Here is a 186,996-nt window from a genome sequence, read left to right as displayed (position 1 = left end):
GTTCCAACTATGGATGCCGTCGTTGAAGATGAACGACGGGCCGCCATCGAGGTCACCGTACATCGCCACAAAGGCGGCGTTGCCATCGGCCTTCAGGGTCAGCGTCTCGCCGGTGATCGTGCCGCCTCGCAGCTGATTAGCGAACACGCTACCCGCATACACCACTCCCGCGCCGAAGGTCCCGCCATCGACCTGATCCGCGTGGATGGTGCCGGCATAGGTCACGGCGTTCAGGACGATGACGGGCTGGCCGTCCTTTGTGCCGATCACAAAGGGCGTGACGTACCCGTCCGGATCCGTGTCGCTGGGCAGCGCGAGGCTGAGGATGTCGGCCAGCAGGACGATGCGACTGGCGGTTTCGTCGGCGTATTCCCCGATGCCGGCGACGTGGCCGTTCGCCTGAACCTTCAGATAGGTCTGCGCCGACAGTTGATCGACAATGGTCTTGGTTTCGGCTGCCGTGTTTGTCGTGCCGTCGATCTCGGTGACCAGCTCCGGCGTTAGCTGATCCCTTCCTATGATGCTATCGGCCAGCTCCGGGGTGCTGATATACGGCTGCGTCCAGGTGACGGCTGCGCTGATGGGGCAGCCGGCGCTACCGAAGCTGTCGAAGGTCTGGATTTTCCCCCAATACTGCTGCCCAGCTGTCAGGCCCCCAACAATGAGCGGTGGCGATGATCCAGTCACCGCCGGCACGCCGCTGGTATCCACATCCTCTTTCGTATCCACCCAGGCGTTGACACCGGCGAAATCGCGCTCGGTACCGGGAATGTAACCCAGCAGCACCTGGCCGCTGGTCACAGGCAGTGGCTGGATCTGCACCTGCGCCGGCACCGGGTTGGTGACCGTCAGGGTGGCGGCCTTTGTCACGCCGCCCAGCTTGTCCTCAATAGCCACGTCAAACCGTACGGTCCGATGGGGGCCACCCAGGTCCTGTGCGTTCTTGTCGAAGGTATAGATGTACTCTTCAACCGTGACACGCTCGACGCGCAGCACCGTGCCGGTGGCGGGATCGCTGATCGTGACCAGGTAGTCCTGGAAATACGGGTTGCGGAAGCCAGCACCGGTGCCATTGGGCGCCGCGCCGATGGCGTAGGTGGTGGCGGGGAAGTTGCCCTGCCACACAAGGTGGATATCCCGGCCCAGAAATTCGGTATCCAATCCCTGGCCATACAGTTCCAGATGGGTGACGCTGGCGCCCCCCAGCACGCCCCCCACAGTGATGGTGGCAGCAGGCTGAGGCGCCCAGATCGAGCGCACGGTGGCAGACAGACGACTGGCGGCCTGCACCTGATAGGTGACGTTCTGGATGACAGGTGTCAGCAATGCCTGGGTCGTACCGGCCGGAACCGTCAGCGTCTGCCAATCGTTGCTGGCCGCCGGCGCCCAGCGCAGGGAGGTGTCCGCCGGGCTACCGCCATCCACCGGCGTCCAGCTGGCCTGGATGGCGGGTTGCACGGTACCGTCGGCCTGATAGGCCGTGATCACACTCAGCTGCAAATTGGTTGGCGCGGGCAGCATCCCCGCCGCACCCACAGGCGTGTAGGTATAGGCGTTGACCTGTGATGGGTCATACTCCGCCGACTGGAAGATGTTGAAGCTGGTCAGCTTGATGTACAGCCGCTGGCCGACGTAGGCCGCCGGCAGATCATAGGTGAAGAAGCGATCATCCAGCCGGGCAAAGGGCGCGCCGGCCGCGTGGGCGGCCATGGTGGTGCCGTACTGCCCTCGGCGCAGGTATCCCAGCCGATACGTGTTGGCGGCCGTGACGGTGGCCGTGGCGTAACTGACCAGCTCGGTGCCGATGACGCACAGCGTGCGGCCGGCATCCGCATCGGCCTGGTCGCCGGTACCCAACTGGACGCGGCTGGTGGCCAGCGTGACCAGCGGGGTGTTGACCGTATCCGGGTCCGTGCCGGTGGGCAGCGCGCTCGCCAGGGTGCCGACGCGACAAGGGCCGTTGATCTCGCCCAGTCGCTCGTATTTTTCGTCATCCAGCGAGATGTGGACCGACGCGCCACCCCACCAGGGGCCACCGGCGGCGCCGATCCATACCTGCTGCACGCCGCCGGTCAGGCCGGGCGACGGCTCCATGATCACCACCTGACTGACGTCGCCAGGATCCACCGCCGTGTTGATGGTGGCGTTGTCGTTGACGGGGTGTGGGTGGGCCGTCGCGGTGCCGACACCGGCCGGGAACTCCTCCGCCTCGAAATCCACGGTCCGGTCCTGGTTGACGGTCACCTTGGTGATCCGCACCGGGAATTGGTCCAGGCCCAAGTTGGCGTCGGTCAGGGTGACGATGTCGCCCGGTTCCAGCAGCCGGTACCGAATGCCGGTTTTCCAGGCGTAGGTGTTGGTGATGTAACAGGCCCGCTGCAGGATCAGCTGCAGCGACAAGGTAGCCGGCGCCGCGTCGCAGAACTCCCGCGCCGTGATGGTGTCCAGCGGGCGCAGGCGGTCGGCGTCGATGGCAGCCTGAATGCGGGCGCTGACCACGTCATCCTGATAGCTGTCGGCCCGGTTCGTATAGGTCATGGACCCATAGTTGGACGTGTCGGCCGTGTCCTTGATCGTCACTTTGACCGGGTCGGCGCCGTCCTCGGCCAGATAGTCCTGTGCCTCGAAATCGTATTGTGGCACCACCGCCTGGCCAGGGTCCCACGTCACGCCGTTGCCCGTCACCACCTGGTCGCCAAGGGGCAACGCCTTGATGACGCTGCCGGACCAGAAAATGGCCGTGTTGGTGATCTGGGCCCATCGGTTGATGACGTCGATGCCGGTTTCCTGGCTGCTCAGCAGCGGGCTGCCGTAAAAGCCCAGCGCCTGGCAGTACGTCCGCCACGACGACAAATCGCCGACGTAGGCCGCTTCCAGCTGGCAGCCATAGCGCTTGTTGGTGGCGAAATCAGCCAGCACGTCGGGGAACTGGGCGTCCATGGTGTTGGGCGCGTTGTGCAGCCAGGATTGGGTCTCGAAATTATGGTTGGGCAGGTTGGGGCTGCTGCCCAGGGCATAGGTCGCGGTGCCGACATAGGCGGTGAACGGATAGGCCCGCGCCTCATCCGGCGCGCTGGTGAAGATGGCGGTGACCGGCAGCTGGCCATCCTGACCCTGCATATAGGTCAGGTTCAGCTTCGCCAGGTTGGTGTCTTCCTTGTCGGCCCAGACGCGGCCGATCGTGGCCGTTGGCCCCTCGCACAGGGCCATGATAACGGCGCAGGAATAGGTGTAGTTGCCGCCGCTGTCGCCCGACTTGCCGCCGCCGCTCGATGCCTCGCGGGACTGGAAATTCCCGTACCACACCAGGTTGGGGGCCAGGCGCCGGGTGCCCCACAGGATGGGCTTGGGCACGCCGGCGGAGCTGGTCTGAACCTGCAGGCTATAGAAGCGGTTGCTTTTCGCGGCGCTGCCGCCGCCCCCGAAGATGTCGGCCATCAGGCACCTGCCCAGATCGTCGGGATGTAGAACCGCAGATCACGCCCCAGGAACGGCGGATGGCGCACGTCGCCGGTGGTGCACACCAGGTCGCGCGCGAAGGCATGCACCAGCGCGTGCCGGCCGGTCATCACGGCCCCGTGGCTAAAGCACCGCCCCAGATGCATCAGCACGATGTCTCCCGCCTGGGGCGCCTGCTGGGCTGGGTCGATGCGCGTGCAGAACTGCTCCACCCACGCCACGTAGCGCTCTTCGGAGCGGTGCAGATGCCAGTCGGGCGGATAGGGGCGCGGGTCGAAGGCCGGAATGACGCCGGTGTCCACGAACACGCGGACCAGCAGCATGGAGCAATCGACGCCGGCCCCTTTGACGTCAGCCAACTGGTGATAGGGTGTGCGCACCCAGGTCAGCGCCTCGGCCGCCACGGCCGCCCGTTGTTCGGCCACGGTCATCATGCGCTGGTCTCCGCGGGCGGGATGAACTCGAAGCCCTGGTACCTGTCGGCATTGTCGAACCGGCTGGCGCAGACGTCCCGGGTGTGGGTGCAGCCATAGGTGATGGTGAACGGGTCGCCAACGCCCGGCGCCTGCTGCAGGCCGTAGTGCAGGATGATGCTGCCATCCGAGGCGGCCTTGATGCCCCGGCTGGTGCCGGCGTTGACGCCGCCGGTGAAGGTGACGCTGCCGTCCGCGAAGGCGTCAGGGTCGGCGGTGATGGCCTGCCCCGTCATGGCGGAGAGGAAGACGGCCGGCACCAGCACCTCATTGGTGCTGCCGGCGGCGCAAGCATTCGACCAGGTGAACGACGCCCGGTTGACGCCGCAGGCCGGCCCGAACAGGACGTTCAGGCAGGGCACCTGGTACAAATTGAATGGGTACTGGACGTTGAAACCGACGTTGGCCCCCTTCACGGTCAGCTCGACCTTGCTGGCGGAGGGCGATACCTGGCCCACCGGGCCGGACCAGTCGCGGATGATGCCGAAGGGCAGCACGCCCGGCGCCGTCATCGGCGCCCAGTCGATGGTGAGGAAGGCGCCGGTAAGGCCGCCATTTTCCGCCCAGGCGCCCAGGGTCAGGCCGTCGACCAGGTCGGTGGCCCGGTAGAAGATGTCGAGGGTCAGCTCCGGAACCTCGAACTGGATGCTGGTGGTGATGCCACCACGCTGCAGGCGCGGGCCGCCGGCCTTCCAGGTCACGCCGCCATAGGTGATGTCATCGGAAAAGTCGGTCCAGCGCAGCACGCTGCCGGCCGGCAGTCCCGGCGTGGCGCGCGAGGGCGCCAGGTAGATGCTGTACAGCTCCGCCTCGAACATCGCGGAGGTACTGGCCAGCCAATCGATCAGGGCGGTGTCGCTGCTCTTCACGTCGGATCCTCGAATAGGCTGATGAGGGAGACGGTCTTGGCCTCCCACAGCTGGGCGGCGAACTTCGACAGCTCCAGCTGATCGTCTTTGAAGCGGCAGACGTAGCCATAGGTGAAGTCGGCGCTGACCACGGCGCCGGTGGCCGGCGCGCTGTTCAGGGTCACGCTATTTCCGGCATAGCTGTAGGCGGTGGGGGCGCCGTTGACGTAGACGCCGGACATGCCGGTGATGTAGCCCACCACCTCGACCGAGCCGCCGGCCGCGCGCATGGCGTTCCAGCTGCGGCTGCTGCCATCGCCCACGCCGATGGCCTGCCCGACGACGGTGTTATCGTCCGGATCCACGAAGACAAAGTTGCCGAAGGCGCCCTTGCGCTGGTTGTAAAAGCCCAGCAGCGTGGCCAGCTCATTGGCCGCCGCCGTGTCGCGCAGGAACTCATAGACCAGCGTGAACTGGTAGCGGGGCCGCGCCTGCTGGGCGATGCGGACCTCATGGCCCGTGATCGCCGTCTGGATGTTCGTGTTCCAGGTCGGCGTCTTGGTGACGCCGAAGGCGATGCCGGGCAGCGTGGGATAGTAAGCGACCATCTCAGCGCTTCCCGTTCCGGTGGGCCGCCTTCATCGCATCCGCGACATGGTGCTTGTTGGCGGCGAAGAAGCGGGCGACCGACTGACTGTCGATGGCGTGAACGTGCACATGGGTGTCGCCCATCGGGGGGGCACTGGCGGCGAAGCCGGCGCTATCGGCCTTGTTGCCGTTGGCGGTGTAGTCGTTGGCCGGCGGGTTGCGCCAGGTGGCCACGGCGGCGCGCAACGGCGTAGCGATGCTGGCAGGCAGCACCATCTCATTCTTGTGCAGCTCGGCCAGGGCGCCGTCATAGGGCACCCGTTCCCAGCCGCCGGCCGCCGACGCCAGGCCGCCACCCACCGCCAGCATCGAGTTGAACGCCTGCACGGCGCCCACGGCCTCGGCCGCCATGGCCGCCGCCAGCGGCGGAACGCCCGCATACTGGGCGTAGGCGTTCGCCCCGGCCACGGCGGCGGCGATCTGGATTTCCCCCGCCGCCTTGGTGGTCTGCATCAGGCCCTCGGCCTTGTCAGCCGCGGTGCGCTCAATCACGCCGGCATCGGTGGCGGCCGTCTTGCCCGTCTCCAGCCCCAGCCAGCCGGCGATCATGGTGCCCAGGCGCCCCAGGAAGCCGCCGCTCTCAGCAGCGGTCGCGCTGGTGCGTGCGGCGGCGCCGGTGGTAGTGGCGGCGGTGCGGGTGGCTTCACCCGCCGTGGCCGCCGTCGTCTTGGCACGGTCGGCCAGCAACCAGGCTGCCAGGCCGCCCTGGGCACTCCGGTTGTCGTTGGCCACCCCCAATGCGTTGACCAGCGCCTTATGCTCCAGCCATTTGCTGGCGCTGGTGATCTCCTCCAGCAGGATGGACTGCCCCATCTTGCCGAAGGCCTGCTGCACCGTTTGGGTGCCCTGGACGACACCGGACAGGCTGGTATCCCAGGCGCGGGTGATGGGCGCCAGGGCGCTTTCCCAGGCGCGCAGGCTGGCCTGAGCGGCCTTGGTGTTCGCCTGTTCGGTTTGCGCGGCCAGTTTCTCCATCGTGGCGCTGTGCTGGGCCGCCAGCACCTCGATCTTGCCGTTGGCCTGCGTCCACGCCAGCGTTCCCTGATCCAGGCTATCCCGCTGCTGGGTCAGCGCCTGCAGGTTCAGCTCATATTCGGCGGCGGCCAGGTCTTTGAGCGCCTGCAGCTTCTGCTGTTCGGTGATCCGGCCGGCGGCCACCTCGCCGTCCAGACGCTCCCGTTCCGCTGTCAGCTTGGCCTGGCTGACACGCAGCTGGGTCGCGGCCTCTTCCCGCTGAATTGCCTCCCGCTCCTTCTTGCCTTCACGCTCGGCCGTGGTCAGGGCGTCCTGCGCCGTCTTCGCCTCGGCCGACAGGGCACCGAAATGCGCCTGGGCATAGGTCAGCTCTTCCCGCAGCAGGGCAATCCGCTCGGCACTCCCGGCTCGGGCCGCCGTCGCCTGTTCCTGAAGGCTGCGCAGCTCTTCCTTGGCCTGTTCATTGGCCAACTGCGCCTTGGCGACGTTGATTTCCCGCTCGACGCCCAGCCGGGCATCAGCCGTCAACTTGCCGCTGGCCAGCAGCTGCTGGTCGGCGGCGATCTGCGCCTGCAGCTGCTGCGCGCGGGTCTGCGTGCCCGCGGCGCTCTCGGCCGCCAACTGGTCGCGGACGGCGGTGATGGCGTCGGCGCTTTCCTGCTGGCGCAGCTGGCCCATAGTTCGAGCGCGTTCGGCAGCGATCTGCAGCTTACGCTCCGATGTCAGCTGGTCGCTGGCCAACAACCGATCATCCAGGGCGATCTGGTCGCGCAGCTCATCCGCCCGGCCCTGGGTGCCCGTGGCGGCTCGTGCCGCGACCTTCTCGCGCTCGGCCGCTTCGAACGTGGTGATGGACTGACGGACTTGGTCCGCCTCGACCGCCGCCAAGGCGCGGCGCGCTTCACGCTGGGCGGCGGAGCCGTCCACCGTCAGGCTGATGACGCGTTGCCACTTTTCCGCCTCAACGGCCAGCAGCTCATCCTTGGACGCGGTCCAAGTCGCCTTCAACTGCGCCAGTTCAGTGGTCGTTTCCTTGACCAACTGGCTGTCGTTGAAACGGCGATCCTGGTCTTTCTGGTTGTTGCCCGTGGTGGCGGTGGGCGCATTCTGCTCGGGACCAACGGGGAGGTTTTCGCCCATGGTCTGATAGACGGAGCCCACCTCCTTCGCCTGCGCGGCGACACCGCGCAACGCCTCGGCTTCGGCGCCGAAGCGACGCCGCATGGCTGCGCTGAAAATCTCCTGCTGATCGGCCCGGGTGCGAGCGCTTTCCAGCGCCTCGATTTCATCGGCGCTCAGGATCTGCAACTGCTTGTTCAGCGTCTCAATAGCCGGCGCGCCATCGCGCCAGGCGGCGGCGACCTCTCGCCCCAAGTCATCGATCTTCAGGCCAGAGAGGTGGGAGGCGGCGGCGGTCAGGTCCCCCAGCTCACGGATCGTCTCCCGCGACGCGCCCGCCAAGCCCACGTCCAACGCGTTGGCCAGGGCGTTGGCGCTGTCCTTGCTCAGCCCCAGCCCATCCTGCAGATCCTTGAGGCGTTCCTTGATGACGCCCGGCGTGAATTCTTGACCCCGCCCGATGGCCGCCATGTGGCCGGACAACGCAACCACCTGGTCATCCATGTGCTGCAGTTTGTCCACGGCTTCATAGGCGGCATAGCCCAGGGCAGCGACCGCGCCGGCCGCCCCCATGGTCGATAGGGACAGGCCGCCCATGCGCTCGGCCATCACCATCAGCGACCCAGGCACCCGGGCGAAGTTGCCGGTGGCCATCTCATGGGCCAGCACCACCAGCTCGCGTCGCGCGCCCACGGTGGACAATGACAGCTGCTCGGTGCCATGGGACGCCTCAAGCGCCGCCTCTTCGATGCCCTTGAACGCCCGCGTCGCCTCGTTGCTGCTGATCTGCCCGGCTTCAAGCGCGTCGCTGACGGCCTGGAACTGGTCCTGGGCGACGCGAAGGGTGCGCTGCGATCCGTCGACCTGCTCGACATAGCGCTGCGTCTCAACCGACATGGAGCGCGCGGCCGGCGCCCCGGCGTTCAGCGTGTTGTAGAGGCTCTTCAAGGCCGCCTCAGCGCGCGCCGACGCCACCTGAACGGTGCTGGCGTCGGCGTCGAGCCGTATGGATACGACCTGGTCGGTCATAACGGGCCTCTATCTGATGGTGCCGTCACCAAATGCCGCCATCAGGTCGGCCAGGGAGGCTTCTTTGGCCGCCTGTTCCTTGCCGAAACCGAAGTAACAGGCGATCAACTGGGGAACGGGCGGGTAAACCTTCCAGCGCTCAACCAGCGCCAGATAGCGGGGGACGGTGAGCGTGAGGACGTCCCGGTATGTCCACCCCGTGTTGATCACGAGTTGGGCCAGGAATTCCTCCCAGCTCAGGCGGACGCCGCCGCCGTCCCCTTCGGAGGCTCCCCCAGGCGGAGAATTCCCGATGCCACGCCGATAATCCCAACCGCTTCCACGATCTGAACGACGGTGGCGCGCATGTGTCCGACACGCTCATAGGCCAGCTCGGCCACCTTTTGCGGTGCCAGGCCGTCGTTGATCTCCGTCGCGCAAATGTCCTGTTCCAACGCGATGGCGATCAGGCGTCGTGCTGCCGGCAAGCCTTCCGGCAAAGGCTTCATGGCCTGGTCGATTACCTCCAGCGCCCGGCCAAGTTGACCGAAGTCCATCAGTCCGACCTGGTGCTTTTCATTGTCCAGTATGATGTGCCAGGCGCCTTGAGGCGTCCCGCTCGCGGCGTCGGTCATGGCCTTACCCCTGGGTGCTGATCTTACCGACGGTGCCCGAGGCATCGGCGTAAGCCATGAAGTCCATTTCAGGCTGCATGAAGTCGCCCTGCTTGGTCGCCAGCTGCAGCTTGCTGGACGTGCAGGCGTTCAGGCTGAGTGTCAGGGTCTGGCCGGCAAACGGCGTGGTCAGCACCATTGAGAAGGTCGGCGCCACGCCCTGCAGCTGGTTGCTGATGGTGGTCACGGTACCGCCGGTGGCGCTGGTGTAGCTGTAGCTGATCAGCAGGCCCGCGCCGGTGTCGGCCGCAGCGAAGGTGTAGACGCCGGCCGCGACCGCGTACTGGCCGGTCGTCGGCGCGCTGGCGACACGCACCAGCGGGACGCCGGTGGCGGCGAACACAACGCCCTGGTCGGCCTGGAAGGTGGTGCTGTTGGCCACGGTGACGGTCCAGGGGGTGGAAGCCGGCACGGCCGCCACCTCGTTCAAGGCCACCAGCTGCTGGCCAGTGGTCGAGGTGCCACTGAAGAACAGGCTGTTGAACACGGAACCCTGGATGCGCCCAGCCTTGGCCTTGCCCTGGATCTTGGCCTGCCCGCGGGCGACCACTTCCGGGAACTGGTTCTGGCCATACAGCTCCTTCAGCGTGAAGTCGATATCCACCGACACGGACTGCAGGGTGCCAAACTGGACGGGCGTGGCGTTCGCCACCCCAACCGGGGTGCCGAACAGGGAGCCGGCGCCGAACGAATACTGGGGCATGAATTAGGTCTCCGAGCTGGGGGCAACGATGCGGTCCCGAAGGGCCGGCAGGACGGTGATCAGGTGGTTGTAGGCCTCGGTGGCCCGCGCGATGGGGCTGTTGTGGATGTCGGCCGCCAACCACGCCGCGATGGCGGCGTCTACGCGGACTTCCAGCGGAACCGTTGGTTCCGAGGCCACGTCCGGCGAAGGCGTGTCGGCCGGGGCCGGGGAAGCCGGGGCGCCCGTACCCGCCAGGGGAACGGTGTCGGGCGACGTCGCGATGTTGGGGGTGTCATCCATAGCGAGCCTTTCAGGGGACGAGCATCTTGACGGGGACGATGGCGGCGGCGCGGCGCGTCAGGACGCCGTCGTAAACTTCGACAGTGCCTTCGATCCGCGCGTACTGGACCAAGCCACCCAGGGTCTGATCGGCGTAGGCGCCGGTGGGTTTCAGGACATCCATCACGGCGCCCAGCAGGCCGTTGACCCGCTGACCAGCCGACAGCGTGTCGTCGGCCGCCGCGTAGAGGTAGATCTTGGCGGAGGGCCGCGCGGTCGCGGGCACGCCTTGCATCTGGTACTGGTAGACCTGATGGTCCACGGCCAGGAACAGGGCCGGCAACTTGTCCGCCGGCACTTGCTCGAACAGCTGCACGTCGCGTGACGCGGTCACCACTTGGCCAGCGGCCGGCATTTCACCGTCCGGGGCCTTCAGCGCCTCCAGAAGGGCGAAAAGGGCGGCATAAGGGGCGTCCAGATCACTCATTGGAACACCGCCTGGGCGTCGGCGCGCACCCCCTCCTCCAAGCGCTTCAGGATGCCCGGAGTTTCGCGCTCGAAGGTTAGACCGAACGGCCGGAAGGCCGGCGTTCCGGGGTGCTGCACCTTCTTCCGGAAGATCAGGTCTCCACCCACCATGAACGCCAGGGCCTTGGCGTGCTTGGCGCGGATTTCGTGGGCCGCTGTGCCTTCTTCCAGATACTTGGCGTACTCCACGTCGGTACCAACGTAGTTGATGACGCGGTCGCCGGCCACCTCGGTGTCGATATGGACGCTGTTGCGCAGGCGCTTGGTCCGCGCCTTCACGATGCCGCCGTTCAGCGCATCGTTCTTCAGCACATTCTGCAGCCGCACGGCCTCGCCATAGACGCGCCGCTGGATGGACAGTCGCATGGCGTCGGGAAACTGTTGCACCCGCACGATGACTTGGGGCAGGCCCTCGGAGCCGATCTCGATGAAGTCGCTCATGCTGGCACCACGCGGCGGAACTGGTTGAGGACGGACTTGACCCCATCCGGCATGGCCGCCGTCAGGTAGGCCGTGGTTTCCCCGGCACCAGAGAGACTGGCCAGTGCGATGTGATCCGACGACTTGTAGACGTAGGCGACGTACTCGGTGGCGGCCTGAACCAGGCTCGGCCGCAAGGCTGCCCAACCGGCGGAATAGCTGATGACCACGTTGCCCAGGCCGGGCAGGAAGACGTAGCCGTTCAGGATCACGCGGTTGTCGGCCCAGTAGAAACCGGGCTGCGTTACCGATCCCGCCGGCAATGCCCGGCCGTTCACCACCACCGATGCGACGGTCACGATGGGCCCATAGCGCAGCGCCATCTGCCGGCCGCCATTTCCATCACGCGGCTCGACATAGTCCGCCTGCAGGAAACCCTTTTCGCGGTTGCAGTAGGCGTCGATGACGTCGCTGCAATTGGTGATCAGGGTGGACAGCAGGGCGTCATAGGTCGGCGCCGTCGACTTCAAGTAGGCCTTGACCGCCGCCAGGGTGGTGTAGTCCGGCATGGTCAGCTCGCCGGGGTGCCGTCGCCGGCTGGCTGCTTGTCGCCATCCGGCCCGACGTCGTCGGCGCTGTCGCCATCCGGCGGCGCGAAACCGTGGCTCGCCAGTTCGGCCATGATGGCCGCATGCCGGTCATTCGGCACCGAGATGTTGCCAGCGGCATTGGCCTTGTATTCCTGGCCGCCCCACGAAATCGACGTGACGCCCTTGGGCGCCTTGATCTTGGCCATTCGAACCTGCCTCCAGATGCGGGCCGGGTACGGGGACCCGGCCGCCACCTTGTTGCGCCGCCGGCCTTAGCCGTTGGCGATGTTGGTGATGACGCCGAAGGCGGGGGGGAAGTAGTTCTGCAGCACGCCGTCGCAGTAGACGCCGTACTCATACCGCCGGGTGCGCAGGGGCCATTCCAGCTGGTAGTAGTCCCGCCGCATGCGCATCTGCGTCACGTTGTTGACGTTGGCCAGGGGATAGGGCAGCCGCGTGGTGCGGAACAGGATGGTGCCCGCCGGCATGTTGGGGTGCAGCTTGATGTCCAGCGTCTGGCCGCCCGTCATGCTGTAGCGGTTCAGGTAGGTGCGGACCATGACGCCGCCACCCAGCATGCTCTGGTCGGTATTGAAGACGAAGCGCTGGGCGGCGTTGCTGTTGCCCGACAAAATCTTGGTGCTGATGTTCAGCGCTTCCTGGCTGCTGACCCAGATTTCCTGGGGCGACAGGCGGTAATTGTCCCAGAACGCCTTCAGCGCCGCCTCGATCTCCACGACACCCCCGGCGCCATCGGCGGTCAGGGGAGTGCCGGCGCCGGCCGAGCCCGTGGGCATGACCTTGACGTAGGCGCTGGAGCCGCTCTTGAACGCTTGGTACAGCAGCCCGTCGAACGACAGGCTGTTCTGGCTGTTGTCCTGGTAGGAGCCGGAAACCTTCAGCGAAGCGGCGGTCTGGCTACCGGCGGCGGCGGCGGTGATGACGACGCTGTTGATGGTGGTGATGGCGCCCAGCACCTCGGCGCCGGACGCCCCCCAAAACCAGGCATAGGCCACGGCGCCGTTCATCGGGGCGACGGTCGCGGCCACGCTGCCGGTGGTGCCGGTGGTGGTCGCGGTGGCCGCCGTGGACGGCGCGGCCGAACCGCCGCCGAACTGATCGCTGGAGCCGTCCGCGTTGGTGCGGGTCAGCTGGCCCTGGATGCCGCTGGCGACGGAGCCGTTCAGATAGCCTTCCAGCGTCAAGCCGACGGCGATCACGGACCAGGTCGCCGCTGCCAGGCTGCCGCCGGTGGTGGACCCCGACAACGTCGGCGTGGGCGTCGTGCCCAGAGCGACGCCGGAGTTACCGCCCAGGATCATCTGCTCTTCCTGGATCATCAGGCTTTGCAGCAGCGCCTGGACGGCCAGGGCGCGGGCGTCATCGAACCCTTCGGCGGCGTAGTCCGCCTCGAAATCCACGGTCGACTCCAGGCCGAGGCCCCGATAGACGGCATTATAATCCTGGGTGCGGACGGCGATGACGCCACCCCGGTTGCCGCCGGACACCCCGGCGCGCACATTGGTGGTGTTGACACCGGTGATGGCCTTCCAGTTGGCCTGGATGCCGCCCTTGCCGGAAACGCGGGGGATGCTGTTGCGCAACGGCGTCAGCACCGGATAGAGCAGCTTGGCGCCAGGCTCCAGATCATAGGCGGTGATACCGGTGGTGGGGCTGCCCGACTGGCTGAACGTGGCCTTGGCCAGCTCCGCCTGCGGGTTCGTCTGCGCGGCCTTGATCAGGGCCAGCGTCTGGGCGGTGATATCGCTCATGGTTTCTCCGAAAGGTCAGGCCTGGGATCAGGCGCGGTTGGCGGCGGCGAATGCCGCGATCTTCATCAGGGCGGCGCTCTTTTCCGGGCCCGGGGCCATCGCCTTGACCTTGGCCAGGCGCTCATCGAACGTGCCGCTTTCGACATCCGCCGCGGTGGTCGGACCGACGCCCCCGGCGTCCACCGACTTTTCCATGGTGCGAAGATGCGGGCCGGGCGCGACCTGGCCTTCCAGTTCCTTGACGCGCTTGGCCAGCGTGTCGCGCTCCCCGGTGACCTTGGCCAGGATATCCTGGGCGCCAGTCAGTTCGCCCCGCACCTTGGCCAGGTCGCCGGCCGCCTTGGCCAGCTCGCCCTCCAGGGTGGTCACGCGGCCCTGCATCTTGGCCAGCTCGCCGTTCTCGAACGGCATGGCCACCTCATCACCGGCCATCTTCACGAAGGTGAAGGTGGCGGTGGGGATGCAGGGCAGGTCGACCAGGGAGATTTCGGTGGGGTTGGCGGTATAGCGCTTGTGGGCGCCGTCCTGCCATTTGCGGACATAGCCGCCGCCGGGGCTGAAGCCGGTGTAGACGCCACGCTGCGCCTTGGCCCATTCGGCGTCATCCACGACATCGCAGACGAACTCGATGGCCTTGGCCGCATCATCGAAATGGATGGCCGATAGCAGGCCGGCGGCGACGCGGCCGTGCATGGCCCGCACGTTGCCCAGGTTCTTGCCGTCGCTGGCCTTGGCCAGGGCACCGGACCAGGCCTCGAACAGCGGCTTGGAACTGTCGTAGTCGAAGACCTCGCCGTCGCGGTCCGGCGTTTCATCAATGCGGCCGATCAGCTGCCGCTTGGCCTCAAAGGCCTTGGAAAGGGGAATGAACATGCGGGCGTCCTCGTCTGGATGACGAAGGACAGCCTATGGATGGCGGCATACCCGGTTAATGATGAACTATTTCAGGGGGGAGGCGCCTTGGAACGGGGCGGCCGTCCGGATGGTGGCACCGGTTGATCGCCTACGCAACCACCCCCGTTTTTCAGGCCGCTGGAAGGGGGAGGCCGATTTAGGGCCTTCCCACCCCAGCCAAATGACGGGACCCCGCTCAGTGACCGCCTCTTAGGGCTCTTATCCGCCTCTTAAAGACATAGGTCGGGTCGCCATCACCCGGATCACCTCAGAATGGAGTGTCCCCGCTCCGTCGCCACCCTTTCTGAATGGAGGTGTCGTCAGGCGGCACGGCCTCCAGGTCGCAATCGCAATGTGGGTGCGCGGTCGGGGCGACATCACCGGACGGGAACGGTTCATCCAGATCCAGGGGGCCAGCCTCGGCATTGGCCAGGCACGCCGGACAGTGCACCTCATTCGGCCCCAGGACCCATCCCTTGCGCAAGCCGGCGCCCATCGCCTCATTCGCCGCGCGCCAGCCGATCAGGTTGCCCATGTGATCAGCATCGGACAGTTCCGTCTTGGCGATCAGCCGGGCGCGGGCTGGCGAAAACGCGTAGTCCTCGATGATGGCCCGCTTCAGTCGCTCGACGCTCCACCCCTCTTGCTCCGCCTGGACGATCTTGCGACGCAGGGCGTCGCGGGTGGTGTTGCTAAGCCCTGTCACCAACTCGGCGCCATGCGCTTCCGCCCAGGCCACGCCACGGGCGTTGGCCAGATTGGTGGCGCTCTTCACGGACGATTTAGGGGCGCCGGCAGACCGCGCGCCGCTGCTGAGCGACACGCCGGTGATCGCCTGGTCGGCGCCATCCGTCGTCAGCGTTTTCAGCACCGTCACCATCTGGGCAACGGCGTTGCGCCAGGCAGCGATATCCAGCGCCGCGTCCACCACGCTTTCAATGGCCGCGTCAACCGCCGCTCCTTCGGCGCCGGCCTGCGCGGCGGCACCAGCCTCGGCCGGAACAGTCGGTTCTCCCGGATCGCCGGCAGCCTTGGCCAGCTTGGCCAGCTCGGGCATCGCGGCGGCGGCTCGGTCGGCCGAGGCGCGGCCTTCGTCGGCCAGGAACGCCACCAGCTGGTGGGTCAGCTGCCCCTCGGCGAAATGGCGGATTGGACGCTCGTGATTGATGGTCAACCGGCTACCGGCCGCCTTGGCCAGCGGGGCGCGGGCGCCCTTACCATTCTGGTTGCCGCCACCTTGGTTGGGCTTCTCTTCGGTGGTCAGCTTCTGGCCCGTGCCGTCGCCGCCGCCCAGATCGCCCAGCTGTGGATCATCCGCCTGCTGCAGCGGCGTGGGTACCGGCGGCGGCTCCAGCACGTCTTCCAGCCGAACGGCGCCACTACCGGTCATCAGCAGAGGGGTGTTGCCGTCAGGGCGGGCTTCCAATCCCTGGCCCGCGCGCACCTCGTTGATGACCTTCACGCCTGTTTCAAGGTGGATTTTGTCGACCTGCGCCTGCACCAGCGGGTCGACGTCGTGCCGCCGCTCCCATGCGAACTCCAGGTCGGCGCAGCCCGCCATGGCCAGTACTTCGTCCATGGCCTCCTTCGCCCATTGCTGGGTGGGCTCCAGGCCCTCATCGTCCTGGTCCTTGGCGGTGCCGGCCGACGCCCTGTTCATCTCTTTGACGGCCCACTGCGGCGTGGCGTCATAGGCATAGCTGCACAGCCGCGCCAGCCATTCGTCCATTTCGTCTTTCAGGGCGGCTTCCTTGGTCTGGACGAAGCTCTTGCCCATGGCGGACGGCACGAAGCGCACGCGGCGTCGCGCGCCGGTCTGGCCGCTCAACAGCGTGTCGAAATAGTCCTGGAATTCCTTGATCTGGTCAGGCCTCCAGGTATCCGGCACGCCGGAAATGGCGTCCGGGACGGTGCCCTCGGTATAGAATTCCAGCTTATGCAACTGCCGCCGCAGCGCCAGGTTCACCGTCGTGATGATCCACTCGACCGGGCTATAGCCATAGACCTTGTAGGGGCGGATGTTGCCCGGCAGGTACAGCAGTTCGTCCGCCCGGTAGTTGACGGCCGGCAGGCCCTTCAGCACCTGCTGATAGGCGGGATTGGGCGCCCGGGGGCGGCGCCCCTTTTCGTCCAGGATTGGCTTGATGGTGGCACCGTCCACCAGCTCAAGCGCCAACAGATCGCCGCCCAAGGTGCGCGACGGCCAGATGGTCGCGGCATCGATCACCAGGTGATCGTCCAGAAGCCCCTTCAGCCAGACGCTCCAACTGTGCACGCCGTCGGGGCGCCGCAGCATCGTGATCATCTTTTCGATGCGCGGATCATCGGCCCGGCCCGTGGTGGACCGGGGTTTGATGGACCACTGGCACCGGGCCATCTTCTTCTTCCGGTTCTCGATCACCAGCCGCAGGACGTCGTAATTCTCGGCCAGGGCCCGCATCTGGGCAAAGCTCACCTGCTCCAGCACCCGAGGCTGGGTATTCAGGTTAAAGCCCGACTGGAAATCGAACTGCCGCCCGCGCACGCTGGGGGGCGCCACCGGCGGCAGCGGCTGCAGCGGCCCGAACCAATCCTGGGGCCGTTGTCCCGTCACCGCATAGCGCAGGCCTTGCGCCACCCGGGCCACAATGCCCGGTTCGATCTGCCGGCCACCCTCACGCGCCATGATGCTCTCCCGCCGCCTTCGCGGCCTCTTCATGCTGTTTCCTCAGCGCCTCGGCCTGACGCCGGTAATGCTCAAGGATCGAGGGCGTCACCTTTTCCCGGCCGGCCTCATGGGCCAGCAACCCGGCCACGGCGCTGTCACCGTGACGGGGCATGCCGTCACTGCCCTTGTCCCTGCCGTCATCCATCGTCGGGCGCCCCTTGTTCAGCACCACGCGGCGATGGTCCGCCAGGATGTCCTCAGACATCGGCACGATGATGGACTTGTCCTCATAGGCGGCGCGGTACGGCGGGAACGCTTGGGCGTAGAATTCCGGCGTGGCCTTGACGCAGGTGACCTTGTTCAATCCATATTTCTGCTGGGCTTCCTCCGCCAGCTGCTGGCCGTTGCCGCGGGCGTCGAACATGCCGTGCCAGAACAGGGGCAGGTTGTCGTACAGCCAATAGACGATGGCGCGCTGGCAATCGAACGGCATGGTCCGCAGTTCGATCACAACCACGGTCCGCCATTTGCCGGGGCCGATCTCCCGCAGGATCCAGATAACAGACAGGTCGCCGTCACGGCCGAAGTCCATGCCAAGCGTGACCCGCCCACCATCGGGGATGTTGTCGATCACCGGCTGGATCTGATCCTTAATCCACGCCTCGATGATCGCGATGCGGTTCTCATCGAGGAAGAAAGTGGGCGGTTTTGCCAACTGGCGCACTGGAACGGTGGCATCCCAGCATGCTTCGAAATGGGCGCGGGTGAAATAGGCGCCACCGCCTTTGGTCGGGATGCAGTCCAGCTCTTCCTGGGCGTGGCTTTGGTCCGGATATCCGGCATAGGTGTCCGCGCGGTACTGCTCTTCCTTTTCCTTCGACCAGGTCCAGCCGTTGATCAGGCATACTCGCTTATAGAAGCCATCGCGCAAGGCATCATCGAAGGTGGTCTTATGGTGCGACCACGGCAGCTTTTTCGCGGCGGCCAGCTTGCAATAGCCGTTGAACTCGCTGTCTTCCTTGTTATGGGTGGACACGATGCTGACCCGGCCACCCCACATCAGGAAGGCCATGGCGCCCTTGACCACCTCGCCCAGCCGTTCATGGAAAGCGGCTTCGTCAATGCGGGCATGGCCTTGGCGGCCACGCCAGTTGTGGGGATTGCTCGATAGGCTCTCGATCTTGTAGCCGCTGGCCAGCCTGATGGAGTAGCGGACGATGTCCCGCCGCTCGTTGTCGATCAGCACCACCTGGCGCGACACGCTGATTGGGCTGGGCGTGAACGCCGTGGTGTTCAGCGCGTTTTCGAAGGCGCGGGCGAAGAAGGCGCAGTCGCCGATATACTCGGCCGCCATTTCCTTGTTGTAGCCCATGTAGAACTGGTCCATGCCCTTCTGGGCGCCAGCTTCCAACACGCCTTCGCAGGCGAGGCCGCCCCAGGTCCAGCCCACGCGGCGGCATTTCTCGCCAATGCGCACCGGCGTCAGGTCTGCGATCCACCGCGACTGATAGCCCAGCAACACCTCAGGGATCTGCGCGGTGGGCATCTTGGTGCCCTCGCGCGTGGCCTGGATTTCCTCGACCAAGTCAAGCAATTGCCGCTGTTCTTCCGGCTCCAGCGGCTCCTCATAGGTGACGATCTCCGTCATCACCGAGCCTCGGTCGGCAGCTTCACGCCCAGGATTTTCGCGCGGATGAAGTCGACCTGATCATCGGTCATGCCGCGATTGGTGGCCTCGCTGGCGGCACTCTCCGCCTGCTCCTTGGCGATGCGCGCCACTTCCTCGGCGTGGGCCTTGCGCGACTTCAGATCGAAATCCTGGTCATATCGCGTGGCGGCGCTCATGTCCTTCAGCGCCTTGGCGAGTAGCATGAACCCCTCGGCGTCGAACGCGTCCTCGTCACCGCCGGCCGTCACGCGGCGCATGAGTGTTTCGCCCACCAGGTTGCGCAGCACCTCCACCAGGAAGCGGCCCTGCCGGCCATCTGCGGCGGCCGGGCCCATTTCCCGCACCACCGCCTCGGTGATCTCGCGCGACTGGCGCAGCTTCTCCGCCACCTGGTTGATGCGCTGGGCATGCCGCCCCACGGCGGAGCGGGAGCGCGGATGGCCGGCGTCGGACAGGTAGTCCACGATCTGGTCGATGGTCCACCCACCTTCCCCGATCATAAAGTTGACCTGCGCCAGGACAGCGGGCGGCAGCGCCTTGAGGGTGGACCCCTTGGACATCTTAGCGCTTCCAGCGGCTATGCTGGACACCCGGCACCGGGTCGCCCCGGCCATAGGCGGCGTCCTCGCCACGGGGAACCGTCAGGGTCAGCTTGCGCAGGCTCGTGGCCCCGTCGCCCGTGGTGATGTGCTCTTCCTCCAGGCAGCGCTCCGCCACCAGGTGGTCGATGTCCCGAAGGATGGTACCGCGCCCTTCACGGTCGAAAGCGCGCATCATGGCGTTCATGATCAGGCTCTCCAGCGCGCTTCCGCCGACTTCTTCCATGTAGCGCAGCAGGTATAGACGGCGCCCCGCCACCCAGTCCTGTTGAATACTCACGCTCATCGTTCAATCGCCCTTCAGATGGTGCTTCATCAACAGGTCCAGGGGCCGTTCGATACGCTCCAGAACCTCGCGCAGGCCGTCTATCCCGGCGCTCAGCCCCTTCACGTTGGCCTCGACGCCGGCGATGCGGTCCCGCAGCTCGCCCAGGGCGTCCTGGTCGGGCAGGTGCCTGATCTCGGCCTGTACGGCCGCGCAGGTCGCCTCCACGGCGGCCATGCGTTTTTCGGAGGCCTTCTCGACCGCGCCGACGCGGTCGCCCCAATGCCCCTCCAGCTTGTCCAGCCTTTCCTTGAAGGCCGTGTCGCTGGCGGTGCGCTCCGCCGACAGCCGGTTGAGGTCATCCTTGGTCGCCAGCTTGCCCTTGATGGCCAGGCCGCCGATGATCAGCATTCCGGGCGCCAGGAAAGAGGCCAGGGGCAGCCAGCGGTTCGCTTCGTCCAGCCAGTCCATCACCGCGCCCCTCGGCAGGCCCGGATCTGCGCACGGGCGGTGCCGTAGTCCTGGATCATGATCCGCAGCTTGGATCCTGGCGGCAGGGCCGCCAGCTCATCCGCAGCCGCCGCCATGAAGGGGCGGTCGTACTGCACCAGGGCGGGGCAGCTGTCAGAAACTGCCGTCGCGCAGGCTGCGGTCAACAGCAGCGGGATCATGGCCAGGGGCCACAGCGGCTTGAAGCATGGCATCGGTACTGGCCTCGGTATGGGTGGCGTCGGCGGTCGCCTGGGACTGCGCTCCCCAGCGCTTCCCCAGGAAAAGAAGGAGGCCCATGGCCACCCCGCCCAGGGCGAAAACGCCCAGGGCGATCCAGATCCCCGCGCCCATGATCAGGCCGGGGCGCCGGCCGGGGCCGGCGTGGTCGCAGAGCCGGCCGTCACGTCGTTCTGCGGGGACACCTTGGCAGCCACCAGCTGGGCGACGACCTGCTTGAGTTCGTCCTTGAAGAAGGCGGCGAAATCGGGCCCCACCCCCTCAATGGCCATTGTCTTGATTTCCGGCGCGGGCGCCGGGCTCTCCACCGTCTGGATGGGCGGCAGGTCCAGGCCCAGCATGCCCAGCACGCGACTTTCGATATCCGCCTTGGTCAGCCCCAGGTGGGCGGCGGAGCTGGGCACCATCTCCATGACCAGCTGGGCGGTGGAGGCCGCCAGGGCGTTGTGCACGTCCACCGTCGTCTTGCCCTGCAGGGCCTCGTCCAGGCGGGACCGGGCAAGGCCCAGCGCGGCGGAGATGGCGCTGTCCAGCCAGGCGAAGTGCTTGTCATCCTGTTTCATCCCCAGCCAGCCCTCGGCCAGCGTCATGGCGCGGTGGGCCAGCCAGATCGCGACGGGCGTCACCACGCCGAAGATGACGTCCATGATGCCGGAAACCCAGGCGGCGAAGTCCACGCTGGTGCTGGGCGCGGTGACGATGGCAGCCGGGGCCGTGGCCACGGCATCGGCCGCGATAGCGGCGACCGTGTAGAAGGGGCTGATGGTCAGCAGGCACAAAACGGCCATGCCGGCCATGCGGCGGGCGATGCGCGTCATAACGGGGCTCCGATGTGGGTGAGGTAGTTGCGTTGGAACTCCTCCGGCGTACCGGCCCCCTTGGGGGTGTTGTAGAAGTCCTTCCAGTAGCGGGACAGTGCGACCAGGTCGTCGGCCTCCGGCAACGGCCGGGGCGCCCGCCAATACAGCAGGCGGCAGACGGCGGCGGCATAGCGCAGGTTCCAGGCCAGCTGGTCGACGCGGTCACCCGGCGCCGCCAGGGCGGCCAGCCCTGTGGCCAGCTTGGGCTGAGACACCAGCGTGCTGGTCAGCAGATCATCATGGGTCGCGGGCTCGATCTGCCAGAACCCCAGCGCCGGGCCGGTCGGATACTGCGCCAGGTAACGGCAGGCGCTTTCCTGCGCGGCCGTGCCAAGCACCAGATTGATGGCCGCCGCGCTATCCAGCCCCAGCGAGGCCAGGGCGGCCTGAACCACGCGCACGCGCAGCTGCTGAAAGATGGGGTCGGCCACGGTCCACCTGGGGGTCACGAGAGGGTCTTAAGAGACCTCAAAGTGCCCATTGGCGGCGGCCGGGTGGCGGCTGAAATTTTTCAGGGGGGAAGGCGCGACCTGGTCGGCGCCGGGGTGCAGCCTGTCAGACCTTGCCCAACAGCGCAAGAAGCGGGGGGGCTTCGGGGTCAGGATCAGGCTCGGCCAGGATGTAGTAAATGGCGCGCTCGGTATAGCCCATGACCCGCGCGATCTGGGCCACGGACATGCCTTGCCGCCGCAGGTGCCAAACCCTGGCGCGCTTGCCTTGCGTGATCGGGATGGCCAAGTCGGCCCCGCCATATTCGCGCGCGAGCTTCGCCGCGGCGGCGGCCCCCACCACCGCGACCAGGGGGCTGCCCGGGCTGGGCTGCTTCGGGATGTAGAGCGAGCGGCCACCCCAATGGCGCGACAGGTCCATGGCGGCGCGAAAGCCCACCAAGCCGATCAGCTGACCAAAGAGGTCCGTCTGGCTCATCCGCGCCCCCTGGTCGTCATCACCACCTTGCGGTAGTGTCGGCGCTCCATTGCAACCGTGGGGGAGTCGATATTATGCGCAAAGTCATATTGCTGGCCGCCATACTGGCCCTGGGCGGCTGCGTGAGCAGCGGCACCGAAGTGAAGTCCGATCAGTTGGCGACCCTGGAAAAGGGTAAGACCACCTATGCCGAGGCCGTGGCGCGCCTGGGAACGCCGAACAGCGTGACGACGATGGCGGGCGGCAAGAAAATGGTCATGTATATGTTCACCAAGGCCACCCCGAACGCCGCCACGTTCATTCCCGTGGTCGGCCTGTTCGCCGGTGGCGCCCATGGCCAGAGCAGCACCGTCATCATGACCTTCGGCGCCAACGACGTTCTGGAAGAGTACACCGCCAGCACGGGGCAATCCGACGCCCACGTCGGCCTGTGACAGGGTGCGGGGCTGGTCACGCATTGGCCAGCCCCACCCGCTGATGCCACTGCTTCAGCGCCTCGATCAGGCGCCGCTTTTCATCCCCGGTCAGGAAACGCAGGTCGGCCACAGGCTTGCCCAGCTGGCGACTGGCCCAGCCGGCGATGGTGGCCTCGGTCACGCTCTTGACCTGGCTGATCCTGTGCAGCTCCCGCCACATCGCCCGGATCTTCACCGATTGCGGATCATCCGCCACCACGGGCCGGCCGGCGCTGCGCGGCGCCCGCTTCGGCGCGCCCTGGGCGTGCAGCGCGTCGATCACGCGCCCCAGCTGGGGGCCGGTCATCTGGCGCAGGCTGCGCAGGCCCACGGTCGCATGCAGGAAGTCGCGCCACGTCGCGTCATCGTCCAGGCCGGCGACCTGGCGGCGACAGGCCTGTATGGCCTTGATGGCGGCGGCGGTGGTCATGGCCACCCCACCGGCATGGGCCGTTGCTGTTCCCGCGCCCAGTCCAGGTAGCGCAGGTCAGTCTCGGAGACCAGGCCATGCACGACGATGTCCTGGTCATTGACCAGATACGTCCAGGTGTCCCGGCCGCAAGCGTCGCAGGTCAGCACCTTCTCCGCGACGTAGTGATAGCCCTGGATTGGCGCCCCGCACCAGGCGCAGGGCGGCTCAAATAGGGTGTGGAACGGGTCGCCACCATAGCCCTTTACCGGGCGCTGGGGCCCGCGCAGCCTCGGCTCCAGTTCAATGGTCGTCAGCTCTCGGGTCATTTCCCACCCCCGATCAGCTTCATGTCCCGCTGCCCCGCCACGCCCATGTTGACGCTCACGGCGCTGCCGGCCGCGTGACCGGCGGCGCGGGCGCGGGCCGTCTTGGCGCCTTGTGAAGCAGCCTTGATGGGTGCCAGGGTTTTGAGGGTGTAGCGGCTTTCCAGCTCAAGAAGGGCCTTTTCGCCCTGCTCTTGCAGAGTTCCCCAGCCGATGCCGAAGCGCATGTCCAGCAGGCGGCGGCCCAAGCGCTGGACCATCGCGTCGGTGAACGCGCGGACCATCTCGTTGCGCGTGCGGACGGTCCGCTTGCGCCGGTACTCCGGCGTCTTGCGGAAGTCGGCGATGGCGCGCCGAATGGCGCCGGCGCAGACGACGTGGACGTACGCCGCGATCTCCGGGTTGGGTTCCAGCCCGAAATAGACCACGGCCCGGTCACCGTCCCATTCCTGGCGGATGAACGAGGTGCAGCCGCACACCCGGGCGATGCGCGGCCATAGGCTGTCGATCACCGAGCGCCGGCCACCGATGGTCACGGCCGCTTCGGCATATTCGGGCAGCTCCACCTCTTCGTCCGACACGTTATGGTCGGCCATCAGCCGCATGGCCGCCTCGGCCGCCGCTTCGGCCTCCGCCTCGGTGCAGCCGTTGTCGACGGTACGGGCGCGCAGCGCCCTGATCCGGTCCCGGATGGCGCGCAGGTCAGCCATGGCGCACCCCGACAGGTCCGGTGCGATCCAGGGCGCCGGCATTGAACATCTCGACCAGGTCGGCGTTGCTGAAACCCATGTCGGACAGCTCGGCCAGCACGTTGTGCAGGATCGCCTCCGCCATGGCGCGATCCACCGGCTGCTCCTGGCCATTCATGGCGGCGACCAGGTCGCGGCGGGCCCGCACGCGATCACCGGTGGTCAGGGCGCGCTTGCTGCGCAGCTGCACCAGCAGCCGGCCCAGGGCAAGGGTGGCAGGCATGTTCCCTCCTTCAGTTCATCGGAGCGATGAGGGCGGCACATCCACGGAGGTAGTCCGCGCAGCCACGGGCGCCGACCTGGTCGACGCCCAGCTGGGTGCCGACATTGATCAGGCCGACGCTGACGGCCGTGTCTGGCAGGGCGGGAAATTTCTCGCGTATCTGGTCGTAGGCTTGGCGGACCAGGATCATGGCCATGGCGACTTCCCGCTCGGCCTGGGTTTCCGGTTCACGGTGTGGGGGGATGCCCATGATCAGCGCTCCTCATAAGCCGGCGGCAAGGCAGGCGCGGAGGAAGCCGATGGCCGTTTCCGCACAGAGCGCATTGCCGTAACAGCGCAGTCGTCCCACACGGGCGGGAGCCCGATGAGCCAGCGGGAATGAGCCGGGTTCAACTGGACGCCACTTGCCATCCCGGCATTCGATCCAGTCGGCGTCGGCCCAGAAGCCAGATGTCGGGCCTGGTTGTTGAGCTGCCCGAATTGCTTCCCGCCGCCCCGGGTAGCTTCCGCGTTCGCGAAGCGATAATCCCGGGCCGCCGGCGATGCCCAATGGGAGAGTGCCGCCACGTCGATCAGCGTCATCCCCGGGTTCCGGCCCCGCGCCGCCTTGGCCTCGTTCGTCTCCGGGCTGCCCCGCGTCGCATCCGTGGCCGTGGGGGCCGGCCATGGTGCCAGGTGCGCGCTGTCCACTAGGTTCGACCGCCGGCCGCCCGTCCGTACCGCTTGCCCCCCCCCGGAGGCGTCCGACGCCTTCGGCGCCGGCCAGAAGGACAGGTGCGCGATCCCCTTCAGCTGGCTGTTGAGGCGCCCGTTGTCCCGCCGCAGATCCGGGCCGCCATGGGCGTCCGACGCCACCGGGGCCGGCCATGCGGCCAGCGCCGCGGCGCTGGGCAGCCGATCCACCCCCTGGCTCGGGCCGCCCTTCGGGCCGTCCTGGGCGCACGGCGCCGGCCAGGAGAATACGAAACCCCCGCCCGCATTGCGCAGGCGGGGGTTTTGCTTTTTGGGCCCCGGGAGATTGGCCAGGAGGACCCCGGTTCGGTCCTTTGGCATGGCCAAGGCTGGCGGAACCCGACCGCCTTCCCTATGTTCTTCACGCCCACATCGCCAACCGGAGGGTCGTGCATGCACTTGAATTTGCTCGCAGTGGATATCCCCGCGCTGGATACCGTGGACCAGAAGACCCAGGCGTTCCTGGTCAGCCTCAACGCCCTCATTCCCTGGGTCGTGACCAACGGCGTCAACCTTCTGGCGGCCATCCTGATCCTGCTGATCGGCCTGTGGCTGTCGGGCAAGGTCAGCCGCATCGTCACGGCCGTCCTGGGCCGCACCCCGCAGTTCGACGCCATGCTGCGCGGTTTCTTCGCCAGCTTGGCGCGCTACGCTGTGCTGACGCTGACCGTGCTGGCGGTGCTGGCCCAATTCGGCATCCAGACGGCCAGTCTGGTCGCCGTCATTGGTGCCGCCGGCCTGGCCATCGGCCTGGCGCTGCAGGGTACCCTGTCCAGCTTGGCGGCCGGCGTCATGCTGCTGATCTTCCGGCCCTTCAAGATCGGCGACAAGGTGCAGGTCGGTGGTGCCACCGGGACCGTGCGCGACCTTTCGCTGTTCTGGACCGAACTGATCTCCGACGACCAGATCCAGATCATCATCCCCAACAACAGCGTGTGGGGCCAGGCGTTGCGCAACATGAGCGTCCACCCCACCCCGGCCCACGCTGGCGAGCTGCGCTTTCGCATTCCGGAAACCAGCGACCTGGATAGCGTGGCCGAGGCAGTGCGCCGTATCGTGGCCGCCGACCCGCGCATCCAGCCCAATCCCACCGTCCTATTCGACCGCACCGGTGACAGCCGTGCGCTGGATGTGGTGGTGGGCTTCTCCACCGCCGACGACATCGTGGCCGCCGTGAAGAGCGACCTTATCCGCGCCATCCACGCGACGGCGCTGTCCACGGAGCCGCCGGCCGTTCCGCTGTCTTCACCGCCGGCCACCTGACGCCGCCGCCCCTTCCCATGATGACAGCCGCCCGGTGGCGCCGCCGGGCGGCTGTCGCGTTATGGGCCAACGCGCCCTGGCATGGTCTTCGTGACTCGCATGGCGGCCGAGCGACTGACACCGTTGTCTATTATCTCGCAGGTGCCATATTTTAGTTCGCAGTTGCAGCATGCGCTGCCATCCGTCGTCATCCGAGGTCCGCCATGTCCCGCTCCATCGCCGCCCACTCCATCCTGTTTTCCGCCGTCGTCGCCGGGGCCGTGGGCCTGGCGACCATGGCCCGCTCCGAGACGCTGTCCGCCGACACGGCCCTGAAGGCCAAGTTCGACGCCGTCGACGTCAACCTTTACTACCATCCGACCCAGGCCGGGTATCAGGTGGTGGTGACCGCCGGAACTCAGGACCCGGCCAGCACCGTCCGTTTCGTGTCCACCCTCGCCCCGGACCAGGAGACCGTCGTGTCCGTGCCGCGCGGCGCCGGTCAGCAGGCCCTGGAACTGCGCCTGCGCCGGGTCGGCGACCAGCTGGAGCTGGTGCGTCCGGTGTCGTGATCCGGCCGGCGTGGGCCCATTCGCATCCATCAAAAGCCCGTGGCTCCGGCCACGGGCTTTTTTGTCGTGGGGGCGAGGGCCTATGCCCTCAGCATCTCGCGGACCTTGGTGCCCAGGGCTTCCAGCGTGAAGGGCTTGGCCAGGATGTCCATGCCGGGCTGCAGGAAGCCGGCGCGGGCCGTGGCGTTCTCGGCATAGCCGGTGATGAACAGCACCTTTAGCCGGGGGCGGAACTGTCGGGCGATTTCCGCCAACTGGCGGCCGTTCATGTTGGGCAGGCCCACATCGGTCACCAACAGGTCGATGGCGCGCCGGGATTCCAGGTGGGGGATGGCGCCCCGCGCGTCGGGCGCCTCGATATGGCGGTATCCCAGGTCCTCCAGCACGTCGATGACCAGCATGCGCACCGTACTGTCATCTTCCACCACCAGCACCGTCTCCCCCAGCCCGGGCGGGGCGGCGGGCTCGGGCGGCGCCGCCTGCGCCTCTTCCGGCGGGGCCCGGCGCAGGGTCAGGGTGACGGTGGTGCCCTGACCGACCTCGCTGTCGATATGGACATGACCACCGGACTGGCGGGCATAGCCGTAGATCATCGACAGACCCAGGCCCGTGCCCTGGCCGATGGGTTTGGTGGTGAAGAAGGGGTCGAAGGCCTTTTCCCGCACCGAGGGCACCATGCCCGTGCCCGTGTCCGACACCTGGACCACGACATAATCGCCGGCGGTGCGCTTCTCTGCCCCGTCGCTGCTCTCGCCCAGGGTCTGGTTGGCGGTGGTGATGGTCAGATGGCCCCCGCCCGGCATGGCGTCACGGGCATTCAGCGCTAAATTCAGCAGCGCGCTCTCGAACTGGTTGGCGTCGGTCAGGGCCGGCCACAGGCTGGGGGCCAACCGCGTTTCCAGGGTGATGTCCGCCCCCAATGTGCGACGCAACACGTCGGCGAAATTGACGACCAGGGCGTTCACGTCCTGGGGCCGGGTATCCAGCGACTGCCGCCGGGCGAAGGCCAGCAGGCGATGGGTCAGGGCTGCGGCCCGCTGCACCGCCGTTGACGCCGCGTCCAGATAGCGATCCAGTCCTTCAGAGCGCCCTGCGTGTACCCGCCGGCGAATCAGCTCTACGGCACCCGAGATGCCCATGAGCATGTTGTTGAAGTCATGGGCGATGCCCCCCGTCAGCTGACCCAGCGCCTCCATCTTCTGCGCTTGGCGCAGCTGTTCCTCGGCGGCATGACGGGCGGTCACATCCATGGCCTCCGGTACGATGGCAATGACTTTCCCCGCCCCGTCGAGCACCGGCCGCAATGAGAAGTCGAAGATGTGCCGGCCAGCGGGCAGGTTGATGATGACCTCCCGCCGCACAGTGCGTCCCGCCCGCACCAGGGGCAGGGCGGTGCGCACCAGGTCGGGCATGCCCGGCGTGGCGGTGAACCACGGCGTCTCCCAGAAGGGCTTGCCCACCACGTCCTCTCGCCGCGCCCGGATGCCGGCCAGCGAGGTGGGGTTGGCGTCGAGCACGATGCCCTCGGGCGACAGCAGGCCCTGATGCTGGTAGCTGGTGTTGAAGACGGAGCGTAGCCGCGCCTCTGACCGCTCCAGGGCTTGGGCCTGTTCCCGCTCTCGCGTCACATCGCGGCCGGCGGCGTAGATCAGCCCGCCCTCCGGTGCCGCCACCCAGCCGATCCAACGATAGCTGCCATCGCGATGGCGGCAGCGGGCCTCGACGTTGTTCAGCGCCTCCCTTGAGGCGTGGGCCAGGGCCCTGGCCTTCAATTCGCAGTCGTCGGGATGCGTCAGGTCCAGATAGTGCTTGCCGATCAGCTCCTCGGGCTCCCAGCCCAGGATGGTGCGCCAGGCGGGGTTGGCGGCGCGGAATATCCCCTCGGGACTGATGACCAGCAGCAGGTCCTGGGCATTGTTCCAGGCGCTGTCCCGCTCCCGCGTGCGCTCCGCCACCTGGCGTTCCAGGGTTTCGTTCATATGGGCCAGTGCCTCGGCGGCGGCCTTCTGGTCCTCGATATCGGTGGTGGTGCCCAGCCAGCGCAGGATGGCGCCACTATCGTCACGGATGGGGACGGCGCGCGCCAGATGCCAGCGATAGATGCCGTCGGCCCGGCGCAGGCGGAACTCCGCCGTGTAGGTCCCGCCCGCCTTTACGGCGGCGGCCCAGCCTCCGGCGGCCCCGGCCAGGTCATCCGGATGGGTCACCCATGTCCACGCCTGGCCGTCCAGGGCGCCGGTGGGAGCGCCGGTATAGGCATAGGCATGCGGGTTGAACCAGTCGAGGTTTCCCTCCGGTGTGGCGGTCCACACCAGCGCGGGCATGGCTTCCGCCAGGGTGCGGAACTGGGCCTCGCTGTCGCGCAGGCGCTGCAGGGCCATCACGCGGTCCGTCGTCTCATCCACGATGCAGACCACGCCCTCCACCTCCCCCGCCTCGTTGCGCGCGGGGGAGTAGGAGATGTCGAAATAGACGGTCTCGATATAGCCCTTGCGCTCAATGCGGAAGGGGCGGTCCTTGGCCACCACCGTTTCGCCATTGCGCGCCTGTCGCAGCAGCGGCTCCAGATCGTCCCACAACTCCGTCCAATACTCACGGGCGGGGCGACCCAGGGCGTGGGGGTGCTTGTTGCCAATGGTGGGGGCGTAGGCGGCGTTGTAGAGGGCCACGAACTCCGGCCCCCAGAACATGACGATCTGGGCCTGGGCCGGCAGGATCAGGCTGACGGCGCCCTTCAGGGTGATCGACCAGCCCGCCACCGGACCCAGCGGCGAGGTGGACCAGTCCATGGTGCGCATCCGCGCGCTGATGGCGCAGTCGCCGTCCGGGAACGGTATGCCGCTCCGGCCATCCACCTCGTCCCGCACCGCCGTTCCCTTCCTCGCCATCCAACCTCACCCGCAAATCCGGCCCGCCCGGACTTTGCTCAGGCAGCAATTGCTCAGGCAGCAAACTAGGCTGAACAGCCTTGTCTTACAGGGTGGCTCCGTCAATCGCGCCGCTGGTGGCGGGCGAGCCCGTCTTTCGTCCTACGACGACGGCGGCGGGCCTAGCCCTTCGGCTGGGCAGGCATCTGCCGGCTTGAGCGACGGGGGAATAAATGTGATTAATGGAACGTTACCGCTAACATTGCTTCTTCCGAGTCCTGGAAATCGTTTTCACCCGGAAGATTGACCATAAAAATGAACGATAGGGAGTGAATCCATGAAACGAGCGTTCCAGGCTGCCGCCTGCGCCGCCTTGCTCAGCCTGCCGCTGACCGCCCTGCTGGCGCCGCCCACGGCGGCGGCCAAGGCGGCCCCATCGACCTACCAGAACTTCCGGGTAGCGATCTACATTGCTGTCACCAGCACCCGTCAACTGGCGGACAAGGCCACTTTCGACCGCGAGTTCGAGCGGGCGATGCGCCAGACCCATTTCAACAAGGTCTACCTTGAGGTCTACCGCAACCACGTCTTCGCCACCGACGAGGAGGTGACCCGCGTCAAGAAGTGGTTCGAGGAAAAAGGCGTGCAGGTGTCCGGCGGCATCACCCTGGCCGCGGGCGGCGAGGGCGGGCAGTTTGGCACCTTCGACTATGAGAAGCCCGCCGACCGCGAGGAATGCGCCAAGGCGGCGGCGCTGGCCGCCAAGCACTTTGATGACGTGATCCTGGACGATTTCTTCTTCTATGCCAGCAAGAGCGACGCCGACATCGCCGCCAAGGGCAACCGCAGCTGGACCCAGTACCGGCTGGAAACCATGCGGCAGGTGGCGCGCGACCTGGTGCTGAAGCCGGCAAAGGCGGCCAACCCCAAGGTCCGCATGATCATCAAGTATCCCAACTGGTATGAGCACTTCCAGGGGGCGGGATACGACCTGGAGCAGGAGTCCCAGGACTTCGACGCCATCTACACCGGCACCGAGACGCGCGACCCGGTGATCACCGACCAGCTGCTGCAGCAGTACGAGAGCTATGAGATCTACCGGTACTACAGCAACATCCGGCCCACCGACGCGAAAGGCGGGGTGGGCAACGGCGGCGGCTGGGTTGACACCTATTCCACCCTCTACGTCGACCGCTATGCCGAGCAGCTGTGGGACACGCTGTTCGCCAAGGCGCCGGAGATCACCCTGTTCAACTGGCGCCCCATGTCGGAGGCGGAGGCGGTGCAGCCGGGTGACCGCCAGGCCTGGGCCGGCCTGCCCACCAGCTTCCGCTGGCAGGAGATGATCTCAGGTTATAAGCCCGGTCCCCAGGCCAACGACCCCGGCCCCGGTTGGGGCCGCGCCGCCGGTTATGCGCTGGAGACGGTGGACAAGGATCTGGGCAAGCTGGGCAAGCCCATCGGCATCGCCAGCTACAAGCCCTACCAATCCTCCGGCGAGGATTTCCTGCACAATTACCTGGGCACCATCGGTATCCCGATCGAACTGTCGCCCAAGTTCCCCATCAATGCCGACGTGGCCCTGCTGACCCAGGCGGCGGCGCAGGACCCCAAGATCGTGGATGAGATCAAGGGTAACCTGGTGGCGGGCAAGACGGTGGTCATCACCTCCGGCCTGCTGTCCGCGCTCCAGGGGAAAGGCATCGAGGACATCGCGGAGGTGTGGGACACGGGCCGCAAGGTGGCCATCCACGACTTCATCAACGGCTACGGCGCCGGCAACGGCGACAGCCTGAACGACCCGGCGCATGACAACCCTCCCGTGCTGTTCCCCGAGGTGCACTACTACACCAACGACAGCTGGCCCATCATCCGCGGCGTGGCCAACGCCAAGGGCTTCCCCATCCTGCTGATGAACCGGTATTCCAAGGGCGTCCTCTATGTCCTGACCATGCCCGACAACCCGGGCGACCTCTACAACCTGCCCCAGGGCCTGGTGACCGAGATCAAGAAGTACCTGCAGCAGGACTTCCCCGTGCGCCTGGACAGCCCGGACCATGTCAGCCTGTTCGCCTATGACAACGACACCTTCGTGGTGGAGTCCTTCCGCGACCAGCCGGTGTCGGTGACCCTGTCGCTGCTGGGCCAAGGCGTGCACCTGCGCAACCTGTCCACCAACGCCGATATCGCCGCCGCGCCGGCGGTGGCGCCCAAGGACGGCAAGTTCCGGCGGGACAACGTGGCGGCCCGCACCGATTTCGGCGTGACGGTGCAGCCGCATTCCTACCAGGTATTCAAGATCGAGAAGTGAAGCGGCATACGCTGATGTTCCGCATGTGCTCGTGAGGCCGGCGACCGCCGGCCTCACGAGCGAGTACCGGAGGGCGCAGCGAGGATAGCCAAGGCCGCGGATGCGGCCGCCCGGCGCGTGAGGGAACAAATCAACTGTGATCTGTTCCCTTTCCGTTCATAGGTGATCTGCTAGGATGCCGGGGCCATGACCAGCCCCGGTATCCGCAAGATCATCCACGTCGACATGGACGCGTTCTATGCGTCGGTGGAACAGCGCGACAACCCGCATCTGCGCGGGCGGCCGGTGGCCGTGGGCTACGGCGCCAAGCGCGGCGTGGTGGCGGCGGCCAGCTATGAGGCGCGGGAATATGGCGTGCGCAGCGCCATGCCCTCCACCACCGCCTTGCGCAAATGCCCGCCGCTGATCTTCGTGCCGCCCCGGTTCGAGGTCTACCGCGCCATCTCCCGCCAGATCCGGGAAATCTTCGCCGACTACACCGACCTGATCGAGCCCCTGTCTCTGGACGAGGCTTATCTGGACGTGACGGAAAACCGCCGGGGCCTGCCCACGGCGACAGCCACCGCCACGGAAATCCGCGCCCGCATCAAGGCGGAGACGGGGCTGAACGCCTCGGCCGGCATTTCCTACAACAAGTTCCTGGCCAAGCTGGCCTCCGACCACCGCAAGCCCAACGGCCAGTTCGTCGTGCCGCCCGGCCATGGCGAGGCCTTCGTGGAAAACCTGCCGGTGGCCAAGTTCCACGGCGTGGGCCCGGTGACGGCGGAGAAGATGAACAGCCTGGGCATCCATACCGGCGCCGACCTGCGCCGCCAGACCGTCAGCTTCCTGCAGACCCATTTCGGCAAGTCCGGCCCCTGGTACCACGCCATCGCCCATGGCGAGGACCACCGGCCCGTGGTTTCCGACCGGCCGCGCAAATCCTCCGGCTCCGAAACCACCTTCCTGGAGGATTTGACGGAGCCGGCGGCGGTGGAGCAGGGCGTGCTGTCCATGGCGGACGAGGTCTGGGCCTGGTGTGAGAAGGCCCAGGCCTTCGGCCGCACCGTGACGGTGAAGATCAAGTACGGCGATTTCCGCCAGGCCACCCGCAGCCGTACCCTGGCGGCGCCCGTGGTGTCGCAAGAGTCATTGCGCGCCGTCAGTGTGGAACTGGTGCGCACCGTCTATCCCCTGCCCACGGGCGTGCGCCTGCTGGGGGTGACCGTTTCCAGTTTCGAGGCGTCCGGCCCGCCGGCGCAGCTGGAATTCGGGTTCTGACACCCGGCCCCGCCGCCCCCAGGCCCACCCCGGTCCCACGCGACGGCCGCCGGGGTCATCCGGCCAGGCTTCCCACCGCCTCCATGATGACCTGGGCCACGGCCTCCGGCATCGACAGCAGGGACAGATGGCTGGCCTTCAGTTCGGTGGTGCGGGCGTTCATCAGGCCGGCCAGCTTGCGCTGCAATTCGACGCTGACGATCCGGTCGTCGCCGGAAACGATGTACCAGCTGGGGCGGCTGGACCAGGCGGCCTCGGTGACCGTGTCGGTGAAGGTGCGGGCCGCCAGGGGCGGCTGCAGCACCGCCAGCAGCCTGGCCTCATCCTGCGGCAGGTCCTGGCCCACGTCCTGCACCCAGCCCTCGGCGCTGAGGGTCAGGAATCCGGCGCCGTCGTCGATGATCTTGGCCAGCGCCGGCGGCGGGGCATGCGCACCGACCAGGTCGCCGGTGCTCTGGCCCACGCCCGGCGCGAAGGCCGCCACATAGACCAGCGCCTTCACCTTCGGGTCGTTTCCGGCCTCGGTGATGACCGTGCCGCCCCAACTGTGCCCCACCAGCACGACCGGCCCGGGGATGGTGTTCAGCGCCCGCCGGGTCGCCGCCACGTCGTCGGCGAGGGAGGTGGTGGGGTTCTGGACGGCGACGACGCGCAAGCCCTTCTTCATCAGCAGGGGAATGACCTGGCGCCAGCTGGAGCCATCGGCCCAGGCGCCATGGACAAGCACGACGGTCGGGCTGGGGGAGGGCGGGGTGGATTCCATGGGCTTCAGCTCCTGAGTGAGACGACCCGTCGGGGGACGGTGGTCACATCTTCAGGGGCGGGGGTTGGTGCCGTATTGGAGAATGCGCGAGGCTTTGGAGGTTTGGCGGCCATATTTCGCCCCCCGGAAGGCCATCCCCATTATTACCCCACGTGTAATAATGAAGTGCCGAGATCGATAATTCTCAGCAGGGGGCGATTGGGCGACCCTGCGTTCGCGGATCGGGAATGACCCCGGTCCTGAACATCGGGAACCGGATCATGAAGCTCTATCACCATCCCTTGTCGGGCCACTCCCACCGGGCGCGCCTGTTTCTCTCGCTGCTGGCCGTGCCGCACGACTTGGTCGAGGTCGACCTGGCGGCCGGCGCCCACAAGAAGCCGGAGTTCCTGGCCCTGAACCCCTTCGGCCAGGTACCGGTGCTGGACGACGACGGCGTCGTCGTGTCGGACTCCAACGCCATCCTGGTCTACCTCGCCCGCAAGCTGGGACGCGCCGACTGGCTGCCCGAGGACGCGCAGGGCACCGCCGCCGTGCAGCGCTGGCTGTCGGTGGCGGCGGGTGAGGTGGCGTACGGCCCGGCGGCGGCCCGCCTGGTCACGGTCTTCGGGTCCAAGCACAACCCGCAAGAGGTAATCGCCCGGGCGCACGGCCTGCTGAAGAACCTGGAGTCCCATCTGGTGGGCCGGGACTGGCTGGTGGGCGGGGCGCCGACCATCGCCGACGTGGCGCTCTACAGCTACGTGGCCCGCGCCCCGGAAGGAAACGTCGACCTGTCGGGCTATCCCGGCGTCATCGCCTTCCTGCGCCGGATCGAGGCGCTGCCGGGCTTCGTGCCCTTCGTCGAGACGCCGGTGGGCCTGTCCGCTACCGCTGCGTGATCCCGTGGCACGGGCGCGCCACCAGGTGCGCCCGCCGGCCCAGACCGAAAGAGGTGGGCCAGACCGAAGGAGGTGGAAATGAGCGACACCGCATTGGCCAAGCTGGCGGTCTGGCATGCCGGCGAGAAGACCATCCAGGAGAAGGTCGGTGTGGCCGAGCGGATGGCAAGCGTGGGGCAGCGGGTGATCCGCGACTACATGCCCGACCAGCACCGCGACTTCTACGCCCAGATCCCCTTCATCGTGGCGGGCAGTGTCGATCCCGCCGGCGATGCCTGGGCCACGCTGCTGGCGGGACGGCCGGGTTTCATCACCTCCCCCACGCCCCGGTCGCTGGCGATCGACGCGCGGCCCGACCCCACCGATCCGGCGGCACAGGGCATTGGGGAAGGTCAGGCCATCGGCTTGCTGGGCATCGAGCTGCACACCCGCCGGCGCAACCGGGTGAACGGTATCCTGCGGTCCGGCGCCGGTCCCTTCCTTTTCCAGGTCGATCAGAGCTTCGGCAACTGCCCGCAGTATATCCAGCTGCGCGATTACCGTCTGGCGCGCGACCCCGCCGAGGTGTTCACCGGCCCGGTGCTGGAAGGCACCGAACTGGATGCCGAGGCGCGACGCATGATCGCGGCGGCGGACACCTTCTTCGTGGCGTCATACGCCGACCGGGACGACCGCCGCCAGGTGGACGTGTCGCACCGCGGTGGCAAGGCCGGCTTCGTCCGGGTGGCCGCGGACGGCACGCTGACCATCCCCGACTTCGCCGGCAACCTGTTCTTCGCCACGCTGGGCAACATCCTGGTGAACGGCAAGGCAGGGCTGGTGTTCATCGATTTCGAGACCGGCGACATGCTGCAGCTGACGGGCGACGCCCAGGTCATCCTGGACAGCCCAGAGGTTGCCGCCTTCCAGGGGGCGGAGCGGCTGTGGACCTTCCGCGCCCGGCGGGTGGTGCGGCGCCCGGGCGCCTTCGCCCTGCGCTGGGATTTCCAGGAGGACGGATGGTCCCCAAATTCCCTGATGACGGGCGACTGGGCGCAAGCCGCCGATCGTCTGCGCGCGGCGGACCTGGCCACGCGCTGGCGGCCGTTCAAGGTGACACGGATCGTGGATGAAAGCGCCGCTATCCGTTCCTTCCACCTGATGTCGGACGACGGCGCCGGCCTGATCCCGCATGAGGCGGGGCAGCACCTGCCCATCCGCCTGGCCCTTCCCGGCACGGACAAGCCGGCCATCCGCACCTACACCCTGTCGGTGGCGCCGTCCGACGCCGTCTATCGTATCAGCGTCAAGCGCGACGGCCTGGTCTCCAGCCATCTGCACGACCATGTCCGCGTGGGTGACGTCATCGAGGCGCGGGCGCCGGCCGGGGGCTTCACCATCGACGCCCGGCAGAAGCGGCCGGCCGTGCTGCTGGGCGCCGGCGTGGGCATCACGCCCATGCTGGCCATGCTGCGCCACGTGGTTTACGAGGGCCTGCGGACCCGCGGCATTCGCCCCACCACCCTGTTCCATGCCGCCCGGACCAAGACGGACCGGCCCTTCGAGGCCGAGGTGGCGGAACTAGTGGCGGCGGCCAAAGGTGCCGTGCGGGTCGTGCGGGTGCTGAGCGACGCCACCGGCGCGGCGGAGGGGGCCGATTACGAGGCCGCCGGGCGCATCGACATGGCGCTGCTGGGCCGCTTCCTGGCATTCAACGACTATGACTTCTACCTGTGCGGTCCGGGGCCCTTCATGCAGGCGATCTACGATGGCTTGCGCGGCCTGAACGTCGCCGATGAGCGCATCCATGCCGAGGCTTTCGGCCCTTCTTCCCTGGTGCGGACAGCCGACAAGGCCGCCGTCGCGCCACCGCCGCGTCAGCCGCCCGCCAGCGGCCCCGTGCCGGTGGTCTTCACCACCGCGTTGAAGGAGGCCCGCTGGACGCCCGGATCCGGCACGCTGCTGGAACTGGCGGAGGTGCGGGGCCTGAGCCCGGAGTTCAGCTGCCGCTCGGGCACTTGCGGCAGTTGCCGGACCAAGGTCCTCGCCGGGGCCGTGACTTACGTGAAGGAGCCAACCGCCCCGGTGGCCGAGGGCGAGGCGCTGATCTGCTGCGCCGTCCCGGCCGAGCAGCCCGAGGGCGCGGGCCCGCTGCAACTGGCCCTCTGATCCCGAACCGGAGATGACATCATGTTTTACCTGCTGATGCCGGAGGCCATGGACATGGCCGCCGAAGCCGCCCGGCTGACCCTCTGGCTATTGCACCGGCGGCTCGCCCGCCTCCGCTTCCTGCTTCGCGGCCCCGCCGCCGTCGGCGTCGACCTGCGGGGGACCCTGGCCAAGGGCGAGTTGCCGGCCACCTTGCGCGAGCGTATCGCGCTGGCAATCGCCGAAGGCCACGGCTGCGACTTTTGAAAGGGCATGGACCCATGACCGCCGACACGCTGGATGGGCGTGCGCGCCTGTCGATCGAACTGGCCCTGACCGCCGGCACCCCCGATCCCCGGCAGGACGCGGCTGCCCGCGCGCTGGGCATGTCGGGCGCGGAAATCGACGCCGCCCGCCAGGGCCGGAGCTTCGACGTGCGCACGTCCCTCGCCTTGGCGCTGGCGCTGGCGACGGAGGACCTGCGCCAGGACCGCCGCGCCAGGGCGCTCAAGGCCGGCATTCCCGAAGCGGCCTGTCGCGAAATCGAGGCCCTGGCGCGCCAGGCCGGTACCGGAGGAGGGCCTCGCCATGTGTGACGCCGACCAAGTGGATGACGGGGAAGAGAAGCCTCCGGCCCGTTGGGACGGGGCGCCGCCGCCGCCTGACTATTTTCGCGACATGATCATCCAGGATCCATGTACTTATGCGGAATTTCTGGCCCGGCTGATGTGAAGGCCGGGCGCGGGGGGAGGGTTTCATGGATCGCTGGCAGGCCATGCGCATCTTCGTGAAGGTGGCAGAGACGGAGAGCTTCGCCGAAGCGGCGCGCCATCTGCACCTGAGCGCGCCGGCGGTTACCCGCGCCATCGCGGCGCTGGAGGAAACCATCGGCGCCCGCCTGTTCGTGCGCACCACACGCTCGGTCAAGCTGACCGAGGCCGGCGGGCGCTATTTCGACGATTGCCGGCGCATCCTGGCCGACATCACAGAGGCGGAGGCTGCCGCCGCCGGGTCTTACGCCACGCCCTCGGGAATGCTGACCGTCACCGCGTCCTTGCTGTTCGGGCAGATGTACGTGCTGCCCATCGTGACGGACTATTTGGACGCCTATCCGGCCATGACGGCGCGCACCTTCTTCGTCGACCGCCCGGTAAACATTGTCGAGGAAGGGGTGGACGTGGCCGTCCGCATCGGTCGCCTGCCGGATTCAGGCTTCACGGCCATCAAGGTGGGAACGGTCCGCCGGGTAGTTTGTGGCGCGCCGGCCTATTTTGAGAAGCATGGCGTGCCCACCGCCCCGGCGGAGCTGAAGGATCACCGCATCGCCGTTTCCACCAGCGCCTGGGCCTCACCCGAATGGCGCTTCGCCGGCGATCAGCGGGTCGTCATCCATCCCACCCTGCACTGCAACACCAACGAGGCGGCGATCGCCACCGCCCAGGCCGGCTGGGGGCTGACGCGGGTGCTGCACTACCAGATCGGCCCGGCCTTGCTGGAGGGGCGCTTGCAGGTGGTGCTTAGCGAGTATGAGGAGCCGCCGCTGCCCATCCACGTGCTGTACGCCGAGGGGAGGCAGGCGCCGGCCAAGATCAGGGCCTTCGTCGATAGGGCGGTGGCCGCGTTGCGGGGCAATCGTTTACTGAACTGACGCCTCAAACGCCCGCGCGCCGGCGCAACTCGTCGCGCTTGGCCGCTACCTCGGCGCGGGCGCGCTGCACGGCCTCCATTTCCGTCGCCTCCAGCAGGCCTTCGATGACGCGGCCCAGATGGTCGCGCATGGCGGCGCGGGCGGCCTGAGGGTCGCGGGCGGCCAGGCTCTGCACGATGCGCTGATGTTCCTCCACCCGGGGGAGGTCGCCCGCGGTGCGGGCGCGTTCCAGCATGGCCATGCACAGCCGCGACTTGTAGCGCATGTCCCACAGCTGCTCGACCACGCCGACCAGGGCGGTGTTGCGGCTGGCCCGTGCGATGGTCAGGTGGAAGCGGCGGTCGGCCTGTTCTCCCACCGCGTTGCGCTCGTTCTCCTCCCCGATCTCGCGCAGCAGGGCGGCCAAAACCGCCAGCTCCTCATCGGTGATCGTAGTGGCGGCCAGGGCGGCCACCTCGCCCTCCACCAGGCGGCGCGCCTCGGTCAGCTCAAAGGCGCCGATGTCTAGTTCCGCCGCCGCCTCGCCGGCGGGCAACTGCTCCGTCACATAGATGCCGGAGCCATGGCGCGCCTCCACCAGCCCCAGGATTTCCAGGGTGATCATGGCCTCGCGTACCGTGGGGCGGCTGACATCGAACGTTTCCGCCAGATCGCGTTCCGAGGGCAGGCGCTGGCCGGTGGCGTAGACGCCCCGGCGGATGTCGGCGGCGATGGCATCGGCCACCTGGCGGTACAGGCGCTGGCCATTGGCGGGAAGGGGCAGCATGCGAGTGCTCTGACCAGATGTGGGGCGGAGGATGTCCAGAATAGGGCAGGGGACGCCCTGTCCGCCACCCCAATATCGACTTCTTGACAGGCCTCTGAGCCTATGGAAGACATAAGTGGTAAGACCAATTTACGGGCATTCCCAGGCCGTCCCGCCGGGGCCGTCCGATCCAGAGTAAAGGTTCGACCGATGTTGAAGATCAAGGACGCCCGGGTGGTGGTAACCTGCCCCGGCCGCAATTTCGTGACGTTGCGCATCGAGACGGCGGACGGCCTGTACGGGCTGGGCGATGCCACCTTGAACGGCCGCGAACTGGCGGTGGTCAGCTATCTCGCCGACCACGTCATCCCCTGCCTGATCGGCCGGGACGCCCACCAGATCGAGGACATCTGGCAATACCTTTACAGGGGGGCCTATTGGCGCCGTGGGCCTGTCACCATGTCGGCCATCGCCGCCGTTGACATGGCCCTATGGGACATCAAGGCCAAGGCGGCCAACATGCCCCTCTATCAGTTGCTGGGTGGCGCTTGCCGCACTGGCGTCATGGTCTACGGTCATGCCAACGGCCAGACCATCGAGGAGACGGTGGACGAGGCGTTGAAGTACCAGGCCTTAGGCTATAAGGCCATCCGCCTGCAGTCCGGCGTGCCGGGCCTGCCCTCCACCTACGGCGTTTCCGGCGACAAGATGTTCTACGAGCCGGCGGACGGCGCCCTGCCGACGGAGAACGTGTGGTCCACGGCCAAGTACATGCGCACGGTGCCCAAGCTGTTCGAGGCGGCCCGCCTGGCCCTGGGCGACGATGTCCACCTGCTGCACGACGTGCATCATCGCCTGACCCCCATCGAGGCCGGGCGCCTGGGCAAGAGCCTGGAGCCCTACCGACCCTTCTGGCTGGAGGATGCCACACCGGCGGAGAATCAGGAGGCCTTCCGCCTGATCCGCCAGCACACCACGACGCCCCTGGCGGTGGGTGAGGTGTTCAACACCATCTGGGACTGCAAGGACCTGATCCAGAACCAGTTGATCGACTATATCCGCGCCACGGTGGTGCACGCCGGTGGCATCACCCACCTGCGCCGCATCGCCAACCTCGCGGACCTGTACCAGGTCCGCACCGGCTGCCACGGCGCCACCGACCTGTCGCCCGTGACCATGGCGGCGGCCCTGCATTTCGACCTGTCCATCCCCAACTTCGGCGTCCAGGAATACATGCGCCACACGGCGGAGACGGACGCCGTCTTCCCCCACGCCTACAGCTTCAAGGACGGCTACCTGCACCCCGGCGACGCCCCGGGCCTGGGTGTGGACCTGGATGAGGGCTTGGCCGCCAAATACCCCTACAGCCGCGCCTTCCTGCCGGTGAACCGCCTGGAAGACGGCACTATGTACAACTGGTAAGGGCGGGTTTGGCTGACCGCCTTAATTTAATCCTGGAGGCCATGGTCTGACCACGGCGCGGTCATCCGGTTGATAGGCGTCATGTGGTATGACCACTATCCCGCTCCCTCCTATCCCACCCATCCGGCCACGCGGTTCCGCCAAGGTGCCGGACGGGTGGCTTCTTTCATTTGTCCCGTGTTCAGGTCACACCTTTCCACGGATCATGCGGCGGAAAACCGGTAGCCTTGACCACGCTGGCCGGTCGTGAGAGCCCCGGGGTGGCAGTCCCCGTGTCCGGCTTATGCCTAAGAAACAATGCCTTGAAGGAAGGAACCCCATGCCGACCCATGCCGCGCGCCGTCCGAGCCGCAAGCGCTCCCACGCCACCCTGGCGGTGGCAGCCGTCGCCCTGATGGCCGCCCCGATGGCCCGTGGGGCGCATGCCGCCGAACGGCGCGACCTGCCGCTCAGCGCGGGCTGGCAGTTCCATCAGGGCGACGTGCCATCGGGAAAGCAGGGGGGCGCCGACGCCGCCGGCTTCAACGACAAGGGCTGGACCACCGTTTCCCTGCCCCACACCTGGAATCACCTGGGCGGCACGGCGGAGCGCGGGCCCGACTATAACGCCACGCGCGGCGCCGGCTGGTACCGCCTGCGCTTCACCCCGCCGGCCGACTACGCCGGGCGGAAGGTGTGGCTGCAGTTCGACGGCGCCAGCATCAATACCGAGGTCTGGCTGAACGGCGTGAAGCTGGGCGTGCACAAGGGGGCCTTCGGCCGCTTCCGCTTCGATGCCACCGCCGCCCTGAAGCAGGGCAAGGTCAACGTGCTGGCGGTTCGCACCGACAATTCCAGCCCGGACGTGGCGGGATCGCCCACGGCGGAGGTCATTCCCATGTCGGGCGACTTCTTCCTGTTCGGCGGCCTCTACCGCCAGGTGTCGCTGATCGCCACCGACCCGGTGCACATCGACATGCTGGATTGGGGCGGGCCCGGCGTCTATGCCCATACCGCTGGCCTGGACGGTGCCGCGTCCATCGAGGTCAACAGCCGGGTGAAGAACGACGGCACCAAGGCCCAGCCGGTGGTGGTGAAGACCACCATCATCGACGCGACCGGCGCCACGGTGGCCAGCGACAGCCATCCCCTGACCGTTGCACCCGGCGCGCTGGAGGCGCCGGCGCAGACCCTGAGCGTGCCGAACCCCCACTTGTGGGACGGCAAGGCCGACCCCTACCTCTATCACGTGGTGACGCGCATCGAGACGACCGACGGCCAGCTGCTGGACCAGGTGACCCAGCCGCTGGGCATCCGCACCTTCCGCTTCGATCCGGACCAGGGCTTCTTCCTGAACGGCAAGCATATCGCCCTGCACGGCGTGTCCCGCCATCAGGACCGGCCGGGCAAGGGCTGGGCCATCAGCCCCGCCGACCAGGCCCAGGACATGGACATCATGCTGGACCTGGGCATCAACACCCTGCGCCTGGCCCATTACCAGCACGACCAGGCCATCTACGACCTGGCGGATCGGGACGGCGTGGTCGTCTGGGCGGAAATCCCCCTGGTGAACCGCACCGCGCCGGAGACGCCGGACGGGGACAATGGCATCACCACCCCCGCCTTCGCCGCCAACGCCGACAGCCAGCTGCATGAACTGATCAAGCAGAACTATAACCACCCCAGCGTCGTCACCTGGTCCATCGGCAATGAGGTGAACCTGATGGCGGCCAGCGGCCACGGCATCAGCAACGCCCGGCCGTTGCTGACCCAACTGAACAAGGCGGCGTATGAGCTGGACCACACCCGCCCCACCACCATGGCCGACTGCTGCGAGCCCTGGCCCGACGCGCCCAAGCCCGGCGTGGACGTGGTGGCGGAGATCACCGACCTGCTGGGCTACAACCGCTACCAGGGCTGGTACTACGACAAGCCGGAGGATCTGGGCCCTGTGCTGGACCGGCTGCACAAGCTGCATCCGCGCCTGCCGCTGTCGGTCAGCGAGTATGGCGGCGGCGGCGGCCTGACCCAGCATACCGATGAGGTGCAGACCGGCGTGGTCTACCCCAAGGGCCATTTCCATCCGGAGGAGCTGGAAAGCCGCCTGCACGAGATCTGGTGGGCGCAGCTGAAGGCGCGGCCTTACCTGTGGGGCACCTTCGTCTGGAACATGTTCGACTTCGCCAGCGACAGCCGGAGGGAGGGCGACATGGTCGACACCAACGACAAGGGCCTGGTGTCCTACGACCGCACGGTGAAGAAGGACGTGTTCTTCTTCTACAAGGCGGATTGGAGCGACCAGCCGGTGCTGCACCTGAACGGCCGCCGCTATGTCGACCGTGTCTATCCCGTCACCGATATCCAGGCCTACAGCAATGCCGCCGGCGTACGGCTGAGCCTGAACGGCCGCGACCTCGGCAGGGTGTCTTGCCCCGACCATGTCTGCCGCTGGCCGGCCGTGCATTTGGACGCCGGCGACAACGTCCTGACCGCCACGGCCGACATCAAGGGCCAACCGGTGAGCGACAGCATCACCTGGCGCTTCGGCGGCAAGGCGGACGAGATCCGCATCCGCGCCGGCGCCTCGGCCGGCCTGACCAGTGCCGCCGGCGCCCGCTACGGCTCCGACGCCTTCGTCACCGGGGGCGAACCGCATGACCGCAACCCCGGCCCCGAGACCGGCAAGCCGGACAAGGTCATCGCCGCGGCCACCGGCACGCCGGATCCCAAGCTGTATGAGACCTACCGCGAGGGCACCTTCACCTACCGCGTGCCGGTGCCGGCCGGCCGCTACCAGGTCACCCTGCGCTTCGCCGAGCCGGCGCTGGCGGCCGGTGCCCGCGTCTTCGACGTGGCCGCCAACGACCAGATGGTGGTCAAGCACCTGGACGTGGCGGCGGAGGCGGGCGGCGCCCTCAAGGCGCTGGAGCGCACCGTGACCGTCGAGGTGAAGGGCAAGGATGGCCTGGCCCTGGACTTCCGCCCCGTCACCGGCCAGGCGGTGGTGTCGGCCATCGACGTGGTGGCGGCGCGGTGAGCGTGGCCGTGAAGGACGCGGTGGCGACCCCGGGGGTGATCCCCCAGCCCCGGGGCCGCTACCGCTGGCTGATCTGTTTCCTGCTGTTCTCCGCCGTGGCGCTCAGCTACGTCGATCGGCAGGTGCTGGGGGTGCTGAAGCCGCTGCTACAGGACCGCTACGGCTGGACGGAAGTCGGCTACGGCACCATCGTCTTCTGGTTCCAGGCGGCCTACGCCAGCGGTTACCTGGTGTTCGGCCGGCTGGTGGACCGTATCGGCGCCCGCGCCGGCTACGCCCTGGCGGTGGGCATCTGGACCATCGCCCACATGGCCCATGCCGCCGCCGGTTCCGTCGCCAGCTTCGCCATTGCCCGCATCCCTCTGGCGCTGGGCGAGTCCGGCGCCTTTCCGGCCAGCCTGGCGGCGGTGGCGGAATGGTTCCCGCAGCGGGAACGGGCGCTGGCCATTGGCCTCACCAACGCCGGGGCCAATGTCGGCGCCGTCCTGACCCCCCTCATCGTGCCGGCGGTCACCCTGGCCTGGGGCTGGCGTGCCGCCTTCCTGGTCACGGGCCTGTTCACCGTGGTGTGGCTGGCGGCCTGGCTGGCCCTCTATCGCCGCCCGCGCGAGGTGGCGCGCCTGAGCCCGGGGGAACTGGCCTATATCGAGGCTGATCCCGTGCCGCCGCCGGTGCGCCTGCCGTGGCGGCGGGTGCTGGCGATGCGTGAAACCTGGGCCTACATCCTCGGCCGTTTCGTGATCGATCCGATCTGGTGGACCTTCCTGTTCTGGCTGCCCGACTTCTTTGCCAAGCGCTATGGCCTGGACCTCAGGGGCTTCGGCCCACCCCTGGTGCTGGTCTACATTCTGGCCGACATGGGCAGCGTGCTGGGCGGCTGGGGTTCGTCGCGCCTGCTGGCGCGGGGCATCGGGCTGAACCGGGCGCGCAAGACCGCCTTCCTTGTCTGCGCACTGGTGGTGGCGCCGGTGGCGCTGGCCATGGATACGGGCAGCCTGTGGGGGGCGGCCATCCTGATCGGCCTGGCCTGCGCCGGGCACCAGGGCTTTTCCGTCAACCTCTACGCCCTGCCATCCGACCTGTTCCCCCGCTGGGCCGCCGGATCGGTCATCGGCCTGGGCGGGGCGGCGGGCGGCATCGGCAGCATGGCCATGGCCCAGGCCGCCGGCTGGATCCTGCAGACCACCGGCAGCTACCGCCCCATCTTCCTGATGGCGGCCAGCGCCTATTTCGTGGCCCTGGCCTTGATCCATTGGATGACGCCGCGCTACGCGCCGGCGCACATCACGCGGTGAGGGATTTGTACTGTGGCTGACACCGATATCGAAAAACCCAAGGTGCGGCGGCGCAAGGCGCTTGCCGGCGACGGCCGGCTGGCGGCCCCGCCGGACGCTCCCCTGGCCATCCCCGCCTGGACTCTGGCCCGCGCCCCCACCATCAATGACGTGGCGCGCCTGGCCAAGGTGTCGAAGAAGACGGTGTCGCGGGTCATCAACCAGTCCCCTTACGTTCACGATGCCACCCGCGCCGTGGTAGACGCGGTGGTGGCCCGCATCGGTTATGTGCCCAGCCCCCAGGCGCGCGGCCTGGCCATCAACCGGTCCTTCCTGCTGGGCCTGATCTACGACAACCCCAACGCCCAATACATCGTGAACGTCCAGGGCGGCATCCTTGAGGCCTGCCATCGCGAGGGCTTTGAGCTGGTGGTCCATCCCTGCCGCCAGGTGGCGCCCGGTTTCCTGGCGGAGGTGAAGACCTTCGTGCAGCGCCAGAACCTGGATGGCGTGATCCTGGTCCCGCCTTTGTCTGAGGACGCGGCCCTGGTCGCCCTGCTGCGTACCATCGGCTGCCGCTACATGCGCCTGATGTCGGTGCCGTTGGACGAGCCCACGTCCATGGTGCTGCACACCGACCGCACCGGTGCCGCCGAGGTGGGTACCCACCTGGCCCAACTGGGTCATACCAGGGTGGCCCTGATCACCGGGCCCCAGCGCTACCGCTCCACCCACGAACGGCGGGAGGGCTTCCTCGGCGCCCTGGCCGAGCATGGCGTGACCGTGCCGGATCACTGGATCGTGGAGGGGCTCTACACCTTCGAGACCGGGGAGAAACGGGGCATGGAGCTGCTGTCCCCGGCCGACCGTCCCACGGCCATCTTCGCCAGCAATGACGAAATGGCGGCCGGCGTCTACAAGGCGGCCTACCGCCTGGGCATCAGCATCCCGCGCGACCTCACCGTGGTGGGCTTCGACGACACGCCCCTGGCCTCACGTATGTGCCCGGCGCTGTCCACCGTCCGCTTGCCCATCCATGACATGGGCCGCCTGGCGGCCGACCGCCTGATCGGCCGCATCAACGACGGCGATGCGGGAAAGGCCCAGCCCATCACAGTGACCCCGCGCCTGGTGGTGCGGGAATCCTCCAGCGCGCCGGCACAGAGTGTGGTCGCTTCAGGTGGGATCAGCTGGAGCGTGGATCACACCACAAAACTCTAGAACTCGGCCCCCGGCAGGTCCACGGGCAGGTTGGCGGTGTCGGTCAGGGTGACGCGCAGGGCGCCGGACAGGGACGGGGCGGCCAGCGCCACCTCCTGCTGGCCCTCGGCCCGGGCGGCGGCCAGGGCTACCTGGTTGAAGCGGCGCACGCTGTCGCTGTCGGCGTCCACCCGGGCGCCATCCACCACCGGGCGGATATATTCCGCGCCCACCAGCACCTGCAACGCCTGGATCTGGTCGGCCGCCGCCCAGTCGTTCAGCGGCGGCACACCCACCAGATCGTCGAAGGTGGTGGCGCCAGCCGCCAGCCGGTCCAGCAGCGGGTTGAAGATGCCCTCGTGCAGGGCGACGTCGCCGAAGGACCGGGGCACCACCATGGGGCAGTCGGCCCGCCGGCGGGCCAGGGTGTAGCGTGTGGCGCGATGGGCGGCGATCAGGTCGTTGATGTTCAGGGGCGCCAGGTCGCAGGCATAGATGTCGCGGCGGAACTGACGGTTCAGGGCCATGTCGCGCACCCCCTCGCGCAGCAGCGCGTTCGGCATGGCCGCCATCAAGGCGCGCGGCTTCTCCGGCACGGCCAGCAGGGGGACGTTGTCGGCGTGGGTGCCGGACCCGATGAAGCCCGCGCCGTGGTTGGCCATGAAGGTCGCGATCTCCTTGTGATAGAAGACGCGCCAGTACTCGTTCAGGTACTCGTGCACGATATAGCTGGCGTCCAGCGTCTCGATGGCCTGCAACTGCTGTTCAATGGCGGGGTTGGATTCGAAGTACAGGGCGCCTGTGTCCGCCATCTGTCGCAGAAAGGCGCGCACCTTGCCCACCCGCTCCTCCACCGTGCCGGTGGTGACGGCGTAGGCGTCCACCATCAGGGCGCGGATGGGCATCTTGCCGGCCCAGCCCGGCTGGCAGTTATAGCTGGCGTAGACGATGCCGCCGGGCTTCAGCCGGCGGCGGATGACGGCCCCGATCTCTCGCCGCACCGTCTCGCTGACCCAGCTCATGATGCCGTGCATGACGATGAAGTCGCAGTCGGCGATGGGCCCATCCTCTTCCGTCGCCAGGTCCTGGAAACTGGCGGCGCTGAAGCTGGCGTTGGTGATTCCGGCGGCGCGGCGCAGGTTTTCAGCACTGGTGATGTGCACGGGATTGAAATCCACGCCCATGAACTGCCCCTGGGGGAACAGGCTGGCGAACAGCGTGGGGCTATAGCCATGGCCGCAGCCCAGATCAAGGTAGCGGAAGGGGCGGTCCAGGCGCGGCGCCTGATAGCCGCACTGCAGGGCGGCGTAGGCGATCGAGGCCGGGTTCAGTTCCTGATAATAGCGGCGCAGGTAGGCGATGCCCGTCACATAGCGGTGAACGTCGTCCTGCACGATGCCTTCGGGCGTGCCGCCGCCGGGGATGGCCTTGTTGCCGCTCATCGACCCTGGTCCTTTGCACTTATGTCGGTCCTTGGCGCAGACCTTGGCCCCAGGCGGCCCCGCTGTCGAGAGTAAAAGGGGGGTCGTGATTCAGAATGCGGTTGAAACATGGCCGATGGGCGGATTCGCCGCATCACATCAAAGGGTAACAGAGCGCTTATAAGCTGCGACCTTCAAGGTTGAATTACTGCGCGCTCGATAGCATTTACGGTGAATTTTATGAATCTCGCCCTCCGCCCCAAGTTGTTGGCCGCATTCGGTGGCCTGTTACTGCTGACCATCGCCATCAGCCTGCTGTCGTTGTGGCGGATCGGCACGATCAACAGCGCCGCCACGGAAATTCGCGATGTCTGGTTGCCCTCGGTGGACGCCGTGGGCGACATGAAGGCCTTCACCGCCCGCCAGCGCATCTCCGCCGGCCGGGTCGTGGCGGCGGGCGACGACAAGGCGCGGGACGAGGCCATCAAGCTGTATGGCAAGCAGACGGCCGATCTGAACGCGGCCGTGGCGCGGTTCGAGGCCGTGGGCCAGACGGGCGAGATGGCGGCCCTGTACGCCAAATACCAGGCCTTGCGCGGCCCGTACGAGGCCAGCATGGCCTCCGTGTTCGAAACCGCCAAGCAGAACCACGAGCAGGCGGAAAAGGCCATGAACGGCGAGATCGTGGCCGTCTTCCGCAAGGTGCAGGAATCGCTGGAAGCGCTCAGCGCCTATGATCGCGCCGGTGCCGCCAAGGCCAACGACGTGGTGCAGTCTGCCTACACCCACGCGCTGTGGAGCATATCCGTCTTCGCCCTGGTGGCGGTGCTGGTGTCGGTGGGCGCCGTGCTATGGCTGGACCGTGACGTGGTGCAACACCTGGCGCGCCTGGCCGGCGTGATGCGCCGTCTGGCGCAGAAGGACTATGGCTTCACCCTGGACGCTACCAGCCGGCGGGACGAGGTGGGCGACATGGCGCGCGCCGTCGACGTGTTCCGCACCAGCATGCGCCAGGTGGATGAGCTGGCCGCTACCCAGGCGGCGGAGGCGGCGGCCAAGACCGAGCGGGCCAACCGGGTGGACGCGCTGGTCCAGACCTTCGACACCGATGTTGCCCACACCTTGCAATCGGTCACCCAGGCCTCCAGCGGCCTGCATGAGACGGCGGAGAACCTGACCCGCATCGCCGACACCGGCGCCCGCGACGCGGTGGCGGTGGCCGGCGCCTCCGAACAGGCGGCCGCCAACGTCCAGACCGTGGCCGTGGCGGCGGAGGAACTGGGCGCCAGCATCGGGGAGATCGGGCGCCAGGTTTCCGTTTCCGCCACCATCGCCGCCAAGGCGGTGGCGGAGGCGACGCGCACCAACGTCGCCGTGACCAGCCTGACGGAAGCCGCCCAGCAGATCGGCGCCGTCGTGGCACTGATCAGCGACATCGCCGGGCAAACCAACCTGCTGGCCCTGAACGCCACCATCGAGGCGGCGCGCGCGGGTGAGGCGGGCAAGGGCTTCGCCGTCGTGGCCAGCGAGGTCAAGGCCCTGGCCAACCAGACCGAACGGGCCACCAACGACATCCGCCAGCAGATCGAATCCATGCAGGCTGCGACCGGGGAGGCGGCCGGCGCCATCGCCGCCATCGGCCAGACCATCGCCGAGATCGACCACATCACCACCACCATCGCCGCGGCGGTGGAGGAACAGGGCGCCGCCACGCAGGAGATCGCCCGCAACGTGGCCGAGGCTGCGCGCGGCACCAGCGAGGTCAGCGCCGGTATGAACGGCGTGCGGCAGGTGGCGGGCGAGACCGGCACCGTGGCGGGGGAGGTCCTGATGGCCGCCGACGACCTGTCGTCCCAGGCCGATGGACTGCGCACCCGCGTCTCCACCTTCCTGGCGGCCCTGCGCGCCGCCTGATGGGTGCGGGCTGACCGAAAAGGGTCTCTTGCGGGATGGCCGGTCTGGGTGGAATGGTTGCGCCCACAGATAAAGGTCCCGTGCCGTCTTCGGATGGCACTGGGTTGGCGGCAGAAGGAACATCAATGAAAGCCTGGCTTTCCACCCTGGCCCTCACCGCGGCGCTGGCCCTGGCAGGCGTTGCCGGCGCCGCCGATGGCCCGCCCAGCTATCCCAACCAGATGGAAGGCGATGTGGTGGTCCGCGACTTCGCCCTGACGAATGGCGAGCATCTGGCCAACGCCCGCTTCCATTACACCACCTTGGGCACGCCGCAGCGCGACGCGTCGGGCGCCATCACCAACGGGGTGTTGCTGCTGCACGGCACCACCGGCAGCGGCCGCAACTTCCTGAACGCCAGCCTGGGCGGGGAGCTGTTCGGGCCCGGCCAGCCGCTGGACGCCACCAAGTATTTCATCATCCTGGCCGACGGCATCGGCCACGGCTCCTCCTCCAAGCCGTCGGACGGGCTGAAGGGCCATTTTCCCCACTACGGCTATGTCGACGCGGTGGAAGGCCAGTACCGCATCGTGACCCAGGGCCTGGGCATCAAGCGTCTGAAACTGGTCGCCGGCACCTCCATGGGCGGCATGCAGACCTGGATCTGGGGGGAACGCCATCCGGACCTGATGGACGCGCTGATGCCCATCGCCTCTCAGCCCGTGGCCATTTCCGGCCGCAACATGCTGTGGCGCCAACTGATCATCGAGGCCATCCGCAACGATCCGGACTGGAAGGGCGGCGACTACACGGCCCAGCCGACCGGCTACACCCGCGCACTGCCCATTTTCCAGATCATGGTCAACAACGCCGCGGTCCTGCAGCAGCAGGCCCCCAGCCGGGCGGCGGCCACCACCCTCTATGACCAGTGGGTGGCCGACTACGCCAAGATCGTGGACGCCAACGATTATCTCTACTGGTTCGAATCGTCCTATGACTACGACCCCAGCCCGGAGCTGGAGAAGATCAAGGCCAAGCTGGTGGCGGTGAACTTCGCTGACGACCTGCTGAACCCAGCCGAACTGGGCGTGATGGAGGCGGCCATGAAACGCATCACCAATGGCCGCTACATCCTGATCCCCGCCTCGGACCAGACGCGCGGCCACCAGACCCTGACCCAGGCCAAGGTGTGGAAGGGCGCGTTGGAGGAGTTGCTGAAGTAGGCGCTGCCCTTTCGCGGGTCCGCATGAAAAAAAGAAGCCGGCCGAGGAAACGCCCCGGCCGGCTTTGTGCTGTGCGGGATCGCCGCCGTCAGGTGATGCGGGTGGGGATATAGCCCAGATCAGCGGCCGTGAAGCTGGTGGCGGTGGTGTTTTGCAGCGTCATCAACGTCGACCAGCTGTCGCCGCCGCCGTTGAGGTCGACCTGCAGCAGGGTGTCGCCGCCCGACTGTTTCAGTTGCAGATAGCCGCCGTCGAAGGGGTTGGTGGTGGTGCTCCAGCCTGTCAGCATGCCGGACAGGAAGTCCGTCAGGTTCAGATGGTCCGTGCCGGTCTGGAAGTCTGTGACGGTAATGGACGTACTTGCGCTGAAACCATCGAAGGACGATTTCAGCACCAGGGTATCGGCACCCGATCCCAAGGTGATGGTGTTGTCGGAGGTGCCAGCCCCGGTGCCGAAAAACTTCGTCGGGGTGATAATAACGGTATCGTCGCCCGCACCGGCGTCGATGGTGGCGTGCGCCGCCGCCTCGACGCTGATGGTGTCGTTGCCCGTGCCCCCCACCATGGTGACGGTATCCAGGAAGCGGTCGCCGCTGCCCTTGAAGTAGATGAAGTCGTCGCCCGTGCCGCCATCCATCAGGACGGAGCTGGCCGCGCCGGAATACCGGGAGACAGACAGATAATCATTACCGTCCTGGCCATACAGCTGGTCGTTACCGCCGGCGGAGTCGGCGAGGGTGTCGTTGCCGGTATCGCCGCCGGTGTTGGCGGCGTTGTTGCCGTAGAGGATGTCGTCGCCCGCGCCGCCATCCAGGCTGTCCGAGCCGCTGCCCCCTTCCAGCGTGTCATTGCCCATCCCGCCACTCAGCACGTCGTCTCCGCCCAAGCCCTGGACAAGGTCGCTCCCGCCCCCGCCGGTCAATGTGTCGTTGCCGGCGGTGCCAGTCACGGTTTGATCGGAATTCGATCCGTCGGGTGAGAACTCCAAATCATGATAGGTGAAGGTGCTGGCAGTGGTGTTCTGGAAGGTGATGAGCGTGGTCCAGCCGCTGGCGGCACCGTTCCCGTCGGGATCGATCTGCAGCAGCGTGTCGTTGCCTGCCTGGACCAACTGCAGATAGCCGTTGCCGAAGGGGTTGGACGCGCCGTCCCAGCCGGTAAGAACGTAGGGCAGGTAATTATCCAATACCACCTTGTCGGTGCCGGGTTGGAAGTCGGTGACGGTCAGTGAAACATCGCTGTCCACGCTGGTGCCAGACTGGGTCAGAGCCACGGTGTCGGAGCCCGTCCCCAACGTCAGGGTGGTGGCGCCGACGCCGAAGCCCAGTATGATGGAAACAGTGTCGTTACCGGCGCCGGCATCCACCGTCTTCTGCCCTACCCCTTCCAAGGAGAGGGTATCATCGCCATCGCCGGCATCAATCGTGCCCTGGGCGAGGGCGTTCGCGCTGATGGCGTCGTTACCGCTCCCGCCCAAGATGGTGACGGTTTGACGACCGCTGCCATAGAAGCTGATGGTGTCGTTACCACTGCCGCCGTCCATGAGGATGGTTTCCGTGGCAGTGCTGGTGTACCGGGTCACGGTCAGCGTGTCGTTGCCGTCCTGGCCGTACAGCTGGTCGTTGCCGCCCTGGTCGTCGGTAAGGCGGTCGTCGCCGGTGTCGCCGCCGGTGTTCGCCGCGTTGTTGCCATAAAGGACGTCGTCGCCGCTGCCGCCGTTTAGGACGTCATAGCCGCTGCCACCCTCCAGCGTGTCGTTGCCGAAGCCGCCTGTCAGGATATCGTTGCCAGCCAGACCCTGGATGAGGTCATTTCCCTGGCCGCCTGTCAGGGTATCGCTGCCCGCCGTGCCAACGAGCGTCTGATTGGTCGGAGCCGAGCCGGTCGGGTCGTACATCAGGTCGCTGGTGGTGAAGGTGCTGGCGGTGGTGTTCTGGAAGGTGATCAGGTTGGACCAGCTGTCGCCGCCGCCGTCGAGATCGACCTGCAGCAGACTGTCGCTGCCCGATTGCACCAGCCGCAGGAAGCCGCCCGCGAAGGGATTAGTCGTCCCGTTCCAGCCCGTCAGCATGCCGGACAGGAAGTCCGTCAGGTTCAGATGGTCCGTGCCGGTCTGGAAGTCTGTGATGGTAATGGACGTACTTGCGCTGAAACCATCGAAGGACGATTTCAGCACCAGGGTATCGGCACCCGATCCCAAGGTGATGGTGTTGTCGGAGGTGCCAGCCCCGGTGCCGAAATACTTCGTCGGGGTGATGATGACGGTATCGTCGCCGGCACCGGCGTCGATGGTGGCGTGCGCCGCCGCTTCGACGCTGATGGTGTCGTTGCCGGTGCCTCCTACCATGGTGACGGTATCCAGGAAGCGGTCGCCGCTGCCCTTGAAGTAGATGAAGTCGTCGCCCGTGCCGCCATCCATCAGGACGGAGCTGGCCGCGCCGGAATACCGGGAGACAGACAGATAATCATTACCGTCCTGGCCATACAGCTGGTCGTTACCGCCGGCGGAGTCGGCGAGGGTGTCGTTGTCGGTGTCGCCGCCAGCGTTGGCGGCGTTGTTGCCATAGAGGACGTCATTGCCCGCGCCACCCGTAAGGCTGTCTGAGCCGCCACCCCCTTCCAGTGTGTCGTTGCCGCCGCTGCCACCGCTCAGGGTATCGTTGCCGTTCAGACCCATGATCAGGTCGCTCTGGCTGGTGCCAAAAATAGTATCGGCGTTGGCCGTTCCGGCAATCCAAGGAGCAGGGGTGTAGCCTAGGTCTTGAGCGGTAAAGGTGCTGGCGGTGGTGTTCTGCAAGGTGACAAGTGTGGTCCAGCTGTCGGCGGCTCCGTCGACGTCGATCTGTAACAGGGTATCGTTGCCCGACTGCACCAATTGCAGGAACCCATCGGCGAAGGGGTTGGATACGCCGTCCCAGCCCTTCAGCGTCTGGCCCAGGAAGTGCCCCAGCTTCAGCTGATCGGTGCCCACGGTGAAATCGGTGACAGTGGCGTTCCTGCCGGCATAGTGCCCGTTTGCCTGGGCCAAGGTCAGGGTGTCTGAGCCGGCTCCCAGCGTCACAATGCTGTCCAAGCCCATGTCAACCGTTAGGCTGTCATTGCCAGCCGCGCCGATGGCGGCATTTATCGCGTTTAGAGTGTAGTTGCCGGTGGTCGCGGAGTCGCCCGCGTTGACAACAACGTAATAAGTTCCGGCCTGTGAGGCGGTGAAGGGCAGCACGACGGTGCCGGTGGTGGGGGAGGCCGTGGCGACTTGACGGCCACTGGCATCATAAATGGTCAGAACGCCGGTGCCAGGCGCCATCGTCAATTCCACCGCCAACTGCTGGCCAGTAGTCAGCGTCAACTGGTACCAATCGTGGTCGCCCGCAGTGTCGACGGCACCGGTGACCGCCAGACCCAAGCCGAACCCATGGCTTGTTTGCTCATGGCCGAACATTGCGCTGCCGTTGTCATTGCCCTGGGCGTAACCATGCTGAATCCACTGCGTGATTGCGCCTTCGACGCCTAGGCCCGCCAGAGAGGGATGGCTCAGCAGATAGGCGACCCCATCAAAGGTAACGGTGCGCCCCTCGGTGTGGCCGGTGGTGATGTAATGGGTGGCGCCGGCGTCGGCATTGGCGCCGAAGGCGGCGATGAGGTCGCCGTAGGACGCAATGTAGGCTAGGCCATCGAAGGTGACGGTGCGCCCCTCGATGTGGCCGGTGGTGATGTAATGGGTGGCGCCGGCGTCGGCATTGGCGCCGAAGGCGGCGATGAGGTCGCCGTAGGACGCGATGTAGGCCAAGCCATTGAAGGTGACGGTGCGTCCCTCGATGTGGCCGGTGGTGATGTAATGGGTGATGCCGGCTTGGGTATTGGTGCCGAAAGCGGCGATGAGATCGGCGTAAGACGCAATGTAGGCCAGGCCATCGAAGGTGACGGCGCGTCCCTCCATATGGCCGGTGGTGATGTAATGGATGGCGCCGGCTTCGGCGTTGGCACCATATGCGGCTATAAGGTCGGGGTTGGACGCGATATAAGCCAAGGCGTCGAAGGTTACGGTGCGTCCTTCCACCTGCCCGGAGCTGTTGTAATGCGCTAGTCCGGCCTGGGGGTTCGCGCCAAATGCGGCAATGAGGTCCGAATACGAGGCAATATAGCTCAGCGCTTCAACGTCGCTCCAGGACGATGTCATCAAAACACCTTATGTTAATGTGTTTACTCTCTAGTTCCCGGCCATTTTAAGGTACGTTTGCAAAAATTGTAAGAATTTTACTTGTCGTCTTGCGAATAATTGCCTTGATCGACTCAATCGGAGGTGATCAAAGCCATTTTGCGTAGGTTTGGATAGCTGAGCAGGCGCGCCGCGGTTGATGTCGCGGATGGTATGGCGCAGGTCGGTGCAGGAACTTCAGCTGCGGGTTGGTCCACTTGTGCTGGTGGGTGGGCGTTGGCCTTGGGCCGGACGGTCGTGGCGGAAGACTTCCTCATCGCAGGAAAACTGGGAATGGTATTTTCAAATAGGCATAGTATTTATGTTTTCACATTAATGAATGGAAAGTGACGATGAGACAGAATGCGATGGTATTTCTAAATTGTAGCTGATGAGCGTGCCATCTTCAAAAATTTTTTTGATTAAATCAAATCTGGGAAGGATAATTTTAATTTTGACATAATTGATAAATTATAGCCGTAAGTTGATGCAATCTTTATTGATTGCGCCAGCTGTTGGAAATTGCAGCGAAAGTAGATGTTGCCGTCGATGGGGCTCTCGGTTCAGGCAACGGGTGAATTGGGTTCTCATAGGCGCGCATGAAGTTTTGATGGAAAAGGTGCTGATTGAGTCACGTCAAAGGAGATGAATGAGGTTTATTGTCGCGAGGCGCTTTGCCGCATATGCCGATAGCGATTGGGCAACCGGTTACCTGAACCGGTGCGGCAAGACTGGGCTCACTATTGATGGAGGATTCCGATCATGCGGGGGCGTGACGTGGCATACTCACCGCCACGCTTGCCATGCGCTGGGAATGGCCACTCCCGAGTCGCCGCAGCCGCCGTGCCGCGCCGGGGGTCAGGCCTTCCCGGCGTAGCGGTCGGTGGCGCGGATCAGCTGGTCCAGGATGCCGGGTTCGGCGTGGGCGTGGCCGGCACCCTCGATCAGGTGGAAGTCCGCCTCCGGCCAGGCCTTGTGCAGGGCATAGGCGTAGCGAGCGGGGCAGGGCATGTCGTAGCGGCCGTGGACGATGGTGGCCGGGATGTGGCGGATGCGGCCCACGTCCCGCACCAGCTGGCCCTCGTCCAGCCAGGCGCCGTGCATGAAGTAGTGGTTCTCGATGCGGGCGAAGGCCAGGGCGAAGTGGCCATCCTTGAAGGGGGCGGAATATTCGGGATTGGGCAGCAGGGTGACCGTCTCCCCCTCCCAGATGGTCCAGGCCTTGGCCGCCTCCAGCTTGGCGGCCTCGTCAACGCCCGTCAGGCGCCGGTGATAGGCTGCCATCATGTCGTGGCGCTCCGCCTCCGGGATGGGGGCCTGGAAGCGCTCCCACTTGTCGGGGAACAGCTCCGACGCGCCGAACTGGTAGTACCAGAGCAGCTCCCCCTTGGTCAGGGTGTAGATGCCGCGCAGCACCAGCTCGCTCACCCGCTCCGAATGCGCCTCGGCATAAGCCAGCGCCAGGGTGGAGCCCCAGGAGCCGCCGAACACCTGCCACTTGTCCACACCCACCAGCTCGCGCAGGCGCTCGATATCCGCCACCAGGTGCCAGGTGGTGTTGGCTTCCAGGCAGGCGTGGGGCGTTGACTTGCCGCAGCCGCGCTGGTCGAACAGCAGAATGTCGTAAAGCGCCGGGTCGAACAGGCGGCGCTGGCCGGGGCTGGTGCCGCCGCCAGGGCCGCCGTGCAGGAAGACCACCGGCTTGGCCCCCCGCGTGCCGCAGCGCTCGTAATAAATCACGTGCCCGTCGCCGACATCCAGCATGCCGGTCTCATAGGGCTCGATGGCCGGGTAGAGGGTGCGCAGCGCGGTCGTCGGGGTGGGCATGGGGGCCGTGTCCTTATTGGGGCGCGTCGCCATCGGCGGCGGTGGCAGCCGGGGTCGATTCGGCCTCCGCCGGGATCCAGCCAGTCTTGGGGCCCGTCTGGGGGGCCGTGTCCGGCGGGGGCGTCTGGGGAGGCGGCGCCGGGTTGGCGTCGGCCTTGGGCGTCTCCACCGGGGTGTCCGCCCCGGGTTGGGTGACTGCGGGTTGGGTGACCGGGGGCTGGGTGACTGGGGGTAGGGTAGCGGGGGGCTGGGCAACCGGGGACTGGGCCGGGGCCGTATCCTGCGGGGCGGCGGCGGGCGCCGCGCTGGGCTGGCTCTGCGGTTGGGTTTGTGCCGGTGGGGGTGCCGGTTCGGGCTGCGGCGCCTTGGCGGCGGGGGCGAGTTCCGACGGGACAACGGTGGGCGGGGACGCTGGTGCCACCTCCGGCACCGGGGTCGCGGGCGCGACAGGCGCCGGCGCCACAGGGGCGGGGGCGGCGTGTTTGGTGGGTTTCTCTGGCTTCGCCTCGGCCTTGGGTTCCGGCTTCGGTTCCGGATCGATGTTGACGGTATAGTCGGGAACGATACGCGCCTGATTGCCTGTGATGACCAGCACCTTCTGGCCCAGTGGAATGGGCGTGGGCTCGCGCTGGGTCACCGACAGCAGGTCGCCGTTGGGCTTGCGTACGATGTATTCCCAGCCGGTGGTGTCGCCGGTCATGTGTTCCGCGCTGGTGCCGACGATGGTGCCCACTACGGTGCCGCCCACGGCGCCCAGGGCGCTGTTGGGACCGATCTGCGAGCCCAGGATGCCGCCGGCGGCCCCGCCGGCCACGGCGCCCACGGCGCCGCTGGCGCTGATCGACACCTGGCGGAAGCCGATGATGACGCCCGGCTCGGCCTTGTTGGCCTGCTGTACGGCGGTGGCGTTGTAGGTGTTGGGTGAATAGTCGGCCGCGCAGCCCGCCAGGACGATGGGGGCGAGAAGGGCGACAGCGGCCGTCAGGCCGAACCGGATGGATCGCGACACGGGAGAGCCGTTCCCTGAAACGACCGGGGCGCGGATTACCCCGGATAGGCTGTATGAACAGCCCCGTGTCATAGGAGATCCGCCCCCAGGTGTCACTTGGCAATTTCATGGCGGCAATGTGGTCAACTTGCCATCATGGCGCGCACCGCCCCTGAATGCGTGGAACCGACGGCCCAGCCATGAAGCAAATCCGCCTCAACGCCTTCGACATGAATTGCGTCGGCCACATCCACCAGGGCCTGTGGCGCCACCCGCGCGACCGTTCGACGCAATACACCGAACTGGCCTATTGGATGGACCTGGCGCGCACGCTGGAGCGGGGCCTGTTCGACGGGCTGTTCCTGGCCGATGTGCTGGGCATCTACGACGTCTATCAGGGTGGGCCCGATGCGGCGGTGCGCGAGGCGGTGCAGGTACCTGTGGGTGATCCCCTGCTGCTGATCCCGGCCATGGCGGCGGCGACCACCCACCTGGGCTTCGGCGTCACCGCCAACCTGAGCTACGAGCCGCCCTATACCTTCGCCCGGCGCATGAGCACGCTGGACCACCTGACCGGCGGGCGCGTGGGCTGGAACATCGTCACGGGATATCTCGACAGCGCCGCCCGCGCCCTGGGCCTGGACGGGCAGGCGGCGCATGACGACCGCTATGCCGTGGCCGAGGAATACATGGACGTGGTCTACCGCCTGTGGGAAGGCAGCTGGGCCGACGACGCCGTGCGCCGCGACCGCGAGGGCGGCACTTATGCCGACCCTGCCCGCGTCCGCGCCGTCCGCCACCACGGCCCGCACTTCCGGATGGAGGGCGCGCACCTGTGCGAGCCGTCGCCCCAGCGCACGCCCGTGCTGTTTCAGGCGGGGTCGTCCGAGCGGGGGCGCAAGTTCGCCGCCGCCCACGCTGAATGCGTCTTCGTCAACGGCGGGCCCAAGCCGCACGTCGCCCGCCTGGTGGCCGACCTGCGCGACCTGGCCCGCAGCCTGGGCCGTGATCCTTCAGACTTGAAGGTGTTCGTCGGCGCCACCGTCGTGGTGGCCGAGACCGATGCCCTGGCCCAGGCCAAGCGCGCGGACTATGAGCGCTACGCCAGTGTCGAGGGCGCCTTGGCCCATGCCTCCGCGTCCCTGGGTATCGACTTCGCCGCCAAGGAGTGGGATGAGCCCATTCACGCTGGTCAGAGCCAGGCAGTGACCTCGAACATCGAGAACCAGGCCGCCCGCCGGCCGGACAAGGTGCTGACCCGGCGCGGCCTGGTGGAGGGGTTGAAGCTGGGCGGGCGCCAGGTGCCCATCGTTGGCGGCCCGGCCACCGTGGCGGATGAGCTGACGGCCTGGGTGGAACAGGCAGACGTGGATGGTTTCATCCTGGCGCGCACGGTGACGCCGGAATGCTTCGGCGACTTCGTCGATCTGGTGGTGCCGGAGTTGCAGGGGCGTGGCGCTTACAAGACGGAGTATGCGCCCGGCACGCTGCGCGAAAAGCTGACGGGCCGACGTGCGCGCCTGCCCGCCGCCCACCCCGCCGCCAGTCGGCGCTGGCCGGATTAGCCCAGCGCATCCTTCAGGAACAACCCCGCGGCATGCTCTAGCCCGGCCAGGGCCTCACGCCCATGGGCCAGGTCGGGCTCGTCGCCCAGGGCGGCGGCGCCCTTCATCATTTGCAGCAGGGTCACGGCCATGGCGGCCGCCCGTTCCGGGGGCAGGGCGGGGGACTTGGCGCGCAGGATGGCAGCGATGCCCCGGCGCAGGCCGGCGCGCAAATGCCCCTGCTGCGCCACCATGTCGGGCCGGGCGTCGATCAGGGCGAAGGCGGCGGCGCGCTCCACCTTCAGGCTGGGCAGCACGGCCAGCAGGTTGGCCGCCAGTTCGGCCGGCGACAGGGCGGCGGCGCGCGCCTCCACCGTCGCCAGCAGGGCCATCAGCGCCCCCGCGTATTGCGCCAGCAGGGCATCGGCCAGCACGGCCTTGGTGGGGAAGAACTGGTAGAGCGAGCCGATGGGCGCCCCCGCCCTGGCCGCGATCTCCGTCATCGTGGCGGCGTCATAGCCCTTCTCCGCGAACACGGCGCCGGCGGCGGCCAGCAGGGCGGCCACGCGGGCACGGCCCCGTTCGCGAGTCGGTTTCTTGGGGCCGGCGGGGGGCGTGCCTTCCGGGGATGCGGCAATAGGCGCGGGGCGGTCGGCTGTTGACTTTTGTGAGGGCATTCTCATAAATCTTTTCATGAGGATGCCCTCATATTCCCATTCCCGGCGCCCGCCGTCCATCCCCCGCTTCTGGAGGTTGCCATGAGCTTCAACCTGGATCCCAAGACCACCGCCCTGGTGCTGATCGACCTGCAGCACGGCATCGTCAATCTGCCCCTGGCGCCGCACACGGGGGCCGAGGTGCTGGCCCGGTCCAAGGCGCTGGCCGACCGTTTCCGCGCGGCCGGCGCGCCTGTGGTGCTGGTGCGCGTGGCTTTCGCGCCTGATTTCAGCGACGCGCCGCGTCAGCCCACGGACCAGGCCATGACCGTGCCGCCGGGCGGCTTCCCGGCCAATTGGGCCACGCTGGATGAGGATTTGGTGAAGGCGGGTGACATCATCGTCACCAAGCGGCAGTGGGGCGCCTTCTACGGCACGGATCTGGATCTGCAACTGCGCCGCCGGGGTATCACCACCATCGTGCTGGCCGGCATCGCCACGAATATTGGCGTGGAATCCACGGCGCGCGGCGCCTGGGAACACGGCTACGCCCTGGTGTTCCCGACCGACGCCATGAGCACCTTCACGGCCGAGATGCAGGATTTCGCGCTGAGCACCATCTTCCCGCGCCTGGGTCGCCGAACCACCAGCGACGCCATCACTCTGAGCTGAGGCTAGGCGGCGAAGAGGAAGGTGAAGAGGAGGGGGCAGGTCTCATGGACCAGGGCCCGGATCTCTCCCTCCGTCACGCGATCACGTTCCATCATCAGGCGCACGATGGGTTCGGCCAGCAACTCGTCCAGCGTCGCTTCCTCGATCTCCGGCATCGGCATGGCGGGTCCCCTTCCGTCTCGGTGGAAACTGTATGGGCACAGTAATGATATTGAGAATGATTCGCAAATAGCCTTTTTGCAGCCACCCCTCCGGCATACGCGGGAGGGGTGGGATTACCCTGGCACGAAGGGGCTTTGCGCCGCCGCAGGCAAGCGGTTGCGTGGGCTGTTTTTACGAATCCGCCGGAGTCTTTACCAGTCCGCCAAAGGGCGCCGCGCCTTGCGCCTAAGCCCTAGGCCGCGCCAGGCGGCGGCTACGCCTGGCCTATAAGACGCCTTGACTATCAGTCCCGGCGCCTGAGGAAAGCGACCTAAGCCGCCTCTTGCCCTTCCAGGAACACCACCAGTTCCTCCAGCGCGTGGGTCAGGTGGCCGCGCAGCACCTCCACCGCCTCATCCCCCTTGCCGTCGCGGCACAGGGCCACCAACTGCTCATGCTCATCCATGGAGCGATCGTGGATGGCGGGGGTCATGGACAGGTGCAGCCGGACGTAACGGTCCAGGCTGTCGTGGATGCGCTTCACCATGTCCAGCATCACCGGGCGCTGGGCCGGCTCGTACAATGCCTCATGCAGCTGCCAGTTCAACGCCCCCCAGCGGCTGGCCTCGGCGGCGTGCATCTCCTTCAGCACGGCTTCGGCCTTTTTGATCTGCTTCGCGCTCAGCTGCGGAATGGCGCGGCGCAGCAGGTCGATTTCCAGCAGCAGCCGCACCTCGTAGTATTCGCGCACCTGGGTGGGCGACAGCTGGGCCACGACCGACCCCTTGTAGGGGATGGTGGCCACCAGGCCCTCCGCCTCCAGCTGCTGCAGCGCCTCGCGCACGGGGATGCGGCTGACCCCCAGCTTCTGCGCAATCTCATCCTGGCGCAGCTGGGCGCCCAGCGCGTATTCCCCGGACAGGATCATCTGCCGCAGGGCGTCAACCACCTGGGCCGACAGGGACTTCCGTTCGATCTTGGCGCGTGCGATCATTTGGTGGCTTCTTGACGGGGTGCGGATTGAAAAAGGCGGCCCTGTGATTTGCCTCTGAACATCCTGATATCGGATGTAAAAGCAATTGATTTTCTAAAATACGCTAGACGGTTCGGGGGTGGCGCGCCATGGGCAGTTGGTGCATGGCCCGGTCTAGTTCCCGTTCAGCCTCAAGCGATAGCATTCCCCGCCGTCCGTCCGGATGCCAGAATGGGTGCCGGTGGCGCTATGCTTGACAGTTTGGATATCGTATCCGATACGCTATCGCCCCACCAGGGTGACCCATGGGCATGATACCCTGGCGCATCCATTCGACGATAACGGGGACGGGCAGGGCATGGCGGTGATGGCGGGGGCGGACAGCCCGGTAAGCGGCCCGGCGGTGGCGCCTGAACACCATGATGGCGGCCATCCTCCCGGCCTCTACCTGCTGTTCGCGGTCGAGTTCTGGGAGCGGTTCTCCTATTACGGCCTGCAATCCATCCTGATCTTCTTCCTGCTGTGGCACCTGTCCATGGACAAGGTGTCGGCCTATGCCGAGCTGGGGGCCTTCGGCGTCCTGGTCTATATGTGCCCGGTGGTCGGCGGCTTCATGGCCGACCGCTGGGTGGGTGCCCGCCACGCCGTGCGGGCCGGTGCCGTGCTGCTGATGCTGGGCCACGGCCTGATGGCCTGGCAGCCGGCGCAGACGGTGGAACGGCTGGTGACGCCTGAGGCCACCTACGACCTGAAACGCCCCATCCTTTATCCCGCGGAGGGGGAGGACGGCGCCCGCCAGGTGGTGGTGAACGGCACCGCCCAGGTCATCACCAGCCTGGGCAGCGTCCAGGGCGGTGACTCGGACGCCCGGGTCCTGACCTATGTCGGCCCCGACGGCGCCGCCGTCACCCTGCGGGGACGCCTGGAAAAGACACCGGACGCCGGCGGGCTGAAGCTTTTCTATCTGTCGCTGGCCCTGATCGCCGCCGGCGTGGGCATGCTGAAGCCCAACATTTCCGCCCTGGTCGGCCGGCTGTACGGCCAGCGCCACGCCGCGCGCGACCGCGGCTTCCTGATCTTCTACCTGGGCATCAACGCCGGCGGCCTGATGGGCAGCATCGTCTGCGGCTGGCTGGGCGCCGCGCTGGGCTGGGAATGGGGCTTCGGCGCCGCCGGCATCGGCATGGCCGTGGCGCTGGCCACCTTCTCCCTGGGCCGCCGCCTGTTGCCGCCCGAACTCCCTGCGGCCGAGGGCGGTCCCCGTGCCGCCAGCGGTGGGCCGGGTGGCCTGCTGGCCCTGGCCGGCGGCTTGGCGGTGGCGCTGGGGGCCTGGCTGATCGTCGATCATCCGACGGTGGTGGGCCATGTGCTGGACCTCGCCGCCGTGGCCGGCCTGGCCGCCGTCTTCTGGTTCGCCCGCCGCTGCGATGCGCGCCAGCGCCGCCACCTGGCGCTGCTGCTGCTGCTCATGCTGGTGTCGGTGCTGTACTGGACCCTGTTCTACCAGGGCCCCGCCTCGCTGAACGTCTTCGCCGCCGAATGGACGGACAGGTATATCGGCCCGGTGCTGGTGCCGGCCCCGGTGCTGCAGTTCCCGGACAAGGCCTTCGTCATCCTGCTGGCCCTGCCGCTGGCGGCCCTGTGGCGCTGGCTGGACGGCCATCGCCGCGACCCCGGCCCGGTGACCAAGTTCGGCTTGGGTGTGCTGTTCGTCGGCCTGGGCTTCCTGGCGCTGGCCTTCGGCATCGAGGTGACGCCGGCGGGTCTGCGCGTGGGCGTGGCCTGGTTGCTGTCGCTCTATCTGCTGCAGGAGGTGGGGGAGCTGTGCCTGTCCCCCATCGGCCTGTCCTCCATCACCCGCCTGTCGCCGCCGGCCATCACCAGCCTGCTGGTGGGCCTGTGGTTCCTGTCCACGGCCTATGGTCAGCGCTTGAGCGCGCTGGTGGCCCAGGCCACGGTGGTGGACGGCAGCCTGCCGGCGGCGGTGCAGCTGGCCTCATACCAGGCGGTGTACCTCAAGGCCGGCCTGTGGTCCTGCGCCGCAGCCGTGCTGCTGCTGTTGCTGGTGGTGCCGCTGCGCCGCCTGAATGATTAGTGTATGATCCCAGAGAAGCGGGTTTGAGACCATGACCAAGGGTATTGGGGGGCTGTCGGCCCCGGCGGTGCTGTCGACCTTGAAGTCCCGGCGGGCGGCGGTGCAGCCCATCACGGCGGAGGAATACCGCGCCCGCATCGAGGCGGTGCGGGCCCATATGGCGGCGCGCAAGGTGGACGCCCTGCTGCTGCCGGCGTCCAGCAACCTCCTCTACTTCACCGGCCTGGACTGGCACCCCAGCGAGCGGCTGACAGCGGCCGTGATCCTGAAGGACGGCGACCCCGTTTACGTCTGTCCGGCATTCGAGGAGCCCAAGCTGCGCGGCCATATCACCGTGGGTGATGAAGTGCGCACCTGGCAGGAGGATGAGAGCGCCTACGCCCTGGTGGCGGACCTGGTGCGCGGCCAGTCCGGCGGCAGCGCCACGGTGGCGGTGGACGCCCTGGGCTATGCCGGCGTGTTCTTCGACCTGGCGGCGACACTGCCTCAGGCTACCCTGGTGGACGCCCGCCCCCTGACGGAGGCCTGCCGCCGGGTGAAGTCGGCGCATGAGATCGCCCTGCTGTCCCATGCCAAGGCCCTGACGCTGGAGGTCCACCGCCTGGCCGCCGGCATCCTGCGCCCCGGCATTACCCCGGCGGAGGTGGTGGCCTTCATCGGCCAGGCCCACCGCGCGCTGGGGGCCGACGGCGGCAACACCTTCTGCGCCGTGCAGTTCGGCGAGGCCACGGCCTATCCCCACGGTGCCCCCGGCGACTGGTTCCTGAAGGAGGGCGATCCCGTCCTGATCGACACCGGCTGCGCCATCGAGGGCTACAAGTCCGACATCACCCGCTGCTACACCTTCGGCCACGCCACCCCCGAATACCGCCGGGTGTGGGAGGATGAGCGCGACGCCCAGATGGCGGCCTTCAACGCCGCCCACATCGGCGTCCCGTGCGAGGCGGTGGACATCGCCGCTCGCAGCTTCCTGGAGTCCCGCGGCTACGGCCCCGGCTACCAGGTGCCGGGCTGCCCCCACCGCACCGGCCACGGCGTGGGCCTGGACCTGCATGAGCCCGCCTACATCGTCGGCGGCAACAAGCAGCCGCTGGAGGCCGGCCTGTGCTTCAGCGTGGAGCCCATGCTGTGCCTCTACGGCAAGTTCGGCGTGCGCTTCGAGGACCACGTCTACATGACCGAGGACGGCCCCCGCTGGTTCACCATTCCGCCGACAGACGTCGACAATCCCTTCGGTTTGCATCATTAGGCCGCGCCCTCAGGCGGCGGACGCCGGCAACCGCCAGCTTGCGTTGTCCTCGATTCAGGGGCCCTGGTCCCAAAATCTCCGGCGACCGCAGTCGCGGCCTACGGCATGAGCCTCATCGGCTCATGCCGCTGGGGTGGGGCGTAAAATTGAAGCGCATAAAAGAAGGGCCGATCCGCGAGGACCGGCCCTTGAGGATGTGCCTTGGGAGGAAACCCAGGTCTGACCTCTTAGACCTGGAAGCCACGCCAGAACGGATCCTGGGTGGGGTCGACGTAAATGGTGTTGAGCCCGGTCTGCACCGCCCAGCCCTTGATGGACGGGCGGATGCTGGCGTAATCGCCCAGCGTGCCGGCGCTTTCCACGCGGCCTTCGAACAGGCTGCCGATGATGCTCTCGTGCACGAAGCTCTGGCCGACGCTGAGCTTGCCCTGCGCCGCCAGATGGGCCATGCGGGCCGAGGTGCCCGTGCCGCAAGGGGACCGGTCGATGGCGCGGTCGCCGTAGAAGACGGCGTTGCGGCCGTGGGCGTCCTTGTGCTTGGGCTTGTCCACCCACATCACATGGCTCAGGCCCCGGATGGTGCTGTCCAGCGGATGGACGGGGGTGATCTTCTCCCGCACCAGCTGCCGCACCAGGCCGCTGAAATGGATGATCTTCTGGCTGCCCAGGTCATCGATGCCGGTGTAGGCCCCTTGCGGCTCGATGATGCCGTAGAAGTTGCCGCCGTAGCTGATGTCCAGGGTGAGGGGGCCCAGCTCGGGCACTTCGATGGTGATGCCTCGGCTGTGGAGGAAGCTGTCGATGTTGAACAGCCGCACCCAGGTCACCTTGCCGGCCGTCCTCTCATACTCGACGCCGATCTGGCCGGCGGGCACGTCCAGCACCAGCTTGCCCGGCGTGCGCGGGCGGATCAGGCCGTGTTCCAGCGCGAAGGTCACCATGCCGATGGTGCCGTGGCCGCACATGGGCAGGCAGCCCGAGGTCTCGATGAACAGGATGGAGGCGTCGGCCTCCGGGCTGCAGGGCGGGTAGACGAAGCCGCCCGACATCATGTCGTGGCCACGCGGCTCGAAGCACAGCGCCGTACGGATCCAATCGAAGCGCGACAGGAAGTCCTGGCGCTTCTCGCTCATGGTGGCGCCCACCAGGGGCGGGTGGCCGCCCATGACCAGGCGCACCGGGTTGCCGCAGGTGTGCCCGTCGATGCAGGCGAAGGTCTGGCGGCCCGTGGGCAGAACGGGATCGCCGGTCGGAACGCTGGGGGCGGTGGTCATGGCATCAGGCCTTAAGGCAGAGGACTACTGGGGATACCGACGAAGTTGGAACTGGTTCCCCAGTTCCAACTTCGTTAGCCCGCGACGGCGGGCGCCGGAGCGAGCACTGCAGGGCGCAGCGAGGCAGCCAAGCCAGCGGATGCTGGCGCCGGCGCTTGAGGAAAACGAACAAGCCCCGCCGGCGTTTGAGGGAACTGCTTACAGAACAGGACGGGTCGCCGCCGCCTTCTCGACCATGGCGATCACGTCGGCGCGGGTCTTGCCTTCCAGGATGTAGCGCGGCGGGCGCACGCGCTCGGAACCGCGGCCCATGACCTGCTCGGCCAACTTGATGCTCTGCACCAGGTCGTGGCGGGCGTCCAGGTGCAGCAGCGGCAGGAACCAGCGGTAGATGGCGCGGGCCTTGGCCAGGTCGCCGGCGACAACGGCGTCGTACAGCGCCACCGATTCCTTGGGGAAGGCGTTGGTCAGGCCGGAGATCCAACCCCGGGCACCCAGCAGCAGGCCTTCCAGGGCCACGTCGTCCAGGCCGGCCATCAGCATCATCTTCGTCTCATCGATGGCGTTGGCCAGGTCGGTGAAACGACGGGTGTCGGGGGCCGATTCCTTCAGCGCCACGATGGTCGGGATCTCCGCCAGGCGCTGCAGCAGCGGCACGCTGATGTCCACGCGGTAGGCTGGCGGGTTGTTGTACAGCATGATGGGCAGGGCCGAGGCACCGGCGACGGCGGCGAAGTGGCGGAACAGCTCTTCCTCGGTGGGCACGTACACCATGGCCGGCAGCAGCATCAGGCCGTCGGCGCCGATCTTTTCCGCATCCTTGGCATAGGCGACGGCGCGCGGCGTCGTCAGTTCCGACACGCCGGTGATCACGGGCACGCGGCCGGCGGTCACTTCCTTGGCGGCGGCCAGCACCTGGCGCTTCTCTTCCGGTTCCAGAGAGTTGTTTTCGCCCACGGTGCCCATGATGATCAGGCCGTGCACGCCGTCGCGGATCAGGCCGTCGATCACCCGCTGGGTTTCCGCCAGGTTGATGCTGAGGTCTTCGTTGAACTGCGTGGTCACCGCGGGGAACACACCGCGCCAGTTGGGCAAGGACATCTCTTAAAACCTTTCACGTTTCCGCCATACGCGCTTGTCGGGAAGCGCCGTGACGGATAGTATAATGGGATATTGTATCCAATCAAGGGACTCTGCACATGCCTGTCGCCCATGCCAGCAACCCACCCATGCCGTTCCGGCCAGGATCCGGCACCATCGCGGTGGTGGGCGCCGGCGTGGTGGGTACCGCCACGGCGCTGGTCCTGGTGCGCGATGGGCATGATGTCATCCTGATCGACCGGGATGAACCGGGGCGTGGATGTTCCTACGGTAACGCTGGCCACATCGCCACGGAACAGTTGTTACCCTTGGCCTCCTTTGCCACCTTGCGGCGCGTGCCGGGCCTGCTGCTGAAGTCTGGGGGCCCCTTGGGTATCCGAAAAGGGGCCCTGCCCATCCTGGCGCGCGGCTGGGCCAGGGATTTCCTCGCGGCTTGCCTGCCCCGGGCCCACGCCCACGGCACGGCCGTGTTGTCCGGCCTGATCGAAACCGTCATCCGGGACTGGCGCACCCTGTTGGTGGGAACCGGGGCCGAGGGCCGCTTCCAGACGCGCGGCCATCATAGCGTCTGGGAAAGCGCGGCGCCCGAGGCCGCCATCGCCGCGTCCGCCGCTGCCGCCCGGGACCTGGGCGTGCCCGTCACCCCCTGGGGTCCCAGCCCCGGCGATTGGCCCGACCTTCCCCTTGCCCTGCGGCAGCGTGTCACGGGGGGCATGACCTATACCGGCACCGGCCATGTCAACGACCCCTTCGGCTTGACCCAGGACTTGGCCGCCGCCTTCGTCGCGCGCGGCGGGCGCATTGAGAGGGCTGACATCCAGGGGCTGGAAAGCGGCCAAGGGGGCCAAGGGGTGAATAATAATGCCGGCTGGCGCCTGCGCCATGCCGGTGGTGTCATCGGCGCCGACGCCGTGCTGGTCGCGCTGGGCGTGGACTCCGGATCGCTGCTGGAGCCGCTAGGCTATCGCGTGCCCATGATCGCGGAGCGCGGATACCATGTCGTGGTGCCGGCCGACTCGGGGCCCCATACGCCCATCTTGGACCGCCCCGTAGTGTTCGAGAACCGCACCGTCATCGTGACGCCTATGGCCATGGGCCTGCGCGCCACCAGCTTCACCGATTTCAGCGGGCCGGATGATGCGCCCGATCCCCGCCGCCCGGCGCTGCTGCGCCATCATCTGCGCGAGGTCGGCCTGATGGCACCGGGGGCGGAAAGTTCGGAATGGACCGGCTGCCGCCCCAGCCTGCCCGACTACCTGCCCATGCTGGACGCCAGCCGCCGCCATCCCGGCCTCTACGCCGCCTGCGGCCACCAGCATCTGGGCCTGACCCTTGCGGCCGTGAGCGCGCGGCGCATGGCCGACATTGTCGCCGGCCGAGCGCTGCCCGATCCGGCCATGGCGCTGGACCGCTTTTCCTGAAGGTCGTCCCTTTGGCGGGACCTACTTCCGTCCTAAGACCGGAGGCGTAGTTCTCTATGATGCAGTATCGTATACAGTATCCCAAAATAGCTTGGCAGTTGGGTCCCTTTGCTCCGCTGGCGTCCTCGCCAGCGATTCGGCGCGTTTGCGTACGGACCCAAGACATAACAATCAAGAACACGGGGGCTTAAGGTATGGCGCGCGATCTGGGAGACAGCCCCATGGCAACCTTCAGCGCCCCCTCCGGGCAAACGGTGTCCCGGCGCACCATCCTGCGCGGTGCGGCCTCGGCCGCGGCCCTGATGGCCGTGCCGGCGGTGGCCGCCCCCTTGGTGCCGGCGCTCAACACCGGCACCGCCGAACCCTTTCCCCTGTCGGCTGTGCGTCTGAAGCCATCGCCCTTCAAGGCGGCGGTGGACGCCAACCTGGCCTATCTGCACAGCCTGGAGGCCGACCGCCTGCTGCACAACTTCCGCAGTGGCGCCGGCCTGCAGCCCAAGGGCGCCGCCTACGGTGGCTGGGAAGGCGACACCATCGCCGGCCACACCCTGGGCCATTATTTGAGCGCCCTGTCCCTGATGCACGCCCAGACCGGCGATGCCGAGTGCAAGCGGCGGGTGGACTACATCGTGGCCGAGCTGGCGGACTGCCAGAAGGCCCAGGGCGACGGCTATGTCGCCGGCTTCACCCGCAAGCGCGGCGACATCGTTGAGGACGGCAAGGTCGTGTTCGATGAGCTGCGGCGCGGCGAGATCCGCTCCGCCGGCTTCGACCTCAACGGCTGCTGGGTACCGCTGTACAACTGGCACAAGCTCTACACCGGCCTGTTCGACGCCCAGACCCTGTGCGGCAACACCCAGGCCCTGGATGTGGGCGTCAAGCTGGGTGGCTACATCGATGAGGTGTTCAGCCACCTGAATGACGAGCAGGTCCAGAAGGTGCTGGACTGCGAGCATGGCGGCATCAACGAGAGCTTCGCCGAGCTGTACGCCCGCACGGGCGACCGGCGCTGGCTGCTGCTGGCCGAGCGTCTCTACCATGCCAAGGTGCTGGTGCCCCTGTCGGAAGGCCGGGATGAGCTGGCCAACATCCACGCCAACACGCAGATCCCCAAGCTGATCGGGCTGGCCCGCCTGGCGGAGCTGACGGGGTCGGAGCGCCACGCCAAGGCCTCCGCCTTCTTCTGGCAGACGGTCACCACCAACCATTCCTACGTCATCGGCGGCAACGCGGACCGGGAGTATTTCCAGGAACCGCGCAGCATCTCCCGCCACATCACCGAACAGACCTGCGAGGGCTGCAACAGCTACAACATGCTGAAGCTGACCCGCCTGCTGTATGCCCGCCAGGCCGACGCGCACTACTTCGATTTCTATGAGCGCGCGCACCTGAACCATGTGCTGGCGCAGCAGAATCCGGCCACCGGCATGTTCACCTACATGACGCCGCTGATGTCCGGCTCGGCGCGCGAGTTCTCCACCCCCACGGAAGATTTCTGGTGCTGTGTGGGCACCGGCATGGAAAGCCACGCCAAGCATGGCGAGAGCGTCTACTGGAGGCGCGGTGCGGAGGATTTGGCCGTCAACCTCTACATTCCCTCCACCCTCACCTGGGCGGAGCGGGGGGCGGTGATCGACCTCGACACCCGCTATCCGGAAGCTGAGACGGTGCTGCTGACGCTGAAGGCGTTGAAGCGTCCCGCCACCTTCGCGGTCAGCTTCCGCATCCCGGCCTGGTGCACCGGCGCCACCCTGGCGGTGAACGGCAAGCCGCAGGACCTGCAATTGCAGAACGGCTACGCCGTCGTGCGGCGGGAATGGAAGGCCGGCGACGCCGTCGCCCTGCGCCTACCCATGGCCCTGCGCCTGGAATCCACCAACGACGATGCCGACACCGTGGCCTTCCTGCACGGTCCCCTGGTGCTGGCCGCCGACCTGGGCGTCGCGCCCAAGAGCGAGGCGCCCACCGGCTCGCCCCAGCCCACGCCCGTCTCCGACGCCTTCCAGGGCCCGGCGCCGGCGCTGGTCTCAGCCTCCGTCCTGGACGGCTTCCAGCGGGCGGCGCCTGACGCCCTGGTGTGGCGCACCACCGGTATCGGCCGGCCGGGCGACATGGAGTTCAAGCCCTTCTACCAGCAGTACACCCGGCGCACGGCCGTTTACTTCAAGCGCTACACCGAGGCGCAGTGGAAGACGGCGGAGGCGGCCCTGGCGCAGGAGGCGGCCCGCCAGCGCGACATCCAGGCGCGTTCCGTCGACGTCATGCACCTGGGTGAGATGCAGCCGGAACGCGACCATGGGCTGGAGGCCAAAATCTCCTACCCCGTGACCTACCGCGGCCGGAACGGGCGCGACGCCCGCACCGGCGGCTTCTTTGAGTTCAAGGCCAAGGTTCGCGGCGGCGCCATGGTGCTGCAGGCGACATATTGGGGTGATGAGCGCAAGCGCCTGTTCCACATCCTGGTCGACGGCACCCGCATCGCCACGCAAAAGCTGGACGCGGAGCGGCCGGGTGAGTTCTTTGACGTGGAATACCCCATCCCCGCCAACCTGACGGCGGGCAAGTCCAGCGTCGTTGTCCGTTTCGAGCCGGAGACCGGCTATTCCGCGGGGCCCGTCTTCGGCTGCCGCGTCGTTGCAGCTTCAGCCTCTCAGGGAGCGCCCATTTGATGAATCGCCTGCCTTTAGAACGTCTGGCCGCCCGCCTGCTGGTCGGCACCGCCCTGTTCACCGGTGTCCTGACCTTGGGCCAAATCACCGCGACCCCCGTCGTCGGTATGGCCCATGCCGCGACCGCCACGGCCGGCAAGGCCGACGCCCAATTCAAGGCGATCTACACCAAGGAATGGAAGTGGCGTCAGGAGGAATTCAAGGGCGAGGATGACGAGGACAGCACGGACACCGTTGCCGGCCACCTGCCCAAGGTGGACGCCGCCACCCAGGAAAAGCGGCAGAAGGTCTGGGAAGGCGTCCTGAAGGAACTGGCGGCCATCCCCCAAACCGACCTGTCGCCCGAGGCGCAGGTGGATTTCAGCATCTACCGCGACCAGGTGACGGTCCTGCTGAACAGCCAGAAGTTCAAGGATTATGAGAAGCCGCTGAACGCCGACAGCTCGTTCTGGTCCAACATGGCCGGCGGCGCGCGCAAGCCCTTCCACACGGTCGCGGAATACAAGGCCTTCATTGGCCAGTTGAACGACATGCCGCGCTATTTCGGTGAGCAGATCGTGAACATGCGCGCCGGCCTGAAGCGGGGCTTCACCCCGCCCAAGGTGACGCTGACCGGCCGCGACAGCGGCATCGTGAACGTGGTCGAGGCCAAGACGCCGGAAGACAACGTCTACTACACGCCGTTCAAGAAGATGCCGGACACCATCCCGGCCGCGACCCAGGCGGAACTGCGCGCCGCCGCCGTGGCCGCCATCACCAAGTCGGTGGTGCCGGCCCACCAGACCCTGCTGAAGTTCATGCGCGAGGAATACATCCCCGGCGCCCGCACGGATCTGGCGGCGGAATCCCTGCCCGACGGCAAGGCCTACTACCAGTCCAAGATCAAGGAGTTCGCCACCGTCGACCTGACGGCGGACCAGATCCACACGATCGGCCTGGAAGAGGTGGCGAAGATCCACGCCCAGATGCTGGACGTGATGAAGCAGGCCAACTTCCAGGGTGATTTCCCCGCCTTCCTGAAGTTCCTGCGCACCGACCCCCAATTCTACGCCAAGACCCCGGAAGAGTTGCTGATGCGGGCGGCCTGGATCGCCAAGAAGTTCGACGGCAAGGCAGACCAGTACTTCGGCTACCTGCCGCGCTCGCGCTTCGCCATCATCCCGGTGCCGGCGGACATCGCACCCTTCTACACCTCCGGCCGGGGGGGACCGGGCGTGTACCTGGTCAACACTTACGACCTGCCGTCGCGCGGCCTGTACGCTCTGCCGGCCCTGACGCTGCATGAATCGGCCCCCGGCCACGCCTTCCAAATGCCCATCGCCGCGGAACAGAAGGACCAGCCGGAGTTCCGACAGAAGGTTTACATCTCCGCCTTCGGCGAAGGCTGGGCGCTCTACTGCGAGAAGCTGGGCGAGGAGATGGGCATGTACGAGACGCCCTATGAGCGCTTCGGCATGCTGAGCTACCAGATGTGGCGCGCCGCCCGTCTCGTGGTCGACACCGGCATCCATGCCAAGGGCTGGACGCGCGAGCAGGCGCAACAGTACCTGCACGACAATACCGCCCTGGCCGATCACGAGATCGAGACCGAGGTCGACCGCTATATCGCGTGGCCTGGTCAGGCCTTGTCCTACTACCTGGGTGAGATGGCCATCCTGAAGGCCCGCGCCAAGGCGGAGAAGGCGTTGGGTCCGAAGTTCGACCTGCGCAACTTCCACGACACGGTGCTGAAGCTGGGTGGCGTGCCGCTGCCGGTGCTGGAGGCCCGCATCGACCGCTTCATCGCCGAGGGCGGCAAGAGCCCCTATCCGGCGCAATAGGCAACCGCCGAAGCCTGAGTGACCAGGGGCGGGCAGAGGGACTGTCCGCCCTTTTTCTTTTGTCCTTGTTTTGTTCCTTTTGGGGGCTTTCGCTCTAGGGACTGTGGGTGTATCAAACCCACACCCCATCTTCTTGAGCAGGACGCCGTCCCATGTCCCTCGATCTCGCCTCATTGGCCCTTGGTTTCGTCGCGGCGCTGGTCGTGGCCTTGGTCGCCGCCCGGGTGGCGGGGGCGGGCGCCCGCGCGGCGCAGGCCGAGCGGCTGGCGATGCTGGAGGCCGATCTGGCCGACCTGCGCGCGGCCAAGGCCGAGGCCGACCGCCGCCTGGCGGTGGAGGGCGAACGGGCCTCGCGCGTACCCCTGCTGGAGCGTGACCTGGCCACGGTGCGGGAAGAGGGCGCCCGCCTCAGCCAGGCGCTGGCGGCGTCCAAGGAGGCGCTGGCGCGCGAGCTGCGGCAGGCGGAAGAGAAGATGGCCCTGCTGATCCAGGCGCGCGAGACCATGGCCAAGGAGTTCAAGGTCCTGGCCGACGAGGTCATGACCCGGCACGGCGAGACCTTCGCCAAGCAAAACCGCACCCAGCTGGACGGCCTGCTGGCGCCCTTGCGCGACCGCATGGTGGAGTTCCAGCAGGGCCTGCAACTGGCCCATACGGAAAGCGCCAAGGACCGCGCGGCGCTGGCGCAGCAGATCCGCCAGCTGACCGACACCAGCGCCCGCATGACCAGCGAGACGCACAACCTGACCCAGGCGCTGAAGGGCAAGGCCCAGACCCAGGGCGCCTGGGGCGAAATGATCCTGTCCACCATCCTGGAACGCTCCGGCCTGCGCGAGGGTGAGGAGTATGTGACGCAGGAAAGCCGCACGGACGCCGATGGCAGCCGCCTGCGCCCCGACGTGGTGGTGAACCTGCCGGGCGGTCAGCGGGTGGTGATCGACGCCAAGGTGTCGCTGACCGCGTTCGAGGCGCACGTGAACGCGGAGGATGAGGTGGCGCGCATGGCGGCGCTGGCGCGCCACGTCGTTTCCCTGCGCACCCACATCAAGACCCTGGGCTCCAAGGACTATACCGGCGCCGTGGGCAGCGGCCTGGACTATGTCCTGATGTTCGTGCCCATCGAGGGCGCCCTGGCGGTGGCGGTGCAGGAGGACCCGGCGCTGACGGCCTACGCCGCGGACATGAACGTGGCCATCGCCACCCCCACGACCTTGATGGTGGCGCTGCGCACCGTGGCCAACGTCTGGCAGGTGGAACGCCGCAACCGCAACGCCGAGGCCATCGCCGACCGGGCCGGCAAGCTGTACGACAAGTTCGTCGGCTTCCTGGAGGACATGCGCAGCCTGGGCACCCAGCTGGACCGCGTGCAGAAAAGCTACAGCGGCGCCATGACCAAGCTCAGCGCCGGCACCGGCAACCTGGTGCGCCAGGTGGAACAGCTGAAGGACATGGGCGCCAAAACCTCCAAGGCCATTCCCGTCGACCTCCGCGAGGATGGGCTGGAGGACAAGGCGGCCGCGCTGGAGACGGTCGGCACCCTTTCCCTGACCTGACAAAACCTGTCCTGCGGCGGCGGCACGGTGCCGTTTGCAGCCTGCTGCGCAAGGCTTGACAGCGTTGTCTCAATCGATGATTATCTAATCAATCGACCAGGGGTTGTGGCGTGGCGCCTACCTTTGGCGAAAAGAAGCAGGGATTGGGATCGCGCCTATGGCATCGGGACGACACCACACGCTTCTATCCGGCCGCTGACAGGGTGGCAGGCACGCCCGTGATCGCGGACGGCGCCATGATGGGGAAGTGGTCCCGGGCACAAAGGAAGGGGGCAGTTCTCCCAGAGCCCCCCGGCAGGCGGCCGCGCTGGCCTTGGGGATTCAGTCTGGGCACCCCACGGCGGCGCGGCCGTCTTTTTTCAGCGGCGCGTGGTTTTTAAAGCGCAGGGTTGCGGCAAGCCGCCCGTATCAGCACTGCCGGTACTTTCTCCGGCATCGCCGGGGACCCGCCCATGACCAGCCTTGTCACCAGCCTGATGCGTCGTCTGAACGACCGGGGCCTTGACTTGGCGGTACTGGTGGTGGTGTCCGCCTTCCTGACCCTGGTGGTGCTGAGCGCGGCACCCGATGCGGCGGTGGACGAGGCCCAGGCCACGCCCGTCGTCCCCGCCCAACTGGCCGACGGCCAGGCCGGGCACTGATCCCCCCGCAAGAGCGATCCGCCTTACAAGGCGTGATGGGCCCTTAAAGGTACGCCTTCCCGAAGAAATACAGCGTCATGGCCACGCCCGTGACGATGACGAAACGGCGGACGTATTCGCCGGGTAGCCGCCGGGCCACGGCGGCGCCCAGATAGCCGCCAGCGATGGCGGAGACCATCATGACCAGGGCCGGGGCCCAGACCACGCGGCCGCTGAGGGCGAAGGTCACCGTGGCGATGGCGTTCAGGCTGCCGCTCAGCAGGGTCTTCCACGCGTTCATCGCGTGCATGTCGCGCAGGCCGAACAGGGTCATGGCCGCCATGGACAGGATGCCGACGCCGCCGCCGTAATAGCCGCCATAAATGGCGATGACGAACTGGCAGCACAGCAGGGCCGTGGGCGTCAGGCGCACGCTGTCCTGCAGCAGGCCGGCCAGGCGGCGGCCGAAGGCGAAGACCAAGGTGGCCATCAGCAGCAGCCAGGGCACCAGGGCCACGAACACGCTCTCGGGCGTCCACAGCAGCAGCAGGGCGCCGGCGACACTGCCCACCAGGCTGACGGCCACCATGGGCAACATGCCCACGCCCTGGATGGGCTGGAACTCCCGCCGGTAGGCGTAGACGCTGGCGAACGATCCGGGAAAAAGGGCCACGGTGTTGGTGGCGTTTGCCGTCACCGGCGGCAGGCCGGCAAACACCAGGGCGGGGAAGCCCAGGAAACTGCCGCCGCCGGCGACGGCGTTCAGGACGCCGGCCACGAAGGCGGCGCCGATCAGCAAGGCCCAGGTCCAGGGATCCATCGGATGTCCGGTGCGGTTGGTGGCGGGCGCCCCGCGCCGCCGCCCCGTTCCCGGGCGGTCTCGTCAGGGGGCGGGGGCCGGCATCGCGTCGTGCAATACGCGATAAAGCTGGAACCCCTTGCCCTCATGAACCAGGTCGGCCAGGCCCGTCAACTCCCGATGTCCAGCCTCGGTGTTCAGGACGATGACGTAGTCATAGTCCCGCTGCCAGTCCTGCCAGAAATAGGTGCCGGGGGGCAGGGGATTGGTCACGGCCTTCACCATCTCGCCCGTGCTGGGCGGGTCGCCGTCCTCACGGTCCACGCGCTCGGTATAGGCGGGCTTCACGGTCAGGATCTGCTTGCCGGCCACGCTGAAGGCGGTGCTGACCAGGCTTTGGCGGTCGATAATCGCCAGGCAGGGCGCATGGCTGAAGGCGGCGTTGAAGTTGACGTCGCCCGTGGGCACCGTCGCCTCCGCCACCAGGATGGTGGACCCGGGCTCCACCGCCGCCATGGACGCGCGCATATCCTTGTAGACCTGGCTCAGGGGCAGCCAGTCGCCGATCATGACCACGCTGCGGGCCACGATGATGGCCAGGATGGCGGCCAGGGCGGTCATGCGGCCCAGGCGGCTGCGGAAGTCGAACCGCACGAAGCCCAGGCCTAGGAACAGCAGAGCCACCGGCAGCCGCTCGTCGGCGTAGGCCGAGCCGAACAGGATGGTGGGCATGGCGATGTAGGTCACGGCGCCGGTGGCCAGCAGCATCCAGCCTGCGGCGTGCAGGTGCATGCGCCGGGTGGCCAGCAGGACGGCGACCACGCCCAGGCCCGCCAGGCCCAGCGGCACCTCCCAATTCTCATGGAAGGTGGTGACCAGGAAGCGCAGGCCCTCGCCCTTGCCCACCCAGCTCCATACCACCTGGTCGGCCAGGCCCATCGTCGGGCTGGCCGCCAGCAGGGGCAGAACCACCAGGAAGGGCAGGCCCATCAGGCCCAGGTGGCGCAACGCCTGACGCCACGGCCGGCGCAGCAGGCCCGGCGCCTCCAGGCAGAAGATGGCCATGCCATAGAGGCCGACGGCGAACAGATGGCAAACGAACAGCACCAGCACCGTGGCGGTGGAGGCCGCCAGGCGTTGCAGGTGCGACCGGTGGCGCAGCGACAGCCGGATGGCCGTGCCCCACAGCGCTAGGCCGATGCCGAACAGGAAGTTGGTGAAGCCCAGCAGGAAGATGCCGTTGTACATGAAGGCCATGGCCAGCAGCGCGTTGGCGCCGCCAGGGCCATGCTCCGCCCGGTGCAGGGCCCGGTGCAGGGCCCAGGTGCCGGTGACGATGCTGACGATGATGGCGGCGATGAATAGCTTGCCGGCGATGAACACGCCCACGACCTTGACCATGGGGGGCGTCACCAGGTCCATGGCCAGATTGGGAATGACCTGCCAGTCGATGGCGTAGAAGCGCTGCAGCAGGGGCTCCTGCCCCAGGTGCGCGATGATGTCCATGCGGGCCAAGTGGTTGGCGTAGTCCGTCAGCGGCGGCACCAGCACGAAGAACAGGGGGGCCAGGACCACCGCCAAGGCGAGAAGGCCCAGCACCGTCGCCACGGGCAGGTCCAAGCTACGGTGGCGGGCATTGCTGCGCGCGTCGGCATCAAGGGCAACCATCATCCCCGCCAATTAACAGGGCGCTCCCGCAGCGCACAAGACAATCAAAAGGCACACGGCCAGCGAAAGGGGAATATGGGATCCCCCGTTTATGCTGGCGCTACACTTTGCCTCAGTCCGCACTGTCCCGGAACCGCGGCGGCGTCGCCTGTCCTTCTTGGACGGCAAGGGCGGCGCGGGTTTGCCGCAGGTACGCCGGCTTGGGCGCCTCCCGCTTAAATTTTTTGATGCGCTGTCGTTTTGTGATTCCCGGCTTGTGTCCCGGGCGCGATTCCCCTAACGAAGCAGGCTGACAACGGCGCCGGTCCCCGGTGGGGTGCGGCGACCATGATGGACAACAGGTGGGCATATCCGCCGCGACGGCTTTGGGGGCCGACGGCGAAAGGGCAGCGCGGGCGTGAATGGGCAAGGCCGCCGCATCCCGGTTGCGGGATGTCCGGGCGTACCCTTTCCGCAGGGGGCCGCGGGATAGGCACCAATTTTCCAAGGATTTGGGCATGCAGGCACAGGTCACGGCACGCGTTCGGCATCCGGTGGGTTTCTGGTTCGTCTTCTGGGGTGAGTTGGCCGAGCGCGCCTGCTACTACGGCATGCGGACATTGCTGGCGCTCTACATCACCTCGCAGCTGGGCTTCTCGGACAGCGACGCCGCCACGGTCATCCAGATTTTCATGGCGTCCTGTTACGCCTTGCCCCTCATCGGCGGCGTCATCGCCGACCGTTGGCTGGGCCGGTACCCCACCATCATCTTTTTCTCGTTTCCCTACATCTTCGGGCAGGTGGTCCTAGGCTTCGCCAGCAGCCCGTGGATGCTGTACGCCAGCCTGGCGATGCTGGCCATGGGCGCCGGCGCCATCAAACCCAACGTCAGCCCCATGATGGCCCGCATGTACCAGGAGCAGGGCAAGGAAGCCCTGATGGACAAGGCCTTCAGCTATTTCTACGTGGCCATCAACATCGGCGGCTTCGTCACCTCCTACGCGCTGCCCTGGGTGCGCGACAAGGCGGGCTATCAGGTGGCGCTGATGCTGCCAGCGGCCCTGATGACGGTGGCCCTGGTGGTCTTCGCCGCCGGCAAGCGCTTCTACCCGCAGGAAAGCGCCGCCGACCGCGCCGCCGCCCGTGCCAAGACCGACCAGACCGCCGCCGGCATGACGCCGGAGGAACGCGCGCGCCTGGTGCGCATGCTGCTGGGCTTCCCCATGATCCTGGTGTTCTGGATGGCCTATGACCAGACCGCCACGACCTGGGTGTTCTTCGCCCGCGACTACATCGACCTGAACCTGTGGCCCTTCGGCTTCGACCTGACACCGGACCAGCTGCAGGCGGTCAACCCGCTGATGATCATCCTGCTGACCCCCATCTTCAACGCCTTCTGGGGGTGGGTGGACCGCCGCCGGGGCACGCTGACCCCGGCGCGGACCAAGGTGTTCGTGGGCTTTGGCATCACGGCCCTGTCCATCGCCATCATGGCGCTGGCCGGGTTGCTGGCCACCAAGGACCATCCGGTCAGCATTTGGTTCATGCTGGTGTCCAACATCGTGCTGGGCTTCGGTGAGCTGTGCATCAGCATGATCGGCCTGCAGTGGGCCTATATGGAGGCACCGGCCCGGCTGAAGTCGTCCATCACGGCCGTGTTCTATTTCACGGTTTTCGCCGGCGACATGGTGGGGGGACTGTACGTCCAGCTTTATGACCGCCTGTCGCCCTTCGCCTATTTTGGCGGCCAGGTGGCGCTGCTGGTGCTGGCGGCGGCCGTTTTCTACGGCGTCGCGTTGCGGCGCCAGCGGGTGCTGGCGGTGGCGTAAGCCGGGGCCGCAGCATGCCAAAAGAAAAGGCCGCCGTCCCCTGCCTGGGACAGCGGCCTTTTTCTTGGTCCCGCCGATTGGCCCGCTTGAAATCGCGTGGGCTTCAGGGGGGCTGGCGATGCGCCCCCGATAGTTTCCAAGGTCCGGTCGGATTCCAGCGAGCGTGTCACCCCTGGTCCGGTGGTTCCTTTCAGGCAGCGCCCGCCGTGGGGGTCGCTTCCGTAAGGCCATTGTTCAGCGCCCAGATAGCGGCCTGGGTGCGGTTGTTGCAGTTGATCTTGCGCAGCAGGCTCTTCAGGTGAACTTTCACCGTCGCCTCGGTGATGTGCAGGCCGTTGGCGATCACCTTGTTGCTCTCACCCTTGACCAGGGCCCGCAGGATCTGCGTTTCCCGCATCGACAGGCCCTTGTGCGGGCTGCCGGCGCCGACGCTGCCGGTATGGTTCTGCTGGGTCAGCAGCAGGGCCAAGTCGGACGGGAAGACCTTCTCGCCCAGCATGACCAAGTGCAGCGACTGGATCAGCGCGTTGGAGGAGCGATCCTTGGTCAGGTAGCCGTCGATCCCGGCCTCCAGCGCCATGCGCAGACGCGGCGCGTCGAAGCCGTTGGTCAGGTAGACCAGGCGGGCCTCGGGGAACAGGCTGTGCAGCTGATTGGCCGCCGCCCGGAATTCCCCCGCGTCCGTCACATCGAACAGGACCAGGGCGACGCTACGGCCGGACGGCTTAGCGCCGGATATATCATTTGGTGTGGGGGCGGACAGCTCCGCTCGCGCCGCCTCGACATCGCGCGCTTCGGAAACCACGCGAAAATCCTGCGGCAGCAGTTGTCTTAAGCCCTGACGGAACAGGGTACTCGGGTCTATCACCAGAACATCATGGGTGGCCATGATCCAAACCTCCGACGCAGATGCAACTAGATCGGAGTGTTTAATATTGGCTCTTTCGGACCATAAGACAACCCTCACTTGTGTCCGGTCGCTTTAGCCCTTTCGCGTATCCAACCCGCGTTAGCTAGCCAGGAATAGCCGAAACAACGCTCAAAAGGGATAGGTGGGTCAGCGGCGGTAGCGCTTTTCCTGCATAATCTCCAGTTGCAGCTGCTGAATTTCGGTGAGCCGCTTCCACTGTCGCTGGATAAGATAATCAATTTTTTCGTGCAGGTGCCTGATCTCCAGCTCCGCCTTGAGGTTGACGCGGTAGTCGTTCTCGGACCGCAGGCGGTCCTTGGCCTCCTGCCGCTTCTGGCTCATCATGATGATGGGCGCCTGGATGGCGGCCAGGCAGGAGAGGATGAGGTTAAGCAGGATGAAGGGGTAGGGATCGAAAGACTTATCCCCTTGGAAGCTGCTGATGATCATCCAGATGATCAGGAAGCCCGCGAACGTGAGGATGAAGGTCCAGCTGCCGCCGAAGCTGGCCAGATGATCCGACATGCGCTCGCCCAGGGTACGCTCCTCGGCGTAGCCTTCTTCGATGTTCTCCGCCAGGGTCTCATGGGTGGCGATGCTTTCGGCCACCTGGCGATCCAGTTCCGTCAGCTCGCCCTTTTCCTGCTGCAGCAGTTCCTCGACATACAGGGAACGGTAGCGGGCGACGACGCCGCGGCTGACCAGGGCATCGGGCGGCAGGCCTGGGTGGTCGCGGCGGATGCGCACGGCCAGGCTGGGGCGCAGGGTGTCCAGGCTGATCAGGTCGCGCTTGGGGCGCAGCTTGCCGGTGACGCCGCAGGCCACGCGCTTGCCACTGGCGGGCGCCGTGCCATCCGACGGCGGGGCGCCGTCCAGTCCGGGCTCTTCCTCCACGCCATCGAGGCCGTCATCGTCGCCGCCCTCGTCGCCCAGGTCGATGTCGGCCAGCTCTTCCGCCTCGGCCGCCAGCTCGGCGGCGATGGCGGCGTCCTGCTGCGCATCCCGCGCCGGCTGCGCCGCGTTCTCATCCTGCGGGTTCATGCCGCCACGCCCCTCATCCATCGCACTCGTCCTCTCAATCCGGCATTACGCCTCAGGCCGTTTTGGCCCAGCATCCGCCGGGGCGCAACCTAAACGCTGACAGGTGTTTCTATAACCGAACTATGACAATTTTCCGCGATCGCCAGAGGGGAAGGTGTGTTCCATCCCGCCGGCCCCCCGTGGACAAGTGTCGCAGGTAAAGAAAAACCCCGCCAGCGGACCGGCGGGGTTTCCCTTGTACAGGATATCTCCCCGAAGGGGACAAACCTTGGAACGTGAACTGGCCTTAGAACGTGAACTGGACGCGGCCGCCCAGGGACTGCCAGTTGTCGCCCACCTGGGTGTTGTTGGTGGCCGACGAGTACTTCTTCAGGTCGATGAACTGGTAGTCCAGCATGAAGCGGACGTTGCTGGTCATGTACCAGTTCAGGCCCAGGGTCCACACTTCCTGCTGGCCGCCGCGCACGCGGTTGGCGGTGTTGGTGGCCCAGGTGTCGGAGTTCAAGTTCAGGAAGCTGTAGCGCGCCACGGCTTCCCAGGTGCCCCACTGGCCGGCACCGGGGTTCAGGGGCTTGTCCACCGTCGGGGCGCTGAAGGCGCCCTGGTTGGCGACGTAATTGCGCTTCTGGCCGGTCAGGACCCAGCCGGCTTCGGCGTAGTAGCCGAAGAAGCTCGGGTCGTTGGTGGCCGTGGACAGCACCTTACGACGCGTCACGTCGATCTGGTAGCCTTCGCCCTGGGCCCAGAAGCTGTCGTAACGGACAGCGGCTTCACCGCCGTAGATGGCGACGCTGTTGGCGTTGATGTTGCCGGTGTTCAGGATGGCGCCCAGGCCGCCGTAGCGGTTTTCCGGACGCTCGGACAGGGCCAGCACGTGCGAACCGGCGGCGTTCACGCCGTTGGTCTGCGGCGGGGCGTACATGTAGCCGACATCGGCGCCGACATGGACGATGGTGTGCTCATCGTTGATCGGACGGAAGGCGGCGCGGGCGAAGGCGGCCTTCTGGTCGTCGGCGACACCGGTCACGGCACTGGACGTGACCGAGGCGGTCGCGCCGCCGGTGCTGGTCAGCACGGTGGTGCTGCCGAACGGGCTGGTGTTGACGTTGGCGCCGGTCAGGTAGACGTCGGCGAAATAGTTGTCGCCGAAGGTGCGCACGCCGGCCGACAGGCGGCCTTCGCTGGCGATCAGGCCGGTGACGACGTTGGTGATGCCGGGACGCTCCAGCAGGCCGATGTCGTTGGAGCTGATGCTGTCTTCGAAGGTGATGGCCGGCTGCATGGCGCCGACGTCGATCAGCCAGCCCTTGTAGCCGGTGTAGGTCAGCTGCGCGGTCTGCAGGCGGCCGGACTGGTTGAAGCGGCCCGGGAAGTCGGCCGTCACGTTGTAGGTGAAGTCGTTGAAGGCCTTGCCGGCGAAGCCGATGTAGGCGCGACGGAAGTTGAAGCCGTCGGTGATGTCCTTGTTGGCCCGGTTGTCGGGGTTCTTGGCATCCTGGAAGTTGTAACCGTAATCCAGGTGGATGCGGCCGACGGGCTGGAAGCTGAACGCCTTGTCCGCGGACGTGAAGGTCGGCACGCCGTTGGGGAAGGTGATGCTGGGCAGGTTCGCCGTGGCGGCGGTGGCCGAGGTGGCAGCCTTCTCGGCGGCGGCCTTGGACTCAGCGGCGGCCTTGTTGGCGGCGTCGGTCTGGGCCGAGATCGCCTGCAACTGCGCCTGCAGCGCCTGGATCTGCTTGTTCAGGGCGTCGATCTGCGCCTGGGTGGCCAGCGGGGTGGCGGCGGCGGCGGCGGTGGCGGAGGCGGCGTTCGACTTCTTGGTCTCTGCAGCGGAGGCGCCGGCGGCGGCGAAAGCCACGCCCAGCACCGTGCCAGCGAGCAACACGGTCTTCAGGTTCATTCCTAGATTCTCCCATCATCCGGTCTACGGCATGCCGCCCAATCCCGGGTTTCGGGGCCGACGTCACGCGTTTGGAGCGTTTGGGCTGCGGCCCTAACGAAGCGCTCGGTAGCAATATAGCATGACAGCGAGACTGCTAAAGGTTGACAGATTTATGAAAGGGGCTAGCTGTGGCGCCGCTGCAACAGTTTCGAGTCGGGCGTTTTAGGGGGCTTAAAGTAAGGCGGGGCAACAAATCCGGGACTACAGCAGTAGAGTTCGGACGGGCCCGGCGGGCTGAAAAAAGAGGGTGGGCGGATCGACTGCATCTATAGTGTTGTGAATAGGGCGCACCCCGGGGCCTGCTTATGACCACCAAGGGGATGCCGTTGCGGCGCAGAAAAAACGGCGGCGGGCTGCGCCTTCGCCGACACTTGAAAAGAAATTGAGAATCGGCGTTGACTCATAGAGTGCCGCCAGGTTGTGGCTGGTGTTGCAGCGGCACGCCAGCGCTGCCGGCCGGTACGGGGCGTGAACGAGGGGCGGCCCTGCGACAAAACGCCCACGGTTTCATAAAACTGTAACAAACTCGTCACCAAAGGTTCAGGACCCGGAATCTAGGGTCCGCCCGTCGAGACGGGATCAGGAAGCGGTCGCGGGGGCTTGCCCCTGGGCGGATCGGCCGAGGCCCCGAGACGGTCGACTAAGACGTTCCAACCCGTGGGGGAATCCCGTGAACTTTCAACCGAAGAACCTGCTGAAGGGCATGGTTGCCGCCGCGGCCGCGGTGGTGATGGTGGGCGCCGCCCAGGCTGCCGACATCAGCGGCGCCGGCGCCACCTTCCCGTACCCCATCTACGCCAAGTGGGCCGAGGCCTATAAGGCCAAGACCGGCGTGGGCCTGAACTACCAGTCCATCGGTTCCGGCGGCGGCATCAAGCAGATCAAGGCGAAGACGGTCACGTTCGGCGCCTCCGACATGCCCCTGAAGGCTGAAGAGCTGAAGGAAGCGGGCCTGCAGCAGTTCCCGATGATCATGGGCGGCGTCGTCCCGGTCGTGAACGTGAAGGGCATCGCCCCCGGCCAGATCCAGCTGGACGGCCCGACCATCGCCAAGATCTACCTGGGCCAGATCGCCTCGTGGAACGACCCGGCCATCAAGGCGCAGAACCCCGGCCTGAACCTGCCCAACACCTCCATCGTCCCGGTGTACCGTTCCGACGGGTCGGGCACGAACTTCCTGTGGACCACCTACCTGTCCAAGGAAGACAAGGAATTCGCCGAGCGCGTCGGCGCCAACACGTCGGTGCAGTGGGCCGCCGGCCTGGGCGCCAAGGGCAATGAAGGCGTCGCCAACATGGTGAAGCTGACCGACGGCGCCATCGGCTACGTCGAGTACGCCTACGCCAAGCAGAACAGCCTGACCTTCACCAAGCTGAAGAACAAGGACGGCAAGGTCGTCAGCCCGGAGATCAAGGCCTTCCAGGCCGCCGCCGCCGGTGCCGACTGGGCCAACGCCCCGGGCTTCTACCTGGTGCTGGTCGATCAGCCCGGTGCCGACAGCTGGCCGATCACCGGCGCCAGCTTCATCCTGGTCTACAGCCAGCCGCAGGACGGCGCCGCCGTCGCCGAGGCGCTGAAGTTCTTCGACTGGGCCTACAACAACGGCCAGGCCGCCGCCGAGCAGCTGGACTACGTCCCGATGCCGGCCGCCGTGATCGCCCAGGTCGAGAAGTCCTGGGGCACGGTGAAGACCGCCGACGGCAAGCCCGTCTGGTCGAAGTAAGAGTGCTCGGGTAAAAGGAAGCGCCCGCGGGGCTTCCGCCCCGGGGGACGAAGGTCGGGAGAGGGGTCGCCTACGGCTCCTCTCCCTCTTTGTCGGCTTCCTTGATAGACATCCGGGTTTATTAGGTCATCGCGTTTCGGGTTATCGCAGGGCCTACGGCCGGAGGGGTGCTTTGGTGGACATGGCGGTAAAGGCATCGGACATCAGCGCGGAGAGTCCGCGGGCGCGCACGCAGCGCCGCAACGACCTTCTGTTTCGCGGCGCCACCCTGTTTTTCGCCCTCCTGGTGCTGACGCTCCTGGGCGGTGTAATTATCTCGCTCATTCACGGCGCGTTGCCGGCTCTGAAGGCCTTCGGCTTCGGCTTCGTCACGACCGAGATCTGGAACCCGGTGACGGAGAAGTTCGGCGCGCTGGCGCCCATCTACGGCACGCTGGTCACCTCGGCCATCGCCATGCTGGTGGGCGTGCCCGTCAGTTTCGGCATCGCCATCTTCCTGACCGAGCTGTGTCCCGCCTGGGCCAAGCGGCCCATCGGCATCGCGGTCGAGTTGCTGGCCGGCATCCCCAGCATCATCTACGGCATCTGGGGCCTGTTCGTGTTCGCGCCCTTCCTGCAGCGGACCGTCCAACCCTTCCTGATCAACACGCTGGGCACCATCCCGGGCATCGGCGCCTGGTTCAAGGGCCCGCCCTACGGCATCGGCGTGCTGACGGCCGGTCTGATCCTGGCCATCATGATCCTGCCCTTCATCACCTCCATCACCCGCGACGTGTTCGAGACCATGCCCGCCATGCTGCGTGAAAGCGCCTACGGCCTGGGCGCCACGACGTGGGAGGTGGTGCGCGACATCACCATCCCCTACACTCGCGTGGGCCTGGTGGGCGGCGTCATGCTGGGCCTGGGCCGCGCGCTGGGTGAAACCATGGCCGTGACCTTCGTCATCGGCAATTCGCATCGCATCGCCTCCTCGCTGCTGGCACCGGGCACCACCATCTCGGCCGCCATCGCCAACGAGTTCACCGAGGCGGTGGGCGACACTTACACCTCCTCCCTGATCGCGCTGGGCCTGGTGCTCTTCGTGATCACCTTCATCGTGCTGTCGCTGGCCAAGCTGATGCTGGTGCGCATGAACCGCAAGGCGGGGACCTGATCCATGGCCATCACCGACACCTCCCCTCCCGGCACCAACTTCGCGATGGGCCGCTATAAGCGCCGCAAGATTGGCAACACCATCACCATGGGCCTGGCCGTGGGCGCCGCCGTCTTCGGCCTGCTGTGGCTGGTCTGGATCCTGGCGGTCCTGCTGATCAACGGCATCAGCGCCATCAATCTGGGACTGTTTACCCAGATGACTCCGCCGCCCGGCAGCACCGGCGGCCTGCTGAACGCCATCTTCGGCAGCATCGTAATGACGGTGCTGGGCATGGTGATCGGCACGCCCATCGGCATCATGGCCGGCACCTATATGGCCGAATACGGCAAGGGCACGAAGCTGGCCGAGGTGACGCGCTTCATCAACGACATCCTGCTGTCCGCGCCCTCCATCATCGTCGGCTTGTTCATCTACACCATCGTCGTGGTCCCCATGGGCCACTTTTCCGCCTGGGCGGGCTCCATCTCGCTGGCCGTGCTGGTCATCCCGGTGGTGGTGCGCACGACCGAGGACATGCTGAACCTGGTCCCGGGTTCCCTGCGCGAGGCCGCTGCCGCCCTGGGCGCACCGCGCTGGAAGGTCATCGTGCAGGTGACCTACCGCGCCGCCCGCAGCGGCATCATGACCGGCGTCCTGCTGGCCGTGGCCCGCATCAGCGGCGAGACGGCGCCGCTGCTGTTCACCGCCCTGAACAACCAGTTCTGGAGCGTCAACATGAACGCTCCCATGGCGAACCTGCCGGTCACCATCTTCCAGTTCGCGCTCAGCCCCTATGAGGACTGGCAGCGCCTGGCGTGGGGCGGTTCGCTCCTCATCACGGTCGCCATCCTCGCGCTCAACATCGGCGCCCGCATGCTCGCTTCCATCGGCACCAAGAAAGGCCAGTGATCCCCATGACCGCGCTTTCCATGACGGCGGAACAGTCCCAGGCGGCCCTCGCCACCGACGGCGACATGCGCGAGAAGATCAGCGTCCGCAACCTGAACTTCTATTACGGCGGCTTCCACGCCCTGCGTAACATCAACCTGCCGCTGTTCGACAAGCGGGTGACGGCCTTCATCGGCCCGTCCGGCTGCGGCAAGTCCACGCTGCTGCGCATCCTGAACCGCATCTACGACCTCTACCCCAACCAGCGGGCCGAGGGCGAGGTGCTGCTGGACGGCGAGAACCTGCTGTCGCCCAAGCAGGACCTGAACCTGCTGCGCGCCCGCGTCGGCATGGTGTTCCAGAAGCCGACGCCCTTCCCCATGTCGATCTACGACAACGTCGCCTACGGCATCCGGCTGTATGAGAAGCTGAGCCGTGCCGACATGGACGTGCGCGTGGAAGAGGCGCTGCGCAAGACCGCGCTGTGGACCGAGGTCAAGGACAAGCTGCGCCAGAGCGGCCTGTCGCTGTCCGGCGGCCAGCAGCAGCGCCTGTGCATCGCCCGCGCCGTGGCCGTGCGCCCGGCCGTGCTGCTGCTGGACGAGCCGACCTCGGCGCTGGACCCCATCTCCACCTCCAAGATCGAGGAGCTGGTGGATGAGCTGAAGCCCGACTACTGCATCGCCATCGTCACGCACAACATGCAGCAGGCGGCCCGCGTCTCCGACTTCACCGCCTTCATGTACCTGGGCGAGCTGGTGGAATACGGCGCCACCGACACCATCTTCACCGCCCCCAAGGAAGAGAAGACCGAGCAGTACATCACCGGCCGCTTCGGCTGATCCGGCCGCTGTGTTGCCAGCGGGACGGGATTTTGACTCGTGCCGCTGTAGCCCGCGACTGCGGGCGCCGCAGCGAGCACCGCAGGGCGGAGCGAGGATAGCCAAGGCTGCGGATGCAGCCGCCCGGCGCCTGAGGTGCATTTGAGCGGCCACGATCAAATGCCACGCGTGTGAACGTGAAGGGCGGCGTCCTCCGGGACGGCCGCCCTTTTCCATAGAAGCGCCGCTTTTATCGTCCATATCGGCCCGGTCCCCTGCTATCACCCTTGTCCTGATCGGACGCGGCCCCATTTCCCCGATACCATGGATACCTTCCCGCCTTCCCAGCAGACACCGGCCGCGCCCTCCGGCCCGGAGTCCGCGCCAGAGGCGGAGGCGGAAGGAACGGCCGCGGCGGCCGTGGGCTCCACCCATGGACCGCAACAGGGCGCGGCGCAGCAGGGCGGGCCGCGCCGGCGCGCCAGCCGCCGCCTGCCGGTGGTCTGGCGGGCGCTGACCCATGCCCTGACGCCCAAGGGCCTGCGCTCCTCCGAGCTGTCCCTGGCCCTGCTCAGCGTGCCGGTGGGCATCGGCGTGGGCCTGGCGGTGGCGGGGCTGCACGCCCTGGTGCTGGCGCTGCACAGCCTGGCCTTCAAGGTGCCGTTCGGCGATCACATCAGCAGCGCCCTGTTCATCCCGTCCAGCCTGACGCTGGCCGCGCCGGTGGTGGGCGGCGCCCTGCTGGCGGGCCTGGGCCTGCTGTTCCGCCGCGCCCGTGACACCGTCGACCCCATCGAAGCCAACGCCCTGTATGGCGGCCGCATGTCCCTGCGCGACAGCTTGCGCCTGACCCTGTCCATCGTCGTATCGCACGGCGCCGGCGGTTCGGTCGGAATGGAGGCGGCCTTCACCCAGACCGGCGCCGGTCTGGCGTCCAACTTCGGCCGGCGGCTGAACCTGCGGCGCAATGATCTGCGCACCCTCGTGGGGTGCGGAGCGGCGGCAGCCATCTCCGCCGCCTTCACCGCCCCCTTGGCGGGCGCCTTCTACGCGTTCGAACTGGTCATCGGCACCTATACCATGGCGACGCTGGCGCCGGTCTGCGTCGCCGCCGTGGTCGCGAACCAGGTGGCACAGATGGCGCTGAACCGCCCGGCCCTGTTCATCCTGGCCGAGCCGCCGGTCATCCGGGGCGGCGATTTCGCGACCTTCCTGCTGGTCGGCCTCGCCGCCGGGGCCCTGGCCATCCTCACCATGCAGGCCGTTACGCATGCGGAACGGTTGTTCCGCCAGCTGCCCATTCCCCGCGCGCTGCACCCCGTCCTGGGCGGGCTGCTGCTGGGGCCCATGGCCCTGGTGCTCCCGGGGGTGCTGGGGGGTGGGCAGGGCGCCCTGCAGTACGGCTTCGACCATGGCTACGGCCTGGGCCTGGCCTTCGTGATGCTGGTGGCCAAGGTTGTGGCGTCCGCGCTGTGCCTGGGCGCAGGCTTCCGTGGTGGCCTGTTCAGCGCCTCCCTGCTGCTGGGCAGCCTGTTCGGCAGCATGGTGTCCGACATCGGGACCCTGCTGCCCTGGGACCTGGTGGCCCAGCGCTCCGCCGTCATGCTGGTGGGCATGGGCTCCTTTGCCGCCGCTGTCGTGGGCGCGCCCGTGACCATGGTGCTGCTGGTGCTGGAGCTGACGGGCGACCTGCGCGCTTCGGCCGGCGTGCTCATGGGCGTCATCGCCTCCACCCTGCTGGTGCGCGAGACCTTCGGCTATTCCTTCGCCACCTGGCGCTTCCACCAGCGCGGCGTGCAGATCCGGGGCGGTCACGACATCGGCTGGGTCAAGGACATGACCGTGGGCCGGCTGATGCGCGGCGACCCCAAGACGGTGCCGGCCGACATCACCCTGGGCGCCCTGCGCGGCCACTACCCGCCCGGCAGCGCCAAGACGGTGTTCGCCCTGGATCCCAACGGCGCCTTCGCCGGCCGGGTGGACATGAACGCGGTGCACGACCCCCAGCACGAGCTGCCGGCCGACCAGCGGGCAGCGGAGGTGGCGCGCGACCGCGAGCATTTCCTGCTGCCCGACCAGTCGGTGCGCATGGCCCTGCAGCGCTTCGCCGACTGGGACGCCGACAGCCTGCCGGTGGTGGAGGGGGTCAGCAGTCGCCGCGTCGTCGGCTACCTGACCGAGGCCTACGCCCTTCGCCGCTATTCGCAGGAGCTGGAGCGCCGGCGCGGCGACGAACTGGGCGTGCGCGACCTGTTCGGCGGTGTCTGACGCCGCGAACTCTTCAACTAGACAGGGCTATAGATCGCCTTAGGCGTTGCGCCCGGTGCGCCGATGTTGCATCACGGGGGCGGCCCCATGTTCAGTGCGGCGTCCGCGCCCGGAACCCTCCGGGGTGCCGCCTGCCTTACTTCTCAGGGATAGTCCGCATTGTTCGATGATTTCGGCGTGTTGATCCGGGGTATCGTCCTGGGATTGGCCATCGCGGCGCCGGTCGGCCCCATCGGGCTGCTGTGCATCCGGCGGACGGTGGAGCGGGGCATCATCGCGGGGCTCGCCACCGGCTTCGGCTCCGCCCTGGCCGACGGCTTCTTCGGTGGCGTGGCGGCCTTCGGCGTCAACGCCATCCTGGAGGCCCTGCTGGGCCACGTGAAGGAACTGCGCCTCATCGGCGGCATCTTCCTGCTGGGCGCCGCCATCCATTCGCTGCTCAAGGAACCGCACGAGCGCAAGAACAGGCCGCCCGACGCCGGCAACCTGATCGGCTCCGTCGGCACCGGCCTGTTCCTGACGGTGACCAACCCCATCACCATCATGGGCATCATCACCGTCGTGGTGGGCTTCGGCGGCGCCCTGGACCATGCCAAGGCCGGCACCATGACCCTGGGCGTGTTCCTGGGCTCGCTGAGCTGGTGGTCCATCCTGTGCGGCGGCACCTTCCTCATCCGCCACCACTTCACACCGCGCCTCGTCCTGTGGATCAACCGGGGCACCGGCGTGGTGCTGGGCGTGGTGGGCCTGATGGCCCTGCTCAGCTTCTTCTCCCTGGTGCCGGAGAATTTGCAGGACCTGGTCGGGGCTTTTATTAGTAAGTGAGCCTCAAGCGCCTCAAGCGGCGGCAGTGGAGGTTCATGGCCAGACCCTTGCTCGCCACCAGCGGGACAAGAACCTATCGGCAGGGCTCGGGCGGGCCATGGAAGGGCTGTGCCCCTGATCCGTCAGGCTATGGAGAATACCCTTTCCGCTTCCCTTGCCCGTTCGGCATGATGTCGGCGAGCGACGATGCGCGGAGACGGGCATGCGAGGGACGGCCATGTCTGGGCTGATTGCCGCGGCCCTGCTTCTGAGCGGATGTAACCTTATCATGGCGCATACCCTGACCACAGGTCCGAATGGTCTGGAAACGCCGCAGGACTTGGGCGTTCCGTTCGAACGCGTTTCAATTCCCAGCGGTCCGCGCCATCTCGATGGATATCTTGTCAGCGCTCCGCCACACTGCCGGGGCGTTCCAGGATTGGTCATCTACCACGGCGTCGGCGAGACTATTTCCATGTGGGCGAAGGCCCAGGCGCTGCTCTACGCCCAGTGTGTCTCGTCGCTGGTATTCGACTACACCGGTTCAGGCTACAGTTCCCCAGGACCCACATTCGAGGTTCTTCATCAGGACGCGCTTGCGGCGTTTGGCTTTGGGAAGGCCCGCTTCGGCAACTCCCGGCTTTTTCTGTTGGCTCATTCGATGGGCAACGGCGTTTTACTGGAGGCGTTGCCTCAAATGGACGAACAGCCCAAAGGGCTGATCCTTGCCAACGCGTTTGTGTCGTTGCGCGCCCAGATGGCCCGTCTTGGCTGGTTTCCTCGCTTGATGTCCTACGTGATGCCGGACTGGTGGAACAATGTGAAGGCCGCGCCGGCCATCTCCACGCCCGTGCTTTTAATCGCCAGTGATGGCGATAAAGTGGTCCCTTCCGAGGATGGCCGCGGGATTTTTGCAGCGGTGAGGCAGGAAAAATTTTTTGTTCTGCTGCATGGCTATGGCCATAATGCCTTATATAAAACTCCCGATGATGAATATTGGCGGCCAATTCTAGATTTCATTAAAGATCAATCCAAATTCCCAGAAGACGAGCAAGGCCATAGTCACTAAGACCGGCCATATTTCCTGGGTTAGGGTTGATCGCCCACGGCTCTAATAATCCCACTGGTACTTCAGGCCCACCGTGTCGTCCGTGCTGCCGACGGCACCGTTCAGGCGCAGGCGGGAGGTCAGGGCGTATTCCAGGGTGACGTTGGTGCCGGTGCCGCCCACCGATTGGCTGACGCCGACATAGGTGCGGCTGTTGATGTAGCGGCCGGCGGTGACCGTGCCGAAGGCGCTGGAGCCGACGGCGGCGCTGGAGAATTCCAGGCGGTCGATGCCCAGGTTGCGCTTCACGTTGTCCAGGATGCCCGGGCCGCTGCCCAGCACGCCCGACAGCTGGGCCACGCCCTGCGCCAACTGCAAGGCCTCCAGCGCGCTGATCTGGCTGATGGGCCGGTCGAACAGCAGGCGGGACAGCACCTCGTCCTGCGGGCGGGGTGGGTCCGAGGTCAGGGCCACGGTGGGCTTGGACAGGCGGCCGGTGATGTTCAAGATGGCCGTGAAGTCCGCCTTGGTGGAGGAGGCGGAGATGTCCAGCAGGGGGTCGCTGTCGCCGGTGAAGGTGATGTCGCTCTTGGTCAGGGTGAAGGTCTGGCCCTGGGCGCTGAAATCACCCTTCACCAGGAAGACCCGGCCGGTCAGCTGCGGGTCGGCGCTGGTGCCGCGCGCCTGCATGTCGGCGGCGAACTCCGCCGTCAGGCCCCGGCCCTGGACGTAGATGCGGTTGCGCGCCTTGATGTCCACCTTCAGATGGACCAGCAGCCCGCCGCCGGCGGCCGACATCTGGCCCTGCGGTTGGCGCGGCCGGCCGTTGACGTAGCGCACGGGTAGGTCGGCCACGTCGGCCGGCGGCTTGTCCGGCAGGCCGACCCAGGTCTCGCGCAGGCGCACGGTGCCGGCCAGGTCCGGCTTGTTCATCAGGCCCTTCAGCGTCAGGTCGCTGTCCACCCAGGCGGTGATGGGGTCGGTGCGCAGCAGGCGGGCGTTGGTTGTGGTGACGTGCAGGTCCAGCACGGGCGCCTTTTCCTGGGCGTTGGGATCGCCCAGGTTGATGCGGCCGCTTAAATCCACGGCACCGCCGTCGGCCGTGTTGCCGTGGAACTTCTCCACCGCCAGGCCGCGCGCGTCGCCCACAAGATGGGCGTTCAAGCCGAAGATCTGGGTGCCGGTGCCGCCGTTCTCATACTTCGCGTCGATCAGGTCGACCGAACCGGTGACCTTCGGATCCGCCACCGTGCCGGCCACCGCCAGGTCGACTGAAACCTTGCCGCCCATGCGCTGGGCCGAGGCAGCCAGGAAGTCGTTGTAGCGCGACAGCTCCGTCCGGCCATTGATCTTGGCGCTGACCGGCCCCTGGATCACCGGCGACATCGTCTCCGGATTCAGCGCCAGGGGCGTGTCGGCCTCGGCGTTCAGGTCAACCGCACCGTCGGCGGTATGGGCCGCCAGGGTGCTGCGCAGCCGCCCGCCGCGCCAGGCGGCGGTCAGGGTGGCGTCGGCGTTCAGCCGCCGGTCGGCGCTGTTCTTGACCTCCAGCGTCTTTTTCTTGGCCGGGGTGGTGTCGGCGCCGGTGGCGTTGGCCGGATTGTTGGCGACGGTCGCGCTGACGGCGGGCTTGCCGTCGGGCGTGGCCTCGGGTGCGGTGCCCGGCGCCTCGGTTGCCCCGCTGTCCAGGGTCACGGCCAGTTGCTGCATGGACAGGCCGCGGATGCTGACGGTGGCGTCGGCCGTGGGGTTGGCGGCGGTGCCGCTGGCCGTGACCTTGGCGTCCAGGGTGCCGGCCAGGGTCAGCGCCGGGTCGGCCAGGGCGGCCAGCGCCAGCGGCAGGGCCGTCGCCTCCACCTGCGCCGTCACCTCCTTGCCGTTCAGCGCCAGGTCGGCGCGGATGCGGCCGGTGCCCAGCGCCACGTCCAGGCCCTTCACCGCCACGCTGCCCTTGGCCACGGTGATGGTGGCGGGGGCGGCCAGCTTCAGGGTGGTCTGGTCCAGGCGGCCGTCCAGCTGGTCCAGCCGCGCCACGGTGGGCCCTCGCGCCTCCTTCGGCGACCGGGGCTCCGGCGCCTGGGTCAGGTGGCCGGCGCTTTCCACCTGGAAGGCGCGGCGGCGGCCCACGCTGCCCACGCCCGTGGTGCCGTCCAGGGCCAGGGTGATGTCGCCCTCGCCCAGCGTGCCGCGCCAGGCGGCGGTCACCTTGTTGACCAGCACCTGGCCGGCCTCGATGCCGTCGGCCGCCAGGGTGACGTTGGGGCGGGGGCTGCCCAGCACGTCGTCGACATGGCCGCTCAAGGTGGCCTGATGGATGCGCTGGTCCTCCACCACCAGCTCGTCCAGCACCACCTTCAGGTCCACGCCCTGGGTGGCGCCCCTGGCGGGCGCGGGGGGCGGCGGGGCGGGCTGGCCTTTCTTCGCCTTGGGCTGCTGGGCCTTGGCTTGCCGGACGGCACGCGCGGGCGCCGGGGCGGCCGCGGCGGCGCCCAGCACGATGTCGGCCTTGGCGCGGCCCGCCAGGCGCGTGCCGGCCAGGGCGCCCAGGCTGGACAGGTCGGGGAAGGTTGCGGCCAGCTTGCCGGTGGCCAGCCGCCGGTCCAGGTCGGCGTCCAGCCCGCCCTCCAGCTTGTTCGGGCCCAATGCCGCCGCCAGGTCGCGCACGGTCAGGCGGGGCCCCGTCTTGACCACATGGGCGGCCACGCTGGCCGGGTTGCCCACCACCTGGCCGCTGCCCTTCAGGTCGGCCGTCAGGGTGTTGTCCTTCAGCGTGACGTTGCCGGCCAGGTCGATGGCGCCGGTGCGCACGGTCAGCGGGGTGACCGCCACGTCCTTGCCGTCCAGGGTGGCGCGGACCTTGCCGCTGATCTCCGCCCGGCCGGCCAGCAGCGCGTCCTCCGTCGGCTGGCCGGTGCGCAGGTCGGTCGCCTGCACGGACAGCGTGCCCTCGGCCACGCCGTCGGCCACCGTGCCCTCCACCGTCGCCGCCACGTGGCCGGTGATGATGTCCTCGGGCGCCGGCTTCGCGCTGGGCGGTTCCTTGCCGCTGGTGCCGCCCCCATTGGCCAGGGCCATCAGCGTGGCCAGCTCGCCATCGGCCAGCTTCAGGCTGCCCTTGGCCTGGCGGCCCCAGGCCTGGGCGCTGCCGCTGCCTGTCAGGTGGCCGATACCGCCCGTGAGGTCCAGCTTGTCCACCTGGATGTTGCCGCTGGCGCGGTCCAGCGCGCCGGTCAGGGCCAGGTCGGCATGGTCGGTCAGGGCCGGGGGCAGCCCGGGCGCATCCAGGCCCTGCAGCTTGGACGTCAGGTCCAGCAACAGGCGGGTGCCGTCCTCCTGCAGCTTGGTGGTGGCGGTCAGGTGGCGCACATGGGCGTCGTTGTAGCCCAGTTCCTCCACCGTCAGGTCGGCAGTCACCATGCGCTGCTTCTTGGCGCCGGCCTTGCCCGCCGCCGGGTCGGTGGTGTGCAGCACGGCGTCCAGCTTGCCCAGCGCCAGGCCGGGCACGGCGGGGGACAGGGCCTCCGGCGCCGCCGGCACCAGTTGCAGGGTCAGGTCGCCACCCTTGTCCTTCAGGCTGCCCTTGGCTGTGACGCGACCGAAGGCGGCGGCCAGATCCAGGCTTTCCAGGGTGATGGTGCCGTCATCGGCCAGGGTGGCGGCCGTCTGCAGGGTGGCGGCGTCGCCCGACATCCACACCAGATTGTCGGGCAACAGGCGGCCGGGGGCGGCCTTCAGGTCCAGGGTGACACGCTTGGCCTTGCCCTTGGGCCGGTCTAGGCCCACGTCGGCCACCAGGGCCACGGCGCGCGGGGTGATGCTGCCGCCATCGGCGGCCTTGGCCGCCTGCGGCGTCTCCTTCAGGTCCAGGTGCGCCTGGAACCGGTCCAGCGGCCCGCTGCCCGTCAGGTCCAGGGTCAGCGGCCCCAGTTCAGGGTGGCCGGCCAGGCGGGCCACCAGGCCGCCCGCCTCCTCCTGCCCGCGCAGCTCCAGGGTCAGGCTGCCGGGGCTGGTCAAGCCGGGTGCCGTGAAGCGGGCGGTCAGCTCGCCATGGGCGGCCCCGCCGTCCAGCTGCGTCAGGGTCAGGCGGCTGTCGCCGTCCAGGTTGGGCCCCAGCCGCACCGTGCCGCTGGTGGACAGCGCCGCCCCCTGGCCGCCGGCCAGGCTGGGCGCCAGCTCGATGCGCGGCAGGTCCAGGCGGGCCAGGGTGATGCTGAAGGGCAGGGTCAGGGGATTGGCGTCGTCCTTGACCGTGCCGTCCGGCGGCGGCTCCAGCGAGGGGGCCGGCTGGGCCACCCAGATGCGCCGGGCGCTGAGCGCGTCCACGGCCAGTTCGCGGTGGGCCAGGGGCAGCAGCCGCCAGTCGAGCGCCGCGTCCTCCACCAGCAGCCAGGGCTTGCCGGTGATCAGATCCACCAGGGTGGCGCGCGCCACCCGGGGGTGGAAGGGCAGGCCCGACAGGCCCTCCACCTTCAGGCCCGGCACATTGGCCTCCGCCTGGCGGGTGGCGAAGGCACGGCCGGAGCCCGTGTCCATCCACCACAGGCCGATGCCCGCCGCGGCGGCCAGGCCGGCGACGATGCCCAGGATGGCGAAGGCCGCGACATGGCCAGCCGACAGCAGGCGCCGTCCCCAGGAACGGTGAGGGGGCGGCGGGGCGGGGGCGGGACCGGGCGGTGGAAGGGTGTCGGACATGCCGGGTTCCGTCAGAAGGACTGGCCGATGCTGACGTACAGCTGCCACATGCTGTCGCCGCTGCGGCGATCCAGCGGCACGCCCACGTCCAGGCGCAGGGGACCGAAAGAGGTGAAATAGCGCACGCCCAGGCCGGCGCCCCAGCGCATGCCCTGGCTCAGGTCCGGATAGGCGGATTCGAAGACGTTGCCGCCGTCGATGAAGGGCACCAGGCCGATGGTGTCGGTCAGGCGGATGCGCAGCTCGGCGCTGGTCTCGATCAGCGAGCGGCCGCCGGTGGGGTCGTTGTTGACGTCCAGCGGGCCGACCTTCTGATAGGCGTAGCCGCGAACCGAGCCGCCGCCGCCGGCGAAGAACCGCTTGTCGGCCGGCACCAGGGCCAGCGAGCCGCCGAAGACGGCGCCCAGGTTCACCCGCGCCGCGAAGACATAGGCTTTGTCATTATCCAGCGCCCAATAGCCGCTGCCGCCGGCCTTGCCGATGACGAAGGTGCCGCTGTCGCCGAAGGGGCTGAAATAGGGGATGAGGCCGGTGTTCCAGCGATAACCCTGCGTGGGGTTCAAAAGGTTGTCGGTATTGTCGAAGTTCAGCGTCACCGGCACGCCCACCAGGGTGTTGTCGGTGGTGGTCAGCACGCCGTTGCCCGTCAAGTCCTGCCGGATGGAGGACTGCTCCAGCGTCACGCCGGCGCTGGCCGTCAGATGGGGCGTCAGCGGGTGGGTGACGATGGCGCCCAGGGTGATGGCGTCGCGGGAATAAGCCTCGGGATGTTCGGAAACCGCCAGCGCCGACAGGTTCAGCGTGGTGTCGGTTTCCAGGAAGTCGGGCTTCTTCAGGGTGGTGCCCAGGCTGTAGTCCAACCCGTCGGAATCGCGGAACTTCTTGCGGGCGATGCCGCCGATGGACCCGGTGACGGTCAGCGCCTCCGCCCCGCCCAGGAAGTTGCGGTCGCCCCAGGTGGCGGTGGCGGCCGCCCCGTCGGTGGTGCCGTAGGTTAGGCCGGTGTTGACGAAGTGGCGATCCCGTTCCTCCATCTGGCCCAGCATGGGAACCTCGCGCGACCCGTCCGGCTGCACCGTGCCCGGCACGTCGTCCAGAACCACCCGCACCTGGGAGAAGACGCCCAGGTCCGTCAGCTTGTTGCGGGCGGTATCGACCTTGGCCGGGTCGTACACGTCGCCCGGCTTCCACGGCAGGCGGCCATAGGCGACCTCGGGGTCCAGGCGGCCCAGCCCGGTGAAGGTGGTGGGGCCGAAGCGCACCAGCGGCCCCGGGTCCAGGGTGAAGGCCACGGCCATGGTGTGGGCCTGCACGTCCACCGCCAGGTCGCGCTGTCCCACCTTGGCGCGGGCGTAGCCGCGCGTCGCCATCAGGGGCGTCACGGCCGCCTCCGCGTCACGGATGGCCGGCCCCCGGGCGGGGTCGCCCGGCTTCAGGTGCAGCTTGCCCAGGTCCAGCGGGCCGCCGGGGGGCGGGGAGCCGTCGGTCTGGGTCAGGGTGATCTTGGAGATCGTGTAGCGCTGGCGCGGTGTCACCTCGATGACCACGGCCACCGGTTTGGCGTCGGCGTCCACCTTCACCATGACGCTGCCGTCGAAATAGCCTTCGGAACGCAATGCGGCCGCCAGCTTGTCGTAATCGTTGTCGATGCGCTTCTCCAGGCCCAGCAGCGACGACGGCGGATCGTTCTGCAGGGTGATGAGGGAAGAGGCGCTGCGCAGCACGTCCATCAGGCCGTCGTCGGCCTCAACCCCCGGGGCCGGGTGGAAATCCACGGTGTAGGTCGCCGGTGGTGGCTCCGCGTCCGGCTGGCCGGCAGGGGCGGCGTCGGGCGCCTGCTCCGCCTTGCGCGCCAGCACGGCGCCGGGCGTGTCCGCATCATTGGACGAGTCCGCGGGCGTGTCGGCGGTCTGGGCCGCGCCTTGAGGGCGTCCGTCCTTGGTCGCATCCTCAGCGGCCGCGTCGTCGGGCTTGGACGGCGGTGTGGCGGGCGACGGCGCCGGCTGGGCCGCGGGCGCATCTTGGGCGTATCCCTGCGCGGACCAGCACACCAGGGGCAGGGCCAAGCTCAGGGAGGGGAGCAGCGCCAAGGCGATCGGGCGGACCGGCGCTCGGTGCTGAAGGCGGGGGGCGGCGAAGGGCGACGCGGGCTCCAACGGCTGCGGGTGGTCGGGCGGGCTTTGGGGCCAGGCGGATGACGGGCCGGGGCGGGGCGCCCGGGCGGGGGTTTTGCCTCCTTGTTTTTCGACCCATCCGCTGGCGGGCAGCGTTAAGTCTTTGTGACGCACCGGGGCCGGCCCAGGTGCCCCGAGTGAGGAAAAAGGGCCGGCGGACATGAGCTTAACCAACAAGATCGTGGCAAATTTATAGTCTGCCTTGCGGTACCCGTAACCCCCTCTTGCGTCCAACCCCCTTCGGCAGGCCTTTCTCCCGACCCTGCCAATAGCTATATTCCGCCTCGTGAAACCCGGTCCCGGCGCCGATGCGTCAGGGGGCGGGCTTTTGTTTTTGGGCCATCGCCAGGCGCACGTCGCGTTTTTGGACCGGGCCCCAAGCTTCGCGGGATTAGCGTCCAATGGATATGCGTAACATCGCCATCATCGCGCACGTCGACCATGGCAAGACCACCTTGGTTGACGTGCTGCTGCGCCAGTCGGGCGCTTTCCGCGACAACCAGCAGGTCGCCGAGCGCGCCATGGACAGCAACGACCTGGAGCGTGAGCGCGGCATCACCATCCTGGCGAAGTGCACCAGCGTCCTGTGGGAAGGCACCCGCATCAACATCGTCGACACCCCCGGCCACGCCGACTTCGGCGGCGAGGTGGAGCGTATCCTGAGCATGGTCGACGGCGTCATCCTGCTGTGCGACGCCGCCGAGGGCCCGCTGCCGCAGACCAAGTTCGTGCTGGGCAAGTCGCTGAAGCTGGGCCTGAAGCCCATCGTCGTCATCAACAAGGTCGACCGTTCCGACGCCCGTCCGGACGAAGTGCACAGCGAGGTGTTCGACCTGTTCGCGGCGCTGGACGCCAGCGACGAGCAGCTGGACTTCCCGACCCTGTTCGCCTCGGGCCGCAACGGCTGGGCGGCGGAAAGCCTGGACGCCCCGCGTGAGGACATGCGCCCGCTGTTCGAGCTGGTGCTGCGCCACGTGCCGGCGCCCAAGGTGGACGTCGACGCTCCCTTCACCATGCTGGCCACCACGCTGGAAGCCAACCCCTACCTGGGCCGTCTGCTGACGGGCCGCATCCAGACCGGTGTCGCCCGCGCCAACATGGCCATCAAGGCCCTGACCGCTGACGGCAAGCTGATCGAGCAGGGCCGCATCTCCAAGCTGCTGGCTTTCCGCGGGCTGGAGCGCGTGGGCGTGGAAGAGGCGCAGGCGGGTGACATCGTCGCCATCGCCGGCCTGACCAAGACCACCGTGGCCGACACCATCTGCGAGCCGCTGGTGTCCGAGCCGCTGGCCGCCCAGCCCATCGACCCGCCGACCCTGGCCATGACCTTCAGCGTCAACGACAGCCCGCTGGCCGGCCGCGAAGGCGACAAGGTCACCAGCCGCATGATCCGCGACCGCCTGATGCGCGAGGCCGAGGGCAACGTCGCCCTGCGGGTGCGCGAGACCGAGAACGCCGACGCGTTCGAGGTGGCCGGCCGTGGCGAATTGCAGCTGGGCATCCTGATCGAGAACATGCGCCGCGAAGGCTATGAGCTGTCGATCTCCCGTCCCCGCGTGCTGCTGAAGACGGACGAGAACGGCCAGCGCATGGAGCCGATCGAGGAAGTGGTGGTCGATGTGGACGAGGAATTCTCGGGCGTCGTCGTCCAGAAAATCTCCGAGCGGAAGGGCGACATGCTGGAGATGCGTCCGTCCGGCGCCGGCAAGGTCCGCCTGGTGTTCCACGTGCCGTCGCGCGGCCTGATCGGTTACCAGAGCGAGTTCCTGACCGACACCCGCGGCACCGGCCTGATGAACCGCCTGTACCACGGTTACGCCCCGTACAAGGGCCCCATCCAGGGCCGGCGCAACGGCGTGCTGATCTCCAACGGCGAGGGTGAGGCCGTGGCCTACGCCCTGTGGAACCTGGAAGATCGCGGTCCCATGATGATCGAGCCGGGCGCCAAGGTGTACCAGGGCATGATCATCGGCGAGCACAGCCGTGGCAACGACCTGGAAGTGAACGTCCTGAAGGGCAAGCAGCTGACCAACATCCGCGCCGCCGGCAAGGACGAGGCCGTGCGCCTGACCACGCCGATGGACATGTCCCTGGAAAAGGCCCTGGCCTACATCGAGGACGAGGAACTGGTTGAAGTGACGCCGAAGTCCATCCGCCTGCGCAAGCGCCTGCTGGACCCGACCGACCGCAAGCGCGCCCAGAAGCAGGCCGAAGCCGGCTGATCGCTGGCCCTTCCGGTTTGATCAGTTCGAAGCCCCGTCCACCCACCGGTGGGCGGGGTTTTCGTTTAAGGACGCGCCGCGCACGAACGTCCAATACCGGTGTGCCGGTGGGGCGGCATGGTGCCGCCCACATCAAACCGGAGACCGTCATGCCGCCCACCCCCATCCGCTTCGCCGACAAGTTCGCCCTGTTCACCGAGCAGTGGCAGCCCAAGGTGGTGGCGGAAATGAACGACTATCAGTTCAAGCTTTCGCGCCTCGAGGGCGACTTCCTCTGGCACGCCCATGCCGACACGGATGAGACCTTCATCGTGCTGGAGGGAACGCTCCGCCTGGACTTCCGCGACGGCGCCATCACCCTGGGTCCTGGTGAGATGGCCGTGGTGCCCAAGGGCGTGGAGCACAAGCCCTCGGCCGAGGCGGAGGTGAAGCTGCTGCTGATCGAACCGCGCGGCGTGGTCAACACGGGCGACGCCGGCACGGGTGAGCGCACGGCGCTGAACGACGTGTGGATTTAAGCGACCACCCTGCGAATATCTGCTGTCTCCAGCACCGCCTGGGGTGCTCCTCTCTCGGCGGCGTTCAGCATGGCCTGGCCGATCTCCACCGTGGTCAGCACCTGGTTGGGGAACAGGCGGCGGGCCAGGGGCAGCAGCGGCGCCGTCAGTGTGTAGAACAGGCGGTAGGCCCGCGTCTTGGACCGGGCGCCGTGCAGGGGCGAGATCAGGCCGGGGCGGAACAGGTACACCGCCTTGAAGGGCAGGCGCCGCAAATCGTTTTCCGTCCGGCCCTTGACCCTTGCCCACATGGTGCGCCCCCGCTCCGTCCCGTCCGTGCCGGATCCGGAGACGTAGATGAAGGTCATGCCCGGGTTCAGGCGGGCCAGGGTGCGCGCCACCTCCAGCGTCAGGCCGTGGGTGATGCGGGTATAGGCGTCCTCGGTCATGCCGGATGAGGAGACGCCCAAGCAGAAGAAGCAGGCGTCATAGCCGGCCAGCAGCCCGTCCAGCGTTTCCCACCGGTCCATGGCCGGGTGGGTCAGTTCCGACAGCCTGGGGTGGGTCACGCCGGTCGCGGTGCGGCCCACGGCCAGGACCTGGGTGACCCGGGGGTCGTGCAGGCATTCCCGCATGACCCCCTGGCCCACCATGCCGGTCGCCCCGAACAGGATGACCTTCATGGGGCTGTCCTCACGACTGACGGGCGGCGGGCGGGGTGAGAACCGCCTGGGGCGCCGTCTCCGGCAGGGCGGGGACGGGGCCGTCATAGGCCACGTCGGTGGAGCGGCTGACCGCTTCCCACGCCGCCAGCTGGGCCGCGCGCTGGCCATCGGCCAAGCCAAAGTAATGCAGGGCGTCGCTGCCCAGCAGCAGGTGCGGGGGCAGGGTGGGGTGGTCGGCCAGGCGCAGGATCAGCTGGGCGATCTTGGCCGGGTCGCCGGCCTCATTGCCGATATAGGGCTTGAACATCTCCACCAGCGCGCCCACCGAGGTCTGGTAGTCCGGCATGATGGCCGGCGTGTCGCGCAGCGAGCGGGTGCCCCAGCCGGTGCGCATGCCGCCGGGCTCCAGGGCGCAGATCTGGATGCCCAGTGGGTTGATCTCCCCCGCCAGAACTTCCGTCAGGCCACCCACGGCCCATTTGGCCGCCTGGTAGGCGCTGAGCCCCGGCCGGCCCAGCCGCCCGCCGACGGATGACACCTGCAGGATGTGGCCGGCGCGCTGGGCCCGCATCACCGGCAGGGCGGCATGGGTGACGTTGACCACGCCCATCAGGTTGGTGTCGATCTGGGCGCGGAAGACCTCCAGGTCCATCTGTTCGAACGGGGCGACGTCGGCATAGCCGGCGTTGTTCACCACCACGTCCAGGCGGCCGAAGGCCTCCACCGTCAGGGCCACGGCAGCGCGGGCGGCGGCCGCGTCGGTCACGTCCAGCGCCAGGGGGCGCACCTGGTCGCCATACCGAGCGTGCAGGTCGGCCAGCCGCTCCGGCTGGCGGGCGGTGGCCACCAGGCGGTGACCGGCGGCCAGCACGGCCTCGGCGATATCGCGGCCCAGGCCGGCGGCGCTGCCGGTAACCAACCAAACTTTTGAAACGTTGCTCATGATGAAGACTCCATAGGTGGAAGAAAAATTGAGCGATCAATCACTCATTTATCAGGCGGGGAACAGGCATGAGCCCGGTGGATACGCCTCGGCCTTTAGCGGCTGAGGGCGTTCCAGAGGGCGTCGAAACCGGCGGCGCGGTAACGCTCGGCGCTGTCGGGCTGACGCAGGATGAAATCCATGGTGGTTTCCGCCAGCGAGGTCAGGATGGCGGCCACGAAATCAGGGGGCTGGTCCCGCATCAGGCCTTGGGCCACGCCCTCCCGCACCACGCCGTCGATGCGGGCGAAACCCTCGCTGCCCAGCGCCCGGGTCTCGGGCGTCAGGCGGTCCGACACCATCAACTGGGCCATGGCGCGGCGTTTGGCCGGGCCCCGCACGCCCCAGTCGACATAGCGGTCCCAGATGTGGCGCACCCGGTCGCGCAGCGGGCCGTCGGCGGGATAGGCGGCCATCATGGCGTCGCGCAATTCCGCCTTCAGCGCCAGGTACAACTGGTTCAGCAGCAAATCCTTGGTGGCGAAGTAGGTGAACAGGGTGCCCTCCGCCACCCCGGCCAGGCTGGCGATGCGGGCGGTGGGGGCGCCCAGGCCCTGGTCGGCGATGACCTGGACAGCCGCCGCCAGGATGGCGTCGCGCTTCTCTTCGCTTTTGGGCCGGGCCATGGGAACCACCAAGGGGAATAAAGAGTGAGTGAGCACTCAATATAGCGACCTTGTTTCGAACGCCAAGTGCGCGACGTCACAGGAGAGACGCGTGCGGTGTTTGATCCGAATCAGGGCGGCGCCCGCAGGCGCAAGTTAAGTTTCGACGTAAGGGCGCAACCGCACGCAAGGGTGTTTCGCGCTTTGGTGGTGCGGCGGCTGGTGAGCATGCTTGCGCCCGGATTGGTAAATGGCCGAGACTAGGGGCGGGGGATGACGAAAGGCCGCCCCCACCGGAATTTCCACCGCCTTTCCCGCCGGCCCCGTTAACCTTGACAGGGGCGCCGGTGGGGCGGGCCGCCCTATGATAGACGGGGCATGAAATCGTTCGGGAAGAGAGGAACATCATGGTCGAAGTGGTCATCGCCGGCGCCGCGCGCACGCCCATCGGCAGCTTCAACGGTGCGCTCAGCAGCCTGTCGGCTGTCGCTCTTGGCACCGTGGCCGTCACCGAGGCCCTGCGCCGCGCCCATGTCGACGCCGCCGAGGTGTCCGAGGTCGTGCTGGGCCATGTGCTGAAGGCCGCCACCGGCCAGAACAGCGCCCGCCAGGTGTCCGTCGCCGCCGGCGTGCCGGTGGAGCGCACCGCCTACACCCTGGACCAGGTCTGCGGGTCCGGCCTGCGCGCCGTGGCCCAGGGCTTCCAGGCCATCCGCCTGGGCGAGGCCGAGGTGGTGGTGGCCGGCGGCATGGAAAGCATGAGCCAGGCCCCCCACGCCATCCACCTGCGCAACGGCACCAAGATGGGTGACGCCAGCATGGTGGACACCATGATCAAGGACGGCCTGTGGGACGCCTTCAACAATTACCATATGGGCACGACGGCCGAGAACGTGGCCAAGAAGTGGGAAATCTCCCGCGAGGCCCAGGACGCCTTCGCCGCCGGCAGCCAGCAGAAGGCCGAGGCCGCGCAGAAGGCCGGCCGCTTCAAGGATGAGATCGTCCCCGTCACCGTGCCCGGCCGCAAGGGCGACGTGGTGGTCGAGGCCGACGAATACCCCAAGGCCGGCACCACCGCCGAGACGCTGGCCAAGCTGCGCCCGGCCTTCGCCAAGGACGGCACCGTCACCGCCGGCAACGCCTCGGGCATCAACGACGGCGCCGCGGCGCTGGTGCTGATGACGGCCGAGAACGCCGCCAAGCGCGGGGTGAAGCCGCTGGCCCGCATCGTTTCCTGGGCCACCGCCGGCGTCGACCCATCCATCATGGGCACGGGCCCCATCCCGGCCAGCAAGCTGGCGCTGCAGCGCGCCGGCTGGACCGTTGCCGACCTGGACCTGGTTGAGGCCAACGAGGCCTTCGCCGCGCAGGCCTGTGCCGTGAACAAGGACATGGGCTGGCCCGACGACAAGGTGAACGTCAACGGCGGCGCGATCGCCCTGGGTCACCCCATCGGTGCCTCCGGCGCCCGCGTGCTGGTGACCCTGCTGCATGAGATGCAGAAGCGTGACGCCAAGAAGGGGCTGGTCACGCTGTGCATCGGCGGCGGCATGGGCATCGCCATGTGCGTGGCCCGCGACTGAGTGTTCCCCGGTTGCGAAACCGGGGGCGCCGCCGGCGGATTGATCTTTCCGGCTGCGAAACTAACTAGGTGCCCGTTGGGTGCGGCGCGTTGGTGGTAACACCTCGTGCCGGACCCTCCGGGATCGGGGGCCGGGATGTCGGGCGTATGCCGACCCTCCTTCAAGCGTGATGCTCCATGGTCTTTCTGACTCGGGAAAAAGGGGAGGTTTAGATGACAGCGCGTGTTGCATTGGTGACGGGTGGTACCCGCGGCATCGGTGAAGCCATCTCGGTGGCGCTGAGGGACGCCGGCTACAAGGTTGCGGCCAACTACGGCGGCAACGAGCAGAAGGCGCGCGAGTTCACGGAGCGGACGGGGATCCCCGCCTATCGCTTCGACGTGGCCAGCTTCGAGGATGTGCGGCACGGCATGACCAAGATCGAGCATGACCTGGGCCCGATCGAGATCATCGTCAACAACGCCGGCATCACCCGCGACGGCGTGCTGCACCGCATGGATTTCGAGCAGTGGAACGAGGTCATCCAGACCAACCTCGCCTCCTGCTTCAACACCTGCCGCGTGGCCATCGACGGCATGCGGGCGCGCGGCTTCGGCCGCATCGTCAACATCGGCTCGATCAACGGCCAGGCCGGCCAGTACGGCCAGGTGAACTACGCCGCCGCCAAGTCCGGCATCCATGGCTTCACCAAGGCCATGGCGCAGGAAGGGGCGGGCAAGGGCGTGACGGTCAACGCCATCGCCCCGGGCTACATCGACACCGACATGGTGCGCGCCGTCCCGCCCAACGTGTTGGAGAAGATCGTCGCCAAGATCCCCGTCGGCCGCCTGGGCAAGGCGGAGGAGATCGCCCGCGGCGTGCTGTTCCTGGTGGCGGACGACGCCGGCTTCATCACCGGCTCCACGCTGTCCATCAACGGCGGTCAGCATATGTATTGAGAGTTCCCTCAGGCGCCGGGCGGCGGCATCCGCCGCCTTGGCTTGTCCTCGCGTTTCAGTCCGCTACGCTTCCCAAAACGCTCCGGCGGCCGCGGTCGCGACCTGGGAAATTTGGGGAAGAGGACGTGCCGCGAGGCATTAGCCTGGGGTGCATGCCTTGAGGTATGACAGGGGCGGGTCCGGTGACGGGCCCGCCCTTTGTCTTGGATGCCCCATGTCCGACCAGCCGTCCGCCTCACCGCATCTTTACCCTGACCAGCCCCGCGTGGGCGTCGGCGTGCTGGTATGGAAGGGGGACCAGCTGCTGCTGATCCGGCGGGCCAAGGCGCCCCTGGCCGGGGAATGGTGCCTGCCGGGCGGCAGCCAGGAATTGGGCGAAACCCTGTTCCAGACGGCGGCACGCGAGGTGCGGGAGGAAACCGCCGTTGCCTGCCGGCCCTACACCGTGCTGACGGCGGTGGACGGCATCACCCGCGACCCGCGTCCCCAGGGTGCCGGGCCGGAGGTGGAGCCCCGCGTGCGCTTCCACTTCACCATCGTGGAAATCATGGCGGAGTATGCGGGCGGTGAGCCCCAGGCGGGCGATGACGCGGCGGCGGCGCTGTGGGCCAATCGTGAGGCCTGCGAGCGGCTGGTGACCTGGCCCTCGATCAAGGCGGTGGTGGATCTGGGCTGGGCGGCGCGGGCGGCTGCGGGGCGGGGGGAATAGGCATGGTCGGCACAGTGGGGAACGACGCGACGGCAGTGGGCGGCATGACCGCCCGGCGGGCCACCCTCATCGGTGCCAGCGCCATCCTGCTGTGGTCCACCCTGGCGCTGCTGACCACGCTGACCGGCCCCATCCCGCCGTTCCAGATCGAGGCGGTGGCCTTCGCCGTGGCGGGCCTGGTCGGCATCGTCTGGATGGCGGCGCGCGGCCGGTCACCCTGGGCGGCATTGCGCCAGCCCCCCGTCGCCTGGCTGCTGGGGGTAGGGGGGCTGTTCGGCTATCACTTCCTGTACTTCCTGGCGCTGAAGTCGGCGCCGGCGGCGGAGGCCAACCTCATCAACTATCTGTGGCCCCTGCTGATCGTGCTGTTCGCCGGGCTGCTGCCGGGGGAGCGCCTGGGCCGCCGCCAGGTGCTGGGCGCCCTGGTCGGGCTGGCGGGCACCGGTCTGCTCGTCACCGGCGGCCGGGGTATCGCCATCGACCCCGCCTATCTGCCGGGCTTCCTGGCCGCTGCCGGGGCCGCCGTCACCTGGGGCGCCTATTCCGCCCTGTCGCGCCTGCTGGGCGCCGTGCCCACCGACGCCGTGGCCTTCTTCTGCCTGGCTACGGCGGCGCTGTCGGCCCTCTGCCATTGGGGATTGGAGGCGACGGTGGCGCCCGACGCCGGGCAGTGGACCTTGCTGACGCTGATGGGCTTGGGGCCCGTGGGGGCGGCCTTCTTCGTCTGGGACATCGGCATGAAGAAGGGCGACATCCACACCCTGGGCGCGCTCAGTTACGCCACGCCGCTCCTGTCCACCCTGCTGTTGATCCTGGCCGGCCGGGCCCAGCCCAGCGGCGTGGTCGCCGCCTCCTGCCTGCTCATCATCGCCGGTGCTGTCGTCGCCAGCTGGAAGCCCCGCCGGCGCTGAAACTTTTCGCACATATAGCGCTTGCACACGGGACCCGCATCCGCTACGTTCCGCGCCGCTTCGCCAGCCGGCCCCTTTCCCGTTCGACAGCAAAACGGGGGCCGGACACGGGAATGGATACGGAGAGGTGCCGGAGCGGTCGAACGGGGCGGTCTCGAAAACCGTTGTACCAGCGATGGTACCGTGGGTTCGAATCCCACCCTCTCCGCCATTCACTGAAGCGTTTCAATATCTTAAATGACGCTGTGCGCCCGGGCCGGGGATTTTGTCCTCTCGGCGTTGCCGGGAAGTCCGCCGGGCCGGTTCATTTCCGGCACTCGACGCACAGGCTTTCCATGATGCGCACCGGCTGCTGCGGCTCGACCTCGAAGATGTTCTCCACGTACTCGCTGCTGGCGTAGAGCGTTCTCTTGACGTGGGTGAAGCCTACGTGCTCCAGCACCCATTTCAGGGTGTCGAAGTCATAGCCGCACCTGTGGTCGTGATTGTGCAGCATGCCCATGAAGATGGCGGCATTGGTCACGTATAGAGCGGGGTCGAGCGCCTCCTTCACGTATTCCTCAAGGAAGAAGCGATCGTTGTTGATGTAGGCCTTGGCCCATTTCTCCAGGTCGGGGACCAGGATGCGCATCTTTCCGCCGTCGGCCAGCTTCGCATGGCATTCCTTAAGAAAGGTGATGCCGTCGGTGTAGCTGATGTGTTCCAGGAAATGGCTGTGGTAGATCAGATCCAGTGAACCATCGAGGGCGGGTATTCCCTCCCTCAGGTCATGGTTCATCATGAATGTCCCTTCAATGTTGTTGAGATCTTTGTACACGCCGCCATTTTGTAAATTTGGCCAATATCCTATGTTAAGGAATCCCCGATACAACATGGTGCCGCAGCCGAGATTATATTTCTTGAATGTATTCGACAGCGTCATCCATTGCGGATCCATTATATGATTTCCCTCCGTTGGGCTTGCGACGCGGAAAAACAGGAAGAAGAAATGAGTTTAGCGGCGGTCAAATGGGGCATCAGTGCGGCTATTTTTTAAAATCTATAGAGAGACTCATGGTTTAGCAACCGGCTGGGAGATGGCCCGCCCCCGAGGGGACGGGCCATCCAGGCGGGGGGTATCAGCAGGGGAGCGATCAACCGCTCGGCATCACGTCAGCAGCAGCAAGGCCCCGGTCGTGCGGCCGGCCTCCAGCGCGGCGTGGGCCTGTGCCGCCTCGGCCAGCGGATAGCTGCCGCCGATGTCGGCGGTCAGGCCCCGTGCCAGCTGAGCCATCACTTCGGTGGCGGCCGCGTGGTAGATGCCGATGTCGGCCAGGCGGGCCAGGATGCTGGGCCGGGTGAAGGTGACGCCACGGTCGCGGGCCAAACCTTCCGCCGCCTCCACCGCGACCGGGCCGCCGGCTCGGCCGATGCTGGCCACCGTGCCGCCCGACCGTGTGGCGGCGATGAACCTCGGCAGCGCGTCGCCGCCCACGCCGTCGATGGCGTAATCCACGCCCCGGCCGCCGGTCAGCGACGCGACCTCGGCCGCCACATCGGCGTCGCGGCCGATGATGACGGCATCGGCGCCGTGGTGGCGGGCCAGGGCCGCCTTCTCCGCCGTGCTGGCGGTGCCGATGACCCGGGCGCCCAGCTGCCGGGCCCAGCGCGTGACCATGATGCCCAGACCGCCGGCAGCGGCGGAGACCAGCAGCACGGTATGAGGCCCCACCGCATGGGTCGCGGCCAGCAGCATCTGCGTCGTCAATCCGCGCAGCAGCGATGCGGCGGCATCCCGACTGGACACGGCGTCGGGCAGGGGCAGGGCGCGGTCGGCCGGCAGCAGGCGGGTGCTGGCATAGCCGCCGGCGGTCCCGGCATAGGCCACGCGCTGGCCCACCGTCAGGCCGGTGACCCCTGCGCCCAGCGCCTCGATCACGCCCACGCCCTCCACCCCCGGCACGCCGCCGGGCAGGGGGTACAGGCCCCGGCGGTGATAGGTGTCGACGAAGTTGACGCCGATGGCCTGGTGGCGCAGGCGCACCTCGCCCGCCCCCGGTGCCTGGGGATCGCGCGGCGTTACGCGCAACTGGTCGACGCCGCCCGGGGCGGCCACGGTGATTACGATGTCCGTGGGATTGGTGCCAGAGGGATGCGTGCTGGGGGAATGCATGTCCAGATCGTGCTGGTCTAGAGAATGCGTATGGGGGCGGTTCATGTCTGGCCTCCTTCAAAGCCGGTTTGACGATGACCGAGATTGTCGCGCCTCGTTTTTGGTGAGAAAATTCCCGAAGTTTTACCAATATATGTGCAGAAATTAACGGAAGGCGGCGCCGTGGACCGGGCCATGGACTGGGAGGATCTGCGCCATTTCGCGGCCTTGGCCACGGGCGGCAGCCTGTCGGCGGCGGCCCGCGCGCTGGGGGTGGAGCATGCCACCGTGGCCCGGCGGGTGGCGGCCTTGGAACAGGCGCTGGGTCTCAAGCTGGTTGACCGGCGCGGCCGCCGCCTGGCCCTCACGGCGGAGGGGGAGCGCATCGCGGCGCTGGCGGAGAGGATGGCCGGCGACGCCCAGGCGATGCGCCGCCTGGCCGACGGCGCCCGGTCCGACATCGCCGGCACCGTCACCATCAGCGCCCCGCCGGCCCTGGCCGTTCTGGTGCTGGCGCCCGTGCTGGCCACCTTGCGCCGGCGCCACCCGGCCCTGACGCTGACCCTGCTGGGGGAGGTGCGCAGCGCCTCGCTGGAGCGGCGGGAGGCCGATATCGCCGTGCGCATGAGCCGCCCGACGGAGGGCGACCTCACGGCGCGGAAACTGGCGCCCTTGCCCTTCCACCTTTACGCCACGCCCGCCTACCTGGCGGCCACAGCGCCCCCCGATTGGGTCTTCATCGGCAGCGCCGCCCCCTTGGACCGGTCCCCGCAGCAGCAGGTGCTGGAAGGGTTGGCGGCCGGCCGGCCCACCGTCTTCCACGGCAACACGGTGGAGATTCAGCAGGCGGCGGCCGCCAGCGGCATGGGCGTGGCGCTGCTGCCCGACTTCATGGCGGCGGACGACCCTCGCCTGGCCGCCGTGCCCGGTCCGCCCGTCCTGTCGCGCGACATGTGGCTGGTGGTGCACAGCGACATGACGGCATCCGCCCCCATCCGGGCGACGCTGCGCTGCCTCCGGGAGGAGATCGCGGGAAGGGTGGCGCGACACGCGTGACCCTCCCGCCGCCATTGCCTATTCGAAGGCCTTGATGAAGTCGTCCGGCTTCCAGTCGGCGATGACCTTGAAACTGACCACGTTCAGATAGGCGCTCGGATGCTTGGAGCCGGCGAGGACCTCGTCCCACACGGCGCGTGCCTCCTCCGGCAGGCGACCGAAGAGATAGGCGGCGGCATAAACGCGCACGCCGTCATCCTCGTCCTTCAACAGTGGCACCAAGGCCATGCGTCCCTCAGGGACACCCGTGTCCAGAGCCTGGACGGCGTTGCCCATCTTCGGCAGGCAGGCCTTCATCGTCCGGCGATTGCCCATGATATCGGCATGGAAGTACCGTTTGACCTGGGTGCGAAATTCCTCGATCAGCGTGGCGGCGCTGGCGTCTTTTCCATGAGTGGTCATGGCGTGGCTCCTACTTCACCAGGCCGAGGGAGCGCATGACCTCCAGGCCCTTGCGCATCCGTTCCTCGAACGGGGCCGTCTTCAGGTATTCGCGTAGGCTGATGGGCGCGCCCTTATAAGCGGGGCGATTGAAGGCGGCCGTGACTTCCTCATGCAGCAGCCTGGGCACTAGGACGATGTTCCGCGTCGAGTTCACCAGTTCGGCCGGAATGCCGTCGCCAATGGCCGACTGCTCCACGATGTGGTGATAGTCGTAGCCGGGGCCGGCGGAGCCGTACCTCTTCCCCAACGCGTCGATCCCGTCCTCAGGGACCTCGGTCTTCTTGAAGGCGTCGTAGGAGGAGAAGGAAATCTCCTCGCTGGTGACCATCAGTTCCTCCGCGGTGCGCACGCCCGCGTCCGCGAACGCATGAACGGCGGCCACTTCAGCCGCCAGGGACTTCAACCGTCCCCCAAGTTCGGCCAAGTCCACCAAGAGCGCCGCATCACCCAGCACATCAAGCACTGGGACGGCGTTCGAGGCCAGTTCCAGCGCGATACGGCCCAGGCGGCGCCGGGTGAGAAGTTCAATGGCGGTTTGCCGGAATGCCCGCCGCACGGCGCGCTGGGCGGTGGTTTTAACCGCTTCCCGCAAGGCGGCCGTATCCTCCGTTTTGGGTTCGGGGGCGTCGGTTTCCGCCTGGTCCGCTTCGCTGAGTCCGCCATCCTTGGGCCGGAATTGGCCGCCCTTGCCCTCGGGGGATCCTTTCGGCCAGCCGGGATGATCAGGGTCGTCTGGGCTGGCCTTGGCCACGCGGGTGGTGGGTGGCAGGTCAAGGTACTGCGCACCGATGACGGCGCGCGCCAGACGGCCCTCGTTCAGCGCCTGGGCCACGGGCGACAGGCGGGCGTGCAGCCGTCGCGCATCGATCGCCCGTCCGGAGGTCGCCGTGACCAGCGCGTCCAACTCGGCGGCGGGGCGCGGCACCCATCCGGCGCTGGTCTTCACCAGCAGGCGGATGGAATTCCAGAGGGGGCCCTGATCATCGCAAACGACACCGGGCTTCACCTGTGGCGGGGCAAGCCGGTGGCCATACGTGGCGTGGAACGCCCCGTTCATGCCGCTCTCCATCTCTGTATTGACGAAGCGAAATGAGAACATAGAGGGAACGATAAGTCAATTCGGATTCTCGCGCTTTAAGCGCAAAAGGGAACGTGGATACCCACCTGCGGATTCATGGCTATCTCCATCCAAAGTCCATCCTGCCTTCCGTCCGCACTCGCGCCATGCTGCCGCCCGAACTTGGGAGGCGCTTATGGCCAAGGTCATGGGATGGATGGTGTTGGTGGTGACGCTGCTGGCGGGGCGGGCCTGGGGCTCAGCCCCGCCCACCGCCGTGTTCGACGTGCAGTTCGTCAACAGCTCCCCCGCCGACACCACGGCGGAGGAGACGGCGCGGGTGGCGCGGCTGGGGCAGGCGCTGCGGGCGGCGCTGGCGAAATCGGGACGCTACTCCCTGATGGACATGACGCCGTGGGCCGCCACGCTGGCGGCGAAGCCGGCCCCGCGCGACTGCCCGCCCTGCGCGCTGGAGATCGCAGCCCAGGCGGGGGCCACGGTGGCCGTCATCGCCTGGGTGCAGAAGGTCAGCAACCTGATCCTGAACCTGAACATCAGCATCCGTGACGCCGCCACCGGCCAGGTGCTGAAGGGCGGCAGCGTCGACATCCGCGGCAACACGGATGAGTCCTGGGACCGGGGGCTGAAGTTCCTATTGGAGGAACATGTGTTGGAAGAAGGAAAGTAGGGTTCAGATCGGCTGGTCGAGGGAGGCCGCCAGCGGGGTGAACAGCTTCGGTCCCGTTTCCGTCATGTGCCAGCAATCCTCCAGCCGGATGCCGAATTCGCCGGGGATGTAGAGCCCGGGTTCGTCGGAGAAGCACATGCCGGGCTCCAGCGGTGTGGTGTCGCTTAAGACCAGGTAGGGGGACTCGTGGCCGTCCAGGCCGATGCCGTGGCCGGTGCGGTGCGACAGGCCGGGCAGGCGATAGCCGGGGCCCCAGCCTTCGCCCTCGTAATAGCGGCGCACGGCCTTGTCGATGTCGCCCACGGGAATGCCCAGCTTGGCGGTTTCCAGCGCGATCTCCTGCCCGCGCTTCACCGTGTCCCACACCTTGCGCTGGCGGGCGCTGGGGGTGCCGAAGACCCAGGTGCGGGAGATGTCGGACTGATAGCCGTGCACGGCGCAGCCCACGTCCAGCAGCACGGTGGAACCGTCCTTCACCACCTCCGGCTGGATCGAGCCGTGGGGATAGGCGCTGGCCTCGTTCAGCAGCACCAGGGAGAATTCGGGCCGGCCGCCCAGGGCGGCCGTGGCGCTGTCCACCAATGCTGCGATGTCGGCGGCGCGCATGCCCGGCCGCACATGGGCGTGGGCGTAGCGCAAGGCGGCCAGCGTCACCTCGTTGGCCACCTGCATCAGGGCCAGTTCCGCCGGCGACTTGTGCATGCGGCAGGCTCGGACCAGGGCGTCGCCGGAGACCAGGTCGTAACCCCTGGTCACCTGGCGGATGCCGTCGATGATGAAGAAGCGGGTGGTGGGTTCCACCGCAACCTTGCCCGCCGCCATGCCCCCCGGGGCCGCGCTGATATCCTTCAGGGCCTGGGCCAGGCGCTGGAAGGGGCTTTCATGTTCATCCCAGGCGCGGACGTCGCCGCCCACCTGCAGGGTCTCGCGCACCGACGGTTCCTCGAACGCGGGAGTCACCACGATGACCTGGCCCTTGGCGGGAATCAGGGCGGCGGTGGTGCGTTCGGAGCGGTGCCAGCGGATACCGGTGAAATAGTCCAGGCTGCTGCCCGATTCCACCAGGAAGGCGCCGATGCCCTGGCGGGCCATCAGGTCCTGCAGCTTGGCGATGCGGGCCCGCCGTTCCTCCACCGCGATGGGCTGGGCACCCGTGGTCAGCGACGTCAGGGCGGCGAGGTCGTCGGTGCCGGACGGGGCGGCGGCCCGGGCCGTGAGGGGAGCGGCGGAGAGAGGAAGGGTGGACGCGGCGGCGAGGAAAAAGCGGCGGCTGACCATGGTGAAGCTGTCCCGGATGTTTTTGGCCGGCCCTCCCGACGTCGGTCAAAAGGGGCCGGCGATCTGGCATCCCTCCTACCACAGCGCTGCCTTCTTTTCCCCGTCTTTCCCGATGGATGCGATGGTTTGGATATCTTATGCGGTCGCCGCACGCTGGCTCATAAACTGGCGCAAGCCGTCCTCCATCTCATCCCACACCCGGGCCAGGGCCGGACTTTCGCGCAAGGACTGGGCGTAGCCGGCGACCGCCGCGTGGCGGTCCAGCAGGTGCGTGCGGCCGGAGAAGCGCATCAGGCCCTCCAGCGTATAGCGCACCGGCACCAGCCAGGCGTCGGCGGTGCTGACCCGGCCACCGAAGGCGAAGGAGCCGCGCGCAGCATCCTCGGCCAGCAAGCCGTTCAGCAGGCCGATGCCACTGTCCAGCTTCGCCAGCTGCGCCTGGATGGCGGCCTCATCCGGCGTCTTGCTGTCGAACAGGCCGAACAGGGGAAAGGTCTCGCGCATCACGTAGTTGTCGGCCACGGCCGTCAGCAGGCGCACGCGGGCATGGTCCACCGGGTCGGCGGGACGCAGGGGGACGGCGGGGAAGGCGTCCTCCAGATACTCCACGATCACGGCCGATTCCGGGATGGACCGGCCGTCGTCCAGCACCAGCACGGGCACCCGCACCATGGGGTTCAGCGCCCGGAAGGCAGGGGAGGTGCGCCAGTCCTCCGGCGGGGTTAGGATGTCGACGGCCAGGTCCTTGGCATAGAGGGCGGCGCGGACGCGTGCGGCGAAGGGCGACAGGGCCAGGGAATAGAGTTTCATGGCGGCTCTCCACAGGAATGGGGATCAGGCGGGACGATAGGCTTGGGGAATTTCGTGGGCTTGGAAAAACGCGACCAGGATGGGGAAAACGCGTGCGCCCGGTGACGGCGGCGCCCAAGGGCGTGCTGGCGCCCGGGGCGGCGGCGCAGCGCTTCCGCCTGGGCCGGTATTTGCCGGCCGAGGATCTGGCGGCGGTGGTGGAGCATTACTGGGTGGTCGCCTGGGACCTGACCGGGCAGCCGCCCTATGTCCAGCGCACCTTGCCCTATCCCGCCGTGAATCTGGTGTTCGAACGGGGCCGCACCGCCATCTACGGCCCCATGCACGGCATCTTCGCCTATGAGCTGCAGGGCGCCGGCCGCGTGTTGGGCATCCGCTTTCGCCCCGCCGGTTTCCGCGCCCTGCTGGGGGCCCCCCTGACCACCCTGGTCGACCGCACCCTGGCCCTGGAGGCCGTGTTCGGCGCCGTGGCCGATGGTGCGGAGGCGGCGGTGCTGGCCGCCGAGGATGACGCCGGCATGGTGGCGGTGGCCGAGCCGCTGGTGCGCCGGAGGTTGATGGATGTGCCGGCGACGGTGGTGGAGATCAACCGGCTGGTGGCGCTGGTGGAGGCCGACCGCGACATCCTGCGGGTGGACGACCTGGTCGCACGCTGCGGCCTGGGCGTGCGCGCGCTGCAGCGGCTGTTCGCCGACCTGGTGGGTATGACGCCCAAATGGGTTATCCGCCGCGCCCGCCTGCATGAGGCGGCGCACCGCCTGGGCCAGGGCGAGGCGGTGGATTTGACCACGCTGGCCCAGGATCTGGGCTATTTCGACCATGCCCACTTCACCCAGGATTTCAAACAGGTCATCGGCCAGTCACCCTCCGCCTATCGCGAGGCCTGTGCCCGAAAGAACGACAGCGGGGATAGTCAAGAATGAGTATTCAGGATCGATTGCGCTGGCTGGTGCCGTCGGCGCTCGCGTGGTTCGTGGCGGACCAGGCGACCAAGGCCTGGCTGAAGCAGGTGCTGACCCCGGGGGTGGATCTGACGGCGCTGAACGGCGCCATCCTGGTGACGCCGGTCAACAACCCGGGCGCTTTCCTGAGCATCGGCGCTGGGCTGGACGACCATGCCCGGGGCCTGGTCTTCACCGTCGGCGTGGCCCTGGTCCTGGCTGCCCTGCTGGCGTGGAGCCTGCGGGCGAAATCCCTCAGCCGCATGGAACTGCTGGGCGCCGGCAGCTTCCTGGGCGGGGGCCTGGGCAACCTGCTGGACCGGCTGGTCCAGGGCGGCACCGTGTTCGACTTCCTGAATCTCGGCATCGGATCCGTGCGCACCGGCATCTTCAACGTGGCCGATGTGGGCCTGATGGTGGGCGTGGCCCTGTTCGTGGCCGGCGGCCTGCTGGGCGGGGGGCCGGTGGGTGGTCGGCGGCGAATTTAGTTATTGTCAGCAACTTTTCTGGACATCCACCGTTCCCGCGCGCACCTTGTTCCCGACCGATAAGAATAAACGGGAGAGGAACGTGCTGAACCATGACGCGGTGGCCGCCCCGGCGAACGCCCCGATCGCGGCGCCACAGGCCCCGGCGGGCGGCCTGATCAACCGCACCACGCTGCTGTGCCTGCTGGTCGCCGTCCTGGAGGGGGTGGATCTGCAGGCCGCCGGCGTGGCGGCGCCCAAGCTGGCCCCCGCCCTGCACCTGGCGCCGCAGGAACTGGGCGCCTTCTTCAGCGCCGGCACCATCGGCCTGTTCCTGGGGGCGCTGGTCGGCGGCCGGCTGGCCGACCGCTTCGGGCGCAAGGCGGTGCTGGTGGTCTCGGTCGCGCTGTTCGGCCTGTTCACGGCCGCGACCGCCCTGTCGCCGGACTTCACCACACTCTTCCTCATGCGCCTGGCCACCGGCCTGGGCCTGGGCGGCACCCTGCCCAACTTGGTGGCGCTGGCGGCGGAGAACAGCCCGTCGGGCCGCAGCGGCGGGGCGGTTTCCCTGATGTACGGCGGCATGCCCCTGGGTGGCGCCATCGTCAGCCTGATCGCCGTCTTCGCCGGGATGGGCGGCGGCTTCGACAGTTGGCGCACCATCTTCTATATCGCTGGTGGCGCGCCGCTGCTGGTTCTGCCCCTGCTGATCTGGGCCCTGCCCGATTCGCAGGTCTTTCGCGCAGCCGCGGCGGCGGACGGGGAGGCCCGGCCCGGCGTCCTAGCGATCCTGTTCGGCGGCGGCCGCGCGGTGGAGACGGTGCTGCTGTGGCTGGCCTTCTTCGCCACCCTGATGGTGCTGTACCTGCTGCTGAGCTGGCTGCCCCTGCTGATGACTGAACGGGGATTCACCAAGCCGCAGGCGGCGCTGATCCAGGTGATGCTGAACATTTCTGGAGCCATCGCTTGCGCCGTCACCGGGCCTCTGCTGGATGGTCCCCGGCGCTTCGGCTACGCCATCACCGTTTTCGTCGGCCTTGCGGTCTTCCTGGTGCTGCTGGCCGTGATGCCGGCCAACCTGGCGGTGGCCCTGTTGGTGGGATTGGGCGCCGGCGCCATGGTCCTGACCACCCAGGCCACTCTCTATGCCGCGGCACCCGCCTGCTACCCCACCGCCATTCGGGGCACCGGCGTGGGCGGGGCGGTGGCTGCCGGGCGCCTGGGCTCCGTCGTGGGGCCGCTGCTGGGCGGCGGCCTGGTGCAGGCGGGGCTGTCGGCACCGGATTTGCTGCTCAGCCTCGTGCCCCTGGTGGCGGTGGGCGGCCTGCTGGCGGTCCTGCTGATCCGGCGGCAGGCGCGCCGCCCGGCCTGACCCCCTCGCCAGCCCGCGCGGGAGCGTGTAACGCTGGCCCCCGTGAGAGTTGCGTGGGGGCGTGAATGGGGAAGAAAACGGATATGGTGCTGTCCGTGGCCGACATGGCCGGCACCGTGCTGTTCGCGGTCGAGGGCGCCATGGCCGCGCTGCGCGGGGGGCTGGACCTGTTCGGCGTCATGGTCCTGTCCTTCGCCACCGCGCTGGGCGGCGGTGTGCTGCGCGACCTGCTGATCGGGGCGGCGCCGCCCACGGCCCTGCGCGACTGGCGCTATCCCGCCATGGCCTTCGCCGCCGGGGCGGCCACCTTCACCGGTCATGCCCTGGTGGGCCAGGTGCCGGTGGGGCTGATGACCACCCTGGACGCGGCCGGCCTGTCGCTGTTCGCCGTGGCGGGCACGGAAAAGGCGCTGAACCGCGACATCCCGCCCTTCAGCGCCGTGCTGATGGGCACCATCACCGGCGTCGGCGGGGGCACCCTGCGCGACATCATGCTGGCCCAGGTGCCGGCCATCCTGCGGGTGGACGTCTACGCCACGGCGGCGCTGCTGGGCGCCGCCGTCATGACCGCCGCTATCCGCCTGGGCGTCGCCCCACGCTACGCGGCGCTGGCCGGCGGCGGGGCGTGCTTCGCCCTGCGCATGGTCAGCGTCTGGCAGCACTGGGCCCTGCCCACGGCGATGGGGCTGCAGGGCTGACTCTCAGTCGCGGCCCTGGTCATCCGGGGCGGGCGTGGCCGCGCCAGCCGGGCCATCGGTCTTCGGCTTGGCCTTCAGGGCGTCGGCGGCGGCCTTGTCGATGGGGATCATGCTGTCGATCAGGCAGACCGGCGGCACCGGCATGCCCACCAGGGTCAGCGGGTCGGTGCGGCACAGCTCGTCATTATGGGAAACGTAGGCGAAGCCGTAGAAGCCCAGCCCGGTGCAGCGGCCGGCCAGGTTGATGCGGATGAACTTGGTTCGGTCCTGCATCTCCACCAGGATGGTGCTTTCATCGATGACCTGGGTGCGGCGGATGGTACGGACCGGGATGCACATCTGGCCCCGGTCCTGCGACTCGGCCTTGGCCGTCTGGGTCCCGGGGGCGCCCTTGTCGGTGGCTGGGTCGGTGGCTGGGTCGGTGGCTGGATCGGTGGCGCAGCCGGCCAGTAGGCCGGCGGCAACGGTTGCGGTGATCAAGGCGGGGGCGAAGCGGAGCATGGCGGGGGCCTCCCAAGGCGTTCACCCTGGAAGGTAAGCGCCGACTCGCCCTGCCACAAGCGGCGGCCGCGTCGCAGGGGGCGGCCTCGCCCCAAATGACAGGGTTCGGGGCGGCGGGTTTTAGAGCTCCAGGCCTAATAGGCGAATCCGCGGCCGCCATGCTAGCATCCGGCCGATGTATAACGATGTCGTCGACCTGCGCGAATTCTACGAAAGCAGCCTGGGCCAGGTGGTCCGGCGGCTGGTGCGCCGCCGCCTGCGCGAGCTGTGGCCCGACGTCAGCGGCCAGCGTGTGCTGGGCATCGGTTACGCCACCCCCTTCCTGCGGCCCTTCCTGACGGAGGCGGAGCGGGTGATGGCCGTCATGCCGGCCGCCCAGGGCGTGGTCTTCTGGCCGCCCGAAGGGCCGGGCCTGGTGACCCTGGGCGAGGAATCGGAACTGCCGTTTCCCAACATGTCGGTCGACCGCGTGCTGCTGGTCCATGGGCTGGAGTTCACCGAGCACCTGAAGCCCATGATGCAGGAGATTTGGCGCGTGCTGGCCGGGGGCGGGCGCCTGATCGCCGTCGTGCCCAACCGGCGCGGCATCTGGGCCCGCACCGACCGCACCCCCTTCGGCCACGGCTCCCCGTTTTCCACGGGTCAGTTGCGCCGCGTGCTGCGCGCCAACCTGTTCGTGCCGGAGCGGGAGACGTCGGCCCTGTTCATGCCGCCGGTGAAGTCCCGATTCTTCATGGCATCGGCCGGGGCGGTGGAAAATCTGGGCGCCCGCTGGTTCAAGGCCTTCGCCGGCGTCCAGATCGTGGAGGCCAGCAAGCAGATCTACGCCACCACCGCCACCCGCGTGGTGGAGCCGCGGCGGCGCCTGGCCCCCTCCGTGGCGCAGCCGGCCTTCTCCGGCTTGGCGGCGGAACGGCGCCTGCTGCCCCGCCTTGCGGCCTCGTCGGGCGTGATCGTGGATCCCGATACGAAGCCCTGAGAATCCCGCAACGGTGCCGGGCGTCGGGATTCCGCGCGGACTCGTATTGGGGGTGCTTGACAGGGCCGAGGTCGCCTGTATAGTGCGCGCTCTCTTAGAAACGGGTCCTGTGCTAGGTCCCGTCGTTCCGTTTTGCGTGGGCGCTGGCCACTCTCGGCTGGGCCCGGCCAGATCAGTGGTGGGCTAGAATGTTCGCAGTCATCCGCACCGGCGGTAAGCAGTACAAGGTCGCGGCCGGCGACGTCATTAAGGTTGAGAAGCTGGCGGGTGACGCTGGCGCCTCCCTGAAGCTGGACGAGGTCCTGCTGGTCAGCGATGCCGGCAACACCACCGTCGGCACCCCGCTGGTGGCTGGCGCCGCCGTGACGGCCACTGTGGTGGCCCAGGCCCATGCGCCGCACATCATTATCTTCAAGAAGAAGCGCCGGCAGAACTACCGCCGCAAGAACGGCCATCGTCAGGACCTGACGATCCTGCGCATCACCGACATCCAGGCCGGCGCCTAATCGGCAGCCGACCTCCTCGATTTAAGGAGTTTTCGAGATGGCACATAAAAAGGCAGGCGGTAGCTCCCGCAACGGTCGTGACAGCGCCGGTCGTCGTCTGGGCGTGAAGGCCTTCGGCGGTGAAGCCGTCGTTTCCGGCAACATCATCGTCCGCCAGCGCGGCACGAAGTTCCACCCCGGCGCCAACGTGGGCCTGGGCAAGGACCACACCATTTTCGCGACCGCCGATGGCGCCGTGAAGTTCCACACCGGCCGTCAGGGCCGCACCTACGTGTCCGTCGAGCTGGCCCAGGAGCCGGTGGCCGTCGCCGCCGAGTAACCTGCCGCTTCGGCACCAGGTGTTTTGACTCTGATCGGGGGGACGGGTGACCGTTCCCCCGATTTGCATTTGCCGCGCGTCGCCCACGCGCTTTCGCTTCTTTCAGCTCTTTTCATAGGCCCCGACCGGGGCCGCCGGAGCGAGCACCGAAGGGCGGAGCGAGGACAAGCCAAGGCCACGGATGTGGCCGCCCGGCGTTTGAGGGTGCCTTTGATCCATCAGGATCAGAGGCCATTGATATAAGGCCCGCCCATCATGAAGTTCCTGGACCAGTGCAAAATCTACCTGAAGAGCGGTGACGGCGGCCCCGGCTGCGTCGGCTTCCGGCGGGAGAAGTTCATTGAGTTCGGCGGGCCGGACGGCGGCAACGGCGGGCGCGGCGGCGACATCGTGATCGAGGCTGTGGACGGCCTGAACACGTTGATCGACTATCGCTACAAGCAGCACTTCAAGGCCCAGCGCGGCGGCCACGGCATGGGCCGCGACCGCTCTGGCGCCGCTGGCGAGCCCATGGTGCTGAAGGTGCCGGTGGGCACCCAGGTCCTGGACGAGGATCAGGAGACGGTGCTGGCCGACATGATGGAGGTGGGCCAGCGCATCGTGCTGCTGAAGGGCGGCGACGGCGGCTTCGGCAACGCCCATTTCAAGACCTCCACCAACCGCGCGCCCACCAAGGCCGGCCCCGGCTGGCCGGGGGAAGAGCGCTGGGTGTGGCTGCGCCTGAAGCTGATCGCGGACGTGGGCCTGGTGGGCCTGCCCAACGCCGGCAAGTCCACCTTCCTGGCCGCCGTGTCCCGCGCCCGCCCCAAGATCGCCGACTACCCCTTCACCACGCTGGTGCCCAACCTGGGCGTCGTGCGCGCGGGTGAGGAGGAGTTCGTGGTGGCCGACATCCCGGGCCTGATCGAGGGCGCGCATGAGGGCCACGGCCTGGGTGACCGCTTCCTGGGCCATGTGGAGCGCACCCGCGTGCTGCTGCACCTGGTGGACGGCACGCAGGAGGATGTGCAGAAGGCCTACCGCACCATCCGGCGTGAGCTGCGCGCCTATGGCGGCGGCCTGGCGGAAAAGCCGGAGATCGTGGCCCTGAACAAGGTCGACGCCCTGACCCCGGAAGAGCTTGAGGAAAAGAAGCTGAAGCTGCGCCGCTCGGCCAAGAAGCCCGTCATGGTGCTGTCCGGCGCCACGGGCGAGCATGTGCCCGACGTGCTGTATGCGCTTCTGGAGCAGATCAAGGCTGCGCGCCTGATGGATGGCGAGGAAGCGCGCAGCAAGGCATACAAGGCGCGGTACAATCCCCTGGACGACATCTCCCAGGCCGACAAAGGGACACGTTAGAAAATGAACGACGCCGCCGCCCGCACGGAAATTTCTTCAACCGGTGCGGCGGCGTTGTTTGATGTCCCGCCGGTCACACAGGCCAAGCGCCTGATCGTCAAGATCGGCTCCGCCCTGCTGGTGGACGGGGCGACGCACCGCATCCGCCGCGACTGGCTGGACAGCGTGTGCGACGACGTGGCCGCATTGCGCCGCCGGGGCGTGGATGTGGTTATCGTTTCCTCCGGCGCCGTCGCCGTGGGGCGGGAACATCTGGGCCTGGTGGGCCGTCCGCTGAAGCTTGAGGAAAAGCAGGCAGCCGCCGCCACCGGCCAGATCCGTCTGGCCCACGCCTACCAGGAAACGCTTGCCCGCCACGACATCACCGTGGCCCAGGTGCTGCTGACCCTGGATGATACCGAGGACCGCCGCCGCCACCTGAACGGCCGCGCCACCATCGAGACCCTGCTGAAGCTGGGTGCCGTTCCCGTGATCAACGAGAACGACACCGTGGCCACCGCCGAGATCCGCTTCGGCGACAACGACCGCCTGGCCGCCCGCGTGGCGCAGATGATCAGCGCCGACACCCTGATCCTCATGTCCGACATCGACGGCCTCTACACCGCCGACCCGCGCAAGGATCCCAACGCCCGCCACCTGCCGGTGGTGACCGAGGTGACGCCGGAGATCGAGGCCATGGCGGGGGAACCTCCCGCCGGCTACAGCAGCGGCGGCATGGTGACCAAGATCGCCGCCGCCCGCATCGCCGTGGCCGCCGGCTGCCGCATGGCCATCGTCTCGGGCAAGCGCATGAACCCCCTGGCGGCGCTGGAGAAGACGGCGGAGCAGGGTGGGGCGCTGTGCACCTGGTTCCTGCCGTCGGCCGGCCCCGGCACGGCGCGCAAACGCTGGATTGCAGGGTCACTCAAGCCAGCGGGGACCCTGGTGGTGGATGAGGGCGCGGCCCAGGCCCTGGCCCGGGGCGGCAGCCTGCTGCCCGCCGGCGTGCGCGGGGTGGAGGGTGACTTTGAGCGTGGCGACCTGGTGGCCGTCCGCACCCAGGCCGGCCGCGTCATAGCCCGCGGCCTGGTTGCCTATTCCGCCGAAGACGCCCGCCGCATCCAGGGCCGCCGCAGCGCCGAGATCGAAGCCAGCCTGGGCTGGCGCGGCCGGGACGAGATGATCCACCGGGACGACCTGGCGCTGGGGTGAGGGTCTTTGTGAGACATGCCCATGGCCAATGAAGAGCAAAGGGTTGATCAAGCCCGGATGGCGGAGGCAACGGGTGAGTTTCGCAGGATGCTGGAAACGCTCCATCTATTGCGCAGCCCAGTCAATGCCGATCGTCTACGCAAATCCATCGCGGCGGCGGATGCGGGGCGGTTTATGGACTTCCCGCCGTTGGTTGCGCCCTGACTCGAAAACACCTCTTCCCCGAGTCGATTCCTTACCTGGACCCTAACGCGCTCGGCAATTCACGTAAGGATGATAGCTCGATATAGGGGTGGGGAATCGGGCCGGACACCATCTCATGGGCCCAGGTGGTGTGATAGGGCACGTGGAAACCCCGGCCGCCCAGGGCCGCCACGGGCAGGACGTCGGACTTCAGGGAGTTGCCGGCCATGGCGAAGTCAGCGGGGGCCACGCCGTGGCGGTCCAGCAGACGGCGATAGGTGGCGTCGTCCTTTTCCGACACGATCTCGATGCGGTGGAACAGGTCGGCCAGGCCGGAGCGGGCGATCTTGCTTTCCTGGTCGAACAGGTCGCCCTTGGTGATCAGCCACACCTCATGGTCCCGTTGCCGCAGGGTCTCGATGACCTCCACGGCACCGTCGATCAGTTCCACCGGATGGGCCAGCATGGCGCGGCCGCGCTGTACCAGCGTCTCGATGGCGATGCCGGGAATGCGCCCCTCCGTCAGTTCCAGGGCGGTCTCGATCATCGACAGAGTGAAGCCCTTGATGCCGTAGCCGTAGGTCGCCAGGTTGCGCCGCTCCACCAGCAGCAGGCGCTCATCGATGGTGGCTTGGTCCAGGTCGCTGTGGCGCAGCAACAGGTCGCGGAACTCGGCGTATGAGGTCGAGAACATGGCCTCGTTGTGCCAGAGCGTGTCGTCGCCATCGAGGGCGATGACGCGGGGCGGAAGCGGTCTGGTGGCGGCAGGCGACATGGTTTTCCTGGAAATAACAGCTGTGTGAAAGAGAGTGGATCTATAGTCAGCTACAAAGCGTGTGGAAACTGGCAAGCTGGAATGGGGTTAAGGGTGTGACCGCTGAAGAGGATATGACGCCTCACGACTACAGGATCCGCCGGATGGGCTACGGTTGGTTCTACTTGGGCGCCGTGGTGTTCCTGGCGGGCTTTTCGTTTCTTGTGGCGGCGGCCATCTTCGGATACCGAGGCATCGGCCGGGCCGCGGGGCAGCCTGAGTCGGCTTGGGTGGCCATTGGCATTCCGTGCGTCATGATGGCTGGCTCCAGTGTTTTCATCCTTCTCGGCCGTTGGATTATCCGGCAGTACAAGATGGGGCGCGTCAGTGGTCTGTGACCGGTGCGTCGCTCGCTTCCACACTTGAAGAAGACGATACCCCCGCCGCCCGCATCAAGGCCAGGCAGAGCAGGGATGCGGCCAGGCCGCAGGCGGCGGCGCTGGTCCAGCCCCAATGGCCGGCGAATGCTGCGAACAGCGGCGGCCCGATGAGGGAGCCGCTGGCGCCGAACTGGGTCAGCAGGCCGTTGGCGGCGGGCAGGCCCCGGTCGGATCCGGCCACGGCGGGCAGCATGGCGAAGGCCAGGCCGGGATAGACGCCGGATAGGGCGTTGAGCGCGATGACCACGATGCCGGCGATGGTGAGGTCCGGTGCCGGCCCGAACACCAGGAACAGCAGCAGGGCCGGCAGGACGATGCTGAGCGCCATCAGGGCGAAGGAGGGGCCGCGCGCCAGGTCCCGCCCGTGGTTGCGGTGGTTCCACCAGCCCGCCACCCCGCTGCCCGCCACGGTGGCGAAGGAGGCGACGCCGGTGATGAGCCCGGCGGTGTCGGCGCTGGCGCCCGCCTTGTCCACCAGGAAGGTGGGCAGCATCCCCAGCAGGCCAACCTCGAAGGTGGTGTAGCAGCCGAAGCCCACGGCCAGGGCCCAGGCGTGTCGGGTTGGTCCGGTGCCGCCCGCATCTGCCCCGCGCACGTGTGCCCCGACACCCGAGGTCATGGGCAGGGACAGCACCAGGGCGCCGGCCGCCACCACGCCGCCACCGAACAGGGCGCCGCGCCACGACCACAGCTCCGCCGCCCAGCCGGACAGGATGGCGCCCAGGGCCAGGCCCACGGGCACGAAGCTGCTCCACAGCGCCAGCGCCACGCCGCGCTGGCGCGAGGTCGCCGTCTCCAGGATCAGCATGGGGGCGGCGATGACGGTGGTCAGGTACCCGGCACTCTCCAGCACCCGCCAGGCGATCAACACCGCCGGGCCCGGCGCCAGGCTCTCGCCGATACCGCCCACGGCCAGGAACGCGGTGCCGGCCAGCAGCGCGGGGCGGCGGCCCACCCGCTGGATCAGCCCGCCGGCGATGCGGCCGAAACCGGCACCGCCGATCTCCAGCAGCGAGATCACCAGGGCCGCCAGGGTGAGGCTGAGGCCCAAATCGCGGGAGATGAGGGGGATCAGGGCCGACATCTTGCCCAGCTGGGCGGCGGCGATGACGCCGACGCAATAGAACCAGATGATCTTGACCCAGCGGCTGTCCATGATGCCCTCGAACGCGTGACGCCCACCGGAAGGGCGGGGGCGATATTTTTGGCATGGCCGGCCTTGATGCGCCGTGAATAAGATATGCATGGACAAGCGGCGGCGTTCTTGCCTGTGCCGCTCCCGCGGTCGGGGACGGAACCATCATGGCCAGCATCACCGCCGCCGTCGGCACCGCCATTGGCACCGCCGTTGGCACCGGCGTTGACACTCTGCCGCGCGTGGCTGGTCCCCATCTGGGACAGTCGCTGCGGCTGTGGCGCACCCTGCGCCGGGTGAAGCAGAGCCATGCCGGCGAATTGCTGGGCGTTTCCCAGGCCACGGTCTCCCGCTGGGAATCCGGCACGCTTGTGCCCGACGGTGATGAACAGGCGGCCATCCGCCAACTGATGCAGGCCGGCCTGGACAGTGCCGCCGACCGCGAACTGGCGCGCCTGGTGAACAATTCGGCCGGATCGGTGCACCTGGTCTGTGACCTGACCCATCGCCTGCTGGCTTTGTCGGCGGGGCGGGAGCGGGACTTTGGGCGACCGCGCGCCGACCTGCTGGGCACCTCCCTCTGGCCCTATGCCAGCGACGAGATCCGGGCGGCGGAGGCGACGCTCGCGGACCTCGGCTGGTTCGAGCCGTCGCCGCCGGCATTGGAACTGACCACCCGTGCCAACCGCTCAGCCGAGGTGAGGATCTTCGCCAGCCGTTTCCGCTGGGTGCGCTTTCAGCTATCGGACGGCAGCTTCGCCCGGCTGGTGGATACGATTGCCTATGAGATGCCTGGGCCGGTCGCTTAGGCGTGGCCGCCTCTAGTCCCGCCGCAGCAGGAAAATCCCCTGTTCGCCCGACCAGTTGGCGCGCCAGGTGGTGGCGTCGCTGGTCAGCTGGCGGCCGGCGTGGTCCAGGATGGCGCTGCGCTCCACCGTCACCCCGCCCAGGTCGGCGCACAACGCGGTGAAGTCGGCGATGGTGCAGAAGTGGATGTTGGGCGTTTCCCACCACTGGAACCCCAGCCGGTCGGTCACCGGCATGCGGCCCGTCAGCAGCAGGGCCAGGCGCACCCGCCAGTAACCGAAATTGGGGAAGGAGACGATGACGCGGCGGCCGATGCGCAGCATCTGCAGCAGCACGCCGCGCGGGTCGCGCGTGGCCTGCAGCGTCTGCGACAGGATCACATAGTCGAAGGCGTCGCTGGGATAATCCTTCAGGTCGGTGTCGGCGTCGCCCTGGATGACGGACAGGCCGCGCGACACGCATTCGCGCACGCCATCCATGCCCAGTTCCATGCCGCGCCCATCGACGCCCTTTTCCCGGGTCAGCAGATCCAGCAGGGCGCCATCGCCGCAGCCGACGTCCAGCACGCGGGCGCCCGTGCTGACCATGTCGGCGATGCGGCGCAGGTCGCCGCGGATGTCGGTGCGGGGGGGGATGACCGTGGCGTCCATGGGATCAGGCCCGCCGTTTCAGGCCGCGATGATCGGCGCACCCGTTGATGAAGCCGCGCATGACTTGGTGGAACTCCGGCTCATCCAGCAGAAAGGCGTCGTGACCCTTGTCCGTCTCGATCTCCACGAAGCTGACGTTGGCGGCCACGGCATTCAGCGCGTGCACCACCGCCCGCGATTCGGAAGTGGGGAACAGCCAATCGCTGGAGAAGCTGGCCAGGCAGAAGCGCACGGGCGTGCCCTTGCCGCCCACGCGGAAGGCCTGGGCCAACTGGCCGCCGTGCTCCGCCGCCAGGTCGAAATAGTCCATGGCGCGGGTGATGTAGAGGTAGCTGTTGGCGTCGAAGCGGTCGACGAAGCTGGCCCCTTGATAGCGCAGGTAGCTTTCCACCTGGAAATCGGCGTCGAAGCCGAAGGTGATGGCCTGGCGGCTTTGCAGGTTGCGGCCGAACTTGCGATGCAGCGCCGCTTCGGACAGGTAGGTGATGTGGGCGGCCATGCGGGCCACGGCCAGGCCGCGCGCCGGGTTGGTGCCGGCCTGCTGATAGGCGCCGTCGCGCCATTCCGGGTCGGCCATGATGGCCTGGCGCCCCACCTCGTGAAAGGCGATGTTCTGGGCCGAATGGCGGGCGGCGGTGGCGATGGGCACGGCGGCGAACACCCGCTCGGGGTAGGACACCGCCCACTGCAGCACCTGCATGCCGCCCATGGACCCGCCGATGACGCAGAACAGCTGGTCGATGCCCAGCGCGTCGATCAGCAGCGTCTGCGCCCGCACCATGTCGCCGATGGTGATGACAGGGAAATCGATGGCATAGGGCTGGCCCGTGGCCGGGTTCACGTCGTGCGGCCCGGTGGACCCCATGCAGCCGCCGATGACGTTGCTGCAGATGACGAAGAACCGGTCGGTGTCCACCGGCTTGCCCGGGCCCACCAGCATCTCCCACCAGCCGGGCTTGCCGGTGATGGGGTGGCGGTCGGCCACGTACTGGTCGCCCGTCAGGGCGTGGCAGACCAGGACGGCATTGGACTTGTCGGCATTCAGGGTGCCGTAGGTCTGGTAGGCCACGGTGAAGGGACCCAGCTGCCCGCCGCCGTCCAGGGGCATGGGCCGATCGGCGCCCAGCACCATGCGGTGTCCGGGCAGGACCCCAAGGGCGGGCGCGGCCGTGGCGCCGGAACTATCCGTGTAGGCAGGCGGGGTGATCATCGTCGGGCGGGCCTTGGAATGCAGCCTGCATGACTAGGAAGCGGGGTACCCCAAGTCAACGTTTTCTTTGATTTTGCGGGGGGCAGGCTCTAAGACTCAGTCGTTTCAGGTCCTATAATCCGAACCCGTCCATGCCCCCTGCCAGCCCCTCCGTCGACGCCCTGCGCCGTGAAATCGATGAGATCGATGCGGCCATCCATGACCTCATCATGCGGCGCGCCCGGGTGGTGGAGCGTATCGCCCAGTCCAAGGCGGGCGCCAAGGTCTTCATCCGGCCAGGGCGTGAGGCAGGCATCCTGCGGCGCCTAGTGGCCCGGCACCAGGGCAGCGTGCCCGTGGCCGCCATCGTGCGCATCTGGCGCGAGATGATCGCCGCCATGACCCTGATCCAGGGGCCCTTCGCCGTCGCCGTGTACGCCCCCGACGACGACCGCCGCCTGTGGGACATCGCCCGCGACCATTACGGCACCGTCACCCCCCTGGCCCCGGCCAACACCGCCCAGGCCGTGCTGCGCGCCCTGGCCGAGGGCAGCGCCACCGTCGGCGTGGTGCCGGTGCCGGAGGAGGAGGAGACGGACCCCTGGTGGCGTTTCCTCATCAGCGACGACACCAAGACGCCCAAGATCATCGGCCGCCTGCCGTTCTGCAGCCGCCCCGGCCAGAAGGAGGGCGGCGACGCCCTGATCCTAGGGGCGGTGCCGCTGGAGGCCACGGGCCAGGATCACACCCTGCTGGGGGTGGAACTGGCGCAGGACATGAGCCGCGGCCGCCTGAAGGACATGATGGAGGCCGTCAACCTGCCCGTGGGGTGGTTCCGCATCTTCCACCTGCCGGGCGGCGGCGGGTCCGTTCACCTGATCGAGGTGGAGGATTTCGTGGATGGCGACGACGCCCGCCTGGGCGCCCTGGCGGAAAAGCTGGGCGATGCCCTGGTGCGCGTGCTGCCCGTGGGCGCCTATGCCCTGCCCATCACGCTGGAAGCCAGGAAGTCCTGAGACGGGCTACCCCGAGTCGCCTCAGGAAGCCCGCCGAGTCGCGCCCCACCGGCGCAGGGCATGCGCCCCCGATTCGCATAAGGCTTTGATAAGACTCACAGCTATCCTTACCTGCGTGCGGGTTTGACCTAAGAACCCGCCGCCCGCGAGAAGAAGACCGCCACCGCCTGCCAGAAGGTTTCCCAGCATCATGTCCGCTCCCGTTCCCAACCCCGGCATTCTCGATATCCATGCCTATGTCGGGGGCGAGGCGCATGCGCCGGGGGCGTCGCGGCTGATCCGCCTGGCCTCCAACGAGGGGGCGCTGGGTCCCAGCCCCAAGGCGATCGCGGCCTACACCGCGGTGGCGGGGCAGATCCATCGCTATCCCGACGGCGGATCCAAGGCGTTGCGCGCCGGCCTGGGCCGCCGCTTCGGCCTGGATGCCGAGCGCATCGTCTGCGGCAACGGCTCCGACGACGTGCTGCAGCTGCTGACCCGTGCCTATGCCGGAACCGGTGACGAGGTGCTGCACACCGTCCACGGCTTCGCCATCTATCCCATTAGCGCGCGCTTTGCCGGCGCCACGCCGGTGGCCGCACCCGAGACCAACCTGAAGACCGATGTGGACGCCTTGCTGGCCCGCGTCACGCCCCGCACCCGGGTGGTGTTCATCGCCAACCCCAACAACCCCACCGGCAGCTATCTCAACAGGGACGAGCTGCGGCGCCTGCACGCGGGGCTGCCGGAGAACGTGCTGCTGGTCATCGACGCGGCCTATGCTGAGTATGTCGATGCGCCGGACTACACCGATGGGTCCGACCTGGTCGACGCATTCAGCAACGTCGTCATGACCCGTACCTTCTCCAAGATTTTCGCGCTGGGCGGCCTGCGCCTGGGCTGGGCCTATTGCCCGGCCGCCGTGGCCGACGTGCTCAACCGCGTGCGCGGGCCCTTCAACGTGGCGTCCAGCGCCCAGGCCGCCGGCCTGGCGGCGCTGGAGGATGTGGAGTTCCTGGAAAAGAGCCGCCGGCACAACGTCCAGGTGCGCGAGTGGTTCGTCGGCCAGGTGCGTGAGCTGGGCCTCGTGGTCCATCCCTCCGTGGCCAATTTCGTCCTGATCTCCTTCGCGGAGCAGAAGGGCGACCGCGCTAATGCCGAGGGCGCCCGGCTGCTGCTGAAGTCGCGCGGCATCCTGGTGCGCCAGGTCGGCTCCTACGGCCTGCCGCATTGCCTGCGCGTCACCATCGGGCTGGAGGATGAAATGCGGGAGGTCGTGGCCGGCCTCGCGGATTGGGTGGTCGGCAAATGACCGATACGCCCCTCTACAATCGCGTCTGCGTCATCGGCCTGGGCCTTATCGGCTCCTCCCTGCTGCGCTGCTTGATGGCCGACCGTTCCCTGGCGGCCGAGGTGGTGGCCTGCGACCGGTCTGACACCGTCTGCGCCCGCGTGGCGGAGTTGGGCATCGCCGACCGGGTGGAAAGCGATGCCACCCTGGCCGTGGCCGGCGCCGACCTGGTCATCCTGTGCACGCCGGTGGGTGCCTATGCCGATGTGGCGGCGCTGATCGGCCCGCACCTGGCGCCGGGCAGCACGCTCAGCGACGTTGGCTCCGTCAAGCAGGCGGTGGTGCGCGACGTCTCTCCCCACGTGCCGGACGGCGTGCACTTCGTGCCCGGCCATCCTCTGGCCGGGACCGAGCACTCCGGCCCCGACGCCGGCTTCAAGGAGCTGTTCCGCGGCCGCTGGCTGATCCTGACCCCGCCGCCGGGCACGGATGCGGATGCTGTGGACCGGCTGGGCCGGCTGTGGGCGGCGTGCGGCTCGCAGATCGAGGTCATGGACGCCAGCCACCATGACCAGGTGCTGGCCATCACCAGCCACCTGCCGCACCTGATCGCCTACACCATCGTCGGCACGGCCACGGATTTGGAAGAGACGACGAAGTCGGAGGTCATCCGCTTCTCGGCCACCGGCTTCCGCGACTTCACCCGCATCGCGGCGTCCGACCCCGTCATGTGGCGCGATATCTTTCTGAACAACCGCGAGGCGGTGCTGGAGATGATCCAGCGCTTCACCGAGGATCTGACGGCCCTGCAGCGCGCCATCCGCTGGGGGGAGGGGGACAAGCTGTTCGACCTGTTCACCCGCACCCGCGCCATCCGCCGTTCCATCATCGACGCCAAGCAGGCCTGATCGGTTCGTTCGCCTCAAGCGCCGGCGGGGCATCCGCCCCTTGGCTATCCTCGCTGCGCCCTTCGGTGCTCGCTGCGGCGGACGCCGTCGCGTCCTTGTCGCTTCGCCCCGTTTCAACTAATGGGTAGCCGCGCTCAGGTTTGAAGCCGGCTTAGCGCCAGGCGATATCGGGGTAATGGGCCACGGTCAACGGGCCCACCTGCAGCTTATGGTCCTGCATCGTGATGGGTAGCTTCAGCGTGGGGGCGCCGCCGTTGGCCTTGGGCTTGGCCAGCAAGGCGACGCCCAGGTGCGCCCAGGTCGCGGCGTTGCCGCGCAGGCTGCCGCCGTCGTGCAGCGCATCCACCAGATTGTCCAGGCCCGACAGTTCCGCCGTGCCCGACCCCTGGGGCTGCAGGTTGGCATCCAGCGCCAGGGTGGCGTTGGCCCCCATGTGCAGGTCGCCCCAATCCAGCTTCAGGCTGTCGATTTCCACCGTGCCGCCCTCCTTGGACCAGGGCGTCACCGCGTCCACGGTGGGCGCGGCCGGCACCGGTCCCTGCACCCGCGCTGCCAGGATCAGGCGCTGCACTGTCGTGCCCAGGCTGCGCACCGGCGGCACGGTCATGTTGGTGACGTCCACATGCAGGGCCAAGCCCGTGCCGGTGTGGTCCGTCGGCGGCGTCAGCGGCCGTTCCACCGTGACGGACAAATTCTCGATGGGGTAGCTGCCGGCCGGCACCAGGCTTGCCGGTGGCGCGTCCGCCGGGGCGCCCTCCGGCGTCGGCAGGGCGGCGGCGACCAGGGTGGCGTGGTTCAGATTCACCTGCACCGAGCGCGGGGCGCCGGTGGCCAGGTCCAGGGTGACGCGGCCGCCGGCGATGGTGGCGGAGGCCTCCAGCGCCGGCCGCCCGCCCTCATGCGGCAGGGTGGCGTGGCCACCCTTGGCCAGGGTCAGCACCACCTGGTCCAGGCGCCAGATGGGCGCGGAGGCCTTGACCGTCTCGGCCGACCAGCTCAGCCCGTCCGGCTTCGCGACCTTCACGTCGGTGGCGGTGATGGAAATGCCCAGGGGAAAGCCGCCCAGCGTGGGCGGCTGATAGGTGATGCTGGCGCCCGCCGCGCGCGCCAGCTCGGTATTGTGCTCCAGCAGGCCCAGCAGGCGGGTCGCCATGCGGTGCCACCACACGGCATAGCCGGTCACCAAGACCAGCACCAGGAACAGGACGAGCGTCAGGGGGCGGACACGCATGGGAAATTCCGAAAGGCAGCGGCCGGGCATGGACGCCGGGGCGATGAGGCCACGCCCGGATGGGCTTGGCAAGCGCGGTGCCGTCGCGCCGGCCTTCAGTCTTAGATCGGGATCAGCCGCCTGGAATGCCAGCGCCAATCGGCTTACCGACGGTTGACGGCGGCGGGGAAGCCGTCCAGGGTCGGGAGCATCATGGTCGTTTCCCCTGCCTGGCATGCCGCGCTTGTCCCCATCCGCCCCTGAAATCGCCGCCCCCTACCGTGCCATCGGCGTCGCCGCCGGTGACGATGTCTGGGTCTTCGGTTATGGCTCCCTCATGTGGAATCCGGGTTTCCCTTTCGTGGAGCGGCGGTTGGCCACGGTGCGCGGCTGGCACCGGGGGTTCAGCGTCTATTCCTTCCGTCATCGCGGCACCCGTGCCTGTCCGGGCGCCGTCCTGGGACTGGACCGGGGCGGGGCTTGCCGGGGCATCGCGTACCGTGTGGAGGCGGCCGAGGCGGCGGGGGTGCTGGACTATCTCTGGGCGCGGGAGATGCAGAACGCGGTCTATGAGCCGCGCCTGCTGACCGCCACGCTGGACAACGGGACGAAGGTGCCCACCGTGGCCTTCACCGTGCTGCGCGGGCATGAGCAATATTGCGGGCGCCTGCCGCCGGAGGAACTGGCCGGGCTGATCCGCCAGGGCGTGGGGGAAAGCGGGCGCAACGTCGACTATCTGGTCAACACTGTCCGGCACCTGCATGAGCTGGGCATCCGCGACCGCAACCTGGAAGGGCTGGTGGAGCGGGTGACGGCCTCGTGAGGGCGGTTAAGCTCACCCCCGCTTGAGGAACAGCACGCGGGTGTCGCCATAGCGGCGGTCGTCCCGTTGCTCGAAGCCCAGCGGCGCCTGGAAAGCGTCATCGCCGCCGATCTCGACGACGCACAGGGCCTCTCGCGCCAGCCAGCCGCCGACCGCCAGGCCTTCCAACGCGCGCGGTGCCAGCTCCTGGCCGTAGGGCGGGTCCAGGAAGACCAGCTCGGCCGCCTGCCGGGCGGGAGGGGGCTTGGTGGCGTCGCCCAGGGTGAACTGGCAGCGGCCGCCTTCCCGCAAGGTGGCGGCGTTGGCGCGGGCCAGGTCCAGCGAAGCGCGGCTGACATCCAGGAACAGGGCGGCCTCCGCCCCGCGCGACAGAGCCTCCAGGCCCAGGGCGCCGGTGCCGCAGAACGCGTCCAGCACCACCCGGCCCTCCACCGTGGGGCCTTCGTCGGCGAAGAAATCGCCATGCTCCAGGATGTTGAACAGGGCCTGGCGCGTGCGGTCGCTGGTGGGCCGCACGTCCCGGCCGCCGGGGGCCGCCAGGGTCCGCCCGCGATGCCGCCCGCCGACGATGCGCATCAGGTCTTCTTGCCCCTGGGCGCCGGCTTGCCCGTTGGGCGTGCGGGCTTGGAGCCGGCAGATTTGGGGCTGGTGGATTTGGCGGAAGCCGCTTTAGGCGTTGGCTTGCCGGTGCGCGGGGGGGCCGCCTTGGCCGTATCCCGCTTGGCCTCGCCCCGCTTGGGCTCGCCGCGCTTGGCGCCATCCCGCTTCGGGGCCCGGCTATCGACGCGCTCACCCAGGCTGGGGGCGCTGCGCGTCACCGCCGCCTTGCGCGGGCGGCGGGCGGGGGTGTCGTCATCATCGTCGGGCGTGCCGTCCAGCGCCCGGTCCAGGGCGAGGGCCAGCGCGCGCGCCTTGTCGGCCGCGCTGTCGCCGGTGGAAGGCGGGCGCTTGGCGCGGGTGGCGGCATCGGCCGGTGCTGAAGGGCGTTCAGCGGATCGGGATGTGGCTCGGGCCGGGGCACGGGCGGCGCGGGGAGCCTCCACCCCCTCCTCACGGCGGATGCGGGCCGGGGCGGTCTTTGCCGGTGCCGCCTTGGCAGCGGGTGCGGCCTTGGGCGCCTTATCGAAGCGCAGCGCCGGCGCCTCGGCCGCCAACTTGCCGCGCGCCTCCTTGCGGTCCTGGGCGCTTTCCTTGGGGAAGAACTGGGGCAGCTGGTCGCGCAGCACGCGGCGCGGCACTTCCTCCACCTCACCCTTTTCCAGCTTGCCCAGCTGGAACGGGCCGTAGGCGACGCGGATCAGCCGGTTCACCGTCAGGCCCAGGTGCTCCAGCACCTTGCGGATCTCGCGGTTCTTGCCTTCGCGCAGAGTCATGGTCAGCCAGGCGTTGCTGCCCTGCTCCCGGTCCAGCACCGCCTCGATGGGGCCGTACTCGATGCCGTCGACGAAGATACCCTCCGCCAGCTTGGCCAGCTTGGCGGTATCCGGCGTCCCGTGCACTCGCACCCGGTAGCGGCGGGGCCAGGCGGTGGACGGCAGCTCCAGATGCCGGGCCAGTTCCCCGTCGTTGGTCAGCAGCAGCAGGCCCTCGGTGTTCAGATCCAGCCGGCCGACGCTGATGACGCGCGGCATGCCGTCGGGCAGGCGGTCGAACACCGTGGCGCGGGCCAACTCGTCGCGAGCCGTGGTCACCAAGCCGGCGGGCTTGTGATAGCGCCAGACGCGCGTCGGCTCCTGCTCCGGCAGAACCTGGCCGTCGACGACGATGCGGTCGCCGGCTTGCACGTTCACGCCGGGCGAGGTCAGTACCTGGCCATTCACGGCCACGCGACCGTCAGCGATCCAGCGCTCGGCATCGCGGCGTGAGCACAGGCCGGCACGCGCCAGCCGCTTGGCGATACGCTCGCCGTCTTTGGGGGCGCCGGACTTCTCGGGGGATTTGGTATCGGACATGGGGCGGACTGTATGCGCGCCCAGCCGCCTTGCCAAGCGCCAGACGGCGCCGGCCCAAGCCGATGGGGGCCTCGCCTGGGGCATGGCTGCGCTTGATTCGGAAATGATCGTTTCCTATAATGCTGCCATGACCGCCTCGCTCTCTCCCCGCCGTCCTGGCCCCGGCCGCCCGCGCGAATTCGACACCGACCTGGCGTTGGATCGCGCCATCGCGGTGTTCAGTGAGCGCGGCTATCAGGGTGCTGCCATCAGCGACCTGACCCGGGCCCTCGGCCTGACCGCCGGCAGCCTGTACAAGGCCTTCACCGACAAGCGCGGCCTGTTCCTGGCCGCCTTCGACCGCTACGTGGCCCTGCGGACCGAGCGGTTACGCGCCGCGCTGGAGGGCGCTCCCACCGGGCGGGCCAAGATCAAGGCGGTATTGGATTTCTATGCCGACAGCAGCCATGGGGCTGATGGTCGCCGGGGGTGCCTGGTGGTGGCCGGCGCTGTGGACCTCGCCGCCGCCGATCCGGAAATCGCGGCCCGGGTGACCGGGGCGCTGCACCTGAACGAGGGACGGCTCGCCGACCTTGTCGCTGAAGGACAGGCCGATGGCACGGTCGCCCCGCATCTTGATCCCTCGGCCACTGCCCGGTTGTTGCTGTGCGTGCTGCAGGGGATGCGCGTCATCGGCAAGACGGGGCGGGACCGCGCGGAAATGGCGCCCTTGGCGGACAACGCAATGAAACTGCTGGACTGAAGACGGCCCGCCATCGCCGCCGCAGTGGCGGTTGCTCAATTAGGAAACGATCATTCCCAAAAAAGGAGATAACCCCATGCAACCCTTCAACGCCGATCGCTTCTGGCGACGCTTCCGACACGGCCTGGTGACCGCCAACGGTGTGCGCCTGCATTACGTCGAGGGTGGGCCAGAGGGCGAGCAGCAGGGGCCGCCGGTGCTATTGATCCCGGGCTGGCCACAAAGCTGGTACGCCTGGCGCCATGTCATGCCCTTGCTGGCCGATGCCGGGCGGCGGGTCATCGCCGTGGACCCGCGCGGCTTCGGCGACTCGGATCGGCCGGCCGACGGTTATGACCTGGGCACGGTGGCGGCCGACATGCACGGCCTGGCCACCGCCCTGGGCCTGCTGGACGATGGCCCGATCGACGTGGTGGGCCATGATGTCGGCACCTGGATCGGCCATGCCTATGCCGCCGACTGGCCAGGGGACGTGCGCCGCCTGGCCCTGGTTGATGCGGCCCTGCCGGGCATCACGCCCCCGCCACCGCCCGGCATCCCATCGGACGAGGCCAACGCCCGCACCTGGCACTTCGCCTTCAACCGCCTGGACGATCTGCCCGAGATGCTGATCCAGGGTCGGGAGCGCGCCTACCTCAGCCACTTGTTCAACGCCAAGGCCCTGCGGCGCTGGGCCATCGGGCCGGCCGACCTGGACGAGTACGTGCGGGTGCTGTCCCTGCCGGGCGCCCTGCGCTCCACCTTCGCCTATTATCGCGAGGTTTTCCGGCCGGCAGAACTGGCGCGGGCGAAGGCGCGGGCGGCGATGGGGCTGGCGCTGCCCATTCTGGCCGTGGGGGCCCGGGCCGGCGTGGGCACCCTGCTGGCCGATACCTTGCGCGGCTATGCCGCCGACGTGCGGGCCCAGGTGCTGGACTGCGGCCATTATGTGCCGGAGGAGGTGCCCGACGAATTGGCGGCCGTGCTGGTCGATTTTCTCGCCGGATGACAGATGCGCCGCCCGCCCGCTTGACGCCGCGCGCGGCGCTGCCCCACGCTGGGGACATGCTGTCGTCCCCGCTTGAGACCGAGCCCGATCCGTCCCCCATGGAGCGCGCCTTCGCCGAGGCCGCGTCCGCCGCCGCGCGGGGGGAAGTGCCGGTGGGCGCCGTCATCGTCGACCCCGCCTCCGGTGCCGTCCTGGCCGCCGCCTCCAACCGGACGGAGGAGTTGGCCGACCCCACGGCCCATGCCGAGGTGCTGGCCATTCGTGCCGCCTGCGCCGCCGTAGGCCAGCCGCGCCTGCCGGGCCTGGACCTCTATGTGACGCTGGAACCCTGCGCTCTGTGCGCTGCCGCCATCAGCTTCGCCCGTCTCAGGCGGGTCTATTTCGGGGCCTACGACCCCAAGGGCGGGGCCGTGGAGCATGGCCCCCGTTTCTTCAGCCAGGCCACCTGCCATCATGCGCCCGATACCTATGGCGGGCTGCAGGAACGGCGGGCGGGTGCGCTGCTGCAGGATTTCTTCAAGGAACGACGCTGACGCCGCCGCCACAGCAAGGGGATGGGAACCGCATGCCGCTCTACCGGGACGACTACGGCGCCTACTACTGGTCCTTGCGCGGCGATGTGACGGGCGAGGTGGTGCGCGACACGCCTTTCCACAAGGACGCCGGCATGCGGGTGCTGCGGGTCCGCCCGGGGCAGGAGGGGCGCATCCTGTGGACGGTGCGGGGCGCTTTCGCCCTGTTGGGGCTGGAGGCGCTGGCCATCCTGGCGCTGGCCGCCGGTCTGGTCATCGTTCCCGCCGGCTGGCAGACCGCTCTGGCAGTGAACGCCTTCCTGCCCACCACCGTCCTGGCGGTGCTGGCCTTGTCCGTGCTGCTGCCGCTGTCGTGCGAATGGACCATCGTGCGCCACCCCCTGCGCATCGTATACGGTCAGCCGCGCAGCCTGCTGCTGGCGCCGCTGCTGCCCCTGCTGGGGCCGCTGCTGATCGTCCTGGCCACCGCCGCCGTATTCTGGCGTCAGGCCGGGGTGTTCCGGGGCCTGCGGACCATCGTGCACGGCGCCGACCTGTGGGTCTGGGGCATCGTGGCGGCGGCCGTTCTGGGGCTGGCCGTGCTGGCCGGCTGGCTGATCCGCCAGTGCTGGGTGGGCTGGAAAGAGGCCCACCGCCGTCCGCCGCCCCGCATCCTCGGCCTGAGGGTGGCGGCATCGCGCGAGCGGCGGCGGGACCGGACCGGGTCTTAGGCTCCCGGCTTCTCTTCGGCGGCGGCTTCCTCAGCCTGGGGGGCTTCCCCGCCCTTGGCTTCGGCGGCCGCCTTCTCGGCGCGATAGGTGTCGAAGGCGATCTTCACCGACCGCGCGGCCTCGCTGTCCGGGTAGGCGGCGGCCCACTGGTCGGCGCGGTCGGCGGCGGCGTCGCCATTGCCCATCTGCGCCATGACCGTCAGGGCCCGGGCGTAGAACTGCTGCGGCACCGGATGCGCCGGCGTGGTCTGGATCAGCACCCAGATGATCTGGGCGGCCTCTTCGGCGCGGCCCATGGCGATCAGGGTGTCGGCCAGGGCCAGCCGGGCGTCGCCCTGGGACGGGTCCAGGGTGGCGCAGGCATGGAACTCGGCGGCGGCCGCGTCCAGCCGACCGGTGTTGCGCAGGATCAGGCCCAGGTTGAAGCGGGTCTCGGCCCGGTTGGGGTCCAGCTCCAGCGTGCGGCGCCAGGCGTCCTCGGCCCCGGCCAGGTCGTTCTTCTGGCCCGAAGCCACGCCCAAGGCGTGCCAGGCCTCGGTGAACTGCGGGTTCAGTTCCACCGCGCGGCGGAAGCTTTCCAGCGCCTCGTCCACCTTGCCCTGGGCCAGCAGCGCCATGCCCAGGTTCTGGTGGGGCGGCGGGTGGTTGGGATTCAGCGACCGCGCCTTCTTCAGCGCCGTCACCGCCTCCTCCAGCTTGCCCAGGCCCTGCAGCACCGCGCCCAGGTTGGACCAGGCGACGCGGATCTCCGGGACGGAGGCGTAGATGCGGATGATGGCGCGGTAGGCGTTCTCCGCCTCCTTCAGCCGGCCCTGGCGGTGCAGGTCGGCGGCCACCCGCATGTCGTTGACGAAGGGCGCGCCGGCATTGGCGTCCTTGGAGATTTCCGCGATGCGGCGGCGGCGGTCCTGGCGATTCATGATCTCATGTCCCTAAAAACGGCGGGGCCCCGTGCTGGGGCGCCGGCCTTATCCCTGCTTCTGTCCCCGTTAGGCCTTTTCGCGCTCGGCCTTTTCGCGTTCCAGGGCGCGCCAGCCGATGTCCCGGCGGCAGAACCCCTCCGGCCAGCGGATGCGGTCCACCGCCTGGTAGGCGAGTGCCTGCGCCTCGGCCACCGTCTTGCCGATGGCCGTCACGCCCAGCACCCGGCCGCCATTGGCCAGCACATGATCGCCATCTGCTTTGGTGCCGGCATGGAAGACGGTGACCCCGTCGACCTTGCCCGCATCCTCCAGCCCCCCGATGGCGGTGTTCTTCACATAATCACCCGGATAACCCTGGGCCGCCATCACCACGCACAGGGCGGGGTCGTCGTGCCAGCGCACGTCCACATGGTCCAGCTGCCCGTCGCAGGTGGCCAGCAGCAGCGGCACGATGTCGGATTTCAGGCGGCGCATCAGCACCTGGCATTCCGGGTCGCCGAAGCGTGCGTTGAACTCGATCAGCCGCGGCTTCGGTCCTTCCGGGCTCGCAACGATCATCAGCCCGGCGAACAACACCCCGGTGAAGGGCTTGCCCTCGGCCGCCATACCGCGCACCGTGGGTTCCACGATCTCGCGCATCACCCGGTCCTGCAGCGCGGGCGTCAGCACGGGCGCGGGGGAATAGGCGCCCATGCCGCCGGTGTTGGGGCCCTGGTCGTTGTCGAACACCCGCTTGTGGTCCTGCGCCCCCACCAGGGGCAGGGCGTGGGTGCCGTCGCACAGCGCGAAGAAGCTGGCCTCCTCGCCATCCATGAATTCTTCCACCACCACCTCGGCGCCGGCGCTGCCGAAGCGGCCGTGCAGCATGGCGTCGTCGATGGCGGCATGCGCCTCCTCCAGGGTCATGGCGATGACGACACCCTTGCCGGCGGCCAGGCCGTCGGCCTTCACCACGATGGGCGCGCCCTGCCCGGTAACGTAGGCCTTGGCGGCGCTGGCGTCGGTAAAGCGCCGGTAGGCGGCCGTGGGCACGCCGTACTTGGCGCAGATGTCCTTCATGAAGCCTTTGGAGCCTTCCAGGGCGGCGGCCGCCTGGCTGGGGCCGAAGGCCTTGATGCCGGCGGCCGTCAGGCGGTCCACCAGGCCCAGCACCAGCGGCTGCTCCGGACCCACCACCACCAGGTCGACGGCGTTGGACGTGGCGAAGGCCACCAGGCCGTCCACGTCGTCGGCCTTGATGTCCACGCAGCTCGCTACGTCGCGGATGCCGGCGTTGCCGGGCGCGCACCACAAGGTGCCGCACAGGGGGGAGGCTGAGATGGCCCAGCACAGCGCATGCTCCCGCCCGCCGGATCCGACCACCAGGATCTTCATCGCCTCTACCCCCGATCACGATTCCATCTGTTGAGCGGGTGCTTGTATCATGCCCGCGCCATGACTCAAGACTTCCCCGACTCACCCCCGACCTCCTCCGCCGATCTCGGCTATGCCGGCGCCGCGCCCGTGGCCGGCGGCAACCTGCCCGAGCTCAGCGTTTCCGACCTGTCGCGCGCGCTGAAGCGCACGGTGGAGGAGACGTTCGGCTATGTCCGCGTGCGTGGGGAGGTCAGCCAGCCCAAGCGCGTTTCCTCCGGCCACCTCTACCTGCGCCTGAAGGACGACCAGGCGGTGATCGAGGCCGTGTGCTGGAAGGGCACGGTCATGCGCCTGGCCGTGAAGCCGGAAGACGGGATGGAGGTGGTGTGCACCGGCCGCCTGACGACATACCCCGGCCGCTCACAATATCAGCTGATCATCGAAACCATGGAGCTGGCGGGCGAGGGCGCGCTGCTCAAGATGCTGGAGGAGCGCAAGCGCCGGCTGGCTGCGGAGGGCCTGTTCGATGCCCAGCGCAAGCGGCCGCTGCCCTTCCTGCCCAGGGTCATCGGCGTGGTGACCTCCCCCACCGGCGCCGTCATCCGGGACATTCTGCACCGCCTGGCCGACCGCTTCCCCCGCCATGTGCTGCTGTGGCCGGTGGCGGTGCAGGGCGAGCAGGCGGCGGCCCAGGTGGCCCGCGCCATCCAGGGCTTCAACGCCATCGCCCCGGGCGGCCCCGTGCCCCGGCCCGACCTGCTGATCGTGGCGCGCGGCGGTGGCAGCCTGGAAGACCTGATGCCCTTCAATGAGGAGATCGTGGTGCGGGCGGCGGCGGCCAGCCAGATCCCGCTGATCTCCGCGGTGGGGCATGAGACTGATACGACGCTGATCGATTTCGCTTCCGACCGCCGCGCGCCCACGCCCACGGCCGCCGCCGAGATGGCGGTGCCGGTCCGGGCCGAACTGATGGCCCAGGTCATGGAATGCGGCCGCCGGCTGGAGGGGACCGCCAACCGCCTGCTGGCCGAGCGCCGCAACCGCGTGGAAGGGCTGGCGCGTGGCCTGGGCGACCCCCGCGCCCTGCTGGAAGGCTGCGCCCAGCGCCTGGACGACCGGGGCGAGCGCCTGGCCCTGTCCATGACCGGCCTGATCCGCCGCCACCGGACGGAGGTGGCCAAGCTGGGCGCCGGCCTGCGCCATCCCGCCCAGGTGCTTGGCCTGGCCTATGCCCGCCTGGACATCGCCCAGCGGGGCCTGTCGGGTGGCCTGACCCGCCTGCTGGCCGACCGTACCACCCGCGCCCAGAACCTGGCCCAGCGCCTGACGCCCCAGCCGCTGGTGCGCCGGGCGGAGGAGGGCGGGGCGCGCCTGGAGGACCTCGGCCGCCGCCTGGACGCCAGCTTCGGCCGCGCCGTGGCCGATGGCGCCCGCCGGCTGGAAGGCCAGGCCAAGCTGCTGGAGACGCTGTCCTACCGCGGCGTTCTGGCGCGCGGCTTCGCCCTGGTCACCACCGCCGACGGCCACCCCGTGACCAAGGCGGCGGATGCCCCCGCCGGCGGCCGCGTGCGGGTGGAATTCATCGATGGCGCCGTGGGTGCCACCCTGGACGGGGAAGGGGCGCCTGTTCCGGCGCCCGCTCCGCCCCGCGAGTCTGCCCCCACGCCCAAGCCGCGCGCGGCGGCGCGGCCCGGCGGGCAGGGCAGCCTGTTCTGAGCAGCGGGCGGGAGCCCCTATTTCGGCCATCTCCGGTGGGTCCACAGCCATTGGCCGGGGTTGTCCAGCACCCACCGCTCCAGAAGCTGGTTCACCGCCACGGTGATGGCGCGGATGTCGGCCGGGCGGTCGCCGGTGGGCGCCGGCAGGTCCATCGGCGGGAACGCCTCGATGCGGAAGCGGGCGCCCTTGGCCTTGCGCGTCACCCGCACCGGCACGACCACGGCGCCGTGGCGCACCACCACGTCGCCGGCGATGGTGCCGGTCATGGCGTCATGGCCCAGGAAGGGCACGGCGATGCCCTCGTTCAGTTTCTGGTCGGCCAGGATGCCCAGGATGCCGCCCGCCCGCATGGCCGCCAGGATGCCCTTGGCCGAGGCGCGGCCCTTGGGTACCAGGGTGGTGCCCAGCTCGCCCCGCGCCTCGGCCAGCAGCTTGTCGACCGAGGGGTTGTTGGGCGCGCGGTAGATGGCGGTCATGGTGGCGCCGCACTTGAACACGGTCATGGCCACCAGTTCCCAATTGCCGAAGTGGCCGGTCAGGATGACGCCCGGCTTGCCATCGGTCACCAGGCCGCGCACATGCTCCGCCCCGATCAGCTCCACCCGCTGTTCCCACTCGCGCGAGATGGTCTTCAGGTGCGGATATTCGGCCAGGGTGCGGCACAGGTTGTCCCAGGATTCGCGGGCCACACGCTGGCGCCCCGCCGCATCCAGCTGGGGCATGGCCCGTTCCAGGTTGCGGAGCACCTTGGCGTTGCCGCCGATGCGCGGCCCCAGGGTGCGCCCCACCCAGCCGCCGAAGTCCGACGCCACGTCGGCGGGCAGCAGGCCCAGCAGGTTGAACAGGGCGCGGATGCCTGCCGCCTCGATGGCGTAGCGCAGGGAGGAGGGCTGGGTACCGTGCTCGGCCATGGAAAACTCCCGTGCCGGTCCCCATGGCGATGGGCCGGCCGTCCTGGAAGGGTTGGGGATAGCGCCCCATCCGGACCCAGAAAGACGACCTCCAAGGCGGACAACAGCGGGGGCCGCCGGGTCCCGACGCCGGCGGCGGCTAAAGCTATCGGGTGCTTTTTGCCAGGGGTCAAGCGCGCTCGCACGCGCCCGCCCTGGGAACCCGATATCCCTAGGACACCGTTCCCAGAACACGCTCCAGGGCGCCGGGGTCGTCGAAGGCCAGCACCACGGGCAGGGCTTTTATGGCGGTTTGGTGCGCGGCGGGTAGTCGCACCCAGTCCTTCTCTGTCGTCAGCGGTACGGCGCCCAGGGTGGTGGCGCGCTCCAGCAGGCCGGTGACTTCGGCCTCGGCATAGGGGTGATGGTCGGGGAAGGGCGCCGCCTCCGCCACCGTCAGGCCCAGCTCAACGCAGGTGTCGAAGAACTTTCCCGGCCGGCCGATGCCGGCGAAGGCCAGGACCGGGCGCCCGGCCAGCCCGGCGGCCACGGCTGCGTCCGGCACCAGTCGGGCGGCCAGGATGGGCAGGGCGGGGGCGAGTGCCGCCACGCTCGCCCTGGCTTCCGTGCGGTCGGCACCCACGATCACCACGGCGTCCGCCCGGGCCAGGCCGTCGCCAAGGGCCTCGCGCAGGGGGCCGGCCGGGATGACGCGGCCGTTGCCGAAGCCCGCGCCGCCGTCCACGACCAGCAGCGACAGGTCCTTGGCCAGGGCCGGGTTCTGGAAGCCGTCATCCATCACCACGGCCTCGGCGCCGCCATCGCGCGCGGCCCGGGCGCCGGCCAGGCGGTCCGCCGATATCCAGGCCGGGGCGGTGCGCGACAGCAGCAGCGGCTCATCCCCCACGTCGGCGGCACCATGCCGGGCCGGATCGACCCGCAGGGGGCCCTTCAGCCGGCCGCCATAGCCGCGCGACAGGTAGTGGGCCTGGACGCCCCGGGCGCGCAAGTGCCGCATCACCGCCTGCGACAGCGGCGTCTTGCCGGCGCCGCCCGCCACCAAGTTGCCGACGCAGATGACGGGGATGCCGACGTCCTGCGGCGTGGCCTTGGCCTGGCGCCGGCGGGCGCCGAGGGTGTAGAGGCACGCCAGGGGGCTCAGCAGTGCCGCCAGCGGCCCGGCGGGGCGATACCAGAAGCCGGGGGCCTTCACCGGGCATCCCCGGCAGGGTGCAGGCCGGCCTCGGCCAGCAGGGGCGCCAGGGCGGCCAGCACCCGGTCCACGGCGTCGCGGTTGTCGTCGGCAACAGCCTTGGCGGCGGCCGCCTGGGCCTCGCGCGCCGGCCGGTCAGTCAGCAGGGTTTGCACTGCCGCGGCCAGGCCTTCGACATCCGGCACGCGCCGGGCGCCGCCGGCCGCCTCCAGGGTCGCGGCGATCTCCGCGAAGTTATGCATGTGCGGACCATAGATGACGGCGGCCCCCAGCTGTGCGGGCTCGATGGGGTTGTGCCCGCCCACCGGCACGAAGGATCCACCGATGGCGGCCACCGGTGCCAGGCGGAAGAACAGCCCCAGCTCCCCCAGCGTGTCGGCCACATGCAGGGCGTCGGTGGCGTCCGGCAGGGCGCCGGTGGCGCGACGGCTGACGGTCAGGCCTCGGGCCTGGAAGGCGGCGGCGATCTCCGGCCCGCGCGCGGGGTGGCGTGGCACCACCAGGGTCAGCAGTCCCGGCATGCGGGGGGCCAGGCGCTGGTGCACCTGGACGGCCAGGTCATCCTCGCCTGGATGGGTGCTGGCGAGGACCCAGGCGGGCCGGCCGGCCACGGCGGCCCGGAGGGCGGCCAGGGCCTGGGGCTCCGCCGGCAGCGGGCTGGTGGAGTATTTCAGGTTGCCGACGCAGCGCACGTCGGCCAGGCCCAAATCGCGCAGGCGCCCGGCCTCCGTCGCCGTTTGCGCCAGCGCCAGGCGAAAGGTGGACAGCAGGCGACGGGCGGTGCGCGGCGCGCGCCGCCAGTTGCGGTGGCTGCCGGCCGACAGGCGCGCATTCACCAGGGCGGCGGGCACCTGGGCCTTGCGCAGGGCGCGCAGCAGGTTGGGCCAGAATTCCGATTCGATCCACAGCGCCGCGTCGGGCCGCCAGTGGTCCATGAAACGGGCCACGGCCGCCGGCAGGTCCACCGGCACGAACTGGTGGATGGCGCCCGGCGGCAGGCGCTTGGCCATGAGCGCGGCGGAAGTGACGGTGCCGGTGGTGACCAGGACGGTGGGCCGGGGCGACAGGGTCAGCAGCCGGTCGATCAGCGGCAGCACGGCCATGGACTCGCCCACGCTGGCGGCATGCAGCCAGATCAGCCGGCCAGGGGGGCGGGGCAGACCGGCATGGCCCAGGCGTTCGGGCAGGCGGTGGGGGTCTTCCTTGCCGGCGGCCAGCCGCCGGTCCAGCAGGCGGCGGACGGCGGGGCCGGCCAGGGCAGTCAGCCCGCGATAAAGCGCTTCCAGCATGCCGATCGTGTCAGGGGAACGGATGGGGCGGCGGGGCGGCCCGCCACGGTCGCCGCCACCCTAGCACCGGGTCCGCGCCGTCTTCAATGAACGCGGGAACCCCTACGGTCAGCTGGCCTTCTTGGTCTCGTCCGCTCCGGGGGCCAAGCCGGTGTCCAGGGCCGGGGCCGGGTCCAGGGCCGGATGGCCGCGGAAGGGGCGCAGGTTGTTCAGGAACTGCGCGGCGGACGCGGACCAGGAGAAGGTCAGGGCGTGGCGGCGGCACTTGTCGCCCGGAATCTCCAGGGCGGCCAGCGCGGCCTTGCGCAAATCCTCGTCCAGCACGGCCACGTCCGACCCGGCCAGCACGTCCAGCGGCCCGGGCACCGGGTACGCCGCCACCGGCACGCCGGAGGCGAGGGCCTCCAGCAGCACCAGGCCGAAGGTGTCGGTGCGCGAGGGGAAGACGAAGACGTCGCCGGCGGCGTAATGCTTGGCCAGTTCCTCGCCATGCTTGGGGCCGACGAACTGGGCGGCCGGGTACTTGGCCTTCAGTTCGTCCAGCTGCGGGCCGCCACCCACCACCACCTTGGTGCCGGGCAGATCCAGCGACAGGAAGGCCTCGATGTTCTTCTCCACCGCCACCCGGCCCACATACATGAAGATGGGGCGGGGGAAGGGCAGGAAGTCCTTCTCGCGCGGGCGGAACAGGTCGGTGTCGACGCCACGCGACCAGCGCTTGATGTTGCGGAAGCCCCGGTCCACCAAGTCGTTCTCGATGGACGGCGTCGCCACCATGACGGCGGAGGCTGGCGCGTGGAAGCGGCGCACCAGGGCGTAGCTGAGGCGCAGCGGGATGGGGAAGCGGTCGCGGACGTATTCCGGGAAGCGCGTGTGATAGGCGGTGGTGAAGGGAATGCGCCGGCGCAGGCAATAGCGCCGCGCGGCCAGGCCCAACGGACCTTCCGTCGCGATGTGGATGGCGTCGGGCGCGATCTCGTCGATCATGCGGCGCAGGCGGGCGCCGGGCTTCAGCGCCAGCCGGATTTCCGGGTATGTCGGCATGGGCACGGTGCGGAAGCGGTCCGGGGCAATGACCTCGACCTCATGGCCCAGCTGGCGCAATTCATCGCGCGTCGTGGTCAGGGTGCGGACCACGCCGTTCACCTGGGGGTGCCAGGCGTCCGTGACGATCAGGATTTTCACGCTGCAGCCTTCTGCGTCGTCCCGCCCGGCTGCCCAGGCTGCCGCGCTGCCGCGCGCTTGCGCACTTCGTCCGCCCAATGAAGGATCTCCAGCGTGCCGTCGGCGTGTTCGACCAATGCGGTGCACGATTCCACCCAGTCCCCGTCGTTGCAGTAGAGGACGCCACCCATGTCACGCATCTCGGCGTGGTGGATGTGGCCACAAATGATGCCGTCGACCTGCCGGCGCTTGGCCTCGTCGGCCAGCGCCTGCTCGTAATTGCCGATGAACTCCACCGCCTTCTTGGTCCGGTTCTTCAGATAGGCGGACAGCGACCAGTACTGGAAGCCGAAGCGGCGGCGGGCGGCGTTCAGCCAGGTGTTCAGGGTCAGCAGCACCGTGTAGGCGCTGTCCCCGACATAGGCCAGCCACTTGGCGTACTTCACCACCGCGTCGAACAGGTCGCCGTGCAGCACCAGGAAGCGGCGGCCGTCGGCGGTGGTGTGGACCGCGTCCTCCAGGATGGTGACGCCGCCGAACTGCAGGCCGATGAAGTCGCGGAAGACTTCGTCATGGTTGCCCGGGATCAGGAAGACCTTGGTGCCCTTGCGCACCCGGCGCAGCACCTTCTGCACCACGTCGTTGTGGGCCTGCGGCCAGTACCAGCCCTTCTTCAGGCGCCACCCGTCGACGATGTCGCCGACCAGATACAGGTATTCCGACTCGGTGTGCTTCAGGAAGTCCAGCAGCATGTCGGCCTGGCAGCCCCGGGTTCCCAGATGCAGATCGGAAAGCCAAATGCTGCGGTACCGCCGCGGGGCCTCGTGTTCCGTCTCCATGTCCGTCTCCATGCTACGCCCCCGAGATGACCCACGCAGACAATCAATAGTAATGTTGACAGGGCTATACCGCAGCATGTAGGGCAAGACAAATGGTGATGAAGGTAAGTTCAAGGACTTCACCATATATTCACGGGGCATTCATAAATATGTCTTCCGCCCTTCACTTGGCTGTCACGGAACCTGTGTCCGCGCCCGCGCGCCGACTACTGATCATTCACAATCCTGTGGCGGGCCGTCGCCGGCGGGGCCTGATGGGGCGGGTGGTCGATGCCCTGCGCCAGGGCGGCGCCGACGTGGCGGTGGTGGAAACCACCGGCCCGCGCGACGCCGAGCGCCTGGCCGGCCTGGCCGCCTCCGGCGCGCTGACGGACGGCCGCATTCCCGACGCCGTCGTGGCCTCGGGCGGCGACGGCACCATCAACGAGGTGGTGAACGGCCTCCTGGCGGCGCCGACCCTGTCGCCGCCGGCCCTGGGTCTGATCCCTCTGGGCACGGCCAATGTGCTGGCGGCGGAGCTGGACCTGCCGTTCGGCGTGGCCGAGCTGGCGCGCACCCTGGCGGGCGCGATGCCGCGCACCATCCATGCCGGGCGCGCCAACGGCCGCCTGTTCACGATGATGGCCGGCGTGGGCCTGGACGCCCATGTGGTGGAAGGGGTGGATCCTGGGGTGAAGCGCCGTATCGGCAAGGGCGCCTATGTGCTGGAAAGCCTGGCGCAGATCGCGCGGTGGCCCAGCCCGCGCTATCGCGTGATCACGACGGACGCGGCCGGCCATGTCCGCGAGCACGAGGCCGCGTCCTGCATCGTGGCCAAGGGCCATTTCTATGGTGGCCGCTTCGTCTGCGCGCCCGATGCCCGGCTGGACGAGGGCGGCTTCCACGTCTGCCTGTTCGAGGCGGGCGGACGGCTGGCGGCGCTGGGCTATGGCGCGGCGCTGGTGACGGGCCGGCTGGCCCGCTGGACGGAAGCGAAGGGGGGATTGGGATACCGGATCATGCAGGCGGTGCGGGTGCGGATCGAGGGGCCGGTCGGCGATCCGGTGCAGGGGGATGGCGACACCATCGCCCGGCTGCCGGTGGATATGGAAACGGCGGCGCCTTTCCGTGTGCTGGCGCCGCCGCTCCGCCCCGTGTCCCGTCTGCCCTGAAGGGGCGCTGGTCTGCCCCCTGGCATCAAATCAGGCAACGCTACTGAAGCCGGTGTTCAGGCAACTCTGGTTCCAGGCAACGCTAGGCCACTCGACTGGTACGCGACTCCAAGACTCTATAAACGTCAGGCCACTCAAAATCGGGTTCTCACCAGGCAACTCAGGCTCCGATGGGGCCCATGGCCCCCTCGTTCTTTAGTATAGCAGCGGACGTTCAACGGCCCGCCTGCGCGCCGGCCTCGGCCGTGGCGCGCGGCACGCGGCCCCGCCACACGGACAGGCATTCCTCGGCGCTCTCACCGGTGCCGATGCAGTACCAGCCGCGGCGGTCGTTGAAGTACAGGCGATAGGTGCCGCGGCGATCACGCTCGAACCGGAAGACCGGGCGGTCCAGGTTGGGGAAGCGCACGATCAGCTGATCATGGTCGGGCGCGGTGTGGCGGCTGACCGTTTCCCACAGGCCACGCTCCAGCTTGGGCTGGGCGACGCTGTTCCACTCGGTCAGATCGAAGGGGGTGAAGCGGGCAGAGGAGAAGGGGACGACAGTCATGACTCACCAGCACTCTGCCACCCTGGATCGGAGGCGCCCGGAAGGTTCCGGACTTTTTCGTCAGTGCGCCGGGTGGCTTTGGCGCGTTGAGGGGACTATGCGGCCCCAACTGTTAATGGCGCCTTAAAGCGGGCTGCTCACCCGTGGGATAGTATGCTTTGGATGGAGTGATGGAGTTGCGCCCTGCGGCGCCCTGTGTTATGTGCACGACGCCCGACGCCGGGGTGGTTTTCACCCGGTTCGGACCCACATTGCTAAGGCCCTGAAATCCTTCAGGTCTGCGGATTAACCGAGGTTTCCAGGTGGCATCCCAAGGGACAGTCGTATCCGGACTGGCGGCCCGCTACGCGGCGGCGCTGTTCGACCTTGCCGACGAGCAGAAGGCGCTGGACCAAACCGCGCAGGACCTGACGTCGCTCAAGCAGGTTCTCGCCGAAAGCGCAGACCTGCGTCGCGTTGTGCGCAGCCCCGTCCTGTCGCGTGCCGAGCAGGCCCGCGCCATGGAGGCGGTGCTGTCACAGGCGGGCACGTCCGAGCTCGTGCGCAAGTTTATTGGTCTGGTCGCCCAGAACCGCCGGCTTTTCGCCCTCGATGGCATGATCGCCGCCTTCCTCGCCGAGCTGGCCCAGCGCCGCGGCGAAGAGACGGCCACCGTCATCTCGGCCCGCCCGCTGACGGAAGAGCAGCTGTCGGCCGTGACCGACGCGCTCAAGAAGGCCCTGGGCTCCAAAGTCTCCGTCGCCGCCAGCGTCGACCCGACGCTGCTGGGCGGCATGATCGTTAAGGTCGGATCGCGCATGATCGACAGTTCCGTGCGCACCAAACTGACCAAGCTGAAAATCGCCATGAAAGGGGTGGGCTGATGGAAATCCGCGCCGCAGAGATTTCCGCGATTCTGAAACAGCAGATCGCGAATTTCGGCACCGAGGCCGATGTTGCTGAAGTGGGCCAGGTGCTCTCGGTCGGCGACGGTGTTGCCCGCATCCATGGCCTGGACAAGGTCCAGGCCGGTGAGATGGTCGAGTTCCCGGGCGGGATTCAGGGCCTGGCCCTGAACCTGGAAGCCGACAACGTCGGCGCCGTGATCTTCGGCGACGACCGCGCCATCAAGGAAGGCGACACGGTCAAGCGTACCGGCGCCATCGTCGAGGTTCCGGTGGGCCGCGGCCTGCTGGGCCGCGTCGTGGACGGCCTGGGCAACCCCATCGACGGCAAGGGTCCGCTGGTCGACGTCGTGCGCAAGCGCGTCGAGGTGAAGGCCCCCGGCATCATCCCGCGCAAGTCGGTGCACGAGCCCATGCAGACCGGCCTGAAGGCCGTGGACGCCCTGGTGCCCGTCGGCCGTGGCCAGCGTGAGCTGATCATCGGCGACCGTCAGACCGGCAAGACCGCCGTCGCCATCGATGCCTTCATCAACCAGAAGGGCATTAACGCCGGCGGCGACGAATCCAAGAAGCTCTACTGCATCTATGTGGCCGTCGGCCAGAAGCGCTCCACGGTCGCCCAGATCGTGAAGACGCTGGAGGAAGCCGGCGCGATGGAATACTCCATCGTTGTGGCCGCCACCGCGTCCGAGCCGGCGCCGCTGCAGTACCTGGCGCCCTACACCGGCTGCGCCATGGGCGAGTTCTTCCGCGACAACGGCATGCACGCCCTGATCGTGTACGACGACCTGTCCAAGCAGGCCGTCGCCTACCGTCAGATGTCCCTGCTGCTGCGCCGTCCGCCGGGCCGCGAAGCCTACCCCGGCGACGTGTTCTACCTGCACAGCCGCCTGCTGGAACGCGCCTGCAAGATGGCCGACGGCTACGGCGCCGGCTCGCTGACGGCCCTGCCCATCATCGAGACCCAGGCGGGTGACGTGTCGGCCTACATCCCGACGAACGTCATTTCCATCACCGACGGCCAGATCTTCCTGGAAACCGGCCTGTTCTACCGCGGTATCCGCCCGGCCATTAACGTCGGCCTGTCGGTCAGCCGCGTCGGCTCCGCCGCCCAGATCAAGGCGATGAAGCAGGTCGCCGGCACCATTAAGCTGGAACTGGCCCAATACCGCGAAATGGCCGCCTTCGCCCAGTTCGCCTCGGACCTGGACGCCGCCACCCAGCGCCTGCTGAACCGCGGTGCCCGCCTGACCGAGCTGCTGAAGCAGCCGCAGTACAGCCCGTTGCCGGTGGAAGAGCAGGTGGTTTCCATCTTCGCCGGCGTGAAGGGCTTCCTGGACAAGGTGAAGGTCGAGGACGTGAACCGCTTCGAGGCGCGCTTCCTGGACGAGATCCGCAGCAAGGGCCAGGACATCCTGACCGCGATCCGCACCGACAAGCAGATCAGCAAGGACACCGAGGAAAAGCTGAAGGCCTTCCTGGAGAGCTTCTCCAAGGTCTTCGCCTGATCTCCGCAAACGGCGGGCGGCGCCGTCATGGCCGCCGCCCGCCCAAGTCTCCCTAGGAAGTGAAGGCACGGCATGCCCAGCCTTAAGGACCTCAAGATCCGGATCGACAGCGTCAAGTCGACGCAGAAGATCACCTCGGCCCTGAAGATGGTGGCGGCCAGCAAGCTGCGCCGCGCCCAGGAACAGGCCGAAGCCGGGCGTCCCTATGCCGAGCGCATGGGCCGCATGCTCTCCTCCCTCGCTGCCAACGTGCCGGCGGGCGCGCAGGGCCCGAAGCTGATGGCGGGCACCGGTTCCGACAAGACGCACCTGCTGATCGTCCTGACCGGCGATCGCGGCCTGTGCGGCGGCTTCAACGCCACCATCGTCCGCGAGGCCAAGCGGCAGGTTTCCCGCCTGACGGGCGAGGGCAAGACCGTGAAGCTGCTGACGGTGGGCCGCAAGGGCCGCGACCTGCTGCGTCGCGAGTTCGGCTCGATGATCGTCCACAGCTACGAGAACCTGGGCGGCAAGCGCCTGGGCTTCGCCGACGCGGCCCAGGTCGCGGACAAGGTGCTGGAGCTGTTCGACGCCGGCGAGTTCGACGTCGCCTCCATCATCTTCAACAAGTTCAAGTCGGCGATGACGCAGATCGTCACCGTTCAGCAGATCGTCCCGTTCGCCGTGGCGGCCACGACGGAAGAGGCCCCGGCCTCCACCGAGCCGAAGGCCATCTACGAGTTCGAGCCGTCGGAGGAGGACATCCTCAACGACCTGCTGCCGCGCAACCTTTCCATCCAGGTGTACACCGCCCTGCTGGAAAGCTCGGCCTCGTTCTTCGGCGCGCAGATGACCGCCATGGACAACGCCACGCGCAACGCCGGCGACACGATCAAGAAGCTGACGCTTAACTACAACCGCACGCGCCAGGCCTTCATCACCAAGGAGCTGATCGAGATCATCTCCGGTGCTGAAGCGGTCTGACGGCGCCACGACAACATTCGCAAGGGTCCGAGGGAGCTTACCCCATGGCTACGACTAACCAGGCGACCAACGCCGTCGGCCGTATCACGCAGGTGCTGGGCGCCGTGGTGGACGTGCAGTTCGATGCCGAACTGCCCGCCATTCTGAACGCCCTGCACACGCAGAACGAGGGCAAGACCCTTGTGCTCGAAGTCGCCCAGCATCTGGGCGAGAACACCGTCCGCTGCATCGCCATGGACAGCACGGACGGCCTGGTGCGCGGCGGCGCCGTCGCCGACACCGGCGGCCCCATCAACATGCCGGTCGGTCCCGCCACCCTGGGCCGCATCCTGAACGTCATCGGCGAGCCGATCGACGAGCGCGGTGCCGTTGCCTCCGAGAAGACCTACCCCATCCACCGGTCCGCGCCCGAGTTCGCCGAGCAGGCGACCGACGCGCAGATCCTGGTCACGGGCATTAAGGTCATCGACCTGCTGGCCCCGTACCTGAAGGGCGGCAAGATCGGCCTGTTCGGCGGCGCCGGCGTGGGCAAGACCGTCACCATCATGGAACTGATCAACAACGTCGCCAAGGCGCACGGTGGTGTGTCGGTCTTCGCCGGTGTGGGCGAGCGTACCCGCGAGGGTAACGACCTGTACCATGAGATGATTGAGTCGGGCGTCATCAAGCTCGACGGCCCGGGCTCCAAGGTCGCCCTGGTGTACGGCCAGATGAACGAGCCGCCGGGGGCCCGTGCCCGCGTCGCCCTGTCCGGCCTGACCATCGCGGAATACTTCCGCGACGAGGAAGGCCAGGACGTGCTGCTGTTCATCGACAACATCTTCCGCTTCACCCAGGCGGGTGCCGAGGTGTCGGCGCTGCTGGGCCGTATCCCGTCGGCGGTGGGTTACCAGCCCACGCTGGCCACCGACATGGGCGCCCTGCAGGAACGCATCACCTCCACCAAGAAGGGCTCGATCACCTCGGTGCAGGCCGTGTACGTGCCCGCCGACGACCTGACCGACCCGGCCCCCGCCACCTCGTTCGCCCACCTGGACGCCACGACGGTGCTGAGCCGCGCCATCGCCGAACAGGCCATCTTCCCGGCCGTGGACCCGCTGGACAGCACCTCCCGCGCGCTGGATCCGCGCGTCGTGGGTGAAGAGCACTACCAGACGGCCCGTTCGGTGCAGAAGGTGCTGCAGACTTACAAGTCGCTGCAGGACATCATCGCCATCCTGGGCATGGACGAGCTGTCGGAAGAGGACAAGCTGACGGTCGCCCGCGCCCGTAAGATCCAGCGCTTCCTGTCCCAGCCCTTCCATGTGGCCGAAGTGTTCACCGGCACGCCCGGCGTGCTGGTCAGCCTGGAAGACACCATCCGCGCGTTCAAGGGCATCGTGGCCGGCCAGTACGACCACCTGCCGGAAGCGGCCTTCTACATGGTCGGCACCATCGAAGAAGCCGTCGAGAAGGCCCGCAAGATGGCCGCCGAGGCCGCCTGATCGCCTGAGTAGTACCGGGACGGGAAGGGGAACCCCCTTTCCGTCCCTTATCGTAAGACGCTGAACGGAAGCCCCATCATGGCCGATAAGGTTGAATTCGAGCTGGTGTCGCCGGAGAAGCTGCTGGTTTCCCAGCCGGTCGACATGGTGGTCGTCCCGGGCACTGAAGGCTACCTGGGCGCCCTGCCGGGCCACGCCCCCCTGATCACCACGCTGAAGCCGGGCGTGATCGACATCTACCTCGATGGCATCACCACCATCAGCAACCGCATCTTCGTCGCCGGCGGTTTCGCCGAGGTGACCGAGACGCGCTGCACCGTGCTGGCGGAAGAGGCGATCGAGGTTGCGGCCCTGGACCGTGCCGCGGTGGAACAGCAGGTGAAGGACCTGGCCGAGGACGTGGCCGACGCCGCCAACGACGTCGAGAAGCGCGCTGCGGAGGCCAAGCTGCTGGTCGCCCAGGCCAAGCTGGAAGCCCTCGGCACCGGTCCGGCTGCCCACTAAGGGCTGATCCCCGGCAGTTGAGAGCGAATCGCAAAAGGTCCGAAGGGGGCTAGGACATCATGCCTAGCCCCCTTCGCCCTTAGGCAGGCCCCCTAGGACGTAAGCCAGTCCCTTGATTCAGCACAATAGTTCCCACCCTTGACGGGTGGGCATTTTGCCAATTGGCGGCATCGTGCTAGCTTGGCGCCGTGCCGAGCTTGGCGGATGTTACGAATTTGTGGCATACCGGCCGGTGGGGCATCACGAAAAGCCCGCCGGCTTTCCTGTTTCCGGGCGGACCTTTTCGAATTGAGTGGGGTTCGATCGTCGCAGTGGGGGCACGGCGGCGACATCGGGCCCGTATAATGGTCATCGGATGCTGGTACCCGGAAGCGAGGGCGCCGGCCCTGGGGCACGAAGAACGGAACGCGCATGGCAGACGTCAACGGCACGGAATCTCAGGCCACGGAAAGCCGCAACGGTCATTGGACGGTTGCGGGCCTGCCTTGGGACAAGCTGGACCCGTCCAAGGTCAACCCCGATATCCTGAAGCTCATCAAGGCCGCCGCCCTGGTGGAATACAACGGCGACAGCTACGCCGATTACCTGTGCAATGTCTTCGCCGACAACGCGGAGTTCTGCCGGACAGCCCGCCAGTGGGCGGTTGAGGAAGTGCAGCATGGCGAGGCCTTGGGCGCCTGGGCCGAGCGCGTGGACCCCAGCTGGAACTTCCAGGCGGCGGTGAAGCGTTTCCGTGAGGGCTACAAGATCGACATCGACGTCAGCCAGTCGGTGCGCGGTTCCCGCGCCGGTGAACTGGTGGCGCGTTGCATCGTCGAGACCGGCACCAGCAGCTATTACACCGCCCTGGCCGAGGCCACGGACGAGCCGGTGCTGAAGCAGATTTGTCGCCACATCGCGGCCGACGAATTCCGGCACTACAAGCTGTTCTATGATTATCTGGGCGATTACCTGACCCAGGAACGCCTGGGCAAGTTCGGCCGCCTGCGCATCTCCCTCTCGCGCATCAACGAGACGGAGGATGATGAGCTGTCCTTCGCCTATCACGCCGCCAATGCCGACGAGGGAGCGCCCTATCACCGCGAGACGGCCTTCGCCAACTACGTACGCCGGGCCTACAGCTATTACCGCCCCCATCACCTGGACCGCATGGTCGCCATGGTGTTCAAGGCCAGCGGCCTGAAGCCTCAGGGCTGGTTGCACGACGTCGCCTCGCGCTACGCCTACAAGCGCATGATGAAGAAGGCCGGCGTGCCCCCGCTGGCCGCCTGAAGCCTCTTCCGCGCTGAGAACAAAAACGCCGCCCTGGGTGACCGGAGCGGCGTTTTGTTTTGGAAGTTTCAGGCCAACGGCATGAGCCTTTCGTCATGCCGTTGTAGGCTGCGATTGCAGCCGCCGGACCTTTTCGGGGAGCATTGGCGGGCTGAAAAGGGAGGAAGCCCAGCGGGCGGATGCCCGCGCCCGGCGCCTGAGGACAATTCAAACCAAGTGCCGGAAGGCGGCGACCACCTGCATGTAGATCTCCCGCTTGAAGGGGACGATCAAGTCCACCGTCCGCTCCAGCGGCACCCATTGCCAGGCGTCGAACTCGGGATGTTCGGTGTCCAGGTTGATGTCTCCGTCCCGGCCGGTGAACCGGCAGGCCAACCACTTCTGCTTCTGGCCGCGGTACTTGCCCTTCCACGCCACGCCCACCAGGTCCGGCGGCAGGTCGTAGCGCAGCCACTCGGCCGTTTCCTCCAGGATCGTTGCCTGGTCGGTGCCGATCTCTTCCGTCAGTTCGCGCAGGCCGGCTTCCGCCGCCGTCTCGCCCTTGTCGATGCCACCCTGGGGCATCTGCCAGGCGCCGGGGGTGTCGCGCCGCTGGCCGACGAACACCAGGCCTTGGGCGTTCAGCAGGCAGATGCCGACACAGGGGCGGTAGGGCAGGGTGCTGGGGTCGACCGGCTTCGTCATGGGGCGGGCTCTTCAGAAGGGAAACTGGCGGCAGACTACCGGGTGGGGGCGGGCCAGGCCAGCGTGGCGCCCGAGTCGCGGTGTGGAAAAACGGCGGTTCGACGCGCGGAGGGGCAGCTGGCGACGGGGTGTCGGCGATGTGCGTAAGGATAGAACCCAAATGGGGGCCAACGGGAACGAGTCGGCGCGATTGCTGCAGTGCTTCCGACAGGAAATATGTCAGTATCTATGACCTATTTTCGGCCGTGCCCATCCCTGCTTAGATGCGAGGGTAAGCCGGGGGAACATCGGCGCCGGACCTTGGCTGACCCCCAGGCAGCAAGGCACCGTTCCTTGGGACGACCGCGACCCGACCGCATCGGGCGCAGATATCCCGAGGCTAGGCAGGGGCTCGAGTTTCACCCGAGTGGGAGATGCGTTATGACGCTGGCCGCCGTTACCCTCGATGACAAATACGTCCTGCAGGACGGCCGGGTCTATATGACCGGAACCCAGGCGCTGGTGCGCCTGCCCATGCTGATGCGCGACCGCGACCGGGCGGCCGGCCTGAACACCGCCGGCTTCATCTCGGGCTATCGCGGCTCCCCCCTGGGTGCCTACGACCAGGCGCTGTGGCAGGCGCGCAAGCACCTGGCCCGTCACGACATCCATTTCCAGCCGGGCGTCAACGAGGAACTGGGCGCCACCGCCGTCTGGGGCAGCCAGCAGGTCAACCTGTTCAAGGGCGCCAAGGTCGACGGCGTGTTCGGCATCTGGTACGGCAAAGGCCCCGGCGTTGATCGCTCGCTGGACGCGCTGAAGCACGCCAATTTCGCGGGCACCAGCCGTCATGGCGGCGTGCTGGCCATCGCCGGCGACGACCACGCCTCCAAATCCTCCACCCTGCCGCATCAGTCCGACCACGCCTTCATCCACGCCTTCATGCCGGTGATGAGCCCGGCCGGCGTGCAGGAGTTCCTGGACTACGGCCTGATCGGCTGGGAGATGTCGCGCTATTCCGGCTGCTGGGTGGGGTTCACCGCCCTGGCCGACACCATCGACACCTCCGCCATCGTGCGCGTGCCCGATGTCACCAGCGGCGTGGTCCTGCCGGCCGATTTCGAGATGCCGCCCGGCCGGCTGAACATCCGCCTGCACGACACGCCGCTGATCCAGGAAGACCGCATGATCCAGTGGAAGCTGGACGCGGCGCGCGCCTTCGCCCGGTCCAACCACCTGGACAAGGTCATCCTGGGCGCCGCCAAGCCGCGCCTGGGCATCGTCACCGTGGGCAAGTCCTACCTGGACGTGCGCCAGGCCCTGGATGAGCTGGGCATCACCGCCGAGATGGCGGCCGACCTCGGCATCGCCATCTTCAAGGTGGCCATGACCTGGCCGCTGGAGCCCCACGGCATCCGCGACTTCGCCGAGAGTGCCGAGGAGCTGCTGGTGGTGGAGGAAAAGCGCGCCCTGATCGAGGCGCAGCTGAAGGAACAGCTGTATAACTGGGACCGCCGTCCCCGCATCCTGGGCAAGACGGATGAGGACGGGCGGCCGCTGCTGTCGGAAAAGGCGGAACTGTCGCCCACCACCATCGCGCTGGCCCTTGCCGGCCGTATGGCCAGGCTGGGCCTGATGGTTGACCGGGTGGCGGAGCGGGTGCGGGCCCTGGAGGCGCAGCTGCGCCCCACCGCTTCCGCCAGCACCGTGGTTCGTGCGCCGTTCTACTGCTCCGGCTGCCCGCACAACACTTCCACCCACCTGCCCGAGGGCAGCCGCGGCCTGGCCGGCATCGGCTGCCACTACATGGTGACGTGGATGGGCCGCAACACCGACGTCTTCAGCCAGATGGGCGGCGAGGGTGTCCACTGGATCGGCCAGGCGCCTTTCGCGGGGGAGGAGCATGTCTTCGCCAATCTGGGCGACGGCACCTATTTCCATTCCGGCATCCTGGCGGTGCGCGCCTCCGTCGCCGCCAAGGTCAACATCACCTACAAGATTCTCTACAACGACGCCGTCGCCATGACCGGCGGCCAGAAGGTGGACGGCAGCCTGTCCGTGCACCAGATTGCCCGCCAGCTGGAGGCTGAGGGTGTGGAGCGCATCGTCGTGGTCAGCGACGATCCGGAAAAGTACGGCCTGGGCCAGGGCCTGCCGCCCTTCACCACCATCGAGCACCGCGACGACCTGGACCGGGTGCAGCGCGAGATGCGCGAGATCAAGGGCGTCAGCGTCCTGATCTATGAACAGACCTGCGCCGCCGAGAAGCGCCGCCGCCGCAAGCGCGGCACCTTTCCCGACCCGGCCCGCCGCGTGGTGGTGAACGAACTGGTGTGCGAGGGCTGCGGCGACTGCTCCACCAAGTCCTCCTGCTTGTCCGTGGTGCCGGTGGAGACGGAGTTCGGCCGCAAGCGCCAGATCGACCAGTCCAGCTGCAACAAGGACTTCTCCTGCCTCAAGGGCTTCTGCCCCAGCTTCGTGACGGTGGAAGGCGGGTCCCTGCGCAAGCCCAAGCCGGCCGGCGGCAAGACGGACGCGTTCGAGGCCCTGCCGGAGCCGGCGCGCCGTACCCTGGACCGTCCCTGGAACATCCTGGTGACGGGCGTGGGCGGCACCGGTGTGGTCACCATCGGCGCCATCGTCGCCATGGCTGCCCACTTGGAAAGCCGGGGCTGCACCGTGCTGGACATGGCGGGCCTGGCGCAGAAGGGTGGGGCGGTCACCAGCCACCTGCGCATCGCCGAACGGCCGGAGGACATCCACGCCACCCGCATCGCCGCCGGTGGTGCCGACGTGGTGCTGGGCTGCGACATCGTGGTGGCGGCCAACGCCGACGCCCTGACCAAGATGGCCCAGGACCGTACCCACGCCATCCTGAACACCCACGAGGCCATCACCGCCGCCTTCGTCACCAACCCCGACTTCCAGATGAACGGCGGGTCCATGGTGGCGACGGTGGCCAAGGCCTGCGGCGCCGACGCCGTCAACGCCGTGGATGCCACCCGCATCGCCACCGGCCTGCTGGGCGACAGCATCGCCACCAACCTGTTCATGCTGGGCTACGCCTATCAGAAGGGCCTGGTGCCGGTCAGCGCCGAGGCGCTGGAGAAGGCCATCGAGATGAACGGGGCGGCGGTGAAGATGAACACCGACGCCTTCCGTTGGGGCCGCCGCGCCGCCCTGGACCAGGCGGCGGTCGAGAAGATCGCCACGCCCAGGGGTCCAGCGGCCGACCAGCCCCACCGCCGCCTGTCGCAGACGCTGGATGAGGTGATCGAGCGCCGCGCCGCCTTCCTGACCGATTATCAGGACGCAGCCTACGCCGACGCCTATCGCCAGTTCCTGGCCCAGGTGCGGTCGGTGGAGGCGGCCAGGGTGCCGGGCGCCGACCAGCTGACTGAGGCCGTGGCCCGCTCGCTGTTTAAGCTGATGGCCTACAAGGACGAGTACGAGGTGGCGCGTCTCTACACCCAGACCGGATTCCTGGACCAGGTGCGCCAGCAGTTCCAGGGCGATTACAAGCTGGTCTTCCATCTGGCGCCGCCCACCGCGTCCCACGCCGACCCGGCCACGGGCGAGATGCGCAAGCGCGCCTTCGGCCCCTGGATGCTGACGGCCTTCCGCCTGCTGGCGGCTTGCAAGGGCCTGCGCGGCACTGCGCTGGACATCTTCGGCCGCACCGCCGAACGCCGCATGGAACGCCAGCTGATCGTCGACTTCCGCGCCACGGTGGCGGAACTGCTGGCCGGCCTGTCCGAAGACAACCATGCGCTGGCGGTGGAGATCGCGGAGCTGCCGCAGAAGATCCGCGGCTATGGCCACGTCAAGGAGAAGGCCTACGCCGAGGTCAAGGCCAAGGAAGAAGCGCTGCTCCGCGACTGGCGCACCGGCACGCCGGGCCAGTCCACGCCCCTGGCGGCGGAGTAAGGATCAAGCGAAGCAGCCCGCGACAAATCTCCTGTCGCGGGCTGTCGCTTGAGGTCTATGGTTGGCGCCCTCAAGGATGCCGTTCTCAAGGACAGATCTCATGGACAGCAACACGGGCGCGGACAAGGTCACCCTGGAGGATGTGCGGGCGGCGGCCCTGGCGCTGGGCGGCCAGGTCATCGACACGCCCTGCATCCCGTCGCGCACCCTGTCGCGCATCGCCGGCTGCGAAATCTGGGTGAAGTTCGAGAACCTGCAGTTCACCGCCAGCTTCAAGGAGCGTGGCGCCCTGAACCGCCTGCTGTCCCTGACGGAGGAGGAGCGCCGACGCGGCGTCATCGCCATGTCGGCCGGCAACCACGCCCAGGGTGTCGCCTACCATGCCGGCCGCCTGGGCATCCCCGCCACCATCGTCATGCCCGAGGGCACCCCCTTCATCAAGGTGGAGCATACGGAGAATTTCGGCGCCAAGGTGGTGTTGAAGGGTGCTGTGCTGGCGGAAGCGGCGGCGGAAGCCGAGCGCCTGCAGCGGGAACACGGCTACGTCTTCGTTCACCCCTATGACGACCCATTGGTCATCGCCGGCCAGGGCACGGTGGCGCTGGAGATGCTGAACGCCGCGCCCGACCTGGACGTGCTGCTGGTGCCTGTGGGGGGCGGCGGCCTCATCTCCGGCATGGCCGTGGCGGCCAAGGCGCGCAAGCCGGACATCGAGGTCATCGGCGTGGAGGTCACGGCCTACCCGCCCATGTACCAGGCTCTGCACAACCTGCCGGTCAGCGTGGGCGGCGACACCATCGCCGAGGGCATCGCCGTCAAGAACGTGGGCGCCACCACGCTGGAGATCGTCCGGCAGAAGGTCGACGACATCATCCTGGTGGAGGATTGGGAGGTGGAGCGGGCCGTGGCCCTGTTCCTGAACATCGAGAAGACGGTGTCCGAGGGGGCCGGCGCCGCCGGCTTGGCCGCCGCCCTGAAGCATCCGGAGCGCTTCGCCGGGCGCAAGGTGGGCCTGGTGCTGTCCGGCGGCAACATCGACAGCCGCGTGCTGGCCAGCGTCATCCTGCGCCAGCTGGTGCGCGAGGGCCGCATCGTCACCCTGCGCGTGGTCATCCCCGACCGGCCGGGTGCCCTGGGCCGCATCACCACCCTGATCGGCGAGGCCGGCGGCAACATCATCGAGGCCGTGCACCAGCGCCTATTCAGCACCGCCAACGTCAAGGCCACCGACATCGACATCACGGTGGAATGCCGCTCCGCCAACCACGCCGGCCGGGTGGTCGAGGCGCTGCGCAGCAATGGCTTTCAAGTCAAGGCCTTGGCGGGAGAGTGAGCGCCGCCTGAAGTTGACAAGAAAAGAGGCGGCTCGTCGGTGGAAGGACCGGCGGCCGCCTTTTTCTTATCCCGCGTGCCGAGGGTCACCCCCGCTGCCGCGTGATCTCGATCCCGGCGGAGGCGGCGTCGGGGAAGACGTCCAGCTTTTCCACCCGCACGGTGACGCTGTGCACCCGGCCATCGGCCAGCAGGCGTTGGGCCACCGTCTCGGCGAAGGTTTCCACCAGGTTCAGATGGCCCTGGGCCGCCAGCTCGCGGACGATGGTGACGCCGTCCTCATACGACACCACGTCGGCGATGTCGTCGCGGCGCGCCCCCAAGCGGTCCAGCACCATCATGTCCAGGTTCACGCGCAGGCGCTGGGCCTTCTGCTTCTCATGCTCATAGATGCCCACGGTGGCCATCACCACCAGGTCGCGCACGAAGATGCGGGCCAGCGGCGCGGGATTGGTGACAGCCGGGGAGGCGGACTGCACGGGTACGGCCTTGGCCGGACCGCCGGTCACTTGGGAGAAGAGCTTGTTCATAGGGCTCCTCTACCACCCCGGCCGGGTGGCGGGAAGGGCCGCTCAGTGCATCTCGGCGATGACGCGCTGGCGCAGCATGTCGATAGGGGCCAACTGACCGCCCTCGACATAGTGCCAGAAGGTCCAGCCGTTGCAGGCCGGCAGGCCCTGCATGGCCGCACCCACCTTGTGGATGGAGCCGTTGTGCTCACCCAGGTGGTTGGCGCCCACCAGGGTGCCGTCGGCCTTGATCCGGGCGCTGTGGCGGCGGCGGGTGTCATAGAGGGTGGTGCCGGGCTGCAGCAGGCCGCGTTCCACCAGCCAGCCGAAGGGGACCCGCGGCTGGGCGCGCTTGGACGGCGGCTCCAGCAATTCGGCCTCGGCCGCGGGCTCCACCGCCGCGATGCGCGACAGGGCCACTTCGGCGTAGGTCTTCTCCCGCTCGATGCCGATCCAGTTGCGGCGCAGGCGCTTGGCCACGGCACCGGTGGTGCCGGTGCCGAAGAACGGGTCCAGGACGGTGTCGCCCACGCGGGTGGAACTGGACAGCACGCGGTACAGCAGCGCCTCCGGCTTCTGGGTCGGGTGCGCCTTGTTGCCGTCGGCGTCGCGCAGCCGCTCCGAGCCGGTGCACAGGGGGAACAGCCAGTCGCTGCGCATCTGCAGCTCCTCATTCAGGTTCTTCATCGCCTCATAGGCGAAGAAGTACTTGGCGTCCTGCGACTTGGCCGCCCAGATCATGGTCTCGTGGGCGTTGGTGAAGCGCTTGCCCCGGAAGTTGGGCATGGGGTTGGTCTTGCGCCAGATGATGTCGTTCAGGATCCAGTAGCCCAGGTCCTGCAGGATGGCGCCCACGCGGAAGATGTTGTGGTAGCTGCCGATGACCCACAGCGTGCCGTCGTCCTTCAGGGCGTGGCGGGCGGCGGCCAGCCAGTCGCGGGTGAAGCGGTCATAGGTCGCGAAGTCGGCGAACCGGTCCCACTCCTCATCCACGCCGTCGACGCGGGTGTGGTTGGGGCGCATCAGGTCGCCCGACAGCTGCAGGTTATAGGGCGGGTCGGCGAACACCATGTCGACCGATCCGGCCGGCAGACCCTGCATCAGGGAAACGCAGTCGCCCACAAGTATCCGGTTGGCGGGCGCTGCCTCCCGCACCTTGGACTTGGTCTTGGAGTCAGTACGGGTTTCCGGTGTCTTCAACATGGGGAGTATTCGCCGAATCGGGGGTTGATTTTTGCCGACAATGAGTCGGCCCCGAGTCGCCGTCAATGTAATTTTTTAGGCAAGAGTCAGTAGAGTCAAAGGTTTAGAGCCAACTGTTCTGAGATTGGAGCAAATGTACGGCGGTGAGCGGGCGTGACCCCCAATATCTTGATTGCGTCACGATGTTCAGCCGTGCCGTAACCGGCGTTGCGTTCCCACCCATAACCGGGGTGCGACAGGGCCAAATCCGCCATCAGACGGTCACGGGTGACCTTGGCGATGATCGACGCGGCGGCGATGGACAGGCTCAGCGCGTCGCCGCTGACCAGGGTGGCGATGCGGGGGCAGGGCAGACCCGGCGGACGCTGGTTGCCGTCCACCAGGGCGGTCAGGGGGGCGGGGCCGCCATCCGCCGCCAGGGCCTCCACCGCGCGCCGCATGGCCAGGAAGGTCGCCTGCAGGATGTTGACGGTGTCGATCTCCTCCACCGTGCTGATGCCGACGCCCACACGGGCGTTGGCCCGGATGGCGTCGAACAGGGTATCGCGCGCGGCGGCCGTCAGCTTCTTGCTGTCGTTGATGCCGGCGCACCAGGGCGGGGCGTCCGTGCTGCCGGGGGGGCACACGGGCAGGATGACGGCGGCGGCGACCACCGGGCCAGCCAGGGGGCCGCGCCCCGCCTCGTCCACGCCGCAGACCAGGCTGTCGTGGGCGTGGCCGGCATCCAGTTCCGGCCGCAGGGTGGGCGGTCCCAACTGTATGATAATTTCGGAGGTGGGCTTGCGGGGGCGGGGCATCGGTCACAGCTTAAGCACGGGCGTGGCGGCCATGATGGCCGACCGCACCCCTCGCGGGCAAGCGCCGGACCTTCGGGAATGAGCAGAGGTTGAGGCAGATCATTTTGCCACCGACGCATCGGGCGCAGCATGCGTCCGTCCCAACATCGTCCCGCCAGGTCCGCCCCATGCGCCCCGATCTCGTCGCCAAGTACCGCAACCAGCGTGTGCCCCGGTACACCAGCTATCCGCCCTCACCGCAGTTCAGCGCGGCGGTGACGGCCGACGACTACCGCCGCTGGCTGGGGCAACTGACGGCGGCCGACACCCTGTCGCTTTACCTGCACGTCCCCTTCTGCCGCAGCATGTGCTGGTACTGCGGCTGTCACACCACCGTGGTGAACCACGAGGCGCCCATCCGTCGCTACCAGGCGGCGTTGGAGGCGGAGATCGACGCCGTGGCGGGGGCGCTGGTTCCCGACTCTACGCTGTCCAGGGGGGGCGGCCTGCCGCCCGTCACCCATATTCATTTCGGGGGCGGCACGCCCACCCTCCTGCCCCCCGACGCCTTCCTGTCGCTCATGGACCGGCTGGCCCAGCGCTTCGGCCGGCCGGCCGCCACGGCGGAGATCGCGGTGGAGATCGACCCCCGCACCCTGACCCCCGCCATGGCGGCGGCCCTGGGGCAGGGCGGCGTCACCCGGGCCAGCCTGGGCGTGCAAAGCTTTGACGACCGGGTGCAGCGGGCCATCAACCGCATCCAGCCCTACGCCGCCACGGCGGAGGCGGTGGCCCGCTTGCGCCAGGCCGGCATCGGCGGGATCAACCTGGACCTGATCTATGGCCTGCCCCACCAGACGGTGGACAGCTGTGTCCAATCCGTGGTCCAGGCCCTGGAGCTGGCGCCGGACCGGCTGAGCGTCTTCGGCTACGCCCACATGCCGTCGCTGAAGGCCCATCAAGGCCGTATCGAGACGGCCGCCCTGCCTGGCGCCACCCAACGGACCGAGCAGGCGGCCGCCATGGCCGAGACGCTGGAGGCGGCGGGCTATGTCGCCATCGGCCTGGATCACTTCGCCCGCAAGGACGACGTCATGGCCACGGCCTATGCCGCCGGCCGGCTGAAGCGTAATTTCCAGGGCTATACCGTCGACACGGCCACGGCGCTGCTGGGCTTCGGCGCCTCCGCCATCGGGCGCACGCGCGGGGGGTATATCCAGAACAAGGTGGACGTCCCCGCCTACCTTAAGGCGTGGGAAGCCCATGGGGCGGGTGAGGGCACGGGGTGGGCGGTGGCCAAGGGCCTGGCCCTCAGCGATGACGACAGGCTGCGCGCGGACATCATCGAACAGTTGATGTGCCGCTTTTCGGTGGACTTAAGCGATACGTGCCGCCGCCACGGTGGTTCTTTGGAAGAGATCCTGACCCCGGCGACCCGCCGCGCCTTGGCCGCGCTTGCCGACGATGATATGATAATCTGTGATAAAACTAGGGTCGAGGTAAGGGAGGAGGCTCGACCCCTGGTCCGCAGCGTCGCGGTTCTGTTCGATGCTTACTTCGATCCGGAATCGGGACGGCACAGCTATGCCGTGTAGATTTTTTTCAGAATTTTTCAAGATGGGGCGGATCGCCGCGTCCGCGAAACCCATGGTGTTCCCGGCCCGCTTTCACAATGTGCCTTAGAAGACTGAAAAGAAACAGTCCCACAGGTTAACGGAGGAGAGTCCCCAAGCCCCTGCTGCAATGCAGCAAAATGGCGATCGTGCCCCGCGAAAGTTGCATGAAATTACGAAGGCCGGCTGGTTTAAGACAGGCAGTGACCGAGAGAGTCATTTCCTGCATACCTGCCGCTTGCGTGCGTCTTAGAAATCGGGCATACGAAAACGCAACAAGGCTCGACTGTGAAGGTCGACAACGATCGCAAGCGGTGTTCAGGTCCGTGAAAAGCGGGCTGTGGTGCTTGGGGCTGGTGTTTGTCAGGTTATGAAATAACCGGATGTGCACCACGGGTGCCGGATACTGCTTCGCAAATGAATTGGAGGCAGATGTGGGAAGGTCGGTGTTGGTCGACCCCAGGATTGCGTTTCGATGTCCAGGCGGACCCCAGGTCCCGGGCATCGCGGATTCCCCCCGTTCTGCCTCCCGTGAATCACTTCCGCTCGGATGCGCCGCGGCGTTTTCCGATGCGGTGTCTTCCTTCGTGATGTGACCGCAGGAAAATGCCTTACACCGCAAAACAATCGTCAAGCAGCCGGTTGATCGGGCTGGTCGCCACAGTCCTCATCCAGGCCGGCATCGTCTACGCTCTCGTCACCGGCCTTGCGAGCAAGGTCGTCGAGGTGGTCAAGGGTCCTGTGGAGACCAAGATCATCGAAGAGATCAAGGACGATACTCCGCCGCCGCCGCCGCCGCCGCCGCCGCCGCCGCAGACCGTACGGCCGCCGGACTTCGTGCCGCCGGTCGAGGTCAACATCGACACCCCGCCGCCGCCGAATCCGGCGCCGGTGTCGACGACCAAGCCGCCGGTCGTCGTGCCTCCGACTGCCCCGGTCGCGCCCGCTGCCCCGCCGGCCCCACCTTCCACCCCGGTGAAGCTCGATCAGGCGAGTTTCAGCCGATATCAGCCGGAATATCCGTCGGCGTCCTCGCGCCTGGGTGAAGAGGGTCGCGTCGTCTTCCAGGTCTACTGCGATGCCAACGGCAGGGTCACAGATGCCAAGGTTGCTGAATCCAGCGGCCACGAACGTCTGGATGAAGCGGTAGTCAAGCAGGCCCAGCGTGGCGTGTGGAAGTGCACCGCCGAGACGCAGGACGGCAAGGCGCTGGCGACGTGGTCGTCCACCAAGATGGCCTACCGCTTCCAGCTCAAGGACGCGCGTTAACAGTTCAAGAAAACCGGGGCCTCTTAGACGCGGATGCGCAAGGGTTCCTCATCCCCTCAACCCAAATGTGTTGGAATTGTCATGAGCATTAGGGAGCGTTTCAAGCTGACCGCCGGTTCCATGGTGCGTTTCGCCATGGTGGCCCTGGTCGTCGGTACCTTCACCTCGGTCGCGGTCGCCCAGACCACGACCCCGTCCACCGACAGCTCGGCCCCGGCCGCCGCCGCTCCGGCTCCGGCCGCTGATCAGGCCGCTCCGGCCGCCGCGCCCGCCGCCGACGCCAGCGCCAGCGACGTCGCCGCCCCGGCGGCGGCCACCACGACCGTCGAGAACCCCTACGGCCTGAACGCCCTGTGGAATGGCGGTGACTTCGTGTCCCGTGGCGTGCTGATGATCATGGTCATCATGATGACCGGCACCTGGTACATCATCGTCACCAAGCTGATCGAGCAGACCCTGCTGCTGCGCTCCGCCGCCCAGGCCGACAAGTCCTTCTGGACCGCCCCGTCCCTGGCCGATGGCGCCGCCAAGCTGAGCAAGAACAGCGTGTTCCGCATGCTGGTCGAAGACGGCCTGCGCGCCACCGAGCACCATGAAGGCACGCTGGTCGACCAGATCGACCTGCACACCTGGGTGACCATGCAGCTGCAGCGCTCGGTGGACAGCATCAGCAACCGCATGAAGGGCGGCCTGGCCTTCCTCGCCACCGTCGGTTCGACCGGTCCGTTCGTCGGTCTGTTCGGTACGGTGTGGGGCATCTATCACGCCCTGACCAACATCGGCATCGCCGGTCAGGCCTCGATCGACAAGGTCGCCGGCCCCGTCGGTGAAGCCCTGATCATGACCGCCATCGGTCTGGCCGTCGCCGTGCCCGCCGTGCTGGGTTACAACTGGCTGCTGAGCCGCAACAAGACCGCCATGGACCGCGTCCGCAACTTCTCCGCCGACCTGCACGCCCTGCTGGTCAGTGGTGGCCGTCTCGGCGCCGGCAAGTCCGCCCGGAGCGCGTAAACATGGGGATGAACGTCGGTTCTGCCGGCGATGGTGATGATGATGGCGAGGTCGTATCGGCGATCAATACGACCCCCCTCGTCGACATCATGCTGGTGTTGCTGATTATCTTCCTGATCACGGTTCCCGTCGTCACCCACACGGTGCCGGTGGATTTGCCGAAGGAACGTAATCAGCCTACCAAGACGAAACCGGAGAACATCGTCATCGCGGTAAACCGGGACGGCGACATCTTCTGGAACGAGACCAAGATTCCGGACTACACGACCCTGCTTGACAAGCTCAAGGTGCGCGCCGTGGACAAGCCCCAGCCGGAAGTTCACATCCGTGGCGACAAGAATGCGCGCTACGAATATGTGGGCCGGGTGGTGGTCGCGGCCCAGCGGGCCGGCATCGTGAAGATCGGTTTCATCACCGAGCCGCCGGCGGGCGCGATCCCGGTCGCGCACTGACGGTTCCGCCGAAGGAGTTTAAGCCATGGGTATGAACGTTGGCGGAGGTGGTGAAGACGAAGCCATGATGGACATCAACACCACGCCGCTTATCGACGTGATGTTGGTGCTGATCATCATGCTGATCATCACCATTCCGATCCAAACCCATGCGGTGAAGTTGGACATGCCGTCGGCGACCCCGCCGGTGACCAATACGACGCCGCCTGAGATCGTCAACATCATGGTGGATTTCGACAACACGATTCAGTGGAACGGAACCACCGTTGATCGCCATGAACTTGAGCTGCGTCTGAAGGACGCCGCGCTCAAGACCCCGCAGCCCGAGGTTCATCTTTGGCCGAACAAGCTGGCCAAATATAACACCGTGGCGATGGTCATGGCCTCGGCCCAGCGCCTGGGCGTGACCAAGCTGGGTCTGGTGGGTGCGGAACAGTTCATGGACTAAGTCCGTGTCTACGGCGGCCTCGTTACCCGAGCTGGTCTCGGGATGCGGGGCCGCCGTAACCGTTTTCGGGGGCTCGTGATCTTTTGGGGGCACGGGCCCTTTTCGGGATGCTTGTCCCGATTTCACCCCAATTGCCGGTTTAGATTTCCCGAATGAGGGGCCGCTCGTCGGTCCAGCCCTTCAACAAAGCAGGTAGAGTCCTCGGAATGATCGCCACGCACTTCCTTCGTGCCGCACTGCTCGCCTCGGCGCTCACCATGGGCGGCGCCGTTGTCATCAGCGCCACCACGCCGGCCCACGCCGCCGAAGCCAAGAAGTTCAGCCCGGAAGTCGGCAAGCCGCTGCAGGAAGCCCAGGCCGCGCTGAAGGCGGGCAAGTTCAAGGAAGCCTTGGACAAGATCGACGAGGCCGAGAAGGCCAGCAAGACGAAGTCTGCTTATGAGACCTGCACCTTCGAGACGCTGCGTGCCTCCGCCTACAGCGGCCAGAAGGACATGGGCAATTTCGCCAAGTCGCTGGAATCCACCCTGTCGACGTGCCAGCTGACGGAGTCCGACAAGCAGAACCGTGATCGGCTGATCGGCGAGGCTTACTTCAGCGCGAAGAACTACGCCAAGTTCGCCGCTGCCTCCGATCGCTATTACAAGGACGGTGGCACCGACAACCACCTGAAGGAACTGGCGATCCAGATTTACCTGGACCAGAAGGACTACGCCAACGCCTCCAAGGCCGCGCGCGCCATGATCCAGGCCCAGGGCGGCAAGCCGTCCAAGACGTTGCTGCAGACCATCGCCAACGCCGAATACAACATGGACCACAAGCCCGCTTTCCTCGACGCGATGGAGCGGCTTCTGGTGAACTACCCGGATCAGGAAAGCTGGGAGAGCGTGATCCGTGGCGTGCAGAAGCTGCAGGGCTTCAACTCCAACCGCCTGCAGATCGACGTGCTGCGCCTGCAGATCGGCGCTGGCTTGGTGAAGGATCCGGGCCCGTACCTGGAATTCGCCCAGCTGGCCATGAGCGATGGCCTGGGCACCGAGGCCAAGGCCGTCATGGACAAGGGCTTCAAGGCCGGCATCCTGGGCAAGGCCCAGGGCGACCGCGAGAAGCGCCTGGCCGACATGGCCGGCAAGCAGGTCGAGGACGATCAGCGCAAGCTGCCGGACGACGAGAAGGAAGCGGCCGCTCAGCCGGACGGCAAGCAGCTGGTCAAGGTTGGCACGCAGTACCTGGCCCTGGGCAATGCCGCCAAGGCCATCGAGGTCATCCAGGCCGGTATCAAGAAGGACCAGCTGAAGTATCCGGAAGAGGCGAAGCTGCGCCTGGTGCAGGCCTATCTGGCCGCCGGCCAGAAGCCCAAGGCGCTGGACACCATGAAGAGCATCAAGGGCACCGACGGCACCGCCGACATCGCCCGCCTGTACCTGATCCAGGCCGGCGTCAGCCCGTTCTGATCCGTCCGGCGCTTCGGCGCCGGCGACAAGGTGTGAGCGAAGGCCGGTTCCTCACGGGGCCGGCCTTCGTCATTTCATATTCAAAACAACGCCAGCTGATCCCCCGCCTGGGGCGGGGGCCGGAACAGATCGCAGCGCATGCTCCAGCGCCGCTGGTCCAGGCCGAGGCGCTTGACCGCCAGCTTGTAACGAGCGTTCAGCAACTGGGCGTAGACGCCGGTGCCCCGCATGCGGGTGCCGAATTCGGCATGGTTGCGGCCGCCGTCGCGGCACTGGCGGATCAGGCTCAGCACACGGTCGGCCCGGTCGGGCACGTGCAGGCGGAGCCACTCCTCCATCAGGTCGCCCAGTTCCCGGGGCAGGCGCAGCAGGATGTAGTGGCCCTGGCTGGCCCCCGCGTCCTTGGCCGCGGCCAGGATACCCTCCAGCTCCGCGTCGTTCAGCGCCGGGATCATGGGGGAGGCCAGGACGCTGACGGGCACGCCCGCCTGCGACAGCTGGCGCACCGCGTCCAGCCGGCGCTGTGGCGTGCCGGCGCGCGGTTCCAGCTTGCGGGCCAGGTCGCGGTCCAGGGTGGTGATGGAGATGGAGACACGCGCCAGGCCGTCGGCCGCCATGGGCGCCAGGATGTCCAAGTCGCGCAGCACCAGGGGCGACTTGGTGATGATGCCCACCGGATGGCGGAAATCGCGCAGCACCTCCAGCACGCCGCGGGTGATGCGCTCCGTCCGCTCGATGGGCTGGTAGGCGTCCGTGTTGGCGCCCAGGGCGATGGGCTGGGGCGTGTAGCCCTTGGCCCGCAGTTCCTTGGCCAGCAGGGCCGGGGCCTCGCGCTTGGCGTAGAGGATGGTCTCGAAGTCCAGGCCCGGCGAATGGCCCAGATAGGCGTGGCTGGGCCGGGCGAAGCAATAGACGCAGCCATGCTCACACCCCCGATAGGGGTTGATGGAGCGGTCGAAATTCACGTCCGGGCTGTCGTTGTAGCTGATGACGCTGCGCGAGGCGTCCAGGCGCACCTGCGTGGCGGCGGCAATCTCAAGGTCCGCCTCCTCGTCCCAACCGTCATGGCCCGCCCGGGCCCATCCGTCGTCGGTGCGCATGCGGGCATGGGCCTCGAACCGGCCCACCCGGTTGGAGATGGTGCCCCGGCCCTTCAGCGGGCGGTCATCCAGGATGTCGACCATGGCGTCCTCCGTTACCCGGAGGGCAGCCTACGCCCGACAAAATAAGAACACAACATGAACATTTGCGCCGCCAGCCCTTGTGGCGGGCAGCAAAAAGGCCGCCCCAGCAGTTCCGGGGCGGCCTTTCCTTGGGGCGGCGGCCGGCTCAGGCGGCGGCGACGGCCAGACGGGCGCAGACGGCCTCGATCAGCATCTGTCGGGCCCGGTCGACGATATCGTCCATGGAGGAGGTGCGCACAAACATGGCGGCGGCCCGTTCCTTCAGCTCCTCCCGCGTGGGCAGGGTGGGCATGCTCGGCATGTGCAGCTCCGGCAGGCTGGGCATGGCGGGCATATGAAGCTCGGGCATGTGCAGCGAGGCCAGCATGGCCTCGGCCTGGGCGCGGGCGTTCTGCAGCTTGTGCTGCAGCTCGGCCTTCACGTCGGCCAGCGAGGGGGTGTCGGCCAGGGTGGCCTGCAGGCGGGCGGCGATCTGCTCCACATGGAAGGTGGCGACAAGCTGGCTGGCGGCCTTCTCGATGATGGCCTTGCCCAGGCGCTGCTCGCCCCGCACCACGGCAGCTGGCGGGCGGTGCAGGTCCCAGGTGATGCCCACCCAGGAAAGGGCCTTCAGGATGTAGTAGGTGGTGTCCACCTCCCACCAGCGGAAGCCCTGGCAGGCGGCACTCTGATAGGCGTGGTGATTGTTGTGCCAGCCCTCGCCCATGGTCAGCAGGGCGAACCACCAGTTGTTGCGGCTGTCATCGCCGGTCAGGTAGCGGCGGCGGCCGTATACATGGGCCAGGGAGTTGATGCAGAAGGTGCCGTGGTAGGTGGCGATGGTGCTCCAGAAGAAGCCCACAACCAGGCCCGACCAGCCGGCCGCGAACCACACGGCGACGGCCAGGATGAAGGCGGGCAGGTAATGGAACCGGTCCAGGAAGCGCAGCTCGGGGAACTTGGCCAGGTCCGGCACGGCGGCCAGGTCGGTCTTGTCGTGGCGCGCGGTGAAGATCCAGCCCATGTGCGCGTACCAGAAGCCGCGCTGCACCGGGGAATGCACATCCGCCGGGGTGTCGGAATAACGATGATGGTGGCGGTGCTTGGCCGCCCACCACAGGATGCCGCGCTGGGCCGACGTCTGGGCGATGAAGGCCAGGATGAACTGGAACCAGCGGCTGGTCTTGTAAGCCCGGTGCGAGAAATAGCGATGGTAGCCGCCGGTGATGCCGAACATGCGCAGGCCGTAGAGGCCCACGGCCAAGGCCACGTCCTGCCAATAGACCCCCGTCCAGATGGCGCCCAGGCAGGCCAGATGCACCAGGATGAAGGGAACGGCGCCGGTGGCCTGGATATCGTCCAGGTAGTGATCAGCCGGGCTTTCGGCCCCGGGAAGGGTCTCGCGGGCAGGGGTGGTCACAGGCGTGTGCACTCCGTCAGGGGCCGGCGGCGAAGGGGCCGGGCGGGGATGATGTCTATATCGTCTGGATAGCAGGAATCGGTCCTAAAGCCGACTCCGCGTTTGGGGCGCTGTTCCTCTGACCCCAGGGTAAAGGGGCAACCCTAAAGGGGAGCTTAACACCGGCGGTGGTTCTGGCGATTTGTGCTGGGTCAAAAGTCCGGCGAGAGATCGTCCGGCATCAGCGGCTGGGCGGGGATGACAGCGTTGCTGGCCGCCCCCTCCATCCACCAGCCGGAATCGGCCAGCTTGCCTTCATACAGCTCCATTACCGGCTTCTGCAGGCGGTCGACCAGCACCATGTCGTGCGTCGCCACCAGGCAGGTGGTGCCCAGCTTGTTCAGCTCGATGAACAGCCGCATGATGCGCAGGCTCATCTCGCGGTCGATGTTGCCCGTGGGCTCATCGGCGATGATCAGCTTGGGCCGGGTGACGACGGCGCGGGCGATGGCCACTAGCTGCTTCTGCCCGCCCGACAGGCGCAAGGGCCGCTCGTCCAGCTTGGCCTTCAGCCCCACCCAGGAAAGCAGTTCCGTCACGCTTTCCTGCACGTGGGCCTCATCCTGGCCGGCCAGGCGCAGGGGCAGGGCGACGTTGTCGAACACCGTCAGGTGGTTCATCAGGCGGAAGTCCTGGAACACCACGCCGATTTCCCGTCGAATGGCCGGCAGGGCCTTGCGCGGGGTCTTGGACAGGGGATGGCCCAGCAGGGTGATCAGGCCGCGCGACGGCCGCTCCGCCAAGTACAGCAGCTTCAGCAGGCTGGATTTGCCGGCGCCGGTGGGGCCGGTCAGGAAATGAAAGGACCCGGGCGCCAGTTCGAAGCTGATGTCGCGCAGCACCTCGGGCCCGGTGCCATAGCGCAGGCCGACGTTCTCGAAACGGACCAAGGGCGAGGTATCCTTGAAACGGAAAGGGCCCGGCCCCGCCCGCTAAGGGGCGGGGCCGGGCCCGATTCAGGAAAGGGAGGGCGCTTACTCGGCTGAGGCCGCCTCGGCGTCCGCGCGTTCGGTAGCGGGGAACAGGCCGGCCTTCTCGAACGCGGTCAGCGTCTCCTGCGCCCAGGCGCGCAGGTCGGTCAGGCCGCTGTGGCCCGTCCACACGTCGATGCCGTAGCGCTTTTCCAGGTCGGCGTCGGTCATCTTCAGCGCATCGCGGACGGAGATGAATTCCTTCTCCAGCAGCTTCCAGATGTCGCTTTCGCAGCGCTTGATGGTGATGAGGCCGACGCCCTGGCTCTGGAAGCTTTTCAGGCGGCGGAAGGACTGGTCGTTCTCGTACGGGGCGAAGCCGCCGGCGACCTCGTTCAGCACCACGAAGCGGCGGCCGAAGGGCAGCCATTCGTTCTTGTCGAACGAGTACTGGATCAGGGCGCGGGCGTCCTCGATGGCCTGGGCCTCGGCCTTCGTGGTGACGATCAGGTCGATGGGGTTGCTGTTGCGGCGGCGCAGCAGGGCGCCGGCGTTGCGCGCCTCCGCCCAGGCGAACAGGTCGGCGGCCACGTTGGCACCCACATCCACCACATAGCCGCCCTCCAGCAGGGTGCGGCCGAACTCATCCCAATACTTGATGGCCAGGTTGGGATCGGTCGAGGTCTTGATGTTGGTCAGCTGCTCGCCGATACCCAGTTCCTTCACACCCGCGAACAGGCGGCCGAACTTGGACCGCTGGTTCAGCGTGTCGCTGTCGGCGGCGGCCAGCTTCACGGGCGCGCCCTTCTGCTCGTGCTGCAGGACCAGCATCTGGGCCACCAGCGTCTTGCCCTGGCCGCCGGTCTTGGCCATCGAGATATAGGTTCGCGTCATGGGGTCGTTCTCCTGGTCCCGCATTCTTGGTGCCGGCATCCCTGGCCGCCCACGTCCCCGTCGCCCGTAAGCGATATCCCCTGGGAAAGGATCCCCGGAACGCGTCTGGCCTCGGGCTGGACGGCATGGAAAAGGCGCGTCCGGCCGGGCCTTGAATCGATACAGGTTTTCACCCCGCGCTTCAACTGCGGGGGGCCGCCCTTAACCGAAATCGCAGGCGAATGCGGCCTGGCGCCCTGTCTTCAGGGGCGGTGCTCCTGCAGGCGGGGCATGATTTCCACCAGGTTGCAGGGGCGGAAACGGTTGTCCAGCTGGTACTGCAGGATCAGGTCCCAGCCGTCGCGGCAGGCGCTGGGGCTGCCCGGCAGGGCGAACAGGTAGGTGCCGCCCGCGACCCCGCCGGTGGCCCGGCTTTGCAGGGACGAGGTGCCGATCTTGGCAAAGGACAGGGTGCGGAACATCTCGCCGAAGCCGTCGATTCGCTTCTCATAGACGCTCTCGAACGCCTCCGGCGTCACGTCGCGTCCGGTCAGACCGGTGCCCCCGGTGGAGATGACGACGTCCACCGCCGGGTCCGATATCCAGGCCCGCAGCTGGTCCGTGATGGCCGCCTGGTCGTCCTTCACGATGGTGCGGGCGACCAGCACGTGGCCGGCGCCGGTCAGCCGCTCCACCAGGGTGTCGCCGGACTTGTCGGTCGCCGGGTCGCGGGTATCGGATACCGTCATCACGGCGATCTGCACCGGCAGGAAGGGGCGGGTTTCATCGATGCGGGACAAGGGGAAGGCTCCTGTTCGGGTCGTCCCTTAAGTGAGGGGGCGGGCGGCCGCCGTCAACCTGTGGGATGGTCAGACCTCGACCACTTCCAGCAATTCGCCATCGGGGCCGAAGCAGCCGCAGGCCAAGGTGCCGCTGAAGCCGCAGCCGCCGTCCAGGGTCACGGTGGCGGGCGTGGCCGCCAGCCCGCCGTGGCCGGGATCGTAGCCGCGCACCACCCGGCCGAAGCCGGCGTAGGGGCCATCGATGCGGGACCAGGCGCCGCCCCCCCACCAGAAGCTGTCGCCCTGGGCGGCCAGCGGGCGCGAGGTGTCGATGCCGGCGTTCACGAACAGCAGTTCGGGCAGCCGCTCCTGCCGCCGCTCGGTATAGGCGGCGCGGCGCAATGCCGCGAACAGGGTGTCGTGACCGGGGGCGGCGCGCTGGGCGGCGCGCAGCTGTCCGGTCCAGCGGGCCAGCGAGACGGCGCCGTCGCGGGCGGCGGCCACCCCTTGGTAGGCGCTGCCGCCATAGGCCGCCAGCGTGGCGTCCACGCCCTGGGTCATCATCCACTGCAGCACTTCGGCGGGATTGGGGGCGAACTGCAGCTGCAGCAGCTTCTGCCACATCTCCTCCTGCCCGCCGCGCAGATAGACCAGATCGCTGACGATGACGCCGCGCACAGACAGGACGGCGCGGCGGAAGGACAACAGTTCATCCATCGTGTCCCGCACGCGGGGGCCGCGGCCGATCAGGTTGCCCAGGTAGATCAGCCGGTCACCCGGCTGGAAACGCGCGCCGATGTCGTCGTGCAGGGCGGCCAGCCGGTCGACGTCGCCATGGATCGCCCCCACGGCCCAGATGCGCCGTGGACGGCCCAGCACGACAAAGCGCTCTTGTTCGTTCATGCGTTGGGTCAGATCGGCAGAGGAAGTTGCCGACCAGTGTATGCGCCGCCGCCCCATGAAAAAAGGGGCGATCGAGCCCGATCACCCCTTTTTCCACTAAGTATAGTGATGCCAGCGAACCGTACCCCCAATGGGCGGATACCGGCGGACCTTGCGGCGGATGGCTTAGGCCGCCTTCGCCAGCACGGCCTCCAGCCGCTCGGTCGCCTTGCGCTCATCGATCTTCTCGACGGCGGCCAGCTCCCGGGCCAAGCGCTCCAGCGCGGCGTGGTAGATCTGCCGTTCGCTGTAGGACTGGTCGGACTGATCGGTGCCGCGGTGCAGATCGCGCACCACCTCGGCGATGGACACAGGGTCGCCGGAGTTGATCTTGGCCTCATACTCCTGGGCGCGGCGGCTCCACATGATGCGCTTGATCTTGGACGGGCCCTGCAGGGTCTCCATCGCGTCCTTGATCCGATCCTTGCTGGACAGGCGGCGCAGGCCGGCGTTCTTGGCCTTCATCACCGGCACCTTCAGCGTCATCCGCTCCTTCTCGAAGGTGATGGCGTACAGCACCACCTCCATATCGGCGATGGCGTGCTTTTCGATGGCCACGATGCGTCCCACCCCGTGGGCAGGGTAAACGACGTAATCACCAGTGACGAAATCGAGCTTATCGGTCATTTGGATCGGCTCTCACAATTCGGCTTTTAAAGTCCCGCCTTGGGGAAGACGGGCCTGGGCGCCGGGAACGGCATGCAAAGGTCGCTGTCGGCCCGGCAGGGGGCCGCGACAAGGGACGAACAGCACGAAGGCGCTGGGGGAACGTGGCACGCACTTAAGCGTTCGCGAACGGCGTGCCGATCCTCGCGTCCAGGACTATACTCGATATGACGGTGCGATGACAGGTCGACAAGACCGTGTTCGACTTAAGTTCCCGGCATAGGCCAGGATGTCGGACATGCGAATCGCGCATGTCTTGGGCAGGGGCCGCCGAAGATTTAGGCAGGCCGGCCGAAAGAGTAAGAAAAAGCGCCGCGCGTCCCGGGGACGGCGGCGCCTCATGCCAATCTCAGTTGCCGCTGCCCGGCTTGTCGCTGAAATAGGTCTTGAACTTGTCCGGCACGCCCTTGAAGGCGTCGGCGTCGGCGGGCGCCGCCTTCTTACGGTTCAGGTTCGGCCAGGCGGCGGCGTACTGCCGGTTCATCTCCAGCCACTCCTCGGCGCGGCCGTCGGTGTCCGGCAGGATGGCCTCGGCCGGGCATTCCGGCTCGCAGACGCCGCAGTCGATGCATTCGTCGGGGTGGATGACCAGCATGTTGTCACCCTCGTAGAAGCAGTCCACGGGGCAGACTTCCACGCAGTCGGTGTACTTGCACTTGATGCACTGCTCGGTCACGACATACGGCATTGCTCGCACTCTCCTTGAAAACCCGGTTCCCCTGGCGCCCGGGTCGGGGCAGCCTACAGCGGGGCAGCACGGGGGCACGTATAGCCTGATATCGCCCAGGGGTATAGCACCCGTGAACGTTGGCGAAACCTACGTTATCCGGATAGCGGCCGGACGACAGCGCGAGAGGTAGAACATGCGTGAGGCGGGCGCAACAAGGTTCCGTGTGCGTCGTCCTGGCCCCCGCGTCGCGTCTGGTGCAGGCTACCCCATGCAAGGCCGTGCCGCACCTTCGGTCATTGCACGTAAAAAGAGTAAGTCTGATTGAAATCGCCCATTCACAGCGGATAGTCTGACCCCGGACCCGGGACACAGCGGGAGGCATCAGGGACGGCATGACAGCGCACGGCGACACTGACCCGCCCGAGGCCCCCCAAGCCCCACGGGCCCAGGGCCCGGCGGCACCTGAACCGTCGCCGGCCATGGCGGCTCAGCTCTACGCCGTGCTGCAGCGCTTCTCCCAGGCCATCGTCGTCTTCGGGCCCGACGACCGCGTGGTGTTCGCCAACGACCGCTATCATGAAATGTTCCCTCGCTCGCCGGCCCCGGGCGTCATCCTCGGGTGGCGGTTCGAGGATTTGCTGCGCCATTCCATCGCCGCCGGTCAGGTGCCCCAGGCGGAAGCGGACCCTGAGGCCTACATCGCCCGCCGCCTGTCCCAGCGCGGCATCGCCCGCGAGGGGCTGATCGGCGACCGCTGGTACCGCGCGGTGGAGGAACGCATCCCCGGCGGCGGCATCGTGCTGAGCTACAGCGACATCACGGACCGCCGCCTGGTGGAGGAGGAGCTGCGGCGCAAGTCCGCCATCCTCAGCGCCGCCATGGAGGCGGTGCCGGGCGGCTTTATGGTGATGGATGAGCGCTTCAATTTCGTGGTGTGGAGTCGCAACTGGCCTGCCATCGGCGGCGCCACGGATGAGATCATCCGCGCCTATCCCAACATGCCGGACCTTGCCCGATGGCAGTCCCGCCGGGGTGATTACGACGCCATCCGGCTGGACCCCGCCCAGCTCGACGCCCAGGCTGCCGCCGCCGTGCCTTGGCTGGGCCGGCTGCTGGCCCTGCAGGCCGCCCGCCCGCCGCAGCTGACCCCCAGTGACGAGGAACGGGAGCTGCTGGTGCAGTGGCAGCTGCTGCGCTATCGGGCCGAGGGCCGGCCGGATGGGGAGCGGGCGGAGGGCAGCGGCACCATCCATATCGGCGGCGAGGATGGGCGCATCGTCGAGTTCCGCCGCAACCGCATGCCGGGACTGGGCTGGGTGTCGATCTACAACGACGTCACCGAACGCTACCGCCATGAGGAGGAAACGGCACGGGCCCATGCGGAGACCGCGCGGGCGCTGCAGGAATTGCGCGACACCCAGGAGAGCCTGGTGCAGGCGGAAAAGCTGGCCTCGCTGGGCGAACTGGTGGCCGGGGTGGCGCATGAGCTGAACACGCCGGTGGGCATCAGCTATACCGCCGCCACCTTCCTGGCCGACCGCCTGCGGGAATTCCGTAACGATCTCGCCAATGGCCCGCCGCGCCGGACGGCGCTGATGGAGTTCCTGGACCTGGTGGAGGAGACGGCCAACCTGATGACCGTCAACGCGGGGCGCGCCTCCCGCCTGGTGCAGAGCTTCAAGAACATCGCCGTCGACCAGACCAGCGACGAACGCCGGGTGCTGTCGCTGAAGCCTTACCTGGAGGAAATCGCCATCAGCCTGGGTCCGCAATGGAAGCGGCCGGGCCATGTGCTGACCATAGACTGCCCGGCCGGCCTGGTGCTGGACACCTATCCCGGGGCGCTCAGCCAGGTTCTGACCAACCTGATCGTCAACGCCACGCTGCATGCCTATGCCCCGGGGCAGGCGGGACGCCTGACCATCACCGTCTCCCCCCTGCCGTCGCCGCCGTCGGCCGTCGGCCGGCCGACGGTGGAGCATGTGGAGATTCTGTTCGCCGATGACGGCAAGGGCATCCCGGCCGACGCCCTTCCCCGGATCTTCGATCCCTTCTTTACCACCCGGCGGGGGGCCGGCAGCACGGGCCTGGGCCTCAACATCGTGTTCAACCTGGTGACACGCACCCTGGGCGGTCGCATCGAGGTGGACAGCGCGCCTGGCCGGGGCACGCGCTTTTTCCTGCGCCTGCCCAAGGTGGCGCCCCAGCCGCCTGCCGCGGCCCAGCCGTCGGCGCCCGTCGACCCGGCGTCCGCCGAACGCTGATGGCAGCTGGCGCTTGCTCCGGCGGGGGCGCGCCACTACCGTGAAGGGGCCCGGTTCCGCACCCGGGCTGGGGGTGGGGCTTTGGGGGGCCGTGCATATGGGGGCATCGTCGCATTGCCGGGCCGGGCGCCGCCGCGCCTGGGCATCCCGCTTGGCGCTGTTGGCCGGCTTCGCCGCGATGCACAACCCCTTGTGGCCCGCGCCGGCCCGCGCGGCCCCGTCCAGCGCGGCCCGATCCGACGCGGCCCCGTCCGGTGCGGTAGCGGCCAAGATTCTGGTGCGCTCCATCGGCGGCGCGCCGGTGACGTTGGATCCGCAGCGCGCCGACCTTTCCTCCGAAAGCCTGGTGATTGACGACCTGCTGGAAGGATTGCTGGCCCCCGACGGACGAGGCGGGGCCCGACCGGCCCTGGCGGAAAGCTGGACCGTTTCCCCTGACGGGCGCATCTACACCTTCAAGCTGCGGGCGGATGCCAAATGGTCGGATGGCACGCCCGTCACAGCGGATGATTTCGTCTTCTCCTGGCGCCGCCTGGCGGATCCGCGCACGGCGGCACCCTACGCCTATTACATGTGGATCGTGGTGAATGGCGAGGCCATCACCAAGGGGACGATCAAGGACGTCAGCCGCCTGGGCGTGACGGCGTTGGATGCCACCACCTTCCAGGTGGAACTGGTGCGGCCCACAGCCTATTTCCTGGCCATGCTGCAGCATCAGGCCCTGTTCGCCGTGCAGAAGGCCAGCGTGCAGACCCAAGGCGACGCCTTCACCGAGCCTGGCCACTACGTCTCCAGCGGCGCCTACGTGCTGGCGGAAAACGTGCCGCGCGACCACCTGACCCTGGTGCGCAACCCGGTCTATTACGACCAAGCCAAGGTTCCCATCGCCGTGGTGCGGGATTTGCCGCTGGAGGACCGCGCGGCGGAGATGCGGCTGTTCCGCGATGGGCAGGTGCAGACCACCTACGAACTGCCCATAGATCAGGTGGCGTGGGCGCGGTCGGCGCTGAAGGAGGCTTTCGTCAGCGGCGACACCTACGACACCTATTTCCTCAGCTTCAACCTGCGCAATGAGCCGTGGAAGTCCTCACCGGCCTTGCGCGAGGCCCTGACCCTGGCGGTCGATCGCGAGGCGCTGGCCAACCGCGTGCTGGGCGGGGAGAAGCCGGCCTACAGCTATGTGCCGCGCCTGGCGCCCGGCCCGGGCATCACCGGCTATGAACCGGGCTGGCCCGCCTGGCGCGACCAGCCGCAGGCCGAGCGTGAGCGGCAGGCGCGTGCCTTGCTGGTGGAGGCCGGTTACGGTCCCGGTGCCGGTTCCAAGGGTGGTCCGGGGGGCAGGACGCTGCCGCCCATTTCCCTCCTGTTCCCCACAGGCGCCAACTGGCAGGCCGTGGCCGTGGCGGTGGCCCGGCAATGGCATGACGTGCTGGGGGTGGAGGTGCGCTTGGACGCCCAGGACTTCCGCGTCGTGGCCGCCCAGTCGAACGCGAAGACCTTCAAGGACGTGGTCTTCGCCTCCTGGATCGGTGACTACGCCGACGCCAACAGCTTCCTGGCGCTGATGCGGGGCGATGCCGGGCAGGAGAACTATGCCAGCTACCGCAATCCGCTGTTCGACGCGCTGATGGAGGAGGCGAACGGCGAGCCCGATCCCGGCCGCCGCGCCGGCCTGCTGCGCCGGGCGGAGCGCCTGATGATGGACGACACGCCCGTCATCCCCCTGTTCCACAAGACCATGCGGCGCCTGGTGTCACCCCGCGTCACCGGCTGGGTCCCCAACCCCCTGGACCTGTCACCCACCCGCTTCCTGGATCTCACGCCGTGAGGCGTTCACGGTCCCTTGTCCACCTTGGGAAGGCGGGCGCCGGGCGCCGTGGGCGGCCGGTCGGGCTCCGGCGGCATGTCCCAGCCATGGGCCAGCGTGCTGTCGGATAGCGCAAGGAAGCTCTGCCCCAAGTCTACGGGCAGCTGGAACCCGGGCTTGCCCGGATCGGGGCAGGAGGCGGACTTGGCCCGCAAGGCCCAGCCTCCGGGCAGGGGCCGGTCCCACACGAACACCGCGCAGGGACCTGTGAGGGGAGGGCGGGGCATGTAGGTTTCGTCGATCGGGAAGCCGGGATAATTGCCCCGCGCGCTCCCGGTCTGCCCCGCGAAGGTTTGCGCCGTAAGGGGTGGAGGGGCCGGCGGGATCAGCCCCGGTTCCGGTGTCGCGCACGCCGACAGCATCAGCAACACCCCGGCCTCGCACCACCATCGCTTTGCCATGGCGCCCCCTTCCGCATCCTATGCGCGTCCCATCCATGCCGAGGGATGCGCGTGGACGGCGGCGGCCTTGGGGCGGAAGCGTGGCGTTTTGAGGGCGGTCACCCTTTTCCGGCCGCCAGGATGATCTTCCCGAAGCCGCCGCCGCGTTCCATCTTCTGGTGCGCCGCGGCCGCTTGCTCAAGCGGCAACACGCGGTCGATCACCGGATGAACCTCACCACTCGCCAAGCGGGGCAGGGCGCCCGCCGCGAAGCGGGCGACCATGGCGCGCTTCTCCTCCGGCGTCCGTGACTTCATCACCGTTCCAATGAGGCGGAGGTGGTGGTGCAGCACCAGGTCGAGCGGGATCGGCGTGTCGGCATCGCCACTGAGGACACCGACCTGGACCAGCGTACCGCCGGGCGTCAGGCTCCTGAGGTTCCGCGCCAGATAGTCGCCGCCGATGAAGTCAATCACCGCATGCACCCCTGCGGTCTCCGTGAGGCGGGAAACCTCCGTCTCGAAATCGGTGGCGCGATAATCGATCACGGCGGCGGCACCCAGGCCCCGCACGTCCGCCACCCGCTGGGCCGAGGCCGTGGCGTAGACGGTGGCGCCCAGGGTGCGGGCAACCTGCACGGCGGCCGAACCGATGCCGCCGGCCGCCGCGTGGATCAGCACCCGCTGCCCGGGCTGGACCCCCGCCAGATGCGCCACCGCCTCCCAGGCGGTGACGAAGGCCTCCATGACCGCGGCCGCCTCCGTCAGCGGCAGTCCATCCGGCACCCTCACGGCCATGCCGCGATCGACGCGGGCGACTTCGGCATAGGCTCCGCCGCCAACGATGGCCATCACCCGATCCCCCACCCGCATGTCCGTGACGCTGGGGCCGACCTCGATGACCTCGCCGGCGAGTTCCAGACCCAGCAGGGGACTGTCGCCGAAGGTCTGGCCGCCGTAGAAGCCGGCGCGCTGCATCAGGTCGGCCCGGTTGATTCCCGCCGCCGCGACCCGAACCAGCAGGTCATGGGGGCGGACCTGCGGCACGGGCGCCTCAACCAGCCGAAGCACGTCCGGCGGGCCGAAGCGGTCATAGGCGACGGCTCTCACGACACCGCCTCCTTGGCATTGGCCAGGGCGCGGCGGGCGATGCTTTCGGCGAACAAGGGGGTTTCGCGGCGGTTGTGGTCGCCGCCGGCGGCCTGGCGCGCCGCGGCGGCGTCCTCATAGGCGATGCCATGCTGCGCCAGGAAATCCATGAAGGCGTCGGTGGGGTGGGCGGTCACACGGTTGGTGTACCGGGTGCGATTGCCGTCGATCGCTTCGGCCATCAGTTCCCAGACGACGTTCACCTGGGTGCGACCGTTGGCGGTGAAGACGTCCGAGATCGAATTCATGCGGCAGTAGGTCTTGCCCGCCTCCTCGGCCACGTAATGCTGCACCACCAGGCCGGTTCCGATCATCTCCACATTGATGGACATGCGCCGTCCGTCGTCGGTGGTCGTCACCCCGGCGGCGATGTGATCGGGGGCGCAACACCGCAGGTATTCCGCCTCAGGCAGGGTGAACAGCCAGTCGGCGATGTCGATTTTTTCAATCGGAACATCGACTTCATGGCTATACGCGGACTGGGATAGGATGCGGTCGAGGACGATGGCCATGGCGGCGTCTCCTGGTTGGGTTGGCTCGGGCGGGCGGGGTGCCGCGTCCGATGGGCCCAACCATGCAGCCAGAGGCGGCGCCTGATAACGCGGCCATTCCTCGAAATGGTTTTGCCTGTGGAGCAAAGATGAAGGACCCGAGGTTCGCCGAGTTCGTGGCCGTTTTCGTCGACGTCGTGCGGGCGGGAAGCTTCTCAGGCGCCGCCCGCCGGCGGGGGGTGACGCCATCGGCCATCGTCCGGCAGATCGACGCGTTGGAGTATGACCTGGGGGTCAGGGTGCTGGTGCGCTCCACCCGGGCGCTGGCGATGACGGACGCCGGGGAAAGACTCTTCGAGCGCGGCCAGCGCCTGATCGATGATCTTGTCGACGTTCATGCCGAAATCGCCGCGTTCGACGGGGCGATCGCCGGCGTCCTGCGCGTCGCCTGCTTTCCCACCTTCGGCAAGCGGTACGTTCTCCCGGTGGCGGGCGCCCTGATGCGGGACCATCCCGGCCTGTCGGTGGAACTGGATTTGACGGAGCGCCTGGCCGACCCGGTGCGCGATCGCCTCGACGCCGTCATCCGCATCGGGCACCTTGCCGACAGCGCCTTGATCGCCACCAAGCTCGCCGATCAATCCCGGCTGGCGGTCGCCGCCCCCGGTTATCTGGCCCGGCACGGCACGCCGAACGGTATCGACAATTTGCGCAGCCATCGGCTGCTCGACAAGCTGCACGGCGCCGACCTCCTGGGCTGGGCCGACGTGCTGGGCGACGCGGCGGGCCAGCCGAGCTGTGGCGCGGTCGTCTTTCGGTCCGACGACTTCGAGGCGCTGCGGCTTGCCGCCCTTGAGGGCGTGGGCGTGGCTTTCCTGCCCAGCTGGGTGGTGGGCCCCGATGTTCGCGCCGGGAACCTGAAGCGGTTGGCGCTGGACGGGGAGCCCTGGGCAAGGGACCCGCAAGGCATCTTCCTGCTCCGGGCCCTGCAGGAGCCATCGGCCAAGCTGCGCGCCTTCATCGATGGCTTGCGGTCGGCGATCGGGACGCCGCCTGTCTGGGAACCGTGATCGCCCGCCCCAAAATGGAAGCACCCGCCGGACGTGCGGTCCGGCGGGTGCTTCCATACTGGGCCTGAAAACCGGGGCGGCGCCTGAAGGCGGCCGCCTGGGCTTTACAACAAGGCGCCTCAGGCGTCCTTGTTGTTCATGCCGCGGCCGGTGGTGCGCTCGGAGATGCGGGCCGACTTGCCGCGGCGATCGCGCAGGTAGTACAGCTTGGCGCGGCGCACGTCACCCTTGCGGATGACTTCGATGCTGTCCAGGCGCGGGCTGTACAGCGGGAACACACGCTCCACGCCTTCGCCGTAGCTGATCTTGCGGACGGTGAAGCTGGAGTTCACGCCGGCGTTGCGGCGGGCGATGACGACGCCTTCGTAGGCCTGCACGCGCTCACGCGAGCCTTCGACGA

At 67.9% G+C, this 186,996-nt stretch carries 170 protein-coding genes and 1 tRNA gene (1 of these 171 only partly in view); 82 read left to right on the top strand and 89 right to left on the bottom strand.

The genetic code is table 11. The features are described 5' to 3' along the window. The 24 genes from P5F91_RS18340 to P5F91_RS18225 form a co-directional block, all read right to left on the bottom strand. Nucleotides 1-3,438 (bottom strand): phage tail protein (locus P5F91_RS18340; protein WP_277907822.1); only part of this gene is annotated, 3,438 nt, incomplete at its 3' end. Then, the gene (locus P5F91_RS18335; protein WP_277907821.1) at nucleotides 3,438-3,893 is read right to left on the bottom strand and encodes a C40 family peptidase; all 456 of its coding nucleotides are present in this window, start codon (nucleotides 3,891-3,893) and stop codon (nucleotides 3,438-3,440) included. The genes P5F91_RS18340 and P5F91_RS18335, both read right to left, overlap by 1 nt. After that, nucleotides 3,890-4,801 carry a DUF2163 domain-containing protein gene (locus P5F91_RS18330; protein WP_277907820.1) on the bottom strand — a complete coding sequence of 304 codons (912 nt, stop codon included), beginning with the start codon at nucleotides 4,799-4,801 and terminating at the stop codon, nucleotides 3,890-3,892. Before P5F91_RS18330 ends, P5F91_RS18335 begins: the two co-directional genes overlap by 4 nt. Next, nucleotides 4,798-5,388 carry a DUF2460 domain-containing protein gene (locus tag P5F91_RS18325; protein ID WP_277907819.1) on the bottom strand — a complete coding sequence of 197 codons (591 nt, stop codon included), beginning with the start codon at nucleotides 5,386-5,388 and terminating at the stop codon, nucleotides 4,798-4,800. Before P5F91_RS18325 ends, P5F91_RS18330 begins: the two co-directional genes overlap by 4 nt. A 1-nt stretch (nucleotide 5,389) precedes the next feature. Then, complete coding sequence (locus P5F91_RS18320) at nucleotides 5,390-8,551, bottom strand: hypothetical protein (RefSeq protein ID WP_277907818.1); 3,162 nt, start codon at nucleotides 8,549-8,551, stop codon at nucleotides 5,390-5,392. A gap of 9 nt (nucleotides 8,552-8,560) precedes the next feature. Continuing rightward, the gene (locus P5F91_RS18315; RefSeq protein ID WP_277907817.1) at nucleotides 8,561-8,761 is read right to left on the bottom strand and encodes a hypothetical protein; all 201 of its coding nucleotides are present in this window, start codon (nucleotides 8,759-8,761) and stop codon (nucleotides 8,561-8,563) included. Between the two features lie 26 nt (nucleotides 8,762-8,787). Next, the gene (locus tag P5F91_RS18310; RefSeq protein WP_277907816.1) at nucleotides 8,788-9,165 is read right to left on the bottom strand and encodes a hypothetical protein; all 378 of its coding nucleotides are present in this window, start codon (nucleotides 9,163-9,165) and stop codon (nucleotides 8,788-8,790) included. Between the two features lie 4 nt (nucleotides 9,166-9,169). Beyond that, nucleotides 9,170-9,907, bottom strand: coding sequence for a hypothetical protein (locus tag P5F91_RS18305; RefSeq protein WP_277907815.1), 738 nt, complete (start codon nucleotides 9,905-9,907; stop codon nucleotides 9,170-9,172). 3 nt (nucleotides 9,908-9,910) lie between these two features. Further along, nucleotides 9,911-10,189 carry a hypothetical protein gene (locus P5F91_RS18300; protein ID WP_277907813.1) on the bottom strand — a complete coding sequence of 93 codons (279 nt, stop codon included), beginning with the start codon at nucleotides 10,187-10,189 and terminating at the stop codon, nucleotides 9,911-9,913. Nucleotides 10,190-10,199: 10 nt separating this feature from the next. Next, the gene (locus P5F91_RS18295) at nucleotides 10,200-10,655 is read right to left on the bottom strand and encodes a hypothetical protein (protein WP_277907812.1); all 456 of its coding nucleotides are present in this window, start codon (nucleotides 10,653-10,655) and stop codon (nucleotides 10,200-10,202) included. After that, nucleotides 10,652-11,137, bottom strand: a complete 486-nt coding sequence (locus P5F91_RS18290; protein ID WP_277907811.1) for a hypothetical protein — start codon at nucleotides 11,135-11,137, stop codon at nucleotides 10,652-10,654. Before P5F91_RS18290 ends, P5F91_RS18295 begins: the two co-directional genes overlap by 4 nt. After that, nucleotides 11,134-11,685 (bottom strand): hypothetical protein, encoded by a 552-nt coding sequence (locus P5F91_RS18285; protein WP_277907810.1) that lies wholly within the window; start codon nucleotides 11,683-11,685, stop codon nucleotides 11,134-11,136. Before P5F91_RS18285 ends, P5F91_RS18290 begins: the two co-directional genes overlap by 4 nt. A 2-nt stretch (nucleotides 11,686-11,687) precedes the next feature. Then, nucleotides 11,688-11,912 carry a hypothetical protein gene (locus P5F91_RS18280; protein WP_277907809.1) on the bottom strand — a complete coding sequence of 75 codons (225 nt, stop codon included), beginning with the start codon at nucleotides 11,910-11,912 and terminating at the stop codon, nucleotides 11,688-11,690. A gap of 66 nt (nucleotides 11,913-11,978) precedes the next feature. Continuing rightward, the gene (locus P5F91_RS18275) at nucleotides 11,979-13,478 is read right to left on the bottom strand and encodes a hypothetical protein (protein WP_277907807.1); all 1,500 of its coding nucleotides are present in this window, start codon (nucleotides 13,476-13,478) and stop codon (nucleotides 11,979-11,981) included. Nucleotides 13,479-13,505: 27 nt separating this feature from the next. Continuing rightward, nucleotides 13,506-14,351: a hypothetical protein gene (locus P5F91_RS18270; RefSeq protein ID WP_277907806.1), complete on the bottom strand. Its 846-nt coding sequence runs from the start codon at nucleotides 14,349-14,351 to the stop codon at nucleotides 13,506-13,508. Nucleotides 14,352-14,640: 289 nt separating this feature from the next. Beyond that, nucleotides 14,641-17,037: a phage portal protein gene (locus tag P5F91_RS18265; protein WP_277907805.1), complete on the bottom strand. Its 2,397-nt coding sequence runs from the start codon at nucleotides 17,035-17,037 to the stop codon at nucleotides 14,641-14,643. After that, a complete protein-coding gene (locus P5F91_RS18260) occupies nucleotides 17,027-18,667 on the bottom strand; it encodes a hypothetical protein (RefSeq protein WP_277907804.1) in 1,641 nt (546 codons plus the stop codon). The genes P5F91_RS18265 and P5F91_RS18260 overlap by 11 nt, the downstream gene beginning before the upstream one ends. Further along, nucleotides 18,667-19,248, bottom strand: a complete 582-nt coding sequence (locus P5F91_RS18255; protein ID WP_277907803.1) for a DUF3486 family protein — start codon at nucleotides 19,246-19,248, stop codon at nucleotides 18,667-18,669. Before P5F91_RS18255 ends, P5F91_RS18260 begins: the two co-directional genes overlap by 1 nt. Nucleotide 19,249: 1 nt before the next feature. Further along, nucleotides 19,250-19,573: a hypothetical protein gene (locus P5F91_RS18250; RefSeq protein ID WP_277907802.1), complete on the bottom strand. Its 324-nt coding sequence runs from the start codon at nucleotides 19,571-19,573 to the stop codon at nucleotides 19,250-19,252. A gap of 3 nt (nucleotides 19,574-19,576) precedes the next feature. Continuing rightward, nucleotides 19,577-20,023, bottom strand: coding sequence for a hypothetical protein (locus P5F91_RS18245; protein ID WP_277907801.1), 447 nt, complete (start codon nucleotides 20,021-20,023; stop codon nucleotides 19,577-19,579). Then, nucleotides 20,023-20,256 (bottom strand): hypothetical protein, encoded by a 234-nt coding sequence (locus P5F91_RS18240; protein WP_277907800.1) that lies wholly within the window; start codon nucleotides 20,254-20,256, stop codon nucleotides 20,023-20,025. Before P5F91_RS18240 ends, P5F91_RS18245 begins: the two co-directional genes overlap by 1 nt. A 141-nt stretch (nucleotides 20,257-20,397) precedes the next feature. Then, complete coding sequence (locus P5F91_RS18235; RefSeq protein WP_277907799.1) at nucleotides 20,398-21,099, bottom strand: hypothetical protein; 702 nt, start codon at nucleotides 21,097-21,099, stop codon at nucleotides 20,398-20,400. Beyond that, a complete protein-coding gene (locus P5F91_RS18230; RefSeq protein ID WP_277907798.1) occupies nucleotides 21,096-21,590 on the bottom strand; it encodes a hypothetical protein in 495 nt (164 codons plus the stop codon). Before P5F91_RS18230 ends, P5F91_RS18235 begins: the two co-directional genes overlap by 4 nt. Before the next feature lie 106 nt (nucleotides 21,591-21,696). Further along, nucleotides 21,697-22,068: a hypothetical protein gene (locus P5F91_RS18225; protein WP_277907797.1), complete on the bottom strand. Its 372-nt coding sequence runs from the start codon at nucleotides 22,066-22,068 to the stop codon at nucleotides 21,697-21,699. A 74-nt stretch (nucleotides 22,069-22,142) separates the two neighbouring features. Here P5F91_RS18225 and P5F91_RS18220 point away from each other — a divergent pair, with 74 nt between their 5' ends. Further along, nucleotides 22,143-22,502 (top strand): hypothetical protein, encoded by a 360-nt coding sequence (locus tag P5F91_RS18220; protein ID WP_277907796.1) that lies wholly within the window; start codon nucleotides 22,143-22,145, stop codon nucleotides 22,500-22,502. A 16-nt stretch (nucleotides 22,503-22,518) separates the two neighbouring features. Here P5F91_RS18220 and P5F91_RS18215 read toward each other — a convergent pair whose 3' ends face one another. From P5F91_RS18215 to P5F91_RS18195, 5 genes are read right to left on the bottom strand one after another with little or no spacing between them, the layout of a single operon-like run. Continuing rightward, entirely contained in the window at nucleotides 22,519-22,953 is a 435-nt protein-coding gene (locus P5F91_RS18215) for a regulatory protein GemA (RefSeq protein ID WP_277907795.1), read from the bottom strand. After that, the gene (locus tag P5F91_RS18210) at nucleotides 22,950-23,261 is read right to left on the bottom strand and encodes a hypothetical protein (protein ID WP_277907794.1); all 312 of its coding nucleotides are present in this window, start codon (nucleotides 23,259-23,261) and stop codon (nucleotides 22,950-22,952) included. Before P5F91_RS18210 ends, P5F91_RS18215 begins: the two co-directional genes overlap by 4 nt. After that, nucleotides 23,258-23,968, bottom strand: coding sequence for a DUF7168 domain-containing protein (locus P5F91_RS18205; protein ID WP_277907793.1), 711 nt, complete (start codon nucleotides 23,966-23,968; stop codon nucleotides 23,258-23,260). Before P5F91_RS18205 ends, P5F91_RS18210 begins: the two co-directional genes overlap by 4 nt. After that, nucleotides 23,961-24,230: a hypothetical protein gene (locus P5F91_RS18200; RefSeq protein WP_277907792.1), complete on the bottom strand. Its 270-nt coding sequence runs from the start codon at nucleotides 24,228-24,230 to the stop codon at nucleotides 23,961-23,963. Before P5F91_RS18200 ends, P5F91_RS18205 begins: the two co-directional genes overlap by 8 nt. Before the next feature lie 10 nt (nucleotides 24,231-24,240). Then, a complete protein-coding gene (locus P5F91_RS18195; RefSeq protein WP_277907791.1) occupies nucleotides 24,241-24,480 on the bottom strand; it encodes a hypothetical protein in 240 nt (79 codons plus the stop codon). A gap of 875 nt (nucleotides 24,481-25,355) precedes the next feature. Between P5F91_RS18195 and P5F91_RS18190 the strand changes: the two genes are divergently transcribed. Both P5F91_RS18190 and P5F91_RS18185 read left to right on the top strand, forming a co-directional pair. Continuing rightward, on the top strand, nucleotides 25,356-26,225 hold the full coding sequence (locus tag P5F91_RS18190; RefSeq protein WP_186454775.1) for a mechanosensitive ion channel family protein: 870 nt from the start codon (nucleotides 25,356-25,358) through the stop codon (nucleotides 26,223-26,225). Between the two features lie 203 nt (nucleotides 26,226-26,428). Continuing rightward, nucleotides 26,429-26,776 carry a hypothetical protein gene (locus tag P5F91_RS18185; protein WP_145611169.1) on the top strand — a complete coding sequence of 116 codons (348 nt, stop codon included), beginning with the start codon at nucleotides 26,429-26,431 and terminating at the stop codon, nucleotides 26,774-26,776. An 80-nt stretch (nucleotides 26,777-26,856) separates the two neighbouring features. On the opposite strand, the gene P5F91_RS18180 is transcribed toward P5F91_RS18185, so the two are convergent. Further along, nucleotides 26,857-29,664 carry a hybrid sensor histidine kinase/response regulator gene (locus tag P5F91_RS18180; RefSeq protein ID WP_145611170.1) on the bottom strand — a complete coding sequence of 936 codons (2,808 nt, stop codon included), beginning with the start codon at nucleotides 29,662-29,664 and terminating at the stop codon, nucleotides 26,857-26,859. Nucleotides 29,665-29,980: 316 nt separating this feature from the next. Between P5F91_RS18180 and P5F91_RS18175 the strand changes: the two genes are divergently transcribed. Next, nucleotides 29,981-31,954 carry a hypothetical protein gene (locus P5F91_RS18175; protein WP_145611171.1) on the top strand — a complete coding sequence of 658 codons (1,974 nt, stop codon included), beginning with the start codon at nucleotides 29,981-29,983 and terminating at the stop codon, nucleotides 31,952-31,954. A 186-nt stretch (nucleotides 31,955-32,140) separates the two neighbouring features. After that, nucleotides 32,141-33,214, top strand: a complete 1,074-nt coding sequence (dinB, locus tag P5F91_RS18170; protein WP_145611172.1) for a DNA polymerase IV — start codon at nucleotides 32,141-32,143, stop codon at nucleotides 33,212-33,214. Nucleotides 33,215-33,269: 55 nt separating this feature from the next. Here the strand turns inward: dinB and P5F91_RS18165 are convergent, their stop codons facing one another. Then, entirely contained in the window at nucleotides 33,270-33,977 is a 708-nt protein-coding gene (locus P5F91_RS18165; protein WP_277907790.1) for an alpha/beta fold hydrolase, read from the bottom strand. A 260-nt stretch (nucleotides 33,978-34,237) separates the two neighbouring features. Here P5F91_RS18165 and P5F91_RS18160 point away from each other — a divergent pair, with 260 nt between their 5' ends. From P5F91_RS18160 to P5F91_RS18135, 6 genes are all read left to right on the top strand, one after another. After that, a complete protein-coding gene (locus P5F91_RS18160) occupies nucleotides 34,238-34,858 on the top strand; it encodes a glutathione S-transferase family protein (RefSeq protein WP_145611174.1) in 621 nt (206 codons plus the stop codon). A 78-nt stretch (nucleotides 34,859-34,936) separates the two neighbouring features. Next, a complete protein-coding gene (locus P5F91_RS18155) occupies nucleotides 34,937-37,006 on the top strand; it encodes a 2Fe-2S iron-sulfur cluster-binding protein (protein WP_277907789.1) in 2,070 nt (689 codons plus the stop codon). 21 nt (nucleotides 37,007-37,027) lie between these two features. Then, nucleotides 37,028-37,252, top strand: a complete 225-nt coding sequence (locus P5F91_RS18150; protein WP_145611176.1) for a hypothetical protein — start codon at nucleotides 37,028-37,030, stop codon at nucleotides 37,250-37,252. A gap of 14 nt (nucleotides 37,253-37,266) precedes the next feature. After that, nucleotides 37,267-37,581, top strand: a complete 315-nt coding sequence (locus P5F91_RS18145) for a hypothetical protein (protein ID WP_211106959.1) — start codon at nucleotides 37,267-37,269, stop codon at nucleotides 37,579-37,581. Beyond that, nucleotides 37,574-37,717: a hypothetical protein gene (locus P5F91_RS18140; protein WP_186454776.1), complete on the top strand. Its 144-nt coding sequence runs from the start codon at nucleotides 37,574-37,576 to the stop codon at nucleotides 37,715-37,717. The genes P5F91_RS18145 and P5F91_RS18140 overlap by 8 nt, the downstream gene beginning before the upstream one ends. Before the next feature lie 25 nt (nucleotides 37,718-37,742). Continuing rightward, nucleotides 37,743-38,633, top strand: a complete 891-nt coding sequence (locus P5F91_RS18135; RefSeq protein ID WP_145611177.1) for a LysR family transcriptional regulator — start codon at nucleotides 37,743-37,745, stop codon at nucleotides 38,631-38,633. Between the two features lie 4 nt (nucleotides 38,634-38,637). Here the strand turns inward: P5F91_RS18135 and P5F91_RS18130 are convergent, their stop codons facing one another. Then, nucleotides 38,638-39,399 carry a FadR/GntR family transcriptional regulator gene (locus tag P5F91_RS18130; protein WP_277907788.1) on the bottom strand — a complete coding sequence of 254 codons (762 nt, stop codon included), beginning with the start codon at nucleotides 39,397-39,399 and terminating at the stop codon, nucleotides 38,638-38,640. Nucleotides 39,400-39,588: 189 nt separating this feature from the next. Here P5F91_RS18130 and manD point away from each other — a divergent pair, with 189 nt between their 5' ends. The 4 genes from manD to P5F91_RS18110 all read left to right on the top strand — a co-directional run bounded on the left by manD (nucleotide 39,589) and on the right by P5F91_RS18110 (nucleotide 46,311). Next, nucleotides 39,589-40,800: a D-mannonate dehydratase ManD gene (gene manD, locus P5F91_RS18125; protein WP_145611179.1), complete on the top strand. Its 1,212-nt coding sequence runs from the start codon at nucleotides 39,589-39,591 to the stop codon at nucleotides 40,798-40,800. 319 nt (nucleotides 40,801-41,119) lie between these two features. After that, on the top strand, nucleotides 41,120-43,816 hold the full coding sequence (locus P5F91_RS18120; RefSeq protein WP_277907787.1) for a glycoside hydrolase family 2 TIM barrel-domain containing protein: 2,697 nt from the start codon (nucleotides 41,120-41,122) through the stop codon (nucleotides 43,814-43,816). Then, the gene (locus P5F91_RS18115; RefSeq protein WP_277907786.1) at nucleotides 43,813-45,111 is read left to right on the top strand and encodes an MFS transporter; all 1,299 of its coding nucleotides are present in this window, start codon (nucleotides 43,813-43,815) and stop codon (nucleotides 45,109-45,111) included. Before P5F91_RS18120 ends, P5F91_RS18115 begins: the two co-directional genes overlap by 4 nt. Nucleotides 45,112-45,123: 12 nt before the next feature. After that, complete coding sequence (locus tag P5F91_RS18110) at nucleotides 45,124-46,311, top strand: LacI family DNA-binding transcriptional regulator (RefSeq protein ID WP_277907785.1); 1,188 nt, start codon at nucleotides 45,124-45,126, stop codon at nucleotides 46,309-46,311. On the opposite strand, the gene P5F91_RS18105 is transcribed toward P5F91_RS18110, so the two are convergent. Further along, entirely contained in the window at nucleotides 46,308-47,732 is a 1,425-nt protein-coding gene (locus P5F91_RS18105; protein WP_277907784.1) for a class I SAM-dependent methyltransferase, read from the bottom strand. The genes P5F91_RS18110 and P5F91_RS18105 overlap by 4 nt on opposite strands. Nucleotides 47,733-47,951: 219 nt before the next feature. Between P5F91_RS18105 and P5F91_RS18100 the strand changes: the two genes are divergently transcribed. Both P5F91_RS18100 and P5F91_RS18095 read left to right on the top strand, forming a co-directional pair. Then, nucleotides 47,952-49,625: a methyl-accepting chemotaxis protein gene (locus tag P5F91_RS18100; protein WP_277907783.1), complete on the top strand. Its 1,674-nt coding sequence runs from the start codon at nucleotides 47,952-47,954 to the stop codon at nucleotides 49,623-49,625. 125 nt (nucleotides 49,626-49,750) lie between these two features. Beyond that, the gene (locus tag P5F91_RS18095; protein WP_145611183.1) at nucleotides 49,751-50,827 is read left to right on the top strand and encodes an alpha/beta fold hydrolase; all 1,077 of its coding nucleotides are present in this window, start codon (nucleotides 49,751-49,753) and stop codon (nucleotides 50,825-50,827) included. An 88-nt stretch (nucleotides 50,828-50,915) separates the two neighbouring features. Here the strand turns inward: P5F91_RS18095 and P5F91_RS18090 are convergent, their stop codons facing one another. The 3 genes from P5F91_RS18090 to P5F91_RS18080 form a co-directional block, all read right to left on the bottom strand. Continuing rightward, entirely contained in the window at nucleotides 50,916-55,004 is a 4,089-nt protein-coding gene (locus P5F91_RS18090) for a beta strand repeat-containing protein (RefSeq protein ID WP_277907782.1), read from the bottom strand. An 876-nt stretch (nucleotides 55,005-55,880) separates the two neighbouring features. Next, a complete protein-coding gene (gene pip / locus P5F91_RS18085; protein WP_145611184.1) occupies nucleotides 55,881-56,849 on the bottom strand; it encodes a prolyl aminopeptidase in 969 nt (322 codons plus the stop codon). A gap of 13 nt (nucleotides 56,850-56,862) precedes the next feature. Further along, entirely contained in the window at nucleotides 56,863-57,858 is a 996-nt protein-coding gene (locus P5F91_RS18080; protein ID WP_277907781.1) for an outer membrane lipoprotein, read from the bottom strand. Between the two features lie 179 nt (nucleotides 57,859-58,037). Between P5F91_RS18080 and P5F91_RS18075 the strand changes: the two genes are divergently transcribed. After that, nucleotides 58,038-59,402 (top strand): LLM class flavin-dependent oxidoreductase, encoded by a 1,365-nt coding sequence (locus P5F91_RS18075; RefSeq protein ID WP_277907780.1) that lies wholly within the window; start codon nucleotides 58,038-58,040, stop codon nucleotides 59,400-59,402. On the opposite strand, the gene P5F91_RS18070 is transcribed toward P5F91_RS18075, so the two are convergent. Continuing rightward, entirely contained in the window at nucleotides 59,399-59,947 is a 549-nt protein-coding gene (locus tag P5F91_RS18070) for a TetR/AcrR family transcriptional regulator (RefSeq protein ID WP_277907779.1), read from the bottom strand. The genes P5F91_RS18075 and P5F91_RS18070 overlap by 4 nt on opposite strands. Before the next feature lie 192 nt (nucleotides 59,948-60,139). Between P5F91_RS18070 and P5F91_RS18065 the strand changes: the two genes are divergently transcribed. Continuing rightward, nucleotides 60,140-60,709, top strand: coding sequence for a hydrolase (locus tag P5F91_RS18065; RefSeq protein WP_145611187.1), 570 nt, complete (start codon nucleotides 60,140-60,142; stop codon nucleotides 60,707-60,709). A 2-nt stretch (nucleotides 60,710-60,711) separates the two neighbouring features. Here P5F91_RS18065 and P5F91_RS18060 read toward each other — a convergent pair whose 3' ends face one another. Next, a complete protein-coding gene (locus P5F91_RS18060; protein ID WP_186454780.1) occupies nucleotides 60,712-60,870 on the bottom strand; it encodes a hypothetical protein in 159 nt (52 codons plus the stop codon). 311 nt (nucleotides 60,871-61,181) lie between these two features. Next, complete coding sequence (locus P5F91_RS18055; protein ID WP_145611188.1) at nucleotides 61,182-61,844, bottom strand: GntR family transcriptional regulator; 663 nt, start codon at nucleotides 61,842-61,844, stop codon at nucleotides 61,182-61,184. Between the two features lie 337 nt (nucleotides 61,845-62,181). On the opposite strand from P5F91_RS18055, the gene P5F91_RS18050 reads away from it, so the two are divergent. After that, entirely contained in the window at nucleotides 62,182-63,918 is a 1,737-nt protein-coding gene (locus P5F91_RS18050; protein WP_186454781.1) for a peptide MFS transporter, read from the top strand. A 31-nt stretch (nucleotides 63,919-63,949) separates the two neighbouring features. After that, nucleotides 63,950-65,167, top strand: coding sequence for a M24 family metallopeptidase (locus P5F91_RS18045; RefSeq protein ID WP_145611190.1), 1,218 nt, complete (start codon nucleotides 63,950-63,952; stop codon nucleotides 65,165-65,167). 227 nt (nucleotides 65,168-65,394) lie between these two features. On the opposite strand, the gene P5F91_RS18040 is transcribed toward P5F91_RS18045, so the two are convergent. Next, the gene (locus P5F91_RS18040; RefSeq protein ID WP_145611191.1) at nucleotides 65,395-66,441 is read right to left on the bottom strand and encodes a 4-hydroxyproline epimerase; all 1,047 of its coding nucleotides are present in this window, start codon (nucleotides 66,439-66,441) and stop codon (nucleotides 65,395-65,397) included. Nucleotides 66,442-66,639: 198 nt separating this feature from the next. After that, a complete protein-coding gene (locus P5F91_RS18035) occupies nucleotides 66,640-67,542 on the bottom strand; it encodes a dihydrodipicolinate synthase family protein (protein ID WP_145611192.1) in 903 nt (300 codons plus the stop codon). Between the two features lie 98 nt (nucleotides 67,543-67,640). Here P5F91_RS18035 and P5F91_RS18030 point away from each other — a divergent pair, with 98 nt between their 5' ends. From P5F91_RS18030 to P5F91_RS18010, 5 genes are all read left to right on the top strand, one after another. Further along, nucleotides 67,641-68,963: an NAD(P)/FAD-dependent oxidoreductase gene (locus P5F91_RS18030; protein WP_277907778.1), complete on the top strand. Its 1,323-nt coding sequence runs from the start codon at nucleotides 67,641-67,643 to the stop codon at nucleotides 68,961-68,963. 221 nt (nucleotides 68,964-69,184) lie between these two features. Then, complete coding sequence (locus P5F91_RS18025; protein WP_277907777.1) at nucleotides 69,185-71,632, top strand: glycoside hydrolase family 127 protein; 2,448 nt, start codon at nucleotides 69,185-69,187, stop codon at nucleotides 71,630-71,632. Then, nucleotides 71,632-73,452: a DUF885 domain-containing protein gene (locus tag P5F91_RS18020; RefSeq protein WP_246134420.1), complete on the top strand. Its 1,821-nt coding sequence runs from the start codon at nucleotides 71,632-71,634 to the stop codon at nucleotides 73,450-73,452. The genes P5F91_RS18025 and P5F91_RS18020 overlap by 1 nt, the downstream gene beginning before the upstream one ends. A 152-nt stretch (nucleotides 73,453-73,604) precedes the next feature. Further along, nucleotides 73,605-75,005, top strand: coding sequence for a DNA recombination protein RmuC (locus P5F91_RS18015; protein WP_277907776.1), 1,401 nt, complete (start codon nucleotides 73,605-73,607; stop codon nucleotides 75,003-75,005). 452 nt (nucleotides 75,006-75,457) lie between these two features. After that, nucleotides 75,458-75,646 carry a hypothetical protein gene (locus P5F91_RS18010; RefSeq protein ID WP_145611195.1) on the top strand — a complete coding sequence of 63 codons (189 nt, stop codon included), beginning with the start codon at nucleotides 75,458-75,460 and terminating at the stop codon, nucleotides 75,644-75,646. A gap of 43 nt (nucleotides 75,647-75,689) precedes the next feature. Here the strand turns inward: P5F91_RS18010 and P5F91_RS18005 are convergent, their stop codons facing one another. Both P5F91_RS18005 and P5F91_RS18000 read right to left on the bottom strand, forming a co-directional pair. Then, entirely contained in the window at nucleotides 75,690-76,445 is a 756-nt protein-coding gene (locus P5F91_RS18005; protein WP_277907775.1) for a sulfite exporter TauE/SafE family protein, read from the bottom strand. 63 nt (nucleotides 76,446-76,508) lie between these two features. Further along, entirely contained in the window at nucleotides 76,509-78,095 is a 1,587-nt protein-coding gene (locus P5F91_RS18000) for a hypothetical protein (RefSeq protein WP_145611197.1), read from the bottom strand. Between the two features lie 494 nt (nucleotides 78,096-78,589). Between P5F91_RS18000 and P5F91_RS17995 the strand changes: the two genes are divergently transcribed. Next, on the top strand, nucleotides 78,590-79,900 hold the full coding sequence (locus tag P5F91_RS17995; RefSeq protein ID WP_277907774.1) for a peptide MFS transporter: 1,311 nt from the start codon (nucleotides 78,590-78,592) through the stop codon (nucleotides 79,898-79,900). A 190-nt stretch (nucleotides 79,901-80,090) separates the two neighbouring features. Here P5F91_RS17995 and P5F91_RS17990 read toward each other — a convergent pair whose 3' ends face one another. The 3 genes from P5F91_RS17990 to P5F91_RS17980 form a co-directional block, all read right to left on the bottom strand. Then, the gene (locus tag P5F91_RS17990; RefSeq protein ID WP_145611199.1) at nucleotides 80,091-80,789 is read right to left on the bottom strand and encodes a LuxR C-terminal-related transcriptional regulator; all 699 of its coding nucleotides are present in this window, start codon (nucleotides 80,787-80,789) and stop codon (nucleotides 80,091-80,093) included. Nucleotides 80,790-80,957: 168 nt separating this feature from the next. Beyond that, nucleotides 80,958-81,872 (bottom strand): DUF1003 domain-containing protein, encoded by a 915-nt coding sequence (locus P5F91_RS17985; RefSeq protein WP_246134421.1) that lies wholly within the window; start codon nucleotides 81,870-81,872, stop codon nucleotides 80,958-80,960. Nucleotides 81,873-82,137: 265 nt separating this feature from the next. Further along, nucleotides 82,138-83,751 (bottom strand): OprO/OprP family phosphate-selective porin, encoded by a 1,614-nt coding sequence (locus P5F91_RS17980; protein ID WP_277907773.1) that lies wholly within the window; start codon nucleotides 83,749-83,751, stop codon nucleotides 82,138-82,140. A 712-nt stretch (nucleotides 83,752-84,463) separates the two neighbouring features. On the opposite strand from P5F91_RS17980, the gene pstS reads away from it, so the two are divergent. From pstS to P5F91_RS17945, 7 genes are all read left to right on the top strand, one after another. After that, nucleotides 84,464-85,516, top strand: coding sequence for a phosphate ABC transporter substrate-binding protein PstS (pstS, locus tag P5F91_RS17975; protein WP_246134422.1), 1,053 nt, complete (start codon nucleotides 84,464-84,466; stop codon nucleotides 85,514-85,516). 181 nt (nucleotides 85,517-85,697) lie between these two features. After that, nucleotides 85,698-86,669 (top strand): phosphate ABC transporter permease subunit PstC, encoded by a 972-nt coding sequence (pstC, locus tag P5F91_RS17970; RefSeq protein WP_088872617.1) that lies wholly within the window; start codon nucleotides 85,698-85,700, stop codon nucleotides 86,667-86,669. A gap of 3 nt (nucleotides 86,670-86,672) precedes the next feature. Beyond that, nucleotides 86,673-87,560, top strand: a complete 888-nt coding sequence (pstA, locus tag P5F91_RS17965; protein WP_145611201.1) for a phosphate ABC transporter permease PstA — start codon at nucleotides 86,673-86,675, stop codon at nucleotides 87,558-87,560. 5 nt (nucleotides 87,561-87,565) lie between these two features. Beyond that, on the top strand, nucleotides 87,566-88,381 hold the full coding sequence (gene pstB, locus P5F91_RS17960; protein ID WP_040843855.1) for a phosphate ABC transporter ATP-binding protein PstB: 816 nt from the start codon (nucleotides 87,566-87,568) through the stop codon (nucleotides 88,379-88,381). A 303-nt stretch (nucleotides 88,382-88,684) separates the two neighbouring features. Then, on the top strand, nucleotides 88,685-90,628 hold the full coding sequence (locus tag P5F91_RS17955; RefSeq protein ID WP_145611202.1) for a chloride channel protein: 1,944 nt from the start codon (nucleotides 88,685-88,687) through the stop codon (nucleotides 90,626-90,628). A gap of 159 nt (nucleotides 90,629-90,787) precedes the next feature. Next, nucleotides 90,788-91,453 carry a LysE/ArgO family amino acid transporter gene (locus P5F91_RS17950; protein ID WP_088872141.1) on the top strand — a complete coding sequence of 222 codons (666 nt, stop codon included), beginning with the start codon at nucleotides 90,788-90,790 and terminating at the stop codon, nucleotides 91,451-91,453. Between the two features lie 268 nt (nucleotides 91,454-91,721). Continuing rightward, on the top strand, nucleotides 91,722-92,501 hold the full coding sequence (locus tag P5F91_RS17945) for an alpha/beta hydrolase (protein WP_277907772.1): 780 nt from the start codon (nucleotides 91,722-91,724) through the stop codon (nucleotides 92,499-92,501). A gap of 42 nt (nucleotides 92,502-92,543) precedes the next feature. Here P5F91_RS17945 and P5F91_RS17940 read toward each other — a convergent pair whose 3' ends face one another. Then, a complete protein-coding gene (locus tag P5F91_RS17940; protein ID WP_277907771.1) occupies nucleotides 92,544-97,172 on the bottom strand; it encodes a translocation/assembly module TamB domain-containing protein in 4,629 nt (1,542 codons plus the stop codon). A gap of 11 nt (nucleotides 97,173-97,183) precedes the next feature. Continuing rightward, nucleotides 97,184-99,262 (bottom strand): autotransporter assembly complex protein TamA, encoded by a 2,079-nt coding sequence (locus P5F91_RS17935; protein ID WP_277907770.1) that lies wholly within the window; start codon nucleotides 99,260-99,262, stop codon nucleotides 97,184-97,186. A gap of 485 nt (nucleotides 99,263-99,747) precedes the next feature. Here P5F91_RS17935 and typA point away from each other — a divergent pair, with 485 nt between their 5' ends. After that, nucleotides 99,748-101,568, top strand: a complete 1,821-nt coding sequence (typA, locus tag P5F91_RS17930; protein ID WP_088872138.1) for a translational GTPase TypA — start codon at nucleotides 99,748-99,750, stop codon at nucleotides 101,566-101,568. A 149-nt stretch (nucleotides 101,569-101,717) separates the two neighbouring features. After that, on the top strand, nucleotides 101,718-102,086 hold the full coding sequence (locus P5F91_RS17925; RefSeq protein WP_145611204.1) for a cupin domain-containing protein: 369 nt from the start codon (nucleotides 101,718-101,720) through the stop codon (nucleotides 102,084-102,086). Here the strand turns inward: P5F91_RS17925 and P5F91_RS17920 are convergent. The 3 genes from P5F91_RS17920 to P5F91_RS17910 form a co-directional block, all read right to left on the bottom strand. Beyond that, entirely contained in the window at nucleotides 102,083-102,748 is a 666-nt protein-coding gene (locus P5F91_RS17920) for a Rossmann-fold NAD(P)-binding domain-containing protein (protein WP_277907769.1), read from the bottom strand. The two genes, P5F91_RS17925 and P5F91_RS17920, sit on opposite strands and share 4 nt — an antisense overlap. A 10-nt stretch (nucleotides 102,749-102,758) precedes the next feature. Further along, nucleotides 102,759-103,673 carry an SDR family NAD(P)-dependent oxidoreductase gene (locus P5F91_RS17915; protein WP_145611206.1) on the bottom strand — a complete coding sequence of 305 codons (915 nt, stop codon included), beginning with the start codon at nucleotides 103,671-103,673 and terminating at the stop codon, nucleotides 102,759-102,761. Nucleotides 103,674-103,768: 95 nt separating this feature from the next. Beyond that, nucleotides 103,769-104,338, bottom strand: a complete 570-nt coding sequence (locus P5F91_RS17910; protein ID WP_277907768.1) for a TetR/AcrR family transcriptional regulator — start codon at nucleotides 104,336-104,338, stop codon at nucleotides 103,769-103,771. 386 nt (nucleotides 104,339-104,724) lie between these two features. On the opposite strand from P5F91_RS17910, the gene P5F91_RS17905 reads away from it, so the two are divergent. The 5 genes from P5F91_RS17905 to P5F91_RS17885 all read left to right on the top strand — a co-directional run bounded on the left by P5F91_RS17905 (nucleotide 104,725) and on the right by P5F91_RS17885 (nucleotide 108,669). After that, nucleotides 104,725-105,900, top strand: coding sequence for an acetyl-CoA C-acetyltransferase (locus tag P5F91_RS17905; RefSeq protein WP_145611208.1), 1,176 nt, complete (start codon nucleotides 104,725-104,727; stop codon nucleotides 105,898-105,900). 212 nt (nucleotides 105,901-106,112) lie between these two features. Further along, on the top strand, nucleotides 106,113-106,838 hold the full coding sequence (gene phbB / locus P5F91_RS17900) for an acetoacetyl-CoA reductase (RefSeq protein ID WP_145611209.1): 726 nt from the start codon (nucleotides 106,113-106,115) through the stop codon (nucleotides 106,836-106,838). Between the two features lie 214 nt (nucleotides 106,839-107,052). After that, complete coding sequence (locus P5F91_RS17895; RefSeq protein ID WP_277907767.1) at nucleotides 107,053-107,547, top strand: NUDIX hydrolase; 495 nt, start codon at nucleotides 107,053-107,055, stop codon at nucleotides 107,545-107,547. A gap of 2 nt (nucleotides 107,548-107,549) precedes the next feature. Then, nucleotides 107,550-108,458: an aromatic amino acid exporter YddG gene (gene yddG / locus P5F91_RS17890; RefSeq protein ID WP_277907766.1), complete on the top strand. Its 909-nt coding sequence runs from the start codon at nucleotides 107,550-107,552 to the stop codon at nucleotides 108,456-108,458. A 121-nt stretch (nucleotides 108,459-108,579) separates the two neighbouring features. After that, nucleotides 108,580-108,669 (top strand) — tRNA-Ser (locus P5F91_RS17885). A gap of 93 nt (nucleotides 108,670-108,762) precedes the next feature. Here the strand turns inward: P5F91_RS17885 and P5F91_RS17880 are convergent. Further along, entirely contained in the window at nucleotides 108,763-109,239 is a 477-nt protein-coding gene (locus tag P5F91_RS17880) for a class I SAM-dependent methyltransferase (RefSeq protein ID WP_277907765.1), read from the bottom strand. Between the two features lie 366 nt (nucleotides 109,240-109,605). Further along, nucleotides 109,606-110,655, bottom strand: a complete 1,050-nt coding sequence (locus P5F91_RS17875; RefSeq protein WP_277907764.1) for a zinc-binding dehydrogenase — start codon at nucleotides 110,653-110,655, stop codon at nucleotides 109,606-109,608. A gap of 117 nt (nucleotides 110,656-110,772) precedes the next feature. Between P5F91_RS17875 and P5F91_RS17870 the strand changes: the two genes are divergently transcribed. After that, on the top strand, nucleotides 110,773-111,645 hold the full coding sequence (locus tag P5F91_RS17870; protein WP_277907763.1) for a LysR family transcriptional regulator: 873 nt from the start codon (nucleotides 110,773-110,775) through the stop codon (nucleotides 111,643-111,645). 18 nt (nucleotides 111,646-111,663) lie between these two features. Here the strand turns inward: P5F91_RS17870 and P5F91_RS17865 are convergent, their stop codons facing one another. Then, nucleotides 111,664-112,047: a hypothetical protein gene (locus tag P5F91_RS17865; RefSeq protein WP_277907762.1), complete on the bottom strand. Its 384-nt coding sequence runs from the start codon at nucleotides 112,045-112,047 to the stop codon at nucleotides 111,664-111,666. Nucleotides 112,048-112,057: 10 nt separating this feature from the next. Continuing rightward, nucleotides 112,058-113,146, bottom strand: a complete 1,089-nt coding sequence (locus tag P5F91_RS17860; protein ID WP_145611213.1) for a hypothetical protein — start codon at nucleotides 113,144-113,146, stop codon at nucleotides 112,058-112,060. A gap of 196 nt (nucleotides 113,147-113,342) precedes the next feature. Between P5F91_RS17860 and P5F91_RS17855 the strand changes: the two genes are divergently transcribed. Next, on the top strand, nucleotides 113,343-113,834 hold the full coding sequence (locus P5F91_RS17855) for a DUF3280 domain-containing protein (protein WP_277907761.1): 492 nt from the start codon (nucleotides 113,343-113,345) through the stop codon (nucleotides 113,832-113,834). Nucleotides 113,835-113,837: 3 nt separating this feature from the next. Here the strand turns inward: P5F91_RS17855 and P5F91_RS17850 are convergent, their stop codons facing one another. Continuing rightward, a complete protein-coding gene (locus P5F91_RS17850; protein WP_145611215.1) occupies nucleotides 113,838-115,112 on the bottom strand; it encodes a M24 family metallopeptidase in 1,275 nt (424 codons plus the stop codon). Between the two features lie 135 nt (nucleotides 115,113-115,247). Next, nucleotides 115,248-115,922, bottom strand: a complete 675-nt coding sequence (locus P5F91_RS17845; RefSeq protein WP_145611216.1) for a glutathione S-transferase family protein — start codon at nucleotides 115,920-115,922, stop codon at nucleotides 115,248-115,250. Nucleotides 115,923-116,014: 92 nt separating this feature from the next. Here P5F91_RS17845 and P5F91_RS17840 point away from each other — a divergent pair, with 92 nt between their 5' ends. The 4 genes from P5F91_RS17840 to P5F91_RS17825 all read left to right on the top strand — a co-directional run bounded on the left by P5F91_RS17840 (nucleotide 116,015) and on the right by P5F91_RS17825 (nucleotide 119,400). Then, a complete protein-coding gene (locus tag P5F91_RS17840; protein WP_211106961.1) occupies nucleotides 116,015-116,845 on the top strand; it encodes a helix-turn-helix transcriptional regulator in 831 nt (276 codons plus the stop codon). Beyond that, on the top strand, nucleotides 116,842-117,351 hold the full coding sequence (lspA, locus tag P5F91_RS17835) for a signal peptidase II (RefSeq protein ID WP_145611218.1): 510 nt from the start codon (nucleotides 116,842-116,844) through the stop codon (nucleotides 117,349-117,351). The genes P5F91_RS17840 and lspA overlap by 4 nt, the downstream gene beginning before the upstream one ends. An 82-nt stretch (nucleotides 117,352-117,433) precedes the next feature. Next, nucleotides 117,434-118,702, top strand: coding sequence for a 3-(3-hydroxy-phenyl)propionate transporter MhpT (gene mhpT, locus P5F91_RS17830; RefSeq protein WP_277907760.1), 1,269 nt, complete (start codon nucleotides 117,434-117,436; stop codon nucleotides 118,700-118,702). A 65-nt stretch (nucleotides 118,703-118,767) separates the two neighbouring features. Beyond that, nucleotides 118,768-119,400 (top strand): trimeric intracellular cation channel family protein, encoded by a 633-nt coding sequence (locus tag P5F91_RS17825; protein ID WP_145611219.1) that lies wholly within the window; start codon nucleotides 118,768-118,770, stop codon nucleotides 119,398-119,400. A 3-nt stretch (nucleotides 119,401-119,403) separates the two neighbouring features. Here P5F91_RS17825 and P5F91_RS17820 read toward each other — a convergent pair whose 3' ends face one another. Next, nucleotides 119,404-119,901: a DUF6491 family protein gene (locus P5F91_RS17820; RefSeq protein ID WP_277907759.1), complete on the bottom strand. Its 498-nt coding sequence runs from the start codon at nucleotides 119,899-119,901 to the stop codon at nucleotides 119,404-119,406. Between the two features lie 175 nt (nucleotides 119,902-120,076). Here P5F91_RS17820 and P5F91_RS17815 point away from each other — a divergent pair, with 175 nt between their 5' ends. From P5F91_RS17815 to P5F91_RS17790, 6 genes are all read left to right on the top strand, one after another. Continuing rightward, nucleotides 120,077-120,880 carry a class I SAM-dependent methyltransferase gene (locus P5F91_RS17815; protein WP_145611221.1) on the top strand — a complete coding sequence of 268 codons (804 nt, stop codon included), beginning with the start codon at nucleotides 120,077-120,079 and terminating at the stop codon, nucleotides 120,878-120,880. 188 nt (nucleotides 120,881-121,068) lie between these two features. Further along, the gene (gene rplU / locus P5F91_RS17810; RefSeq protein WP_004272539.1) at nucleotides 121,069-121,386 is read left to right on the top strand and encodes a 50S ribosomal protein L21; all 318 of its coding nucleotides are present in this window, start codon (nucleotides 121,069-121,071) and stop codon (nucleotides 121,384-121,386) included. 37 nt (nucleotides 121,387-121,423) lie between these two features. Continuing rightward, nucleotides 121,424-121,705, top strand: a complete 282-nt coding sequence (rpmA, locus tag P5F91_RS17805) for a 50S ribosomal protein L27 (RefSeq protein WP_004272538.1) — start codon at nucleotides 121,424-121,426, stop codon at nucleotides 121,703-121,705. Between the two features lie 255 nt (nucleotides 121,706-121,960). After that, nucleotides 121,961-123,043, top strand: a complete 1,083-nt coding sequence (gene obgE, locus P5F91_RS17800; RefSeq protein ID WP_277907758.1) for a GTPase ObgE — start codon at nucleotides 121,961-121,963, stop codon at nucleotides 123,041-123,043. A 3-nt stretch (nucleotides 123,044-123,046) separates the two neighbouring features. Further along, nucleotides 123,047-124,234, top strand: coding sequence for a glutamate 5-kinase (gene proB, locus P5F91_RS17795; protein WP_277907757.1), 1,188 nt, complete (start codon nucleotides 123,047-123,049; stop codon nucleotides 124,232-124,234). Between the two features lie 21 nt (nucleotides 124,235-124,255). Beyond that, nucleotides 124,256-124,438 carry a type II toxin-antitoxin system Phd/YefM family antitoxin gene (locus P5F91_RS17790; protein ID WP_277907756.1) on the top strand — a complete coding sequence of 61 codons (183 nt, stop codon included), beginning with the start codon at nucleotides 124,256-124,258 and terminating at the stop codon, nucleotides 124,436-124,438. Nucleotides 124,439-124,469: 31 nt separating this feature from the next. Here the strand turns inward: P5F91_RS17790 and P5F91_RS17785 are convergent, their stop codons facing one another. After that, nucleotides 124,470-125,192, bottom strand: a complete 723-nt coding sequence (locus P5F91_RS17785; RefSeq protein ID WP_277907755.1) for an HAD family hydrolase — start codon at nucleotides 125,190-125,192, stop codon at nucleotides 124,470-124,472. 95 nt (nucleotides 125,193-125,287) lie between these two features. On the opposite strand from P5F91_RS17785, the gene P5F91_RS17780 reads away from it, so the two are divergent. Further along, complete coding sequence (locus P5F91_RS17780) at nucleotides 125,288-125,569, top strand: hypothetical protein (RefSeq protein WP_277907754.1); 282 nt, start codon at nucleotides 125,288-125,290, stop codon at nucleotides 125,567-125,569. On the opposite strand, the gene P5F91_RS17775 is transcribed toward P5F91_RS17780, so the two are convergent. Beyond that, nucleotides 125,556-126,767 (bottom strand): MFS transporter, encoded by a 1,212-nt coding sequence (locus P5F91_RS17775; protein WP_277907753.1) that lies wholly within the window; start codon nucleotides 126,765-126,767, stop codon nucleotides 125,556-125,558. The genes P5F91_RS17780 and P5F91_RS17775 overlap by 14 nt on opposite strands. 146 nt (nucleotides 126,768-126,913) lie before the next feature. Between P5F91_RS17775 and P5F91_RS17770 the strand changes: the two genes are divergently transcribed. Next, nucleotides 126,914-127,555 (top strand): helix-turn-helix domain-containing protein, encoded by a 642-nt coding sequence (locus tag P5F91_RS17770; RefSeq protein WP_277907752.1) that lies wholly within the window; start codon nucleotides 126,914-126,916, stop codon nucleotides 127,553-127,555. Nucleotides 127,556-127,567: 12 nt separating this feature from the next. Here P5F91_RS17770 and metW read toward each other — a convergent pair whose 3' ends face one another. After that, nucleotides 127,568-128,203 (bottom strand): methionine biosynthesis protein MetW, encoded by a 636-nt coding sequence (gene metW, locus P5F91_RS17765; RefSeq protein ID WP_145611229.1) that lies wholly within the window; start codon nucleotides 128,201-128,203, stop codon nucleotides 127,568-127,570. Between the two features lie 4 nt (nucleotides 128,204-128,207). Then, nucleotides 128,208-129,413 carry a homoserine O-acetyltransferase MetX gene (gene metX / locus P5F91_RS17760; protein WP_145611230.1) on the bottom strand — a complete coding sequence of 402 codons (1,206 nt, stop codon included), beginning with the start codon at nucleotides 129,411-129,413 and terminating at the stop codon, nucleotides 128,208-128,210. Nucleotides 129,414-129,544: 131 nt separating this feature from the next. On the opposite strand from metX, the gene P5F91_RS17755 reads away from it, so the two are divergent. The 3 genes from P5F91_RS17755 to P5F91_RS17745 all read left to right on the top strand — a co-directional run bounded on the left by P5F91_RS17755 (nucleotide 129,545) and on the right by P5F91_RS17745 (nucleotide 132,586). Further along, nucleotides 129,545-130,408, top strand: coding sequence for a chorismate mutase (locus P5F91_RS17755; protein WP_145611231.1), 864 nt, complete (start codon nucleotides 129,545-129,547; stop codon nucleotides 130,406-130,408). A 190-nt stretch (nucleotides 130,409-130,598) separates the two neighbouring features. Then, nucleotides 130,599-131,699: a histidinol-phosphate transaminase gene (gene hisC / locus P5F91_RS17750; RefSeq protein ID WP_277907751.1), complete on the top strand. Its 1,101-nt coding sequence runs from the start codon at nucleotides 130,599-130,601 to the stop codon at nucleotides 131,697-131,699. After that, nucleotides 131,696-132,586 (top strand): prephenate/arogenate dehydrogenase family protein, encoded by an 891-nt coding sequence (locus P5F91_RS17745; RefSeq protein ID WP_277907750.1) that lies wholly within the window; start codon nucleotides 131,696-131,698, stop codon nucleotides 132,584-132,586. Before hisC ends, P5F91_RS17745 begins: the two co-directional genes overlap by 4 nt. Before the next feature lie 151 nt (nucleotides 132,587-132,737). Here the strand turns inward: P5F91_RS17745 and P5F91_RS17740 are convergent, their stop codons facing one another. Continuing rightward, nucleotides 132,738-133,817, bottom strand: coding sequence for a DUF2125 domain-containing protein (locus P5F91_RS17740; RefSeq protein WP_186454787.1), 1,080 nt, complete (start codon nucleotides 133,815-133,817; stop codon nucleotides 132,738-132,740). Between the two features lie 223 nt (nucleotides 133,818-134,040). Here P5F91_RS17740 and P5F91_RS17735 point away from each other — a divergent pair, with 223 nt between their 5' ends. Continuing rightward, nucleotides 134,041-134,619, top strand: coding sequence for a gamma-glutamylcyclotransferase (locus P5F91_RS17735; RefSeq protein WP_246134426.1), 579 nt, complete (start codon nucleotides 134,041-134,043; stop codon nucleotides 134,617-134,619). A gap of 12 nt (nucleotides 134,620-134,631) precedes the next feature. Here P5F91_RS17735 and P5F91_RS17730 read toward each other — a convergent pair whose 3' ends face one another. Together P5F91_RS17730 and P5F91_RS29885 are read right to left on the bottom strand one after the other, a co-directional pair. Continuing rightward, nucleotides 134,632-135,195 (bottom strand): RsmD family RNA methyltransferase, encoded by a 564-nt coding sequence (locus P5F91_RS17730; RefSeq protein WP_145611236.1) that lies wholly within the window; start codon nucleotides 135,193-135,195, stop codon nucleotides 134,632-134,634. Continuing rightward, entirely contained in the window at nucleotides 135,195-136,571 is a 1,377-nt protein-coding gene (locus P5F91_RS29885; protein ID WP_145611237.1) for a pseudouridine synthase, read from the bottom strand. Before P5F91_RS29885 ends, P5F91_RS17730 begins: the two co-directional genes overlap by 1 nt. Before the next feature lie 103 nt (nucleotides 136,572-136,674). Between P5F91_RS29885 and P5F91_RS17720 the strand changes: the two genes are divergently transcribed. The 4 genes from P5F91_RS17720 (at nucleotide 136,675) to P5F91_RS17705 (ending at nucleotide 139,544) form a co-directional block, all read left to right on the top strand. Further along, nucleotides 136,675-137,313 carry a TetR/AcrR family transcriptional regulator gene (locus P5F91_RS17720; RefSeq protein ID WP_145611238.1) on the top strand — a complete coding sequence of 213 codons (639 nt, stop codon included), beginning with the start codon at nucleotides 136,675-136,677 and terminating at the stop codon, nucleotides 137,311-137,313. A 76-nt stretch (nucleotides 137,314-137,389) separates the two neighbouring features. Beyond that, on the top strand, nucleotides 137,390-138,301 hold the full coding sequence (locus P5F91_RS17715; RefSeq protein ID WP_277907749.1) for an alpha/beta fold hydrolase: 912 nt from the start codon (nucleotides 137,390-137,392) through the stop codon (nucleotides 138,299-138,301). 98 nt (nucleotides 138,302-138,399) lie between these two features. Then, the gene (locus P5F91_RS17710; RefSeq protein WP_186454815.1) at nucleotides 138,400-138,834 is read left to right on the top strand and encodes a nucleoside deaminase; all 435 of its coding nucleotides are present in this window, start codon (nucleotides 138,400-138,402) and stop codon (nucleotides 138,832-138,834) included. A 32-nt stretch (nucleotides 138,835-138,866) separates the two neighbouring features. Beyond that, nucleotides 138,867-139,544: a hypothetical protein gene (locus tag P5F91_RS17705; RefSeq protein ID WP_145611240.1), complete on the top strand. Its 678-nt coding sequence runs from the start codon at nucleotides 138,867-138,869 to the stop codon at nucleotides 139,542-139,544. Here P5F91_RS17705 and P5F91_RS17700 read toward each other — a convergent pair. Together P5F91_RS17700 and purD are read right to left on the bottom strand one after the other, a co-directional pair. After that, the gene (locus tag P5F91_RS17700) at nucleotides 139,541-140,464 is read right to left on the bottom strand and encodes a tetratricopeptide repeat protein (RefSeq protein ID WP_145611241.1); all 924 of its coding nucleotides are present in this window, start codon (nucleotides 140,462-140,464) and stop codon (nucleotides 139,541-139,543) included. The two genes, P5F91_RS17705 and P5F91_RS17700, sit on opposite strands and share 4 nt — an antisense overlap. Before the next feature lie 69 nt (nucleotides 140,465-140,533). Then, entirely contained in the window at nucleotides 140,534-141,841 is a 1,308-nt protein-coding gene (gene purD, locus P5F91_RS17695; RefSeq protein ID WP_277907748.1) for a phosphoribosylamine--glycine ligase, read from the bottom strand. Between the two features lie 60 nt (nucleotides 141,842-141,901). Between purD and xseA the strand changes: the two genes are divergently transcribed. After that, nucleotides 141,902-143,539 carry an exodeoxyribonuclease VII large subunit gene (xseA, locus tag P5F91_RS17690; protein WP_145611243.1) on the top strand — a complete coding sequence of 546 codons (1,638 nt, stop codon included), beginning with the start codon at nucleotides 141,902-141,904 and terminating at the stop codon, nucleotides 143,537-143,539. Nucleotides 143,540-143,556: 17 nt separating this feature from the next. Here xseA and P5F91_RS17685 read toward each other — a convergent pair whose 3' ends face one another. From P5F91_RS17685 to P5F91_RS17665, 5 genes are all read right to left on the bottom strand, one after another. Further along, nucleotides 143,557-144,453: a lysophospholipid acyltransferase family protein gene (locus P5F91_RS17685; RefSeq protein WP_186454788.1), complete on the bottom strand. Its 897-nt coding sequence runs from the start codon at nucleotides 144,451-144,453 to the stop codon at nucleotides 143,557-143,559. Between the two features lie 211 nt (nucleotides 144,454-144,664). Beyond that, nucleotides 144,665-145,645, bottom strand: a complete 981-nt coding sequence (gene lpxK, locus P5F91_RS17680; RefSeq protein ID WP_277907747.1) for a tetraacyldisaccharide 4'-kinase — start codon at nucleotides 145,643-145,645, stop codon at nucleotides 144,665-144,667. Beyond that, nucleotides 145,642-146,934 carry a 3-deoxy-D-manno-octulosonic acid transferase gene (locus P5F91_RS17675; protein ID WP_145611246.1) on the bottom strand — a complete coding sequence of 431 codons (1,293 nt, stop codon included), beginning with the start codon at nucleotides 146,932-146,934 and terminating at the stop codon, nucleotides 145,642-145,644. Before P5F91_RS17675 ends, lpxK begins: the two co-directional genes overlap by 4 nt. A 108-nt stretch (nucleotides 146,935-147,042) precedes the next feature. Further along, the gene (locus tag P5F91_RS17670; protein ID WP_145611247.1) at nucleotides 147,043-148,119 is read right to left on the bottom strand and encodes a glycosyltransferase family 4 protein; all 1,077 of its coding nucleotides are present in this window, start codon (nucleotides 148,117-148,119) and stop codon (nucleotides 147,043-147,045) included. Beyond that, nucleotides 148,116-148,949: a UDP-2,3-diacylglucosamine diphosphatase gene (locus P5F91_RS17665; RefSeq protein ID WP_244909269.1), complete on the bottom strand. Its 834-nt coding sequence runs from the start codon at nucleotides 148,947-148,949 to the stop codon at nucleotides 148,116-148,118. Before P5F91_RS17665 ends, P5F91_RS17670 begins: the two co-directional genes overlap by 4 nt. A gap of 137 nt (nucleotides 148,950-149,086) precedes the next feature. Here P5F91_RS17665 and P5F91_RS17660 point away from each other — a divergent pair, with 137 nt between their 5' ends. Then, nucleotides 149,087-150,088, top strand: coding sequence for a diacylglycerol/lipid kinase family protein (locus tag P5F91_RS17660; protein ID WP_145611248.1), 1,002 nt, complete (start codon nucleotides 149,087-149,089; stop codon nucleotides 150,086-150,088). A gap of 214 nt (nucleotides 150,089-150,302) precedes the next feature. On the opposite strand, the gene P5F91_RS17655 is transcribed toward P5F91_RS17660, so the two are convergent. Beyond that, the gene (locus tag P5F91_RS17655) at nucleotides 150,303-150,638 is read right to left on the bottom strand and encodes a hypothetical protein (protein ID WP_088872042.1); all 336 of its coding nucleotides are present in this window, start codon (nucleotides 150,636-150,638) and stop codon (nucleotides 150,303-150,305) included. A gap of 302 nt (nucleotides 150,639-150,940) precedes the next feature. Between P5F91_RS17655 and P5F91_RS17650 the strand changes: the two genes are divergently transcribed. From P5F91_RS17650 to P5F91_RS17625, 6 genes are all read left to right on the top strand, one after another. Then, nucleotides 150,941-151,501, top strand: coding sequence for a F0F1 ATP synthase subunit delta (locus P5F91_RS17650; protein WP_145611249.1), 561 nt, complete (start codon nucleotides 150,941-150,943; stop codon nucleotides 151,499-151,501). Beyond that, entirely contained in the window at nucleotides 151,501-153,030 is a 1,530-nt protein-coding gene (gene atpA, locus P5F91_RS17645) for a F0F1 ATP synthase subunit alpha (RefSeq protein ID WP_088872040.1), read from the top strand. The genes P5F91_RS17650 and atpA overlap by 1 nt, the downstream gene beginning before the upstream one ends. Nucleotides 153,031-153,102: 72 nt before the next feature. After that, nucleotides 153,103-153,993: a F0F1 ATP synthase subunit gamma gene (locus tag P5F91_RS17640; protein ID WP_145611251.1), complete on the top strand. Its 891-nt coding sequence runs from the start codon at nucleotides 153,103-153,105 to the stop codon at nucleotides 153,991-153,993. Between the two features lie 44 nt (nucleotides 153,994-154,037). Then, entirely contained in the window at nucleotides 154,038-155,477 is a 1,440-nt protein-coding gene (atpD, locus tag P5F91_RS17635) for a F0F1 ATP synthase subunit beta (protein ID WP_145611252.1), read from the top strand. A 78-nt stretch (nucleotides 155,478-155,555) separates the two neighbouring features. After that, on the top strand, nucleotides 155,556-155,981 hold the full coding sequence (locus P5F91_RS17630) for a F0F1 ATP synthase subunit epsilon (protein WP_145611253.1): 426 nt from the start codon (nucleotides 155,556-155,558) through the stop codon (nucleotides 155,979-155,981). A gap of 411 nt (nucleotides 155,982-156,392) precedes the next feature. Then, nucleotides 156,393-157,253, top strand: a complete 861-nt coding sequence (locus tag P5F91_RS17625) for a ferritin-like domain-containing protein (protein WP_277907743.1) — start codon at nucleotides 156,393-156,395, stop codon at nucleotides 157,251-157,253. A 207-nt stretch (nucleotides 157,254-157,460) separates the two neighbouring features. Here P5F91_RS17625 and P5F91_RS17620 read toward each other — a convergent pair whose 3' ends face one another. Beyond that, nucleotides 157,461-157,937: an RNA pyrophosphohydrolase gene (locus P5F91_RS17620; protein WP_277907742.1), complete on the bottom strand. Its 477-nt coding sequence runs from the start codon at nucleotides 157,935-157,937 to the stop codon at nucleotides 157,461-157,463. A 420-nt stretch (nucleotides 157,938-158,357) separates the two neighbouring features. Between P5F91_RS17620 and P5F91_RS17615 the strand changes: the two genes are divergently transcribed. Further along, nucleotides 158,358-161,843, top strand: a complete 3,486-nt coding sequence (locus tag P5F91_RS17615; protein WP_277907741.1) for an indolepyruvate ferredoxin oxidoreductase family protein — start codon at nucleotides 158,358-158,360, stop codon at nucleotides 161,841-161,843. Nucleotides 161,844-161,943: 100 nt separating this feature from the next. Next, nucleotides 161,944-163,176, top strand: a complete 1,233-nt coding sequence (locus P5F91_RS17610; protein WP_277907739.1) for a threonine ammonia-lyase — start codon at nucleotides 161,944-161,946, stop codon at nucleotides 163,174-163,176. Between the two features lie 85 nt (nucleotides 163,177-163,261). Here the strand turns inward: P5F91_RS17610 and folB are convergent, their stop codons facing one another. The 3 genes from folB to P5F91_RS17595 all read right to left on the bottom strand — a co-directional run bounded on the left by folB (nucleotide 163,262) and on the right by P5F91_RS17595 (nucleotide 165,684). After that, complete coding sequence (folB, locus tag P5F91_RS17605) at nucleotides 163,262-163,705, bottom strand: dihydroneopterin aldolase (RefSeq protein ID WP_145611258.1); 444 nt, start codon at nucleotides 163,703-163,705, stop codon at nucleotides 163,262-163,264. 42 nt (nucleotides 163,706-163,747) lie between these two features. Then, nucleotides 163,748-164,785, bottom strand: coding sequence for a site-specific DNA-methyltransferase (locus P5F91_RS17600; protein ID WP_246130165.1), 1,038 nt, complete (start codon nucleotides 164,783-164,785; stop codon nucleotides 163,748-163,750). 197 nt (nucleotides 164,786-164,982) lie between these two features. Beyond that, nucleotides 164,983-165,684: a ribonuclease HII gene (locus P5F91_RS17595; protein ID WP_277907738.1), complete on the bottom strand. Its 702-nt coding sequence runs from the start codon at nucleotides 165,682-165,684 to the stop codon at nucleotides 164,983-164,985. Between the two features lie 167 nt (nucleotides 165,685-165,851). Here P5F91_RS17595 and hemN point away from each other — a divergent pair, with 167 nt between their 5' ends. The 6 genes from hemN to P5F91_RS17565 all read left to right on the top strand — a co-directional run bounded on the left by hemN (nucleotide 165,852) and on the right by P5F91_RS17565 (nucleotide 171,910). Next, nucleotides 165,852-167,258: an oxygen-independent coproporphyrinogen III oxidase gene (hemN, locus tag P5F91_RS17590; protein WP_277907737.1), complete on the top strand. Its 1,407-nt coding sequence runs from the start codon at nucleotides 165,852-165,854 to the stop codon at nucleotides 167,256-167,258. Between the two features lie 624 nt (nucleotides 167,259-167,882). Then, nucleotides 167,883-168,545: an energy transducer TonB gene (locus P5F91_RS17585; RefSeq protein ID WP_277907736.1), complete on the top strand. Its 663-nt coding sequence runs from the start codon at nucleotides 167,883-167,885 to the stop codon at nucleotides 168,543-168,545. Between the two features lie 81 nt (nucleotides 168,546-168,626). Next, nucleotides 168,627-169,556: a MotA/TolQ/ExbB proton channel family protein gene (locus P5F91_RS17580; protein WP_277907735.1), complete on the top strand. Its 930-nt coding sequence runs from the start codon at nucleotides 168,627-168,629 to the stop codon at nucleotides 169,554-169,556. Between the two features lie 2 nt (nucleotides 169,557-169,558). Beyond that, a complete protein-coding gene (locus tag P5F91_RS17575) occupies nucleotides 169,559-170,008 on the top strand; it encodes an ExbD/TolR family protein (protein ID WP_145619941.1) in 450 nt (149 codons plus the stop codon). A 25-nt stretch (nucleotides 170,009-170,033) separates the two neighbouring features. Beyond that, nucleotides 170,034-170,456 carry an ExbD/TolR family protein gene (locus P5F91_RS17570; RefSeq protein WP_145619942.1) on the top strand — a complete coding sequence of 141 codons (423 nt, stop codon included), beginning with the start codon at nucleotides 170,034-170,036 and terminating at the stop codon, nucleotides 170,454-170,456. A gap of 206 nt (nucleotides 170,457-170,662) precedes the next feature. After that, nucleotides 170,663-171,910, top strand: coding sequence for a hypothetical protein (locus P5F91_RS17565; RefSeq protein WP_277907733.1), 1,248 nt, complete (start codon nucleotides 170,663-170,665; stop codon nucleotides 171,908-171,910). 80 nt (nucleotides 171,911-171,990) lie between these two features. On the opposite strand, the gene P5F91_RS17560 is transcribed toward P5F91_RS17565, so the two are convergent. The 8 genes from P5F91_RS17560 to fdxA form a co-directional block, all read right to left on the bottom strand. After that, on the bottom strand, nucleotides 171,991-173,094 hold the full coding sequence (locus P5F91_RS17560) for a PA0069 family radical SAM protein (protein WP_145611265.1): 1,104 nt from the start codon (nucleotides 173,092-173,094) through the stop codon (nucleotides 171,991-171,993). Nucleotides 173,095-173,239: 145 nt separating this feature from the next. Beyond that, on the bottom strand, nucleotides 173,240-174,493 hold the full coding sequence (locus P5F91_RS17555) for an acyl-CoA desaturase (protein ID WP_246134430.1): 1,254 nt from the start codon (nucleotides 174,491-174,493) through the stop codon (nucleotides 173,240-173,242). A gap of 191 nt (nucleotides 174,494-174,684) precedes the next feature. Further along, on the bottom strand, nucleotides 174,685-175,422 hold the full coding sequence (gene ftsE / locus P5F91_RS17550) for a cell division ATP-binding protein FtsE (RefSeq protein ID WP_088872023.1): 738 nt from the start codon (nucleotides 175,420-175,422) through the stop codon (nucleotides 174,685-174,687). An 84-nt stretch (nucleotides 175,423-175,506) separates the two neighbouring features. Next, on the bottom strand, nucleotides 175,507-176,337 hold the full coding sequence (locus P5F91_RS17545; protein ID WP_246134431.1) for a hypothetical protein: 831 nt from the start codon (nucleotides 176,335-176,337) through the stop codon (nucleotides 175,507-175,509). A gap of 242 nt (nucleotides 176,338-176,579) precedes the next feature. Next, nucleotides 176,580-177,116, bottom strand: coding sequence for a molybdenum cofactor biosynthesis protein B (gene moaB, locus P5F91_RS17540; RefSeq protein ID WP_145611268.1), 537 nt, complete (start codon nucleotides 177,114-177,116; stop codon nucleotides 176,580-176,582). Nucleotides 177,117-177,185: 69 nt separating this feature from the next. Continuing rightward, entirely contained in the window at nucleotides 177,186-178,001 is an 816-nt protein-coding gene (locus P5F91_RS17535) for a metallophosphoesterase family protein (protein ID WP_145611269.1), read from the bottom strand. Nucleotides 178,002-178,166: 165 nt separating this feature from the next. Beyond that, on the bottom strand, nucleotides 178,167-178,667 hold the full coding sequence (locus P5F91_RS17530; RefSeq protein ID WP_040845774.1) for a CarD family transcriptional regulator: 501 nt from the start codon (nucleotides 178,665-178,667) through the stop codon (nucleotides 178,167-178,169). Nucleotides 178,668-179,055: 388 nt separating this feature from the next. Next, the gene (fdxA, locus tag P5F91_RS17525; protein ID WP_004272685.1) at nucleotides 179,056-179,394 is read right to left on the bottom strand and encodes a ferredoxin FdxA; all 339 of its coding nucleotides are present in this window, start codon (nucleotides 179,392-179,394) and stop codon (nucleotides 179,056-179,058) included. Between the two features lie 461 nt (nucleotides 179,395-179,855). Between fdxA and P5F91_RS17520 the strand changes: the two genes are divergently transcribed. Both P5F91_RS17520 and P5F91_RS17515 read left to right on the top strand, forming a co-directional pair. Next, nucleotides 179,856-181,640, top strand: a complete 1,785-nt coding sequence (locus tag P5F91_RS17520) for a sensor histidine kinase (RefSeq protein WP_277907731.1) — start codon at nucleotides 179,856-179,858, stop codon at nucleotides 181,638-181,640. Nucleotides 181,641-181,737: 97 nt separating this feature from the next. Continuing rightward, on the top strand, nucleotides 181,738-183,468 hold the full coding sequence (locus P5F91_RS17515) for a peptide ABC transporter substrate-binding protein (RefSeq protein ID WP_277907730.1): 1,731 nt from the start codon (nucleotides 181,738-181,740) through the stop codon (nucleotides 183,466-183,468). Nucleotides 183,469-183,473: 5 nt separating this feature from the next. Here the strand turns inward: P5F91_RS17515 and P5F91_RS17510 are convergent, their stop codons facing one another. The 3 genes from P5F91_RS17510 to P5F91_RS17500 all read right to left on the bottom strand — a co-directional run bounded on the left by P5F91_RS17510 (nucleotide 183,474) and on the right by P5F91_RS17500 (nucleotide 185,547). Next, nucleotides 183,474-183,908 (bottom strand): hypothetical protein, encoded by a 435-nt coding sequence (locus tag P5F91_RS17510; protein ID WP_277907729.1) that lies wholly within the window; start codon nucleotides 183,906-183,908, stop codon nucleotides 183,474-183,476. A 98-nt stretch (nucleotides 183,909-184,006) separates the two neighbouring features. Then, complete coding sequence (locus tag P5F91_RS17505; protein ID WP_277907728.1) at nucleotides 184,007-184,996, bottom strand: NAD(P)H-quinone oxidoreductase; 990 nt, start codon at nucleotides 184,994-184,996, stop codon at nucleotides 184,007-184,009. Further along, a complete protein-coding gene (locus tag P5F91_RS17500; protein ID WP_145611274.1) occupies nucleotides 184,993-185,547 on the bottom strand; it encodes a hypothetical protein in 555 nt (184 codons plus the stop codon). The genes P5F91_RS17505 and P5F91_RS17500 overlap by 4 nt, the downstream gene beginning before the upstream one ends. A gap of 128 nt (nucleotides 185,548-185,675) precedes the next feature. On the opposite strand from P5F91_RS17500, the gene P5F91_RS17495 reads away from it, so the two are divergent. After that, nucleotides 185,676-186,596: a LysR family transcriptional regulator gene (locus P5F91_RS17495; RefSeq protein ID WP_145611275.1), complete on the top strand. Its 921-nt coding sequence runs from the start codon at nucleotides 185,676-185,678 to the stop codon at nucleotides 186,594-186,596. Between the two features lie 119 nt (nucleotides 186,597-186,715). On the opposite strand, the gene rplS is transcribed toward P5F91_RS17495, so the two are convergent. Then, nucleotides 186,716-186,996, bottom strand: partial view of a 50S ribosomal protein L19 gene (rplS, locus tag P5F91_RS17490; RefSeq protein WP_145611276.1) — the 3' portion only. The gene runs 106 nt beyond the window's last position; the window shows 281 of its 387 coding nt (coding positions 107-387); the start codon falls outside the window, past its right edge; its stop codon occupies nucleotides 186,716-186,718.

Source organism: Nitrospirillum amazonense (genome assembly GCF_029594735.1).
Taxonomy (GTDB): Bacteria; Pseudomonadota; Alphaproteobacteria; order Azospirillales; family Azospirillaceae; genus Nitrospirillum; species Nitrospirillum amazonense.
This window is presented reverse-complemented; position numbering and strand designations above follow the sequence as displayed.

Excerpts from the sequence above, each read along its gene's own strand:
- P5F91_RS18335 (WP_277907821.1), bottom strand. The coding sequence starts at position 3,893 with ATGATGACCGTGGCCGAACAACGGGCGGCCGTGGCGGCCGAGGCGCTG.
- P5F91_RS18325 (WP_277907819.1), bottom strand. The coding sequence starts at position 5,388 with ATGGTCGCTTACTATCCCACGCTGCCCGGCATCGCCTTCGGCGTCACC.
- P5F91_RS18320 (WP_277907818.1), bottom strand. The coding sequence starts at position 8,551 with ATGACCGACCAGGTCGTATCCATACGGCTCGACGCCGACGCCAGCACC.
- P5F91_RS18310 (WP_277907816.1), bottom strand. The coding sequence starts at position 9,165 with ATGACCGACGCCGCGAGCGGGACGCCTCAAGGCGCCTGGCACATCATA.
- P5F91_RS18305 (WP_277907815.1), bottom strand. The coding sequence starts at position 9,907 with ATGCCCCAGTATTCGTTCGGCGCCGGCTCCCTGTTCGGCACCCCGGTT.
- P5F91_RS18300 (WP_277907813.1), bottom strand. The coding sequence starts at position 10,189 with ATGGATGACACCCCCAACATCGCGACGTCGCCCGACACCGTTCCCCTG.
- P5F91_RS18295 (WP_277907812.1), bottom strand. The coding sequence starts at position 10,655 with ATGAGTGATCTGGACGCCCCTTATGCCGCCCTTTTCGCCCTTCTGGAG.
- P5F91_RS18290 (WP_277907811.1), bottom strand. The coding sequence starts at position 11,137 with ATGAGCGACTTCATCGAGATCGGCTCCGAGGGCCTGCCCCAAGTCATC.
- P5F91_RS18285 (WP_277907810.1), bottom strand. The coding sequence starts at position 11,685 with ATGCCGGACTACACCACCCTGGCGGCGGTCAAGGCCTACTTGAAGTCG.
- P5F91_RS18280 (WP_277907809.1), bottom strand. The coding sequence starts at position 11,912 with ATGGCCAAGATCAAGGCGCCCAAGGGCGTCACGTCGATTTCGTGGGGC.
- P5F91_RS18275 (WP_277907807.1), bottom strand. The coding sequence starts at position 13,478 with ATGAGCGATATCACCGCCCAGACGCTGGCCCTGATCAAGGCCGCGCAG.
- P5F91_RS18270 (WP_277907806.1), bottom strand. The coding sequence starts at position 14,351 with ATGTTCATTCCCCTTTCCAAGGCCTTTGAGGCCAAGCGGCAGCTGATC.
- P5F91_RS18265 (WP_277907805.1), bottom strand. The coding sequence starts at position 17,037 with ATGGCGCGTGAGGGTGGCCGGCAGATCGAACCGGGCATTGTGGCCCGG.
- P5F91_RS18260 (WP_277907804.1), bottom strand. The coding sequence starts at position 18,667 with ATGACGGAGATCGTCACCTATGAGGAGCCGCTGGAGCCGGAAGAACAG.
- P5F91_RS18255 (WP_277907803.1), bottom strand. The coding sequence starts at position 19,248 with ATGTCCAAGGGGTCCACCCTCAAGGCGCTGCCGCCCGCTGTCCTGGCG.
- P5F91_RS18250 (WP_277907802.1), bottom strand. The coding sequence starts at position 19,573 with ATGAGCGTGAGTATTCAACAGGACTGGGTGGCGGGGCGCCGTCTATAC.
- P5F91_RS18245 (WP_277907801.1), bottom strand. The coding sequence starts at position 20,023 with ATGGACTGGCTGGACGAAGCGAACCGCTGGCTGCCCCTGGCCTCTTTC.
- P5F91_RS18240 (WP_277907800.1), bottom strand. The coding sequence starts at position 20,256 with ATGCCATGCTTCAAGCCGCTGTGGCCCCTGGCCATGATCCCGCTGCTG.
- P5F91_RS18235 (WP_277907799.1), bottom strand. The coding sequence starts at position 21,099 with ATGACGCGCATCGCCCGCCGCATGGCCGGCATGGCCGTTTTGTGCCTG.
- P5F91_RS18225 (WP_277907797.1), bottom strand. The coding sequence starts at position 22,068 with ATGAGCCAGACGGACCTCTTTGGTCAGCTGATCGGCTTGGTGGGCTTT.
- P5F91_RS18220 (WP_277907796.1), top strand. The coding sequence starts at position 22,143 with ATGCGCAAAGTCATATTGCTGGCCGCCATACTGGCCCTGGGCGGCTGC.
- P5F91_RS18215 (WP_277907795.1), bottom strand. The coding sequence starts at position 22,953 with ATGACCACCGCCGCCGCCATCAAGGCCATACAGGCCTGTCGCCGCCAG.
- P5F91_RS18210 (WP_277907794.1), bottom strand. The coding sequence starts at position 23,261 with ATGACCCGAGAGCTGACGACCATTGAACTGGAGCCGAGGCTGCGCGGG.
- P5F91_RS18205 (WP_277907793.1), bottom strand. The coding sequence starts at position 23,968 with ATGGCTGACCTGCGCGCCATCCGGGACCGGATCAGGGCGCTGCGCGCC.
- P5F91_RS18200 (WP_277907792.1), bottom strand. The coding sequence starts at position 24,230 with ATGCCTGCCACCCTTGCCCTGGGCCGGCTGCTGGTGCAGCTGCGCAGC.
- P5F91_RS18195 (WP_277907791.1), bottom strand. The coding sequence starts at position 24,480 with ATGGGCATCCCCCCACACCGTGAACCGGAAACCCAGGCCGAGCGGGAA.
- P5F91_RS18190 (WP_186454775.1), top strand. The coding sequence starts at position 25,356 with ATGCACTTGAATTTGCTCGCAGTGGATATCCCCGCGCTGGATACCGTG.
- P5F91_RS18185 (WP_145611169.1), top strand. The coding sequence starts at position 26,429 with ATGTCCCGCTCCATCGCCGCCCACTCCATCCTGTTTTCCGCCGTCGTC.
- P5F91_RS18180 (WP_145611170.1), bottom strand. The coding sequence starts at position 29,664 with ATGGCGAGGAAGGGAACGGCGGTGCGGGACGAGGTGGATGGCCGGAGC.
- P5F91_RS18175 (WP_145611171.1), top strand. The coding sequence starts at position 29,981 with ATGAAACGAGCGTTCCAGGCTGCCGCCTGCGCCGCCTTGCTCAGCCTG.
- dinB (WP_145611172.1), top strand. The coding sequence starts at position 32,141 with ATGACCAGCCCCGGTATCCGCAAGATCATCCACGTCGACATGGACGCG.
- P5F91_RS18165 (WP_277907790.1), bottom strand. The coding sequence starts at position 33,977 with ATGGAATCCACCCCGCCCTCCCCCAGCCCGACCGTCGTGCTTGTCCAT.
- P5F91_RS18160 (WP_145611174.1), top strand. The coding sequence starts at position 34,238 with ATGAAGCTCTATCACCATCCCTTGTCGGGCCACTCCCACCGGGCGCGC.
- P5F91_RS18155 (WP_277907789.1), top strand. The coding sequence starts at position 34,937 with ATGAGCGACACCGCATTGGCCAAGCTGGCGGTCTGGCATGCCGGCGAG.
- P5F91_RS18150 (WP_145611176.1), top strand. The coding sequence starts at position 37,028 with ATGTTTTACCTGCTGATGCCGGAGGCCATGGACATGGCCGCCGAAGCC.
- P5F91_RS18145 (WP_211106959.1), top strand. The coding sequence starts at position 37,267 with ATGACCGCCGACACGCTGGATGGGCGTGCGCGCCTGTCGATCGAACTG.
- P5F91_RS18140 (WP_186454776.1), top strand. The coding sequence starts at position 37,574 with ATGTGTGACGCCGACCAAGTGGATGACGGGGAAGAGAAGCCTCCGGCC.
- P5F91_RS18135 (WP_145611177.1), top strand. The coding sequence starts at position 37,743 with ATGGATCGCTGGCAGGCCATGCGCATCTTCGTGAAGGTGGCAGAGACG.
- P5F91_RS18130 (WP_277907788.1), bottom strand. The coding sequence starts at position 39,399 with ATGCTGCCCCTTCCCGCCAATGGCCAGCGCCTGTACCGCCAGGTGGCC.
- manD (WP_145611179.1), top strand. The coding sequence starts at position 39,589 with ATGTTGAAGATCAAGGACGCCCGGGTGGTGGTAACCTGCCCCGGCCGC.
- P5F91_RS18120 (WP_277907787.1), top strand. The coding sequence starts at position 41,120 with ATGCCGACCCATGCCGCGCGCCGTCCGAGCCGCAAGCGCTCCCACGCC.
- P5F91_RS18105 (WP_277907784.1), bottom strand. The coding sequence starts at position 47,732 with ATGAGCGGCAACAAGGCCATCCCCGGCGGCGGCACGCCCGAAGGCATC.
- P5F91_RS18100 (WP_277907783.1), top strand. The coding sequence starts at position 47,952 with ATGAATCTCGCCCTCCGCCCCAAGTTGTTGGCCGCATTCGGTGGCCTG.
- P5F91_RS18095 (WP_145611183.1), top strand. The coding sequence starts at position 49,751 with ATGAAAGCCTGGCTTTCCACCCTGGCCCTCACCGCGGCGCTGGCCCTG.
- P5F91_RS18090 (WP_277907782.1), bottom strand. The coding sequence starts at position 55,004 with ATGACATCGTCCTGGAGCGACGTTGAAGCGCTGAGCTATATTGCCTCG.
- pip (WP_145611184.1), bottom strand. The coding sequence starts at position 56,849 with ATGCCCACCCCGACGACCGCGCTGCGCACCCTCTACCCGGCCATCGAG.
- P5F91_RS18075 (WP_277907780.1), top strand. The coding sequence starts at position 58,038 with ATGAAGCAAATCCGCCTCAACGCCTTCGACATGAATTGCGTCGGCCAC.
- P5F91_RS18065 (WP_145611187.1), top strand. The coding sequence starts at position 60,140 with ATGAGCTTCAACCTGGATCCCAAGACCACCGCCCTGGTGCTGATCGAC.
- P5F91_RS18060 (WP_186454780.1), bottom strand. The coding sequence starts at position 60,870 with ATGCCGATGCCGGAGATCGAGGAAGCGACGCTGGACGAGTTGCTGGCC.
- P5F91_RS18055 (WP_145611188.1), bottom strand. The coding sequence starts at position 61,844 with ATGATCGCACGCGCCAAGATCGAACGGAAGTCCCTGTCGGCCCAGGTG.
- P5F91_RS18050 (WP_186454781.1), top strand. The coding sequence starts at position 62,182 with ATGGCGGTGATGGCGGGGGCGGACAGCCCGGTAAGCGGCCCGGCGGTG.
- P5F91_RS18045 (WP_145611190.1), top strand. The coding sequence starts at position 63,950 with ATGACCAAGGGTATTGGGGGGCTGTCGGCCCCGGCGGTGCTGTCGACC.
- P5F91_RS18040 (WP_145611191.1), bottom strand. The coding sequence starts at position 66,441 with ATGACCACCGCCCCCAGCGTTCCGACCGGCGATCCCGTTCTGCCCACG.
- P5F91_RS18035 (WP_145611192.1), bottom strand. The coding sequence starts at position 67,542 with ATGTCCTTGCCCAACTGGCGCGGTGTGTTCCCCGCGGTGACCACGCAG.
- P5F91_RS18030 (WP_277907778.1), top strand. The coding sequence starts at position 67,641 with ATGCCTGTCGCCCATGCCAGCAACCCACCCATGCCGTTCCGGCCAGGA.
- P5F91_RS18025 (WP_277907777.1), top strand. The coding sequence starts at position 69,185 with ATGGCAACCTTCAGCGCCCCCTCCGGGCAAACGGTGTCCCGGCGCACC.
- P5F91_RS18020 (WP_246134420.1), top strand. The coding sequence starts at position 71,632 with ATGAATCGCCTGCCTTTAGAACGTCTGGCCGCCCGCCTGCTGGTCGGC.
- P5F91_RS18015 (WP_277907776.1), top strand. The coding sequence starts at position 73,605 with ATGTCCCTCGATCTCGCCTCATTGGCCCTTGGTTTCGTCGCGGCGCTG.
- P5F91_RS18010 (WP_145611195.1), top strand. The coding sequence starts at position 75,458 with ATGACCAGCCTTGTCACCAGCCTGATGCGTCGTCTGAACGACCGGGGC.
- P5F91_RS18005 (WP_277907775.1), bottom strand. The coding sequence starts at position 76,445 with ATGGATCCCTGGACCTGGGCCTTGCTGATCGGCGCCGCCTTCGTGGCC.
- P5F91_RS18000 (WP_145611197.1), bottom strand. The coding sequence starts at position 78,095 with ATGATGGTTGCCCTTGATGCCGACGCGCGCAGCAATGCCCGCCACCGT.
- P5F91_RS17995 (WP_277907774.1), top strand. The coding sequence starts at position 78,590 with ATGCAGGCACAGGTCACGGCACGCGTTCGGCATCCGGTGGGTTTCTGG.
- P5F91_RS17990 (WP_145611199.1), bottom strand. The coding sequence starts at position 80,789 with ATGGCCACCCATGATGTTCTGGTGATAGACCCGAGTACCCTGTTCCGT.
- P5F91_RS17985 (WP_246134421.1), bottom strand. The coding sequence starts at position 81,872 with ATGGATGAGGGGCGTGGCGGCATGAACCCGCAGGATGAGAACGCGGCG.
- P5F91_RS17980 (WP_277907773.1), bottom strand. The coding sequence starts at position 83,751 with ATGAACCTGAAGACCGTGTTGCTCGCTGGCACGGTGCTGGGCGTGGCT.
- pstC (WP_088872617.1), top strand. The coding sequence starts at position 85,698 with ATGGCGGTAAAGGCATCGGACATCAGCGCGGAGAGTCCGCGGGCGCGC.
- pstA (WP_145611201.1), top strand. The coding sequence starts at position 86,673 with ATGGCCATCACCGACACCTCCCCTCCCGGCACCAACTTCGCGATGGGC.
- pstB (WP_040843855.1), top strand. The coding sequence starts at position 87,566 with ATGACCGCGCTTTCCATGACGGCGGAACAGTCCCAGGCGGCCCTCGCC.
- P5F91_RS17955 (WP_145611202.1), top strand. The coding sequence starts at position 88,685 with ATGGATACCTTCCCGCCTTCCCAGCAGACACCGGCCGCGCCCTCCGGC.
- P5F91_RS17945 (WP_277907772.1), top strand. The coding sequence starts at position 91,722 with ATGGCGCATACCCTGACCACAGGTCCGAATGGTCTGGAAACGCCGCAG.
- P5F91_RS17940 (WP_277907771.1), bottom strand. The coding sequence starts at position 97,172 with ATGTCCGACACCCTTCCACCGCCCGGTCCCGCCCCCGCCCCGCCGCCC.
- typA (WP_088872138.1), top strand. The coding sequence starts at position 99,748 with ATGGATATGCGTAACATCGCCATCATCGCGCACGTCGACCATGGCAAG.
- P5F91_RS17925 (WP_145611204.1), top strand. The coding sequence starts at position 101,718 with ATGCCGCCCACCCCCATCCGCTTCGCCGACAAGTTCGCCCTGTTCACC.
- P5F91_RS17920 (WP_277907769.1), bottom strand. The coding sequence starts at position 102,748 with ATGAAGGTCATCCTGTTCGGGGCGACCGGCATGGTGGGCCAGGGGGTC.
- P5F91_RS17915 (WP_145611206.1), bottom strand. The coding sequence starts at position 103,673 with ATGAGCAACGTTTCAAAAGTTTGGTTGGTTACCGGCAGCGCCGCCGGC.
- P5F91_RS17910 (WP_277907768.1), bottom strand. The coding sequence starts at position 104,338 with ATGGCCCGGCCCAAAAGCGAAGAGAAGCGCGACGCCATCCTGGCGGCG.
- P5F91_RS17905 (WP_145611208.1), top strand. The coding sequence starts at position 104,725 with ATGGTCGAAGTGGTCATCGCCGGCGCCGCGCGCACGCCCATCGGCAGC.
- phbB (WP_145611209.1), top strand. The coding sequence starts at position 106,113 with ATGACAGCGCGTGTTGCATTGGTGACGGGTGGTACCCGCGGCATCGGT.
- P5F91_RS17895 (WP_277907767.1), top strand. The coding sequence starts at position 107,053 with ATGTCCGACCAGCCGTCCGCCTCACCGCATCTTTACCCTGACCAGCCC.
- yddG (WP_277907766.1), top strand. The coding sequence starts at position 107,550 with ATGGTCGGCACAGTGGGGAACGACGCGACGGCAGTGGGCGGCATGACC.
- P5F91_RS17880 (WP_277907765.1), bottom strand. The coding sequence starts at position 109,239 with ATGATGAACCATGACCTGAGGGAGGGAATACCCGCCCTCGATGGTTCA.
- P5F91_RS17875 (WP_277907764.1), bottom strand. The coding sequence starts at position 110,655 with ATGAACCGCCCCCATACGCATTCTCTAGACCAGCACGATCTGGACATG.
- P5F91_RS17865 (WP_277907762.1), bottom strand. The coding sequence starts at position 112,047 with ATGACCACTCATGGAAAAGACGCCAGCGCCGCCACGCTGATCGAGGAA.
- P5F91_RS17860 (WP_145611213.1), bottom strand. The coding sequence starts at position 113,146 with ATGAACGGGGCGTTCCACGCCACGTATGGCCACCGGCTTGCCCCGCCA.
- P5F91_RS17855 (WP_277907761.1), top strand. The coding sequence starts at position 113,343 with ATGGCCAAGGTCATGGGATGGATGGTGTTGGTGGTGACGCTGCTGGCG.
- P5F91_RS17850 (WP_145611215.1), bottom strand. The coding sequence starts at position 115,112 with ATGGTCAGCCGCCGCTTTTTCCTCGCCGCCGCGTCCACCCTTCCTCTC.
- P5F91_RS17845 (WP_145611216.1), bottom strand. The coding sequence starts at position 115,922 with ATGAAACTCTATTCCCTGGCCCTGTCGCCCTTCGCCGCACGCGTCCGC.
- lspA (WP_145611218.1), top strand. The coding sequence starts at position 116,842 with ATGAGTATTCAGGATCGATTGCGCTGGCTGGTGCCGTCGGCGCTCGCG.
- P5F91_RS17825 (WP_145611219.1), top strand. The coding sequence starts at position 118,768 with ATGGGGAAGAAAACGGATATGGTGCTGTCCGTGGCCGACATGGCCGGC.
- P5F91_RS17820 (WP_277907759.1), bottom strand. The coding sequence starts at position 119,901 with ATGCTCCGCTTCGCCCCCGCCTTGATCACCGCAACCGTTGCCGCCGGC.
- P5F91_RS17815 (WP_145611221.1), top strand. The coding sequence starts at position 120,077 with ATGTATAACGATGTCGTCGACCTGCGCGAATTCTACGAAAGCAGCCTG.
- rplU (WP_004272539.1), top strand. The coding sequence starts at position 121,069 with ATGTTCGCAGTCATCCGCACCGGCGGTAAGCAGTACAAGGTCGCGGCC.
- rpmA (WP_004272538.1), top strand. The coding sequence starts at position 121,424 with ATGGCACATAAAAAGGCAGGCGGTAGCTCCCGCAACGGTCGTGACAGC.
- obgE (WP_277907758.1), top strand. The coding sequence starts at position 121,961 with ATGAAGTTCCTGGACCAGTGCAAAATCTACCTGAAGAGCGGTGACGGC.
- proB (WP_277907757.1), top strand. The coding sequence starts at position 123,047 with ATGAACGACGCCGCCGCCCGCACGGAAATTTCTTCAACCGGTGCGGCG.
- P5F91_RS17790 (WP_277907756.1), top strand. The coding sequence starts at position 124,256 with ATGGCCAATGAAGAGCAAAGGGTTGATCAAGCCCGGATGGCGGAGGCA.
- P5F91_RS17785 (WP_277907755.1), bottom strand. The coding sequence starts at position 125,192 with ATGTCGCCTGCCGCCACCAGACCGCTTCCGCCCCGCGTCATCGCCCTC.
- P5F91_RS17775 (WP_277907753.1), bottom strand. The coding sequence starts at position 126,767 with ATGGACAGCCGCTGGGTCAAGATCATCTGGTTCTATTGCGTCGGCGTC.
- P5F91_RS17770 (WP_277907752.1), top strand. The coding sequence starts at position 126,914 with ATGGCCAGCATCACCGCCGCCGTCGGCACCGCCATTGGCACCGCCGTT.
- metW (WP_145611229.1), bottom strand. The coding sequence starts at position 128,203 with ATGGACGCCACGGTCATCCCCCCCCGCACCGACATCCGCGGCGACCTG.
- metX (WP_145611230.1), bottom strand. The coding sequence starts at position 129,413 with ATGATCACCCCGCCTGCCTACACGGATAGTTCCGGCGCCACGGCCGCG.
- P5F91_RS17755 (WP_145611231.1), top strand. The coding sequence starts at position 129,545 with ATGCCCCCTGCCAGCCCCTCCGTCGACGCCCTGCGCCGTGAAATCGAT.
- hisC (WP_277907751.1), top strand. The coding sequence starts at position 130,599 with ATGTCCGCTCCCGTTCCCAACCCCGGCATTCTCGATATCCATGCCTAT.
- P5F91_RS17745 (WP_277907750.1), top strand. The coding sequence starts at position 131,696 with ATGACCGATACGCCCCTCTACAATCGCGTCTGCGTCATCGGCCTGGGC.
- P5F91_RS17740 (WP_186454787.1), bottom strand. The coding sequence starts at position 133,817 with ATGCGTGTCCGCCCCCTGACGCTCGTCCTGTTCCTGGTGCTGGTCTTG.
- P5F91_RS17730 (WP_145611236.1), bottom strand. The coding sequence starts at position 135,195 with ATGCGCATCGTCGGCGGGCGGCATCGCGGGCGGACCCTGGCGGCCCCC.
- P5F91_RS29885 (WP_145611237.1), bottom strand. The coding sequence starts at position 136,571 with ATGTCCGATACCAAATCCCCCGAGAAGTCCGGCGCCCCCAAAGACGGC.
- P5F91_RS17720 (WP_145611238.1), top strand. The coding sequence starts at position 136,675 with ATGATCGTTTCCTATAATGCTGCCATGACCGCCTCGCTCTCTCCCCGC.
- P5F91_RS17715 (WP_277907749.1), top strand. The coding sequence starts at position 137,390 with ATGCAACCCTTCAACGCCGATCGCTTCTGGCGACGCTTCCGACACGGC.
- P5F91_RS17710 (WP_186454815.1), top strand. The coding sequence starts at position 138,400 with ATGGAGCGCGCCTTCGCCGAGGCCGCGTCCGCCGCCGCGCGGGGGGAA.
- P5F91_RS17705 (WP_145611240.1), top strand. The coding sequence starts at position 138,867 with ATGCCGCTCTACCGGGACGACTACGGCGCCTACTACTGGTCCTTGCGC.
- P5F91_RS17700 (WP_145611241.1), bottom strand. The coding sequence starts at position 140,464 with ATGAATCGCCAGGACCGCCGCCGCCGCATCGCGGAAATCTCCAAGGAC.
- purD (WP_277907748.1), bottom strand. The coding sequence starts at position 141,841 with ATGAAGATCCTGGTGGTCGGATCCGGCGGGCGGGAGCATGCGCTGTGC.
- xseA (WP_145611243.1), top strand. The coding sequence starts at position 141,902 with ATGACTCAAGACTTCCCCGACTCACCCCCGACCTCCTCCGCCGATCTC.
- P5F91_RS17685 (WP_186454788.1), bottom strand. The coding sequence starts at position 144,453 with ATGGCCGAGCACGGTACCCAGCCCTCCTCCCTGCGCTACGCCATCGAG.
- P5F91_RS17675 (WP_145611246.1), bottom strand. The coding sequence starts at position 146,934 with ATGCTGGAAGCGCTTTATCGCGGGCTGACTGCCCTGGCCGGCCCCGCC.
- P5F91_RS17665 (WP_244909269.1), bottom strand. The coding sequence starts at position 148,949 with ATGGAGACGGACATGGAGACGGAACACGAGGCCCCGCGGCGGTACCGC.
- P5F91_RS17660 (WP_145611248.1), top strand. The coding sequence starts at position 149,087 with ATGTCTTCCGCCCTTCACTTGGCTGTCACGGAACCTGTGTCCGCGCCC.
- P5F91_RS17655 (WP_088872042.1), bottom strand. The coding sequence starts at position 150,638 with ATGACTGTCGTCCCCTTCTCCTCTGCCCGCTTCACCCCCTTCGATCTG.
- atpA (WP_088872040.1), top strand. The coding sequence starts at position 151,501 with ATGGAAATCCGCGCCGCAGAGATTTCCGCGATTCTGAAACAGCAGATC.
- P5F91_RS17640 (WP_145611251.1), top strand. The coding sequence starts at position 153,103 with ATGCCCAGCCTTAAGGACCTCAAGATCCGGATCGACAGCGTCAAGTCG.
- atpD (WP_145611252.1), top strand. The coding sequence starts at position 154,038 with ATGGCTACGACTAACCAGGCGACCAACGCCGTCGGCCGTATCACGCAG.
- P5F91_RS17630 (WP_145611253.1), top strand. The coding sequence starts at position 155,556 with ATGGCCGATAAGGTTGAATTCGAGCTGGTGTCGCCGGAGAAGCTGCTG.
- P5F91_RS17625 (WP_277907743.1), top strand. The coding sequence starts at position 156,393 with ATGGCAGACGTCAACGGCACGGAATCTCAGGCCACGGAAAGCCGCAAC.
- P5F91_RS17620 (WP_277907742.1), bottom strand. The coding sequence starts at position 157,937 with ATGACGAAGCCGGTCGACCCCAGCACCCTGCCCTACCGCCCCTGTGTC.
- P5F91_RS17615 (WP_277907741.1), top strand. The coding sequence starts at position 158,358 with ATGACGCTGGCCGCCGTTACCCTCGATGACAAATACGTCCTGCAGGAC.
- P5F91_RS17610 (WP_277907739.1), top strand. The coding sequence starts at position 161,944 with ATGGACAGCAACACGGGCGCGGACAAGGTCACCCTGGAGGATGTGCGG.
- folB (WP_145611258.1), bottom strand. The coding sequence starts at position 163,705 with ATGAACAAGCTCTTCTCCCAAGTGACCGGCGGTCCGGCCAAGGCCGTA.
- P5F91_RS17600 (WP_246130165.1), bottom strand. The coding sequence starts at position 164,785 with ATGCAGGGTCTGCCGGCCGGATCGGTCGACATGGTGTTCGCCGACCCG.
- P5F91_RS17595 (WP_277907738.1), bottom strand. The coding sequence starts at position 165,684 with ATGCCCCGCCCCCGCAAGCCCACCTCCGAAATTATCATACAGTTGGGA.
- hemN (WP_277907737.1), top strand. The coding sequence starts at position 165,852 with ATGCGCCCCGATCTCGTCGCCAAGTACCGCAACCAGCGTGTGCCCCGG.
- P5F91_RS17585 (WP_277907736.1), top strand. The coding sequence starts at position 167,883 with ATGCCTTACACCGCAAAACAATCGTCAAGCAGCCGGTTGATCGGGCTG.
- P5F91_RS17580 (WP_277907735.1), top strand. The coding sequence starts at position 168,627 with ATGAGCATTAGGGAGCGTTTCAAGCTGACCGCCGGTTCCATGGTGCGT.
- P5F91_RS17575 (WP_145619941.1), top strand. The coding sequence starts at position 169,559 with ATGGGGATGAACGTCGGTTCTGCCGGCGATGGTGATGATGATGGCGAG.
- P5F91_RS17570 (WP_145619942.1), top strand. The coding sequence starts at position 170,034 with ATGGGTATGAACGTTGGCGGAGGTGGTGAAGACGAAGCCATGATGGAC.
- P5F91_RS17565 (WP_277907733.1), top strand. The coding sequence starts at position 170,663 with ATGATCGCCACGCACTTCCTTCGTGCCGCACTGCTCGCCTCGGCGCTC.
- P5F91_RS17560 (WP_145611265.1), bottom strand. The coding sequence starts at position 173,094 with ATGGTCGACATCCTGGATGACCGCCCGCTGAAGGGCCGGGGCACCATC.
- P5F91_RS17545 (WP_246134431.1), bottom strand. The coding sequence starts at position 176,337 with ATGACGCGAACCTATATCTCGATGGCCAAGACCGGCGGCCAGGGCAAG.
- P5F91_RS17535 (WP_145611269.1), bottom strand. The coding sequence starts at position 178,001 with ATGAACGAACAAGAGCGCTTTGTCGTGCTGGGCCGTCCACGGCGCATC.
- P5F91_RS17530 (WP_040845774.1), bottom strand. The coding sequence starts at position 178,667 with ATGACCGATAAGCTCGATTTCGTCACTGGTGATTACGTCGTTTACCCT.
- fdxA (WP_004272685.1), bottom strand. The coding sequence starts at position 179,394 with ATGCCGTATGTCGTGACCGAGCAGTGCATCAAGTGCAAGTACACCGAC.
- P5F91_RS17520 (WP_277907731.1), top strand. The coding sequence starts at position 179,856 with ATGGCGGCTCAGCTCTACGCCGTGCTGCAGCGCTTCTCCCAGGCCATC.
- P5F91_RS17515 (WP_277907730.1), top strand. The coding sequence starts at position 181,738 with ATGGGGGCATCGTCGCATTGCCGGGCCGGGCGCCGCCGCGCCTGGGCA.
- P5F91_RS17510 (WP_277907729.1), bottom strand. The coding sequence starts at position 183,908 with ATGGCAAAGCGATGGTGGTGCGAGGCCGGGGTGTTGCTGATGCTGTCG.
- P5F91_RS17500 (WP_145611274.1), bottom strand. The coding sequence starts at position 185,547 with ATGGCCATCGTCCTCGACCGCATCCTATCCCAGTCCGCGTATAGCCAT.
- P5F91_RS17495 (WP_145611275.1), top strand. The coding sequence starts at position 185,676 with ATGAAGGACCCGAGGTTCGCCGAGTTCGTGGCCGTTTTCGTCGACGTC.